This is a genomic window from Streptomyces sp. RKAG293, assembly GCF_023701745.1.
In the GTDB taxonomy this organism is placed as follows: domain Bacteria; phylum Actinomycetota; class Actinomycetes; order Streptomycetales; family Streptomycetaceae; genus Actinacidiphila.
This window is the reverse complement of record NZ_JAJOZB010000001.1, coordinates 1-230,686: the sequence shown is the minus strand read 5'-3', so window position 1 is coordinate 230,686 and position 230,686 is coordinate 1. Positions and strand designations below refer to the sequence as shown.

187 protein-coding genes, 1 tRNA gene and 28 pseudogenes are annotated in these 230,686 nt (G+C 67.3%); 124 read left to right on the top strand and 92 right to left on the bottom strand.

Annotated elements, in window-relative coordinates; genetic code table 11:
* Nucleotides 1-764: 764 nt before the first annotated feature.
* Nucleotides 765-1,106, bottom strand: a complete 342-nt coding sequence (locus LNW72_RS01035; protein WP_250973541.1) for a hypothetical protein — start codon at nt 1,104-1,106, stop codon at nt 765-767.
* A 1-nt stretch (nt 1,107) separates the two neighbouring features.
* Here LNW72_RS01035 and LNW72_RS01030 point away from each other — a divergent pair, with 1 nt between their 5' ends.
* Both LNW72_RS01030 and LNW72_RS01025 read left to right on the top strand, forming a co-directional pair.
* Entirely contained in the window at nt 1,108-1,437 is a 330-nt protein-coding gene (locus tag LNW72_RS01030; protein ID WP_250973540.1) for a hypothetical protein, read from the top strand.
* A gap of 500 nt (nt 1,438-1,937) precedes the next feature.
* The gene (locus LNW72_RS01025) at nt 1,938-2,399 is read left to right on the top strand and encodes a hypothetical protein (protein WP_250973539.1); all 462 of its coding nucleotides are present in this window, start codon (nt 1,938-1,940) and stop codon (nt 2,397-2,399) included.
* 101 nt (nt 2,400-2,500) lie between these two features.
* On the opposite strand, the gene LNW72_RS01020 is transcribed toward LNW72_RS01025, so the two are convergent.
* Both LNW72_RS01020 and LNW72_RS01015 read right to left on the bottom strand, forming a co-directional pair.
* The gene (locus LNW72_RS01020; RefSeq protein ID WP_250973538.1) at nt 2,501-3,079 is read right to left on the bottom strand and encodes a suppressor of fused domain protein; all 579 of its coding nucleotides are present in this window, start codon (nt 3,077-3,079) and stop codon (nt 2,501-2,503) included.
* A 428-nt stretch (nt 3,080-3,507) separates the two neighbouring features.
* Nucleotides 3,508-4,239, bottom strand: coding sequence for a DUF4232 domain-containing protein (locus tag LNW72_RS01015; protein WP_250973537.1), 732 nt, complete (start codon nt 4,237-4,239; stop codon nt 3,508-3,510).
* A 184-nt stretch (nt 4,240-4,423) separates the two neighbouring features.
* On the opposite strand from LNW72_RS01015, the gene LNW72_RS01010 reads away from it, so the two are divergent.
* The 4 genes and pseudogenes from LNW72_RS01010 (at nt 4,424) to LNW72_RS01000 (ending at nt 7,522) form a co-directional block, all read left to right on the top strand.
* Nucleotides 4,424-5,779, top strand: coding sequence for a helix-turn-helix transcriptional regulator (locus LNW72_RS01010; protein WP_285369185.1), 1,356 nt, complete (start codon nt 4,424-4,426; stop codon nt 5,777-5,779).
* 316 nt (nt 5,780-6,095) lie between these two features.
* Nucleotides 6,096-6,347, top strand: a pseudogene (locus LNW72_RS41985) (IS3 family transposase); the annotation flags it as partial.
* 151 nt (nt 6,348-6,498) lie between these two features.
* A complete protein-coding gene (locus tag LNW72_RS01005) occupies nt 6,499-6,945 on the top strand; it encodes a DDE-type integrase/transposase/recombinase (protein WP_250973535.1) in 447 nt (148 codons plus the stop codon).
* Nucleotides 6,946-7,075: 130 nt separating this feature from the next.
* Entirely contained in the window at nt 7,076-7,522 is a 447-nt protein-coding gene (locus tag LNW72_RS01000) for a terpene synthase family protein (RefSeq protein WP_308402131.1), read from the top strand.
* Between the two features lie 21 nt (nt 7,523-7,543).
* On the opposite strand, the gene LNW72_RS00995 is transcribed toward LNW72_RS01000, so the two are convergent.
* Both LNW72_RS00995 and LNW72_RS00990 read right to left on the bottom strand, forming a co-directional pair.
* Nucleotides 7,544-8,191 (bottom strand): NAD(P)-binding domain-containing protein, encoded by a 648-nt coding sequence (locus tag LNW72_RS00995; RefSeq protein ID WP_250973534.1) that lies wholly within the window; start codon nt 8,189-8,191, stop codon nt 7,544-7,546.
* Between the two features lie 27 nt (nt 8,192-8,218).
* Complete coding sequence (locus LNW72_RS00990) at nt 8,219-9,031, bottom strand: inositol monophosphatase family protein (RefSeq protein ID WP_250973533.1); 813 nt, start codon at nt 9,029-9,031, stop codon at nt 8,219-8,221.
* A 122-nt stretch (nt 9,032-9,153) separates the two neighbouring features.
* Here LNW72_RS00990 and LNW72_RS00985 point away from each other — a divergent pair, with 122 nt between their 5' ends.
* Nucleotides 9,154-10,089: a LysR family transcriptional regulator gene (locus LNW72_RS00985; protein WP_250973532.1), complete on the top strand. Its 936-nt coding sequence runs from the start codon at nt 9,154-9,156 to the stop codon at nt 10,087-10,089.
* Nucleotides 10,090-10,321: 232 nt separating this feature from the next.
* Here LNW72_RS00985 and LNW72_RS00980 read toward each other — a convergent pair whose 3' ends face one another.
* Nucleotides 10,322-10,537: a DUF4265 domain-containing protein gene (locus tag LNW72_RS00980; RefSeq protein WP_250973531.1), complete on the bottom strand. Its 216-nt coding sequence runs from the start codon at nt 10,535-10,537 to the stop codon at nt 10,322-10,324.
* A gap of 327 nt (nt 10,538-10,864) precedes the next feature.
* Here LNW72_RS00980 and LNW72_RS00975 point away from each other — a divergent pair, with 327 nt between their 5' ends.
* The 3 genes from LNW72_RS00975 to LNW72_RS00965 all read left to right on the top strand — a co-directional run bounded on the left by LNW72_RS00975 (nt 10,865) and on the right by LNW72_RS00965 (nt 13,781).
* Nucleotides 10,865-11,749: a hypothetical protein gene (locus LNW72_RS00975; protein ID WP_250973530.1), complete on the top strand. Its 885-nt coding sequence runs from the start codon at nt 10,865-10,867 to the stop codon at nt 11,747-11,749.
* 196 nt (nt 11,750-11,945) lie between these two features.
* Nucleotides 11,946-12,560 (top strand): DUF6461 domain-containing protein, encoded by a 615-nt coding sequence (locus LNW72_RS00970; protein WP_250973529.1) that lies wholly within the window; start codon nt 11,946-11,948, stop codon nt 12,558-12,560.
* A gap of 387 nt (nt 12,561-12,947) precedes the next feature.
* Complete coding sequence (locus tag LNW72_RS00965; protein ID WP_250973528.1) at nt 12,948-13,781, top strand: hypothetical protein; 834 nt, start codon at nt 12,948-12,950, stop codon at nt 13,779-13,781.
* A gap of 267 nt (nt 13,782-14,048) precedes the next feature.
* Here the strand turns inward: LNW72_RS00965 and LNW72_RS00960 are convergent, their stop codons facing one another.
* Nucleotides 14,049-14,975 carry a hypothetical protein gene (locus LNW72_RS00960; protein ID WP_374117103.1) on the bottom strand — a complete coding sequence of 309 codons (927 nt, stop codon included), beginning with the start codon at nt 14,973-14,975 and terminating at the stop codon, nt 14,049-14,051.
* A 290-nt stretch (nt 14,976-15,265) separates the two neighbouring features.
* Between LNW72_RS00960 and LNW72_RS00955 the strand changes: the two genes are divergently transcribed.
* The 3 genes from LNW72_RS00955 (at nt 15,266) to LNW72_RS00945 (ending at nt 16,753) form a co-directional block, all read left to right on the top strand.
* Nucleotides 15,266-15,502, top strand: a complete 237-nt coding sequence (locus tag LNW72_RS00955) for a hypothetical protein (protein ID WP_250973526.1) — start codon at nt 15,266-15,268, stop codon at nt 15,500-15,502.
* Between the two features lie 79 nt (nt 15,503-15,581).
* Complete coding sequence (locus LNW72_RS00950; RefSeq protein WP_250973525.1) at nt 15,582-16,433, top strand: class I SAM-dependent methyltransferase; 852 nt, start codon at nt 15,582-15,584, stop codon at nt 16,431-16,433.
* A gap of 164 nt (nt 16,434-16,597) precedes the next feature.
* Nucleotides 16,598-16,753 (top strand): hypothetical protein, encoded by a 156-nt coding sequence (locus LNW72_RS00945; RefSeq protein ID WP_250973524.1) that lies wholly within the window; start codon nt 16,598-16,600, stop codon nt 16,751-16,753.
* Nucleotides 16,754-17,000: 247 nt separating this feature from the next.
* On the opposite strand, the gene LNW72_RS00940 is transcribed toward LNW72_RS00945, so the two are convergent.
* Nucleotides 17,001-17,074 (bottom strand) — tRNA-Val (locus LNW72_RS00940).
* Nucleotides 17,075-17,606: 532 nt separating this feature from the next.
* Between LNW72_RS00940 and LNW72_RS00935 the strand changes: the two genes are divergently transcribed.
* The 6 genes from LNW72_RS00935 to LNW72_RS00910 all read left to right on the top strand — a co-directional run bounded on the left by LNW72_RS00935 (nt 17,607) and on the right by LNW72_RS00910 (nt 22,050).
* Nucleotides 17,607-18,476, top strand: coding sequence for a transposase (locus LNW72_RS00935; protein WP_250973407.1), 870 nt, complete (start codon nt 17,607-17,609; stop codon nt 18,474-18,476).
* Nucleotides 18,477-18,639: 163 nt separating this feature from the next.
* Nucleotides 18,640-18,876, top strand: a complete 237-nt coding sequence (locus LNW72_RS00930) for a hypothetical protein (RefSeq protein WP_250973523.1) — start codon at nt 18,640-18,642, stop codon at nt 18,874-18,876.
* 147 nt (nt 18,877-19,023) lie between these two features.
* A complete protein-coding gene (locus LNW72_RS00925) occupies nt 19,024-19,503 on the top strand; it encodes a ricin-type beta-trefoil lectin domain protein (RefSeq protein WP_250973522.1) in 480 nt (159 codons plus the stop codon).
* A gap of 679 nt (nt 19,504-20,182) precedes the next feature.
* A complete protein-coding gene (locus tag LNW72_RS00920) occupies nt 20,183-20,860 on the top strand; it encodes a DUF402 domain-containing protein (protein ID WP_250973521.1) in 678 nt (225 codons plus the stop codon).
* Nucleotides 20,861-21,103: 243 nt separating this feature from the next.
* The gene (locus LNW72_RS00915; RefSeq protein WP_250973520.1) at nt 21,104-21,394 is read left to right on the top strand and encodes a hypothetical protein; all 291 of its coding nucleotides are present in this window, start codon (nt 21,104-21,106) and stop codon (nt 21,392-21,394) included.
* Between the two features lie 455 nt (nt 21,395-21,849).
* The gene (locus tag LNW72_RS00910; RefSeq protein WP_250973519.1) at nt 21,850-22,050 is read left to right on the top strand and encodes a saposin domain-containing protein; all 201 of its coding nucleotides are present in this window, start codon (nt 21,850-21,852) and stop codon (nt 22,048-22,050) included.
* A 1,421-nt stretch (nt 22,051-23,471) separates the two neighbouring features.
* On the opposite strand, the gene LNW72_RS00905 is transcribed toward LNW72_RS00910, so the two are convergent.
* From LNW72_RS00905 to LNW72_RS00895, 3 genes are all read right to left on the bottom strand, one after another.
* Complete coding sequence (locus LNW72_RS00905) at nt 23,472-23,879, bottom strand: hypothetical protein (protein WP_250973518.1); 408 nt, start codon at nt 23,877-23,879, stop codon at nt 23,472-23,474.
* 116 nt (nt 23,880-23,995) lie between these two features.
* Entirely contained in the window at nt 23,996-24,232 is a 237-nt protein-coding gene (locus LNW72_RS00900) for a hypothetical protein (RefSeq protein WP_250973517.1), read from the bottom strand.
* Nucleotides 24,233-24,274: 42 nt separating this feature from the next.
* Nucleotides 24,275-24,691, bottom strand: coding sequence for a hypothetical protein (locus LNW72_RS00895; RefSeq protein ID WP_250973516.1), 417 nt, complete (start codon nt 24,689-24,691; stop codon nt 24,275-24,277).
* 87 nt (nt 24,692-24,778) lie between these two features.
* On the opposite strand from LNW72_RS00895, the gene LNW72_RS00890 reads away from it, so the two are divergent.
* The 4 genes from LNW72_RS00890 (at nt 24,779) to LNW72_RS00875 (ending at nt 30,886) form a co-directional block, all read left to right on the top strand.
* A complete protein-coding gene (locus tag LNW72_RS00890) occupies nt 24,779-25,723 on the top strand; it encodes a transposase (protein ID WP_250973515.1) in 945 nt (314 codons plus the stop codon).
* Between the two features lie 7 nt (nt 25,724-25,730).
* On the top strand, nt 25,731-26,090 hold the full coding sequence (locus LNW72_RS00885) for a hypothetical protein (RefSeq protein WP_250973514.1): 360 nt from the start codon (nt 25,731-25,733) through the stop codon (nt 26,088-26,090).
* A 1,325-nt stretch (nt 26,091-27,415) separates the two neighbouring features.
* Nucleotides 27,416-28,516 carry a SagB/ThcOx family dehydrogenase gene (locus tag LNW72_RS00880; protein WP_250973513.1) on the top strand — a complete coding sequence of 367 codons (1,101 nt, stop codon included), beginning with the start codon at nt 27,416-27,418 and terminating at the stop codon, nt 28,514-28,516.
* An 888-nt stretch (nt 28,517-29,404) separates the two neighbouring features.
* Nucleotides 29,405-30,886 (top strand): MFS transporter, encoded by a 1,482-nt coding sequence (locus tag LNW72_RS00875; protein ID WP_250973512.1) that lies wholly within the window; start codon nt 29,405-29,407, stop codon nt 30,884-30,886.
* A 539-nt stretch (nt 30,887-31,425) separates the two neighbouring features.
* Here LNW72_RS00875 and LNW72_RS00870 read toward each other — a convergent pair.
* Nucleotides 31,426-32,811, bottom strand: a complete 1,386-nt coding sequence (locus tag LNW72_RS00870) for an IS1380 family transposase (protein ID WP_250979968.1) — start codon at nt 32,809-32,811, stop codon at nt 31,426-31,428.
* Nucleotides 32,812-33,014: 203 nt separating this feature from the next.
* Here LNW72_RS00870 and LNW72_RS00865 point away from each other — a divergent pair, with 203 nt between their 5' ends.
* Nucleotides 33,015-33,578 (top strand): NAD(P)H-dependent oxidoreductase, encoded by a 564-nt coding sequence (locus tag LNW72_RS00865; protein WP_250973511.1) that lies wholly within the window; start codon nt 33,015-33,017, stop codon nt 33,576-33,578.
* A 99-nt stretch (nt 33,579-33,677) separates the two neighbouring features.
* Here the strand turns inward: LNW72_RS00865 and LNW72_RS00860 are convergent, their stop codons facing one another.
* A complete protein-coding gene (locus LNW72_RS00860) occupies nt 33,678-34,148 on the bottom strand; it encodes a nuclear transport factor 2 family protein (RefSeq protein WP_250973510.1) in 471 nt (156 codons plus the stop codon).
* 136 nt (nt 34,149-34,284) lie between these two features.
* On the opposite strand from LNW72_RS00860, the gene LNW72_RS00855 reads away from it, so the two are divergent.
* Together LNW72_RS00855 and LNW72_RS00850 are read left to right on the top strand one after the other, a co-directional pair.
* Nucleotides 34,285-34,743 (top strand): Imm21 family immunity protein, encoded by a 459-nt coding sequence (locus LNW72_RS00855; protein ID WP_308402130.1) that lies wholly within the window; start codon nt 34,285-34,287, stop codon nt 34,741-34,743.
* Entirely contained in the window at nt 34,688-35,032 is a 345-nt protein-coding gene (locus LNW72_RS00850; protein ID WP_250973509.1) for a VOC family protein, read from the top strand. Before LNW72_RS00855 ends, LNW72_RS00850 begins: the two co-directional genes overlap by 56 nt.
* A gap of 885 nt (nt 35,033-35,917) precedes the next feature.
* On the opposite strand, the gene LNW72_RS00845 is transcribed toward LNW72_RS00850, so the two are convergent.
* The 5 genes and pseudogenes from LNW72_RS00845 to LNW72_RS00825 form a co-directional block, all read right to left on the bottom strand.
* The gene (locus LNW72_RS00845; protein WP_250973508.1) at nt 35,918-36,337 is read right to left on the bottom strand and encodes a hypothetical protein; all 420 of its coding nucleotides are present in this window, start codon (nt 36,335-36,337) and stop codon (nt 35,918-35,920) included.
* A 15-nt stretch (nt 36,338-36,352) separates the two neighbouring features.
* A complete protein-coding gene (pcaB, locus tag LNW72_RS00840; RefSeq protein WP_374117102.1) occupies nt 36,353-37,744 on the bottom strand; it encodes a 3-carboxy-cis,cis-muconate cycloisomerase in 1,392 nt (463 codons plus the stop codon).
* A 646-nt stretch (nt 37,745-38,390) separates the two neighbouring features.
* Nucleotides 38,391-40,318: pseudogene (locus LNW72_RS00835) on the bottom strand (FAD/NAD(P)-binding protein); the annotation flags it as partial.
* Between the two features lie 381 nt (nt 40,319-40,699).
* Nucleotides 40,700-41,803 (bottom strand): 3-dehydroquinate synthase II family protein, encoded by a 1,104-nt coding sequence (locus LNW72_RS00830; RefSeq protein WP_374117101.1) that lies wholly within the window; start codon nt 41,801-41,803, stop codon nt 40,700-40,702.
* Nucleotides 41,800-42,627: a 2-amino-3,7-dideoxy-D-threo-hept-6-ulosonate synthase gene (locus tag LNW72_RS00825; RefSeq protein WP_250973506.1), complete on the bottom strand. Its 828-nt coding sequence runs from the start codon at nt 42,625-42,627 to the stop codon at nt 41,800-41,802. Before LNW72_RS00825 ends, LNW72_RS00830 begins: the two co-directional genes overlap by 4 nt.
* Before the next feature lie 593 nt (nt 42,628-43,220).
* On the opposite strand from LNW72_RS00825, the gene LNW72_RS00820 reads away from it, so the two are divergent.
* The gene (locus tag LNW72_RS00820) at nt 43,221-43,997 is read left to right on the top strand and encodes an AfsR/SARP family transcriptional regulator (protein WP_250973505.1); all 777 of its coding nucleotides are present in this window, start codon (nt 43,221-43,223) and stop codon (nt 43,995-43,997) included.
* Between the two features lie 1,164 nt (nt 43,998-45,161).
* On the opposite strand, the gene LNW72_RS00815 is transcribed toward LNW72_RS00820, so the two are convergent.
* On the bottom strand, nt 45,162-45,641 hold the full coding sequence (locus tag LNW72_RS00815) for an Rrf2 family transcriptional regulator (protein WP_250973504.1): 480 nt from the start codon (nt 45,639-45,641) through the stop codon (nt 45,162-45,164).
* Between the two features lie 88 nt (nt 45,642-45,729).
* Here LNW72_RS00815 and LNW72_RS00810 point away from each other — a divergent pair, with 88 nt between their 5' ends.
* The 4 genes from LNW72_RS00810 (at nt 45,730) to LNW72_RS00795 (ending at nt 51,639) form a co-directional block, all read left to right on the top strand.
* Entirely contained in the window at nt 45,730-46,989 is a 1,260-nt protein-coding gene (locus LNW72_RS00810) for a CynX/NimT family MFS transporter (protein WP_250973503.1), read from the top strand.
* A 450-nt stretch (nt 46,990-47,439) separates the two neighbouring features.
* Nucleotides 47,440-48,786 (top strand): FAD-dependent monooxygenase, encoded by a 1,347-nt coding sequence (locus LNW72_RS00805; protein WP_250973502.1) that lies wholly within the window; start codon nt 47,440-47,442, stop codon nt 48,784-48,786.
* Nucleotides 48,787-48,979: 193 nt separating this feature from the next.
* Complete coding sequence (locus tag LNW72_RS00800) at nt 48,980-50,623, top strand: class I adenylate-forming enzyme family protein (protein ID WP_250973501.1); 1,644 nt, start codon at nt 48,980-48,982, stop codon at nt 50,621-50,623.
* A gap of 2 nt (nt 50,624-50,625) precedes the next feature.
* Nucleotides 50,626-51,639: an acetylserotonin O-methyltransferase gene (locus LNW72_RS00795; RefSeq protein WP_250973500.1), complete on the top strand. Its 1,014-nt coding sequence runs from the start codon at nt 50,626-50,628 to the stop codon at nt 51,637-51,639.
* Nucleotides 51,640-51,723: 84 nt separating this feature from the next.
* On the opposite strand, the gene LNW72_RS00790 is transcribed toward LNW72_RS00795, so the two are convergent.
* The 3 genes from LNW72_RS00790 to LNW72_RS00780 form a co-directional block, all read right to left on the bottom strand.
* Complete coding sequence (locus LNW72_RS00790) at nt 51,724-51,909, bottom strand: hypothetical protein (RefSeq protein WP_250973499.1); 186 nt, start codon at nt 51,907-51,909, stop codon at nt 51,724-51,726.
* A gap of 127 nt (nt 51,910-52,036) precedes the next feature.
* A complete protein-coding gene (locus LNW72_RS00785) occupies nt 52,037-52,429 on the bottom strand; it encodes a hypothetical protein (RefSeq protein WP_250973498.1) in 393 nt (130 codons plus the stop codon).
* A gap of 573 nt (nt 52,430-53,002) precedes the next feature.
* Nucleotides 53,003-53,179: a hypothetical protein gene (locus LNW72_RS00780; RefSeq protein ID WP_250973497.1), complete on the bottom strand. Its 177-nt coding sequence runs from the start codon at nt 53,177-53,179 to the stop codon at nt 53,003-53,005.
* A 230-nt stretch (nt 53,180-53,409) separates the two neighbouring features.
* On the opposite strand from LNW72_RS00780, the gene LNW72_RS00775 reads away from it, so the two are divergent.
* The 6 genes from LNW72_RS00775 to LNW72_RS00750 all read left to right on the top strand — a co-directional run bounded on the left by LNW72_RS00775 (nt 53,410) and on the right by LNW72_RS00750 (nt 59,244).
* Nucleotides 53,410-53,895: a pyridoxamine 5'-phosphate oxidase family protein gene (locus LNW72_RS00775; RefSeq protein ID WP_250973496.1), complete on the top strand. Its 486-nt coding sequence runs from the start codon at nt 53,410-53,412 to the stop codon at nt 53,893-53,895.
* A gap of 1,513 nt (nt 53,896-55,408) precedes the next feature.
* Nucleotides 55,409-55,567, top strand: coding sequence for a hypothetical protein (locus LNW72_RS41980; RefSeq protein ID WP_374117389.1), 159 nt, complete (start codon nt 55,409-55,411; stop codon nt 55,565-55,567).
* A 62-nt stretch (nt 55,568-55,629) separates the two neighbouring features.
* The gene (locus LNW72_RS41975; protein ID WP_374117388.1) at nt 55,630-56,532 is read left to right on the top strand and encodes an enoyl-CoA hydratase-related protein; all 903 of its coding nucleotides are present in this window, start codon (nt 55,630-55,632) and stop codon (nt 56,530-56,532) included.
* A gap of 9 nt (nt 56,533-56,541) precedes the next feature.
* On the top strand, nt 56,542-56,835 hold the full coding sequence (locus LNW72_RS00765; protein WP_250973494.1) for a helix-turn-helix domain-containing protein: 294 nt from the start codon (nt 56,542-56,544) through the stop codon (nt 56,833-56,835).
* A gap of 718 nt (nt 56,836-57,553) precedes the next feature.
* Nucleotides 57,554-58,414: a hypothetical protein gene (locus LNW72_RS00755; protein WP_250973493.1), complete on the top strand. Its 861-nt coding sequence runs from the start codon at nt 57,554-57,556 to the stop codon at nt 58,412-58,414.
* The gene (locus tag LNW72_RS00750) at nt 58,402-59,244 is read left to right on the top strand and encodes a DUF4132 domain-containing protein (protein WP_250973492.1); all 843 of its coding nucleotides are present in this window, start codon (nt 58,402-58,404) and stop codon (nt 59,242-59,244) included. Before LNW72_RS00755 ends, LNW72_RS00750 begins: the two co-directional genes overlap by 13 nt.
* Nucleotides 59,245-59,391: 147 nt before the next feature.
* On the opposite strand, the gene LNW72_RS41510 is transcribed toward LNW72_RS00750, so the two are convergent.
* Nucleotides 59,392-60,903, bottom strand: a complete 1,512-nt coding sequence (locus LNW72_RS41510) for a maleylpyruvate isomerase family mycothiol-dependent enzyme (protein WP_250973491.1) — start codon at nt 60,901-60,903, stop codon at nt 59,392-59,394.
* A gap of 195 nt (nt 60,904-61,098) precedes the next feature.
* Here LNW72_RS41510 and LNW72_RS00740 point away from each other — a divergent pair, with 195 nt between their 5' ends.
* The 4 genes from LNW72_RS00740 (at nt 61,099) to LNW72_RS41965 (ending at nt 65,760) form a co-directional block, all read left to right on the top strand.
* Complete coding sequence (locus LNW72_RS00740; RefSeq protein WP_250973490.1) at nt 61,099-61,461, top strand: hypothetical protein; 363 nt, start codon at nt 61,099-61,101, stop codon at nt 61,459-61,461.
* 704 nt (nt 61,462-62,165) lie between these two features.
* Nucleotides 62,166-62,327 carry a hypothetical protein gene (locus LNW72_RS41970; protein ID WP_374117100.1) on the top strand — a complete coding sequence of 54 codons (162 nt, stop codon included), beginning with the start codon at nt 62,166-62,168 and terminating at the stop codon, nt 62,325-62,327.
* Between the two features lie 411 nt (nt 62,328-62,738).
* Nucleotides 62,739-65,315 (top strand): tectonin domain-containing protein, encoded by a 2,577-nt coding sequence (locus tag LNW72_RS00735; RefSeq protein ID WP_250973489.1) that lies wholly within the window; start codon nt 62,739-62,741, stop codon nt 65,313-65,315.
* A gap of 124 nt (nt 65,316-65,439) precedes the next feature.
* The gene (locus LNW72_RS41965; RefSeq protein ID WP_374117099.1) at nt 65,440-65,760 is read left to right on the top strand and encodes a hypothetical protein; all 321 of its coding nucleotides are present in this window, start codon (nt 65,440-65,442) and stop codon (nt 65,758-65,760) included.
* A gap of 25 nt (nt 65,761-65,785) precedes the next feature.
* On the opposite strand, the pseudogene LNW72_RS00725 reads toward LNW72_RS41965, so the two are convergent.
* Nucleotides 65,786-66,639, bottom strand: a pseudogene (locus LNW72_RS00725) (IS5 family transposase).
* Nucleotides 66,640-67,221: 582 nt separating this feature from the next.
* Between LNW72_RS00725 and LNW72_RS00720 the strand changes: the two are divergent.
* Together LNW72_RS00720 and LNW72_RS00715 are read left to right on the top strand one after the other, a co-directional pair.
* Nucleotides 67,222-68,583: a hypothetical protein gene (locus LNW72_RS00720; protein WP_250973488.1), complete on the top strand. Its 1,362-nt coding sequence runs from the start codon at nt 67,222-67,224 to the stop codon at nt 68,581-68,583.
* A gap of 144 nt (nt 68,584-68,727) precedes the next feature.
* The gene (locus LNW72_RS00715) at nt 68,728-69,390 is read left to right on the top strand and encodes a zinc-ribbon domain containing protein (RefSeq protein ID WP_250973487.1); all 663 of its coding nucleotides are present in this window, start codon (nt 68,728-68,730) and stop codon (nt 69,388-69,390) included.
* 180 nt (nt 69,391-69,570) lie between these two features.
* On the opposite strand, the gene LNW72_RS00710 is transcribed toward LNW72_RS00715, so the two are convergent.
* The gene (locus LNW72_RS00710) at nt 69,571-69,858 is read right to left on the bottom strand and encodes a peptidoglycan-binding domain-containing protein (RefSeq protein ID WP_250973486.1); all 288 of its coding nucleotides are present in this window, start codon (nt 69,856-69,858) and stop codon (nt 69,571-69,573) included.
* Between the two features lie 73 nt (nt 69,859-69,931).
* On the opposite strand from LNW72_RS00710, the pseudogene LNW72_RS00705 reads away from it, so the two are divergent.
* The 6 genes and pseudogenes from LNW72_RS00705 to LNW72_RS00685 all read left to right on the top strand — a co-directional run bounded on the left by LNW72_RS00705 (nt 69,932) and on the right by LNW72_RS00685 (nt 77,460).
* Nucleotides 69,932-71,135, top strand: a pseudogene (locus LNW72_RS00705) (IS3 family transposase).
* Between the two features lie 4 nt (nt 71,136-71,139).
* Nucleotides 71,140-71,469, top strand: a complete 330-nt coding sequence (locus LNW72_RS00700; protein ID WP_374117387.1) for a transposase — start codon at nt 71,140-71,142, stop codon at nt 71,467-71,469.
* A gap of 432 nt (nt 71,470-71,901) precedes the next feature.
* Nucleotides 71,902-72,030 carry a hypothetical protein gene (locus LNW72_RS41010; RefSeq protein ID WP_285369180.1) on the top strand — a complete coding sequence of 43 codons (129 nt, stop codon included), beginning with the start codon at nt 71,902-71,904 and terminating at the stop codon, nt 72,028-72,030.
* A gap of 320 nt (nt 72,031-72,350) precedes the next feature.
* Nucleotides 72,351-73,721, top strand: a complete 1,371-nt coding sequence (locus LNW72_RS00695; RefSeq protein ID WP_250973484.1) for a trigger factor — start codon at nt 72,351-72,353, stop codon at nt 73,719-73,721.
* A 110-nt stretch (nt 73,722-73,831) separates the two neighbouring features.
* Nucleotides 73,832-76,861 carry a TIGR03767 family metallophosphoesterase gene (locus tag LNW72_RS00690; protein ID WP_250973483.1) on the top strand — a complete coding sequence of 1,010 codons (3,030 nt, stop codon included), beginning with the start codon at nt 73,832-73,834 and terminating at the stop codon, nt 76,859-76,861.
* A 269-nt stretch (nt 76,862-77,130) separates the two neighbouring features.
* Nucleotides 77,131-77,460, top strand: coding sequence for a transposase (locus LNW72_RS00685; RefSeq protein ID WP_308402129.1), 330 nt, complete (start codon nt 77,131-77,133; stop codon nt 77,458-77,460).
* Nucleotides 77,461-78,016: 556 nt separating this feature from the next.
* Here LNW72_RS00685 and LNW72_RS00680 read toward each other — a convergent pair.
* Nucleotides 78,017-79,018, bottom strand: a complete 1,002-nt coding sequence (locus tag LNW72_RS00680; RefSeq protein WP_250973481.1) for a leucine-rich repeat domain-containing protein — start codon at nt 79,016-79,018, stop codon at nt 78,017-78,019.
* A gap of 44 nt (nt 79,019-79,062) precedes the next feature.
* On the opposite strand from LNW72_RS00680, the gene LNW72_RS00675 reads away from it, so the two are divergent.
* Complete coding sequence (locus LNW72_RS00675; RefSeq protein ID WP_250973480.1) at nt 79,063-79,347, top strand: hypothetical protein; 285 nt, start codon at nt 79,063-79,065, stop codon at nt 79,345-79,347.
* Here the strand turns inward: LNW72_RS00675 and LNW72_RS00670 are convergent.
* Nucleotides 79,304-80,358: pseudogene (locus LNW72_RS00670) on the bottom strand (ABC transporter permease). The gene LNW72_RS00675 and the pseudogene LNW72_RS00670 sit on opposite strands and share 44 nt — an antisense overlap.
* Nucleotides 80,355-80,753 (bottom strand): annotated as a pseudogene (locus tag LNW72_RS00665) (ABC transporter ATP-binding protein); the annotation flags it as partial. The pseudogenes LNW72_RS00670 and LNW72_RS00665, both read right to left, overlap by 4 nt.
* Nucleotides 80,754-81,053: 300 nt before the next feature.
* On the opposite strand from LNW72_RS00665, the gene LNW72_RS00660 reads away from it, so the two are divergent.
* The 3 genes from LNW72_RS00660 (at nt 81,054) to LNW72_RS00650 (ending at nt 83,399) form a co-directional block, all read left to right on the top strand.
* Nucleotides 81,054-82,127 (top strand): IS701 family transposase, encoded by a 1,074-nt coding sequence (locus LNW72_RS00660; protein WP_285369927.1) that lies wholly within the window; start codon nt 81,054-81,056, stop codon nt 82,125-82,127.
* Nucleotides 82,128-82,302: 175 nt separating this feature from the next.
* Nucleotides 82,303-83,108, top strand: a protein-coding gene (locus LNW72_RS00655; protein ID WP_250973478.1) for an IS5 family transposase whose coding sequence is annotated in 2 segments (ribosomal slippage) — nt 82,303-82,591 and nt 82,591-83,108 — 807 coding nt in all. Because the reading frame shifts where the segments join, the coding sequence is not laid out codon by codon here.
* Between the two features lie 144 nt (nt 83,109-83,252).
* Nucleotides 83,253-83,399: a DUF6221 family protein gene (locus tag LNW72_RS00650; protein ID WP_250979964.1), complete on the top strand. Its 147-nt coding sequence runs from the start codon at nt 83,253-83,255 to the stop codon at nt 83,397-83,399.
* 251 nt (nt 83,400-83,650) lie between these two features.
* On the opposite strand, the gene LNW72_RS00645 is transcribed toward LNW72_RS00650, so the two are convergent.
* Entirely contained in the window at nt 83,651-84,304 is a 654-nt protein-coding gene (locus tag LNW72_RS00645) for a hypothetical protein (RefSeq protein WP_250980487.1), read from the bottom strand.
* Between the two features lie 800 nt (nt 84,305-85,104).
* Between LNW72_RS00645 and LNW72_RS00640 the strand changes: the two genes are divergently transcribed.
* Nucleotides 85,105-85,284 (top strand): hypothetical protein, encoded by a 180-nt coding sequence (locus LNW72_RS00640; RefSeq protein ID WP_285371172.1) that lies wholly within the window; start codon nt 85,105-85,107, stop codon nt 85,282-85,284.
* A gap of 145 nt (nt 85,285-85,429) precedes the next feature.
* On the opposite strand, the gene LNW72_RS00635 is transcribed toward LNW72_RS00640, so the two are convergent.
* On the bottom strand, nt 85,430-87,493 hold the full coding sequence (locus tag LNW72_RS00635) for a hypothetical protein (RefSeq protein ID WP_250973477.1): 2,064 nt from the start codon (nt 87,491-87,493) through the stop codon (nt 85,430-85,432).
* Between the two features lie 1,133 nt (nt 87,494-88,626).
* Here LNW72_RS00635 and LNW72_RS00630 point away from each other — a divergent pair.
* On the top strand, nt 88,627-89,337 hold the full coding sequence (locus tag LNW72_RS00630; protein WP_250973476.1) for a site-specific integrase: 711 nt from the start codon (nt 88,627-88,629) through the stop codon (nt 89,335-89,337).
* A gap of 128 nt (nt 89,338-89,465) precedes the next feature.
* Here LNW72_RS00630 and LNW72_RS00625 read toward each other — a convergent pair.
* Nucleotides 89,466-90,700, bottom strand: a protein-coding gene (locus LNW72_RS00625; protein WP_250973475.1) for an IS3 family transposase whose coding sequence is annotated in 2 segments (ribosomal slippage) — nt 89,466-90,382 and nt 90,382-90,700 — 1,236 coding nt in all. Because the reading frame shifts where the segments join, the coding sequence is not laid out codon by codon here.
* Between LNW72_RS00625 and fxlM the strand changes: the two genes are divergently transcribed.
* Nucleotides 90,662-91,591: a methyltransferase, FxLD system gene (gene fxlM / locus LNW72_RS00620; protein WP_308402128.1), complete on the top strand. Its 930-nt coding sequence runs from the start codon at nt 90,662-90,664 to the stop codon at nt 91,589-91,591. The two genes, LNW72_RS00625 and fxlM, sit on opposite strands and share 39 nt — an antisense overlap.
* 442 nt (nt 91,592-92,033) lie before the next feature.
* The gene (locus LNW72_RS00615) at nt 92,034-92,171 is read left to right on the top strand and encodes a hypothetical protein (RefSeq protein ID WP_250973473.1); all 138 of its coding nucleotides are present in this window, start codon (nt 92,034-92,036) and stop codon (nt 92,169-92,171) included.
* A 53-nt stretch (nt 92,172-92,224) separates the two neighbouring features.
* Here the strand turns inward: LNW72_RS00615 and LNW72_RS00610 are convergent, their stop codons facing one another.
* The gene (locus tag LNW72_RS00610; RefSeq protein WP_308401857.1) at nt 92,225-92,692 is read right to left on the bottom strand and encodes an NUDIX domain-containing protein; all 468 of its coding nucleotides are present in this window, start codon (nt 92,690-92,692) and stop codon (nt 92,225-92,227) included.
* A 297-nt stretch (nt 92,693-92,989) separates the two neighbouring features.
* Between LNW72_RS00610 and LNW72_RS00605 the strand changes: the two genes are divergently transcribed.
* The gene (locus LNW72_RS00605; protein ID WP_250973472.1) at nt 92,990-93,139 is read left to right on the top strand and encodes a glycosyltransferase; all 150 of its coding nucleotides are present in this window, start codon (nt 92,990-92,992) and stop codon (nt 93,137-93,139) included.
* 608 nt (nt 93,140-93,747) lie between these two features.
* Complete coding sequence (locus LNW72_RS00600; protein ID WP_250973471.1) at nt 93,748-94,269, top strand: DUF6193 family natural product biosynthesis protein; 522 nt, start codon at nt 93,748-93,750, stop codon at nt 94,267-94,269.
* Between the two features lie 143 nt (nt 94,270-94,412).
* Here the strand turns inward: LNW72_RS00600 and LNW72_RS00595 are convergent, their stop codons facing one another.
* Together LNW72_RS00595 and LNW72_RS00590 are read right to left on the bottom strand one after the other, a co-directional pair.
* Nucleotides 94,413-94,568 carry a hypothetical protein gene (locus LNW72_RS00595; protein WP_250973470.1) on the bottom strand — a complete coding sequence of 52 codons (156 nt, stop codon included), beginning with the start codon at nt 94,566-94,568 and terminating at the stop codon, nt 94,413-94,415.
* A gap of 39 nt (nt 94,569-94,607) precedes the next feature.
* Complete coding sequence (locus LNW72_RS00590; protein WP_250973469.1) at nt 94,608-95,150, bottom strand: hypothetical protein; 543 nt, start codon at nt 95,148-95,150, stop codon at nt 94,608-94,610.
* Nucleotides 95,151-95,718: 568 nt separating this feature from the next.
* Here LNW72_RS00590 and LNW72_RS41960 point away from each other — a divergent pair.
* Nucleotides 95,719-95,775, top strand: a pseudogene (locus LNW72_RS41960) (hypothetical protein); the annotation flags it as partial.
* Nucleotides 95,776-95,863: 88 nt separating this feature from the next.
* A pseudogene (locus LNW72_RS00585) lies at nt 95,864-96,211 on the top strand (Tn3 family transposase); the annotation flags it as partial.
* Here the strand turns inward: LNW72_RS00585 and LNW72_RS00580 are convergent.
* From LNW72_RS00580 to LNW72_RS00570, 3 genes are all read right to left on the bottom strand, one after another.
* Nucleotides 96,107-96,337, bottom strand: coding sequence for a hypothetical protein (locus LNW72_RS00580; protein ID WP_250980486.1), 231 nt, complete (start codon nt 96,335-96,337; stop codon nt 96,107-96,109). The pseudogene LNW72_RS00585 and the gene LNW72_RS00580 sit on opposite strands and share 105 nt — an antisense overlap.
* A gap of 96 nt (nt 96,338-96,433) precedes the next feature.
* A complete protein-coding gene (locus tag LNW72_RS00575; RefSeq protein ID WP_308401856.1) occupies nt 96,434-98,278 on the bottom strand; it encodes a protein kinase in 1,845 nt (614 codons plus the stop codon).
* Nucleotides 98,279-98,741: 463 nt separating this feature from the next.
* On the bottom strand, nt 98,742-99,974 hold the full coding sequence (locus LNW72_RS00570; protein ID WP_250973468.1) for a cytochrome P450: 1,233 nt from the start codon (nt 99,972-99,974) through the stop codon (nt 98,742-98,744).
* 911 nt (nt 99,975-100,885) lie between these two features.
* Between LNW72_RS00570 and LNW72_RS00565 the strand changes: the two genes are divergently transcribed.
* Nucleotides 100,886-101,494 (top strand): hypothetical protein, encoded by a 609-nt coding sequence (locus tag LNW72_RS00565; protein WP_250973467.1) that lies wholly within the window; start codon nt 100,886-100,888, stop codon nt 101,492-101,494.
* Between the two features lie 183 nt (nt 101,495-101,677).
* On the opposite strand, the gene LNW72_RS41955 is transcribed toward LNW72_RS00565, so the two are convergent.
* The gene (locus tag LNW72_RS41955) at nt 101,678-102,100 is read right to left on the bottom strand and encodes a transposase family protein (protein WP_374117098.1); all 423 of its coding nucleotides are present in this window, start codon (nt 102,098-102,100) and stop codon (nt 101,678-101,680) included.
* Between the two features lie 182 nt (nt 102,101-102,282).
* Here LNW72_RS41955 and LNW72_RS00555 point away from each other — a divergent pair.
* Nucleotides 102,283-102,690 (top strand): annotated as a pseudogene (locus LNW72_RS00555) (ABC transporter permease); the annotation flags it as partial.
* Here the strand turns inward: LNW72_RS00555 and LNW72_RS00550 are convergent.
* Complete coding sequence (locus LNW72_RS00550; protein ID WP_250973466.1) at nt 102,665-103,999, bottom strand: aminotransferase class V-fold PLP-dependent enzyme; 1,335 nt, start codon at nt 103,997-103,999, stop codon at nt 102,665-102,667. The pseudogene LNW72_RS00555 and the gene LNW72_RS00550 sit on opposite strands and share 26 nt — an antisense overlap.
* Before the next feature lie 525 nt (nt 104,000-104,524).
* Entirely contained in the window at nt 104,525-105,094 is a 570-nt protein-coding gene (locus tag LNW72_RS00545; protein WP_250973465.1) for a hypothetical protein, read from the bottom strand.
* Between the two features lie 2,047 nt (nt 105,095-107,141).
* On the opposite strand from LNW72_RS00545, the gene LNW72_RS00540 reads away from it, so the two are divergent.
* From LNW72_RS00540 to LNW72_RS00530, 3 genes and pseudogenes are all read left to right on the top strand, one after another.
* Nucleotides 107,142-107,471, top strand: a complete 330-nt coding sequence (locus LNW72_RS00540; protein ID WP_250973464.1) for a protease pro-enzyme activation domain-containing protein — start codon at nt 107,142-107,144, stop codon at nt 107,469-107,471.
* Between the two features lie 22 nt (nt 107,472-107,493).
* Nucleotides 107,494-108,229 (top strand): annotated as a pseudogene (locus LNW72_RS00535) (IS5 family transposase); the annotation flags it as partial.
* A gap of 231 nt (nt 108,230-108,460) precedes the next feature.
* The gene (locus LNW72_RS00530) at nt 108,461-109,450 is read left to right on the top strand and encodes an acyl-CoA thioesterase domain-containing protein (protein ID WP_250973463.1); all 990 of its coding nucleotides are present in this window, start codon (nt 108,461-108,463) and stop codon (nt 109,448-109,450) included.
* A 339-nt stretch (nt 109,451-109,789) separates the two neighbouring features.
* Here the strand turns inward: LNW72_RS00530 and LNW72_RS00525 are convergent, their stop codons facing one another.
* The 3 genes from LNW72_RS00525 to LNW72_RS00515 are packed head-to-tail and all read right to left on the bottom strand — an operon-like array spanning nt 109,790 to nt 112,547.
* The gene (locus tag LNW72_RS00525) at nt 109,790-111,379 is read right to left on the bottom strand and encodes a GMC family oxidoreductase (RefSeq protein ID WP_250973462.1); all 1,590 of its coding nucleotides are present in this window, start codon (nt 111,377-111,379) and stop codon (nt 109,790-109,792) included.
* Complete coding sequence (locus LNW72_RS00520) at nt 111,376-112,056, bottom strand: DUF5987 family protein (protein ID WP_250973461.1); 681 nt, start codon at nt 112,054-112,056, stop codon at nt 111,376-111,378. The genes LNW72_RS00525 and LNW72_RS00520 overlap by 4 nt, the downstream gene beginning before the upstream one ends.
* Nucleotides 112,053-112,547, bottom strand: a complete 495-nt coding sequence (locus LNW72_RS00515) for a hypothetical protein (protein WP_250973460.1) — start codon at nt 112,545-112,547, stop codon at nt 112,053-112,055. Before LNW72_RS00515 ends, LNW72_RS00520 begins: the two co-directional genes overlap by 4 nt.
* Nucleotides 112,548-113,322: 775 nt before the next feature.
* Between LNW72_RS00515 and LNW72_RS00510 the strand changes: the two genes are divergently transcribed.
* Nucleotides 113,323-115,542, top strand: a complete 2,220-nt coding sequence (locus tag LNW72_RS00510) for a right-handed parallel beta-helix repeat-containing protein (protein WP_250973459.1) — start codon at nt 113,323-113,325, stop codon at nt 115,540-115,542.
* 99 nt (nt 115,543-115,641) lie between these two features.
* Here the strand turns inward: LNW72_RS00510 and LNW72_RS00505 are convergent, their stop codons facing one another.
* Nucleotides 115,642-118,245 carry a LuxR family transcriptional regulator gene (locus LNW72_RS00505; protein WP_250973458.1) on the bottom strand — a complete coding sequence of 868 codons (2,604 nt, stop codon included), beginning with the start codon at nt 118,243-118,245 and terminating at the stop codon, nt 115,642-115,644.
* Nucleotides 118,246-118,532: 287 nt separating this feature from the next.
* On the opposite strand from LNW72_RS00505, the gene LNW72_RS00500 reads away from it, so the two are divergent.
* The 3 genes from LNW72_RS00500 (at nt 118,533) to LNW72_RS00490 (ending at nt 121,352) form a co-directional block, all read left to right on the top strand.
* On the top strand, nt 118,533-119,477 hold the full coding sequence (locus LNW72_RS00500; protein WP_250973457.1) for a GNAT family N-acetyltransferase: 945 nt from the start codon (nt 118,533-118,535) through the stop codon (nt 119,475-119,477).
* A gap of 623 nt (nt 119,478-120,100) precedes the next feature.
* Nucleotides 120,101-120,586 (top strand): SRPBCC family protein, encoded by a 486-nt coding sequence (locus LNW72_RS00495; protein ID WP_250973456.1) that lies wholly within the window; start codon nt 120,101-120,103, stop codon nt 120,584-120,586.
* 190 nt (nt 120,587-120,776) lie between these two features.
* Entirely contained in the window at nt 120,777-121,352 is a 576-nt protein-coding gene (locus tag LNW72_RS00490) for a hypothetical protein (RefSeq protein WP_250973455.1), read from the top strand.
* 20 nt (nt 121,353-121,372) lie between these two features.
* Here the strand turns inward: LNW72_RS00490 and LNW72_RS00485 are convergent, their stop codons facing one another.
* From LNW72_RS00485 to LNW72_RS00470, 4 genes are all read right to left on the bottom strand, one after another.
* Nucleotides 121,373-122,188 carry a leucine-rich repeat domain-containing protein gene (locus tag LNW72_RS00485; RefSeq protein WP_250973454.1) on the bottom strand — a complete coding sequence of 272 codons (816 nt, stop codon included), beginning with the start codon at nt 122,186-122,188 and terminating at the stop codon, nt 121,373-121,375.
* Nucleotides 122,189-122,385: 197 nt separating this feature from the next.
* On the bottom strand, nt 122,386-122,844 hold the full coding sequence (locus LNW72_RS00480) for a hypothetical protein (RefSeq protein ID WP_250973453.1): 459 nt from the start codon (nt 122,842-122,844) through the stop codon (nt 122,386-122,388).
* 90 nt (nt 122,845-122,934) lie between these two features.
* Nucleotides 122,935-123,336 (bottom strand): ATP-binding protein, encoded by a 402-nt coding sequence (locus tag LNW72_RS00475; RefSeq protein WP_250973452.1) that lies wholly within the window; start codon nt 123,334-123,336, stop codon nt 122,935-122,937.
* 449 nt (nt 123,337-123,785) lie between these two features.
* A complete protein-coding gene (locus LNW72_RS00470) occupies nt 123,786-124,394 on the bottom strand; it encodes a hypothetical protein (RefSeq protein ID WP_250973451.1) in 609 nt (202 codons plus the stop codon).
* 133 nt (nt 124,395-124,527) lie between these two features.
* Between LNW72_RS00470 and LNW72_RS00465 the strand changes: the two genes are divergently transcribed.
* Complete coding sequence (locus LNW72_RS00465; RefSeq protein WP_250973450.1) at nt 124,528-124,803, top strand: immunity protein Tsi6 family protein; 276 nt, start codon at nt 124,528-124,530, stop codon at nt 124,801-124,803.
* 278 nt (nt 124,804-125,081) lie between these two features.
* On the opposite strand, the gene LNW72_RS00460 is transcribed toward LNW72_RS00465, so the two are convergent.
* From LNW72_RS00460 to LNW72_RS00445, 4 genes are all read right to left on the bottom strand, one after another.
* A complete protein-coding gene (locus LNW72_RS00460) occupies nt 125,082-126,788 on the bottom strand; it encodes an ABC transporter family substrate-binding protein (RefSeq protein WP_250973449.1) in 1,707 nt (568 codons plus the stop codon).
* A 61-nt stretch (nt 126,789-126,849) separates the two neighbouring features.
* Nucleotides 126,850-128,943 carry an ABC transporter ATP-binding protein gene (locus tag LNW72_RS00455; RefSeq protein ID WP_250973448.1) on the bottom strand — a complete coding sequence of 698 codons (2,094 nt, stop codon included), beginning with the start codon at nt 128,941-128,943 and terminating at the stop codon, nt 126,850-126,852.
* Complete coding sequence (locus tag LNW72_RS00450; RefSeq protein WP_250973447.1) at nt 128,940-129,947, bottom strand: ABC transporter permease; 1,008 nt, start codon at nt 129,945-129,947, stop codon at nt 128,940-128,942. The genes LNW72_RS00455 and LNW72_RS00450 overlap by 4 nt, the downstream gene beginning before the upstream one ends.
* A gap of 44 nt (nt 129,948-129,991) precedes the next feature.
* Nucleotides 129,992-130,954 (bottom strand): ABC transporter permease, encoded by a 963-nt coding sequence (locus LNW72_RS00445; protein WP_250973446.1) that lies wholly within the window; start codon nt 130,952-130,954, stop codon nt 129,992-129,994.
* A gap of 792 nt (nt 130,955-131,746) precedes the next feature.
* Between LNW72_RS00445 and LNW72_RS00440 the strand changes: the two genes are divergently transcribed.
* From LNW72_RS00440 to LNW72_RS00420, 5 genes are all read left to right on the top strand, one after another.
* Nucleotides 131,747-133,666 (top strand): hypothetical protein, encoded by a 1,920-nt coding sequence (locus tag LNW72_RS00440; RefSeq protein WP_250973445.1) that lies wholly within the window; start codon nt 131,747-131,749, stop codon nt 133,664-133,666.
* Between the two features lie 421 nt (nt 133,667-134,087).
* Complete coding sequence (locus LNW72_RS00435; RefSeq protein ID WP_250973444.1) at nt 134,088-134,375, top strand: DUF1330 domain-containing protein; 288 nt, start codon at nt 134,088-134,090, stop codon at nt 134,373-134,375.
* Nucleotides 134,376-134,429: 54 nt separating this feature from the next.
* On the top strand, nt 134,430-134,960 hold the full coding sequence (locus LNW72_RS00430; protein WP_250973443.1) for a PaaI family thioesterase: 531 nt from the start codon (nt 134,430-134,432) through the stop codon (nt 134,958-134,960).
* A 626-nt stretch (nt 134,961-135,586) separates the two neighbouring features.
* Entirely contained in the window at nt 135,587-138,058 is a 2,472-nt protein-coding gene (locus LNW72_RS00425; RefSeq protein ID WP_250973442.1) for a helix-turn-helix transcriptional regulator, read from the top strand.
* Nucleotides 138,059-138,237: 179 nt separating this feature from the next.
* Nucleotides 138,238-138,603 (top strand): nuclear transport factor 2 family protein, encoded by a 366-nt coding sequence (locus LNW72_RS00420; protein ID WP_250973441.1) that lies wholly within the window; start codon nt 138,238-138,240, stop codon nt 138,601-138,603.
* Nucleotides 138,604-138,727: 124 nt separating this feature from the next.
* Here LNW72_RS00420 and LNW72_RS00415 read toward each other — a convergent pair.
* Nucleotides 138,728-139,661: pseudogene (locus LNW72_RS00415) on the bottom strand (IS630 family transposase); the annotation flags it as partial.
* A 183-nt stretch (nt 139,662-139,844) separates the two neighbouring features.
* Between LNW72_RS00415 and LNW72_RS00410 the strand changes: the two are divergent.
* Both LNW72_RS00410 and LNW72_RS00405 read left to right on the top strand, forming a co-directional pair.
* Nucleotides 139,845-141,473: pseudogene (locus LNW72_RS00410) on the top strand (DUF4158 domain-containing protein); the annotation flags it as partial.
* Between the two features lie 337 nt (nt 141,474-141,810).
* Nucleotides 141,811-144,471: a LuxR family transcriptional regulator gene (locus LNW72_RS00405; protein ID WP_250973439.1), complete on the top strand. Its 2,661-nt coding sequence runs from the start codon at nt 141,811-141,813 to the stop codon at nt 144,469-144,471.
* 246 nt (nt 144,472-144,717) lie between these two features.
* Here the strand turns inward: LNW72_RS00405 and LNW72_RS00400 are convergent, their stop codons facing one another.
* The gene (locus tag LNW72_RS00400) at nt 144,718-146,610 is read right to left on the bottom strand and encodes a hypothetical protein (protein WP_250973438.1); all 1,893 of its coding nucleotides are present in this window, start codon (nt 146,608-146,610) and stop codon (nt 144,718-144,720) included.
* A 1,275-nt stretch (nt 146,611-147,885) separates the two neighbouring features.
* On the opposite strand from LNW72_RS00400, the gene LNW72_RS00395 reads away from it, so the two are divergent.
* The 5 genes and pseudogenes from LNW72_RS00395 (at nt 147,886) to LNW72_RS41945 (ending at nt 150,788) form a co-directional block, all read left to right on the top strand.
* Nucleotides 147,886-148,695: a rhodanese-like domain-containing protein gene (locus tag LNW72_RS00395; RefSeq protein WP_250973437.1), complete on the top strand. Its 810-nt coding sequence runs from the start codon at nt 147,886-147,888 to the stop codon at nt 148,693-148,695.
* Nucleotides 148,696-148,843: 148 nt separating this feature from the next.
* A complete protein-coding gene (locus tag LNW72_RS00390) occupies nt 148,844-150,043 on the top strand; it encodes an MFS transporter (RefSeq protein WP_250973436.1) in 1,200 nt (399 codons plus the stop codon).
* A 13-nt stretch (nt 150,044-150,056) separates the two neighbouring features.
* Nucleotides 150,057-150,332 (top strand): hypothetical protein, encoded by a 276-nt coding sequence (locus LNW72_RS00385; RefSeq protein ID WP_250973435.1) that lies wholly within the window; start codon nt 150,057-150,059, stop codon nt 150,330-150,332.
* Nucleotides 150,316-150,363 (top strand): annotated as a pseudogene (locus LNW72_RS41950) (hypothetical protein); the annotation flags it as partial. The gene LNW72_RS00385 and the pseudogene LNW72_RS41950, both read left to right, overlap by 17 nt.
* On the top strand, nt 150,363-150,788 hold the full coding sequence (locus LNW72_RS41945) for a hypothetical protein (RefSeq protein WP_374117096.1): 426 nt from the start codon (nt 150,363-150,365) through the stop codon (nt 150,786-150,788). The pseudogene LNW72_RS41950 and the gene LNW72_RS41945, both read left to right, overlap by 1 nt.
* A gap of 15 nt (nt 150,789-150,803) precedes the next feature.
* Here LNW72_RS41945 and LNW72_RS00380 read toward each other — a convergent pair whose 3' ends face one another.
* The 4 genes from LNW72_RS00380 to LNW72_RS00365 all read right to left on the bottom strand — a co-directional run bounded on the left by LNW72_RS00380 (nt 150,804) and on the right by LNW72_RS00365 (nt 154,462).
* Nucleotides 150,804-152,027 carry a beta-ketoacyl-[acyl-carrier-protein] synthase family protein gene (locus tag LNW72_RS00380; RefSeq protein ID WP_250973434.1) on the bottom strand — a complete coding sequence of 408 codons (1,224 nt, stop codon included), beginning with the start codon at nt 152,025-152,027 and terminating at the stop codon, nt 150,804-150,806.
* Nucleotides 152,024-152,290: an acyl carrier protein gene (locus tag LNW72_RS00375; protein WP_250973433.1), complete on the bottom strand. Its 267-nt coding sequence runs from the start codon at nt 152,288-152,290 to the stop codon at nt 152,024-152,026. Before LNW72_RS00375 ends, LNW72_RS00380 begins: the two co-directional genes overlap by 4 nt.
* Nucleotides 152,291-152,540: 250 nt before the next feature.
* Nucleotides 152,541-153,482, bottom strand: a complete 942-nt coding sequence (locus LNW72_RS00370; protein WP_250973432.1) for a class I SAM-dependent methyltransferase — start codon at nt 153,480-153,482, stop codon at nt 152,541-152,543.
* Complete coding sequence (locus tag LNW72_RS00365; protein ID WP_250973431.1) at nt 153,479-154,462, bottom strand: acyl-ACP desaturase; 984 nt, start codon at nt 154,460-154,462, stop codon at nt 153,479-153,481. The genes LNW72_RS00370 and LNW72_RS00365 overlap by 4 nt, the downstream gene beginning before the upstream one ends.
* Nucleotides 154,463-155,433: 971 nt before the next feature.
* On the opposite strand from LNW72_RS00365, the gene LNW72_RS00360 reads away from it, so the two are divergent.
* The 3 genes from LNW72_RS00360 (at nt 155,434) to LNW72_RS00350 (ending at nt 158,299) form a co-directional block, all read left to right on the top strand.
* On the top strand, nt 155,434-156,180 hold the full coding sequence (locus LNW72_RS00360) for a hypothetical protein (RefSeq protein WP_250973430.1): 747 nt from the start codon (nt 155,434-155,436) through the stop codon (nt 156,178-156,180).
* Nucleotides 156,181-156,217: 37 nt separating this feature from the next.
* Nucleotides 156,218-157,035 (top strand): IS5 family transposase gene (locus LNW72_RS00355; RefSeq protein ID WP_250973429.1). Its coding sequence is split into 2 segments (ribosomal slippage): nt 156,218-156,560 and nt 156,560-157,035, totalling 819 coding nucleotides; the frame shifts between segments, so codons are not numbered across the junction.
* Between the two features lie 95 nt (nt 157,036-157,130).
* A protein-coding gene (locus LNW72_RS00350) for an IS3 family transposase (RefSeq protein WP_250973428.1) occupies nt 157,131-158,299 on the top strand; the annotation gives its coding sequence in 2 pieces (ribosomal slippage) (nt 157,131-157,383 and nt 157,383-158,299; 1,170 coding nt in all).
* A gap of 44 nt (nt 158,300-158,343) precedes the next feature.
* Here the strand turns inward: LNW72_RS00350 and LNW72_RS41940 are convergent.
* Complete coding sequence (locus LNW72_RS41940; protein WP_374117446.1) at nt 158,344-158,817, bottom strand: hypothetical protein; 474 nt, start codon at nt 158,815-158,817, stop codon at nt 158,344-158,346.
* Nucleotide 158,818: 1 nt separating this feature from the next.
* Nucleotides 158,819-160,048: pseudogene (locus tag LNW72_RS00345) on the bottom strand (ISAzo13 family transposase); the annotation flags it as partial.
* A gap of 102 nt (nt 160,049-160,150) precedes the next feature.
* On the opposite strand from LNW72_RS00345, the pseudogene LNW72_RS00340 reads away from it, so the two are divergent.
* Nucleotides 160,151-161,050, top strand: a pseudogene (locus tag LNW72_RS00340) (IS5 family transposase).
* Nucleotides 161,051-161,858: 808 nt separating this feature from the next.
* Complete coding sequence (locus LNW72_RS00335) at nt 161,859-163,658, top strand: hypothetical protein (protein WP_250973427.1); 1,800 nt, start codon at nt 161,859-161,861, stop codon at nt 163,656-163,658.
* A 231-nt stretch (nt 163,659-163,889) separates the two neighbouring features.
* Here LNW72_RS00335 and LNW72_RS00330 read toward each other — a convergent pair.
* From LNW72_RS00330 to LNW72_RS00315, 5 genes and pseudogenes are all read right to left on the bottom strand, one after another.
* Nucleotides 163,890-164,949 (bottom strand): annotated as a pseudogene (locus tag LNW72_RS00330) (transposase family protein).
* Between the two features lie 549 nt (nt 164,950-165,498).
* The gene (locus LNW72_RS41005) at nt 165,499-165,624 is read right to left on the bottom strand and encodes a hypothetical protein (RefSeq protein WP_285369174.1); all 126 of its coding nucleotides are present in this window, start codon (nt 165,622-165,624) and stop codon (nt 165,499-165,501) included.
* Between the two features lie 42 nt (nt 165,625-165,666).
* On the bottom strand, nt 165,667-165,933 hold the full coding sequence (locus LNW72_RS00325; RefSeq protein WP_250973426.1) for a cytochrome P450: 267 nt from the start codon (nt 165,931-165,933) through the stop codon (nt 165,667-165,669).
* 563 nt (nt 165,934-166,496) lie between these two features.
* Nucleotides 166,497-169,301 (bottom strand): TIGR03767 family metallophosphoesterase, encoded by a 2,805-nt coding sequence (locus tag LNW72_RS00320; RefSeq protein ID WP_285369173.1) that lies wholly within the window; start codon nt 169,299-169,301, stop codon nt 166,497-166,499.
* A gap of 599 nt (nt 169,302-169,900) precedes the next feature.
* A complete protein-coding gene (locus tag LNW72_RS00315) occupies nt 169,901-170,725 on the bottom strand; it encodes a hypothetical protein (RefSeq protein ID WP_250973424.1) in 825 nt (274 codons plus the stop codon).
* A 1,275-nt stretch (nt 170,726-172,000) separates the two neighbouring features.
* Here LNW72_RS00315 and LNW72_RS00310 point away from each other — a divergent pair.
* Nucleotides 172,001-172,423, top strand: coding sequence for a hypothetical protein (locus LNW72_RS00310; RefSeq protein WP_250973423.1), 423 nt, complete (start codon nt 172,001-172,003; stop codon nt 172,421-172,423).
* A 93-nt stretch (nt 172,424-172,516) separates the two neighbouring features.
* Here the strand turns inward: LNW72_RS00310 and LNW72_RS00305 are convergent.
* Nucleotides 172,517-173,159 (bottom strand): annotated as a pseudogene (locus LNW72_RS00305) (transposase); the annotation flags it as partial.
* Between the two features lie 269 nt (nt 173,160-173,428).
* Between LNW72_RS00305 and LNW72_RS00300 the strand changes: the two are divergent.
* The 6 genes and pseudogenes from LNW72_RS00300 (at nt 173,429) to LNW72_RS00275 (ending at nt 179,297) form a co-directional block, all read left to right on the top strand.
* Nucleotides 173,429-174,541 (top strand): DUF6192 family protein, encoded by a 1,113-nt coding sequence (locus tag LNW72_RS00300; RefSeq protein WP_250973422.1) that lies wholly within the window; start codon nt 173,429-173,431, stop codon nt 174,539-174,541.
* 3 nt (nt 174,542-174,544) lie between these two features.
* Nucleotides 174,545-174,903: pseudogene (locus tag LNW72_RS00295) on the top strand (RacP protein).
* A 116-nt stretch (nt 174,904-175,019) separates the two neighbouring features.
* Nucleotides 175,020-175,797, top strand: a pseudogene (locus LNW72_RS00290) (IS5 family transposase).
* Between the two features lie 386 nt (nt 175,798-176,183).
* Entirely contained in the window at nt 176,184-176,537 is a 354-nt protein-coding gene (locus tag LNW72_RS00285; RefSeq protein WP_250979962.1) for a VOC family protein, read from the top strand.
* Between the two features lie 215 nt (nt 176,538-176,752).
* Nucleotides 176,753-177,578, top strand: a pseudogene (locus LNW72_RS00280) (IS5 family transposase).
* Between the two features lie 477 nt (nt 177,579-178,055).
* Nucleotides 178,056-179,297, top strand: a complete 1,242-nt coding sequence (locus tag LNW72_RS00275; protein ID WP_250973421.1) for an IS110 family transposase — start codon at nt 178,056-178,058, stop codon at nt 179,295-179,297.
* 719 nt (nt 179,298-180,016) lie between these two features.
* On the opposite strand, the pseudogene LNW72_RS00270 reads toward LNW72_RS00275, so the two are convergent.
* A pseudogene (locus tag LNW72_RS00270) lies at nt 180,017-180,570 on the bottom strand (transposase).
* An 807-nt stretch (nt 180,571-181,377) separates the two neighbouring features.
* Here LNW72_RS00270 and LNW72_RS00265 point away from each other — a divergent pair.
* Both LNW72_RS00265 and LNW72_RS00260 read left to right on the top strand, forming a co-directional pair.
* Nucleotides 181,378-181,836 (top strand): DoxX family protein, encoded by a 459-nt coding sequence (locus LNW72_RS00265; protein ID WP_250973420.1) that lies wholly within the window; start codon nt 181,378-181,380, stop codon nt 181,834-181,836.
* A gap of 1,015 nt (nt 181,837-182,851) precedes the next feature.
* A complete protein-coding gene (locus LNW72_RS00260; protein WP_250973419.1) occupies nt 182,852-183,379 on the top strand; it encodes a cupin domain-containing protein in 528 nt (175 codons plus the stop codon).
* A gap of 302 nt (nt 183,380-183,681) precedes the next feature.
* Here the strand turns inward: LNW72_RS00260 and LNW72_RS00255 are convergent, their stop codons facing one another.
* From LNW72_RS00255 to LNW72_RS00235, 5 genes are all read right to left on the bottom strand, one after another.
* Complete coding sequence (locus LNW72_RS00255; protein ID WP_250973418.1) at nt 183,682-183,888, bottom strand: hypothetical protein; 207 nt, start codon at nt 183,886-183,888, stop codon at nt 183,682-183,684.
* Nucleotides 183,889-184,253: 365 nt separating this feature from the next.
* Nucleotides 184,254-184,511, bottom strand: coding sequence for a Sec-independent protein translocase subunit TatA (gene tatA / locus LNW72_RS00250; RefSeq protein WP_250973417.1), 258 nt, complete (start codon nt 184,509-184,511; stop codon nt 184,254-184,256).
* A gap of 179 nt (nt 184,512-184,690) precedes the next feature.
* The gene (locus LNW72_RS00245) at nt 184,691-185,299 is read right to left on the bottom strand and encodes an HD domain-containing protein (protein WP_250973416.1); all 609 of its coding nucleotides are present in this window, start codon (nt 185,297-185,299) and stop codon (nt 184,691-184,693) included.
* A 100-nt stretch (nt 185,300-185,399) separates the two neighbouring features.
* Entirely contained in the window at nt 185,400-185,816 is a 417-nt protein-coding gene (locus LNW72_RS00240) for a thioesterase family protein (RefSeq protein ID WP_250973415.1), read from the bottom strand.
* 226 nt (nt 185,817-186,042) lie between these two features.
* Nucleotides 186,043-186,273, bottom strand: a complete 231-nt coding sequence (locus tag LNW72_RS00235; RefSeq protein ID WP_250973414.1) for a hypothetical protein — start codon at nt 186,271-186,273, stop codon at nt 186,043-186,045.
* Between the two features lie 1,155 nt (nt 186,274-187,428).
* Between LNW72_RS00235 and LNW72_RS00230 the strand changes: the two genes are divergently transcribed.
* The gene (locus LNW72_RS00230) at nt 187,429-189,138 is read left to right on the top strand and encodes a serine/threonine-protein kinase (protein WP_250973413.1); all 1,710 of its coding nucleotides are present in this window, start codon (nt 187,429-187,431) and stop codon (nt 189,136-189,138) included.
* Nucleotides 189,139-189,171: 33 nt separating this feature from the next.
* Here the strand turns inward: LNW72_RS00230 and LNW72_RS00225 are convergent, their stop codons facing one another.
* The 3 genes and pseudogenes from LNW72_RS00225 to LNW72_RS00215 all read right to left on the bottom strand — a co-directional run.
* Nucleotides 189,172-189,570 (bottom strand): nuclear transport factor 2 family protein, encoded by a 399-nt coding sequence (locus LNW72_RS00225; protein ID WP_250973412.1) that lies wholly within the window; start codon nt 189,568-189,570, stop codon nt 189,172-189,174.
* 156 nt (nt 189,571-189,726) lie between these two features.
* Nucleotides 189,727-189,963, bottom strand: a complete 237-nt coding sequence (locus tag LNW72_RS00220) for an IS3 family transposase (RefSeq protein WP_250973411.1) — start codon at nt 189,961-189,963, stop codon at nt 189,727-189,729.
* A 12-nt stretch (nt 189,964-189,975) separates the two neighbouring features.
* Nucleotides 189,976-190,872 (bottom strand): annotated as a pseudogene (locus LNW72_RS00215) (IS30 family transposase); the annotation flags it as partial.
* A gap of 1,219 nt (nt 190,873-192,091) precedes the next feature.
* Here LNW72_RS00215 and LNW72_RS00210 point away from each other — a divergent pair.
* A complete protein-coding gene (locus tag LNW72_RS00210) occupies nt 192,092-193,141 on the top strand; it encodes a hypothetical protein (RefSeq protein WP_250973410.1) in 1,050 nt (349 codons plus the stop codon).
* 181 nt (nt 193,142-193,322) lie between these two features.
* Here the strand turns inward: LNW72_RS00210 and LNW72_RS00205 are convergent.
* Nucleotides 193,323-193,622: pseudogene (locus LNW72_RS00205) on the bottom strand (RICIN domain-containing protein); the annotation flags it as partial.
* A gap of 637 nt (nt 193,623-194,259) precedes the next feature.
* On the opposite strand from LNW72_RS00205, the gene LNW72_RS00200 reads away from it, so the two are divergent.
* Complete coding sequence (locus LNW72_RS00200; protein ID WP_250973408.1) at nt 194,260-194,460, top strand: hypothetical protein; 201 nt, start codon at nt 194,260-194,262, stop codon at nt 194,458-194,460.
* Nucleotides 194,461-194,605: 145 nt separating this feature from the next.
* On the opposite strand, the gene LNW72_RS00195 is transcribed toward LNW72_RS00200, so the two are convergent.
* Nucleotides 194,606-195,475, bottom strand: coding sequence for a transposase (locus tag LNW72_RS00195; RefSeq protein ID WP_250973407.1), 870 nt, complete (start codon nt 195,473-195,475; stop codon nt 194,606-194,608).
* A 131-nt stretch (nt 195,476-195,606) separates the two neighbouring features.
* Here LNW72_RS00195 and LNW72_RS00190 point away from each other — a divergent pair, with 131 nt between their 5' ends.
* Nucleotides 195,607-195,888 (top strand): hypothetical protein, encoded by a 282-nt coding sequence (locus tag LNW72_RS00190; RefSeq protein ID WP_250973406.1) that lies wholly within the window; start codon nt 195,607-195,609, stop codon nt 195,886-195,888.
* Here LNW72_RS00190 and LNW72_RS41935 read toward each other — a convergent pair.
* The 4 genes from LNW72_RS41935 to LNW72_RS00175 form a co-directional block, all read right to left on the bottom strand.
* Complete coding sequence (locus tag LNW72_RS41935) at nt 195,836-196,363, bottom strand: transposase (RefSeq protein WP_374117094.1); 528 nt, start codon at nt 196,361-196,363, stop codon at nt 195,836-195,838. The genes LNW72_RS00190 and LNW72_RS41935 overlap by 53 nt on opposite strands.
* A gap of 196 nt (nt 196,364-196,559) precedes the next feature.
* Entirely contained in the window at nt 196,560-196,745 is a 186-nt protein-coding gene (locus tag LNW72_RS41930; protein WP_374117386.1) for a transposase, read from the bottom strand.
* A gap of 56 nt (nt 196,746-196,801) precedes the next feature.
* Nucleotides 196,802-197,275, bottom strand: a complete 474-nt coding sequence (locus LNW72_RS00180) for a hypothetical protein (RefSeq protein ID WP_250973405.1) — start codon at nt 197,273-197,275, stop codon at nt 196,802-196,804.
* Nucleotides 197,276-197,370: 95 nt separating this feature from the next.
* Nucleotides 197,371-198,903 (bottom strand): hypothetical protein, encoded by a 1,533-nt coding sequence (locus LNW72_RS00175; RefSeq protein ID WP_250973404.1) that lies wholly within the window; start codon nt 198,901-198,903, stop codon nt 197,371-197,373.
* 189 nt (nt 198,904-199,092) lie between these two features.
* Here LNW72_RS00175 and LNW72_RS00170 point away from each other — a divergent pair.
* The 5 genes and pseudogenes from LNW72_RS00170 to LNW72_RS00150 all read left to right on the top strand — a co-directional run.
* Nucleotides 199,093-199,260 (top strand): annotated as a pseudogene (locus LNW72_RS00170) (GntR family transcriptional regulator); the annotation flags it as partial.
* A gap of 217 nt (nt 199,261-199,477) precedes the next feature.
* Entirely contained in the window at nt 199,478-199,798 is a 321-nt protein-coding gene (locus LNW72_RS00165) for an FCD domain-containing protein (RefSeq protein WP_250973403.1), read from the top strand.
* Entirely contained in the window at nt 199,798-201,282 is a 1,485-nt protein-coding gene (locus LNW72_RS00160) for a hypothetical protein (protein ID WP_250973402.1), read from the top strand. Before LNW72_RS00165 ends, LNW72_RS00160 begins: the two co-directional genes overlap by 1 nt.
* A gap of 401 nt (nt 201,283-201,683) precedes the next feature.
* Complete coding sequence (locus LNW72_RS00155; RefSeq protein WP_250973401.1) at nt 201,684-202,094, top strand: VOC family protein; 411 nt, start codon at nt 201,684-201,686, stop codon at nt 202,092-202,094.
* 47 nt (nt 202,095-202,141) lie between these two features.
* On the top strand, nt 202,142-202,600 hold the full coding sequence (locus LNW72_RS00150; protein ID WP_250973400.1) for a DHCW motif cupin fold protein: 459 nt from the start codon (nt 202,142-202,144) through the stop codon (nt 202,598-202,600).
* A 215-nt stretch (nt 202,601-202,815) separates the two neighbouring features.
* Here LNW72_RS00150 and LNW72_RS00145 read toward each other — a convergent pair.
* A pseudogene (locus LNW72_RS00145) lies at nt 202,816-203,173 on the bottom strand (transposase family protein); the annotation flags it as partial.
* Between the two features lie 375 nt (nt 203,174-203,548).
* Between LNW72_RS00145 and LNW72_RS00140 the strand changes: the two are divergent.
* Nucleotides 203,549-203,878, top strand: a pseudogene (locus tag LNW72_RS00140) (transposase); the annotation flags it as partial.
* 59 nt (nt 203,879-203,937) lie between these two features.
* Here LNW72_RS00140 and LNW72_RS00135 read toward each other — a convergent pair.
* A complete protein-coding gene (locus LNW72_RS00135) occupies nt 203,938-204,114 on the bottom strand; it encodes a hypothetical protein (protein ID WP_250973399.1) in 177 nt (58 codons plus the stop codon).
* 303 nt (nt 204,115-204,417) lie between these two features.
* Complete coding sequence (locus LNW72_RS00130) at nt 204,418-206,394, bottom strand: hypothetical protein (protein WP_250973398.1); 1,977 nt, start codon at nt 206,392-206,394, stop codon at nt 204,418-204,420.
* Nucleotides 206,395-207,119: 725 nt separating this feature from the next.
* Here LNW72_RS00130 and LNW72_RS00125 point away from each other — a divergent pair.
* The 3 genes from LNW72_RS00125 to LNW72_RS00115 all read left to right on the top strand — a co-directional run bounded on the left by LNW72_RS00125 (nt 207,120) and on the right by LNW72_RS00115 (nt 209,929).
* Complete coding sequence (locus tag LNW72_RS00125; RefSeq protein WP_250973397.1) at nt 207,120-207,839, top strand: hypothetical protein; 720 nt, start codon at nt 207,120-207,122, stop codon at nt 207,837-207,839.
* Entirely contained in the window at nt 207,811-208,176 is a 366-nt protein-coding gene (locus LNW72_RS00120) for a hypothetical protein (RefSeq protein ID WP_250973396.1), read from the top strand. The genes LNW72_RS00125 and LNW72_RS00120 overlap by 29 nt, the downstream gene beginning before the upstream one ends.
* A gap of 526 nt (nt 208,177-208,702) precedes the next feature.
* Complete coding sequence (locus LNW72_RS00115) at nt 208,703-209,929, top strand: site-2 protease family protein (protein ID WP_250979961.1); 1,227 nt, start codon at nt 208,703-208,705, stop codon at nt 209,927-209,929.
* Nucleotides 209,930-210,100: 171 nt separating this feature from the next.
* On the opposite strand, the gene LNW72_RS00110 is transcribed toward LNW72_RS00115, so the two are convergent.
* A complete protein-coding gene (locus tag LNW72_RS00110) occupies nt 210,101-210,340 on the bottom strand; it encodes a hypothetical protein (RefSeq protein ID WP_250973395.1) in 240 nt (79 codons plus the stop codon).
* 340 nt (nt 210,341-210,680) lie between these two features.
* Between LNW72_RS00110 and LNW72_RS00105 the strand changes: the two are divergent.
* The 3 genes and pseudogenes from LNW72_RS00105 to LNW72_RS00095 all read left to right on the top strand — a co-directional run.
* Nucleotides 210,681-211,243, top strand: a pseudogene (locus LNW72_RS00105) (transposase); the annotation flags it as partial.
* Nucleotides 211,244-211,544: 301 nt separating this feature from the next.
* Nucleotides 211,545-211,739: an acyltransferase gene (locus LNW72_RS41925; RefSeq protein WP_374117093.1), complete on the top strand. Its 195-nt coding sequence runs from the start codon at nt 211,545-211,547 to the stop codon at nt 211,737-211,739.
* A gap of 3 nt (nt 211,740-211,742) precedes the next feature.
* Complete coding sequence (locus LNW72_RS00095) at nt 211,743-212,333, top strand: hypothetical protein (RefSeq protein ID WP_250973394.1); 591 nt, start codon at nt 211,743-211,745, stop codon at nt 212,331-212,333.
* On the opposite strand, the gene LNW72_RS00090 is transcribed toward LNW72_RS00095, so the two are convergent.
* Complete coding sequence (locus tag LNW72_RS00090; protein WP_250973393.1) at nt 212,269-213,198, bottom strand: ISAs1 family transposase; 930 nt, start codon at nt 213,196-213,198, stop codon at nt 212,269-212,271. The genes LNW72_RS00095 and LNW72_RS00090 overlap by 65 nt on opposite strands.
* 626 nt (nt 213,199-213,824) lie before the next feature.
* Between LNW72_RS00090 and LNW72_RS00085 the strand changes: the two genes are divergently transcribed.
* The 5 genes from LNW72_RS00085 (at nt 213,825) to LNW72_RS00065 (ending at nt 219,503) form a co-directional block, all read left to right on the top strand.
* Nucleotides 213,825-214,001, top strand: coding sequence for a hypothetical protein (locus LNW72_RS00085; RefSeq protein WP_250973392.1), 177 nt, complete (start codon nt 213,825-213,827; stop codon nt 213,999-214,001).
* 216 nt (nt 214,002-214,217) lie between these two features.
* On the top strand, nt 214,218-214,922 hold the full coding sequence (locus LNW72_RS00080) for an FCD domain-containing protein (protein WP_250973391.1): 705 nt from the start codon (nt 214,218-214,220) through the stop codon (nt 214,920-214,922).
* Between the two features lie 59 nt (nt 214,923-214,981).
* Nucleotides 214,982-216,427, top strand: coding sequence for a hypothetical protein (locus tag LNW72_RS00075; protein WP_250973390.1), 1,446 nt, complete (start codon nt 214,982-214,984; stop codon nt 216,425-216,427).
* Nucleotides 216,424-218,343: a GMC family oxidoreductase gene (locus tag LNW72_RS00070; RefSeq protein ID WP_250973389.1), complete on the top strand. Its 1,920-nt coding sequence runs from the start codon at nt 216,424-216,426 to the stop codon at nt 218,341-218,343. The genes LNW72_RS00075 and LNW72_RS00070 overlap by 4 nt, the downstream gene beginning before the upstream one ends.
* A gap of 284 nt (nt 218,344-218,627) precedes the next feature.
* Nucleotides 218,628-219,503, top strand: a complete 876-nt coding sequence (locus LNW72_RS00065) for a Fic family protein (RefSeq protein ID WP_250973388.1) — start codon at nt 218,628-218,630, stop codon at nt 219,501-219,503.
* A gap of 266 nt (nt 219,504-219,769) precedes the next feature.
* On the opposite strand, the gene LNW72_RS41505 is transcribed toward LNW72_RS00065, so the two are convergent.
* The 4 genes from LNW72_RS41505 to LNW72_RS00045 form a co-directional block, all read right to left on the bottom strand.
* The gene (locus LNW72_RS41505) at nt 219,770-220,153 is read right to left on the bottom strand and encodes a DUF397 domain-containing protein (RefSeq protein WP_308401854.1); all 384 of its coding nucleotides are present in this window, start codon (nt 220,151-220,153) and stop codon (nt 219,770-219,772) included.
* 327 nt (nt 220,154-220,480) lie between these two features.
* Complete coding sequence (locus LNW72_RS00055; RefSeq protein ID WP_250973386.1) at nt 220,481-220,924, bottom strand: NUDIX domain-containing protein; 444 nt, start codon at nt 220,922-220,924, stop codon at nt 220,481-220,483.
* Entirely contained in the window at nt 220,921-221,574 is a 654-nt protein-coding gene (locus LNW72_RS00050; protein WP_250973385.1) for a dTMP kinase, read from the bottom strand. Before LNW72_RS00050 ends, LNW72_RS00055 begins: the two co-directional genes overlap by 4 nt.
* Nucleotides 221,571-221,717 carry a hypothetical protein gene (locus tag LNW72_RS00045; RefSeq protein ID WP_250973384.1) on the bottom strand — a complete coding sequence of 49 codons (147 nt, stop codon included), beginning with the start codon at nt 221,715-221,717 and terminating at the stop codon, nt 221,571-221,573. Before LNW72_RS00045 ends, LNW72_RS00050 begins: the two co-directional genes overlap by 4 nt.
* Before the next feature lie 363 nt (nt 221,718-222,080).
* On the opposite strand from LNW72_RS00045, the gene LNW72_RS00040 reads away from it, so the two are divergent.
* Both LNW72_RS00040 and LNW72_RS00035 read left to right on the top strand, forming a co-directional pair.
* Entirely contained in the window at nt 222,081-222,977 is an 897-nt protein-coding gene (locus tag LNW72_RS00040) for a DUF6083 domain-containing protein (protein WP_250973383.1), read from the top strand.
* A gap of 77 nt (nt 222,978-223,054) precedes the next feature.
* Nucleotides 223,055-224,530, top strand: a complete 1,476-nt coding sequence (locus tag LNW72_RS00035) for a UvrD-helicase domain-containing protein (protein ID WP_250979960.1) — start codon at nt 223,055-223,057, stop codon at nt 224,528-224,530.
* A gap of 215 nt (nt 224,531-224,745) precedes the next feature.
* Here LNW72_RS00035 and LNW72_RS00030 read toward each other — a convergent pair whose 3' ends face one another.
* Nucleotides 224,746-224,928, bottom strand: coding sequence for a hypothetical protein (locus LNW72_RS00030; RefSeq protein WP_250973382.1), 183 nt, complete (start codon nt 224,926-224,928; stop codon nt 224,746-224,748).
* Nucleotides 224,929-225,118: 190 nt separating this feature from the next.
* Between LNW72_RS00030 and LNW72_RS00025 the strand changes: the two genes are divergently transcribed.
* Nucleotides 225,119-226,213 (top strand): hypothetical protein, encoded by a 1,095-nt coding sequence (locus tag LNW72_RS00025; RefSeq protein ID WP_250973381.1) that lies wholly within the window; start codon nt 225,119-225,121, stop codon nt 226,211-226,213.
* A gap of 367 nt (nt 226,214-226,580) precedes the next feature.
* Here the strand turns inward: LNW72_RS00025 and LNW72_RS00020 are convergent, their stop codons facing one another.
* Nucleotides 226,581-227,078, bottom strand: coding sequence for a hypothetical protein (locus LNW72_RS00020; protein ID WP_250973380.1), 498 nt, complete (start codon nt 227,076-227,078; stop codon nt 226,581-226,583).
* Between the two features lie 518 nt (nt 227,079-227,596).
* On the opposite strand from LNW72_RS00020, the gene LNW72_RS00015 reads away from it, so the two are divergent.
* The 3 genes and pseudogenes from LNW72_RS00015 to LNW72_RS00005 form a co-directional block, all read left to right on the top strand.
* Nucleotides 227,597-228,766: a DUF6236 family protein gene (locus tag LNW72_RS00015; protein WP_250979959.1), complete on the top strand. Its 1,170-nt coding sequence runs from the start codon at nt 227,597-227,599 to the stop codon at nt 228,764-228,766.
* Between the two features lie 436 nt (nt 228,767-229,202).
* Nucleotides 229,203-229,838: a helix-turn-helix domain-containing protein gene (locus LNW72_RS00010; protein WP_250973379.1), complete on the top strand. Its 636-nt coding sequence runs from the start codon at nt 229,203-229,205 to the stop codon at nt 229,836-229,838.
* Nucleotides 229,838-230,686: pseudogene (locus tag LNW72_RS00005) on the top strand (Mucin-19); the annotation flags it as partial. The gene LNW72_RS00010 and the pseudogene LNW72_RS00005, both read left to right, overlap by 1 nt.

The following is a 230,686-nucleotide window of genomic DNA, read 5'->3' as shown; positions in this document are numbered from 1 at the left end:
GCGATCGGGACCTGGGCGGCCATGGGTGACCGCACTGACGCGCGGGCCCCCGGCCAGACCCCCGCACCGCCACCACGGCGCCACCCATCACCGCGCCGCCCAGCACGACACCACGGAAGCCAACCTGCCGAACGAGCCGGAGATGGCCTGGTGGAAGGAGACGAAGGACGGCAAGGTCCCCCAACCAACCAACCAACCAACCGACCAACCGGGCCGAGGCTCTGTGTTTTGTCTACCGCGGTCGCCTCACGGCTCGTGAAGCCAACGCATACGATGACGGCCAGGGGCCGGGACTCTGCGACGACGTCTTCGCTCGCGTGATCGTGGCGACACGTACCCGCCTCCAGGGCTTCAAGCACGACGACGGAACCCAGGCGAGATGGAGCAGCTGCTCTCCCTGCTGACGGGCCTTGAAGGAGCATTGATGCTGGGCCTGTTCATCAGCCAGATCGGTTCCGCGCAGGCCTCGCTGCACGACGAAGTCGAAGCGTGGGGATGGGCCGGGCGGGCGCGGAGCTTGCCGTCGGATGCGGCCGGCTGGGGCTGGTCCCCAGGGCGGGACAGCCCAACTCCCGGGACGAAGGTCCCCGGTGTCGGGGTCGTTCGGCGCGCCTGTCGGGTTCCGGGGCGGCGGAGTATGGGTGGTGAGCCCGGAGGGTCTGGCAGGAACTCCTACGGGCTGGAAGAGGGACCTCGCTGTGGGGTCTCGCGCGGCGCCTGACCCCCCTGATCGCGCGGCGCGGGCTCGAAGGTCCCCTTCCTCATCAGGAGGAGCGGCTCAGTAATCCCCCGGAACCGCTCCTCCCGCGGACTCCGGGCTGGCTCGCTGCAGTGACCTGGCCAGCGGATCGCCCGCAGTGCAGTCGGCGCAACTCAAGGAGGAGCTGCACCAGATCCCAGACGAGCACGACCTGTCCCAGCAGCGCCTGCAATCGCTCGAACAGCGCGCCAGCGACCTCGACCAGGAGCTGCGCCTGGCCGTGGAGCGGGCCCGGATCGCAGAGGACGAGCGGGACGAGGGACTGCAGGTCATCATCCGGCAGGACGATCAACTGCGCGCCGCCCAGCACTACACCCGGCAGATGGAAGCCGACCTCGCGGCACAAAGTGAGCAGGCTGCTGCTGCTGCTGCGCGAGGTCGAGGTGCTGCGCTCGCAGAACCAGCAGCTCCTGACCGAGCAGAGCTCGGACGCTGTTCCCGGTATGGCAACGCAGGTCGCCGACGTGATGGCGGCCGCCGTCCTCACCAGCGCCATCGCTGGGCTCGAGCGAGGAGGACCGGCTGTCCAGCCGGACCGGCCGGAGAAGATCGGGATCGGCATCGTGTTGTTTTTGACGTTCCTCCTTGGCACCACGTTCGGTGTGGTCCGGGTCAGTGGCCTGGCGCCATTCGGTCCCACCTCCGAGGATGGCGAGGGTGGGACCGTTCGGTCCTGACACCGGTGCGGTAGTGGTTCAGGCCGGGAGATTCAAGAGCTGGGGCCGTTGAGAGTCCGTCACCCAGGAGCTGTGAAGTCGCAGGCCACAGCCCTTGAATGGGGCTTCAGCAAGAGGAAATGTCACCGGCACTGCCAGGCATCACGAAGCAGTTTCCGTGCCGTTGCTGTCTGGCCCGCCGCCTCCTGCGACAAGGGGCGAGCGTTCCAGCTCTTCTTCCGTGTGCGGCTGTGCCCCGCACCTCGACCGAAGGACCGACCCCATGTCCGATCCGGACCCAGCCCCGGCCGCTCCTCGCCCCGACACCGACGCGACGGCGACCGCCTGGCGCTCGCGGATTGTCCTCTGACAACGAACCTGGACCGATTGCCACCGAAGATGGAGCAGTGCTGGCGCCACCGGTTCACGTTGTGGCTTCGTCCCACGCCAGCAGTTGACGTCAGGCTCGGTTCAGTGCACGGGAACCCCATGGGCAACCGAGCGCGAGGGAGAATACCGTCATGATCCTCTTCATACCGGTGGCATTCCTCGCCGCGCTTGCCTTGGTCGTGTTCTTCCTACTCCAGTCCGTCAAGGTTGCCTTGTTGGGGAACGAAGGCTGGGCTGGATGGCGCCGTGTGGTCGTTGCTGCCGCCCTTGCGTGCGCAGCCACGGCCACGGCCTCCTACTCATTGGGGGCTATCGGTTTGATGTCGACCGTGGCCGTGGCGCAGGACGGCGGGGCGGACTCGGCTCCGTTCCCCTACGACCACCCGTGCCGGTCCAAGTTGCAGGGGGCGGTGGGGTATGACGTCCATTTCCTCAGCCTGCGTACCGTATGCGTCATGGAAGACGGAGAGCGGAGAACCGTGGAGGACGTGCCGCAGGGGATTCGGATGACGGCAGCGGCATCGGTGGCCTGTACTGCCGTGTTGGCGGGGATCGCGTGGGCCGCCCGACCCCGTGCCGCTGTGACGGCCTGACGCGCAGGCGTGAACGTCCACGCCGGACGCTGTATCTCCTCCAACACACGCCAGGCATCCGTCGTCACGTTCCAGCCTCCAGTCGTACAGGAGCCGTCGCCTCACACCACCGATGCCCGGAAAGGATCAGTGGGAATGATCTCCGCCTCGTCGAAGAGCTGCTCCAACGCCTCATGACCCTGACGTCTGCGGAACTCGATTTCGGCGGCTGTCACAGGCAGGGGCCGGAGGATGCGGGCGTGGCCCCCGGGCAGCGGACAGTGTTCAAGGTCAGGTCCGTGGAGATAGGGCAGGCTGATCAGCAGGTGGTCGCAGGCCGAGCCCGGCACCCATGGTTCACCGATCGGCATGCTGTGCTTCAGGTCGAGCTGATGCCCACCGCAGTGGTAGTACGTGATCGTGGCCATGAGGTCGATGAACCGCTGGTCGCTGACGGGGGCGGTCATGACGAACTCAAGCCCATGACCATCCTTCTCCATCGCGGCCCAGCACCCGGCGGTCACATAGGCCCAGCTATCGCTGCGTGGACCGGGGCCGACAACGAGAACCCGCAGGTCGTCTACGACCTCGCGCCGTTCCGGCCCCAGGTCGTAGACGACGACCTCAACGGAATGCCCCTCGAAGAACGCCCGGACATGTGACTCAACGGCCTCCACGGCCAGCAGCCTCGCATCACTCACCGCGCGATCATGCCAGACCTCAATCAACCCGCCCGACTGCACCCAGCACAAACCCTCGGAGCAAACCTGACCGCCCGCCAACCCTTGTAGCAACGGTTGCGGTGGATGTCGCGGTGAGCACGCACAGCCGCTGGTCGGGATCGGGGACTGTAAGAAGTCTATTGGACAGTCCCGGTCCAAGGGCGTGATCCCGTACGCGGCGGCGACCCGCCGTACGAGGTCATCGTCCGTGTTGCGGCTGCGCCGGGTCTACTTCGCGGGGATCGTCCACTCGGCCGGATCTGGTGCCGAATCCGGCGCGTAGACGACCCGAACCGGTTACCGCCCATGGAGGATGGGGAACATGATCCCTCCTCGCACACACTGGCCCGCTGTTTGTTCGCGCAGTCTCAGCAGCCGTGTCGTCCGTGGGCGGCGCGGTCCGTGTGTCACCAGTTCAGGGCGTCGTCCATCGACTGCTGCCAGTACGTGGTCTTGAGCGTGTTGTCGATGTACAGGCCCCCCGCGGGCAGTGACGGGTGGGCGGCGGCGCCCACGTTCTCGGTGCCGGACCGGCCGTAGAAGTAGACCGCCAGGGTCCTCGCGGTGTAGCCGTTCGTGCCGCTGCCGTCTGCGGCGGACAGGTTCACCAGGGCGTAGCCGGACTGTCCCGGGTTCAGCGTCACCACGGCCTGCGGGTGGGAGTCGTCGATAACGGGGGGCACCGCCTGGGCCCCGGTGAACCGCAGCGCCGGGTAGGCGTAGAGGTAACAGGTCGTGCTGCCGGTGTTGGTGACGGTGAGCAGCATGTGGTTGACCGGGCGGTTCAACGGGGCCGCCACGGTCTTGGTGTTGGAGCCCTCGCAGGTGACCGGCTTGCCTGCGGAGTCCGGGGCTCCGGCGGTGGTGTGCCGCGTCGTGGGCTTCGGACCACCGGACCCCGCAGGCCCGGACGTGCCGGGCGCCTGGGATGACGCGGGGTTCGCCACGGAGGGCGACGCGGACGGGCCCGGGGCGGAAGCACTGCCGGTGGGCACGGTGGACCCCGCATGGCTCGTCCCCCCGGTCTCGGCGCGGACGCCCGTTCCACCGTCGCCGCAGGCGGTCAGGGAGAGCGCGGCGATCGCGACGGTCGCGGCGGCGGTGGCGAGAGGGATACCGCGGGTGCGGATACCGGACATGTTGCGTACCTCATTCGCTGGTGACACTGGTGTGGTGCTTGGATGGCAGGAGCTTGTTCGGTGATCCGTCCCAGCCGTCACGCCTGCCGGCAGTTGGGGATACTGGAATGGTGAAATAGGCTCTGAACAGGGCGAATACGAAGCGCCTGGAACGCTGGAACGGGATACGGGGAGTCGCTTCGGGATGGGGGAACACGTGGCAGGGTCGGCAGGGACCGGGTCGGCCGAGGGGTTCGCGACGCTGCTACGGGAGCTCAAGGACCGCTCGGGGCTGAGTTACGGCACGCTCGCGAAGCGGCTGCACATGAGCACGTCGACGCTGCACCGGTACTGCAACGGCGCGGCTGTCCCGAATGACTACGCGCCGGTGGAGCGCCTCGCGCGGGTGTGCAGGGCGACGCCGCAGGAACTCGTGGAGCTGCACCGCCGTTGGGTTCTGGCGGACGCAGCCCGCGCGGCCGCGTCGCAGGTGCGGCGCGAGAGCGGAGAGGCAGGGGCCGGTGTTGCGGTCCTCGCGGCCGGCGAGCCGGATGCGGCCGAGCCCGGCGAGACGGCCGGGGCCCCCGGAGCCGATACCCAGGATGCGTCGAACGAGCCCGAAGAGCCGGTCGTCGTCAGCATGCCGGGCGCGTCCGCCGTACCGCGACGGCGCCGTACGGTGCTGGTCGCCTCCGCCGCCGCGGCCGTACTGGTGGCCTCGGTGCTCGCGGCGCGTGCGCCGTGGGCCGGTGACAGCGGCACGAGCACGACCGGAAACCTGAGCGACGCGGGCAACCAGAAGACGGTGAACGCCTCCGTCCCGCAGGACACCCCCACACCGAACACGCCGGGCCCGTCGACCCCACGCGCGGGCGCGACCGGCGACCGGCCGACAGCCGAAACCTCCACCACGCCGGGCGCTGCGGCACCCCACACGTCCGCCGCGCCGATCCCTGGCAGCGCCGCGGTCCCGCTCACCGTCCGCACCCGCCCCTACGTCTACGACAACCCGTGCAGCCAGCGCTTCCTCGTCGACAGCGCCCCCGCGCAGATGGGCCCGCCCGCCAACGAGGAGAACGCGCCGCGCTGGGCGGCTTCGTACGGCGCGGTCTCTTCGGACGAGCAGCGGGTAGCCCTCACCGTCCAGGGCACCGGCTCACAGACCGTCGTCCTGGAAGCGCTGCACGTGAGCATCGTGTCCAGGAACGCGCCGCTCGCCTGGAACGACTACGCGATGGGCGTCGGCTGCGGCGGTGGCGTCGAGACCAAGTCCTTCGACGTCGACCTGGACAGCGGCAGCCCCACCGTCACGGTCAAGAACGGCCAGCGCGACTTCCCGTACAGCGTCAGCCAGTCCGATCCCGAGGTCTTCTACGTCACCGCCCACACCAAGGCGCACGACGTGCGCTGGAGCCTCACCCTCGACTGGTCGAGCGGCACCCGCCACGGCACCGTCCGCGCCGACAACGACGGCACCCCTTTCCGTACCAGCGCCGGCGCCGACCGTCCCGGCTACGACTACCCCCTGGGTGGCAGCGACTGGATCCCCCGCGCACCCTGACCGCCCTGCGCGTCAGCCGCGTGGACCCACCCGGGCCCGGGGCGCTCGTCCACAGGGAAGCCGAACGCCCAACAACACGGCAGGAGTGGGTTGTGCTCGGGGGTTGATGAGCCCGACGTGTTGGTGCGAGCGATGCCGGCAACGCCGTCTCGTGCGCCTGGGTCTGTGGGACGGCTCCGCAGACTGATCCATCTGGGCTGCGGGCAGTCCGGGCCCTGGGCCCGCTGGCTGTTCAGCCACGCCGCGATGTCGCAAAGCCCCGGGTCGGACCCTTCGAACGGACGACATCGTTGACGGCCACCGGGACACCTACGAGGTGAAGCGGCTCTGCCACGTCCTGGACGTGAACCGGTCCAGCTCCTACAAGTGGCTCGCCGGCGCCGAGGCCCGGGCTGCACGGCAGCACAAGGACCGGGTCCTGGCCGAGGAGATCCGCGCGGTCCACGGCGAGTCCGGCGGCGCCTACGGCTCCCCGCGCGTGACCGCCGAGCTCCGCGAGAAAGGGCGGCGGGTCAACGAAAAGCGGGTCGCCCGGATCATGCGGACGTTCTCCATCACCGGCATCCGCCTACGCAGACGCGTGCGCACCACCGTCCCGGACCCGGCAGCCGCACCGGTCCTGGACCTGTTCCAGCGGGACGTCACCGCCACCGACCCGGGACGCAAATACATGGGCGCTATCACGTCTATCCCGCTCGCCGGCGGGGAGTTCCTCTACCTTGCGACCGTGCTGGAATGCTTCCAGCCGCAAGGTCGTCGGCTGGTCCATCGCCAACCACATGCGCACCGACCTGGTAGCCGACGCCCTGCAGATGGCCGCCTCGATCCGTGGCGGCCTGGACGGCGCGGTGTTCCACTCCGACCACGGGGCCCAATACGGCTCCCGGGCCTTCGCCGGCCTCTGCGACCACCTTGCAGTCACCCGGTCAATGGGCGCGGTCGGCACCAGCGCCGACAACGCGGCCTGCGAAAGCTTCCACGCATCCCTGAAACGCGAGACCCTCCAAGGCGCCCACGACTACGGCGACGCCGGCACCTGCCACAGGACCGTCTTCGCCTGGCTCACCCTCTACAACACCCGCCGTCGACACTCCGCCAACGGCCACCTCAGCCCCAACGGATACGAACGCCAACACCACACCGCTGAACTCACACTCGCCGCGTGATCAATAGCCGCGTGCCCACCTTCACGGGGAAGGCCCCTCATGGGGGAGGAGCGATCCGTGGACTGGTACGCCTCGCGGGGCATGCCGCAGCTGGCCACGCCCGGCTTTCCCCTACGCCCAGGGGCCGGACCTGGATCTGTGCGCCGACGCGACGGCGTTCTCCTTCGTCTTCGATGACCAGTTCGACGGCTCTCTGGGTCAGGAGCCCGCGCGAGCCACGGCCGTGCGCCAGAGACTGATCGACATCGTCCACGGCGCCCTCCTGGGCCCCGGCGCGGATGCGTGCGCGGTGGTGCTCGCCGACATCTGGGCGCGCAGCACCTGCGGCGCCCACCAGGGGTGGGTAGCGCGGACTGCGCACGAGTGGGAGTACTACTTCGCCACCCAGGCCCACGAGGCGATCGGCCGGCTACGTAAAGTCCCGCGGACATGGAGAGCTACTTCCAGGTTCGGCGCGGCATTGCGGGAACGGACCTGCCCCCCTCTCTTTCTCGGCGAGCGGGTCGCCGGCATCCACATCCCGGCTGCCGCAGGTAGTGGGGACGCGCCGGGGCGGGAAGCGGATCGGTCAGGCTGATGAGCGGGGTGGTGGTCGCTGTCAGCGCGTCAGGGAGACGGCGAAGGGCTGGAATCCATGGCGTCGCAGGACGTGGGGGACCAGCAGGATGAGGGCTTCTGTGGCGCGGGCGGTGGTGATGCCGCCGAGGTTCTCGATCCATGCCGGCTGCCAGCCGAGGTCGCCGAGCAGGGTCGCGACGGTCTCCTTGGCGTGGTCGTCCTCGCCGGACAGGTAGACCGTTGGCGGTGTGGCCAGGGTTTGTGGCGACGTCATGACCATGAAAAGCATGGTGTTGAGGGTCTTGACCACCCGGGTGTCGGGTAGAGCCTGCTGGAGGTGTTCGGCCAGGCTGCTGCCGGGGTAGACGAGGTCTCCCGGCAGTCCGTCGGCGGCATCGTGGGTGGCGTTGGAGACGTCGATGAGGATTTTGTCGGCGAGTTCGGTGCGCAGTTCCGTCAGTCGTTCCAGCGCGGTGTCGCCCGGGGTCGCGTTGATCACGATGTCGGCGGCGCGGGCGGTGGCGCGCTGGTCGGCGAACCGGATCGAGGGGTCAATGCCTGCTTCCTTGACCGGTGTTGCCTCGTCGGGGATGCGGTGGCCGAGGATGACTGTGTGTCCGGCGGCGGCGAGGGCACGGGCGAGGTTGCTGCCGACGCGCCCGGTGCCGAGAATGCCGATGGTGCTCATGAGTACTCCTTGTGATGGGTGGGCTGATCAGGCGATCGGGGCGAGGACCGTGACGGCGGCGGCGTGAAGGCCGGGGGCCGCGGCCAGGAAGTCAGGGCTGGCCAGATTCCAGGGGGCTCCGCTGATATCGGTGACGGTGCCGCCGGCCTCGATGGCCAGCAGGGCGCCGGTCACCAGGCCGGAGCGGACGTCGGAGAACTGCCAGAAGGCGTCCATCCGTCCGGCGGCGAGGTGGATGAGTTGCAAGGTGGCGGGGACCGAGACCCGGACGACCAGGGCGTTGATCAGCATCGCGGTGACGGATTCGCCGATCTTGCGGAAGGTGTCGGCGTCCTCGCCGGGCTTGGCCTGGCCGGTGCCGACCAGGGCCGCGCTCAGGTCGGTCTTGGCCGACGCGTACAGCACCGTGCCGTTGAGGTGGGCGCCCCTTCCCGCGATCGCGGTGTAGGTGTCGCCGGTCAGTGGAAGGTGGACCACGGTCAGAACCGGCTGGTTGTCACGCACCAAGGTGGCGGTGACCGCCCAGTCGGGCATGCCGTGGACGTGATTGATGTTGCCTTCGGCGGGATCGACGATCCACCACTCGCCGGCCGGCAGCGCCCCGCCGGCCAGTTCGTCCTCGGCCCACTGCGAGCCCGGCCTGGCCAGGAGCAGCGGCTCCCGCATCACCGCCAGGACCGCGTCGTCGTTGGCGTAGATCTCCTTCACGATCTCGTCGAGAGCCGTTCCGCGAGGGTGCGTGGTGTAGCGGTCGAGCAGCGTGTCGCCTGCGGTCCGAACGATGGACGTGACCTTGGCCAACAGGGAGTTGTCGAGATCGAGGGACATGTCGAAGGTCATGGGTGCTCCTGAAGGGGAAGTGACCGAGGCGGCGATTGCCGCGGCCCCGGTGTCTGGTCTCGACCGTAGACCCACCACGGATTAACAACCAGTGCATGTTGGTCAGCTATATATTTACTCTCATGCACTTGGACTTGAACCTGCTCACAGCCTTGGACGCACTACTGGAAGAGGGCAGCGTGAGCGGCGCGGCGGCTTCCACGCATGTCACTGCGCCGGCGATGAGCCGCTCCCTGGGCCGCCTCCGCAAGGTCACCGGAGACCAGATCCTGGTCCGCTCCGGGCACACCATGGTCCCCACTACCTACGCTCTCGCTGTCCGAGCACAGGTCCACGAACTTGTGCAGCAGGCGCACGAGGTGCTGTCGCCGGACCGGGAGGTGGATCTGAGCACGCTCGAGCGCGTGTTCACGGTGCGCTGGCACGACGCCCTCGCCGACGCCTGCGGCCCTGCCCTGTTGGCATCGGTGCACCGCCAGGCCCCGGGCATCCGGCTACGTTTTGTCGCCGAGCCCAGTGCTGACACCCCCGATCTGCGCCGGGGCGATGTGGATCTGGAGTCCGGCACCGGCGCGCCCGCGGCGCCCGACGTCCGCCACCGGCAGATCGGACAGGACCGCCTTGTCGTCGTGGTACGCCCAGGTCACCCCTTGGCCGGAGCACCGCTGAGCGCCGAACGCTACGTTGCGGCCGAACACGTCACCGTCTCGCGTCGTGGACGGCTGCGCGACCCGGTCGACGATGCCCTGGCCGACCTGGGGATGGAGCGTGTGGTCGTCGCTGCGGCCCCAACGGCATCAACCGCCCTACGACTTGTCCACGGCACTGACCTGGTGGTGTCCGTCCCCGAGGCCAGTACCCGAGCGGCGCGACGACAACTGGGCCTGCTGGCGCTGCCGGTCCCGATGCAACTGCCGCCGATCGGACTTCACCTGGCCTGGCACCGGCGCCATGACAACGACCGGGCCCACACCTGGCTTCGCGAACAGGCCCAAACGGTCCTGCAGGCCCTGTTCGCAGAACCGACCACACCGGAACGGCAACCGAACTGGCTGTGACGTTGTTCAGTGGCCCCGGCCGGACGGCTTCAAACGGCCCCAGCTGGTGAACGTTTCGCAGCTTCCCGACCTCCTGAAGTGGCCCCGGGGATTGGCCTGCGCCGGGACCACCTGAGGCATGGGCCTGCTGGTGTGATGCTGCGTGGGCGAGCGCCGCGGGTGGTCAGCTCCGCGTGGTCGAGAACGGCCTGGCGTCGGCCCACTCCCAGAAGGCGCCTGCCTCGTCGACTTCCTATTGTAGTAGGGCGAACAGCGTGCTCATGTCGGTGCCGGGAGGGACATCGATGGCGATGAAGCGCTCTCCATGCCATTCGCTGAGCAGTCGGGATTCCTTGATTGAGTTCTTGATGAGGTTGATGCTGCGGCCAAGCCGTCCAGTCTCCTCGCTCGGCATCAGCAAGGTTCGCAGGACGCGGAGTCGGATGGAGATGTCGATGGACAGTCCCAAGCTGGCGTGGTGAAGGTCCTTTGAGTGGCGTGCGATGAGGTCCAGGTCCCGTAGTTGCCGCTGGAGCTCAGAGGCGAGCGCGTCGTCCGTGTCGGCGGGTAGTTCGTCGTCTTCTTCCTGCTCGGCCAGGTACTGAAGGTGCTGGTCGATCGCCTCAGCCGCCTGATTGCTGGTCCAGGCTGCGAATTCCTGGCAGTCGAACCAGCGTGCTCACGCCCGCCAGGGCGATCATCGCGGTCGCCAGTGACAGCTCCACCCGCGCCCTCAGTGGCCCGCGCCCATCGAGCACGGCTGTGTCCCACTCGCGTATCTGGTTAGTCTGCGGGCATGACGGAGCACCTCGGGTTCGGCGCGATGCTGGCGCGACTGCTGGAGCACAGAGAACTCGGCGCGCAGGAACTGGCCGACCGCGCTGGGCTGAACCCGGACGAGGTCTGCGCTGTGCTCGCAGGGGACAGCCCCAGCCATGAACTCCTCCGACGGCTCGGCCCCGCACTGGGCTTCCATGCCGTCGATCTGTTCATCCTTGCGGGGCTGGCGGTCCCGGATGACATGGCGCCGCTGGACGCCACGGCCGCGATATGGGTGAAGAACACGGTGACGGAGGCGGTGCGTCTCCCTACAGCGGGACGCCGCGAGCTTCTGCAACTGGTCCGCTCACTGCCGCAGGAGGAGCGGTGTTCCAGCTTCGCCCCGAAGCCGCTCATGCCCCTCGCCGGCGGTCCGGGCGCTTGGGTCATCCGCATGCTCCAGTACCGCAATCTGAACTGGACGGGCATGGCGATGGCTCTCGCGTTCGTGACGCCCACGTATCTGTCGGCAGCTACTTACGGTGTGATCGGCTCTGGCCGCATGGAGTTGACCCCGCGGTTGGTGACGGACTTCGCTGCCCTGCTGGGGATCGACGCACGCGACCTGGCCGCGCTGACGGGCGTCGATCTGACCGAGCTTCCGCCGCCTCCTCCATCGGAGGCGGCAGATGCCGCAGCACTGCTGTGGGAGGCACGGCGTCTGTCCGCCGCCCAGGCGCAGCAGGTCTTCGATTCGGCACGCTCCATGCAGGGCGACTCCCACGCCATGCACTTCACGGAACCGCCCGGTCTGACACCTGCTGACAGCTCTGGCCGGCCAGATCGTCTGAGATGCAGGGCGAATCGGACCAGACCATTGGAGAGGGGGACCAGGTCGACTGAGACGGGACACCGGTGGTAACTCCAGGTGTCGCGCTGCGCTGTGTGCTCTGCCAAATGATCTTGACCATTTTCCAGGTGAGTTCGACCGGCTGGTGAAGAAGGGGCTCGCGGCCCCGGGCAGCTGATTCTGCGCCCCGACACGGCAGGGGACAGACCTGTCGTAGTGGCCGTCTAGCCTCGCCGGAGAGAGTCGATCGATGTATGGAGGAGTACGGATGAGTGGCCTGGGCTGGATGTACGGGGCGGACCTGCCGTTGTTGAGCGTCACCTTTGCCCGTGACCTCACTGCGCGGGAGCTCTTGGAGCGGATGGGGGCGGACCCCGCCACGCTCGCTGAGCGGACCCAGAAGGAGTTCGACGAGGACTTCGACGACATCCTCTACGAGGACGATGCCTACGTGGTCACCGCCGGCCGGTACGGGTCGTGGGCGTGGGTATGGGAGCACGGCAGTTGGCTGTGCGTCGAGGACGACGACCTGCTCAGCGAGCTCTCGGCGGGGACGGCAGCGCTGTCCCTGCACGCCAACGAGAAGCCTCTGGTGGACTTCCGCTATGCCGTGAACGGGCAGCTGGTGACCGGTCTGCACACTCTTCTGGGCATCGAGCCTCGGCACCGCACCGGCCAGGACCCTCACCACTTCGACTCCGAACTGGAGGCGCTGGGCGCCCGACCGGACACCGGAGAGACCGGACCGCTGGGAATGCGCGGGCTCTTCTTCCGTCTCACCGAAGGCCTCGGTGCGGGCATGGACCAGGCCGATCTCTTCGCTGAGACTGTCCTCAGCGCCCGGCTTCGGCCACATCCGGACCGGGTTGCACGATGCGCCTGACCTGTTCGCCCGTCGGGCGGACAGGTCGTCATGAGTGGGCGCTGACGGCTCGCGTGTACGGCCTGCGGTAATGATCCACGGCCTTGCGGATCTGCGGGTCGGGCGGAGGAGCGGAGGATGGCTACCGACGGTGTGTCGCCGCTGTGGTCCGCACCCGGCCCCGGGCAGTTCCGTGGAGGACGCTCGCACCAGGGCGGATGCGGCTGCGGGTGGGGGAGTTGACGCGGGGAGTCGGCCGAGGAAGATCAGCGTTTGTCGGTCGGACTCGTGGGTGGGCCGGCCGCAACCGGCGGGGGATCGGAACACGTCCCACATCAGGGCGAGGGGGTGGCCGGGGCCGCCCGCGGGATCTTCGGGGGTGTCATGGGCGGATGGGTGTCGGGCCGGATGACGGCGTGGCTACGTGGTGGGGGCCGGCCGTCGGTCGGCATCAGCACGACGGGGCCGAAACCGTGGCTGCGGACCGACGCTCCGGGCACGTGTCCCGTACCGGAGGAACAGCGGACCTGGACCGAGCGGTGGCTGCGGTGGTGCGCCGAGGAGTTCGGGCCCGCGACGTCGCGCCGGGAGATCGCCCTCTCAGGTTTCGTCCCCGCGGATTTCACCGGCACGCAGGAGCAGGCCGAGCGGCTGGTGCGGCGGATCGGTGCGGTGATGGGCGCGGACGTCTCCGGTATCGATGTGCTGCTGGTTGAGTCCCCCGAGAAGGTCCAGGGAAGGAAGCACCAGGTTGGGGAGTACCGCAAGGTGCTCGGCCGGGCGGTGATCGAACTGGACCGCCGTGTGGCCGCCCGGCCCGATGCGTTCGCCGGCCTCGTCGCGCACGAGCTGGCGCATGCCCGGCTGATCGGCGAGGGGCGCATCGCCGGGCTGGGCATCTCCCGCAGCCAGGAGGAGCGGCTCACCGACCTGGTGACCGTTCACCTCGGCATGGGCGTGTTGTCGGCCAACGCCGCGGACGACTACGGGAAGGTGGCCGGGTACTCGGTGATGCCGGTCGGTGAGCTCACGGACCGGATGCTCACCGGCCGCAGGGACGAGCCTTTGCACCGGATGGGATACCTGAGCCCCGGGGAGTACGGCTACGCCCTCGCCTGCTGGAGCACGATGCGCGGCGAGAGCGACCCGTCGTGGGCTCGGCATGTGAGGGCGAGCGCGCGGGACGTCCTCATGCGGGGGCTGGCGTACCGGGCGGCGCAACGGCAGGCCGGAGCTGGTTGATGGTCATGTGCGCCCACCATTCCTGCGCCTGCGCCTGTGCCTATGGGGAGTGGGCTCCCTTCCACGACGGCTGATGTGCTCAGGCCGGTTCATCCATGGTGTGCCGGCGCGGTACGTGACCGCGATCGTGTCGATCTCCTGCCGGTGATCACGCTGCCGCTCACCCCGCTGAGGGGTCCGCTCCGGCGGCATTGGCTCGATCTTCGCCCACTGGTGTGAGCGAGCGACACCCATCGATCAAGGGTTGGTTGGGCCCAGGGAGTCGGCCTAGCGGTGTGCGTCGTGATACCTGCGCAGTCGGGGGGCGCGTATCGCGGGCAGTCCGGTCAGGGTGTCGTTGAAGGCGTGGTGGTGGGGCGTCAGCGGGTGCCAGGGGCGCGGCGGGAGCGGGTAGTCGTCGCGCAGGACGCCCTCGGGGAGTACACCGGTCGCGGGCATCGGTGAGGTCTCGCCCGGGTGGGCGAGGTACGCCCAGACCCCGCTGTCCAGCGGCACCACAGCCCCGTTGTCGCCGGGCGGGCGCCAGGGCGCGCCCGTGAGGGGGTGGCGGGGGACGAGGAGAACGTCGGGACGGGGTCGGGGCGTGTGGATCGCCGGGCCGGCCAACCCCACGGAACAGGCACCGGGCCCGGTCGGGAGGTACTGGCCGACGGCGTGGCCCAGCAGCTCGGCGACGGGGCCGGCGGGGAGGGTCACCGGGTGGTCTTCGGTGGCCGCCACGAGGTGAGCCAGCGCGACCCCGACCGCCGCCTCCCAGCGCCGGCTCCACGACCCGTCGGGTTCAACGGGTGCAACGCGGTGCTCGGCACGCTCGAGGTCGTCCCAATCGGGAGGCGGACCGGCGGGGAGCCCCGCGGGGCGGCGTACGACCGCGTCGGGCTCCAGCCACACCGCCTGCCACAATCCGCAATCGTCCATGCGGGTCGCCACGGCCCGCCCGCACCCCACACACGCAAGGTTGGGGCCCGCCCGACCGTCCACACCCTTGCAGTACCCCTCGCACTTGTCGGGTATCAGGGCCATGGACCGTGAGTCGCCGGGGGCGATGACGATCCTGTTCCTGGCGCCGAAGGAGATGGAGTACACCGGCGCGTACACGCGCTGTCGGGCAGCCGCGTCCTGTCCGACCTCGTCCCACAACCGCCACGGCGGTCCGGTGGGCCGGGGGTCGACGGCATACGTCGAGGGCTCCATCAGGGGAGGATGGAGTTCCTCCCACCTCCCGTGGTGGGTGTGGATGGGGAGGGCGACCTGGGATATCGGCGCCGTCAGCTGAGTGCCGCACCTGGCACACGCGAACACGTCCAAACCAGCTCCCTCTCGCCCCGGTTCCCCGCGGATTGTGCCTCGCTGGCGGCGGAGGGTCCACTGGATTTCGAAACGTCTTCGGGGTGCTCCGTTCAGGTCACCTCGCCGCCCTCGTCATCTGGTGCTGTGACGGGAGGCGTTCGCGGGGTGTGATGCTGTGCCGGCAGGATCGTTGCGTGGATCTCCCCGAGGGGCTGGCCGGCTGGACGGACGGGGATGGTGCCGCCTTCGTGGTGGGCCGCTCGCTGGGGATCTTCGACGGGTCCGAGGCGTTCACCCAGGTCAGGGGGGTGTTCTGGACGGACGGCCTGCTGGGAGATGCCTTGCGTGTGGTGCTGGTCCAACTGGCCGCCGCGGGAGTGCTGGAGCGGTGGGAGGTACCGGACGGGCAGTTCCGGTGGCCCGTGCAGTGACGTCGGACCGCTGCGGCATGCGAGCGGCCGCTGGTTTCCCTGATCGGGCCTGTTGGATTCGGTCATCTACGCTGGTGTGATGAGTGATGGGCGGGAGCGGGTTCAGCCGTCGGGGGTGTGGGCGACGGCGGTGGGGGTGGCCAGGGTACGGGCGCTGGAGTCCGGCCGGGAGAACGCGTTGTTCCGTGACCCCTTGGCACAGGCTTTCGCTACCGCCGGCGGCCTGTGGCCTTCCTCGCCGTCGCTGCCCGATGACGAGGCGGCGCGGCGCCGCCGGTTGGCTGTGTCGTTCTCGATCGTCATCAGGACGAGGTTCCTTGACGACTTGTTGGAGCAGGCGTCCGCGTCCGGGGTCCGGCAGGTCGTGCTGCTCGGTGCGGGTATGGACAGTCGGGCCTTTCGGATGGACTGGCCCGAGGGCACCCGGCTGTTCGAGGTCGACACCGCCGCGCCACTGGACTTCAAGGCGTCGGTGTTGCGCCAGGAGCGTGCGGTAGCACGCTGCGAGCGGATCACCGTCGCGGTGGATCTGCGGGAGGACTGGCCGCGCGCGCTGGCCGCCGCAGGGCACGACCCGGGCGTGCCGACCGTGTGGATTGCCGAGGGACTGCTGATCTATCTGCCCGAGGATGCGGTGGAGCTATTGCTGGGGCGGATCAGCACGCAGTCGGCGGCAGGTAGTTGGTTGGGGCTGACATTGGGTTCGCGCGGCGTGATCGAGCGTTTCGGTGCGGACGCGGCGCCGGGATCGGCGGCGTCCCTGTGGGTCTCGGAGATGCCCGACGACCCGGTGGGCTGGCTGTCCGGGCACGGTTGGGAGGCCGACAGCCACACTTTGCGCGAGCGTGCTGCTGCCTACGGTCGCCCGGTCAGTACCCCGCCGCGGCGCGAGGAGCGGCCCGGCGGACTGATCTCGGCGGTCCGCCGGTAGAGCGCCTCCCGGTTCCCCTGGTGATCGATTACCAGGGGGCTTGATGAGTGGAGCCAGGGTCCTGCGCGGCCGGCCGGTGCTGTGCGCATTGACCGCCCACGGAGCGCTGACGTTCGCCGGAAGGTTGCCTGGCTGGACGGTGGTGTGGTCGACAGTCCTTCGCCGTGAACGAAGTGCTGCCGCAGTTGAACGAGCTGCTGTTTTCCTCGGTCCAGGGTGTGTTGGTGGAATCGGTCGAGGTGATCGAGGCGGTCGTCCGGCCGGGGTCGAGGCCTGTCCGGTCCTTCGCGAGCATGCTGACCGAGCGCCGGGGCGAATGACCTCTGAACTGGTTTTACGCCGTCCGCCAGGACGACCTGCCCAGCCTTTACACCCTCACCGCGGGCATCGACCGGGACCGCGGGACGCCGTCATCGCTGGCCTCACCCTGCCCTGGAACTTCGGGGTGGTTCACAGGCCACGTCAACCGGATCAAGATGCTCGAACGCCAGATGGTCGGCCGCGCCGGTTTCGAACTCCTTCGGAAACGTGTCCTCCTGGCATGAGCGAGGTACAGCCGGGGTGGGATGGGGCCGACCGGATTCGAACCGGCGTCCTCCCACATGTGGTGAAGGCGCGACAGCCACTGCGCTACGAGCCCCATCCCGCTCGTGACCATACAAGCCACCTGCACTCCATCGCTTTGAATTTCTCCAGGACGACGGATCAGTCAGCGTGGCAATGCCACACAACGTGAGCCAGGACTCGCACCCGTGGAGAGAGCCAGGCCGTGTGAGATTCTCGAACCTTACGCGACACATGCGTGGCCGCCTCTTCTAGCGGTCTGGCGGTCTGGCGGTAGGTGTTGATGCCCGCCGGTTCCCGGGGCCGACGTCGTCCAGTTGCTGCCTGGTGCGCATCGTTTTCGACGGTAGGTTCCGTACGTCACCACGCCGGCTCGGCCTGCCGATTTGGCGCGTTGCGCAGCCCGCTGCATGTCGCTGGGGTAGTTCTGCAGGGACACCTGCGCCTCCTGACGATCAGGTAGGGCCGTCTTACGGGGGCCTAACGAGCTCGTGCATGGTTGGCGCTGGTGCGTTGGGGTCTTGGTCGTTGATCATGGTCAGTGTGGTGGGGAACCGGGCTCGTGCAGCGATCATCCAAAGCCAGCGGATCACTGGGCTGACACGCGATGTGATCGCTGAACTCATCGCCGAGATCGGCCCGTTGTGGCAGGAGCGGCACCATTCGGCCCTCACCTCGCGTCCCCGTCGCAGAGCAGTGGGAGCCGGAGCGAGGTACAAACTCGTCTTTGTCGACCGGCTGCTGGCCACGCCCGTTCATCTCCGCCATGGCGCCACCCATGACGTACTGGCCTGCTGGTTCGGGGTGGATCGCTCCACCATCACGCGCGCCATCGGTGAGGTGCGGCCGCTGCTGGCAGGGCGCGGCTGCACCGTGGCGCCCGATGTCCGACTGCACACACTCGCCGAGGTCATCGACCATCTCGGTGCGAGCGGGCAGAGCGGGATCATCGACGGAACCGAGATCCGGGTCCGCAGACCAGCCGCGGGACGCAAAGACCGGGAGAAGTTCATCTCCGGCAAGAACAAGCAGAACGCCGTCAAGTCCATGGTCCTCACCGACGCCGACGGCAGACTTCTGTTCTGCAGTCCAGCCCAGCCTGGAAGCTGTGCCGACATCACGCATGCCCGGCAGTTAGGACTGGTCAAGCACCTTGTCGACGGGCCTACCGTAGAGATCCTTGCTGACGCCGGCTACCAGGGACTGGGTGCGCAGACAGGCGGACGTGTCGTGACACCGCCACACCGCAAGTTCAAGAAGAACGCACCGGACTGGTACGAAGAGATCCACGAACGCCAGCGCAAGACCCACTCCTCACGTCGCATCCGCGTCGAGCACGGCATCGCGCACCTCAAGAACTGGCGAGCCCTCGCCCGCCACCACGGCCGACGCGAGCACATGAGTGACACCATCCAGGCCATCGCCGGGCTCCTGTCACACCAGCAGACTGCCACCCGCGGGCCCGGTCAGCCAAGGTGAACACCAAGCCGAGCCGCACCTCTCGACGCGCCAGCGCCAACCATGCACGAGCTCGTTAGCCGGAATGCGAGTGCATTGCTGCGTCTGGGACCGGAAGGTGATCGGAGGTTGATCACCGGTTGCACAGGGGTCCGCCTGGTGGCGGCCCGGGGGAGCTGCAGCTGTGGAAGCCGCCGGCGGCGTGGTTCAGCATCAACGCCTTCTGCACGACGGCCGGGCTGAGGAACTGGTACGTCAACTTCGAGCACCCACCGGCCGCACCGGGGCAGCCGGGTTCGACACCTTCGATCTGACCGTTGACCTCGTCATCGACCCCGATCTGAGCACCCGCTCAGGGAAGGGGGGTGCCTTGGTGTACTACCTGACTGTTCTCGGGTGCCTGTCAGGTCATCACATGTAGCGGCTCATTGGGGTGAACGTGCTGCGCAGAAACCGTTGCCCAATTTCTGGGGGTGCTCCACTTGCCCTGAGTTCGGAACAGAGACGGGAATCCGTCTCGTGATTCGGTCGTGAATCCCACTCCGCAGCAAGAATGGATCTCGCCCCCATGGCAATTGTCCTCCGCAAGACGCTCGCTCTCACGGCACTGGCGCTGACTGCTTCCTTCCTGCCGGCCGGCGGGGCGCAGGCAGCGGCAACGGCCGTCCCGGCCCTGCGTGCTCCCGGTCTCTACTGCCTCGCGAATGCCTGGAACACACCGAACATCTCGACGAAGCCGTGCGACTCGAAGGACCAGGGCCAGCACTGGACCGTCTCGGGTCACCAGATCGCCCTGAGTAACGCTCCGGCCTACTGCCTCGCCAACACGTGGAACGCCTCGGATGTCTCGGTGAAGCCGTGCGACCCCAAGGACCAGGGTCAGTACTGGAATGTCTCGGGCCAGCAGATCGCCCTCAGCTACGCGCCGGCCTATTGCTTCGCCAATGCCTGGAGCACCCCGAACGTCTCGACCAAGGCGTGCGACGCGAAGGACCAGGGCCAGCGCTGGGTGATCTTCAAGGACCAGATCAGCCTCGCCGCCGCCTGACCCTCACCGCGCCGACGGCCTTCCCGGCCTCCTCGCAATCCGCCTGCATCGACGTGGCCAACTGTCAGGGGTCCCTACGAGTTCTGACAGCTGGCCCGTTGTCGCCGCACCGGCCGAAGTGCCGGCTCACCCACGGTGCTGGCGGAGCTCCGGGATGAGGTGAGGCTGGCCGTGACGGCGTTGAACCACGGGAGCCCCGCTCGGGCTTCGCAGTCACCCTCCGGCGGCTGCTCCCCAAGATCTGTGCCAGACCCCAACTGTCACTGCCAAAGCCGAGCGTTGACAGCACGGGACCCCAGAAGCCTATGACCCCCGGGGTCCCGCTGTGCACTTCGCTGAACCGACAGTCTCAACGACCGGCCGCGGCCGGTCGTTACGCCCACTGCATCTCCAGCTCTGCCAGGGCGGCGAGATCGGCAGGGTGAAGCTCGCCGCTTTCCGGCCGGGGCCGGCTCCCGCACAGCCGGAGCCGGAGCCGGAGGGTGGCCGCGACCAGGAGCCGGGCAAGCCACGCCGCGGCACGTTCCGCTGGCGGCCTTGACCTGGGCAAGCGGCAGGGGAGCGTGGGCAATCCGCCCCGAACGGCGGCTTGCCCATCTTGTTCCTGTGCGCTGAGGTGGTGCCCGCTCTGCCGGATGTCCCGGCCGGGCTCGCGAGGGAGGCACCGGTGGAGACCTTCATGACGGGGGAGAGGATCGTTCGGCGCGATGTACACCGCTCCGGCCGGGTATGGAGCGAGCAGGCGCTCCGGGTCCTGGCCGACACGGGCGAGGCGCTGGTGACCGCGTGCCCACCCGGGGCTCAAGCGCTGTGGCCCGCCCTGTACGCCAGGGCCCGGTCGGAGGGCGAACGGTCAGTGCGCACGGAGGCGATCCACGCGATGGCGTCGGGGGAGTGGGAGCTGGCGGCCGGGGTGTGGCAGGAGACGGAGCTGCTGCTGTGGAAGCCGCCGGCGGCGTGGTTCAGCATCAACGCCTTTTACACCGCAGCCGGGTTGAGGAACTGGTACGTCAATTTCGAGCACCCCACCTGCCGCACCGAGGCAGGGTTCGACACCTTCGACCTCACCGTCGACCTCGTCATCGACCCCGACCTGAGCACCCGCAGGTGGAAGGACGAAGACGAGTACGCCCACGTCCGTCGCCTGGGCATCGTCTCCGAGTTCGAGCACCCGGCGGTGGAGCTCGCCCGCGCCCAGGTCCTGGACATGCTCGACCAACGGGCCGGGCCCTTCGCCGACGCCGACCGGTGGGCGGCCTGGCGCTGGAACCCCGCCTGGCCGCCGCCGTGTCTGCCCCATCGTGAGGGAGCGGGCCCCGGGATGCCTGGTTCACCACCGGGCAGTCCAAGCACCTGACCGACGCCGTCGGGACAGGACCGAGGTCATCGGCCGGCACCTCGGGCCGGCCGAGCGATGACCGGACAGACCTGCGGGGCGGGCGTGCCGGGTGTGGCTGGCGTGTGTTGTCGGCCATGCCGTGGCTGATTTCCCGCCGAGTCGATCACACCGGTCCCGCCCGCGCCCGGGCGGCCTCAGCGTGGGCGACGACGCCGACGTCGAATACCAAGGGGTGCGTGTGACCAGCGAGGAACCAAGACCGTGGACACCGACACCGACGCCGAGAGCACTGAGGAGGGTGTCCAGCGGATCCCGGCGGTGATCAGCGTGGCCCCGGTGCCTGCCGTTGCCGACGCCCGCGACGCGCTCCTGGCCGCCATCGCAAGCGAGGCCCGCACCGTCACCGAGAACAACCCCGGCCAGGCGTCCGTGGCGCTGGAGCAGCTCGCCCGTGCCTTCGCTCTGATCGCCGCCGGTGCCCCGGTCGCGGCCGTCGGGCCCGCGTCGGCCGGAGCCCCACTGACCGGCCGGTCGCAGGACAGCGAGCTCTAACTCTCCCGGGAAAACCACGTTCTCGCCCGCGTCTACTGACCCGCCCCCGCTGTGCGGGAACGCCCTGCCTCCGAAGATCTGGGAGGCAGGGCGTTGCCGTGTGACGTGACCGGTCAGCGACGGTACATACGTACCGCGACCGGGAGCTGCGCACACCGGCCTGTATGACAGGCGCGACCCCGGCTTCACTCTCGCGGGACCGCTCCGGCGCTGGCCGGTACTCCTGGGAATTGTCGGGATCTGGGCAACAGCCTGTGGAAACCGGCCATTTGATCACGTTCCGTGCGGGAGTGGTCAACGAGGCTTTCTAGGCTGTGTGCCCTCACTGCGGCGTCCAAGACCCGCCCCGTACAGCCCACGACAACTCCCCAGTGTGCTGGCCCGGCCGGGCCAGCCCCCTCGGAATCGGAGCTTCCATCGCCAGCACCTTGCAAGGTCAATTCTGTGAGCAGCTCATGCAGCACGCCAAGGACTACATGACGTCCACCACCACCCAGGCAGAGCTCGAGGAACTTCTCCTCGGTGTGGTTCAGCAGTCCGGATCCGATGGTCTGGGCCCCGCGTGGGTGAGGGACAATATCGAGGTGATCTATCACTTCCTCGAGGACGAACTGGACCCCCATCTGATCTGCAACGCCTTGGGTCTTTGTGAGTAGTCGTAGCTGACGTCTGGCTTCTGTTCGCGGAGAACCATCAGCACGCGGTCACGACTTCGGACAGCATCCGCGACCGGCCGATTCGAACAAAGAGGCCGCCCTCGGTCTGGCAGCAAGCAGGGAGGGCGCAGCGAGGGCTCCCCTCGCGCCCGCCTCACCGCAGGGTGGCAAGCGGGAGGCGGCCGGCCGGTCGACTGGCGTCACGCACCCCAGGTACCTCGTGCAAGGTGGTCTGTTCCTGGCTGAGCCGGCCGCGCCCTGGACTACCGCACGAGGAGCACCGTGGGGGTGACCCCGGTCCGTCGCCCCCCAGCGCTTCTACGCCCGGTCCACGCCGAGTGGAGCGAGGTCAGCGCACTGGGCGTCCGTGAGTTTGTCCCGGGTTGTTGCCCCGGCGGTGTACGTGCACGGCATCCGCACGGCCCTGGTCGTTCGCGGGGAGGGCGGCGAGTTGCATCCACGTCCTCCGCGGTCGGTCCGTGGACGGCGAGCGCCACCCTCAGCGCGAACACCATCACCACCATGGACCAGCCCGCCCTGGTCTCCCACCAGAACCACGTGTACGGGATGGACCGCCGCTGACCGCACCCCAGGCGATTCCCGCTGCGCCCCGCCCGTGCAGCCCCCGTGGCCGGGGCGCAGCCTCAGCACCCTCGCCACGGGGCCGGCGCAGGGCAGTTCAACGGCTCGGCGGCCTGCGTCACCGCGTGAAAGGGCTGGGCGGCACGGTGACGATCAATATCAACCGCTGATGACCCGCCGGGCTTCGTAGGTGACAACTGGGTTCCGGCACACATTCCGTGAGAGCGGTGGGCGAGTCTCTTCTGCTCGGCAGACTGGAGCGATGCGGATGGAGAGCGGCATCAGGGTCCAGTCAGTCCGGCTCGCTGTGACTGTAGGTGCAGTCGTTGCCGCTCCTGTCCTGTTCGTGGCTGGGACTCCTTTGCGCCGCCGCATGCTGCGTCGCTATTACCGTGAGGACGGTCCGGGGTTCGTGAGCAAAGAGGACGGTTGGGTGAGCCCGGGGTACTTCGTCGTTACCAACGTTGTTGTTCGAGCCCTCTGCTGGCCGTCGGAGTACGTACTCCGACGGCTTCGTCCTGCCTGAGCGGGACAGTCATCGGGCGGCGGTGAGAAGTACCCGTTTGGGCTCCTTGAAATTGGCTCTGACCGGAAGTCTGTGACGGCCAGGTCAGCGCTTGGCATGCCGAATCGTTTCCTCGCGGAATGTAGGTTCGCGTTTCTGATGTCACTTTCTCATTGGCGGTGTCCCTCGTCTGTCCCAAGGGACAGGACTTTGAGACGAATTCCCGTTTGACTATTCGCTTGTAGGAGTTCCTCGTCTCAACATATGCGGTGGCGCTCTGCTGCTGTCCTCTCGTCGAGTGTGAGCAGTGGCTGGCCGAGGGGCTGCGTGCGTGTCAGCGCCAGTCGGAGGGGTCAGCCGTTCCAGGACTGTTCCAGGTGATGACCACGAAAAAGACGACGATCACCAGGGCGACGATGACCAGGGCGCACCCGATGGCGCCGGGCCGGTTCTCTCTGCGCAGGCGCTGATCGAGCAGCTTTGACTCGGGAGTGTCGTTCCGCCAGTGCGCCTTGAGCTCCGCGGTGCCCTCGTTGATCGCCTTGGCCACCCGGGCGACGTCCGCGGGGTGGTATGCGCGCCATTGGGTGGCGCCCCATATGCTTTCCGACGAGCGAAGTCTGCTGCGCACTCCGTTGGCCTCCGCGGTGGCGTGCACGCAGGTCGCCCTGATCGTCGGCCAGGCCAAGGCCACATGCCCTTCGGACATCCAGGTGACGTGCTCGGGAACGGCTGCTGCCACGGGTCGCACCTACTCTCAGCTCGCCAGCAGTTTCCGTCCGCTCCGCCCAGGTGGGCAACACCGTCTTCCTCTGCCTCACTTGACTCCGCATGCTGCCCAACTTCCCGCCGCAGGTGTCAGCGTGGATCAGCAGCCTGGTACGACGTCCAGCAGTTCTTGGACCAGTACATCCCCGCCGCCGAGGCGGCGGACGCCCATCTGCGCGCGCTGCCGGAGCGCCGCTGCTCGAGCGGTTCGGCAGTCGCGAGGAAGCGCTGGCCTGGCTGAACCAGGAGCACCCCTGGCTGACGGCCACCGTCGCGCAGGCCGCCGATGCCGGCCGTGACGCCGCCGCCATCTCCCTCGCCGAACACGACTACCAGGTCGCCAGGCCCATTCAGGATATTCGCGCTGTCCTATTTGAGCAGGAGGGCCACGGTCCAGGCTACTGCGAGCAGTACTGCGAGCAGCGCAGGGATGAAGAGACAGCTGGCCCATTTCCCTTGCCTTCTTCTCCGCTGGTGCAGACGTTCGGCCTGGGTGCCCTCGGGGGTGTCGGTCCGCCAGGCCGCCGGGACCGACATCCTGTCCTCGGCGAGGTTGCGCGCTACTTGGTGTATATCGTCGGGGTGGTAGCGGATTAAGGTGGTCACGCCGGCGGTTGTGCTGAAGAACTCCATGGTGAAGTACCTGATGGAGGCCAGTTTGACCATCTCCGGGATCGCCGCCCTTCGGATCTGCGGCCAGAGCGCCGCCACGTCGGAGGCCGGCAGGTGAAGCATCCACTGGCGCCCCCGCTCGTTCGGTTCCCTGGGAAGTTCCACTCTCGGCATGGGTCTCCCCTTCCCTCCTGGACGCCGTTCCAAAGGCTCTAGCTCGTGCTCCTTGGCGAGGTGTAGCAGAGGACTTGGAATGCGACGATGGAAGCAGATGCCATCGAGGTCGCCGACCGCTGGCACCTGCTGCAGAACCTCGGTGCGGCAGTTGAGAAGACCTGCCAGCAGCACCGTTCCTGCCTGCGCAAACAGGCTGAACAGGACGAACCGCCGCAGGCCCCGGCCGTCGCGCTGCCACTGCCCGTGCTGCCCAGGACGCCGATCGTCGAGCCCACCCGCGAGCGCTACGCGGACGGCCACCGGCTCGCGGACCGCGGCTGGACGGTCAGCGCGATCGCCCGCCACCTCCAACTCGACCGCAAGACCGTCCTTCGCTTCCGGGACGCGGCGCTGGACGAACTCCTGGCCAGTGCAAAGGACTTGGGAGTCCACCGCCGAGATCAACTCGTACCGTTCATGCCCTACCTGCATGCCCGCTTCGCCGTCGGGATCATCAGTGGCCGGCGCCTCTTCGAGGAGATCGGCGAACGCGGCTACCAGGGTGGCTACTCGACGCTCATCACCTACCTGGCCCGCCTGCGCGAAGGGGCCATGGAACCGGTCCGCGCCGACGTGCCCAGCCCCAGACGCATCACCTCCTGGATCATGCGCCCCCGCGACACGCTCACCGAACTGGAGGAGGAACGACTGCAGGACGTGGAGATCGCCTGCCCGGACATCGCCCGAGCCTGCGACCTGGCCCGATCCTTCCACGACCTCCTCGCCCACCGCCGCGGCCACCTCTTGCTGGAATGGATCCGCCAGGCCGAGCAGGACACCCCCGCACCGGTCCGGTCCTTCGCCGGCTTCCTGCGCCAGGACCTCGCCGCCGTCACCGCCGGACTCACCCTCGAATGGAGCTCAGGAATGGTCGAAGGCCACGTCAACAAGATCAAAATGATCAAGCGCACCATGCTCGGCCGGTCCTCGTTCCGGCTCCTCCGCATCCGAGTGCTCACCCGGCATGAGAATCCGGGCATCCGCCTATGATCCAACCGTGAAGATGCATCTGACCAGGGACAGTGTCGCGATGGGCGACGATTTCGACGCTCCGCACAACGACACCAGAGATCTGCCCGCAGGGATGCGAGTCCACGAAGCAGTCGCCGCTGTAGCCAAGAGCGGGTACCTCGCCCACATCGCCGGAGGCAAGGCCAGCTGGATTCTTACCAGTGCCGGCACTCCGATCGCTGTCCTTGCACAGCAGTGGAACGAGCCCCAGTTCCTCACACCCGGAGATGCCGCGCTGGCTTCACTCGCTGCCGATGACGGGGTCGTCCGCTGGAACTTCCTCTACCGGACTCAGGAGAATCCAGTCGCAGTCTACGAAGAGCTGAGGGCTGCCCAGACGACCTGAGAGCGGCTCTCATGATCATTCACGGACTTCCGGTCAGAGCCTTGAAATTCTCCACCTCTTGCTTAGGTGTGGGACGGACCTGCTTATCTCGGCTCCCCACCTCCCTCGCCAGCCTGTGGCGAGTTGCTAGAGGGATGGGTCGCTCGATGGCCAGCCAGATCCGGGGGCGGGGTGAGCGTCCCGGGTGAGCGAGGCTCAGCGCGGCGGGTGGCGGCGACCGGCCGATCTTGACGGGAGTCGGTGTTGCAGGAGGAGCTGGAGGTGTGGGTCGAGGGTGCCCGGCGGGCTTGGGGCCCGCCGGGCTGGAGTGGGTCAGGGGGAGGTGGCCAGGATGATGGAGATGACGGTGCAGGTCGCGGAGGCGCTGGGCGGCCGGGACTTCGGGGTGTCGGGCGTTTTGGTTGTGTCTCCTCAGGTAGTGGTGCAACGCCCTGCCCCTGGTGTCCCGTCACCTCGTTGTCTCTGTTGTCCCTGGTGGAGCTCGGGTCCGGGATTTCGGTTGGCTTCAACATGCGGATCTGTGGACTGTTCGGATCTACCAGCTCATCGCGTATGCCCCTGCACTTGTTCCCGTTGCCCCTGCACGTGCTACTCCGTCGCCCCGGTCGACCCTTGTCGTGTCTGGGTTGTTGCGGGCGGGTGTTATCCGGTGGTGGTGAGGCGTGGTGGGGTTGTTGTGCGGGTGTGGGGGTGTGGCCGGCTGTTGTGGCTGGCATGGGTGTTATTTCCGGTGTGGTGTTTCCGGGTCGGTGTTCCGGGACGGTGTTGTCGGGGGTGGTGGTGGGGGTTTGTTTTGGGGTCAGGGTAAGGGTGGTGTGTGGAGGTTCGTTCGAGGTTTGTTCAGGGGTTGTGTGGAGGTGTTTTTCGGATACGGCCGCCCTCTCTTTCGCGTCTCGTTACTGCTGTGGGCTGGGGGTTTGTGGTGGGCGGGGGGTGGTTGGGGGGTTGTTTCCGGCCAGAGGGGGGTGGGTGTCTTGTTGGTGGGTGTGGGGGTGCTCTAGCGTTCGTTGGGCAGTCGGGAAACACGGGAGAAAGTGCCCGGGTTCGGTAATCGGGTGACGGTTTCCCGGTGTTTTCCGGGCCGGTGTTCGCCGAATACCGGTATGGGGTTTCATGAAATGGGGGGAGGGGGTGGCCGTCATGTCGTTCGAGATTCGGATCGTTAAGGACAGCAAGAAGCTGATTCATCACCCGGGGCGTTGATGCCTTGGCGTGGATGAGCACGGGGGTCCGGCTGTGATGCGTTGTGGGCACCGCAGCCGGACCCGACGCTTGTTTGCGTGTTCACGATACGTGGTGCCGCCTGTGGGGGAGAGGGGGAAGCGATGACGAAGGTCCGCCGCCGCCGGGAGTTGGTGTGCCGTTGGGTGCCCGAGGGGCTGGAGGTGGGTGTCCCGGGCCAGCAGCAGTGGGTGCGGCTGTCGCCGGAGTTGGTGACGGTGATGGAGCGGGCCGGTGCCGGTATCGAGGTGGATGATCTCGCGTGCGGGTTCGGTCCGGAGCATGAGCGGGCGGTCCGTGCCGCGATCGATGGCCTGACCCTGGTGGGGGTGTTGGAGTCCCCTGATGTGGTGCGGGAGGATCCGCCGTTGTGGGACCGGTGGGGTGGTATCGCGGAGCGGTTCCATACCGAGGCCCGTGACGCGGACTATCTCGTGGACGGCCCCGAGCGGGCCGAGGAGGCGGGTGTGATCGTCGCGCAGGGTGGTGCACCGGACTCCTTCAAGCAGTACCTGGACCGGCCGGTGGTGTTGTTGCCGCGTCAGCCGCTGGCGTTGAACGCGTCGGTGGGGTGGGTCTTCGCGGGCCGTCGTACGCACCGCCGGTTCACCCGTGACCCGGTCTCGCTGGATCAGCTGGGCACGCTGTTGTTCCATAGTTTCGCCCCGCACCGGTTCACCGACGGGGGGGTGTTCGGGGTGCAGCAGTGCCGGGTCAGTGCTTCGGCGGGCGCCCGCCATGAGGTCGAGGCGTATGTGGTGGTGTATCAGGTGACCGGGATCCCGCCGGGCCTTTACCACTACTCCGCGGCCCGGCACGCGCTGGAGCTCCTCGACGATGATGTGCCCCGTGAGCGGGTCGCGGAGCTGAGTTATGGTCAGGAGGCTTCCTATCAGGGGGCGTTCACCGTGCTGACGACGGCGGTCGCGAACCGGCTGGCGTGGAAGTACCGCCATCCGCGGGCTTACCGGTTGTGGATGTACGACGCGGGTCACTACGGGCAGACCTTCGCTCTTGCCGCCACCGCGCTGGGCCTGGGCCCGTTCCAGACCGTGGCGTTCCAGGACAGTGCGGTCGAGGATCTGCTGGGTGTCGACCCGGACGAGGAGTTCGCGGTGTACTTGCTGGCCGCCGGCGTCCCGGACGCCCCCACCGCTCTGCTCCCGGGCGATTTCGCCTTCCCGCCCCCCGGCACGGTGCACTGACCCCCGGGCGGGTGCACCCCATCGACCCCCGGGCGCGGTACGGCGACCCCCGGCCCCCGCGTCCGGGCGCCGGCCCTCCGGCGCGCGGGACTTCCGGGCCCCATGCGGTGCGGCGACCCCCGGCCCCCGCGTCCGGCCCGCCGGCCCTGCGGTGGACTTGCCGGCCTCACGTTCGGCCCGCCGGCCCTGCGGTGCGGCGACCCCCGTGCCTCGTGCGGTCCGGGTGCCGGTGGGTGCGGTGACCTCGGGTCCTTGTGTGCGGCTGCCGGCTGTGGGGTGTGGCGGGCTGGGCACCGGCTCCCCGTTCGGTGCACTGACCCCCGGGGGTGCGCGCACCAACTCCCGGGCGCGGTACGGCGCCCCCAGGCCCCCGCGTCCGGGCGCTGGCCATGAGGTGCGGCGGGCCCGGGCCTGGCGTGTGTCCGGGCACTGGCCCTGCGGTGCGGTGACCCCCGTGCCTCGTGTGTGTCCGGGCGTCGGCGGGCGCGGTGACCTCAGGCCTCGGCGTCCGACCCCCGGTCGCGGCGCGGTGACCTCGGGCCCCGGCGTGCGGGTACCGGCCCTGGGGTTGGGGGCGGCGGGCACCGGCCCCCCGCACCCGATGTTCGGTTCGTCTCGGGCGCCGGCTCTTCGGTGCGGCCGGCCGGCACCGGCGCCGGCCCTCGCCCCGGAGGGTTGGTGTGTCTGCGGTATTGCGGGTCATCGGTTGAGGGCGCCGGGGTTGGGGTGGTTCGTGGTGTGGTGGTCCGGGTCTGCTGCTGGCCCTGCTCACCCTGCTGGCGCTGCTGGCGCTGCCGGCGCTGCTGGCCCGTGCCGGCTCGTGCTGGCTCTTGCTTGTGTGCGTGCGTGGTGTGCGTGCGTGTGACCGTGGATGGAAGAAGGCGGTTCATGACCGGGGATGTGGCCGTGCCGGAGCGTTCGGGTGTGGCGGGAGGACTGCGGGCGTACCCGTCGTTCCTGCGGCTGTGGGCGGGACAGGCCAGCGGGGCGATCGGGGATCAGGTCCTTCCGGTGGCGATGAGCTTGTACGTGCTGCATCACGGGGGTGGTGCGGGCGCGGTGGGTGAGGTGCTGGCCGGGCGGGCCGCGGCGTTGGTGGTGTGTCTGCTGGCCGGTGGGGTGATCGCGGACCGGATGCGCCGGACCCGGGTGCTGATCGGCGCGGACTGTTTCAGGGCGGTGGTCCTGGTGGCGGCGGGCTTGGTGTTGCCGCGTCTGGCGTTGGGGGTGTTGCCGTTGGTGACGGCGTTGGTGGGGGCGGGCGAGGCGCTCTCGCGTCCGGCGTCGCGTTCGTTGCTGCCCGCGTTGCTGCCCGACGCCTTGCTGGAGCGGGGTAACGCTCTGGTGGCCGCGGCGCAGCGGGGGTCCGCTGTGCTGGGGGCGTTGGTGGGGGTGGGCGCGGTGACGCTGATCGGGGTGAGGCCGGCGTTGTTCGTGACCGCCGGGGTCTTCGCGGTGGGTGCGCTGATGGTGCGGGGGGTACCGGATGCCGGGCCGCGGGCGGCCGCGCAGCGTGCGGGGGTGGTGCGTGATGCGCTGGCGGGGTTGCGGGCGGTGCGCCGGCGCGGGTGGGTGATGGCGGTGATGGGGACGGTGTGTCTGCATCTGTTCGCGGGCTCCGCGACGGCGTTGACGATGCTGCCGGTGGTGGCGCGCAGGGATTTCGGCGGGGATCTCGCGTACGGGCTGGTGTTGGCGGCGATGGGAGCCGGTGCGCTGCCCGCGATCGCGTTGGCCGGGCGGTGGCGGCCCAGGGCCCGGGGCGCGGTGTCGTTGCTGGCGTTGAGCGGATATGCGCTGGTGCCGCTGAGTCTGGCCGGGCCGTTGCCGTTGCCCGGGGTGATCGGGTGCTTCGCGTGGGGCGGATTCGTGGTGGAACTGTCCTTCGTGTACTGGATCTCCGCACTGCAGCGGGCCTTCCCCAACGAGGTGCTGGGTAAGGTCTTCGCCCTGGACCAGCTCGGCGCCTACGCCCTGTTGCCGGTGGGGTATGTGCTGGTGGGACCGGTGGTCGCGGTGGTGGGGGCGGCGGGCACGCTGATCGGCGGGGCCGTGGTCGTGGCGGTGTCCAGCGTGGTGTGCCTGGCGGTGCCGGGCGTCGCCCGGTTCGCGGACCCGGCCCCCCTTGGTCCCGCCGACGCGGACGGTGCTCCCTGCGGCCCCGCCGATGCGGACCCGGCCTCCTTGCGTGCTGCTGACGTGGACGGTGCTCCCTGCGGTCCCATCGGCGCGGACCCGGCTCCCCTTGGTCCCGCCGGCGCGGACGGCGCCCCTGCCGGTCCTGGCTCCGCCGGTCCCGCCCGTCTGGTGCCCGCCGATCCCCACGACGCCGGCCCTGCGTCCACCGGCCCCCCTCGCTCCGCCGGTTGAGGTGTCCTCGCCGCCTCGCCGCCTTGCTCGCCTGCGTCCACCGGCCCCCTCGTCCCGCCGGTTGAGGTGTCCTCGCCGTCCCGTCGTCCTTGCCGCTCCCTGCGCCGGGCGGGTCCGTCCGGGCCCGCCGGTCACCGGCCGATGACGCACTGGTCGATGACGCGCCGGGCGGGGCGGGGGTTCACTGGAGCTCCGGCATCGTGGCGTGGCTGGTCGGCGGGGGCGTGATCTTGGTTCGGGCGTGCTGGTGCTGGTTGTGGGCGGGCGTGTGTGTGGGGTGGGTTGTCCGGCGGGGTGGTTGTGCCGATGAGTTCACCGTCCTGGAACGGTCTACCCCGCGACAGGACCGTTCCAGACAGGAGTGCCATGTCCACCATTCAGCCCGGATGCACCGGTCTGATTTCCGAGTGATCGTTTCGGGGTCTTGTGGCCGGTTGCTGGCCCGGCGGTTGCAGGAGGGTGTGGGGTAGCCGCTGGTCTGCCCAGCTTTTCCACATGTCCACAGGTCTCGGGCCCTTGCGGGCGGTTCGGATGGGTCGTCAGCGGTGTGGAGGCGCGTGCAGCACCGCGAACATCTGCGACCAGGCGTCGGCCCAGGGCCAGTTCACGGGCAGGTGGAGCGTCAGCCGTCGTGCTCCGCGTGCGATCCGGGCCGGCACACGTATGAGCTGGTCGCGCAGTGTGGCGGTGGTGGCTCTGGCGTGGAAGGTGGAGGCCAGGGTGCCCAGGGCGCGCATCAGGTTGTGGGTGATCGCGGCCAGGGCGAGCCAGGCGGCGTTGGCCTGGAAGTCGCCCGAGGGCAGGTGGGCCAGCGGCCCGCTTTTCAGGTCCGCGATCACCTGTTCCACGATGGCGTGTCGGCGGTGATCTCTTTCGGCGTCGACCAGCGACAGGGGCGAGTCGGTGAACGCGCAGTGGTAGCGGTAGGTACTGAACAGCTCGCCCTGGCCCTGGACTTGGGCGTCAGCGTTGAGGCGCTTGACCCGGCGCACGAGCAGGCGGGCGGTGACCTGCTGCTTCTTCGGCTTGGACGTGAACGCGGTGTAGTCGCGGACCTCGGCGATCTCCGCGTCCGAGACCCAGCACTGCCCCTCGGTGTCCCAGAGCGCCTTCGGGTAGCGGATCGCCGTCCACGCGTCCTCGTCGATGCCGGTGATCGCCTTCTTGATCGAGGCGTTCATCCGGGCGGTGACCGAGAACCGGGCGCCCAGCGCGCGGCAGGCGGCGATGACCTCGCTGGCGTAGAACGCGGAGTCTGCCCGCAGCACCAGCAGGCCGGTCGCGCCGCTGGCGCGGACGGTGCGCAGGGCCTCGGCGACGAACGAGGCGGCCCCGCGCACCGAACCACTGGCTCCTTTGCGCAGGCGGGTGGCGGCGATGACGGGGGCCGCGAGTGGGGTGGAGAGCACGGCCAGGAGCGCGTTCAGGCCCTTGACCTTGGAGTACCCGTAGCCCGCGCCCTGCTTGGCATAGCCGTAGGTGCGGCGGATCGTGTCGTCGATGTCCAGGTAGGCCACCGTTGCCGCGCCGGGCAGCAACGGGGTGTGGGACGCGAGTTGGGGCAGCAGTCGGCGGCCGACAGCGTGCAGTTGCTTCACGTGTCCGTGGGTGAACGCGCGCAGGAACGAGCCGAGGGTTGAGGGCGCGCGCACGCCGCCGAAGACGCGGTCCATTGCCCCGTGGCGCAACCGGCCCATGTCCGAGATGCTGTCCGCACCCGCCGCCATCCCCGCGACCAGGGCCATCACCTTCGCGGCCGGGAACGCGCCCACCCCGTCGGCGGTGACGGGCAGACGCACTCGCTCGCCGACCAGGCCGGGCAGCCCGCACCGATCGGCCAGGCGCAGCAGCGGCTCCAGGCCGCCGTAGGCGACCAGGGTCGGGTCATCGAACGCCGCCAGGACCGCTGCGGGGCATGGGAGGATTGCACGAGAGATGCCTTGCTGTACTTGCCGGATGGAACCCTAGGGGAGTCCCATCCTCGCAGGTCACAAGGCATCTCTTTGTTTCCGGGTTCCACGCTCAGCAGGCATGATCAACCGGTGCGTCCGGGTTCAGACCACGTCCATGGCGAATCATGAACTCGCTGTTTGCTCGGTTCACGGCATCGGGTCGGTAGGTTGGGTGAATGTCTACGCCGCCTGTGATTCTCTTGCTATCCGGAAGCCTGCGTGCTGGTTCCTCCAACGAGACTGTGCTGCGCACGGCACAGGCCGTGGCGCCGTCGCATCTGCGCACGGCCTTCTATGACGGCCTGGGGAGGCTTCCGCACTTCAATCCCGATGATGACACCGATCCGCTGCCGCCTTCGGTGGCCGAGTTGCGCGCGGCGATCGCCGAGGCAACTGCGGTCTTGATCTGCACCCCGGAGTACGCAGGCACTTTGCCGGGCTCGTTCAAGAACCTGCTGGACTGGACGGTCGGCGGTACTGAGATCTGCGACAAGCCCGTGGCCTGGGTGAACGCGGCTGCTCCTGGCCGTGGCCTGGGTGCGGAGGCCACGCTGCGGACGGTGCTCGGCTACACCGGCGCGTACATCGTGGAGGAGGCGTGCGCGAAAATTCCGGTGGACCACAGGATGGCTGACTCGGACGGAGTCATTGCCGATTCGGAGGCGCGCAAGCGGATCACCCACGTGCTCGGCCTGTTGGCAGGTCCCCGTGGACCGGCGACAAAGCCCGAGCAGGCATAGGGCCGGTTAGGTCATTCATGTCTGCGGTCATAGCCGGATTGCGGCGGCGCCGCCCTGCCCTCGCAGCCGAGGTTCGGCCAGGCCACCTCCGCTGCACTTTCACGCGTCGGCGGACGTGATCCGGGTGCCTTGGGCAGAGACCAGGCGCCATCCTGCAGCAGAGTCCGCTGTGAAGACGTGGGTGTAGCGGCTTCCGGCGGTGAAGGTGGTGCCATCAGAGTTGGCGAAGTTCATGTTGGTCCGCCCAACCACGATGCCAACGTCGCCGTGGCGACGGACAACAGCCTCCTCGGGGAAGGACTCGACGGCGGGAAATGTGACGGTTCCGGACGAGACCGCAGCGAGCAGGGCGAATCGGGGGACGACCGAACCGTCCTCGATGCTGACCAGGATGAAGTCGTCTGCCAGCAGTTCGCCCAGGCAGGCGGTGTCGGCGGAGACCAGCGCGTTGAAGAAGCGCTGGTCGTGCTCGACCAGCGCTGCACGGTCACCGAGATCAGCAGTGGGCATGATTGTTTGTTCCGTTCTGCGAGGGAGCAACTGCCACGGGTGTGTGGCAGCGGCTTCCACGAAGATAAGCCTTGACGCAGGCGTTAAGGCAAAGCGCTGCGGGGCCAGGTGCTCGCACGCCGGCTCGCGTAGGCGAGGAAAGCGCACAAGCCCTTGTCCAGGCCGACGAGCCTGCTCGCAGCTGTTACTGCCCTGAATATCGGGCCTCCTCCCTTGGGTCGCCGCCGATTCTGAGGCAGACCTGTTCGCGGCTGCCGAGGATGTCCTCGCAGACCCAGCGAGCGGGCAGCAGGAGTGCGGAACCTGGGAGACGGACAGCCCGGCGGTGCTCATGGACACCGACCAGGCCGGGCAGACCGCACCGCTCGGCCAGGCGTACCAGCGGCTCCAGACTGCCGTAGGCGACCAGGGTCGGGTCATCGAACGCCGCCAGGACCGCTGCGGGGGCATGGGAGGATTGCACGTGAGAGATGCCTTGCTGTACTTGCCGGATGGAACCCTAGAGAAGTCCCATCCTCGCAGGTCACAAGGCATCTCTTTGTTTCCGCGTCCCACGCTCAGCAGGCATCAACCGGTGCATCCGGGTTCAGCCAGTGATCATGACTGCCGACCAGGACGTTCTGGTCGGCTTCTATACGCAATTGTTCGGCGCTGAGGAGGTCTTCCGGGTCCCGGCGGAAGGCCCGGCCTTCTACCTCGGTTTGCGTATCGGTGACACCGACCTCGGGCTGGTGGCGAAGGCGGACGCGGGGACTTCGGCGGCGTCGCGGATCCTGCTCAGCATCGGTGTCGATGACGTCGACGAGACGCTCGGCCGGGTAGAGGCGCTGGGCGGCTCGGTCCGCTCCGGCCCCAACGACATGCCGTGGGGACAGCGCGTCGCCCACATCCAGGACCCCGACGGCAACCCGGTCAACCTTACGCAGCCGATCCCGGCCCGGTGACGCTGCTCCGGTGACGCTGGTTCAGGGGCGTGTGCTGCTCGTGGGCTACTGCCTGCGGTAGAGGTCGATGGTCGGCAGTGGCCTCGATGTTCGTCCGGACGAGCAGCGCGCGCAGCCGGTGGGTGGCGCGGGCGGGACCGGTACGGGGCTTGGTGAGGATCCGCTAGATCCCTCACGTTGCCAACGCGTCGAGTGGCGGTGGCGAGGTCGGTGGGCACAGCCGCGTTCGACGTGGACGCGTCCGGCGGCCAGGACCCGGTTGGCCTCTGCCTGGGCGGATGCGGGCCGGTGGGTGCGGGTGGCCGGGAAGCCGGTGACGACCACCGGATCGTCCCCGGCGTCGTCCAGGCCGAGGAAGCCCGGGCCGGCCAGGGCGCCGGGGCCGGCCGCATGCGGGTGGGCCAGGATGCGGTCGCGGCGGGCGGCGGTGATGTCGTGGGGGCGGCCGGGCCGGGCGGCCGACCCTGCTCGACCTGCTCGGCCTGCTCAACGCTCGGCCTGACCGGCCTGACCGGCCTGACCGGCCTGACCGGCCTGACCGGCCTGCCGGCGCGGGATTACGGAGCCGTGGAATCCGCCGGGGCTACGCGGCCGTGGAATCCGCGGACTCCCGCTCGGCCGGCCCCTGCCAGTGCGATGCGTGTCCTTGCGCGGTCGTGCGCCGGGCACCCCGCCTGCCCCCGACGACCGGCGCCACCACCGGATCCACGACCGGCGTCCGGACCGGCACCCCGTCCTCCCGCCATGACTGGCACCCCGCCCTCCCGCCATGACCGGAACCCCGTCCTGCCGCCAAGACCGGCGCCACGGCCGGATCCAGGACCGCCACCCCGCCTACCGCCCGGAGCGGTGCCAGGTCCGGTGCTTGGGGGTGGGTGGTGGGTGTTAGATCGCGGCTGCGCGGAGGCGTAGTGCGGTCGGTGCGGGGGGCAGGAGGATGCGGTGGGGGGTGGGGGTGCGGGCGGAGAGGATCTCGCGTAGGAGGTGTTCGCGTTGTTGGGGGCTGCCGGGGCGGCCGGGCAGGACGCGTTGCCATCGGGTGTCGGGGCGGGGGCCGGTGGCGGCGGTGGGGTGGTGTTCGGCGCGGTATTCCAACAGGACGCTGGCGTCGAGGCCGGGGGGCAGCCGGGTCAGGCCGATCAGGATGCGGGTCTCGGGGAAGTGCACGGCGATGGTGTCGAGCAGGCAGGACACGTGGAGGGCGTCGGCGAGGAGGGTGTCGCCGATGATCAGGGCGAAGCGCAGGGCCAGTCCTTGGCTGTGCAGGGCCGGGCGTCCGCGCGGGGGGCTGGGTGTGGCGTCCATGGCGGCAGATTCCCCTCAGGGCGTGGGTCCGGTGACGGGGCGCGGGGGTGGGGTGGTGAGGGCGGCGTCGACCAGGGCGGCGGCGGCTCCGGTGTAGGTGGTGGGGTCGAGGAGGTCCGCGAGGTCGGCGGCGTCGAGCAGGCCGTGGAGTTCGGGGGCGCCGGCCAGGATCGCGCCCAACGGAGTACCGGTGCTCTCGGCGGTGTGGCAGGCCCGGGTGATGAGGTCCTTCGCGGTGCGGGCGCCCAGGTGTGGGGCCAGGGTCCGGGTCAGGCGTTCCGAAACGATCCGGCCGCCGGTCAGGTGCAGGTTGGTGTGCATGCGGGCGGGGTCGACGACCAGGCCCGCGGTGAGTTCGGCGGCGGTGTGCGCGGCTCCGCCGGCCAGTCTCAGGCATTCGCGCAGCAGGGCCCATTCGGCGTGCCAGGCCCCGGCGGAGCGTTCGTCCTCCGAGACCAGGCACTGGGTCAGGCCGGCCGCGATCACCGGGACCTGCAGGGCCGCGGAGCGGATCAACGTCGCCAGGACCGGGTTGCGTTTGTGGGGCATCGCGGAGGAGGCGCCGCGCCCGGCGGCGGCGGGTTCGGTGACCTCGGCCACCTCGGTCCTGGTCAGGCCCTGCACGTCGATGGCGATCTTGCCGAGGGAGCCGGTGGTGAAGGCCAGGGCCGCGGCGAGGTCGGCGAGGGGGGTGCGCAGGGTGTGCCAGGGCAGGACGGGCCGGGCCAGGCCGGTCTCCCCGGCGTACGCGTCGGCCAGCCGGTCCAGCTGGTTGAGCGGGTCGTCGGGTGCGGGGCGGGGGCCGGGCGGAAGGTATCCGGCCAGGGTCCCGGCCGCGCCGCCGAGGCTGAAGGGCAGGTTGCCGTCGAGGAGCCGGTCCACGCGCAGCCGGGCATCGCTGACCAGGTGGCGCCAGCCGGCGGCTTTGAGGCCGAAGGTGGTGGGTGCGGCGTGCAGGGCCAGGGTGCGCCCGGCCATGGGGGTGTCGCGGTGTTCGCGGGCCAGGGCGGTCAGGGCGTCGATGACGCGGGTGAGGTCGCCGCGGATGATCCGCAGGGTGCGGTCGGCGACGAGCATGGCCGCGGTGTCGAGGATGTCCTGACTGGTGGAGCCGTGGTGGACGTACTCGGCCGCGGCGGGGTCCTGCGCGGCGACCAGCGCGGTCAGTGCGTTGACCAGCCCCACGACGGGGTTGGCGCTGAGCCGGGAGCCGCGGGCCAGGGCGGTCAGGTCGAAGCGGTCGGCGTGCGCGACGTCGGTGATGGTCTTCGCCGCTGTCGCGGGCAGGGTGCCGGTGGTGGCCTGGGCGCGGGCGAGGGCGGCTTCGGCGTCGAGCATCGCCTGCAGCCAGGCGGTGTCGCACACCGCGGCCTCGGCGGGAGTGCCCGCCCGGACGGGAGACAGCAACCCCGCATCCAACCCCGGCGGCTCTCCGGGGTCCGCCGCCGCCACGGGCGCCACCTGCCCCGACCCTACGACCAACGCCGCCGCAGGCGCTGCTGCGGACACGGCCCCGGCCACCACCCCGGACGCCGCCCCCGATCCGGGCGCGGCCTTGCGGCCGTCTGCCGTGCTCGGCGCGGCACCCGCCGCGGCTGCCGTTGCCGGCACCGCCCCCGTTGCGGCCACTGCTCCGGACGCCGCCCCCGATCCGGGCGCGGCCTTGCGGCCGTCTGCCGTGCTCGGCGCGGCACCCGGCGCGGCTGCCGTCCCGGATGCGGGTTGCGGGGTGTCCGGCCCGGTGGGCGCCGCCGGTGGTCGAGGGTGCGGGTGCCGGGTCATGTCGTCACCTCGGTGAGCCGTCCGTCCGCGGGAGTGCTCTCGGTGAGCTGTCCCTCCGCAGGAGCATGGTCGGTGCGCCGTCCGTTCGCGGAGGCGTGGTCGCTGAGCCGTCCCTCCGCGGGAGCGCCGTCGCTGAGCCGGCCGTTCGCGGGAGCGTGGTCGGTGCGCCGTCCCTCCGCGGGAGCGTGTTCGGTGAGTTGGCCGTCCGCAGGAGCGTGGTTGGTGCGCCGTCCGTTCGCGGGAGCGTGGTCGGGCAGCGGGTCGTGGTCGTGGGTGTGGGGCGGGCCGGGGACAGGGCCAGCACGGCGCGGGCGACGGCGTCGGAGTCGCCGAGGGTGACGGAGTTGACGCCGGGGCGCACGCCCGCGGCGGTGGCCCAGTGGACGGCTTCGGTGGGCACGCCGAACGCGAAGCGCCGCGGATGCGGGCGGCCTTGGGCGTCGACGAGCCGGTAGGGGCGGCGGGTGACGTCCAGGCCGCCGGTTTCGTAGAGGCGCCCGCAGGCGGCGGGGATGCGGAAGGGCCGGCACTGTCCGGTGGCCAGCAGGTGCCGCAGCAACGGGTCGGCGGTGTGGCGCAGGTCGGGTTCCGGGAGGCGGGCCTCGATCAGGGCGGTGGCCCGGTGGACGGCGCCGGGCACGGCGGGGGAGTGGGCGAGGAACGCGGGCCCGGTGGGGTCGAGGGTGACGCGGATGTTGCTGCCGACGATGTCGAGGACGCCGGCGTCGATCAGGGCGGTCATCTCCTCGATGCGGGAGACGGGCGGCCCGATCGACACAAACGCGTTGAGGCCGGTGTACCAGCCGTCGAGTTCGTCGCGGTGGGAGTCGCCGTCCAGGCCGGCGTGGTCCACCACGAGCCGGATCTCGTTGCGCAGGTCACGCAGCACGTCCAGCGCCGCCTTGTGCGGGTCGCGCACGTTGCCGGCCCGCGCCCGGCGGATGTCGTCGGCCAGGTGGGCCAACAGGCGCTCGCGGAACGCGGCGGGGCCGCTGAAGGTGTCGGTGCCGAAGGGTGGGCGATGCTCTCCCAGCTCCAGCGGTCGCGGGGTGCGACGGCGAACCGGTCCAGGACCGCGCAGCGCTCGGGTCCGTCGGCGGCCCGCAGGTAGGCGGTGACCAGGCCGGCGGCGTGCGCGGTGCGGCCCTGGGCGCGAAGGAGCGTCTCGTAGTAGACGCTCTCCACCTCCTGGGCGATCAGCGGCCACAGGCTCGCGAGGAACTCCAGCCGGTCCTCGTGCTGGTGACGCCACGTCAGCTCCCCGATCCTGTGCGGGGTCAGCAGCCGGGGGGTGTGGCGGCCGGTGACACCTTTCTGGTTCTGGCCGCGCGCGTGGTAGGGCACGCCGCGGCGCGAGCCCGCGATCAGGTGCGGTTCGCGGCCGGAGGGCCGGTAGCGCAGGTGGGTGCGGTGGTCTTCGAAGACCCCGCCGCGGCCGGTGGTCAGCAGCGCCATGTAATCGAAGAAGTTCAGCCCCAGACCGCGCAGCAGCACCGGCTGACCGGGGGCCAGCACGGACAGGTCGACGTCGGCGGGGTTGGCCGGCGCCAGGTGCGTCAGCCGCAGCTGCTCCGCCTGCCGGGCGATGGCCTCGGTTCGCGTGGAGCGCAGATGGCCGAGGGTCAGCACGACCGCGTCGCAGTGCGGCAGGCGGGTGCCGTCGGCCAGCGTCAGCTGCTGCAGACCGCCGTGCTCGCCGCCGACGTCGTCCAGGGCCACCGCGCGCGAGCGGTGCACGGTCACGCTCAGGTGCGCGGGCGCGGCGGCCACCACCCGGCGGAACGCGTCCTCGAGGTAGCACCCGTACAGGGCGCGGGTGGGGTAGGAGTCGGCGCCCAGGGCGCGGGCCTCGGCCAGCGTGCGGTCGTCGTACCCGCCCTGGATCTCCTGCAGGCGGTCCAGGGCGGCCAGGCGGCGGGCCCAGTCCAGGAGGCTGGGGCCGGTGGTGACCGGCCCGGCCATCTCCACGGAGTCGTCGGTGTAGAGGGTGACCTGCGAGGCGACGGTGTTCATCAGCAGGTCACGGGGCTGGTCGGTGCGCCAGACCTGGCCGGCGCCGGGCCGGGCCGGGTCGACGACGTGCACGCTCAGCGCCGTCTTCGCGGCCGATGCCCGCTCGTTGGCGCACAGCCGTTCCAGTACGGACAGGCCGCGTGGTCCGGCGCCGACCACGCAGACGGTGAACCGGTGCGCGCTCATGAGGCATCCCCGCGGACGGTGAACGGGGTCGCGCTCACGGGGGCATCCACCCGGACGGTGAACCGGTGCGCGCTCACGGCGCCGACCCCGCGGACGGTGAACCGGTGCGCGTTTACGGGGCATCCCCGCGGACGGTGAACCGGTGCGCGCTCATGAGGCATCCCGCGGACGGTGAACGGGGTCGCGTTCATGGGGGTATCCACCCGGACGGTGAACGGGGTCGCGCTCACGGGGGCATCCACCCGGACGGTGAACCGGTGCGGGCTCACGGGGGTATCCACGCGGACGGTGAACTGGGTCGCGCTCACGGGGCGTCCTCCCTTCGGGCCGGGCGCGGTCCGGGGCGGGGCGGGCTTGCCCCCGGCCCCGGACCGCGGGGGATCACTTCTCGAGGCAGAACTCGTTGATGGGGTAGCCGACATGGCGGTCCTGCAGCGGCAGGTAGCCCAGTACCTTGTCGCCGGGCTTGAGTTCGGTGCTGTTCAGGACGGTGCCGCCGGGGCCCAGGACCCGCACGTGCCAGTCGTCCTGCAGGATCAGGTTGGCCGTGCGGCCGTCGGGTGCGACGGCGTCGACGGACAGCAGCGGGCGTGTCTCGATCTTGACGCGGCCCACGGTCACCAGCCGGGTCCTGCCGTGGATGTCGACGGCGGTGACCTTGCTGCCGGCCTTCAGCTCGCTGAGGTAGCTGGTGCGTTCGTCGGCGGCCAGCGTGTAGGAGTGGATGGCGCCGGCGTTGACGCGGAACGGGCGGGTGGGCATGTAGGGCAGCGGGTGCGTCTCGCTGACGCACAGGATCATGCCCTTGGAGTGCGAGCCGACCAGGATGCCCTCGTCCTGGCGGAAGTAGGTGGCGGTGTCCACGCAGGCCCGCTCGCCCATCCCCACATGCGCGGTCGCGGTGATCTCCAGCTCGACGAGGTCCAGGTCGGGGACGGTGGTGCGGGCCGCGGCCTTGAGCGCGGTGGCATCCCCGACCCGGGACGGTGCCATCATCACCCCGTCCGAGCCGAGTTCCAGCACCCCGAAGATGATCGCCGCCTCCTCGGCGTCCGCCGCGACGGTGATCAGGCTGCCCTCGGCCGCCGCGGCGGCCGCGATCACGATCTCCAGCGGGATCTTCGTCGGGTCCCGGAACAGCAGCACGCTCCACTTCTCGGTGCGCCCGCTGCGGCAGGCGTCCTCCAGCGTGGCCGCGTCGGTGATCTCCACGAAGCGCCCGAACTCGATCTGGGGGTGGCGGGCGGCCAGTTCGGCGGGCTCGCCGTGCTTGGCCGGGTCGACCACGACGATGTCGGCGGCGCCGAAGTCCTCGGGCAGCGCCCCGCCCTGCGGGAAGAGAATCTTCTGGACGGTGGGCGGCAGGCCGGCGAGGTCGTCGGGCCGGTCGGCCACGATGCCGTCCACCCGGGCGTGCAGCGCCTCCTGGAGGATGGCCTGCTTCGCGGAGCCGACGGTGCGGATGTCGATCCAACTGAGCTTCACAGCACACCTGTCAATCGTGAGGACGGGAGGGGAAGAGGGAGGGGGAGCGTCGCGGTCAGCGGGGGGTGGAGGATGTCGGCGAGTTCGCGCACCGCCTGCGCGGGCGAGGGGGCGGTGAAGATCCGCCGTCCCACGGCCAGGCCCTGGCAGCCGGCCCCCAGCGCGGTGCGGGCGAAGTCGGGAAGGCTCTGGCGGGTGTCCGGGCCGCCGGCGACCAGCACCGGGACCGGGCAGGCCGCAACCGCCTCGGCCATCTGTTCGACGGATCCGGCGAACACCGTCTTGACCAGGTCCGCGCCCAGGTCCGCGGCGATGTTCGCCACATGCGCCACCAGCTGCGGCGCGATGGGTGCGGTGATCCGCGGCCCGCGCGGGTAGATCATCGCGAGCAGCGGCATGCCCCACCGGCCGCACGCGGCCGCCACCGCCCCCAGGTCGGCGAGCTGGGCGCCCTCGGTGACGGACCCGATGTTGACGTGGACGCTCACCGCGTCCGCCCCCAGCCGCAACGCCTCCTCGACGTCGCCGACCAGAACCTTGGCATCGGTGTCCGGGCCGTGGGCGGTACTGGCGCTCAGGTGCACCAGCAGCGAACACGACGCCAGCAGCTGGGGGTCGATCTGCCGGGCCCGCCCTTTGTGCACCACGATTCCGTCCGCCCCGCCGGCGACGATGTCACGCACCAGGTTGTCGAATCCGCCGGGCGTGGCGATCGGCCCGTCGGAAACGGAATGATCGAGGGGAACGAGGAGGAGGCGGCCATCCCCGTGTCCGGACAGTCTGGCCAATCGCAATGAGGTACCGGGAAGAGCGGATCGCACCATCAGGCACTCCTTGTCGGGAGCTCGGGGGTCCTGCAGGACGAATGGGCCGCAACGGCGTAACTCATCCGCTCACACCGCGGAGCGATTTCTCCCCCCGGCACGTTCCGAAGCCTCGCAAGCGCTGTACAAGAAACGCCCGACAAACGTTCAAACACCAGACCAGGACGCCGGAGCGCCGCCCGGAGCAGCCCGGAAGGCGAAATTCCTGAACCCCCGTGGGGGCGGAGGAACTGCGCTACCATCCCCCACGGGAAACGTATAGTAAAAATTCGACACGCCCCCCGGTGGGCAACCGGTGTGCAACTGAAGAGAATTACCGGTGCGCGGAACCGTCCGCGGCCGTGTGCAACTGAAGAGAAATTCCACGCGACCGGACTTCGACCTCGCCGCGAGTTCCCTCACGTATACATGGCCGAATTTCGCCCTAGGAATCGAGAATTCGATGCGTATGTTGAAACCACGTTGAGTTTCGGACGGCCGGATCGGCCTGGGCGTCCACACCCACGGGGGTATCTGTGTACGTTTCCAAGCATCCGACGGACAAATTGCCGCAGCGCGGCTTCTTGTATGAGAAGGATAAGGAAAGTAGCCCCGTGCAATTCGGGGTGCTGGGCCCGCTGCGCATCGCGGTCGCCGGATCGGCCGCCGACGTCGCGGTCGCCCCGAAGGTCCGCACGGTGCTGGCCATGCTGCTGCTGCACACCGACCAGGTGGTCCCGGTGCCCGCGCTGATGCGCGATCTGTGGAACGAGCGGCCACCGGCGACCGGGCTGCGGACGCTGCAGACCTACATCCTCAACTGCCGCAAGCTCCTCGCGCAGCTCACCGGCAGACCGTCGGCCGACATCGCCCGCGACACGCTGGTGACCCGGGCCGGCGGATACAGCTTCACCAGCGCGTGCGGCCCGGTGGACTGGCTGGACTTCCAGCGCCTGACCGACCGCGGCGGCAAGGCGATCGCCGCCGGCGACGACCGCTCGGGCATCCAGCTCATGGAACAGGCCCTGGAGCTATGGCGGGGCGACGCCCTGGCGGACGTGCCGGCCGGCCCGGTCATCGAGGCCAAACGCCGCCTGCTGGAGGAGTCCCGGCTGGGCGCCATCGGCGTACTGAGCGAAGCACGCATCAGGAAGGGGATGCACCGTGAGGTCACGGCCCAACTGGTCGCGCTCACCAGCGAGCATCAGCTCCACGAGGGGCTGCACGCCCAGTACATGCGGGCCCTGGCGCTGAGCGGACGCCGCGCGGAGGCGCTGGAGGTCTTCAGCGACCTGCGGGTCCGGCTCGCGGCGGAGATCGGGATCGACCCGGGCTACCCGCTCCAGCAACTCCAACTGGCCATCCTGAAATCGCACACCGGCGACATCTGACCCGCCCCGCCCCGCCCGCCCCACCGCGCGGGCGACACCTGCCGTGCCGGCCCGCCCCACCGCGCGGGCGGCACCGGCCGTGCCGGCGGCAGGCGTCGCACCGGCGACAGTCACCTCACTGACAACAGCCACCGCACCTGCGCCGCACACCCCGGGCACGGCAAGCACCTCAGGCACGGCAGCCACGTCGCGTACGGCAAGCACCTCGGGTACGGCAGCCACGTCGGGTACGGCAAGCACCTCGGGTACGGCAGTCACCCCGGGCACGGCACGCGCCTCGGGGACCATCCGCAGGTCGGGTACGGCAGCCATCTCGGGTACGGCTTCCTCGGGCACGGCACGTGCCATGGGGATCGCACACACCTCGCGGGCGGCACGCACCCCGGGTAGGACAGGTGCCTGGGGTGCGGTGCCGGCCGGGTGGGACCGTACGGGGCATACGACGGGTCCCTGGGGCCGCCGGGGTCGTTGCTGCCGGCGCGGTACGGGATCCTCGCCGCGCGCCAGCCGCGCGCGGACGTCGCGGACCGTCCCGGGGGAGATGCCGGCCTGCGCGGCGATCTCCCGCAGCGAGGCCGCCGGGTTCTGTGTGATGAGCCGGCTCGCGACCCTGCGCCCCTCGGCAGCGCTCAGCGGACGCACCCGGCCGTCCCGGCCGACCCGGACCCGCTGGCCGGCCACGCTGCCGCCGGCCCGACTGCGCTGCACCGCGACGGTCTTGGCCGACAGTTCCGTCACCGACGCGATCGCCCGGTCCGACCAGTGCGGGTGCACCCGCACCAGCCGGGCCGCCTCGGCCCGGCGCTCCGACAACGACCGCGGCGAGCGGTGCCCGCCGCCGGAACCCGACCCGCCGCCCGGACCCGACCCGCCGCCGGAACTCGACCCGCCGCCGGAACTCGACCCGGGTGCGGACCGCGGCCCGGGTGCGGACGGCGAGGCGGGTGCGGCCGGCGGTACGGGGGCATCTGCGGTGCCGAGTGCTGTCATCGCTGAACAGGCCTCCGGGAACAGGGCGTACGGGAGCCGGGCACGTGCGGGCGGGGCGCGAGGCCGGACCGGGGGACCGGGGACCGGGGGAGCCGAGTGTCGGTGCGGTGCGGTGCGGTGCGGGTGCGTGGCGGGCCGCGGGTGTCAGCCCGCTGGTGTGTCAGCCCGCAGGTGTCAGCCCGGTCCCGACAGCCAGTGGCGCACGTCGTGCAGCGCGGTGCCCGAACTGTCGGCGTCGATGCTCCGGCCGAGATCGGCCACCGTGATCGAGCTCAGCGCGGCCCGCCAGGCGGTGTCGGCCGCGGCCATGGCGCGGGCGATCGCGCACTTCTTCACGCACGCTTCGGGCTGCACCGCCAACGGCCCGTTGCGGCGGATCTCGGTGCAGCGGAACGCCGCTTCGGCGCCGTCGATGGCCTGGACGACCTCCAGCGCGGAGATCTGCTCGGGCGGCCGGGTGAAGGCGTAGCCGCCCACCGGCCCCGGCGTCGAGCGCACGATGCCGGCCCGCGACAGCGACTGGAGGTGTTTGGCGAGGTACGCCGGAGGGATGCCGTGGAGTTGGGCGAGGCGGGCGGCCGGCACCGGAACGCTGCTCTGGCTGAGCGAGACACAGCAGTGCAGCGCCCACTCGACCCCGTTGGAGAGCTTCATACCGTGCAGGATAGCAATCCCGGACACTAACCGTCCGGGATTCTGTTATAAACGATGCTCCGACCCCTCCCGAGACGAAAGCCGGGCCATGACCGACACCGAAGACCGCTTAAGCGCACCAGCACGCAACGGGCCGCCGCCCTCCGCCCCGCAAGGCGGCCGCACCCCCCTCGGCTTCGCCGTCGTGGCCCTGTTCGTGGCCGCGGCGAACCTACGGCCCGCCATCGCGGCCGTCTCCCCGCTCGTCGACCGGATCCGCACCGACCTGGACCTGTCGGCGACCGGCGTGTCCCTGCTGACCACCGTCCCGACCCTGGCGATGGGCCTGTGCGCGCCGCTGGCGGCGTCCATCGGCCGCCGCTGGGGACTGCAACGCGGCGTCCTGCTGGGGCTCCTGATCGTCGCGGTGGCCACCGCGGCCCGCGGCCTGGGGGAGTCGACCTGGCTGCAGCTGTGCTGCGCGGCCGTGGTCGGCGCGGGCATCGCGATCGCCCAGACCCTGCTGCCGGCCGTGGTCAAGACCCGCTTCGCGGACCGCGCCGGCCTGGTCACCGGCATCTACACCGCCGGCCTGGGGCTGGGCGGCGCGGTGGCCGCCGGCGTCAGCGCACCGCTCGCCGACGCCCTGGACTCCTGGCCCGGCGCCCTGGCGTCCTGGGCGGTCCTGGCCGTCGCGGGCATGGTGCTGTGGTCGGCCGCCAAGGGACCCCTGCGCCTGGAACACATCGACGGACCCAAGGGACCCGCGACCACCGGACTGCCCTGGCGCTCCGCGCTGGCCTGGCGGATCACCGCGGTCGCGGCCGGGAACTCCGCCCTGTACTACTGCGAACTGGCCTGGATCGCCCCCCTGCTGCACGACGACGGCGGCTACAGCGAGTCCAGCGCCGGATTCATGCTGACCGTGATGATCTCCATCCAGGTCGTGGCCATGCTGGGCGTGCCGGCCCTGATGGGCGAACGCACCGACAAACGCCCGGGGTTGGCCGCCACCACCGTCCTGACCGCGGTGGGCTTCGTCGGCTTCGCCGTCAGCCCCGGCACCGCGACCTGGGTCTGGATCGTGGCCATGGGCATCGGTCACGGCGGCCTGTTCACCCTGGTCCTGACCCTGCCCGTCTGGGCCAGCCGGGACGCCGCCCACGCCGGCCGCCTCAGCGCCATGGCGTTCTTCATCGGCTACGCCTGCGCGGCCGTGGGCCCCGTCGTCGTCGGCGCCCTGCGGGACACCACCGGCGACTACCACCTGGCCTTCGCCCTGCTGGCAGCCGTCACCGTGCTGATGCTCCTGCCCATCGCCCGCCTGTCACCCCAACGCATCGACGCCGACCGGACCTCCGGCACCTGACCCCCACCACACCACCACCCGGCTCACCACCCGACGCCCTCACCACCCGACGCCCCCGACCCCGCAATCTTCGCAACCGTCCGACCTTGCGACCTTGCGACCTTCGCGACTGTCTGTCCTCCGTGACCGTCCGTCCGCCGACCGTCCGACCGTCCGACCGTCCGACCGTCCGACCGTCCGACCGTCCGTCCGACCGCCCGGCCGCCCGCTCCCTGACCGTTGCCTGACCGCTCCCTGCCCGGGAGTACCGGGCACCGGGCCGGCCGGTGAACCGCCGCCCGGCAGCGGCGTTGAGCATTCGTACCGCAGCTTCTCGACACCAGGGGGAGAAGCTGACGCCGCAGGAAAAGGGCCGTCGCCACGGCGCCCGCCCGCTGCGCCGTCAGCTTCCCCGGTCCCGGCAGCACCACCGCCGACGCGCCGGCCCGGTCACCTGGTCGAGAGGACGACATGGCCCATCCAACGCATCCCATCGCCATCGTGGGGGCAGGCATCGCCGGGCTGGTGACCGCCGCAGTCCTGCGCAGCCACGGAATCGACTGCCGTCTGATCGAACAGACCACCCGGTTCGGCACCGTGGGCGCCGGCATCCAGCTCTCGCCCAACGGTGTGCGGATCCTGCAACGGCTGGGCCTGGCACCCGCCCTGGCGGCCACCGCGGTCACGGCCCGCTCCATCGAGACCCGGCGCTGGGACGACGCGAGCCTGCTCGCCCACACCCCGCACGGCCAGGCCTGCAGCGACCTCTTCGGCGCCCCGTACTATCTGATCCACCGCGCTGACCTGCAAAAGTGCCTACTGTCCGCGCTCCCTGCGGACTTCGTGACCCTCGGCACGAGCTGCGCGCGGGTGGTGGAGCACCCGGACCACGCCGAGATCCACCACACCGACGGCTCCGTCACCCGGGCCCGGCTCGTCATCGGCGCCGACGGGGTGCACTCCACCGTCCGCCGCTCGGTCGTCGACGACGCCCCCCGGTTCTCCGGATACGCCGTGCACCGCGGCCTGGTCCCCGCCGACACGGTGCCCTCCTTCCGCGACGACCCGCGTGTGCTGTTCTGGCTCGGGCCCGGACGGCACGTCACCTACTACCCGATCGCGGGCAGCAGCACCGTCCACTTCAGCGCCGTCGGCGCCGTCACCACCCCACAGCACACCACCCCACAGCACACCACCCCACAGCACACCACTCCACCGCGGCACGACATCACCCCACGGCACGCCACCACCTCGCGGTACGACATCCCACCGCACGCCGACCCCCACGACACCGCGTCCCGGGCCGGCGCCGTCGAGGACCTGGAGGCGGCGTTCACCGGATGGCACGAAGAGGTACGGCGGGTGGTGACCGCGGCGACCTCCGTCACCCGCTGGGGACTGTTCGACCGCGACATCGCCCCCCGCTACGCCACCGGGCGCGTCGCCCTGGTGGGCGACGCCGCACACCCGATGCTCCCCTACCTGTCCCAAGGCGCGAACCAGGCACTGGAGGACGCCGTCGTCCTGGCCCACTGCCTCGCCGACACCCACCCCCACGACCCGGCCCCGGCACTGCGCCGCTACCAGGCACTGCGCCACCCGCGCACCGCCGAGATCCACCGCCGCGCCCGCACCCTCGCGCAGAGCTTCCATCTCCCCGACGGCGCACAGCAGTCGGCCCGCGACACCACGCTGCGCGCGACCGGGGACCTGGCACACCTGCGGTGGCTGTACGGATACGACGCCCACGCCGCGACGGACACCCCGGTCGAGACGGACACCCCCGCCGCGGCAGACCGCCGGCTCCCCACCCCGTAACCCCCCGCGACCCGCGCCACCCGCACTTCGATCCGACTTCGATCCGCGCCACGATCCGTCTCCCGCCCGCTCCCGCCCGGGCGGGAGCCCCGCCGGGCAGACACCCCCAACAGACACCCCCAACAGACATCCCAACAGCCACTCCCAACAGACACCCCCGGCAGGCACCACCACCAGCCCCCAAGGAGGACCAGTGCACGCCCTAGTGGACCGGGTGACGCGCGGCAACGGCTTCTACATCGGCGAGATCTTCCACGCCGCCGCCCGCCGCGACGCCACCACCCGCGTCACTCTCGACCGCCCCCTGCACTGGGCGCCGGAGCGCGGATGCGACTTCACCGTCGGACAACTCGCCGACCAGATCGACGAACTGGCCGCCCGGCTGTGGGCGGCCGGAGTGCGACCCACCGAACGCGTCGTCCTCTACAAGAGCGACAACTTCGACATCGCCCTGCTGGCCTGCGCGACCGCACGCATCGGCGCCGTCCCCGTCCTGCTGTCACCCGCCCTGGACGGGGCCATCTCCGGCGTCCTCCTGGGCCGCCTCGACCAGCCCTGGCTCCTGACCGACGCCGTCACCCTCAGCGGGGCACTGCACGACACCGACCTGACCGCCGTCGTACGCACCGTCCTGCTCAGCGCCGGCCGGGCCCCTGCCGGCCGCGCGGTGAACACCGTCACCCTCGCCTCCCACACCGGCGCGCCCCGCCGCGACCCGGTCTTTCTCCACCCCCGCCAGCCCTCGCTGATCACCCACAGTTCCGGCACCACCGGGATACCCAAACTGGCCGTGCACTGCCCCGAGACCGGCTGGCACCGGCTGGTTCCCCAGCGGATCGTGTCCTGGCCGATCCGTGAACGCGAGACCGCCGCGCTGTGCATGACGTTCGTCCACTCCCGCTTCTACCAGGCGCTGGCGATGTTCCTGGGCCACGGCAACCCCCTGGTCATCGCCGTCGACCCGGAACCGGCCGCCATCGCGACCCTGTTCACCCGCACCCGCCCCGGGTACGTCGAGACCCACCCCAACACCTACATCGACTGGGAAGAACTCGCCGACGCCCCCGGCGCGCCCCTCAGCACGGTCCGGGTCTTCGGCGCGACGTTCGACGCCATGCACCCGCGCACCATCCAGCGCCTGCTCGCCGCCTCCCACCGCAAGCGGCCGCTGTTCGTCCAGTTCTACGGACAGTCCGAGATCGGCCCGATGGCCGGCCGCTGGTACACCCGGCGCACCGCCCGCACCGCCGACGGGCGCTGCGTGGGGCTGCCGCTGCCCGGCTTCATCTCGATGCGCGTCGTCGACTCCGCCGGACGGCGGCTGCGCGCCGGGCGCACCGGCCACCTCGAGGTCCGCAGCCGCACCCGCATCCTGACCTACCTCGGCGAGGACGAACGCTTCGACAGCCAACTGCACGACGGCTGGTGGCGCGTCGGCGACATGGGACACCTCACCCGGTGGGGGCTGCTGCACCTGATGGACCGGGAGGTCGACCGCATCGACACCATGGACAGCAACCTGGCGGCCGAGGACCTGCTGATGGGCCGTCTCGAGGAACTGCGCGAGGTCGTGATCGTGGCCGGCCCCGCCGGCGAGCCCGTCCCGGTGGTCGCCACCCGCGCCGAGAGCCCCCTGGACACCCACCGCTGGCAGCAGGCCACCGCGGACCTGCCCCCGATGGCGCCCGTCCTGCACGTCCACTACGACGACCTGCCGCGCACCTCCACCCGCAAGATCCAACGACCCGAACTGGTCCGACTGCTCCACCAGGACCGCCTCCGCCCGGTCGCCGCCCCACACGGCGGCACCGCACCCGACCAGACAGCGGGAGCTTGACGATGAACGACCACAGTGCCGGGCGCCGACTGATCGAGCTGATGGCCGGCTTCTGGAAGACCCAGGCCATCTACATCGCCACCGAATCCGGCATCATCGACGCCCTCGACCGGGCCGGCCGCTCCACCGCCATCGCCCTGGCCCTGGAAACCGACACCGACCCCGACGCCCTGGGACGCCTCCTTTTGTTCCTGCGCGCCCTGGACGTCGTCGAAGGAGACGAGGAATCCGCCGGCTACGCGCTGACCGCGGTGGGAGAGCTCCTGCGCACCGGCACCCGCGACTCCATGCGCGACCACGTGCGGATCTACGGCTCGCACTTCTACCAGGCCTGGGGCGAGTTGGCCCACTGCCTGCGCACCGGCGGCTCGGCGTTCTCCCACGTCTTCGGCAGCGACCTGTTCTCCTACCTCAACGACCACCCCGACACCTCGCTGGCCTACGAACGCGCCATGGTCGCCGGCACCCTGTTCTTCTCCGAGGTCAGCACCGTCCACGACTTCTCCACCGCCCGCCGCATCGTGGACGTCGCCGGCGGCCACGGGGCGCTGCTCAACGAAATCCTGAACGCCAACACCGCCGCCCACGCCGTGCTGTTCGACGCCCCGCACGTCATCGAGGAGGCCGCGTCCCGCCCCATCGCGACCGACCACGCCGGCCGCTGCGAACTGGTGCCGGGCAACTTCTTCGAGTCGGTGCCCGCCGACGGCGACGTCTACCTCCTGTCCCGCATCCTGCACTGCTTCGACGACGAGGCCTGCCAGGACATCCTGGCCAACTGCCGCCGCGCGATGGCCCCCGACGGCCGACTGATCATCATCGAACGGCTCCTGACCCAGGACACCGGCTCCTCCCTCGCCCAGGGATACAACATGCACATGCTGGTCGTCCTCGGCGGCGGCCGCGAACGCGACGAGGCCCAGTACCGCACCCTGCTGGACAAGGCCGGCTTCACCACCGTGGACCTGCACCCCCTTCCCCTGGAAACCCACCTCATCGTCGCCACCCCCCGCTGACCCCCCGCACACGCGAAATATCGACCCGGTGATCGGTTTCCTCACCCACGGCCCCTCGTGTGCTCGGGCGGCCTCGGGCGGCCTCTAGGCGATAGTGGCGTGGAAGAAGAGGACGCCCGCGCCGAAGGCGCCTGCGCCGGTCAGTACGGCGCCGGCCGGGTCGGCGTGTCCGAGTGCGGCCAGGATTCCGGCCCCGATGCCCACCAGCACGCCCAGCAGCAGGATGAGGGCGGAGCGTTGACTCAGCAGCGGGTCTCGGTCGTCGTGCAACTACAGCTCCCCGGTCCGTGCGTGCAGTGACGGCGCTGCCGTCACGACAATGAGCTACCAGAATAGCAAAATAGAGAAATATGAGCAAGAGTGAGTCGGTGGAGGTTCGCGAGAGGCTTCCGGCGACTCAGGGCCGGCGGAGCGTTTGGAGCAGTTCGCCGCTGGCATCGACCATCCAAAAGCCCCAGCCGTTGCGATTGGGCTTCACGTGCGGCTTGAGTGCCTGCAGGACTGCGGCGGCCGCCCCGCTGGGTGTGCGGTACGCGCCGGCCGCCGGGCCCTCGGTGATGGTGAGCGCCCGGGTTGTCGGGTCGTACAGGCCGGGGACGCGCACTCCGTCGTAAATGGCGTGGACGGCCACCCGGTCCCCTGTGGGGGTCGAGGGAGCCGTAGCGGGGGAGGGGCGCTGAAAATGGTCGACCAGTCGGCGCACCGCCTCCCCCGGCGAAACGTCCCAGGCGCGGGCAAGCAAGGTGATCTGGCTGTGAGTGACGTCGTCTACCGGGATGCTCTTGGTCATGAGGGCAGTCTACATCCGAGCGAGTAAATGTGAGAGATGTGAGGGATTCCCCTCCTGCTGGCCGGCCGGCGGCGCAGGCCGGGAGAGCACCGGGCGGCTGCCCCCCATCGATACCTGGCCCCGCCCGCGAGGATGGACCCAGGATCGGGACGACGCCGTGGGTGCCGGCGGCTACTCCCCGCCCACGGGGATGGATCCACCCCGAACAGGAACCGATACTCGGCTTGGTGCCACTCCCGACCGGAGTCCGGAATGGGACGTCCCCGCAGGGCGGCCCGTCCCACGCAGCCCTCCCGCACTCGCGGTGCAGGGGCCCGCGGACGACAGCGAGCCGGAGGTGTGTGCGGGAAGGGCCCGATCGGCGTGGCAGCCCGTACATCCCGGACGGTGGGCGAGGGCGAGGCAGCGGGATCCGGGCCCGTCTCGGCCGCCACCAGGGGCGGTGAAACCCGCGACGGCCCGGCGCCGCCGGCGACCATGCAGGTGCTGGACCGGAAACTCTCAGGGTGAGGGTGAGGGTGAGGGTGAGAGAGGGTGAGAGCGGAGACGGTGGCCACCGTCCCCGCTCGACGATCAGTCCCGCTGGGTTCCGCGGGGGCAGGGGGCAGCAGTCCGGTCCTGCCGGGGCCGGTGCTCAGTGATGCGCCGGGTCGTCATGAGGGTGATCGCGGCCCAGGTGATGAGCGACCCGGAGCGCTGGACGAGGCGTTCGAAGTCGTGTGCCCGCACGATCGCGTTGCGGCGTCCCATGACGTGGGTACCCCCAAGCCCTCCAGCGTGAGCCGGCACGGGAAGGTGCCGAGCAGCTCCGGCGACTGCTCGAAAGCGACGCGGCAGGCGTTGCAGAAGCCGGCGACGCAGCCCGGCTACCGTGAGCGAGCAGACGGCGATCCGGGCGCGGGTGTCGAGAACGTGCCGGCCGCTCCGTCCCCGGAACACGGCGGCCACGAGCGGCCGAGCGACAGGAGAGGACGACGATCATGGACCCCCAGCAGATCGCACAGGAACTGGCCGACGCCCACGAACTGCTGAGCCAGGCGTCCATGGCGCGGCTGGCCTACAACGGACTCGACGGGCGGCCCCGCGTCATCCCGATCGGGATCTTCTGGACCGGCGACGAGATCGTCATGTCCACCGCAGCCACGGCGCCCAAGGTAAAAGCGCTGTCCGCCCACCCCGAGGTTGCCCTGACCATCGACGCCGGCGACAGCCCCGGCTCGGCCAGGACACTGTCGGTGCGCGGCGTCGTGCACCTGACCATCGTCGACGGGGTGGTTCCGGAGTACCTTGCGGCCGCCCGCAAGAACTTCGACGCCGAGTACGCGGTCGAGTTCGAGCGGAACTGCCGGGCCATGTACGACCGGATGGCGCGTATCGCGGTCGAACCGCAGTGGGCACGGTTCTACGACTTCGGTGCCGGGCGAGTGCCGCAGTTCCTCGCCGAACTCGCCAAGAAGGTGAGCTGACCGCGCCCGGCCGAGCAGGAGGCGCCGCGGGATTCAGCGTCCGAAAGACGAAGCCCCCGCCGGGCAGCCCGGCCCCGGCCCTGGCAAGGTCCGCGCGGCCGTTCGAAGCGTCTTGAGCCTCCGCCGGACTCGCGCACCGGCTCGACTTCGAGCGCGCAGCCACCGACCGTGAACCGGATCCGGCCGGCGCCCCGGCGTCCCCAGGCACCCAGTCGGCCTAGGGCCGACCCCACCTACTCAAACCAGGGATCGACAACAGCCACTTACGGGACGCCGTATCGCGTCCTCCGACGCGCCCGTTCGCCCCTGCGGAGCCGGGCGGCGTCGCGGAGCAGGACCGCAGAGTGCGCCGGCTCGCATGCGTTCCCTCCCACGGGACGATTCACCTCAGAAGAGGCGTTCGCTGCCGCATCCCTGCGCGGGGAGCTTCGTTGATGGGCTGTCCGTTGACCAACTCTGGAGCTGGTGTGTCCGCTGACGCCGAACCCCGTCCGCCTGCCCCTCTCATGGCGGCCCGGGTACAAGACCCCTACCCGTACTTCGCGTGGCTGCGCCGCCACGCACCCGCCCACGTGGACCGGCGCCCGGGCCGGCCCGCGGTGTGGCAGGTCTCCCGGTACGAGGACGTGCGCGCCCTGCTGAGCGACCCCCGTCTGAGCAAGGACCCGGGCCGGGTCCCCGGATACGTTCCGGGGCCGGTCGGCCTCAACCGGCACCTGGTCCACGCCGACCCACCGGATCACACCCGGCTGCGGGCCCTGGTCAACACCGCGTTCGTGCCCCGCCGGATCGCATCACTGGCCCTTCATCACCGACGTCGCCCACCGCCTGCTGGACCGCGTCGAGCAGCACGCGCACATCGACCTGATCGCGGACTTCGCGGCCCCGCTGACGTTCCGGATGATCTGCGCGATCCTCGGCGTCCCCGCCCACCTGGACACGGCCGCGACCCGGGACACCTTGATGGCCACCATCGCCCCCGACGCCCGCGCGGACCCCGCCCGCACCGAACGGGACCTGCACACGCTGCTCGACACGCTGATCGCCCAGAAACGCGCCGGACAGGACAGCAACGGTGCGGACCTGCTGGGAGCACTGGTCCGGGCGGGCGACGACAGCGCCGCGATGAGCGAGGAGGAACTGCGTTCCACCGCCTACCTCCTCCTGCTGGTCGGCCATGACACCACCATGAATCCGATCGGCAACGGCATGCTCGCCCTGCTGGCGCACCCCGCCCAGGCCGCACGCATGACCACCCCGGACGCCGGCGCCGGCCTGCTGCCCACCGCGGTCGAGGAACTCCTGCGCTATGACTCGCCCGTACGGGACGCCACGTTCCGCTGCGCCGGCGAAACGATCCACCTGCACGGCCGGACCATCGCCGCCGGAAACATCGTGAGCCTGCTGATCGAGTCCGCCAACCGCGACGGGGAACGCTTCACGGACCCCGACCGCCTCGACGTCAGCCGCACCCAACGACCACCTCGCCTTCGGATACGGCCCCCACTTCTGCATCGGCGCCGCCCTCGCCCGACTCGAAGGCACCGTCGCCTTCCCCCTGCTGCTGGCACGCCTGGGTGCCGTCCGATTGGCGAAACCGGCCGACGAACTGCCCTGGCGCCCGGCCCGTGTCAGGCGCGGACTCGCCGCCCTGCCCCTGGTCCGCCAGTAACACCACCCACAGGCCGACCCGCCCACCGGCAGACCCACCCCCCCCGAGGCCCGAAAGACACGATGAACACCCACGCCGGACAACGCACCCCCACCGACCCGGTGGTGCTGACCGAGCGACGCGAGGGCGTCCTGGCCATCACGCTCAACCGGCCCCGCGTCCGCAACGCCATCAACCAGGCCCTGGCCCACGCCCTGGACACCGTACTGCGCCTCCTCGACAACGACCCCGAGCTCGAGGTCGGCATCCTCACCGGCGCGGGCGGCCACTTCTGCTCCGGCATGGACCTCAAATCCTTCCCCGACGAAGGAGTACCGCAGGTCGCCGACCGCGGACTGGCCGGACTGACCCGCGCCCGACGCACGAAGCCGCTCATCGCGGCCGTCGAAGGCGCGGCAGTGGCGGGCGGCTTCGAACTCGTCCTCGCCTGCGACCTGGTCACCGCAGCCGACACCGCGTTCTTCGCACTGCCCGAAGTCGCCCGCGGCCTCATCGCCTCCGAAGGCGGAGCCATCCGCCTGCCCAGCCGCCTTCCCCACCACCTGGCCATGGAAATGCTCCTGACCGCCCGCCCGCTCCCCGCCCCGGAAGCCGCCCGCCACGCCCTGGTCAAACCAGCTCACCGCCGACGGCAAAGCCCTCGATGCCGCGCTCACCCTCGCCGCGCGGATCCGCACCAACTCCCCACAGGCGCTCCAGATCACCCGGCAGGTCGTCGACACCACCCGCAGCCTTGGCGACACCGCGGCATTCGCCGCCCAGGACCCCCTCACCGCACCCGTCTTCCACACGCCCTCGGCGGCCGAGGGAGCCCAAGCGTTCTGCGAGAAACGAGCAACTGCCTGGAACCCGTGACCCCACCGCCCGGCGCCGGGCCGGCCTGTGGCGCGGCCCGCGGCACGCACCACCGACACCAACCATGCACTCCACGCACTTTCCATGCGCTATCCGCATACCCGAATTAGGGTGGGCCCATGAGGATGGGCACGGAAGAGACACTGCGGGTGACGGTGACGGCGATCGCCCACCGCACGGGGGAGCACCAAGCGGACCTGGCGGCCGCGCTGGGACTGACACAGAGCCAGATCAGCCGCCGACAGCGCGGGATGGCCGCCTGGACCCTGACCGACTGCGACCGCCTCGCCGCGCACTGGGGCATGCCCGTACTGGACCTCCTCGCAGGCCCCACCCACGCCCTGACCCGACTGCCCGCCGACCGGGTCGCCACCGGCGGCACCCAAACCCTCGGCGCCCACCCGATGCGGTAGGCGCCCCTTCCCCAATACGGCCGGGCTCGCCAAGCCCGTACAACGCCAAAGCGCCGGGCGAAGCTCCACCGCCCCTGGCCACGCGCCCATAACAACCCACCAGGCCGCTCCACCGGCGACAGAACCCCCAACGAGGATGCGAAGCGGCAGTCGTCCCACGGGGCCACTACGTGATCCATCCCGAGCTCTGGGGATCTTCCTACGTCATGCAGGACGATCAGGATGACCCGAAGCCGGCTCAAGCCGGCTCAGTCGCGTGGACCGGTGGTCTGCCGCGAAGAAGGCTTCGTCATCCCGCCGGCACGCGAGACACAGTGCTGGCGCATCCCGACGACACCGACGCCGCCGCCGACACCCAGCCCCGGCCCAACGGGGAGAACAGCAACGGGCGCTGCGGACCGACAAGCGACGAGGGCTCAACGCCGATCCGTCATAGCCGCGGTCCCCACACCAGCCGAGCCAGGAGAGCACCGCCTCCCGGCGGGTGGCGGGTGCTCCAGGTGTTCACCGCCGCGGTACCCCAGAACAGTTCCAGGACCTCGCCGATCTCACCGTCGGCCACCGCAGCCAGCAGTCGCGCGCCGCCGAGCCGTTCGGCCCGCCCCCAACGCCCCGTCAGCCGCCTGTCAAGACCGACGCAGGCCTACACGTGCGTACGTGATTGGGGACGGGGGTGCGCGGGGAAGGGATTCAGCCTCGACACGGTCCGGGGGGACAGATGACGGGTGACACCCAGCACCACGGTGAAAGACCGCTCTGGCTCGAAGGACACCACTACTTCGCACCCCCGCTCGAACCCGAGACCGAGGCTCGAGTCCTGGCCGCGCTCCACCAGGACCAGCAGCGCACAAAACCGCTCGACCAGGACAGCAGCCAGTGCGCGCGGCTGGTCGCGGAACTCGCCCCGGCCGACCGTCGCGCGCTCGCCCGCATCCTGCATCACGCGCAGGGACTCGGACCGGCGGAACGGCTGCTGTGGGAGCCGTTGTTCATCCACGCGTGCGCATGGGAGCCCGAGGACGTCGACCGTCTCTTCGACTATGCCATGTGCGCGAGCGAACCCGACGCGGGGGAACACTGGGCCCCCCTTCGCCTGCCCCTGGCGGCCGCACGCGAGCTGACCGCGGACGGGGTACGGACCCTGCGCAGCAGCCTGTGCTGGGCCCTGTCGGCGGTGACCGAGCGAACCGGGTACGACGCGCCCCTCGTCGAGCAGGCCGCAGTCCTGCTGGCCGGCGCGGACGGCCCACGACAGGTCGCCACGGCTGACCGGTTGCTCTCCCCGCTGCTGCCCTACGCGCGCTACGCCCGCGCCATGCTGTCCCTGCACGCGTTCGGTGAGGGTGTGGTGGACCTGATCGAGCACTGCGCGGCAGTCGAGAACGTGCGCCCGCCCGCCCCGTGGTTACAGCGCGCGGCTGAACTGCTGCGCCCGGTCGACAACCCCGATCGCGTCCTCGACGCCCTGCTGGTCCCGGCTCTGGACGCCTCCACCAAGAGCTACTGGCACCCGGGCCCGGCCCCCCTGGAGACACCGGTGCCCGCATCGCGACAGGCGCGGCGTGGATGGCCTGCATAGCAGGCCAACCCCGGCCGATCCGGCTGCTGGGTGCCATCGTGCGCCGGCTCGGCGGCGACCTGACGTCCCTGGCACCGGACCCGGCCATGGACCTCGGGGACCCGGCAGCCGAACCCGATCTGATCCGAGCCGCCTACGCCGCGCTCTCGGCCCTCGCAGCCGACGACGGCACCGTCCCACCCCCACCCCAGACGCGATACTGGCAACAGGACCGCCGGCAAGTCCTGGAATACGCCGGCAGCGCCCTCGCAGCGATCCGGGCGAGCCGGTCCGGCGCACTTGCCGCCGTGTCGGACGGCCGGTCCACCGCCGTGTTCACGGTACTGCCGCACGGACAGGCCACACTGGAGTTCCGCGACGCCGACGGCTGTCCCCCACGGGACCGCGCAGAGATCGAGCAGGCCGTCCGCACACGCCAACCCGAGCGCTACGCAGCGCTCCACCGCCATCGCGAGGACCTCGACGCGTGGATCGAGGAGGAGCGCGCCGAACTCCTGCACCTGCTGGACGACGGGGCATCGATGACACTGCCGCTGTGGCGCGAGCGCTGGTTCGAAGATCCGATCGCCGGCCCGCTGTGCCGCAACCTGATCTGGGAAGTCGAATACCAAGACGACCAGCGGGGCCTGCTGGTCCGCGACCCCGCGTCGGAGGGCTACTCCCTGCACGACGTCCATGGACGACAGACACCACTCGGCGCGGGCACGAGCACCTGCCTGCGCATGTGGCGGACCTGGTCGCAGGACTCGGTCGTCATCGACGCCCACCGACACCTGCTGACCGACCGGGCGATACGCCAGCCCTTCGACCAGCTCGACCCCCGGCACTGACCCGCCCAGAACACCCCTGCCGCCCTACAGAACCCGAACGCTGTCCCCGCCGGCCGGTGTTCCGTGAGACCCCCCACCGGAACACCACACGCAAGACAACCTTCAGCCGCGCCCTTCGCCGTGACGATGGGCACCCCTCAGGACCGGTCAGCCGCTGACATGCGCAGTGTTGTCGAGCCAGTGCTGCGCAAGGCCGACCTCGCCCTCCACCCGGACACCGGCGGCTTCACCGCCGACAAGAGGAAGCCGCCGGGTCAAGGCCAGCAGCAGCGATCGCGCCGGGCCCGACACCGTCACATCCGCCGGCCGGACACCGGGCATCCACACCGCCCCATCAGGCCGCCGCTCGACGAACCAGGCACCCGCACCGTCCGCGATATCGGTAGCCACCCACTGCAACCTCTGCCCGGTACCTCGAATGGCGTGAGCGGACTCCGACCGCTGCATCTCCCACGTGGGAGACGTCAGCATCGCCAGATGGTTACTGACCAGCGCGGCCGCGATGTCAGCCTCGACATCGGCCGGACGGCCCGCCGCGCCGGCCGCGTCGACGCCATGAACGACCGCCTCGTTCAGCATGCTGGACATCCAAAACCGCGCCCCCGGCCGCCCGTCCCCCGCGGGATTGAACACCGGCGCATCAAGCGCGACATCGGAACACGCGCCCGCGACCCGCTGCGCGGACTCCGACAGCCACGCCAGCCACTCGCGAGGATCAACGGGGACGACAGCCATCTCCCCGGGCAGCTGCGAAGGATCGGTGATACGCCGCTCGATGATCTCCGCGACCCAGTGCTGGGTCTGACCCACATGCGCGACCAGATCAAGAACGGTCCACTTCGGGGCCGTCGGCACAGCGGCCTCAGGCCCGGCCGCGACCGCTGATTCCGCCAGACGCCGAGTCTGCTCGACGATCGCCTGCCGGACACGCCCCGCGTTCAACTCAGTCATGGGACTGACCCTCTCCGTAAGAATTCGTTGTGCTGTGTACGACTCGACGTACCAGCCAAACTCATCGGTGGCCTGCCGATCGCCCACCACACCCCTGCCACGAACCCACCCCACCGCCGACCCCCACACCGAACAGCACCAGGCCAGGAACTCAAACGAGCAACCTACCGAACATGCGCGGCAGCGCCGCGGCGGGAGCCCACCAGGTGCGCTCCGTATGGGGGCGTCGGGCCAGTGAGTCAGGACGGCGACAGAGTTGGGGTCTTCTGCCGCCTCAAGACCGAAGTGTCGGCGCAGCCATGCGCGGAACGCCGCGTTCGCTGGCCAGAAGCCCTGACCGGCGTCCGTTCCCCGGTCGTCGGTGTAGCCGATCGCCTTCCAGTTTGCGGAGGGTGTCCATCCGGAGGCGACGATCCGGAAGAACTGCCGCATGTCGCGAGCCCCAAGGTGAACGCCACCCTCGTCGCCGAGGAATACCACGGGCAGTTGCGCGAGATCGGCACGGTCGTCGAGCAGCCAGACCGCGTAGGTGGAACCGGACTCGTTGGCGAGGGCGAAGACGCGGAGGCGGTCGGCCACTTCGGGATAGCCGCCACTCCCGCAGCCGAAGTCGCACAGTTCGAAGCCCGGGGCGTACCAGTCGTCGACGCTGCCCTGGAAGTCATGGAGAAGGTTCAGTTCGGTATCGGTGAGCACATGGCCGGGCACACTATCAACGAAATCGGTGTTGTCAGACTATATAGTGAAAAATGCCGCCGACGCTGGGCGGTCGGTTCCAGGGCGTGTGGGAAGGAGCTCGCCGGTGCGGACCGGCAAATCGGGTGCCCCGATCGGTCCGCGTCTGGCCGGGGCACTTCGCATCGTCGTGCAGACTGCTGATGCCCGGCGATGAGGAGGAGAGCGATGACCGACCCCACCTGGCCCGACCCCGACGTCGACGACCCCGGGGAGCCGTTCCCGTTCGATGTGGAGTCCGCCCGCCGGTGGGCAGCGCCGCCGCCTGTCATCATGGCGCCGCCACTGTGGGCCTGGTGGTGCCCGGTGTGCGGGCGTCTTGAGCAGCAGGGCCGCTACCTGCACGACCAGGGCCGGTCCGGCGCCGAGCGCACTCCGGGGGCCCGCTGCCCGGCGCAAGGCGTGGCCGCCGTGCGGCTGGATGCCCGGCCACCGGTGCCGCCCGGGCCGGGGCTCCCGGCGGACGTGTGGTGGTGCCCTGTCTGCCGCTACCTGGTACCCGGCGTGGTCTCCGCGCACCCTGCCCCCTAAGCCCGCCCCGCCCGGCTGCCCGACTGCTCCCCCCGCCGCTACCGGTCGGTGCGGATCGAGGCGCGGTGAGGGGCTGCCGAGGGGGGAGCGGCCGAGGCCGAACGGGATGGCCTTCGAAAGTGGATGTTCCAGGAGCTCTCGGGCCGGAGGATGCTGTGCGAGGCGTTCAGCCCGTATCGCAATCATCTTGAGGACAAACGCGTCGCGGAGACGATCACGGCCTTCCTGCGCAAGGCGTTCGGAACGGCCGACCGGGTACTGGGCCGGGACGCCCTGTCCCGACCTGGCCTGCTTCGACGGTGGCGCGTCCGATGGCGCCACGCTCGCCCACCGGGACGACGTCTTCTTTCTCCTGCTGACGAACGGTTCACCGTAGGTCGGAGTCATCCAGCTGCCAGCGCGAAGGTTGCCGGAAAACCTTGCACGGAGAGTGAAACGCCCACGGCCGAAGAACCGGTGACTGCCCGCAGGATTTCCCGGGCAGTGCGCGGCGTGCGGGTCCGGCACAGCCCGCTCACGGGAGCGGGCCGCGTGTTCGCCGAGATCACTGTCGACTTCGAACCACTGCCGGACAGCGGCGAGATACTCGAGTTCGTCAACCTGGTCGATCCGGCCGGGCTCCCGCCCGAGTGCGGTGAGGCCGCGGCGGCCGGCATCAGACAGGAACTGTCTCGCGACGCCGCCTGTGAAGGCCTCCTTCATCGGTGTGTTCGACCGCCTTCGGCACCAAAGCCGTGCTCACACAGGCCCGCTGGCATGAAGTCGACTCCAGCGAGTCCGCGTTCAGGGCGGCAGGTGTGCGTGCTGTGCGCATGGCGATCTCGCACGCGAACACTCAAGGCTCCCCGTCGGCTGACCAGCGGTGACGCGGCAGAGTACGGGTTGGTCAGCGGGCGACGATGACCTGCGATCCGGTGCCCCTGACCGGGAGTCTGACGGTCTTCGACGGGTTCAAGGTGTGGAGAGCGTTGGGTCCGAGCAAACGGAAGCGGAAACTTGGATCTTGAGGGGATGCAGACGCTTGTCGGCTTCAAGCCGACGGCGCCAGCTGGAACGGGCATGGAACGGGTTGGCACGCACAAAATTCGTATGCTTCTAGCAATTCAGACAGGACTCGAATGCGCAAGCGAATGAATCGTGCTTCCCGGCTCGTGAGCGCTGCCACAGCGGTCGCAATGAGCGCGGCGATGTCGATCGCCCTGGTTCCGCCCGCCCACGCCGCTGCTCCTAGCCCGGTGGGGACGATCCTGGGCGATGCCGCTGCGGTGCAGGGGTATGTGGGTAAGATTCAGACCTTTTACCAGCTGTTCAACTTGTACGTTCTTGGCAACAAGCCACCGTCGGAACTCGACGCGATCAAGGCGGCGATCGCTCAAGCGCAGGCCCAGATCGTTGGTCAGATCGACGCGGTCGTCACGGCGAACGTGAACTCCGAGGCCGATCTGACCGTCGAGCAGTTCGAGAACATCGACACGATGACCCCGGACCAGCTCGCTGCCTTCGTGAACATGGCCGTCAAGACGGTGACCGACGTCAAGGCCGACATTCCCGCAGAGCAGACCCCGAAGGCGCAGGACCAGCTGGGCTTCGACCTCAACATCGTCGGCCCGATCGCCCTTTTCGCCTCTGCCAAGGCCGGCCAGCACACCGACATCCTGACCACGGACCTGATCCAGGCCAATCAGGAGGTCGTGGCCAAGCAGGCCCCTAAGTGCGGTGTCTTCCCCATCTCGGGCCGGACTCTGAACCCGGGCGAAGTGGACGGGATCGGTCACTGCTTCGGCTACCAGATCCCGTTCCCGACCAACCCCGCGACCCTTGTCCCGGCCACCACGACCGGGAACATCGGGTCGAACCCCTTCACCGTGACGGGGTCGTACGACGGATTCCACGTCACCATGCCCACGCTGAGCGACTACACCATCGCCAGCGACCAGGCAGTGGCTTCCACGAGTTCCCCGCTCGCCACAGCTGCGCTGAGTCAGCTGATGCCGGCCGCGTCCCCGGTGGGCTCCAAGGTCGCCACCGCGGTCGAGTCGGGCAGCGACGAGGTGTTCAAGCCGATCGAGACCGTCACGGTTGATCCGGTCTCGGGTGCGGTCGCCTTGGGTGCCTTCACTCCCGACCATGACGGTAACCTCGGTGCTGCCACCTTCGGCGGCTGGAAGAGCGCTGCCGGCGTCACCCTGAAGTCCGTGGCCTCCGCCACCAATAGCGATGGCCGTGTCGAGATGTTCGGCCTTGACAACACTGGCAACATCCACCTGCGCTGGCAGTTGACCGCCGGCAATGACGGCACTTGGTCTCCGTGGACCCGCCTCGGCGGCGGGACGTTCAACTCGATCGGGGTCGCCCGCAACCAGAACGGCAGCCTGCAGGTCATCGGAACTTCCACCGCCGGCACCATCCTCACCACCCAGCAGATCGTCAACGGCGACTACGTCTCCTCGCGGGCACCCGTCCCGGCCGTCCCCTCGGTCGATAACTGGACTCCTTGGACGACCGTGGACGGCGCACTCACCCAGGTCTCCGCGGTGACCAACAAGGACGGCAAGGTCGAGCTGTTCGGCGTCAACAGTTCCGGCAGCGCCTTCCACGCCCAGCAGACCGGCGCCAACGCCAACACCTTCACCACCTGGACCGCGGTCCCCCACACCGGGTCACTCACCGCCGTCACCATGAGCACCGACTCGAGCGGTCGCGTCAACCTCTTCGCCACAGACGCCGCCAATCGCACCTTCCAGACGCTCAACCAGGGCACCTCCTGGACTCAGATTCCCGGCACTGTCCACGCCGTCTCCGCGGTCAAGGAAGGCGGCGGCGCTGGCGGCATCGAGTTGGTCGGCCTCGACGCCGCCAACAACACCGTCCGCAACTACTCCACCGGCGGCCTCAACACCCACGGGCAGGCCAGTACCCCCGTCGGTTTCGAAGGCTGGACCACCTTCGACCACTTCGCCTACCAGAACAGCGCTGGTCACCTCTCCTCCCCGGCCACCGACGGCTTCGCTCAGGACCTGGGCGCCGTCATCAAGGCTGGCACCACCCCTGCCACCGTCCGTCTGTCGAACGGCGGCTACCAGACCGCGTTCGTCGGCACCAACGGCAACCTGTGGCTGGCGGGCAAGAGTGGCGCCAAAGGCACCGACGCCGGGCACAAGTTGTGGCCTGGTACCAGTCCGTCGATCGCGGCGGACAGTGCTGGTGGGTGGATGGTCACCTTCCAGGACGACACCAGCCGGCTGTGGACGCTTGACTCGGCGGGCAACACTATTAAGACCAACTCCGCGATGAACACCGGCACGAGTCCGTCGATCGCGCACCTGTCGACGGGCGGCTACGAGATCGCGTTCGTCGGCTCGGATGGCAAGCTGTACTCGCAGGACGCCGGGATCCCCGGTGGTACCTCGCACCCCATCGGCCACATCCCCGCCTCCAGCCCGGCCATCGCCGCCGACGCCAACGGCGGTTGGAAGATCGCCTTCGAGGGCAACACCACCAACCACCTGGTCACCTACGACTCCCACGGCACCACGGTCGACACTACGGCCATCATGTGGCCCGCGACCAGCCCAGCCATCACCGCTCTGGCCACCGGCGGCTACGAGACCGTCATCAACGCCTGGGACGGCAACCTCGCCGAGGTCGGCGACGGCGGCAACCGCAACGTCGCCAACAACCTCCCCATCGCCCCCGGCACCAGCCCCACCATCGTGGCGCTGCCCGGCGGCGGCTTCGAAATGGCCTTCCACGGCACCGGCGACCACCTGCGGACCGCCTCCTCGGACGAGAACGCTGGCCACGACACCGGAATCGTCCTCGCCAAGAACACGAACGCCACTCTCGCCAAGTAACACCCCGCACCACGCGGCGCCCGGCGGAACACCGCCGGGCGCCGCCCTGCGCCTGGGGCCCTTGCCTAAGAGGGCGTTAAGTCCGTTTCTCGTATTGGCCGCGTCCGGGCTGGATGAGGATGCCTTGGCGGACGAGTCGCCCGAGGCGGGAGCGGGTGACGTTCACCGTGGCCTCGCCGGTGGGCAGGCCGAGCAATTCGTGGAGCTCGCGGGCGCGAAACGGCTGTTTGGGGTGCTCGTTGAACAGCGTCAGGATCCGTTGGTAGGTGTCAGCGGTCGGCTGGGTCGGCGGTGTGCCTTGGGCGGGGATCAGGCTCGCGATGTTCTTCCGGGTGGTAGCCAGCTCGGCGAGTCGGCCCTCGGCCTCGGTGAGGGCTGCGGTCAGCTCCTGGAGCTGCTGTCGCAGGTCGCCTGTGCGCGCTGGCCTGTTCGTGCTGTTCGCTGAGGAGTTCCAAGGAGTTCGGTGACGTTCACGCGGCCAGCTCCATGGCGTCTCGCCTGGTGGGGGTGGTGGTGGTGAGACGGCGGAGCATGCCGGCGGTGGAGGCCCAGTAGACGCGGGAGGCGGCGTTGTCGGGCCGGTGGTCGTATTCGCGGGCGAGGCGGCGGTGGAGCATGAGGGTCCCATTGACCTGTTCCACCCGCCACCGGATGGGCTGTGGCACGAAGGCTTTGCCCTGGTCGTCGGGGTTGCGGCGGACCACTTCGACGGTGATGTCGTTCACCGCGCCGTGGATGATCACGGCGTCCTTGAAGCCCTGGTCGACCAGGGCCTTCTCCAGGCGCATCCCGCACCGCTCGGGCGCCTGGTCCAGCAGGGCGATGCCGGCCTCGTTGTCGTGCGCACTGGCCGGCAGGACCACCACACCGATGATCACGCCCAAAATGTCGACGGCGAGTCCACGCTTCCTGCCCGGCGTCTTCTTGTTCGCGTCCAGTCCCGTCGTCGCCTTCGGCACCCCGGCCGCCGCGCGGACGGACTGGTGTCGATGATCACCAGGGACGGGTCCTCTAATCGTCTGGCCCGCTCCCGCACCTGGCAGCGCAGGATCTCCTGGATCCGCCTATCTAGGCCATCCTCGCGCCACAGAGTGAAGTAGTAGAACACCGCCGACCAGGCCGGCAAGTCGGGTGGCAGGAGCCGCCACTGACAGCCCGTCCGGTTCTGGTAGAGCAGCGCGTTCACGACTTCCCGCAGGTCGCAGGAGCTCGGATCACCGGTCGCCGACCGTGCCACCCGCTCCTGCTTCCACGCGGTGACCAGCGGCTCGAGCAACGCCCACTGTTCGTCGGACAAGTCGGCTGAGTACGGCATCCGTTCCACGCCAACAACCCCATCATGCACACGACATGACGCTCGGACGGAACCGTCCCATCACTAACGAACTGGTGACGCCAGATCATCCGGAACGGGACTCAACGCCCTCTGAAAGACAGGGTCCGGGCAGGAGAAGTCCGGACCGGTGAGGCTGTCCGCAGTCACGGGAGCGGCGGTGGACCGGACGCCGTTGTTCCGCACCGAGATGTTGCGGGATTCGAAGGTCAAGCCGGTCATGTCGTGGCTGGCTGGGGCTGGAGCGCGGGCGTATCACCTGCGTTCCGGTGCGTTCTGTGCTGTTCCCATTTCGAGCAGGAGCGTCACCGGTCGGCGCGGGCAGGATTGTCGACGGAATGTGTCGGATGACGGCGTTCGAGGGAGCGTTCAAAATCCGATCGGATGATGGAACGTCGTGGAACGCCTTTCAATTGCGCGGTTGCCTCGTTGTCCACTGGACACGGGAGGCGGCCGGACTTATGGACTGCCGCAGGGGCAGGAGTCTTTCGCCACGGTGATTTTCACTCTACCGATAAGGTTCGAAAAATAATGTTGAGACGAAGAGTTCGTTCTCAGGGATCCAGGAATCCCATGCGCTCGATGACCCGGGTTGGACTGGCCTGTGGTGCGGCGCTGGCTGCGACGATGCTGGGAGTTCCGAACGCGACGGCAGATTCGGGTATCGTCGTACAGCCGGACAGCGTCGCTTATCAGGCTCCCGGGGGAACTTTCTCGTACCGTGATTCCCCCTTCGACGCGGTCACGCGAGCAGGATTCAACCCCGCGATGGCGCCTGGGACGACTCCTGCTGTCAGCGGTGCCCAATGGGCGATCCAGGACAGCAACGGGATGCTCGATCTGGCCACTCCGGAGCAGGCCATCTTCAAGAGCACAGGTCGGAGGGTGCAGCCGGGCACCAGCCCGGCGATCGCGTCGGACGACAGCGGTCACTGGATGCTGGCGTTCCAGGCGCCCGACAGCCGGCTGTGGACGCTGGACTCCGACGGTACGGCGATCGAGACCGATTCGGCTATGAACACCGGAATGAGTCCGGCGATCGTGCACTTGGGGTTCGGTGGTTACGAGATCGCGTTCGTCGGCTCCGATGGCAAACTGTATTCACAGGACGCCGGGATCCCCGGTGGTACCTCCCACCCCATCGGGCACATCCCCGCCTCCAGCCCGTCCATAGCCGCCAGCCCATCAGGAGGCTGGAAGATCGCCTTCGAAGGCGACACCACCAACCACCTGATCACCTACGACTCCGCCGGCGTCACCACCGACACCACCGCCACCATGTGGCCGGGCACCAGTCCGTCCATCACCGGGCTGCGCAACGGCGGCTACGAGACCGTTATCAACTCCTGGGACGGCAACCTCGCCGAGGTCGGCGACGGTGGCAACCGCAACGTCCCGGGCGGCAACTCCGCCAACCTGCCCGTCGCCCACGGCACCAGCCCCTCGATCGCCGCACAGTTCATCGCCTTGGGTGCCGCTAATTTCGAGATGTCCTACCACGGCACCAATGGCCATCTGTGGACAGTCACCGACGGCGGTCGGCTCGTTGACACCGGCCGCCCGATGGCCCCTGGTGCAAGCACCAGCATGGACACCGTGAGGAGGATCAACTCCTACTTCGTGAACAACTGCAACCAGAACGGCCAGAAATACGAAATATGGATCAGCGATATTTCTCTAGCGGATCATGCCGGCCCGACTTCTTTTATCAACCCGCCCGACCCGAAGAAGGGCGGATGCGTCGGACAGTCCACCCCCTTCGTTCCGTTCCGTGTGGCTGACCTGTACCAGTTGACCACGGTGATCGTGAACCGTCCTGATATCGGATGCGGGCCGGTTGTATCGTCCCCATTTCTGGCGCAGTGCATCAACACACAGGAGAACTTCATCTCCTGGGGAGTTGACGGCCAGGTTTACACGTCGATCGTGCCGTAGCCGCTCCGGGGACGGTCGGGTGTCCGACCCGTCACACTGATCGCTGAAAGGCTGCGGTGCGGCCCGAAAATGCTGGTGCTGAAAATACTCATCCGTCGTCTGCGGGGCGACAGAGCCAGCCGCCGGGGCGGTGGCTTCCAACTGGTGGAACATCAGCTCTACGGGATGATTCCCTATAGGTTCCCGAACGGTTACGACCTGAAGTTCCGGCCCGACCTGGCGCAGGGAGCCGTACGCGGCGACCCGTCACGGCAGAGCCGGTTCTGCTCGCACTGCCGTCCCCCGAAGTACTTCTACGTGAATCAGGGGCTTCGCTGCCGGGAGTGCGGTACAGCGTTCGTGTGGCCTGCGGAACAGCAGCGGTACTGGTACGAGGATCTGCGGCTGTCAGCGGCGGCGGGGCCGCCCGGACGGTGCCCCAAGTGTGGGCGGGCACGCCGAGCGGCGCTGGCGGTCCGGCAACGGCTCTCCAGCGCCGCGGACACCGTCCGAACGGCGCCCGAGGACATCGGCGCGCTGCTGGAGTACGCGGCCGCGATGGCTGAGCACCGCGAGAAGTTGGGAGAAGGCGATCTGGCACTCGCGATCGCGGCAGCGCGCAAGGCCGCACGGCTCGACCCGGATGCGCATACCGCCCACTACTGGGAAGGGGTGTGCCACGACGCCGCTGGCCGCACCGGGCGGGCAGCGGACTGCTACCGGCGATTCGTCCACGCGGCGCCCAAGACCGACAGTCCTCGGAAGCTGCTTGAACGGGCTCGTCAGCGGCTCGCCGAACTGCAGGCCGCCGCGGGGGAGAACGCGTGACGCCGAAGGCGCCATGTGATCCACGCGACGCGGGACAACGTTCCGGACCGGACGCCGTTGCGGTCGGCCGAACGCCCACGCCCAGCCTGCCGCCGGAACCACGTGGTTCCGGCGGCAGGTGATCTCCGTGGCAGAGCCGAGCCAGGCGGGCGTGGGCGGTCGGCCCTGGGAGGGCCCGGGTCAGGAGACCAGGGTCTGCCAGGCGTCGGCGGTGGCCGGGCCGAACTGGCTGTCGACGGTCAAGGAGTTGCCGCGAGCGACCAGTTTGGCCTGGACGGCACGGACAGCGGGGCCCGACGCGCCCTGCTGCACGGTCGTGACCAGGGTCTGCCAGGTGGCGGGGGTGACGGTGCCGTCAGGGGTGAGGGCGTGGGCGGTCTGGAAGGCGCGGACGGCGCTGGCAGTGGCGGGGCCGAACTGGCCGTCGACGGTCAGGCCTGCCCCTTGAGCGGTGAGCAGGTATTGCACGGTGTGAGGCGATCCCCGTGGTGTGGACACACCTGACAATGGATCTTGTCGATCCTGGAAGGTGTAGATCCATGTGGCAAGGCCCTCGAAGTACAGTGCGGAGTTCCGGTCCGACGCGATCGCGTTGTGGCGGGCTTCGGCAGGCAGGCGGACGTTCAGGGACGTCGCGGCCGATCTGAACGTCAATCCCGAGACGCTGCGGACCTGGGTGCGTGACGCCGAAGACCGTCCGGTCGCCTCCGGCGCGTCGCAGGACACCGAGGCCGAGCTGGCCCGGCTGCGGGCAGAGAACGCCAGGCTGGCCAAGGCGGAGAAGGACTGGCAGCTCGAGCGGGAGATCCTGCGACGGGCAGCCGCCTATTTCGCGCGGGAGATGAAGTGAAGACCGCCGCTTGGGACTTCGTCTCCGCCCACGCCGGGATGTTCGGCGTCAAGCGGATATGCCGGGTGCTGGAAGTCTCCCGCTCGGGCTACTACCGGTGGATCGCCGGCGACCAGGAGCGGTCGGAGCGGCAGGGAGCCGAGGACGTCCTGGTCGAGGAGATCCGCGAGATCCATGCCGAACACCTCGGTAACTACGGCGCGCTTCGAGTCCATGCCGAACTGGGCGGCTTCGGTCACACGGTCAACCGCAAGCGGGTGGCCAGGCTGATGCGCAAGCACGGCATCGTCGGCCGCCACCTGCGGAAGAAGAAACGGACCACGGTCCCGGACCGCTCGCGCCGGCGGTGCCAGATCTGGTCCAGCGGGACTTCACCGCCGGCACTCTGGACGAGAAGTGGTGCGGCGACATCACCTACGTGCAGATCGGAGCCGCGTGGCTCTACCTCGCTTGCGTCATCGACATCCGCTTCCGCCCGGTACTCGGCTGGTCGATGGCCCCGCACATGCGGGCCGAGCTCGTCATCAATGCGCTCCAGGCAGCGGTCAGGGTCCGCGGCGGCAACGTCGCCGGAGTGATCTTCCACGCGGACCGCGGATCGCAATACACCTCGGCCGCGTTCGCCCAGGTCTGCGACCGGTACGGCATCCGCAGGAGCATGGGCCGGGTCGGCTCGAGCTATGACAACGCCCTCGCCGAGAGCTTCTGGCAGGGCCTGAAACGAGAAACGATGCACCGGAAGCTGTTCTCGACGTTCCGTCAGGCGAGGCTGGAGATCTTCCAGTGGCTCACCTACTACAACGCCCGCCGACGCCACAGCGCGCTGAACTGCCTCTCCCCGATGGAGTTCGAACAGCAGCACCACAAGAAAGCCAAACTCTCACTCGCAGCATGAACCCCTGTGTCCACACTCCGGGGGTCACCTCACCCGCCGCGGACCCCACCGGAGGCGACCCGGCAAACTCCGCGCCGACAAGGCGTACCACTCCGCCGACGTCTTGCTCCGGCTGCGGAAACGCGGCACCACCGCCCGGATCGCCCGTCTAGGCGTCGAGTCCCGCGAACGACTCGGACGCCACCGCTGGAAGATCGAGAGATCCATCTCCTGGCTGTTCGGCTACCGCCGCCTCACCGTCCGGTACGAACGCAAAGGCAGCCACTTCCTCGCCTTCCTCGGCCTCGCCGCCGACCTGACGTACCACAAGAAACTCGCCAAGCTCACCACGTAAGACATCTTCTTATGCGCAGTCGCCAATGGCATGCAATGCAGTCTTCTCGGGCAATCCGGCACCGCCCATCGCCACCAGGTCCACCACGGTCGACGGACACTCCGCCCTCCGTGCGAGGTAGGTCTGCGACCGGCTCGGCCGCCCACCCTGACGCCGTTGAGCAGCCCTCCCGGCGGGCGTCCCGCCCCGACCTTCCCCGCCTGACGGGTCGTAAGGTCGTCGTGCAGGTGTGAGGAGTGGGATGCTGCTGACGACCTCTTCAGCCACCCACTGGCGATGAAGCAGATCCTGCCCGTGCTGGACGCCACGCTGTCGTGCTCGTCTCCGAAGCGGATCGCGCCGCGGTCGCGGATCGACTGTCGTCGTTATGGCGAGTCCGTCCGCACCCGCACGCCGGGCAGGGCGGTTGGACGGTCATCACTCCGCTGCCGGGTGTCCCACGAGCACAAGGAACTCGGGCTCTTCTCCTACGACGAGGTTCCGGCGCTCACCATGCCGGACGCCTACAAACGGACGATCGCCTCCTGGCGGCGGGTCAGCGGAGCCCTCCCGCCGCGGTGAGGGCCGAGCCGATGGCCGCCCGGCAGAAGCCGGGCATCCGCAGCGCTCACCTGCCCGCCGCACACGCCGCATTCGATGGTCGATGTGAAGTCTTGCTCGGCGGCCCCATCGCGAGAGTTTCTTGCGCGACGGGGCCGAGATGATCCGCTGAACATCCCAGGGAGAGCTCCCCAGCCTCCTTCGGCTCGTACCCCGAAACGCCCCGCGCCCGAAGACGGTGACGTCTGCCTGCACGCCGGAACGCCGCCGGGGTCTGAGAGGGAACGATGTGGAACGTACCCGAAGTGCTGCTGTCCGTAGGACTTCCGAGGAGTAACCACGTGGCTGGTCGTGTGGAAGAGCTGGATCCGACACGGATCCGAATGGCGGTCGAAGTGCCCGTCTCCGAGTGGTCCGCCGGGCTGCGGGACGTCTGCAGACAGGTGGCGGCGCGCACGGACGGGGAGCGGTGGCCCGCCTGCCGACTCCCCTTCCAGGCCATCGACCAGCGTCTTGGGACCTTCGTGCTGCCGCAGGAGCTGGAGCGGACCGTCCTGGCCGCCGTCCACTCCACCGCCTTCGAGCACGACGTGCGCCTCATGGGGCGCCCCACGGCGCAGGTCGAGCTGTTCCGCGACGGTGAGCCGCTGCGATTCACCGCCGTCGTGGACGTGCGCCCCGCGGTCACCGTGCCGGACATCACCGGTCTGGAGGTGACCGTCGACCCGGTCGAGGTGGCCGCGGACGAAGTCGAGGCGCAGATCAGCGAGTTGCGGCATCAGTTGGCGGCGTTCACGCAGGCCGACCGGCCCGCAGGGGACGGTGACGCCGCACAGATCGAACTGAGCCTCACGGTGGACGGAGCGGCGGTGCCGTTCGGCGGGGAGAACGGGGTGATCCACTACGTCGGCTCCCACCGGCTACCCGACGAACTCGACGAGGACGCGGTCGACTTGGAGAAGCTTCCCGCCCAGCTGGACACGGCGGTCACTGGACTGGGGTCCGGTGGTGTGGCTGTGGTGCAGGTGCCGCTCGTCACTGGTCCGTGGTCGGGACGGGATGCGGACCTCGAGGTACGCGTCGTCGCAGTCATGGAGCGCCGACTGCCCAAGGTGGACGACGCGTTCGCGGTACGGGCGGCCGGTCGGCCGACCCTGGTGGACCTGCGGCGCGAGCTGCGCGACCGGCTGCTGCGCGGCAAGCGGACGGAGCAGCTGCGGAAGGCCTGCGACCTGGTGCTCCGCGAGATCGTCGCCCGCACCGAGGTGCCGGTTCCGGCGAACGTGGTCCATGACGAGGTCGAGCACCGCAGCCGGTGGATGCTCGCCGAACTGGAGAAGCTGGGTGTCTCTCTGGAGGACCACCTCGCCGAGCGCGGCGAGACCGCCGAGCAGATCGGCGCGGCGATGGCAGCCACCGCAGAGGAGCGCACCCGCAGCCACATCGTCCTGGACACCGTCGCGGACACCGAGGGGGTCCAGGTCACCGAGGACGAGTACCGCGCCGAGATCGTCCACCGCGCCAAGAGGGTCAGCGTCTCCCCGCAGACCTACTTCGACCAGACGATGCAGCTCGGCGGTCACACGGCGCTGGTGGGCGAGATCCGCCGGGCCAAGGCGATGCGGCTCCTGATGAGGCGGGTCGCCGTTCGCGACACCCACGGCAACGAGGTCGACACTCGCGAGGGCATGCCGGACGAGCACACGCACTGAGGAGCACTACAGGAGGGGGCGCGCCGCCGGCCGGAGCGACGGTGTGAAGGCAAAAACGGAGTGCACCATCGGACAACATCACCGATTGAGGTGATGAAAGTGAGAACAACGTGACGCTAACCCGCCGCAACCTACTCTTCGCGGGTGCCGCAGGCGTGGTGGCCAGTGCCATCGGCCTCAGAGGATTCAGTGGTACCGCCGACGCGGCCACCGCACTGCGTGCCGCCGCCGACGTCGGCGGCCTGACCGCACCGACCACGCTCGATCAGACGGTGCTCCCGGGCGTGCCCAACAGCCTCGGGTACCGCAAGCTGACGATGGGCGCGGGCGAGCCCTTTCTGGTGCGGACGATGGGCTCGGTCCCGACGGCCCCGGCGGTGGACCTGGCGCTGCTGGCGTTCGGCCACATGACCGACATGCAGGTGGTGGACGACCAGTCGCCGGGCCGCACCGAATTCCTGGACCGGCTGGCAGACCTGCCCAACAGTCAGGACTACCCGACGGACTCGGCGTACCGGCCGCAGGAGTTCCTGTCCACGCACCTGGTGGACGCCATGTGCCGGTCGCTGCGCCAGATCGGCCGGGGCCCGAGGACGACGCTGCCGATGGCGCTCACCCTGGTCACTGGCGACATGGTGGACAATTGCCAGTACAACGAGACCCGCTGGTACATCGGACTGCTCGACGGCGGCTACGACCTGCGCGCCGACTCCGGCCAGATCGGCCTGGAACAGAGCGTCTCCAACCTGTTCGGCGGCCCGTCCGGCACCGTCCACGACCCCTCCTACTGGTACCCGCAGGCCGGCAGGGACCCCAACGGCATCGCCGACCAGTACCAGATGCTGTACGGCTTCCCCGCCGTTCCCGGCCTGCTGGCCGCCGCCCGCGTCCCCTACACCACCACCGGCCTGGGCATGCCCTGGTACGCCGCCATGGGCAACCACGACGGTGAGATCCAGGGCAACTACCCCGTCCATCCCGGCGGCCTCGTCGGCTGCATCGTCGACGACATCTCCGGCTACGCGACAGGCAGCCGGAAGCCGGACGGCTCCGCCTCCGTCAAGGAATTCCCGGCCGATCCCGGTCCCGGGGACATCAACGAACTCATCAGCGAATTCACCTTCGGGACCGTCGTCGCCGATCCCGACCGCCGCATGCTCGACGCCGCGGAGTTCCGGGCGGAGCACCGGAAGACCAGCGGGCTGCCGGTGGGCCACGGCTTCACCTCCGACCTGCCGGCCGGCTACTACACCATCCCCTCCGACGTCACCGATCTCATCCAGTTCATCGCCCTGGACACCGTCAATTACGACGGCAACGCAGGCGGCCGGATGCCGAACACCCAGTTGCAGTGGCTCGAGTCGAAGCTCAAGGCCAACAGTTCCAAATACATCGCGGACGACCACAAGTCCGTTGTCACCCAGTCCGGGGTCAAGGACAAGCTCTTCGTCCTGTTCTGCCACCACACCATCGACTCGATCAACAATTCCAGCGGTGACATCGTCGGGAACAACTACGCTTACCGCGACCAGATCGAGGTCCTTCTCCAGCGTTACCCCAACGTGGTTCTGGTGGTCAACGGCCACACCCACCGCAACGGCATCAAGGCCCATATGCGCGGCGTCAAGCAGGACTACGCAGACCTGGTGACCGGGCTTCCCGGGGGGTTCTGGGAGATCAACACCGCCTCCCACATCGACTGGCCCTCCCAGAGCCGCATCATCGAAATGGCGGCCGGCTCGGACAAGACCCTGTCGATCTTCACCACCATCGTCGACATCGACGCGCCGCTGAGCAATGGCGGCGACCTGAGCAACCCCAAGGCACTGGCGGCGCTCGCCCGTGAGCTGGCCGTCAACGACCCGACGGAGCGCGCCAGTGCCCGGCGGGGCACCGCGTCGGACCGCAATACCCAGTTGGTGCTTCCGGCTCCGTTCACCATTGCCATGCCCAAGCCCGTCGGCAACGCGGTGTTCGTCCAGGCCAGCACCGGGCAGCTGTGGGACGGCCAGGCCGGCGGGACGGGGAAGAACCTCGCGCAGGCGATGGCTCCCCACACCAGTCCGGCGTCGGCGTCGCCGGCGGAGTCCGGACCCCCGATCACGGTGTTCCAGTCGGCGGCGAACTCGCTGGTGATGATCGACCAGCTGGGGAAGGCCACCGACCTGAGGCAGCCGATGAAGGCCGGCACCAGCCCCTCGATCGCGATGGCCCGCACCGGCCAGGTGCTGATCGCCGTCCAGTCGGGCTCCGGCACTCTGACCACGGTGGATGTCGCGGGGGTGGTGCACAACCTGGGGCTGCCGGTGGCGGTCGGCAGCAGCCCGGTCGTCTCCGCGTCGTACGCGAACGTCGCCGAGTTCACCATCGTCTTCCGTCACACCGACGGCACCATCTGGAAGGTGCCCCCGACGGGTCCGCCGTCCTCCACGGGGTTCCAGGTGGCGCAGAACACCAACCCGGCGATCTGCCCGCTCTTGTCCGGCGGGCACATGATGGCCTTCCACGGCAGCAGCAGCGGAACGTTGTGGGTGGTGGGCCCCGACGGGGCCCCGAAGAACCTCCAGGTGCCGCTCGCGGCCGGGACCAGCCCAGCCATCGCGGCGGCGACCGTCGCGGCGACCGGCGGCCCGGTGGTCGCCGCGGTCCACCACATCGACGGGAGCCTGTACCGGGTGGACGCCAGAACGGGTGCGGCGACGAAGCTGGGCGTGACCTACGCACCCGGGACCAGCCCGGCCGTCATCGCCGCGGCCGCCGGTTTCGGCGGCAACTTCTACTCCCAGGGCAGCGACGGGAGCCTGCGAAACGTCAACCCGCTCGACACCGTGACCAACGTGTCGCTGGGCATGGCCCCCGGCACCAGCCCGGGCGCGTCGTACTCGTTCTCCGGACTGTACGGCCAGGGCATGGCGCTGGCCACGATCCCGAACGTGGTGGGCATGGCCCAAGCGGACGCGGCGGCGCTCCTCGCGGGGGCGGGCCGGGCGATGTTCGCCTCCGTGCAGAAGAACTGCAACGGGACCGAGGGCATCGTGACCTCCCAGAACCCGACGGCCGGTGTCCAACTGGTCTTCCCGACCCAGCCGGTCAACGTCGTGGTCACGACCCACCAGGGGTGCGGCACGGTACCCAGGTGACCGCTCGGGACGTATGAGGGGCGGCCCCGGTTCTCCGGACGCCGTGGGCGAATGCCCTTGCGACGTGACGTCGGCCTGTTCCGCCGCCTTGGTGGGGCAGGTCGACGTTGTGTTCGGGGTGGGTTGACGGTGTCGTTGCGTCCTGAGGTGTCGGCGGATGTGCCGGAGGAGACGATGAGGGTGGCTCGTGCGGCTTTCCCGAAAGGCTGTCTGGCTGTTCGAGTGCGTGACGTTCTCGGCCCGGTCTTCGCGGACGAGAGTTCGCGGGGCTGCTTCCCAGCCGGGGACGGCTGGCGGCATCACCGGGCAGGCCAGCGATGGTCTCGGTGTTGCGGTTCGCCGAGGGCCTGCCGGACCGGCAGGCCGCGCACGCGGTGCGGTCGGGGATCGACCGGACGTACGCCCTCGGCTTGGAGCTGACCGGTCCCGGCTTCGACTTCTGTGTGCTCAGCGAGTTCCGTGAACGGCTCATCGCGTGCGGTGCCGAGGCACGGTTGCCCGATGCTGTCTTGGAGCACGCCTGCGCGGCCGGGTTGTTCAAGGCCGGCGGGCGGCAGCGCAGTGACGGCACCCATGTCCGGCCGCAGCGGGAGATCTGAACCGGCTGGAATCGGTGGCCGAGACAGTGCGGGCCGCGCTGAACGCGCCAGCCGTGGCCGCCCCGCGGTGACTGGCCGGCCGAACGCCACCCGAGTGGTTCGACCGCTGCTCTGCCCGGCCGGACACGAAGTTCCCCAGCCGGTGGGCCGCCCGGGCCGGGCATGCCGAACAGGTCGGCATGACTGTCCTGGGCTCCGTCCGGTCTGCCGATGGGCCCGCCTGGCGCGGAAGCTTCCCGCAGTAGAGTTCCTGCGGCAGATGTGGGTGCGGGAATACCGCCTCGGCGACGACACCATCGCTCAAGGCGTCCGCGCCTTCGGCCTGCGCAAGTCCCGCTACCGAGGCCGCCCCAAGACCCACGGCACCACGTACTGACCGCCGCCGGAATGAACCTCGTCCGCCTCGACGCATGGCTTACCGGCACCCCCACTCGCCCATCCGGACCTCACACTTCGCAGCACTCAGCCCCACCGGACAGATCCGGTGGGGCTGAGTGAAGGAGCATTCGCCAACGGTGTCCGCTTCTTCGGGGCCGCCCCTCGGTGCGTGGGAGCCTCAGTCCGTCTGTGCGGCGGCGAACGGGGTGTTGGCCACGTCCAGCGCGGTGATGCCGCGCAGGGCCTCCGGTAGTTCGGCGAGCAGTGTGCTGGACAGGTTCAGTTCCGTCAGCCCCGACAACCGCTCGAAGCTGTCAGGGAGGCGGGTGAGCGGGTTGCTCCGCAGGTACAGGGCGCGCAGCGCGGGGAGGTGGCCGAGCCGGTCGGGGAGGCGGTCGAGTTGGTTGGCGCTGAGGTTCAGCGAGGTGAGGGCGGTGAGGCCGCCCAGAGCGTCGGGGATCTCGCTCAGCGCGTTGCTGCTCAGGTCCAAGCTGGTCAGGGCGGCCAAGTGCTCCACGGCCGCCGGAACCCGGGTGAGGGCGTTCGCGCTCAGGACCAATTCGGTCAGGGCGGTCAGTCGGCCCAGGCTCTCGGGCACCTCGCTCAGCTCGTTGAACCGTAGGTTGAGCACCCGCAGCGCGGACAGCCTCCCGAGGCCGGCGGGCAAGGACGTGAGCCGGTTGTGGCCGGCAGACAGCCGGCGCAGCGCGGTGAGCCGTCCGAGGGTGGAGGGCAGTTCGGTCAACCGGTTGTGGCCGATGTCGAGCCGGCGCAGCGAGGTCAGCCGTCCGAGGGGCGGCGGGATCTCGGCGAGCCGGTTGGCGTTGAGGTCCAGTCGGCGCAGCGAGGTCAGCCGGCCCAGGGTGTCGGGTACCTCGACCAGCTGGTTGTGTTCGAGTTTCAGCCAGTTCAGCGCGGTCAGCCGCCCCAGAGCGGTCGGAACGGTCTCCAATTGGTTGCGGTCCAGCTTCAGCCAGCGCAGCCCGGTCAGGTCGCCCAGCCACTGCGGCACGGCGGTCAGCCGCATACCGGACAGGTCCAGTTTGGCCAGCCCGGTGAGCGCCCGGATCTCCTGGGGGACATGGCCCAGCGGGAGCCCGCTGAGATCGAGCGCCGCGTTGCCGCCGAGGTCGGCCCGGACTGCTTCGATCCGGGCCTCGGCCATCTGTTCGTGAGTCATGCCCACGATGATTCCTTGAATGGGGAGGCTGGTTGCCCTCGCGCATGCTCACCAGGCTCCGCCCGCTCCCCGACCGCAACGAGCTGTACGGGTGCGTGGTCGCGGTCGCCTGCATGGCTGCCGCTTCCGAGGCCCAGGAACCCCCGTACGGCGCACTCGTCGACCTGGCCCGTGCGATCAGGGAGCACAAGGTCGATGTCTACGGCGCGGCGGCCCGGATCCGTTCGTGGAGGGTCTCTCGAACGGCCGGACCGACCGTGACGGCGACATGGTGGGACCTGGTCGTCAAGAGCTCAGGGCCTCGGTCGGCGGGAGGCGGCTGGCCCTGACGGCTGGGTAGAGGCCGGCCATGCCGCCGATGATCTGGGTCGCCCCTACGGCTGCGGCGAGCGCCCAGGGCGGGACGACCGAGGGCCAGAGCTGCGTCACGGCGTAGGCCGTGGTCGCTGCAGCGCCCAGCAGGACGCCACCGGTACCGCCGAGGGCTGACAGCAAGAGCGACTCGGATAGGAACTGCAGCCGGATGTGGCCCTGGGTGGCGCCAAGAGTGCGGCGCAGTCCGATCTCCGCACGCCGCTCCAGTACGGAGACGGCCATGGTGTTGGCCACCCCCACCTCGCCGACCAGCAGTGCTACCGCGCCGAGCGCCAACAGCAGGGCGGTGAACGTCTTGTCGGTCACCTGCTCGGCGACGAGCACGTCGGAGGGGCGGGAGACCCCCACCTAGAACGGGTTCTCGGGGTTGGCGGTCTTGGCGAGCACGGCGGCCACCGCGGTGACCTGGTCCTCGCGGGTACGGGTGTAGATGGTGGTGGGGTGCCCGTCGAAGCCGAGGCGCTGTGCGGTCACGGAGCCGGGCACCGCGGCCGGGTAGCGCGCGGTCGACGCGTTGAGCGAGGTTCCGGAGCGGACCTTTCCCCGGAGGGTCGTGAGCAGGTCGGTGCGCGCGGCGTAGGCGGCCAGGCCGCCGCTCTCGACCGACGGCACCTTGTCGGAGCGGTAGATCTTGGCATCGCTGATCTCGCCGATCGCGGAGACGGAGGTCTCCGGGCCGAGCCGCCCGATCATCGCCACCGCCCGATCGGGTAGTTCGACGGGGTCCCGTTGATGCTCTACCCCGGTTCGACGGTCAGCAGGTTAGTACCCAGCTGTGCCAGCGTCCGGTCCAGCCCGGCACGCGAGGAGGCGGAGATGCCCACGACGGCCACCATCGCCGCGATGCCGATGGCGATTCCCAGGGCGGACAGGAAGGCCCGCCGCGGTCGGGTGCGCAGGCTCACGGTGCCGACCCGGACCACGTCCTGCGGGCGCAGCCGGGCCGGGCGCAGGGCAACGGTCATGTTCCGGCCTCCGTGGTGACGTGCCCGGGGCGGCTGTCGGAGACGATCCGGCCGTCGCGCATGCAGACCTGGCAGGGCAGGGCCCGCGCGATCTCCAGGTTGTGGGTGATGACCACGATCGTGGTACCGCCGCGGTGCAATTCCTGGAGCAGGTCGATCACGGTCTCCCCGGAGGTGGTGTCGAGGTTCCCGGTCGGCTCGTCGGCGAGCAGCAGACCGGGGTCGCCCAGCACCGCTCGGGCGATCGCGACCCGCTGCCGTTCGCCACCGGACATCTGGTGGGGGCGGTGGCCGAGTCGGTGCCCCAGACCGACGCGTTGCAGCGCGTCCTAGGCCATGCGGCGGCGGGCCAGGCTGAGTCCGGCGTAGAACAGCCCGTCGCTGACGTCCGATAGCTGTCGCCAGGCTGCGCGAGCTGCGAGAGATGGCCGCGCTAGTACTCTAGTTGTACTTCTCCATTTGCCCTGCTCACGGGGACCTTTCGGAGTCTAGTTGGCTGACGTTGCATCAGGTAGGCGGTGGTTCGTGACTCACTCGATCGGGGTGCGTTGAATCGGATATGGAGACGGAGAACGATGTCGAAGTAGGTCTGCGGGTAGCCGAGTGCACCAGATCCTTGTCACACCGCTACCCGGACCGTCCGCCCGCACCTTGGAACAACTACACACCCGAGCAACTCCACCCGAAGCCCCTCGCTGACAGTAATTCAAATCCAGGTTCCCGGCCGAACGGAGAACTGCCAGATCGGGGTGTTTGCCGCCTACGCCTCCGCCAAAGGCCGAGCCCTGGTGGACCGCGAGCTCTACCTGCCCAAGTCCTGGACCGAGGATCTGGACCGGTGTCGCGCCGCCCGGATCCCGAAGGACGAGTCCTTCGCGACCAAGCCGGAACTTGCGCGCGCGATGGTCCGGCGGGCGCTGGACTCCGCCCTGCCGATCGCCTGGGTGACCGCGGATGCGGCCTACGGACAGGAGTGGCACTTCCGGCGGATACTGGAGGAGGCCGGCGTGGGCTATGTCCTGGCGGTGCCCAAGTCGCAACAGGTCAAGTCGCCTGCGGGGAGCTGGCGCATCGACCACGTCCTGACCGGTGCCCCAGCCGAGGCCTGGGAGCGGATCTCCTGCGGGGACGGGGCCAAGGGACCGCGGGTCTACGACTGGGCCGCGGCCAAGCTGCCCACCATCGACGGTGCCGATCCCACCCATTACCACTGGGTAGTGGCCCGCCGCAGCCTGGCGCGGCCCGAGGAGATCGCTTACTACCTCGCCTTCGCGCCGGCAGATGCCACCGTCTCCGCGCTGGTCCAGGTGGCCGGCGCCCGGTGGGCCATCGAGGAACGCTTCCAAGCTGCGAAGAACGAATGCGGCCTGGACCAGTACGAAGTCCGCCGCTACGTCGGCTGGTACCGCCACATCACCCTGGCTATGCTCGCGCACGCCTTCCTGGCGGCGATGACAGCCCACGCCCTCGAAAAGGGGGCCGAAGAAACGGTTCGAGCGGCCTCGTTCCCCTCACCGTGGCAGAAATCCGACGGCTCCTGGGCCTTGCCCATCCCCCGCAACCCGGTGCCAAGCATCCTGGCAGCGTCTCCACTGGTCCCGCTGGCGCCGACGCCACCAGGCCATTGCCCGCAGCTGCCACTATCAGCGCCGCACGCACCCCGATCGAGTGAGTCACGAACCACCGCCTACCTGATCCAACGTCAGCCAACTAGACTCCGAAAGGTCCCCGTGACCAGGGCAAATGGAGAAGTACAACTGGATTACTAGCCGGAAATGATGCGCTGATTTGAACGCTGTCTGGGGCGATTCGACATATGCGCCTGGGCGGCGGCGACTCGGCCGCAGAGCTAGAGCGTGTCTCTTTGATCGGTTGGTCAGTTGATCGGACGTGTCTGTCCGATTAGTGATCACTGATGCGATGTAGGACCGGATCGAGCCGCTGATGCCGGCCGATCCGGTCCGCGGTCGGCGATGGGCCGATCACCGTCGAACCCTGGAAGCCATCGCGTGGAAGTACCGCACGTGCTCTCCCTGGCGTGACTTGCCGGACGAGCTGGGCTCGTTCCAGACTGCTCATAAACGCCTGATCAGGTGGGCCGTGGACGGCACCTGGGAACGCATCCTCGCCGCAGTTCTGGCAGCCGCCGAAGCTGATGCTGACATCGGCTGGACCGTCTCGGTGGACTCCACCGTCTGCCGGGCTCACCAGCCTGCTGCCGGTGCCAGGAAGAAGGGGCGCCAGGCCGGGCCGAACCTGACGACCAAGCCCTCGGACGCTGCCGCGGCGGACTGAGCACGAAAGTTCACCTCGCCAGCGACAGCCGTGCACGGCCCCTGGCCCTTCGTATCACCGCAGGCCAGGCGGGCGACCCCCCGGTCTTCGAGACCGTCATCGCCAGCATCCGTGTTCTGCGAGGTGGACCCGGCCGACCCAGAACCCGACCCGATGCCGTCCTGGCAGACCGTGCGTATTCATCCCGCGCGATCCGCAATCACCTCCGGCGACGCGGAATCCGCGCTGTCATCCCCCAGCCGTCCGACCAGGTCGGCCACCGGTTGCGGCGAGGTCGCGACGGAGGCCACCCACCGGCCTTCGACGCCGATGCGTACAAGCAGCGCAACGCTGTCGAACGGTGCATCAACCGCCTCAAGCAATGGCGCGGCCTGGCCATGCGAACGGACAAGCTCGCCATCGCCTACCAGGCCGCACTCCACCTCGCCGCCATCCTCATCTGGACAGCCGCTTGACTGGAGAAGCACCTTGCCCGCGAGGATGGCCGCATGGACGATCTTGTGTAGTTCCTCGTCGCACGCATCATGGACGACAACCACGCTTACGCCTATGTGGCCGGCACCCTGGGCGGCGAGGCCCTTCTCGACAGCCACCTCCCCATGCTCGACCTGATCGAGCAACTGGCGAACGACTACAAAGCCATGGACCCCTCGGACTCCCGCTCGGCCAGCCTGGCATACGCGCTGCGAGTCCTTGGCCAGTCATACGCCGAACACCCCGCCTACCAGCAGGAATGGCGCCCATAGCCATTCAAAGAGACAGTCCCTAGCCCAATTGACCGCTTGGGACAACGCTCCCGTCAAAGGTCCCCCCTGGTGGCAGAACTACAGAGGCACCATCCGCTAGACGCAACACCAGTCGCTCCGTACCCCTCGATCGCTGCCTCAACCATTGCCTGCTGGCGGGGGCCGTCCGGGCGGTGCCCGTTTGTTGGGGTGGGACCGGCCGATCAGGCGCGGATCGGTCCGGCCCCACGAGGGAGGGTTGACGAGGGCGTTTAGGCCCGAGCATCAGACTGGTGTACCAACTCGACAGCATGAGTCAGCCGCTGAACGATCTCCTGCCACAGATCGCCGTGCTCGATGTTGACCGAACCAGACAGGACGGCTGCACTGATTTCCCCTTCGAGGGTGATGGCCCTAAAGTGAATGCTCTGCAAAATGTTCTCCGAGGCGGGGTCGTCCAAGAAGCCGCGCGTGGCTTCGATCTGATCGCGATCGGGGACTGTCATCGAATCAGCAGGTTGAGCCGTGACCTCCTCGTGACTATCTGCAGATCTTTGCACAGGTGGTGAGGGTGGCTGCGGAGGATCCGTCGCGCTTCTGGCGAGGGCGCGGCGTTCTGTACGGGCACTTGTTGGCAACGGGAGGACTTCAGCGGTCATGAGTTGGCGGGTCGCTGCCTGGAACTGGGTTTCTTCGGCCGGCCAACCTGCGCTTTTCAGGACTACTTTGACGATCTGGCCAGTGAGGCTGGCGGTGAGTCGGCGGTCCTCTACCGCGGCCCGTGCGCGTATCTGCTGGTAGGGGTCGGCTGCGGCGGTGAGTCCGAAGCGTCTGATGACGGGTAGTAGGGCGCGGGTGTGGGAGGCCGTGGGGGTTTCTCCCATGGTCTGGGAGAGGCGTTCGGCCAGGGGCCATTCCTCGATCATCTGGTGGGCGGCGCGTGCGCTGATTTCCCAGCGTTTTTCGACGTAGGTGTCGAATCGGGTGTGGGTGTGGCGGTAGAGCTTGCGGTTGCAGATGGCGTGGAGAGCTTTGCCGGCGAGCCAGGTGGCGGTGGCGAGGTTCTCGACGGCTCGATCGTGCGGCAGACCCTTCGCAGACTCTGAGCTGATGGCTTTCGTCGGGGGAGAGGTCTCCGGAAGCTTCGACCTTTACTGGTGCGGCGATCATGTCGGAAGCGATGACCAGGTCGGCAGGGCGCCCGGTCGTCCGTTGCGGTGTTGGGCTGTTGCCGCCTTCCAGATGCTGTTCTTCGCGTCGGGTACGCAGTGCGGCTGCGCGGTCGTTGCCGCTCATCGCAGTTCTCCCGTGTGGGGGAGGAGGCGGCGGCGGTCGATCATTCGGTGACGAGCTCGTCGTAGGCGGATCCGCGGGCGGTGACGGGTTCGAGCATGGACTGCGCGTAGATCTGGCGGTTGGGGATCGTGGTGGTGAAGACGTTCCAACGTCGTCGTGGCCCTGGTCCTCGCGGAGTCCGCCCAGCGTCTGGGTGGGGATGTCGGTGGGGAACAGGCCCTCGGGGCCGTGGAGGAACGCCGCCGCGCCGGTGTCGCCGGTCTCCGGCTCGCGGTCGGTCTCGGTGCCGGCGATCAGGATGCCCTTGATCGTCCGGTAGGAGGGGTCGCCGACCGTCAGGGCCTGCGCGCAGGCGGCCTCCAGCCGGACGTCGCTGTACTTCTTCCGCAGCCCGAGGATCCCCTGGGCGGCGCGGAGCCGGTAGAGCGCGTTGACCTCCAAGAGCTGGTCGACCACCTCCCGGCAGCGGTCCCCGACCTCCGACGCCTGCGCCGTCCGCGCCCGCGGGCACTTCCCCAACGAGGCCGCCGCCCTCAAGTGCGTCTACATGGCGCTCATGAGCCTCGACCCGACCGGCAAGGGCCGCAAGAAGTGGACCATGCGCTGGTAGGCACCGCTCAACGCCTTCCAGATCGCTTTCGAGGGCCGGCTCACCCCGGCCAACAACTGAGCCCTCAACAACCAAGATCAGCCGTTAAATTGACACACCCTCGGGTGGCGTGGTGTGGGTGCGGCCGCAAACGGTGTGGTTGGGGTTACAGGTTGCCGTTGGGGCTGGTTCCGTCGGACGGGACGCTGTTGGTGGCGTGGGCGGTGTTGTCGGGGGAGACGGTGGTCAGGCGGTTGTCGGGGGCGGTGTAGGCGATGGTGAAGCCGGTGGTGCTGAGGTCGGCGATGGCGGGGCTGGTGCCGTGGGCGACCTGGACGCCGCCGGCGGCGTTGCGGTTGCCGCCGTCGCCGACCTCGGCGAGGTTGCCGTCCCAGGCGTTGATGGCGGTTTCGTAGCCGCCGGTGGGCAGTGCGGTGATGGCTGGGCTGGTGGACGGCCACATTTTGGCGGTGGTGTCGTTGGTGACGCCGTGGGAGTCGTAGGTGATGAGGTGGTTGGTGGTGTTGCCCTCGAAGGCGATCTTCCAACCGCCGTTGGCGTCGGCGGCGATGGCCGGGCTGGAGGCGGGGATGTGGCCGATGGGGTGCGAGGTACCACCGGGGATCCCGGCGTCCTGCGAGTACAGCTTGCCGTCCGAGCCGACGAACGCGATCTCGTAGCCGCCCGTCGACAGGTGCGCGATGGACGGGTCGGTGCCGGTGTTCATCGCGGAGTTGGTCTTAATGGCGTGGCCCGCCGAGTCAAGCGTCCACAGCCGGCTGGTGTCGTCCTGGAAGGTGACCATCCACCCGCCAGCACTGTCCGCCGCGATCGACGGACTGGTACCAGGCCACAACTTGTGCCCAGTGGGTGTACCCGTACCACCGGGGATGCGGTCGTCCTGGACCCACAAGGTGTCGTCGGCGGCGGCGAAGGCGATCTTGTAGCCGCCGGTTGACAGCCGGGCGATGGACCCGGTGGTGCCCGGCTCCATGGTGGACATGGTCTCGAAGGTCACACCGCTGTGGGACAGGGTCGACAGGTGGTGGTTGGCGGCCTGGTAGACGGCGAGTTCGACACCGGAGGGGTGGATGATGACAGTCGCGGAGGAAGAGTCCCCGGCGTCGAAGCTGATGTCCCAGTGGCCGACCGGGTCCTCCCACGACTCGTGGACGTTCATCGGCGAGTCGAAGAAGTCGGGGAAGAGGGTATGGGTGTCGATGAGGGACAGGTCGTGGGTGGCAGGGTCCTCACGGTAGAGGACGACGCCGTTCTCGAGGCCCTGCCCGGTGTCGACGCCGGTGGGCTGGCGGTACTCGACCCACAAGGTCTGGTTTCCCTCCTGCAGACGTAGGGCGTGGGGAAGACCGAAATTGTTGGTCTCCGCCGTCTGGATCCGGTAGGTGCCCGACGGCTGGGTAACCGTCTGCGGCGGACCGTCCCAACCCAGCTGCGCCATCTGATCAGGGGTGAAGATACCCGGCTGCCCGTTGCCCATCGCTGCCAAGACATTGCCGTACTCGTCCGTGGTGCAGTCGGTGCTCAGTGCCACGTGCTTGCCCTGGGGGTCGACGCACACGGCACTGTGGGAATGGCCCAGTCCCAGACGGTGGCCGAACTCGTGAACGACTATGTCCTGGTCCAGACGCCCGTTGAAAACGATGGTATTGCCGATTGTTATGCCTCCGTTACCGCACGAGGTGACGTGCGGGAACCAATAGACGATGGTGTCGTATCCCGTGATGCTCTGTCCGAGCCCTTTCGCCGTGTTGTTCGCAGCCGCCGGCACGGCGTTGGTAAGACTGTTACAACCCGCCTGGGTGGTGCTGTCGGTGGGTGCGGGCGGTGTGGCGATGTTGATCACCATGGGCAGTGCGGTGACGTCCCAACCTTGGAAGCGGCCTTCCGAGGCCGCCTGGTACCACGCCTTCTGCGCGGCCACCCCCGAGGCGAGCAGCCCGACGTCCCCGCCCCGGGCCGCCGACAGGGAGGAGTTGCCCGCCCAGTTGACGACCATGAAAAGCGCCTTGCGGGGACCCACACCCGGGCTCGTTGCCGGACGGATCCCGGAAGTCCGCACACTGTCGGTGAAGGGTGCGGAGTGCGGTGCGGCGGCGGCTGTGCGGGCGGTGGTGGCGGCCGGGGCGGGGGTGGCAGCGTGCGTCGAGGTGGCGCCGAGGGCGGGGCCGGTACCGAGGGACAGTGCCAGTGCCAGGGCCAGGCTGGCCACGGTCTCCAGGACACCGGTCCCGACGAACCGTCTGCTCGCTGCTCTCGGCGGGGCCGGCGCCCCGGCAGGGCACCCGGCCCCCGTCACGAAAGAATCGAACCGTGCGGACATACCGTTCTCCTTGCCTACGATCAGCAGGTGTTGACACCGCACACGCGACTTTGACCCGCTGGTGTCCGGCTCCCCCGGTGGGGGGACGCCAGCGCGGCCGTGCTGCACGGCACAGGACAGGCGGACTCGCCCAAAAGCCACAGCGGGGACCATGGATAGCACTGTGTCGGGTGCTCAGCAGCACCCTTCAAACACCGTGGGACGTGTCCGACGATAGGACGCGGCAGACAGATACACGCAAGCAGAACTTACTCATTCAAGCTTCAACTCAATGCGCGAAGGGGGCATTGTGGCCCCGCCACTAGGGCCCGGCTGTCGAACATCGAATCTCCCGCCCGCGCCAAACTGGCCGGCCGACCGCACGATGTCCCCGCCGGGCAACTCGTGTCAGCTGGTGTGAACGCCGCCCGCGGCCGGTCGGCGGCTGGCCGTGTCGGTGCTCTCCCTGCGCCTCGGCTCCTCCGACCAGGGCAACAACAAGGACACGACGACGACCCGCAAGGCGTACGACCTCCTCGCCGACGGGTTCGGTGCGGGCTTCAACGGCAAGTCCGACGTCGCTTCGGTCCTACGCCTACGAGCTGTTGGCGTGGGTCCGGTTCTTACGCGCCGTGGACGTTCCCTGGTATCTGGCGAGCCGGGTCGAGGCCCGTGACTTCGCGCTGGGCTGAAGACGACGAAGAAGCCGCGTCGGTGGCGCCGTCCTGATGCGCCCGTCCCGGGTTCGGTGAACCCGGTCACGGGGAAGGCCGCGCCCGGCGAGAACTATGCCGCTCGGACCAGGCGGCACGCTCGCGCGGTGATCCGGTCGTTCTACGAGTACCACCGCGAGACCCACGGCTGGCTGTTGATCAACCCGTTCCCGCAGGTAGGGGCTGCTGACGAGGGGAGTCCGAATGCGCATCACAACCCGATGCAGCCGTTCCGGCGGCCCTCGCGCCGGGGCACCTATCAGCCCAAGGAGCCCAAGCCGACCCCGAGGATCATTCCTTACCAGGCGTTCAACGATCTGTTCGCCGGGGTTGAAGTACAACCAGGACAGGGCTCTGATCGCGTTCTACATCTCCACCGGCGCCCGCGCCTCCGAGCTGCTGGGTGTCCCGCAGGGCCTGGTCGCGCCCGGGGACCAGACGATCGGCGTGGTCCGCAAGGGCAGTCAGGTCCTGCAGCACCTTCCTGCCTCCGCCGATGCTTTCGTGTGGCTGCGGCTCTACCAGCAAGAACTGCGCGGCATGGTCCGCAAGCACCCGTCGGAGCCGCTGTGGGGGACGCTGCGACGGCCCTTCCGCCCGCTGGAGTACGACGCGGCCCGGATGGTCTTCACCCGTGCCAACCAGTTGCTCGGCGCGAACTGGACCCTGCATGACCTGCGGCACAGTGCGGCCAAGAGGATGGTCCGCGATCCGAACCTGACCCTCGCGGACGGGCAGTGGGTCATGGGGCGTGCCCACATCAGCACCACGGAAATCTATATGGCTCCCACTCCCGACGAGGTCGTAGCCCACGTCCTGGTCCACCATGAACGGCAGCGCACCGTGCAGGCCAAACCGCCGGCCCCGCTGGCACCGGGTTATCGCCCTGTTCACCGACCCGGGTGCGGGCCTGACCCGCGACAGGACCCGGCGGCGGGGCCTGAGCAAGCTGTTGGACTGGCTCGAAGGCCAGCCCGGAGAGACCTGGCAAGATCGGCTGATGGCCAGCGGGGCAGACGCCGCTGGCTTCGAGTGGACTGATCTGCCTTTGCAGGGTCGCGGCACACCCAAGAGCCACTGGCGCGATGAGTTTGCTACGGGACTGGTGCTCCTAGTCGCCGGGCAGGTGATCGGGCCTTCCCCCATAAAGGTGGGCACGCGGTTATTGGTCACGCGGCGAGCGTGAGTTTAGCGCTGTGGTGTCGTCGTTCGTAGGCGTCGGGGCTGAGGTGGCCGTTGGTGGAGTGTCGGCGGCGGGTGTTGTAGCGGGTCAGCCAGGCGAAGACGGCGCGGCGGCAGGTGGTGGCGTCGCCGTAGTCGTGGGCGCCTTGGAGGGTCTCGCGTTTCAGGGAGGCGTGGAAGCCTTCGCAGGCGGCGTTGTCGGCGCTGGTGCCGACCGCGCCTATCGACCGGGTGACCTTGAGCTGGTCGCAGTGGCCTGCGTAGGCCCTGGATCCGTACTGAGCCCCGTGATCGGAGTGGAACACCGCCCCGTCCAGAGAGCCGCGGGTGCGGGCGGCCATCCGCAGGGCATCGGTGACCAGATCCGTGCGCATATGGTCGGCGATGGACCAGCCGACGATCTTGCGGCTGAAGCAGTCCAGCACCGTCGCGAGATAGAGGAACTTCCCGCCCGCGAGTGGGAGATACGTGATGTCACCCATGTATTTCCGCCCCGGCTGGGCGGCCGTGAAGTCCCGCTGGAACAGGTCTTCAACCGGTGAGGATGCCGGGTCGGGGACGGTGGTGCGCACGCGTCTGCGCAGGCGGACCCCGGTGATGGAGAACGTCCGCATGACTCGGGCGACCCGCTTTTCGTTGACCTGTCGCCCTTTCTCGCGGAGCTCGGCAGTCACGCGCGGGGAGCCGTAGGCGCCGCCGGACTCGCCGTGGACCTCACGGATCTCCTCGGCCAGGACCAGGTCCTCCCGCTGCCGGGCGGCCCGGGCCTCGGCGCCGGCGAGCCACTTGTAGTAGCTGGACCGGTTCACGTCCAGGACCTGACACAGCCGCTTCACCTCGAAGGTGGCCCGATGGTCGTCAACGAACTGGAAGCGGCTGGTCACCAGTTCGTCTCTCCGGCGAGATACTTGGCCGCCTTGCGGAGAATGTCCCGCTCGGTGGCGAGCTTGCGCTCACTCGCCTCGAGTTCGGCCACCCTCGCCTCCAGCCGCCGGACCCGCTCGTCCGGATCCCCCGACGCCTTTGGCGCCGGCCGGGCGGTCGGCCGCGCAGCCGCGGTGCCGGTGCCACGGCGTTCACGGTCCCGCAGTACCCACTCGCGCAGGGTCGCCCGGTTGATGCCCAGGTCAGCGGCGATGCTCTTGTAGGTCGCCCCGGGTGTGGACTCGTACAGGGCCACCGCATCGGCCTTGAACTCGTCCGAATAGTCCTTCATCGTCATCGGCGGTCTTCTCGCTTCCTCCGGATCAAGCAGATCCAGTATCAGCGTGTCCACCACTCAGGGGGAGGCCCCATCTCCTCGGCCTCCAGCCCCAGCCTGGTCGCCACCATGCTCGAGCAACTCGATGTTCGTCCAGGTCACCGCGTCCTGGAGATCGGCGCCGCCACCGGCATCAACGCCGCCCTCCTGGCCGAGCTGGTCGGCCCGACCGGCTCCGTGGTCACCATCGAGCTCGACGAAGACCTCGCCGCCGGAGCTCGCACCGGCCTGACGGCCGCCAGATACGACCAGGTCGAGGTGATCTGCGGCGACGGCGCCCTCGGTGACCCTCGCGGTGCGACGTTCGACGGGATCATCGTCACCGCGGGCGCCTGGGACATCTCCGCTGCCTGGTGGCAGCAACTCGCCATCGGTGGCCGCATCGTCGTGCCGCTGCGCCTGCACGGCAGCGGCCTGACCCGCTCACTGGCCTTCGACCACACCGAAGACGGCCGGATGCTCAGTACCTACGCCGAGGTGTGCGGGTTCGTGCCGATGCGCGGAGCCTCAGAGATGGGGGAACGTCACGTTCGCCTTGCCGACGACATCATCCTCAAGCTCGACGCCGACGACCTGCCCGACGAGCCCGCCCTCGCCCACGTCCTCGCTCACCCCGCGCAGGAGCAGTGGACCGGGATTGAAGTCCGTCACGACGAACCGGCGGCCCACCTCGACCTCTGGCTCGCCACGATCAACAGTGGCCTCAGCTTCGGTCGACTGTCGGTCGGCTCCTCCGCCCGCGCCCTCGGCCTGGCCGATCCCGCCCTGCGGTGGGCCGGAGCAAGCTTGTATGACAGCGGTACGCTCGTCTACCTCATGGCCCGCCCGGCCAAGACGAAGCCAACGAACTGAGCCTCGTCGCGCACGGCCCGGACAGCAGCAAGCTCACCGGCCAGGTCAAAAACCTCCTCCACCGCTGGAGCCAGAAAAGGCCCTCCCAGCCCGTCGTCACCGCCTACACCTCCATCACACCCGACGACCGCCCCGCCCCCGGCGCCCGCGTCACCCGTCCGGCGACCCGCCTGACCATCAGTTGGTAACCCTGCAGGACGCGGCGCGACGACAACGTCGCCACCTGTGGTGTATCAGCGCCATGGCCAGGTTGTAGATCGGGTCTTGTGCGGTCCAGGCGGACCAGGTGAATCGCTAGAGTGCAGGTCAGGTCACTGCGGTCCAGGAGCGTCCGCGCTCTTGGTGATAGGCGTGTGAGAGGTGCTCCACCCCCGTCGGCCGGTGCCGATGGGCGTGCTGCGCCTGCGCGGGTGGACCCATCGAGACGCACACCTACGACCACATGGACGCAGTCCAGTCCGTCCGCACCCGCAAGGCCGTCGGCCGCATGCGCACCGACCTCGCCCGCTTCCGCGCCCGCGGCCTACGGTGCGCAACTGAACTCGACGAACGGGCCCGCGACTTCCTCATCACCGCCTGACGGCCGCCAGACAGGCACCGTTCCCGTAGGACATCAAGGTGGGTTGAGAGCGCTCAGACCTTGTGCTGGAAGGAGTTCTCCAGATAGCGGCGCACCACCGGTCCCAGGTAGTCCGCGTGGGGACCATCGAGGCCGTTCAGGTCGGATGGGGACCTCACCAGGGTGATCCGGTCCAGCTCAGGGTCACGACCCAGAGCCTGTTCGGCGGCAGTCACGGCAGCGAAGCTCTTGTGCAACGCCGCCGACGGACAGGGCTCGGCGAGATAGACCAGGCCGATGCTGCGATTCTCACCGCGGGTGACAGCCCACAGGCTGAGTGCCTCGGGCACGAGATCGACACCCGTTTCCTCCACCAGCTCGCGTGCAGCATGCCGGCGCAGGGCGGTTTCATCGAGCACCTCATGCTCGTGCGGCGGCTCCGCAGAACTGCCCGGAAGCTGCCACCGGCCCGGCGCTGCTGTCGACGAGGACATCCGCACCACGAGCATGCGCCCGTCGTCCGTCGGCTGTACAACGTTCACGAACAACGACGGTAGCCACGAAGTGTTCCCCGGAACCCGACGCAGGGCGTAGTGCCGGTAAGTCACCCTCACCCAGGACAGGACGAGGCTGTGCGGCCCCTCCCACTGCACTTGTGAGCATGCCACCACCGGTCCGTCGAACAGGCTCGGATTGGCTTGGACCGCCGTGCTTCAGACCCGATCCCTGGCCAACTCCTCTTCGGCCGACAACCGTGGTGGGTTGGCCTCCGTCAGGCGGAGCCGGTGAACTTCTAAGAGATCAACACCCACGGGAGGTAGAGGTTTGCTCACCTGCCCATGCTAGGGCTGGGCAGGTCCCGAAACACGCAGATCGCCTACCTGCACGACGACATGGCGGGCGCGCTCGCCCTCGCCGTCCTGGCCATCGGCCGCGCCGGCGCCACCACGCTCGCGGAACTCGAAGCCCTCGACATCCCCCGTTGCTGATTCCGCTGCCCGCGTCGGTCAGCCGCGGGGATCAGTTCGACAATGCCTCCGCCTACGCCGGCCGTCGGGCCGGCCGGTGTGTGGTCGTGCCGGACGACGACAATCTGCGAAGAGGAGGCAGCCTCGTGGCGCCCTGCGAGAGCCTGGCCGCCAATACCGGTGGCCGCAGAGTCGCGGCGCCGCTCACCCGCGTCCACGAGGCTGCCGCACGCATCGCGCGGATCAGTTGCCGACCAACGCAGGCGTTCCGGATACGCCTCACCGCTCATCAATCGGAATACCCGCGACGGACAAGTTGCTCCCCCTCGTTGAGGTTCGGCACAGCAAGCAGTTCGCGAGGAGCCAGGAAGAACCATTGACCCCCGACAGCAGGAAATGGAGGGTGAAGCGTGACCTGTCAACCTGCCCCGACCCTGGGGAGTCTCTACCCTGAACTCGGCCAGGGCGGAACGCTCCAGATCGCCCTGCAAAGGGTCGGTCACAAGGCCGGATATCGGATTGACGTGCTCCCCTAACGAGCCCCGGGGTGGAAGTGAACGGGTGCCCGCTCGGACAGCCGTGAGCGAACGACGAACGCTCTCCTGGGCATCCAGGAACGCTGCTTCATCATGAGCTTCTGGGAACGCGGCGTCGCCATGGCCAAGGGCAACACAACCAGTTTGGACGAGGCTGCCACGACCATGGTGGTCTGGCAGTCCGGCGCTGACCTGAAGGATCTGCGGGCCGCATGCCCGTTTGTCCACTACGGAGCAATGGCCGAAGCCCACGAGCGCGGCACCGCCGCCGAGACCATGTGGGCGATCTACCGACAGACCGCTGCGGGCCACGTCGACCACGAGCTCATTGAGGCCGCTTACGCCGGGCCGCAGTTGCGAGCCCTGTTTCTCTTCCACAGCCACAGTTCGCTGAACTTCAGCCGCTGCACCGGATTCCCCTACACCCACGATGTTCCAGTGATTAACCCCACGGACGGGAAGTACCGCGTCATCTGGTGGAAAACTCGCTCGCCGCAGGGCCCAGCGGACATCGGAGAGACCGATAGCCCGCGTGACGCTGTCGCCCTGGTGCTCGCCCACCTTCCCTCCGACTGCGGGCCAGCTGTCGGAGGTACTGCCGATGATCTTGCCTAAATCAGATTCCACAGAATGATGTGGCTGACCCGGCCTTCGGCGGGGCCGGAGTTCCAGTGCGGCGTCAGGTCCTGATCGAGTTCTGGAAGCGCTTCAGGCCTTGCGTATGGGCGTCTCGTGTGCGGCCGGCTCGGTCCGAGGAGTCATGTGGTGGGCCAGGTGCCGAGTGCTTGGGCCAGTCGGTTGCTCTGGTCGCGGGTGATGCCCTGGGCGAGACGGATGCCGCACCGCGGGCTGCCGGGCTCGTCGCAGTACAGGATGCCGACGAAAGGGTCCTGGCTTCCCCAATAGTGGACCATGCATCGGATCATTTACTGAAAGACCAGATCACGTTCTTACTAGGAGGCGATTACAGCCATTTCCTGGCTGCGCTCCAGCGCGCGACATGCCCGTTCCAAATGATAGTAGGCCTGGGTCAATTCTCTCGGCGTTGACGTACTATACATGGTCGCCCCGCCAGATTTCACGAGAAGAGTGCACGCAGCCGTACACAGATTTGGGATCCACAGGAGATATAGTGCCCGATCGGCATCGGACACGCGCACAAGCGTTCGATGGCGGGCATGAATGAGCCACTGATTAAGAGGAACGGTTCCGGCAAGATGGGCAAGGCTTTTCGTTATCAACGCCATGATCTCGTCCCGCCAGAATATTGCTTGCGTATTTGACGGTCGACTAAATTCCTCTATCGCAGCCGACAGGCCGTCGATCAATAGTGCGGCCCACACACGTAGATACTCCGTGTGTAGTGGAATTTTGTCCATCGATTCCGTTTCGAGCAGCTCTACCGTTCGTCGCAGTACCGGATATCCGGCTACAAACGCAATGCCCTTCGCCTCATTGTCAGGTCCATTCTTCAGAGGTGTGGCGCAGATCGCCATCAGATCGCCTTCCCGAGAGTTTGACTTCAGTCTTTTCGTTCCCATAAACTATTCACCATTTTGTAGTATTGCGAAATTATAAACGCCGTCGTGACGTGCCGACGACGTAAGAGAATCGGCGGCTCATAGGGCTCGGGGTATTCCTTGGAGCGGGCGAGAGTATCGTGTATAGTGTTCTTTGCTCGGTCTGTCACGATATAAATTTGGCTACATACAGGATGTAACCGACTGGGCGGCAATGCACGAGTATTTGTTACTTAGGGCTTGTAGTAGAATCTTGGTTGATATGTCCTAGTCAGCCTTCACTGGTGTGGACGATTCGGCAGGCAGGATGCTGCGGACTCCCGGCTGCGGACGGAGGCGACGACTTGTGGGCATTGATCGAACCGCTGCTTTCTCCCTGGCCCAAGTTGCAGCCGGGCCCCCGCTAGTGGACCGCCTATTTCTGCATTGCATCCTGCACGTCCTGGCAACTCCTGCCGCTTGAGCTGGTGTTCGGCTCCGGGCAAACGAGGAGACGTAATGTAGTTCGAGGGCGTGCTGCGGCACCGCACCGACATGGAAGTGGATTGATTGGCACTACACCGACACACGCAGGGCATCCATCGTCGGGTTCGCCTTCGCGCACGTGCTCGATTTCCAGCTGATGCCGAGGCTGAAGACCATCGGCTCGGTGAGCTGTACCGGACGACCAGTGGCCGAACCTGGGCCGGGTGCTGTCCACCAAGACGATCGACTGGGCCCTGATCGCCCAGCAGTACGACCAGATCGTGAAGTACACCACCGCGCTCCGCCTGGGCACCGCGGAGGCCGAGCAGGTCCTGCGTCGCTTCACCCGGGGAGGGCCCAAGCACCCCACCTGCCGGGCCATCGAGGAACTCGGGCTTGCGGTACGCACCGCGTTCATCTGCGACTACCTCGCCGACGTCGAGCTGCGCAAGGAGATCCACGAGGGCCTACAGGTGGTGGAGAACTGGAACTCCGCCAACCACGACCTGTTCTACGGCAAGGACGGCGACCTCACCGGCCAGGACAAGGAGAGCCAGGAGGTCGGCATGCTGGCCCTGCACCTGATGCAGTCCGCGCTGGTCCACGTCAACACCCTGCTGCTGGGCGTCGGCGCCGCGGAGGTACTGTGGCAGTTCGATGGCCCGTCGATCCGGATCGCGCAGGAGCAGGACCTTCACGGTCCGCTGCGGACGGGCTCCCTGACCAGGGGCACTCAGGTCGGCGTACCCCGGCGGACGTCCGGCCCGAGTGCGGTCTCCTGCGTGGCATGCGGGTCAGGCACACGCCACGTTCGAGTTGCCGAAACTGCCGCCCGCAGGGGTCGTTGCCCTGACCATGTAGCACTTCGGATTGCTGGGGTTGGCATCGGTGAGCGAGTAGGTTCCGTCGGCGGGCTCGGTGAGACTGGCGACCTGTCTGAGGATCGAGCCGGACGATGTTGTCTGGAATATGGTGAAAGTCAGTCTTTCGTCCGACCTGTTGTCCCAAGTGATCTGTATGAAGTTGCCGTTGGATGCGGGACTGTGCACGAAGGGGAATTGGGATGGGTCCGGGGGAGCGGGGGCCGGGGGGCTGGGATCGGAAGGTGAGGTGGGCGGCTCGCCGGGGGCGTGGGTCGTCGACCCCGAGTGGGGCGGCCGGGGATGCGTGCCGGAGGCCGGCGCGGTGGACGCGGAACTGCTGGGGGCGGATCCGGGAGGACCGGATGCGCCCGGTGCGCCGGGTGTCGTCGACGAGTCGGCCGAGGGGTGGTCGCGGTCGGCGCCCTTGCTCGGGTGCGAGGCGGCTTCGGCACGGGAGCCTGTGTCGGGAGAACCAGCCGTGGCTCCTGACGCGAGGTGACCGGCCTGTGTCGCGGCGGAGGTCTCCTGGTGCGGGTTGAGGACGAACAGGAGGGTTCCGGCACTGGTGAGGACTGTGAGGGCCGCCGCCACGACGACCGTGCGGCGCGGCCTGCCACGCCGGCGTCGGCCGCGAGGGAGCTTCCGGTCGGCCGGTGCGGTCAGGCCCGGGTCGGTCCACGCGGGCGTTTCCGGGGAGGACGGCTCCTCCGCTGCGGCCGGCGGGTACGAAGCCGGTGCGTCCTCTATCAGGGTGGGGCCTACGGGGGCCCCGTAAGCGGCCGCCGTCTCCGCCGTGGCTGTTCCCGTTGTCGATGCCCCCGGCACAACAGGGGCCGGGGACCGGCGTGGTGTGCCGATGACTAGGGTGTTCCGGCCGTTCCGCATTTGCAGAGCGGTGTGTTCCACCGCTTCGCGCATGACCTCCGCTGTCGGAAAGCGATGTGCGGGGGCCTTCTGCAGCGCCCGGTCCACGAGGGCGTCGACCTCGGGGCCGACGGCCCGGTTGATGCCGGAAGGGGCCGGCGGGGGTTGCTGCACGTGCTGGTAGGCGATGGTCAGGGCGCTGTCACCGTCGAATGGCACGCGTCCGGTGAGCATTTCGAACAGCAGGCAGCCGACCGAGTACAGGTCGGAGCGGGCGTCGATGTCCCTGCCGAGTACCTGTTCCGGGGAGATGTACTGGGGGGTGCCGATCGTCATGCCGTGCTGGGTGAGGGAGGTGCTGCCGGCCTGCAGGGCGCGCGCGATGCCGAAGTCCATCACCTTCACTACGTTCCGTGAGGTGACCATGATGTTGGCGGGTTTGATGTCACGGTGGATCAGCCCCTGCTCGTGGGAGGCGGTCAGCGCGCGCAACACGTCGGCGATGATCTCCAAGGCTCGGGCGGGGCTCAGGCTGCTCGGCCGTTCGGCCGCCTCGCGCAGGAGGCTGCTGAGCGTGGCACCTTCGACGTACTCCATGACGATGTACAGCGCGGTGACACCGTCCGGGCGGACGTCCTCCCCGCTGTCGTGCACGGCCACCACGTTGGTGTGGCTCAGCCGGGCCACGGATCGTGCCTCGCGGCGGAACCGCTCGCGGAAGGACGGCTCGCGGCTCAGGTCGGGGTGGAGCGCCTTGACCGCGACCGGCCGGTCGAGCACCGTGTCGTGCGCCAAGTGGACGGAGGCCATACCGCCCTCGCCCAGGAGCCGCTGCAGGACGTATCTGCCCTGGCCGACCGTGCGGTGCCCGCCACCGACCGCTTTCGAGGTGCGATCTTCTTTGCCCATCATGCTGAAATTCCCCCCTTCGACGCCCAAAAGGGCACCGATGTGTGCTTGGTCTGCGAATTCGCCTGGGCCCCTGGCCGTTCGGCGACATCAGAGTAGAGGCTGATCACAGTCATTCCGGCCACCATCTGGCCTGAATAAGTCAGGCCAGATGACTGCTCCCCGCGGCCGCGTAGTGCCGGGCGCAATGCCCGGACTCGTTCCCTGTGGATCCGTTCCATTCCGTTCCGGACGGTGACTACGGCGGTCGCCCGATTCCGTGTCGCCACGGAACGCGGTTGAACGCACGACACCGGCCAGGCCACCGCTTCCTTCCCGGACGTACCCGCCACCGACTCCCCCTGGGCGGGCTGGTACACGGTCCTGCTGAACCCCCCGTCGGCCAGGCCCTGCGTCGTGCAGTGCCGGGGTGATGTCCTCGCGAGGTGGGGACGGGGCGCCCGGGATCCGCCGTACCGAACCGGAACTACCACGCCGGAGACGGCGAGAACGTCACCGGCAGCCGCCGCAGCCCCCGGAACAGGCGGCTGTGCCGCCACACCGGCTCCGGGTCGACGAGGGCGAGATCCTGGCAGCCGGCCAGCAGAGTGGACAGTGCGATCTCGGCCTGGGCCCGGGCCAGCGGTGCGCCCAGGCAGTAGTGGACGCCGTGACCGAAGGCGAGATGCCGGTTGACGGTCCGTCGCAGTCGCAGGTCACCGGGGTCCGCGAAGTGATCCGGATCGCGGTTGGCGGACGTCAGGGAGAAGACGGCCGCGTCCCCGGCCTTGATCTCCTGCCCTCCGAAGGAGAGATCCGACGTCGCGTAGCGGACCACCGGGCTGATCTTCACCGGGCTCTCGTACCGCAGGAGTTCCTCCACCGCACCGGGGATCAGCCATGGGTGCTCGCGGAGTTCGGACAGGCGCTCCGGGTACTGCAGCAGGGTGAGGACGCCGTTTCCGACGAGGCTGGCGGTGGTCTCGTAGCCGGCCAGCAGCAGGAGGAACGCCATGGCGATGAGTTCTTCCCGGTCCAGCCCGGCGCCGTGGTCGCGTGCCGTGATCAGCGCGTCCAGCAGGGAGCCGTTCTCCATGTCGTCGGCGCGCCGGTCGCGCCGCCGCTCGATCAGCGGGACCAGGTAGTCCCGCATCGCCGCCAGCGCCTCCGGAGCCCTGGCCGCGTCTCCTTCCTCTACGCCGGTGTAGATGTTGGCCCACTTCACGAACTCGTGCCGGTCCTCGCCGGGGATGCCCAGCAGTTCGGCGATGACCGCCACCGGGAGCGGCAGCGCGAACTCGGTGATGAGGTCGGCCTCGCCGCGGTGCCGGAAGCCGGCGACGAGCCGCTCGGCGATCTCCGTGATCCGGGGCCGCATCGCCGCCGCCCGGCGGGCCGTGAACGCTGTGGAGATCAGGCTCCTGAGGCGGGAGTGGTCCGCCCCGTCGGTGCGGAGCAGGTTCCTGGTCAGCCCCGAGACATCGCTCGTGGCCGTCCAGGGAACGGCCCGGGCCGCGGGACCGGCGTTGCGCGGGTCGCTACTGAACCGGACATCGGCCAGACCCGCGCGTACGTCCTCGTACCGGGTCACCATCCACAGTTCGAGACCTTCGAGGACCACCTTGCCGACCGGCGACTCCCGGCGCAGCCGGCCGTAGAGCGGGTGCGGGTCGTTGGTGAACTGCGGTTCCCACGATGTCAGGTCCGGATATCGATCCACGATGCACCCCTGGTCGAGCCTCAGGGCAGGGCGGAGCGTGCGCGCCGGACCCGGCGGGCGGGTCGCCGTTCGGTACGGCGGCGGAGGGCACGTGCGTCCTGCGTTCTCCGGAGATGATTGCCTGTCGGCCGGCCGCGGACATGAGCGGTGTCTACTCAGAGCACCTACCCCCGCTGACCGGGAGCGGGGTTGATCCGGCAGGGAGCTGCGGCCGTCCTCTCTGCGGCGGTCGGCGGCGTCGAATACTGCGAAAACTCGGGCACCTTGGAGCAGCGCGTGTTCCATAGCCTGGGCAGGTGCGTCCTCCAGGCCTCCGACGGCGCAGCCGAGGTTTCTGACCGCCGCAACGGCGCGAGCCGCGGCTTCGACCAGGAGCCAGGCGGGGACGCCGGCCGCGCCCTGCGGCGGTGGCAGGTAGGGCCGTGCGCCGTCGTAACGCCCGTCTTCGGCAAAGGCGGGCTGCTTCACCTTGACGACCGGGCGGTCGACGGGGGCCGGGGTGTCGGCCTCATGCCAATCCCGGGCCGGTTTGAGGACGTAGCCCTCGGCGCGGTCGCCGCCTGGTGGAGGGGCCAGCCCCTGCCGCAGCCGTTTCAGCGGCCATCGGGTTTCGACGAAGAGAGTTGGTGACCCGGCCGGTGAGACGGGGTGAGTGCGGACGAAGTGCGGAACACCAGCTAACGCCTTCCCGTCGTCGCTCGGCCGCACCGGCACGGCTTTCGGAGCGCGGACGGAGTACGGAATACCGCGGCAATCCGGCCGGCGACTGACATCGAACCGGCCGGATGATGGCGCGGCACCGATCGTGTTCCTGTCGGATGGAACGGGATGGAACACCACTTGGAGGTAACCTCAAGTGTGGCCGCGGAACCCGGTCGGGTGCGGCCGCAATGCAGCGAGTGGAGCACAACATGTCGGGTCAATCCGATTCGAGACCGTCCCAGTCAGGCACGGAGCGGTCCGCGCGCCGCCGGGCGGCGGCCGCTCTCACCGCGATCGCGGTGGTCACCCTTCTGGCCGGCACCGGATGCTCGAGTTCCAAGGCTGCGCCGGCCGCCAAGAGCACCACTGCGGCGGTGAAGCCCGCCTCGGACGGCGGCGTCGTGAAGACGGCCCAGATGCGGGCGATCACCCTGCCCAGGCCCCAGGCCGCGCCGGCCACCGGCAAGTGGGACGAGACGGCATCGATCAACAGCGACGGTGACCGGCAGATCGCCTTCGTCGATGGCACCGACACCTGGATGTCGCTGCACATCCTGGACTGCCGCCAGCCGCTGGCCAAGGCCGGCGCGAAGAAGCCGCCCACCGAGCAGGGCGACTTCCTCTACTGCTACAAGGCGGCCACCGGTTCCCTCAAGGGATATCCCCTCTTCGCCAACGAGGCCACGCTCCGCGTGCTCACGGTGGGCAACCTGAGGATCCTGGCGGACATCGGCATCGCCGGCGACGGCAAGATCGACGGTGCCGCCGTCGAGAGCTTCCTCGGAAGCTTCGACCTGGCGTCCATCGCGAAGCTGTAGCCCGTGAAGCACGGCGGGGGAGCACCGGCTGATGTACCCGCCGACGCGGTGCTCCACCGGTGGCGCGTGCCGCCGGTGCCTGTTTCCGGCTCCCGACGGAGAGCGCCCGTCACGTCATGCGGGCGTTCACCGTGTCCGGGTAGTGCGGGCCGATCCATTCGGCGAACCGGTCCCATAAATCGGTCATAGACACGCTATTCCAGTCAGGGTGCCGAGGCCCTGCAGCTGCTCGTTGCTCCATCGGTCGTCCTGTGTGCCGCTGACATTCCAGGCCGATCCGTTGTCGGCGACGATCACCCCGTAGGTCTTGAACGCCTGCTCGATGGCCCGTCCTTGCGGCCGGCAGCGGGTCTGCGGACACGCAGCTCGGTTCCATCGATGATCCCGGTCTGTCCGCTCGCGCCGAGGTAGTCGATGACCTCGACGAGGGTGCGGAGCCGGATTCCGGTCGCGATGGGCAGCCGCGGGTTGCGAGCAGGGGCCGCACTTCGCCGATCGCCGGGTGATCGTGGAGCGGTCGACGCCGAACCAGCAGGCCAACACATCGTGAGTGGCGCCGTGGCGAAGGTGGACGAGCGTGGCCAGGAGCCGGTCGATGAAGACCATCTGAAGGCGTGGGCGTTCGCCGCCGTGAGGGGCGGGACCCGGGCGCCTGGGCGCAGCTCGCAGGGTGGGAGGCGGCGTCAGTGGCCGGAGCGGCTGACGGCGTATCGCCTTTCGGCACGGCGGTCCCATTTCCGTGGTCGTCAAGTCCGGCCGGGACCGGTGGCTCAAGGCCGCAGTCGCCCCTGTTCACGGTGGTCGTCGGGCACGCGACCTTCTGCGTCGTGGTGGTCCTGAACAACGTCTCGGCCCGGTTGCGGCGGCTCCCCGCCTCTGCCGAGCAGGCGTCGGCGGACCTGGGAGGGCACCTCTTCCAGACCTTCTGGTACGTCACCCTGCCGGCGATCCGCAGCGCCCTGCTCGCTTCGCGCAGTCGTTCGACGAGATCGTGGTGACGACCTTCAGGGGCCGGGAACCCAGACACTGCCGTTGTGGATCTTCGACAACCCGGCCCGACCCGACCCGACCAGGGCCCGGTGGTGGACGTGGTTGCGACGGCACCGATCGTCCTGTCTGCCGTACCGGTGTACGTGGCGCAGCGGCTCTCCGGCGAGGCACTGACCGGTATCAGACCCGGCCGGAGACCTCGGTGATGACGCGGACGGCTTCGTCCACCTCATCGAAGTGCGTCCGATGGGACAGGATGCACATCCGTATGTAGTGCACCCCGCCGAGGGTTGTCCCCGACAGGGCGAAGGGGCCGGTTCCGTTCATCTCCTTGAGGAACTTCTGATTCACCTGGTCCGAGGCGCCGCGGAGGCGGAATGCCACGACGGAGAGGTCGGGCTCTGAAAGGACGTCGATCGTCTTGACCGCGGCCAGTGACCTGTAGGCGTGCTGGGCGAGGTCAAGCTTTTCGTCGAGCTCCTGGGCGAACGCCAGGGTGCCGTGAAGGTTCAACGGCAGCCACATCCGCAGGCCCCGGAACTCCCGCGTCAGCTCCACTCCATGATCGGCGTAATCGGGAAGCGGACGTTCATCCGCGGCGTCGACCAGGTAGTCGCCCTGCATGCTGAAGGTCCTGCGCAGGATCTCCGGGTCGCGAACCAGCAGGACCCCTGTCCCGCACGGCTGGAAGAGGCCCTTGTGGGGGTCTGCGCAGATGGAGTCGGCATGTTCGATGCCTGCCAGCTTCTTCTTCCCGCGGTCGGTGAGCTGGAAGAACCCGCCGTAGGCGGCGTCCACGTGGAACCAGAGCCTGTACCGTGCGGCGAGGTCCGCCAGGGCGTGAAGGTCGTCGACACTGCCGGTATCCGTGCTGCCGGCTGTTCCCACGAGGGCCATGGGTTGCAATCCGCGGTCCAGGTCGGACTTTATCATTTCCTCCGCGCGCGACGTGTCCATCGTGAAGTCCGCGCCCGTCGGTACGGTTCGCACGTTCTCCCGTGCGATCCCGGCTATTTGTGCCGCTTTTCTCACGCAGTAGTGCGTATGCTCTGCCACATAAATTGTTCCCTGTGCCGAGTGCAGGCCCAGCCGATCGTAGCGGGCGGCGGCCAGCGCAGTGAGGGTTGCCACTGAGGTACCCGACACGAACAACCCACTGCCAGTGGAGGGAAGGCCGAACAGTTCTGCCATCCATCTCAGGATCCCCTCCTCCATCGCAATGAGTGCGGGAGCGAACGAGGACAGCATGGTGTAACGATTTGTCGCGCGGGCCAGAAACTCTCCCAGGGCGGCGGAGAAGAGTCCGCCACTGGGCACATAGGCCAGGTTCCCACCCGACGCCGTCTCGAATGCACCGGCTGATGCCTCGTCAAAGATCCTCAGCAGTTTGTCCAGACCCTCCCCCCGCGCAGATGGGGCACAGGCGAGGACGCTCATCAGGTCGGTGGTGTCAGAAGCAGCCGGATGCCGTGCGTCGCGTGCTGCGTCCGTGAAATCCGCGATGTAGGAGATCACATCGGCGCTCCATTTCAGAAGCGTTGGCCTGTCCGGTTCCAGGGGGGCGCTCGCCCACGTCGGATTTTTCACTGAAGTCTTCCCAACGGTGGTCATTCCAAAGGGCGTTGACGACGGGAGCGGCTGCGATGGATGAGTCCAGGGGCGGCCGGTGAGGTCGTCGCGCCTTCGTGCAGGTGGCGGCGGCGAGTGGGCGTGCGCGCTGGCGGTCTGGTTGGCGGGCGGAGCACGCAACCACGCCCACGGCACCACTGTGGCCGCGGGGGACCGACCGCACGGTTGTCGCACCGCCGGCCCGCCGCCGGTGTGCGGCGGGCCGGCCGGCGGAGTTCACGGCATGGTGCGGTACGTCGGCCGCATCGGCGGGGCCGGCCGGCGTGCAGCGCCCGGAACTCAACGGACTTGGCCTCGGTGCAGGGGCTGTCCCGTCAGGGGCTTACGCGTGTTCCCCGCCTGGCAGGGGACCGGCGGCTCAGGGAGTCTTCGGAGGGCACTCCTGCGAAGCCGGTCAGCCGCAGATCGGAATTACTGATCGGCCGACGGGGTGGGGAGCCTGTAGATCGGGTAAAAAGTGGGGCCGCCGCCCGGCACCGTTATCTCCTCGCCGATGCGAGCGAAGCCGGTACGCTGCCAGAGTTTGAGGTTCAAAGGGCTGGACGCCTCGCCGTAAACGCCTATCCCCTCATCCTCCGACTTGCGCGCCAACGGCTCGATCAAGGTTTGGAAGACGCCCGTTCCCCGAAACTGCGGAGCAATTCCGCAGAAAGCCCAGTGGTAGTGTGGATCCGGCACCTCGGCCGGTTCCTGCTCGACCAGGGCGTTGGCAACTGCCACCGCCCTGTCGCCCATCACGCCGGACTTGCTGCGCAGGTCCTCGAGGAACGACTTGTAGGAATCCTCGGAGATTTTCTCCGCGTCCGGCGGGATCCAGACGAAGATTCCTTCGTAGTTGGGGGTTGCGTCCACCACTCCGCCATGGTCAGTGATGAACGTCAGGTAGGAGCGGAAGAATCCGTCAATGTCTTCATGGCGCTTCGGGAGCGTTTTCGGAAACATCCAGTTCACTACCGGATCATCTTCGAAAGCCAGGCTCATGGTGGCTACGCTCAAGGAGAGTTCAGACTTGGGCACAGGGAGGACTAGTCCTTATCTGGCGGCGGATGCTACCGCCTCGGCTTCTGGGGGCCGCGCATTATCCCGGGCACTCGGGCATTTTATGCCTTCTCGCGGGAAGCCTGACGCTGTGACACTTTGCTAGCGATACCTTAACCCTTGTGACTTCTCGGCCTCACTGAGCATTTGATACTCAACTGCTCCAAGCCCCGTATGTGTGATGTTAGTTGACTACGAGATGGTTTGTGTGAGGCCCCGTGATATCTTTGCTGTCCTGTTCCGAGGGAGAATCGGCCGGTGGTGGTCCCGCGGTCCGGCACTCACAGCAGCTTCTGCGACCTCTCCTTTGAACAGAGAGGACCTGCGCGCGTAGAAAACCGAGGGGCACCGATGGTGGTTGCCGACGAGCCGGACCCGGATCTCGTCGGCAACCACCCCCGGTGCGATGCCGGCAACTCCGCCCGCGACCCGATTACCTGACTTCCCGGCGGAGGTGAACCCGTGAAGACGAACATCGACGCGCTCGACCTTTTGACGGTCGGCGCGGACGAGCAGGCATCACACCACCCGGTCTGCGGAGTAGCGACCGTGGTCGTCACGGACAGGGCCACGCTGTTCTAGCCCCTTTCGTGACGGTCCGCCGATGAAGCCGGCGGACCGTCACGCAGGCGGAGGTGGCAGGCCGGCCGTCCGGCGGGGTGCTCGAACACGGGCGTCCGGTGGCTCCCTTGCCACTCCGGCACAGTGGAGCCGGGTGAGTCCGGTCGGCTCGCCCAGGGAGCCGGCAGGGGTGTCCGGACCGAGGGCCGGTGAAGTTGAGCGAGCGCGCATCGGTCCGCAGGCCTTCTTCGGTGCGTCTTTCGGCTTCCGTGCCCATGCCATCCGCGCTCCGCACGGTGGCTCTGGTCAGGTGCGGTGGGCTGCGCGTGCTTCGGCGATGCCGGCGAGTGCGTCCCGTCCGAGTGCTCGGTACGCGCCAGCCGGCAGTTGCAGGCCCTCGGGCTGGTAGGTGTCGTGGAAACGCTGGAACGCCCCCGCCCGAGGACCAGCGCGAAAGCCGTCTGCCCGGTGGCGAGTTCGGCCTGGGCGGTGGCAATCCATGCGTCGCCGGCCAGCCCGGTTGCGGCGAGGTCGTCCCGGCGGTCGATGACTGACTGGGGCCAGCCGGTCCGCGCCCACCGTTGGTGAAGACGCCGGGGGCGCCCCGCCACGGGGCGCCGCCTTCCCGGGCGAGTGCCTCGGCGTCCGCTGCGGCGAACGCGTCGAGGGACCTGGCCAGGATTTGGGCAGACGTAGCCCCTATGCGCGGGCGACGTGCTCGCGCTGCCGGGCCCAGCGGGCGGCCATCAACTCCAGCGCCTCGGCGCGCCGGGCATCGTCCTCGGGCGTGGGTCGAACAGCGACTCGGCGTACTGCGCCGCGGGCAGTCCGAGGGTCTCGCCGAGCGGCGCCGCGAGCGCCGTGTCGGCCGCCCCGGGCTGCTCCAGCGCGTTCAGGGCCGGCCGTGACCCGGTTGACCGTCCGGTACAGTCCCGTCCGCACCGGCCAGGACCAGGCATGCCGGCGGTCATAGCTGCACGCGGGGAAGAGGGACACCGCGACGACCCAGCCGGCCCGGGCAGCAGCGCGGGATCGCGAAGAGGACCCTGACCGTGGTCGGTTCCTGTCCGGCGGTGTCCAGCCGGGCCACTGCGGGTCCGTATCCGGTCAACGAGCACGACGACAGTATGCCCCGCACCGAATGGCTTCGACACTTTCCCCAGGCAGCGCCCCGGCGGGCCGGCCATCGCCTCGACGGCCACGTCTGGCGGCCACCGGACCCCGAGCGTTAGGTCTGCAGCGCCTGCCTGCCCGGCGCACGGTCGGCGGCCCCGGCGCCCCGCGTGCGGCGGTACCGCGGATCTTGAGCGACGGTTACTCAGTCTTTCAGGCGAGGAAGTGCCCGAGGATCACCGGGTCGGCGTGAATCCACGTTGCATGACGGGCCATCAACCCGGGAGTTCCCATCACTGTTCACCGGTCCACGCGCGTGGCTGCCGCTGTGGTCGCCTCGCTGAGCCTCGCCTTCGGCACGCTCGCCCTCGCCTCGCCTTCCCCGGCCGCCCCGCTCCACGCCAAAGTACTCGCCGGCACCCGCCCGGCCTGGGCCACCGCCTCGGCCGACGAGGGCGCGCCGGCAGCGGACGCGGTCGTCTCCGCCACCGTGTACCTGAGCGGACAGGACCCGGCCGCGCTCAAGGCCTACGCCCAGGCCGTCTCCACTCCGGGAGAAGCCAGCTACGGGAAGTTCCTGACGGCAGCTCAGGCCAAGGAGAGGTTCCTGGCCACCCCGGCCCAGATCAAGGCCGTCAAGACCTAGGCTGTTTCATTCAGATCATCTGATCGTTGGTTTGGGTGTGCCATTGACTGAGGTCCAGTGGGTTCGGGTCGAGCCGTTGTTGCCGGACCGGACGCCGCGCCGGGGTGGCCGGTGGCGGGATCATCGTGAGGTGATCGATGCGATTGCGTACAAGTTCCAGGCCGGAGCGCAGTGGGTGCACTTGCCTGAGAAGTACGGGAACTGGCGGGGCGTTGACGACCGGTTGCGGGTGTGGGCGGTCGACGGAACGTGGGGAGCGGGTCTTCACCGCGTTGATGGCCCGGGCCGACGCTGATGAGGATCTGGCCCGGGCGGTCTCGGTGGATTCCACGATTGTGCGCGTACATCAGCATGCGGCCGGGGCCCGCAGAAAAGGGGCCCCGGTCGGCGAGCCGTCCGACCATGCCATCGGCCGCTCCCGTGGCGGGCTGACCACCAAGATTCACCTCGCGTGCGACGCCGGCTGCCGGCCGATGGCGTTCGTTCTGACCGCCGGACAGGCCGGTGACGCACCCGCCTTCACTGACGTGATGGCCCGCCGGCGGGGCCGGCCCCGCACCAGGCCGAACATGGTCCTGGACGACAAGGCGTACTCCTCCCGTGCCATCTGCGAGCACCTTCGCAAACGCGGTATCCGGGCAGTCATTCCGATCCCGGCCGATCAGCAGGACAACCGCCTGCGGCGAGGCAGCCGCGGCGGCAGACCACCGGCCTTCGACCGCGAGGCCTACAAACAACGCAACACCGTCGAACGCTGCCAGGAGGGCTCGACGCTGCTCGCCGACGAATCCGGCACGCACCCCGGCGCTGCCTACGGCACCGGCCTCGGCGGCACACTGTCCTTTCTCATCCGGCTGCGCCACGGTGGACCCCGCCTTTGGCTGCCCGACCGACTCCTCACCGGGCCTTGGACGGACCAGTGGGAAACATGCAAGGCGACGCGGTTCACGGCAATCCTGTAAGTGAGGTACGGAACGAATGATCAGATGGTGAACGCGAGCAATACCGGGCGACCCGGCGCCGATCAGCCGGGCACCGGCCGGGCGCAGGATGTGCGACGGCCCGACAGCGAAGTGCCGCCCGGTGAGCCCGGGGGGATCGCAGGCTTCGTCGACCTGCTGCGGCTGGACGAGGTCGGCACCGACCGGTTCCAGGGCTGGTGCCACGCCGGTGCGCACCGGCGCGTCTTCGGCGGGCACGTCGTCGCGCAGGCCCTGGCCGCGGCGGGCCGCGCCGCCGGTGCGGGACGGGTCGCCCACTCGCTGCACAGCAACTTCGTCCGGCCCTGCGACCCGCGGCTTCCGCTGGTGTACGAGGTCGAGCGGCTGCGCGACGGGCACTCGTACACCACCCGCCGGGTGACCGCGATCCAGCGCGAGGAGGTCGTGTTCACGCTGTCGGCCTCATTCAAGCAGCCGGGAGGCGGCCCGGTCCGGCAGGGGGAGATGCCGAGGGTGCCCGGACCCGGCGTGCTCCCGGACCCGTACGCGGCGAACACCCGCAGCGGGGACGCCGACTCGGACGACTACTGGAGGTCCACGGTCCGGTTGACCTTCGACGGGCGGTACGTGCCCCACGACTGGGAAGGACTGCCCGAGCGGACCGCTGGGGTGGAGGAGCAGTTCGTCTGGATGAAGTCCGCGACTGAACTGCCTGCGGATGACCCGCTGCTGCACGCGTGTGCGCTGGTCTACCTGTCGGATCTGACGCTGTCCTCGACGACGGCGCAGCACCTGCGGGCGTCGGGTGCGCAGGACGGCGAGCCGCCCCTGGTCAGCATCGCCTCGCTGGATCACGCGATGTGGTTTCACCAGCCGTTCCGGGTCGACGAGTACTTGCTGTTCGCGCAGCGCAGCCCGGTCGCGGCGGACGGCCGGGGGTTCGCCCAGGGCGAGTTCTGGACCGAGGACGGGGTGCTGGTGGCCTCGGTGGTGCAGGAGGCCCTGATCTGGGAGCGCCGGCGGCTCAGGAAGTCGTAGGCCCCCACGGCCCGTACCCGCCGACTGGCGGGTACGGGCCGTGGGGCCGGCCATCGCGGTCAATGCGGCCGCAGCGCTTACGGGGGCGGCAGCAGGGGCATCGGTGCCGCGGTCTGTGAACGCCTCGCGGCCGACGGCCACGCCATCGTCGTGGGGTACCGCTCGCAGGACTCGGCCGCCGAGTAAGTCGCCGCCGCCGTCCTCGCCACCGAGCGCAGATCCGATTGGGGATCTCGTCACTCTTCTGCGGAATCGTGCACCGGATGCTCGTCTTCACAGGTAGGGCGGTTGATGTGGGGGCTGCGGTTCCTCATGGGAGCGGGTTGCAGAGGATTGGTGTCACCTGCCGGGGGGTGGCGCGCCATAGGCGACGGCGATGCCCGTCTGCACGGCGCGGGCCACGATGGCCGGGGCGGCTCGTTCCGCGAGGGCGGCGATGGTCAGCGACGGGTTGACGGTGAGCGATGCGGGAACGGCCGAGCCGTCTGTGACGAAAATGCCCGGGTGCCCGCGCAGTTCGTGGGTGTCGGTGAGTGCGCTGGTGGCGGGGTCGTCGCCGATGCGCGCGGAGCCGATGGGATGGGCGGTGACTGTTGAGGCAATATCCTCCGACCAGGGATGGACCTGGGAGAGGTTGTCCTTCTCCATGATGGAGCGCAGTGCGGTGTCCGAGGCACTCCATGCCTTTCGGGTGGCGGCGGTGGGGTGGAAGCGCATGCTTCCCTCGCCCAGTCCCGGGGCGAGCCGAGTGAAGCTTCCGGTTAGCGGAGGCAGGCCGAAGGTGCCTTCATTGTCGTCCTCGGTCATGGCCAGCACGGTGAGCCAGGAACGCCACCGGGCCCGCATATCGCGTTTGGCGATGCCGTACCAGCTCGGTGTGCCACCCGTCTGGGCCAGGACGTTGGTCAGGGGGGGAAAATAGATCTGTTGGAGCATGAAGCGGCTGAACTCCGGAGCCTTCGGGTCCAAGTAGTCGTAGGTGGCCGCCGTGATGGGGCGCCCGACAGGCAGTCCCTCGTACGCGCTGCCGTCCGGCCGGGACAGCCCCAGCAGGGAGCGCACCTTCTCCTCGTCCACGTCGGCGACGCTCACCCGGTCGCCGTTGCCCGAGAAGTAGCGGCCGACCGCGGACGGGATGCCCCCCAGAGGCAGGGCGGAACGCTGCAGGATGACAGGGGTGCCCACAGTACCGGCGGCGAGCACGACGACTTTGGCGTGGATGAGTCCGACCTGCTCGGTGCAGGTGTAGTCGCTGGGGTCCAGGACGGTGTATGCGGCGGCGTACCGATAGCCGGACTGGAGGGACGGGAATAGGGACTGCACCTCGTGCAGGGGGCGGACGACGGCTCCATGACTTTCGGCGCCGGGCAGGTAGTTGAGTAGCATGGACCGTTTGGCATCGAAACGGCAGCCCGAGAGCATCCAATTGCAGTTGGTGCACCGGGTGGTGTCGACGGCGACGGGGACGGGGTTGCAAGTGTGCCCGGCCCGTTGGCAGGCGGCCGCCAGCACTCCGCCCGCGTAGGAGACGTCCGGCCAGTCGGTGCGGGCCACCGGCAGTGACTCCTCCGCCCGGTCGTACCAGGGGTCCAGACTGGCGCGGCTGAGGGCGGCGGGCCAGATACGCCGACCGAGGCTGCCTCGGCGCTCGAACGCGAAGGTAGGGGCGCGCAGTGAGGCGGCGAAGTAGACCACGCTGCCACCGCCGACGCAGTTGCCCGCGACCACGGAGATACCGTCGCCCTGGATGACGTCGACGATTCGGTTGTAGGTCCCCAGTTGCATCGAGTGCGCGAAGTCGGCGGCGGCCAGGCGTGGCCCGCGTTCCAGCACGGTCACCCGGGCGCCGCCGGCCGCCAGGTGGTAGGCGGGGATTGATCCGCCGAACCCGCTGCCGATAACCAGAACGTCTGTGGTCTCCGCGCTCATGCCGGGCTCCCCGAGGTGGTGGCCGGATGCTTCTCCGCCAGAGGCCGTCCATAGGAGAACTGAGGGAAGCGCCACAGGCCGTCGGGATCCGGGTCCGGGAAGCGCAGCCAGGTCAGTCCGGGATGGCCACCGGCCAGTGCCTGCCGGGTGCCGAGCGTGGCTGCGGTGTCAAAGGCCAGACCCACGATCAGACTGAGCACCTCCCAGATCTTCCGGTCCAGTTCCGACCGGCCGAACAGGCCGCCCACCAAGTCCGTGCGATGGGCGAATGACAGACCGACGAAGGCGGGCGAGGTTACCGGAAGCAGGATCAGGTGGGTGAAAGCGTAGACACTCGCGCGGGCGTTCAATAGCGCCGCGATTTCCGGGAGCAGGGGAGCCACCGGCAGGGCGCCCGAGGCGAGGACGTCCACCACGCCCGCCTGCACAGCGCCCGGACCCGTGACAACGCCGGCGATGGGTAGGTCTCCCGGATAGCGGTGTTCTCCCGGAATCAGGGTGTCAGCGAAAGCCTCCAGCGTCTGAAGGGTCCAGCTTTCGACGTCGTGCGCCGTGCTCCTCTCTGCGGCGGCTGGGGAGACCGGTACGGCCAGCAAGCCTGCTGCCAGGGCTGCTAGGGTCGCGGTCAATCCCTTGAGTACAGCCCGCCGGTCGACAACCGATCGCTTCACGGTCACCCGGCCAACGCACAGCGCAGATCGAAGGGGAGCTCGACGGTGGCTCCGGTCTCGCCCGCGCTGGACCCGTAGGCGGACAGCACGTCGGCCACGCTGCGGTAACCCCCGGCCCGCAGGACGGCGACCGCGTCCCCAATACCGGCTGTGCGGCCGTCGATCCGGAAATTCGTCAGCCGGGCGCCCGATAGTTCGTCCTTCTTGTCCCACCAGTATTGGCCGTCCCAGGCCACCCAGGGGGTCGCCCCGCTGGTGGGCTGCACGCTCCAATGGTCCTTCTGGTAGTAGCGGCAGGTGCTCAATGCGACTGCGAACCTCGACGGTTCGGCGAGCAGGAAGTTCAGAGCGCCGCCGTCGTCGATAGTGATGTCCCGTTTGCTGTACTCGACGCACAGCGGGTTGACGAACACCAGCCAGAAGGGTGGCTGTTCGCCCTCACCGAACTCGTGCCAGGTGCACGTGGCAGCGAACCTGGGCTCGGTAAACGGCGCCACTAGCGCTCTTTGGCCCCTCGAGCCCCTCTCCGCCGGTCGGGATACGGCAACAGCATCTATGCCAGTGCCTAGCACGGCCGCACAAAGCCCTAGCAGCACTATCGCTGCCGCCACGGTGATACGCACACGCGAACGGAACACAGAGACCTCCTGGGAACGGAAGAAGACCGGGGCGTCGCTCAGGAACATCCGCCGCCCCGATGCGCCCGGGCGGCCAACCGTCCACCTGAGAATGAAGCATGACTATTCGTCAGTACAAGGGGTGGGGCTCGGTTCGATCGCCCAGGTTTTCCCTGCCGGATTTCCGGGAGAACGGTGCGATCAGCATGTGAGTAGCAATTACTCTGGGTTTACCTCTTCGACGAAGGACAATTGGACTCCTGTCACCGTGCTCGCAGTTGGCCGGCCCTGACTTGTGCTCACTTGATGTCAGCGGCGAAAGGCCCGTGGTTCGTCGAGATCGACCGGAAGACCCCCGGCCTGCACCCGCGCCGAAGCGCGCTGCCAGGCATGCCCGGTCTGTTGGCCACGGGAGACACTGCCCCTGGCCCGCCGGGTTGTGGCCGGAAGCATGGCGACTGAGCCTGCGCTGCCCCGGCAGAAAATGGGCGGAAGGCCCGGAAGAGCTTACTGGCAGGCCTGGGGTGTAGCGGCGACTCCGTCCGTCATTCCCGCTTCGGATGCATACGGTGCACCAATTTAGATAAGGCTAGGAGATTCAGTGATCAGAAGACGCTTCGAAATCTTGGGGACGTCTCGCAGTGCTCTGCGTGCGATGGCTGCTTCGAGTTTGGCGCTCGCCTGCCTGGGGGCCGCGCCGATGCTTGCGAACGCGGCCGGGCCGAAGGCGGCCGCCCCAGTCGTCACCATAACGCGAAACGACCAATCCACCCTTTTCGTTCAATCGGTTGGAACTCCTGGCACGATCGTCCAGATCGCCAGTGGCGTCGATCTGGATCTGACTGGCCTGGCGGACATCGCCGTCGCGCCGGGCGTCCAGATCATCGGCCAGAAGGATGCCTCCCACCCGAACGGTCCTCGGCTGTTCACCACGTCCTTTCCCAGCCGGCTACTGAACATCGGAGCACCCAACGGGTCGGCTCCGAGCGATGGGGTTCGCATCTCCGGCCTTCGCCTGGACGGCGGGGCGGGAAACAACATCAGCGACGACGACGCAACGTCCGAGGGGATCACCGACTGGGCGGGTGTCAACCTAGAGATCGATAACAACGAGATCTACGGTTGGGACGGCGCAGGGGTGGAGGTCCATGACAATTCCGCCGACCGGATCAACGTCGACCGCAATGCCTCGACGGTGCGCATCCACGACAACGACATCCACCACAATCAGCATCTCTCGCGAGAAGGCTACGGAGTCGCGGTCTACGACGGCGCTTACGCCCAGGTCGACCAGAATGTCTTCGACTTCAACCGGCACGACATAGCCGGTGATGGCCGTCCGGGAACCGGGTACCTTTTCTTCCGAAACCTGCTTCTGCCGGATGGCGGGGTCAACGCAGTAACCCTCGGTGTTTCTAGTCACACACATGCCATCGACATGCACGGCCGCGACTCGTGCTTCGGGTTCAGTTTCTATTGTGGCGATGCCGGCGAATTCATGGACATCGAGGCCAACACGATTCTTTACACCAACGGAACCGACTTCAAGTTGCGGGGCAACCCGTCACGCGGGGCGGTCGTGAAACAGAATGTTTTCGCTCGAAGCGACGAGTGGAATGTCGCACCAGGCGGCCTCGCGATCGTGGACGACGCCGCGATGGTGCAGACAACAGATCTGGATCACAAGGCGATCAACGCGTCCGGCAACGTCTTCGGATTCGATTCATCCCAATTCACCGGTAGCCATAGCTTCGGTGACTTCGACGGCGACGGAATCGCTGACCGATTCGCGGCCAGTGGCCAGACATGGTGGTACAACTCCAGCCTGCGGGGACGCTGGGTCTTCCTGCGGCAGAGCACCGAGATGGTCTCCCTGGTGGTGCGCGATGTCGATGCTGACGGCATCAGCGATGTCATCGCAGGGGGCAAGGTCTACTCTCACGGCACGACACTCGCGTCCGCTGCTCCGGGTGTCTTTCAGGATCAGGGCGGGTTCGTTTCGACGTTTTCGCTGGACGGGGTGCCTTTCGAGACGATGTCGCGGATGCTGTCCGGGACGCGGCCGTCGATCGCGAGGTTGTCGACCGGTGGCTTCAAGATCGCGTTTGTGGACACCAGTGGTCAGTTGTGGGTGCAGGACGCCGGTATCCCCGGTGGTACGGGTACACCCACTGGGCACAAGTTGTGGCCTGGTACCAGTCCGTCGATCGCGGCGGACAGTGCTGGCGGGTGGATGGTCACCTTCCAGGACGACACCAGCCGGCTGTGGACGCTTGACTCGGCGGGCCACGCCATTAAGACCAACTCCGCGATGAACACCGGCACCGACCCGTCCATCGCGCACCTGTCGACGGGCGGCTACGAGATCGCGTTCGTCGGCTCGGACGGCAAGCTGTACTCGCAGGACGCCGGGATCCCCGGTGGTACCTCGCACCCCATCGGCCACATCCCCGCCTCCAGCCCGGCCATCGCCGCCGACGCCAACGGCGGTTGGAAGATCGCCTTCGAGGGCAACACCACCAACCACCTCATCACCTACGACTCCCACGGCGTCACCAACGACACCACCGCCAAAATGTGGCCGTCCACCAGCCCAGCCATCACCGCACTGCCCACCGGCGGCTACGAAACCGCCATCAACGCCTGGGACGGCAACCTCGCCGAGGTCGGCGACGGCGGCAACCGCAACGCCGCCAACAACCTCCCCGTCGCCCCCGGCACCAGCCCCGCCATCACCACGCTGGCCGGCGGCGGCTTCGAGATCGCCTTCCACAGCGCGGGCAACCACCTGGTGACCGTCTTCTCGGACGACAACACCGCCATCGACACCAAGATCGTCCTGCCCGCCAACGCCAGCCCTTCCAATCCTCTTTAATTGATTAAAGGGCATCCGGCAACTTCTGAAGCCGTTGTGCGGCATGGTCCCCGAGGGCTTCCCAGTTCTCGGGGACCGTATCTTGCGGATCTGAACGGCTCAGGTTTCATCAAGGGCGTCAGACAGCTCTCGGCGATTTGCCACGCCGAGTTTGGTGAAAGCGTGCTGCAAATGGTTTTCGACGGTGCGTACCGAAAGGTCGAGTGTGCCAGCGATATCCTTGCTGGTGTTGTTGGAGACGGCGAGCAGTGCGATTTCGAGCTCACGATTCGTGAGGGACTTACCTCCACGCCCCGCGCTGAGATGGGACAAGGCCGGCGTGTTCACCCCCTCGCATTTCTGGGCAATCTCCGAAGCTCGGTTCGTCGTAGTTGATGCCTGGCGTACCTGCCTCTTCTGGCGCTGCAAATTAGCCGCCTCAGCAAATGCCTCAGCAGCAAATATCTCAGCTCCAGACTCCTCGAATATATCGGCGACCCTCAACAGCAGATCGACATCCTTACGGGCAATCGCACGGGTATAGTCGAGCCGTGCGTTCAAGAATTCTCCTTGGACTTTAAAATCCCAATAGGGGGAGGCAAGATTTGCCAGTCCTAGACGGCCCATGGCATGCACGGTCCAGACCCTGTGCAATCCTTGATCGAGTTCCTTCGTCCTTTCTGCGGCTTCCAGAAGGAAATACCTGGTCTGCGGGTGGTCGTGGTGCAGCCAAGCGTGCCAGGCTCGGGCGAGGTGGTTGTTGCATGCCTCGATGTCGTCTCCGGCCTGTGAAAGCAGAGCCAGATAGCGGTCGGCAACCTGAGTCTGTCGCGTCATCGAGGCGCAAATCACGGCGTTGGCCTGCGCCCATTGGGTGAAGAGTTCCCAGTGAGTCTTCTTCGTCGCGACGGAATTCAGGACGTTGATCGCCGACTGCGGCCTTCCTCGTTCCATGAGAGAGAACCCCAGGGCAGTGGCCCGCCGCGACGCCATCTCCACTTTATTCTGGGAAACCGCTTTTCCGTGGCGAGCGGAGAGTATGGACACAGCCGCCTTTAGATCCCCGTTGAGAATGTGGGCGTAACCGTCGATGTCGTCAATAAAATCGGAGTAGAGGGATGTCCCTCCCCCCTCTTCCGAACGGAGAAGGAGAGGGTGCAGCGGGTCGAACACCTCCGCTGCGTCATCGACAAGGCCGAGGCGGAGCAGAGCTGAACTCATGAAGGCCCTGGCATCCACGGCAAGTTTTGAATCGGGGCCGCTCATGAGCGGGTGGCAGCACGCGACGGAGTCATGGAAACGCCCGCGGAAATACAGAACTGTGGCCAGTGCGAACTTGCTTCTGGTGTCTTCGCGGCCCTCCAGAAGCCGCTGCGCCTGGGAGAGATCGCCAAGGAGGATGATGTTGTCGACCCGCGCGTGGAACAGGACGTCCCGGCCTTCCTCGGACGCCTCCTCCTGCATGGCCTCCACCAGGACCTGGTCGGCCTCCTCGTGGCGGACCAGACCGATGAGTGCCGTCGCGTAGCTCAGAGCAGCCTGGGCACCGCGTGCCTCACTCCACGCAGCCTCGGCCAGAGCGGCAGCCTGCGTGTAGTCGTCCGTATGCCGGGCCAGGGCCGCCGCCTCCAGAAGCAGACGTTGATCGGCCGTGCCGGTGGCCGCCAACCGCCAGGTGGCGATCCGCAGAGCGTCTTCACGGCGGCGTGCCTCGTGCCGCTCGGTGCGTTCTGCTTGGCCCAGCAGCAGCGCACGGCGGCGCAGCAGGGGAAGATCGGCTCGCATCACCTCGCCGTGCAGCGGGTGGGTCAGCACCACGTGGGTGCGCCGACCGTCGGTTACGAAACGAACGAGCCCCGACTCCTTCAGTTCACCGACCGTCCTGGCGCTGGCCGCCACCGCGCAGGCGTCGGCCAGCGGCAGCGGCTCGCACAATGCCAGGAGATCCAGTACAGCCCAGCCAGCAGGATCGGCGGCGGCCAGCTCGGCCCGGATCAACTCGGCCAGCCTCGGCGTGCCCATGGGCTGTCCTTTGACCAGCTCCCAAATCTCCCCGTCGTTAACCAAGGTCTCGGAGGCCAGCGCGCCGAAGACGAGCTCCCGTAGGTACAGCACGCTTCCACCCGACATCCGGTACAGCTCGTGAAGGGTGTACCTCCCGACGGGTGCGCCCAGGACGGACGTCAGCAACTGGGCTGTCTCCTCCAAGCCAAGCTCCTTGACCTCCGCCCGGTGCACTGCCGGCCGCGTCGTCAGAGCCCGTACCGCCTCCCCCAACAGTGCGTCGGTGCGTACCGTGCCGATCAGGCGGATCGCATGGGCGTCCAGCAGGTACCTCAGCAGTACCGCGGAGGCAGCGTCCAACGTGTGCATGTCATCGACGAGCACTACTCGGCGCTGCCGGCCGGACCGGGTCATCTTGGCCGTGATCTCGATGAATCCCCTGGCCGGATCCGAGAGATCCGTGCCCGGGGGGATCAGGTGCGCGACAGCACCCAATGGAATGGCGCCCATGGCGACTGACGCCGACACCCGCGCGCCCTTCCAGCCCTCGCGAACCGCTTTGGCGAGGTATTCGTCCGCAAGTCGCGTCTTGCCGACCCCGGCAGAGCCGAAGATCACCAGCCCTTCGCAGTCCTGGCTCCTCCACAGTGCCGTGAAATCCTCCAGCCCATCTTCCCGGCCAGTCAGCGGCCAGCGCGAGGAGTCCTTCTGCACAGTCATGGCGGCCTCCGGTGCAGCGTGACATCGGGCGCACTCTTCGTGACCTCAAACCGCCATACTACTTGATTCACTACATAAGGATCATTTTCACCGGATTGCTGTGGCCTGTGATGCCGATGGTCGGCCAGGGTTGCGCCCCCGCACCCCAAGCAGACGTCAGGCTCCTCGGTGGGGAACGGGGTTCGTTGCGCGATGGAACGGGATGTCACGCAGTGAGGTGGGCGAACCTATGGTGACCGCCCCCATCAGTACCCCGGCCTGTCCCATCTCCCCTTCCGAGGAGCCCCATGTACAGCCTTCCTCTTGGCGCGGACGCGGAACTGCGCCCCCTCCATCCGTGGCTCGCCGCAGAGTTCTTGGAGCATTTGGACCGCGCGCGAATCCACATCTCGCCTTGGGTCGGCGCCAGTTTCGTTGCCACCGATCTTCCTTCGGCGCACGCTGTCCTGACGCGCTACGCGAAGGCGCAGGCGGAGGGTGGGGGCGGCATCCACGGCATATGGCTCGACGGTCAGCTGGTCGGTGGGGTCATGTTCGTTGCGCTGGACGGGGCGAGGGGTGTTTGCGAGGTCGGCTGCTGGCTGGAGCCGGCGGCCGAAGGCCGCGGGCTGGTCACTCAGGCCGTCGAGCGGATCATCGACTGGGCGGTTCTGGAACACGGTGTGAACCGGGTTGAGTGGCACACGAAGTCGGCCAACTCTCCGAGCATCCGAGTGGCCCAGCGCCTCGGCATGGCGCAGCAGACGACGCACGAAGCGGAGGACGACGGATGGGAGGAGTGGGCCGTGGAGTCCGGTGCCTGGGCTGTCCGGACGACCCAGTTGAAACAGGACGTCGCCCAGATTGACTCCCTGATCGCGGACTTCTACTCCGCGTTCACGAATAAGGGGAAGGCGCAGGCCGACCTCGGCCGACTCGAGGATCTGTTCCTCGCGGACGGGACCGTCACAGGACCGGCGGACTACTCTGTGGCCGAAAAGCTGAGGAACTTCAGCCTCCCGCGGGAGCTGCTGCTCGCCTGGGGAGACCTGACGGACTTTTACGAGTACGAGGTGAAGGGGCGCACAGTCGTCGCCGGCGACATCGCACAGCGGTTCAGCCGCTACGCGAAGGAGGGGGTACTGCGCGGGGATGCCTTCTCGGGGCGGGGGTCAAAGAGCTTCCAGCTCGTGCGCACCAAGGCCGGATGGAAGATCGCGGGCATGGTTTGGACTGATGACCTTCCGAAGTGAACGGCGAACGTGCGCAGTGTGACCTGCTCCTGCGTTGCCGATCGGTGCGGACCGGAGATGAATCGGCAGCCGACCTCCCGGCTGCTCCGCAGGGCAGCGCTACGGCTGGGGCCAGGTCGCGATGCTGTGTTCGAGCAGGCGGGTGGATCAGTTTCGGACCGTGAGTTGAGGAGAAGTCCCTGGGTGACCGCTACCCCGCGTGTCGTCGTGGCGTCCAACTGAGTTGGCACCGCGACCCCCGGTTCGAGCGAGGCATACGTGGAAGTGGGCAGGGCCTTTTCGTCGTTCCTCCCGCGGATCAGGGCCAAGGCTTCGAAGTGCAGACGGCGGACGGGTGGGTGCACGGGGCCGGCTCATCAACTCCCGGAGGAGCAACCTCTCCTGTGACGGGCCGGTTATCGGTGACCGCTGCTGGCTCTCCACCGCACGCACGATCGCTGTGGAGAGACCCGCTCGGGAGCGCAGTGTGAGTGCAGCATCGGGGGCTGTGCGCATCGCCTGCCGTGATCTCCCGGGGCCCTCGTCAACGGCGCCTTCCTATGAGGCGAGCGCGAGTGCTTTCTTCAGTAGAGTCTCTTGGGGATAACCGTTGACAGACATGTATAAAATGGTAAATTCGTAAAATGCGTATAGCCAACACTATTCTCGTCAAGGCTCCGATCGATCGCGTATGGGAGCTGACGGCCGATGTAGAGAGCTGGCCGTCATTCAATTCGACCATGCGACGGGTCGAGCGGCTGGACGAAGGACCGCTTCGGGTCGGCAGTTCCGCAAGAATCAAGCAGCCCGCGCAGCCTGCGGCTGTATGGATGGTGAACCGGCTCGACCCCGGCCGCGGATTCTCCTGGTCCACCCGGAGAATGGGACTGATCATGACGGGCGAGCACCTTCTGGAGCCCGTCGGTGACTCCTGCAGAAACACCCTGTCCATCGAATTGACCGGCCCCGTATCGGGATTTTTGGGATTCTTGTTCCATGGACTTTTCCTCCTGTCTCTCAAGACTGAGAACGCTGCCTTCAAAAAGATGGCCGAACAGGATCGGGGCGGCACCCGGCACGACGGGAGTGACACCGTCGAACGCCCTGACCTCCGCAGTACCGGAGGCTGACGTGCCGGAACACCAGCCGAGGAGCCCGGCGTTCTGGGCGCATGACATTGCGGCTTCGCAGATCTCCTCTCTCGTCACGTCGCCTGACGCAAGGATTGCGTACTTGCGAGGCTACGGCGAGGGAGAAGGGCTTCGATATGCTGCGGTCGTGTCGCAGAAGGGGGGCGGCCAGCGTCCCTGGAGTCTCGGGATGACCCCTGCAGAAGTGACCGATCGCTTCACTAAGATGAATCGAATACCTGTCGGAATCGATTGCCACGCGACCGGCGGGAATATCAACTTCACGCTGCTGAGCGAAATCGGACCACCGGGAGATGCCTTTGCGGGGACGGACCTGAGCGGAGCGGAGGTCGCCGCGGTTCTGCGACATGGGAACCGCATCGTCGACTACGCGGCCCACCCCTCCCTCTCGACGTTCCGGTACGCCGCGATCTTCGTTCCGGACGGCACTCCGCAGCAGTTCGTGGAGGATGTGTCCGAAAGGGATATCAAGCGGATCGCCTCACGGTTCGGTGCACATCCCGTGAAAATACGCTACTGCGGCGGAGCCGACAGGCCGCACTACTCCGCTGTACTGTGCCGAAAGCGGTCTCGCGGAGAGCGCTGGAGCTGGCATGCCGACATCGATGCCGACGCGGTTTCCTATGTCCTGCGGAAAGGCTTCGACGGTGTAGTCGACTTTCATGCCTTCAAGGGCGATTCGGGAGTCCGTTTCAATCTGGTGACTTCGGGCCGGCAGTGCCAGCGCGTCTGGCCGAACCGGTGACCTCCTGATCGGCCTTGCCCTCACATCACGTGGGGTACCTCTCGGACCCACTCCGGCAGAACACTGAAGGTGTTGCCGGCCACGGCGAGGTGAGTGAGGTTCGGGAGGCGGGCGAGTGAGCCGGGGAGGTCGGCCAGACGGTTGTGGAAGAGGTAGAGGTGGGCGAGGTTCGTCAGGTTGCCGATTGATTCGGGCAGTCGGGTGAGCAGGTTGCGGTTCAGGTAGAGATCGGTCAGTTCGGTGAGGTCGCCCAGCCACTCCGGCACTGAGGTGAAGAGGTTGCCATTCAGATCGAGCCGGGCAAGGCGGACCAGGTTGCCGAACGATGAAGGCAGCGTGGTGAGACCGTTGGAGTCGAGCGAGAGGTGGGTAAGCCGGGGAAAGCCACCCAACCACTCCGGCAGCGTCGCGAGGTTGGTGTCGTCCAGGTCGAGGTAGGTGAGGGAGGTGAGGCAGCCGAGCGATTCCGGCAGCACTTGCAGGCGGTTGCCCCCCAGGCCGAGACGGGTGAGGTGAGTGAGACCGCCGAGCGATCCCGGCACTTTGCAGAGGCGGTTGCCAGTGAGCTCAAGCCGAGTGAGGCACGTCATGATTCCGAGCCAGTCGGGCAGCTCCACCAGCTCGTTGTCAGTCAGGTCGAGCCGGGTAAGGTGAGTCAGACCACGCAGCATGTCCGGCAGGACTGCCAGGTGGTTGCCGTACAGATTCAGGTCGGTGAGATCGGTGAGATCACCCAGTGAAGCGGGTAGCTCTTCCAGCCCGCAGTAGCTCAGGTTGACCGAGGGGTCGCCGGAGCGCCGCGCCGCGTCGATGATGTCCTCGGCAGATGACATCATCGGATCTCCTGAAGAGTCGTGGCCTGGGACGGTGACGTCGGGCCTACCGAAAAGGGTCATCCGGGGTGCCAATGTGTCCACCTGCCTCGTTGTGGCGAGGCTGGGGGGCAGAAAGGCATTCCGCCGTCTCTGGCGCCTCCAGGCCTCGAATCGAAGGGCGGCGCTGTCCGTCTGCCGGACGCGTCAATCCATAAGGTTCACTCGGTCCGGCTGAAGTCCGTGACCCAAGTGGTTTCCCATGTTCTGCCCTCGTCCGCCGAGAGCAGTTGCGTCCATCGGCAGGAGGTGGGTGTTATTTCGGACCACTCGAAATTTACCTTGACCGGTTGTCCGTTGACCATGTCGTCAGCAAGGAAATGACCGCGGCCCGTGTCCTCGAATCGGCCCACCTGCGGCGGCAGGCCCAGGCCTGTCTTGCTGTTTATCCAGTACAAGGACCACAGATCCTGTGAAGCGTCATAGAGGCGGAGGGTGCCCCCGCTCAATTCATTTCCAGGAAAATAGATCTCGTCCATGTAGCCGGCGCCGTCGAAAATGCTCCAGCAGCGGCTTATCCCGGCGAACTCCTCCCAGTCTTCGCTGCCCTCCAAATACTTCGTCAATTTTCTGTGTGTCGACGTCCACGTTCCGACTAGGAATTCAAAATCGTTCTTCATTGTAATGTTCCTCTTTCCGGTGAGGTGACATTAGGAGAATCAGAGCCGACTACCACGAGTACGGGACGGCTGGAGGTCCGGGCGACGGCATCATCCGCCATCAAAGTCTGCCCAGGAGTCGATCAGGCTGGCGGCATCGGCATCGTCACCGGGATTGGGGTCGGTGGTGATGCCGGTGCGGTTGGAGAGAGCCGTGATGATGGTGGTGCCGTGACCGTGCTCGTCCGGTGCCCGGTCGGCGGCCCAGTGGGCAGGGTGCGGGTCTGTGCCGCCGTCGGTGACGTGCACGCTCAGTCCGCCATCAGCGCCTGGGTTCAGGCGCAGCAGCAGGTTGTAGGGCGGCAGGGCGTGGACCACGGCATTGGTGACCAGTTCCGAGACCACGAGCACCGCCTCGTCAATCCGTTCCTGCTCCCAGGCGTGTCCGGTCAGCAGTGCGCGGACCGCCCGGCGTGCCGCTGACGGAGCCGCCAGGCCTGGGGCGAGAGTCATCTGGACCGTGCTGGGCTGCCGGAGGGCGGAGGATGCGACCTGTGTCGCGACGGGAGGAGTCATGGTGATCACCGGATCGGGAACGACCGGTTCTCCGGTCTACTCCCAGCACACTCTCTGCACGGACAGAAAGGTTGAGTATTCCCTCACTAAAGTGCGCCGGTGCAGGTCAGGACTGTTCTTCTCGCTGATGGGCGTCGAGATCCGGGGATCGCTCTGTGAATCCCGGGCGTTAATGTCCGGGATGGATATGCTCCCGGGTAGCACCTGATCTCCCCGGAAGCGCCGAGGCCGATGGGAGCCACCCTCGCAGCGCGGGTCTCTACTAATGGGCCGGCGGAGAAGCCAGGCACGTCCAGAACGACACCGTGAGTAGCCGACGAAGTCGGCCGGGTCCTTCGGTGTACGTCGGCGGCGTCCTAGCGACGACCAGGTCGTGCTCCCGTCACTTATCGGCCGGCGAAATGCCTGACGATCTCGGGGAGCACGACAGCGTTCCATCCGGACATGTCTACGGACATCGTGGGCTTCTCGTGCACCGCACCGTCGCTGGCCGACCAGATTCGTACCATTCCTTCAGCGAACTCCGCGTTGGCGATCTGCAGCCAGGGCACAGTCTTCCCGAACAGGCGCCGGGGGCGCAGCCCCTGGGAATCGGCGTCGATGCGGGAGGAGGCCGGGCCGCCGAAAGTGACCGTTTCGCCGGCGAGAACACGGCGGGCGGATTCCTCGGCGATCCGCGGACAGACGGAGGCCTGGATGAGGCCGACCAGTTGACGCCACGTTGCGCGGGCGTCCTCGAGTTCGCTGCCCCTTCGGTAGGCATCGAACATGAAGGTGCACTTCCGCTCGCCCTGGGCCAGCCCAATGGTGTAGCTGGCTTGATTTATCCTGGCTGCCGCGCGATAGAAAACACGGTCGACGGAGTCAAGTCGGAAGACCTGCTCGCCGATCGATATGGAATCGGCGGAGGCCACGAGCGCACGCTTGCCCTTCCGTATCCGTATCTCGTCGAACGGCTGCGCATCTGGTCCGGAAGAAGAAAACTGATCGCTCACGGAGTCTCCAAGTAGTGTGGGCCCGGAGGCCTGCAGCCGGTTGGCATCGCACGGAAGCTCTGTCTCCCCGGCAATGATAGGTCCATGGGAGTGTTCCCATACTGGCCCGAACCAGAGGGAGGAAGATGCAACGATGGTCACCACCCCGGAAAATCTCCCAGTTCTCGTCGAAGAGGCGCTCGCGATGATCGAGATACGGATTGGACGGTCGGGCAGCACCGGCATCCACACCTCGGTCAGAGCGCAGTTGCGCTACATGAAAAAGGTGTTGGCGGCTAGTTCGCGGCCCGCAGAGGAGGATCTCGACAGCCTGACGCTCGGTATCTACGCCGCCCGCGAGTTCGAGGCGTCCGACCCCGAGCTGGCGAATGTGCTCTTTGAGGTGCAATATCTATTCAAACGTCTGTAGCTCCGCCACCCCAAGTGATCGAGGCCCGTAGACACTTGTGGACCTCATCCGACGGTGGACATTCGTACGGGATTCGATGAATAGACACTGGCACAGAACAGCTGAAGCCCTCTTGTCCCATGGGGCAAGTCGCGCCCGCGGCCCTCGGAGCGCCGGCCGCTACGCGGGAAGCCGGCCGGCCCCATCGCACTCGGCCTGTTGTGATGAAGCGGGCGGGCCCCCGTTCTGGGACGAGGCCCCGCCGTCGTCGACCGTCTCCCGGGATTCCGAGGACGTCACTACTTGGTGAATCCGATCTTGGTCCAGTCGGTGTCCTGGAACCCGAAAGCGCCATAGTTGGCCAGGGTCGGCTTCGTCGCCACGATCTGCGGGCGCTGGTAGAGCGGCAGGTTGACCGCCAGCTGCCACAGCAGCTGGTCGGACTTGTTGATGTCGGCCAGGTAGGTGGCGGCGTCGATATCGGTCCCGGCAGTGTTCATGGTTGCGTCGAGCTCGGTACTGCCCAGGCGGGAGTAGTTCTGCCCGACATTCCCCTTGACCGGGGCCAAGAAGCTGGCTTCCGAGTTGGTGAGCGGGAAGAATGGAACGCCGCCGACCCCGGAGAAGATTGTAAGATCGAACTTGCCTGCGGCGATATCGTTGAAGAACTGGTCCGCCGCACCGTTGACCACGGTCACCTTGATACCAATCGCCTTCAGCATAGGGACCAGCAGCTGCGACTCGTTGGTCGCTACCGGGGTGCCAGCCGGGATCTCGAGGGAGAGGTCGAGCTCTTTGCCGTTCTTGCTTCGGTAGCCGTTGGCGCCCGCCTTCCAGCCCGCGGCGTCCAGCTTGGCGCCGGCGCCCTTCGGGTCGTAGGCCCCCAGCGCACCAGCGTTGTCCACGTAGCCATTGGCGTTGTTGACCAGGAAGTGATTGTTCAACGACTTGATCGGCCAGGGCAGGCCATTCAGGTCCGACTGCCCGATAGCGGCGCGGTTGATGCCCTGGAAGACGGCCTGGCGTACGCTTTGATCCTTGAGATTGGGGCTGTCACCGTTCAGCAGCAGTTGGCGCAGGTTAGGTGCGCCGGCGACGCGGATCGACACCCCCGGGACCGATTTTGCCTTCTTGTAGGCGTCGACGGAGGGTCCGATATCGCTGATGTCGACCTCGCCCGAGGCGAAGGCGCTCGGCGCGGTGGCGGCGTCCATCGTGCGGAAGTTGATTTGGTTCAGCACCGGCTTCGTGCCCCACCAGTTCGGGTCGCGCACCTCGGTGACGACCTTGGTGGTCGGGTTCATGGACTGGACCTTGAACGGGCCCGCAGTGACCGGGATCTTGTTCTTGTAGGACGCCTTGAAGCCATCCAGGGTACCGATCTGCGACGCTGGGTAGAGCGGGGAGAACAGCGACTGCCAGTCCGCGAAGGGGCTGCTGTAGGTCACGATGACCTCGAACTGGTCCTTACCCTGTGCCACCGAACTGATTTGGCTGAACCCGGTGGTGCTGATGACGCTGTACTTCGGGTCCTTGCCGTTGGAACTCGCCCAGATCGCCTGGAAGTCCTTCCAGGTGATCTGAGAGCCGTCGGACCACTTCCCGCGCGGGTTCAGCTCGTACGTGGTGACCTGCTTGCCCCCGACGATCCCGTTCTTCACGTTCAGCAGGTAGTCGGTATTCGTCGACAGCTTGTTGTCAGCGGTTGAGTGGTAGAGGCTCGGCAGCATCGGCGCCATGGTGTCGACAATGGACACCTCGTTCTGAGAGTCCGCGTTGTAGACGTTCCACTGGGTGGAGTACTGGTCGACCGGGAAGTTGAGAGTACCTCCCTGCTTGAGGTCCGCCGAGTTGACGGGGTTGACCATGTTGGCGGTCGCGGCGTAGGAACCGTGCGTGGCGCCGGCGCTGCCGGTCTTGGTGCTGCCGGAGCAGGCGGACGCGGACAGCGCGATGCCGGCAGACAGTGCGATGGCTGTGGCTAGTTTGAGGGTGTGGCGAGACACGGTGAGGCCTTCCTGACTATTTCGATGGAGCTGGGCGGGCGCGTTGCCGAGGCAACCGGCGTCAGACGACCTGAAGCGCGGCTGTGTAGTGACAGGCAGCGCTGTGGTCGTCGGCCAAGACCTGCGGGGCAGGGTCCTCGGTCCGGCAGCGCTCTGCCTCTTCGTCGTCGAGGCCGATGAATTTGGGGCACCGCGTCCGAAAGCGGCATCCGGACGGAACGTCCGCCGGACTCGGCAGGTCCCCGGCCAGCAGGATCCGCTTGCGGTTACGTTCCTTGCGTGGATCAGGCAGGGGCACCGCCGACAGCAGCGCTTGGGTGTAGGGATGGGACGGTCCGGTGAAGATCCGCTCCGCGTCCCCCAGTTCGACGATCCGGCCCAGGTACATGACCGCGACTCGGTCCGCGATGTGTCGGATCACCGAGAGGTCATGCGCGATGAACAGATAGCTGAGGCCGAGTTTCGCCTTGAGATCGTCGAGGAGGTTGATCACACCCGCCTGGATCGACACGTCGAGCGCAGACACGGGCTCGTCGAGCACGATCAGGCGGGGTTCGAGCGCGAGCGCGCGAGCGATGCCGACGCGCTGGCGCTGGCCGCCGGAGAACTCGCTCGGGTAACGCTCGGCATGCTCGGGAAGCAGGCCGACCAGGCGCAGCAGCTCCGGCACGCGTGAGCGAATCCGGTCGCTAGTCCAGCGGTGGGTACGCATCGGTTCGGCGAGGATGTCGCCGACCGGCATGCGCGCGTCGAGCGATGCCATCGGGTCCTGGAAGACCACTTGGAGGTCACGTCGCAGGTCACGGCGTGCCCGCCCGCTCAACCCCTTGGTCTCCCTGCCGAGCACGGTGACCGATCCGGCCTGCTTGGTGGGCAGCTCCAGGATCTCCAGCAAGGTGGTGGTTTTGCCGCAGCCGGACTCGCCCACCAGGGCGAAGGTTTCCCCTTCCCGGATATCGAAGCTCAGACCGTCCACAGCCTTGACGGTGCCCACCCGGCGCTTGATGACCTGTCCCTTAGTCAGGGGGAAGTGCTTGACCAGGTTGTCCACCTTCAGGACTTCGGCGCGCAGGCTCCGGTCGACCGCCTCTTGCCGGGTCGGGAGGACCGGCGCGGCGAACATCCCCGCCCGCACGATACTCACCCCGATCTCGCCGGACCGGTGGCAGGCGCTGGATAGTCCCTCCACCCCCTCGACAGCGACCAGCGCTGGCTCGTGAGAGTGGCACACCTCGACGGCGATGGGGCAGCGAGCGGCGAAAGGACACCCCTGCGGCAGATCGACCATGGACGGCGGGTTGCCCTCCACCGGCGTGAGCGCCCCGTTGCCGGACCGGTCGAGTCGCGGAACTGCACTGAGCAATCCGATGCTGTAGGGCATGTGGGGGGTGTAAAAGACATCTTCGACGCCCCCCGCCTCGACCGGCCTGCCCGCGTACATCACGGTGACGCGATCGGCGATGCCGGCCACTACACCCAGGTCATGGGTGATCATCAAAATGGCGGCGCCGGTGACTTCCTGGGCCCTCTCCAAAACATCCAGGATCTGTGCCTGGATGGTCACGTCCAGTGCAGTGGTCGGCTCGTCGGCGATGATCACCTTGGGGTCGTTCGCAATGGCCATCGCGATCACGGCGCGCTGCCGCATGCCGCCGGAGAACTCGTGCGGGAACCCGTCGATGCGGCGTTTCGGATCGGGAATGCCCACCAGGTTCAGCAGCTCCAGCGCGCGTTCACGCGCGGCCTTCCGGCTCAAACTCCGGTGCACCTGGAGCGCTTCGATCAGCTGGGTGCCTATGGAAAAGACCGGTGTCAGGGCGGACAGCGGATCCTGGAAGACCATACCGATGTCCTTGCCGCGGACCCGCGACATCTCGCCATCGCTCAGGCCGAGCAACTCCCGGCCCTCCAACCGGACGGATCCCTGAACCAGGGCGCTGGGGGGCAGCAGGCCAAGGACGGCTGTGGCCGTGACGGACTTACCGGAACCGGACTCGCCGACGAGGGCCAGCGTCTCACCGGTACGCAGGGTGAAATCTATGCCGCGTACAGCCTGAACCGGGCCAGCCTCACTGGGGAAGCTCACCCGCAAGTCGCGTACCTCCAGCACTGCCTGCGGCACTGCGGTCCCGGGATAAGGAACAGAGATGGTCACGAGGCAGGCCCTTCCACGGCGGGGACGGTGTCACTGATCGGATCGGAGATCCTCGGTCCGGTATCCGGGACAGCGGCCCGGACTCGTGCCTTCGCTCCGGCCGCACTAGGGTCGAATGCATCGCGCAGCCCGTCGCCGATGAACGCGGTCGCGAGCCCCATCAACACCAGGAAGCCCGCCGGGAAGAAGAACATCCAGGGCGACGTGGTGGCCGCCGGCTCACCAGTAGCGACCAAGGTGCCCAGTGAGATGTCCGGCGCCTGGATGCCGAAGCCGAAGTAGGACAGCCCACTTTCGGCCAGGACAATAGCGCCGACCTGGATGGTGGCGTCGACGATCAGGATGGAGGCCACGTTCGGCAGGATGTGCCGGAAGATGATGACCATGGGATTGACGCCCATGTACTTGGCCGCCAGTACGTACTCACGGTCCCTGAGGGTCTGCGTCATGCTGCGCACCACGCGCGCGGTGATCATCCACCCGAAGGCCGCCAGCAGGATGACGAAGATGAGCCAGGTGCCGCGCACGAGCTTGGGCGCGATGATGGCCAAAATGAGAAAGCTCGGGACCACGAGCATCAGCTCAACGATCCACATCAGGATCCGGTCGACCCAGCCTCCGAAATATCCGGCCGATGCGCCTACCATCGCGGCGATGAACGTGGTCAGAGGACCACCGATGAGGCCGATGATCAGAGATTTTTGCAGGCCCCGGAAGATGAGCGCCATCATGTCGATGCCCGGCTGGCTGGTTCCGAACCAGTGCGCGAAGCTCGGCGGAGCGCCCAACTCGTTCCAGTCGTTCTCCGTGTAGCTCCACTGCAAGAAATGAGGAATCACGTAGGCACCCGCGAGGAGCACCACCAGAATGCACACCCCTGTCAGGGCGAGGCGGTTGCGTGCGAAGCGGCGAATGACGAGCCGGCCGCGACTGCGACTGCGCCGCGCCCCGACGACGGGTGCGGAGGGGGCGGCCGACTCTTCGGCGGCAGATGCAGCAGTCATCCGAGTTGTCTCCATGGAATCGGCGAGCGGGGGTCCGGGTGCGTTCACGCTCGGACCCTCGGATCGAGTGCCGCGTAGACCATGTCGGAGACCAGGCCGGCCACCAGCACCAGCCCGGCGGTGAAGACCCCGATCGCCGCGGTGGCGTTGACGTCGTTGTTCTGAATGGAGCTGATCAGCCACTCACCCATGCCGTGCCACGCGAAGATGGTCTCTGTGAAGGTCGCGCCGGTAAACAACAGGATGATGTTGTAGACGAGTAGCGGCATGACCGGGATGACCGCGGTGCGCAGGCCGTGCTTGACGACCGCCTGGCGCATGGTGAGCCCCTTGGCCCGTGCGGTGCGTAGGTAGTCCGCGCCGAGAACGTCCAGCATCGTGCTGCGCTGGAATCGGCTGAACAGGGTGACCTGGATCAGCCACAGGGTGAGAGTCGGCAGGATCAGGTGCTGAGCGTTGCTCAGCACGATCGCCATAGTTCCGTGCGCGTTGGGGTCATACATGCCGATGTACTGGATCGGGGACCCGAACCAGTTGTCCACCGTCTGCAGGGTCACCGCGATCACCACGGTCGGGGTGGCCAGGATCGCGTACGAGACGATCGTCGAGGCCTTGTCGGACGGCCGGTACTGGCGGAGCGCGTTCCAGGCGCCGAAAGCGACACCGCTGACCGCGCTGAGAACCGTGGCGAAGAAAAGCAGTTCGGTGCTGACAAAGATGCGTCGTCCCATTTCCGAAGCGACTGAGTCCCCGGTATAGGTGGTGCCAAAATCGCCGTGCAGGACACCGGTGAGCCAGTGCCAATAGCGCACCGCGACAGGCGTGTCAGGATCGAGGTTCTGATCCCGGAGCAAATTGTGGATCGTACCTATGGGAGGCTGCGGATGTTTCTGAAGATAATTGACGATCGGCTCCAGCGCGACCCCCGCGATGAAGTACGTCAAAGTAGCGGCAAGAAATACGAGAACCACATAGTTAATTGCCCGGCGAAACAGGAATTGTGCCATACTTTGACCCTCATCGTCCCGTGGAGCCGTATCGGCCGTCCGAGTTCCAACACAAAATTCATGCCGGACTTCACATTCGCCCCGTTATCGACTTTCCGACATCTCTTGTAACTGCTGAATGCAATGACCCCGCCCAGCAGGCGGGGTCATCGCAGACTATAAATTTGATCCACAGGAGGCGTGAGTACTCACTGCCTATTTCATCTCGGCCAAACGCCGATCGACCGTGACCTGGGTCACTCCGCCGAATCGGCGCCGCCGCCGGAAGGCCGCGGTACGGACGGGCCCCGAGCCTCTGCGGATCGGCCCGGCCTCTGCCGTCTCGGCACACACACCTGCCGCGGGGTCTGTAGTGCCGCGGGCGGAGGGTCAGTCGAGGAGAAAGATCGCTCCGCAGGCACCCATGCCTCGGCGCGAGGGGCCTACTCCCTGGCGCATGACTCCGGTAGTCGGGGCCGAAAACCGCGATCCGGAGCTTGGGGCCTCGGTCGACCGTGGATCTATGAGTAGTAATTACCCATGGGGAAGGTCAATTGCTCAATTATCATTCCTTTTGGGCGATTAGAATTCCTTGCGCAAGGCGATTGGCGAACACCCTCCGTAAATTTCAATCATGGAAATTGGCTCATTTGCGCCGATTGCTCACGGAGTGGCGGATCTCGGGCTCATTATGCAGATGCGTAATTGGGCGCCCTCGACGGGAGCCACCTTAGCGTGAGGTGCAGATATAAGTTAGTTATTCGTGAAGCGAAGATCAAGAGCGGGATGCTGGAATTACTGAGGAGTGCTCTGGTGCAGAGTTCCGCAAATGAAGAAAACTCGGTAGAACTGCTCAGCGGATTGGACAAGATGCTCGCTGATGGCGAGCAGGCACTTTTCGGAGAAGGTAATCTGCGTGACAGTAGGGACTATTTTGAGACAGCATTCCGTGCTGCCGAGGCACTAGGCGATGGAAAATCCATGGCTGCCTCGGTCCTCGGTTTGGGCGGGATCTGGTTGTACGGATACCGCAACTTTTCCGATGCCGCACTGCTCCTCGAAAGACTTCGTCGTTCACTGGCCATGGTCGACCCGAACAGTTCCCTCGGGCTGAGGCTCAGGGCAAGAATTATTTGCGAGAGCGGCAGTCGTGATCGCACCAATGACGTGGTAGCTATCCTCCGAGAAGCAGAAGCATCCGTGAATCCGCTCGTGATAACCGACGTGTTCAACGTCGCCCATCAATTCCTGATGGCACCGGATCACGCCGAGCTGCGGAATCAGCTGTCTGCGGACATGATCGCCGAGAGCTTTCGGACAGGTCGCCACAGTGATCTGCTGTTGGGGCTGCTCTGGCAGACGATCAACAAGCTGATCTGTGCGGATCCGCAAGCCGAACGACGGCTGAATGAACTGCGCGCGAAATTGGCTTACCAAAACCACTTGGCGATCGGTGTCACAGTGGAGGCGATTGATGCCATGCGCACCGTACGCGCCGGGCATTTGACTCAGGCCGAGGCCATGGCGACCCAATGCCACACGCACGGCACCGCGATAGGCGAGAGTCGAGCCGCAAGCCGACGAATGGCTCAGCTGGTGGCCATTCGCTGGTACCAAGGAAGACTGGGAGAACTCATCCCTGCTCTGATCGAGATTGCAGAATCCCCAGGCCTGGATGATGCAAACCATTTCTTCACAGCCGTGCTGGGCTTGGCCGAGTCGATGTCCGGAGAGAAGCACAAGGCTGCAGCCAGGCTGGCACGCCTGTGCAGCAGAAATCTCACCGACCTCCCACGTTCGAACAATTGGCTCCCAACTGTCTACGCCATCATTGAAGCGGCCTCTGTGCTCGGCGACCGCCGGATCGCGGTCCTGGGGTACGAAGCGCTGCTCCCGTTCGCCGACCTTTCGATGACCGGTGACCTGGGCGAGATCTGTTTCGGGTCGACACATCATGCGCTTGGCGTGGCCTCGGTGACCTCGGGTGAGCTGGACAGCGCTGCAGAGCATTTTCGGCGAGCCGCGCAGCAGAATCTCTCCACGGCGCACTGGTCCGCAGTAGTGCGGTCGCGGCTCGAACTGGCCGCAGTCCTTTCATCTCGTGGCCTCCCGGAGGCTTCAGAAGAAGCCGCTCTCGAATTGTCGACAGCACGGGACGAGATACAGGAACTCTCCGTAGAGGTACCTGAGAGCTATTCTCTTGAGCAAGGATCAGTGATAGCCACCTGTACGCGGGAAGGGCGTAGTTGGCGGATCGAGCTGAGGAGAAAAAATGCCATTGTGCTGCACAGCGTTGGAATGTTGTACCTGGCAATGCTCATCGCCAACCCGCGCCAGGAAATCCAGGCTCTTGATCTGGTGGCGGGCTTGGGCGTATTGAGCCGGGGCAGTCTACCTTCTCCACAGCCTCTCCTGGATAGCACGGCCGTTCAGGAGTACCAGAAGCGCCTGCGTGAGGTACGACTCAAAATCGATTCCCGAGGGGAAGAGGAGTCGGAATATATCTTCACGCTCCGCAGCGAACGTGATTGGCTCGTTGCAGAGCTTGCTGGAGCCGCCGGAATCAGTGGCAGAAAGAGAAATTTCTCCGATGGGAAGGAGCGGGCGAGAATATCGGCAGGTAAGGCAATCCGCCGTGCCATCGCACGTATCACGGAGGTCGATGAGTCGATCGGTATGCATCTGCAAAGAACAGTGCATACGGGAAATCAATGCTCCTACTGGCCCTTGTAAGCGAGGGATGTCGACTCTCCCCGTAGGGCCCGGTGCTCGCCCGCGGACGCCGTCGTCGCGCGAGCGATCGGTGCCCGTAGTGCCGGCCACAGCCTGACGCGGCGTCTGGTGGCTTCAGATCCGCTGGTTCGGCAAGGGGCGCGGCTCCCTGGCGGGTGCTGTCCTCGTGGGCGATAGTTGCGCCCTTGGTGATCAGGGTGACAGCCCTCTCCCAGGCCACAGCCGCAACGGCGGTGCTCTGAGCCGATCACCGCACCCTCCTGGCTTCAGGAATGAGGAGGCAGGAAGCTGCAGGCGGCTCGTGATGCGCCGGTGATCAGATGATTACACTTGAGTACTAATCACTTAGGCAGTCGTCGTCGGGATGGACCATTATTTGAGGTGATCCAAACATCGATGGCCGGGACGCGAGGAACGAACGATGGCAGTCTATGTGGTGGCGCAGATATCGATAAATGATCGGGCTGCATACGGTCGATACCTGGCGGGGTTCATGGATGTACTCCGTCGCTTCGAGGGAAAATTGATGGCCGCCGATGAGAATCCTATTGTGGAGGAAGGGGAATGGAAGTACGACAAGGCCATTCTCATTTCTTTCCCAGATGAAGTCCTTTTTCGCCGGTGGGCAGGGTCCCCCGATTACCAGATGATCTCGATCGACCGGAAGGCGGGTACCAACGGAGTCGTAATTCTCGTCAAAGGTATCTGATTCCTTGGAGTCATGTGGCCATAGCTCGCTATCGGCAGGAAGCCCGACGGAACGGTGGCCTATATTCCGGTAGTCACGGACTGTTTGGCGCCAGATCACAACCATCCGACCTGTACTTCAGACCAGGAGAAGGCCATCGGCGAATCAGGTGTTTTCGATGCCAGCGTGGAAGCGCGCGTGAGGGACAGCATCGCGCGCCAGAGCATGCTGACCACTCTCGGTATACGTGCCGACGTAGTAAGGGCTGGGCACGTCGAGCTGTCACTGAAGCATCGCGAGGACCTGTGCCAGCAGCACGGCTTCCTCCACGCAGGCGCGATAACGACTATCGCTGACAGCGCTGCGGGGTATGCCGCCCTCACCCTGGCGCCGCCCGACCGCGACGTGCTGACCGTGAGTATCGCGACGAACCTTCTCGCGCCGGCCGTCCAGCCGAGATTCGTCGCCACAGGCACTGTCGTCCGGGCCGGCCGCACGCTCACTGTCGTGACGGCACAGGTGCGAGGCATCGCGGCGGATGGATCGACAACCGTTGTGGCGATCATGCAGGCCACGATCATGGCAGTGACGCTTATGAGCCAATGAAACCGGCCGGTGCGTGAGCTGTTACCTGCGGTGGCCCTCCGCAGGACGGCGGTACCGACTGGGAACCCGCGCAGCCCTACGGTTGGTAGTGCCCGCTTCATCGCAGGCGGGTTTAGATATTCGGCCGTGCAGGATATTATCAGCTTCGCCCTCGCCAACGCGGGAGGAAGCGGCTGTGGGCGGATATGTGCCGGGCATTTCGGTCGTGGAGTACGGTGCGGAGAGGCGGACCCAGATCGTCACGCACGTACTCACCTCGCTCGAGATGCCGCGGCCCCACCCTGGGTCGAGATTTAATATCCCCCTGATAGTTTACGGCGGCCGGGACGTGACGTTTTCTCGCAGGGATTTTATATCCGCCTGTAAGTTATAGCCGATCGTCTATTCCGTCCAGGCACGGAATACTGACCGCTCGGCGAACTAAGAAGGTTGTCATGACTGGATTGAATCCCGCGTCCTCCTGGCCAATGGCAGGCCGTGAGGCAGAGCTTAGGACTTTCTCTACGCTATGGGTCCTGCAGGGTTTCCATGGAATCGTACTTCGGGGGCCGGCCGGCGTGGGGAAGACCCGTTTGGCGGAGGAGTGTCTCGCCCGAGCGGTGCGCGCGGGTTTCAAGAGTGTGCGTGTGGGCGCCCACACGGCGGCTAGTACGGTGCCATTGGGGGCGATCGCCCACCTGATACCGGCCGGCCTGGACCTGTCGGATCCGGTGAAGGCGTTCCCTCTTGTTGCCGCCGCACTGGTTGGTCCGCAGGGGGACCGCAAATGGGCCGTCCTCGTCGATGATCTGCACCTTTTGGACACAGCCTCGGCAGTGTTGCTGCACCAGCTGCTGAAGACCAGGGCGATCCGGCTGATCGGCACGGTCCGGACGGGTGAGCCGACGAACGAAGCCGTCGACGCGCTGTGCAGAGCGGACGGGGTGCACCGGCTGCAGGTGGAGGCGATGAACCGGCAGCAGGTCGCGGCGGCCCTGGAGGCGGCACTGGGGGGCAGGGTGGGACGGCGGACGATCCACGAACTGCACGCAGCTTCCGGTGGCAACGTGCTCTACCTCCGCGAACTGGTGATCGGCGCTCTGGCGGCCGGCACGCTCGGCACTGACGGCGCGATCTGGGAACTCGCCGCACGTGGTCCGGAAGGCACACCGAAACTGGCCGAACTGATCAACGCACGACTGGCCGACGCCGACCCCGAGGGGTGGCCGGTGCTGGAACTGCTGGCACTGTGCGGGTCATTGTCCCTGACCGATGCGCAGGCGGTCGCTCCTCCGGACGCTCTCAGTAGCCTTGAGAGCAGCGGTCTCATCCAGGTCCTTACGGATTCGCGGCGCACGGTCCTGCATTTCCTGCATCCCCTGTACGGCGAGGCGGTGCGGGCCGAACTCCCCACGTTGCGGCGCCGAACCTTGCTGTTGAGACAGGCCGAACGCGTGCAGGCGTACGGGGCGCGGCGCCGGGAGGACATACTGAATCTCGCGACCTGGCACCTGGCCGCAACCGGGAACGCCGATCCCGGACTTCTCATCCAGGCGGCCACACTGGCCCGTCATGTCCGTGACCACGCGCATGTCGTCTCACTGCTCAGAGCTCTGGAAGATCGTGACCACACCGCCATGACCCTTCTGATGCTCGGCGAGTCATTGTTCGTCCTGGGAGATGCGCAGGACGCCGAGGAGATTCTTGGCAGAGCGGCCGCAGCCGCCTCAGATGATTTTGAGAAGGTGGAGATCACTTTCATTAGGTCTCAAAACCTCTTCTGGGCCCTCAATGACACCGCCGCATCGATGGCAGTGAATTCTGCAACTCATGAGCGTCTCACCGACGCGGAGGCTCGACGCACGCTGCGCATCAACGAGGGAATCATGTTGACCATGTTGGGGCACCCTTTGAAGGCGCTGCCGCTGATGGGCGACCTGAATACCGAATCCGGCGGCACGCCGAAATTCAGGATTTCCCTCATAGCGGCAATGATGCGCCCGGCCGCACTGGCCATCGCCGGGAGGACCCAAGAGGCAATAGCGGCTTCCGAAGAAGCTTATGCGGTTCATGGCCGAATCGGTGATCGAATGTCAGCTGCCGCACCGGTCGGTCATCTCATCTCCCTGATGTTGGCTCTCATGGAGGCTGGCCAGCTAAAAAGGGCCCGCGAAACCGGCCAGCAGGCGTGGGATATGTATGGGCACCATCGGAATCCATTGACACTGATATGGCTGGCTTACCATCAGGGCCGTGCCGACTGGCTGGCCGGCCACGTGGAATCCGCGCACCGGTGGTTCGCTGAGGCCGCAGCGGCCGCCCGTACCTACCGCATCCATCGCGGTATCAGGCTTGCCCTCTCGGGGCTGGCCGCCTGCGCCGTTCTCACGTCTGATCTAGCCATGGCGGAGAGCATCGAGCGTGAGGCTGCCGCCTACCCGCTTTCGGAGTTCCGCAGCGGGGAGCAGCGACTGGGTGAGGCATGGCTGCACGTCTCCCGCGGGCACCTTGGAGAGGCCCGTCGGGTGCTCACGGAAGCCGCCACGATGTCCCGTGAAAGCGGCGACAATACTTCCGAGGCGATGCTGCTGACCGACATCGCCCGCTTGGGCGGAGCGGAGCAAGTGGTCGACCGCTTGAGTGAACTCGCGCAGCTCTGCGACGGAGACTTCATGCCGGTCCGGGCTCGGCTGGCTTCAAGTCTCGCCTCGAACGATCCGGTCTCCCTCCTGGCCGTTTCCAACGAACTAGACGCCGTGGGGGCCGACTTGCTCGCTGCTGAGGCTGCAGCGGCCGCGGCGGCGGCCTGGCTGCGCATCGGCCACGCTCACCAAGCAGCCCTCGCGACGGCGCAGTCGCAGGCGTGCGAGGCCCGTTGCGGTGGTTCCAACACCCCTCTGCTGGCCTTCGCCCATGCGACAGTCTCACTCACCAACCGCGAAAGGGAGATAGCCCTCTTCGCTGCCACCGGCACCACCAGCAGAGAAATAGCCAATATACTGCAGCTGTCTGTTCGCACAGTGGACAACCATCTTCAGAGCGTCTACCGGCGGCTGGGTATCACTAGTCGCCGGCAACTCGCCGAGGCTCTTGACAAAAGATCCACGGCGAGCGCGTGAGGCTGTCGCTGCAGTGACAGCCTGCTCCTATTTATGCACCCACCGGAATAATTCCTGGGAATCCCAGCACCATTTTTCGAACAAGCTGTCGGTCGGACGAGTGGCGTGTTGCTATGGCTCTCTAGCCAGTGAACAACGTCACACATGCCTCATCTGGACCCCTGGGGTATCATGGGGGAATGGAACTAGAAATTGCACAAGGGTTCGCCAAGGACTGGCAGGAATCCTGGAATTCACATGACCTCGAACGCGTTCTTTCTCATTATCACGATGATGTGGTGTTTCGCTCTCCGTTGATAGCGCAATTCACTGGTAATGCGTCTGGTGCGGTCCACGGGAAAAGCGCACTAAGGGAATACTGGGCTGAGGCGCTGCGGCGCGTTCCTAGTCTTCACTTCGAGGTGATCGATGTGCGCGCCAGTGTCGATTCCGTTGTTATCAACTACCGCAACCATGCGGGAGGAGAGGTGAGCGACGTCCTAACATTCCGCGATGGATTGATCGTCGAGGGGTTCGGTGCGTACGGCGCTACTCCGACACATTAGCTGCTCGAATCTTCACTTCGCAGGAACGTGTCGGTGACCGCAATCGGCGATGCTCGCATGCGGTGATGGGCCCGACACCGTGCTGATTCCGATGTGGCGGAGGTCCTTGCTTCGTGACGGTCCGTCAGTTTCTCTGGCGGGCCGTTTCGGGGTTGTGGGTCGGGTGGGGCCGAGTTCCACGGCTCCATCGGCAGAAGCGTGCGAGGGGGTCGAGGATCTCTTCAGCTGTGTTGGTCCAGATGAACGGCTTGGGGTCGTCGTTCCAGTTCTTGACCCAGGTGCGGATGTCGGCTTCGAGGGTTTGGACGTTCTTGTGTGCGCCCCGGCGGATCATCTGGTCGGCCAGGAAGCCGAACCATCGCTCGACCTGATTGATCCACGAGGAGCCGGTGGGGGTGAAGTGCATCTGGAACCGCGAGTGTTTGCTCAGCCACGTCCTGATCGCGGGAGTCTTGTGGGTGTCGTAGTTGTCCACGATCAGGTGGACCTGCAGGTGCGCGGGCGCCTCCTTGCCGATGCGGATCAGGAACTTCTTGAACTCCGCCGCCCGGTGCCTGCGGTGCAGGGCACTGATGACCTGCCCCGTGGTGACATCGAACGCGGCGAACAGCGTGGTCAGGCCGTTACGAACGTAGTCATGAGTGCGGGGTTCGGGCATGCCCGGCATTATCGGCAGCACCGGCTGGGAGCGGTCCAGCGCCTGAATCTGGGACTTCTCGTCCACCGAGAGAACCACCGCGTCCTCGGGCGGGTTGAAATACAGTCAGTCCGGCGACGTCGTAGACCTTCTCCACGAACAACGGGTCCGTCGACAACTTGAACGTGTCCGTCAGGTGTGGCTTGAGCTGGAACCTCCGCCAGATCCTGCCGACGGTGGACTTCGAAAGACCACTGTGGTCCGCCATCGACTTGCGCGACCAGTGAGTGGCGTTCTTCGGGATCCTCTCCAGCGTCGCCACCACGACCGCCTCCACCTGACCGACATCGATCGTGGGCGGCCGGCCCGGCCGGGGCTCATCGACCAGACCGTCCAACCGGGCGGCGAGGAACCGTCGCCTCTATTTGCGGACCGTGTCCGCGCTCACCCGCAGATCCGGCCCCGTGTCCTAGCTCAGACACCAGCCGCAAAGTAGGTCGCGGGTAGCCGGAAGGATCCCCGTTTCCCTGGCCTGGGCGCTGTCGTTGGTCTGGTCGAGTGATCGAGACCGAAGGGGCGGGCGTGCGGACAAGAGTGGTCGCCAGAGGAGCTGTTGGCGAACTGGACGCTGGTGGATGGCGACTGGGACCTGGTGGCGAACAAGAGCGGGGCGACCAGGCTCGGCTTCAGCCTACTGCTGAAGTTCTTCGAGCTTGAGGGTCGGTTCCCTGACCCGCTGGAAGAGGTTCCGCTGGCTGCGGTCGAGTACGTCGCCGACCTGGTGAAGGTCCCGGCCAGCGACTTCGCGAAGTACGCGCTGGTCAGTCGGACCGCCGAGTACCACCACAGGCAGATCCGCGAGGCCCTGGGGTTCCGGCCGTCGACGGTCGCGGAGGAGAAGGCGCTGGCCGACTGGTTGGCCGTGGGGGTCTGCCCGGTCGAGCTCGTGGAGGACCGGCAGCGCGAGGCCTTGCTGGTTGAGTGCCGGGCGCGGAAGATCGAGCCTCCGTGCCGGACCCGGGTCGAGAGGGTCCTCGTTGCGGCGCGGGGCAGGTGGGAGAAGGTGTTCTGCGCCCGCACGATCGACCGTCTGGGCGAAGTGGGCACGGCCCGCCTGCTGTCCGTGGTCGCCGAGGACAACGAGGAGGGCACCTCCCTGCTGGCCGCGCTCAAGCGCGACCCGGGTGCAGTCGGCCTCGACTCCCTGCTCACTGAGATCACCAAGCTCAACGATGTGCGTAGGCTCGGGCTGCCTGACGGGCTTTTCGCTGACTGCTCGGGGAAGCTGGTGGCTGCCTGGCGGGTGCGGGCGATCAAGATGTACCCCTCGGACTTCCGCGACACTAGCGAGGACGTTCGGATCACCCTGCTCGCGGCGTTGTGCTTCTCCCGGCAGGCGGAGATCACCGACGCGCTGGTGGATCTGCTGGTCGCCCTGGTCCACAAGATCAATGCCCGTGCCGAGCGGCGGGTGGAGAAGCAGCTGGCGGCTGAGTTGAAGAAGGTCCGCGGCAAGGAGGGCATGCTCTTCAAGCTGGCGGAGGCCGCCGTCGACAAGCCCGACGAGGCCGTACGCCTGGCCCTGTACCCGGTGGTCGGTGAGAAGACGCTGCGCGAGCTGATGGCCGAGGCGAAGGCGAACGAGAAGGTCTTCAAAGCCAAAGTCCGCACCACCCTGCGGTCCTCCTGCAGCTCGTACTACCGGCAGATGCTGCCGCTGCTGCTTAGCTCACTGGGCTTCACTTGCAACAACACCGCCTACTGGCCGGTGATGGACGCGATGAAGCTGCTGAAGAAGTACGCAGACGTCGACGGCAAGACCCGCTTCTACGATGCCGCGACCGCCGAAGAGGTCCATGACCAGCGCGCCGTCACCCTCACCCAGGCATACCCCGCCACCCCGAACGCTTCGGCCGCCGCCCCAGACCACCCGCAATACCCCAGACCGCCTGGATCAACAACCCGGCCAAACGCAGAGAACCCACACCGCAAACCTCATAGCGTCACGACCCTCTCACTGGACTTGAAATCTTCCGGGTCGACCACGCGCCGAACTCAGCCGGGGCCTCCCACCACTGCGCTCCAGTGGCGAACAGCCAGACCACCTCTGTCGCTCCCGAAACGCCCGACGCTCGGCGGTCAGGCCGCCACCTTGCGCGTACCTCATGAAGACGGCATACCGCTGGGTCACCAGCTGTCAGCTCTCACAACGCTGCACATGGGAGGTCAGTAGGGGATCATTCTTCGCGTTTCAGCTCAAACCTCGGACACTCCTCCACATGAAAGCCCGAAATTAGTTACGGGGAACTGAACGCCGCCCCCCGGCGGCCCGTACACATGACTATGCGGTTCCCAGTGGGCTGCTGGGCGTTGCGCATGACGCCTCTGCGTGTCCCGCCTCGGTACCCGAAGCGGGCCTCGCGTGGAGAACCTTCTGGGCATGGATTGCTCCCATATCGCTACAGTATGAGTAGAAGGATAATATGTCGGGTTAAACTATCCTGAGTAATCAATGGCCGGTTTCGCTGGGGGCACGAGACTCGCGGCAGCGATGTCGCAGGGAGGTTGGGATGGGCGTGCAAACTCGGGGCTCGCACTGGCCGCTGGTGGGCCGGGAGGCCGAGCTGGATGCCTTCGAGACAGCGTGGGCGAACCCGCGGTGCCGAGGTTGGATGATCTTCGGTTCCGCCGGAGCGGGCAAGTCGCGTCTGGCCGAGGAATGCCTTGCCCGAACAGTGCGCAAGGGATGGAAGAGCGGGCGGGCGACGGCTTCTGCCGCTGCCGCAGCGGTTCCGCTGAGCGCGATTGCCCATCTCATCCCGTCTGGTATCGACCTGTCAGACCCGGTGAAGGGGTTCGCTGCCGTCGACCAGGCGCTAGCGGGGCCGGGCAGGCGGCGCAAGTGGGTCATCTGGGTCGACGACCTGCACCTGCTGGACGCGACCTCCGTGGTGCTGCTGCGGCAGCTCATGGATGCCGGCGTGGTGTGGCTGATCGGCACAGTCCGCACGGAGAGTCCGGTCAGCGAGGTGGTCCAGGCGCTGACCGGTGGAGGAGCAGTGCAGCGCCTGGATCTCCCTGAGTTCCAGCTCGACCAGGCCCAGCGGTTGCTGTCGACCGCTCTGGGGTGCAACGTTTCCCTCTCGACGCTGCACCGGCTGTACGAAGTGTCCGGCGGTAACGTGCTGTATCTGCAGGAGCTGGTGACCGGTGCTCTCCAGAGCGGTGCGCTAGTCCGCAATGGTGAGATCTGGGAAATATCCCAGGATAGGCTCCTGAGCACGCCATTGCTGACCGACCTCATCAGCGGCCGTCTTGCTGCTGCCCCAGCAGTCGCCCGTCCCGTTCTGGAATTGCTGGCACTGTGCGAACAGCTTCCCTTGGCCGATCTCGACGCGCCGCTGGACGCCCTGGCGGACCTCGAAAGCGCCGGACTGCTGCGCGTACACCTGGAGGGGCGTCGGACCACCGTGACACTCGCCCACTCCCTGTACGGCGAGACCCTGCGTGCCGGCATGACCGCCCAGAAGCGACAGGACCTGCTGCTGGCCCAGATCCGCCGGGTCGAGGATCGGGGCGTCCGGCGCCACGACGATCCGCTGCATATAGCGACATGGGGGCTGAGCGCCACCGGGACCGCGGATTCCGATCTCCTCGTCCGCGCGATCGGTCTCGCACACCATTCACATGACTACGAGCGCGTTGTGAACTTGACGAGTGCCTTGGGTGAGGAGCATCAGAACACGGACATCCGCTTGATGCTCGGCCTGGCCTGTCGCGGTCTCGGCGACTTCGACAGGTCTGAAGTGGTCCTGGCCGACGCGTACCGGCATGCCGTGGACGAGAAGGAAAGAGTCGCCGCAGTCATGCTCAGGACGTTGAACCTCTACTGGGCAGGCGCTCGCGTCGAAGAGACCCAAGAGGTCGACAGCATCGCCCGCGAGCATGTCACGAGCAGTGCTGGCCGCCACATGCTCGACATCAACCAGGCCGCGATGCTGACGGTTTCGGGACAGCCCGAGCGCGGTCTTACGATCCTCCGCGACGTGAGTGCTAAGGACATCCACTCGACGCTCGATGTCAACGTGCTGCTCTACGGCATGGGGATGAAGACTGTCGGCTTGACACTCGTCGGTCGTACGGCGGAGGCGATCTCCGCGGGGCAAGAGGCGTATGAGGCGCATGTAAATGCGAACCAGCGTGCTTTCATGCCGCATCCGTCGACCCAGCTAGTCCATCTGGCCCTGGCACTGACCGAGTCCGGCCAGCTCAGAAAAGCATACGACGTGGCCTATCGGGCCTTCTTTGAGTTGCAGGGGGAAACCGTCGCTTGCCTGCTGGCCGCAGGCCAGCTAGGACGGATCGAGTTGCTCAGAGGCCATGCGGCCTCCGCTCGCCACTGGTACGCGGAGGCTGCCGCGATCGCCCGATCGGTCGGATCGGCGGCTCTGAAGAGCGCACTCTCCGGGCTCGCCGCAGCAGCTTCCTTGACTGGTGACACGGAAGGTGCAAAGTCCGCACTCGTAGAGGCCGAGGGCATAGAATCCACGGCGTATCTCGCTGGTCAGGAGATCTGCCTGGGCGAAGCGGGATTGATGGTGGCGCTCGGAAACACTACTGAGGCCCGCGAGCTGTTGCTTGCCGAGGCCGCTCGGATGAGGGCTTCAGGGCAGTTGACCACGGAGGCCTGGCTCCTGACAGAGGCGGCGCGTCTGCGTGGCAGCAAGGAGCTGGCCGATCGATTGGTTGAACTGGCCGAGATCTGCGATGGAACCCTGATTTTGGCCCGGGCCCACTTCGTCGGCGCACTCGCGGACCGTAACGCGCCAAGGCTCCTCGCCAGCGCGGACGAGTTCGAGGTCATCGGCGCGGACCTGCTGGCCGCGGAAGCCGTCACTGCCGCGGCGCACATCTGGCGCAAGGCAGGCGAGACCCGTCAGGCCACTGCCGCTACCAGGCGGGCCGCTGCCTGCATGGCACGTTGTGAAGGCGCACAGTCCTATCTGCTGGCTGCGGCGGAGGACACCGCGGCGCTCACCTCGCGCGAGCGGGAGGTGGCCATGCTCGCCATGCGCGGCACCTCCAGCAGAGACATCGCCACCGCGCTGCACCTGTCTGTGCGGACGATCGATAATCACCTCCAGAGCGTCTACCTGAAGCTGGGCGTGACCAGCCGGCGCCAGCTCTCGGGGTACATGGAAACGATTGGCACGGCGCCACGCCCGCACTGACTCGGCCGCAGGCGCGGGACCGACGTGTCATGACTGCTGCGCTGCTATCCGGGCCAGACCGGCTGGGTCCACCCCATCCGCTCGTCGGTCGACGGAATCCCATCGACCGACGAGCGGACGCCTCCGAACGCACATTCCGCCAGGCCGGCCCAGTAGCTCTCGGGGGCGGCCCGCATCGTCGCCCTTCGGACTTCCGGATCGCCTTCGGCCAGCCGGTCTGGACCTTGCATCCCAGGTGGTCGCCCTTCAGTCGATGGTGGGGCTGGCGTTGGCGGGCAGGATGATCTTGGTGTCGATGGCGGTGTTGTCGTCCGAGAAGACGGTCACCAGGTGGTTGCCCGCGCTGTGGAAGGCGATCTCGAAGCCGCTGCCGGTCGGGGTGGCGATGGTGGGGCTGGTGCCGGGCGCGAAAGTGAGGCCGTTGCCGACGGGCCGGTTGCCGCCGTCGCCGACCTCCCACACCTGTCCGTCCCAGGCGTTGATGGCGGTTTCGTAGCCGCCGGTGGGCAGTGCGGTGATGGCTGGGCTGGTGGACGGCCACATGATGGCGGTGGTGTCGTTGGTGACGCCGTGGGAGTCGTAGGTGATGAGGTGGTTGGTGGTGTTGCCCTCGAAGGCGATCTTCCAACCGCCGTTGGCGTCGGCGGCGATGGCCGGGCTGGAGGCGGGGATGTGGCCGATGGGGTGCGAGGTACCACCGGGGATCCCGGCGTCCTGCGAGTACAGCTTGCCGTCCGAGCCGACGAACGCGATCTCGTAGCCGCCCGTCGACAGGTGCGCGATGGACGGGTCGGTGCCGGTGTTCATCGCGGAGTTGGTCTTAATGGCGTGGCCCGCCGAGTCAAGCGTCCACAGCCGGCTGGTGTCGTCCTGGAAGGTGACCATCCACCCGCCAGCACTGTCCGCCGCGATCGACGGACTGGTACCAGGCCACAACTTGTGCCCAGTGGGTGTACCCGTACCACCGGGGATACCGGCGTCCTGCACCCACAACTGACCACTGGTGTCCACAAACGCGATCTTGAAGCCACCGGTCGACAACCTCGCGATCGACGGCCGCGTCCCGGACAGCATCCGCGACATCGTCTCGAAAGGCACCCCGTCCAGCGAAAACGTCGAAACGAACCCGCCCTGATCCTGAAAGACACCGTTGTCCGCGACACCGGGAGACATGGTCTGCGAGCTGACGGCGAAGGCGTAGGTCTCCGCCTCTTCGCCTATGTCGTCCCTTCGGGATCCATCGACCTTGACAGGATTTCCGGAGACCAATGCGAGGTCGATGCGTATCAGGAAATTCCGCGATCCGCAGTTCGTCGCGACCGGTACATTCTTAAGACTGTATGGAATGCTGTAGTGATGGGTGGAGTTAGTGATCACGCTCGTCACATCAGGGGAAGCGGTGATACGGCATGCTCCTCCAGTCGCGTTGAGTTGGACGGCCTCCGCATGGGAACGAACCGTTGAGCCGCTGGAATTTCCCCAGTTGGCCGGAGCGCACGACAGGGTGCCGTGGAAGCAGGTCGTCAGCTCCGCGTTGCCGTCCACGGCGATGGCGGTGGCAGTGCTCGTTGGCTTCCACGACTGCCTCGGAGTGCCGTCGTTGCCCAACAGGAACAGCTCTTTGGGCTCGGGCGACGGGCCACCGACGTAGGTGCAGCTCCGCAGGGACCCCCGGGAATCACAATCCGGGCTCTGCACCCATTGGGGGGCCGGGTCGTTCTCCCGGTCCATCATCAGCCACGAGGAACCGGGGACTGCACTCAGACGGCCGTCGCCGTCCGCAATCAGTCGGCAAGTGTACGTGCCAGCGACTGGCGCGGTGAAAAGGAGTGACGGATTCAGCGCCAGAGGCCCCGTGGACGTGTGGTTCTTCGCCACATAGGCCGAGGCGCCGACCTGGATCCCGTTCGCATCGATACACTGGACGCCGGCGTCGAACTCCACGGACTCGGACAGGCTGTCGACAGCGTTCACCTGGCTCCAGATACGCCGTGACTCACCGGCGGCAAGTTGCACTTTCATGCCGAGCAGGACCTTGGAACCGAACGCCACACTCTTTCCGAGCGTGATCATCTCCGCGGACGGAAGACCGGACGCGGATGCTGTCGGCCCGGTGGTCGCAGACCAGGTCGCAGCCATGACGATCCCTGCCACTGCCAGGCATCCACTGCCCAGCCAGCCGGATCTCGGGCGGCTTCGCCCCTTTTCCGTTCCCCTCGCGAAGAGCCTTCCTGAGAGCATCGTATTTCCTTTCGTGCATGATCACATCAGAAGAAATTTCCACCAGGGTCACCGGCCGACGGTGCAGTGACCGGCGGCTCCCGTACATCGGATCGCTACGAGTCAATGGCCGGTTCACACCAGAGAGATGGAGTCGCGCCGCAGACACGATCGAATACCTGTCGTGCCAACCGGTGCTGTCCTGTTGGGTAGTTCGGTCTTCCCAACTTTCCGTTGCCTCCCGAAGAAGATCATTGGCCGCACGTGAGTAGCCATTACTCTCCTCTTCTGGCGGGTGGAGGTGAAATAATTCAACGCCAAAATTTAATTTCACTCTCGCCGGACAGAAGGAAGAGGAAATGATCTTTTACATTCTCCAGCTAAGAGGAAATTACAGGCGGTCCACCAATTCGTCAAATTCGATCTTGGAGTTACTGCTGCCAGTGCCCTTTCCATCAATCATTCTGGTCGCCCCTGGCGTATGACGTACCGTTCCGGCCCGGTCCGTGGTGAGTCAAGAGGAGGTGTGCTTCCAGCGTTCACTTCCCCGGTTCCTCAGTTGGTGCAGTCGGCGAACAGCGGGGTACCGCGACGTACGCGATCCGAATGCGCATCAGATTGGATGGGCCTATCAGCATGGTGGCCGGGTAGTTAGGTGCAGCACGAGCAGGGGATGAGAAAGGACCCCAGCTGGGGCCGGGGCATGCGACAGACGGGCATGCCCGACGCACCTGGTGGCAGCCGCCTGACATGGAGACTATCTGAGTAGGATCTACTGATGCCCGGATGGCTTGGGATTGAGATAGTCATGGCCAGTTCTGGATGCGCGGAGTTTTCCCTATACATGGAACCCTTGAATATCTCACAGCAAAGATGGTCACTACATTTTTTGCCGTGCTCGGGGATCTCGGCAGATCCGGTTCTGTGCTTGAAAGTCTCGCCATGGGCCAGTGGCCTCGCCGGCTGGCTGTTGCTGCTCCGCTGCAATGACTTGCTGGCATCGGCAATCCTTCTCGCCGACAGTCAGTATTGATGGCCTCCATGGGCGCGGCTGTCATGGCCGGGAGTCATCCGGCGACGCCGGGTTTCGCCACCGGTCTCGATTAGGGGAGGCATCACGGTTGTCGGGCATCGCCGGGATGTGTCGACGCTCCGAGGACAGATGTGCGGCACGTAGGGGAGGAGATGTCACCGATGGAAATGATGATGTCCTGTGAGGGCGTGGCCGCGCTGCTCGAAGATCCCGACGTGGTGGTCATCGACTGCCGTTGGCCGGTGAGAGCGGGAACCGACGGGTATCGACTCTTCACCATTTCCCGCATACCGGGTGCCCGGTACCTGGGATTCGATGCCACGCAGAGCTCGCGGGGCGACGGAGTCCTGGGAAGAGCGATCGCCCCAGAGTTGCTCGCTGCCAGCCTGGCGCGGCTGGGAGTGGGCGCCAACAGCCTGGTTGTGGCCTACGACGACAACCACCAGTTCACCGCCGCCCGTCTGGTGTGGCTCCTGAGGATGTACGGATTCGAGCGGTCGTTCCGGCTCGACGGAGGCTTCCCTGCCTGGATGCGGACGGGGGCACGGGTGGAGTGCGGTGCGCCAGCGGACGTCCCGTCCGGGCGGGACGGAGGACCTGCCCTGCGGTACTCCTCGTCCGCCGTCGCAGTGCCGGCGGACGTCATGAGGCTACGGGAGATCAGCGGCACCGTGCTCGATTGCCGGAGGGACGAGAGCTGGGTGGCGGAGCCCCACCGCATACAGGGAGCGACCCGGATCTCGACGCGGACTCTCCTCGATCCGGACGGACTAGCGCTGGACGCTCACCGGATCCGGGAGCTCATGGCGGCACGTGGTGTGGGTCTGAACGCCGAAATCATCACCTACTGCGGGGCGTCGCTCTCCGCCGCTGCCGTATGGCTGCTCCTGAGGTCGGCGGGCATGCCTCACGTCCGCCTGTACGACGGGTCCCTGACCGAGTGGATCACGAAGGGCCTCCCGCTGGAATGAACGGGTGTGACTTCCGCCAGTTGTGGAGCCAGTGCCGATCGGATCCGCTAAAGGCTTTGCGGAAGTCTATGGGCGACCACAATCTGCTCCCGGTGGCCGGGAACGGCGGTGCTATTGAGGGTCGATCCCTTGTGAAACATAGGAATCCATGTCGCTGATCAAGAAGTCGAGAGCCGGACGCTCCTTGGCCGCGCTCTTCGCCGCAGAGGCTGTTTCCAACACGGGCACCGAGATGGCGGCGGTGGCGTTGCCATGGTTCGTCCTGGTCACCTCGGGATCGCCGGGGCGGATGGGGGCGGTCATGGCCGCCGAGTTCGCCGGGATCGCCCTGTGCGGCATCCCAGTCGGCCAGGCCGCCGCGCGGCTTGGCCCGAAGAGAACCATGATCGTGTCGGACCTGACCCGAGCAGTGCTCATCGCCCTGATCCCGCTCCTGCACGCGCTGGACAGTCTGACGTTCCTCATGCTGATGGTGATCGGGTTCGCGGTGGGCGCCTTCTTTCCCGCGTACTCCTCTTCGCAGTGGCTGGGGCTCTCCGCGCTGGTAGGAGGGGACGAAGACCATCTCTCCCGGGCGGGCGGCCTATTCGGGGCCGTGAACGAGGCCGCCAGCTTCCTCGGCCCCGCTTTGGGCGGTGCGCTGGTCGCCTTGCTGGGCCCCTCGCCGGTGCTGGTGATCGACGCAGCCTCCTTCCTGGTACCGGTGGCCCTAACGGCCGCCTTCGTGCCAGGGACACCACCGGGGAACACGGTTTCCGCCGACAGCCGGGGAATGCTGGCCGGGGTGCGCTACCTGCTGCGGGACGGCCCGCTCGCCCGGCGGGTCCTCGGCGTCGCCGTCCAGGGGATGGCATGGACGGCCATGATGGCCACGCTGCCCGTGCTCGCCCTCACCCGGTTCCACAGTGGTCCTCGGCTGGCCGGCTGGTTCGTGGCGGCATACGGTGCCGGTTCGATGTTGGGTGGTCTGGTCACTGCACGGATCAAGTTGCCAGGCGACCGCGTGGCAGTGTTGTCCATCTGTGGCTTTGCCGTCTCGACATGGCTGCTGTTGCTGCCCTTGTCACGCTGGCTGGTCCTCACGGGAGTGGCCGCCACCGGCGTGACCTCCGGGATGTTCTACGCCCGTTTCTTCGCCGGACTCACTGCCCGCACGGCACCGGACATCACGGTCAAGGTCATGACGGCCGTCAATGCGGCATTGACGGCTGCCGGTCCGGTGGGCTTCGTCCTCGCCGGGCAGTTGCTCCAGCATGCGCACTCGGCCAGGCCCAGCCTGCTGCTCGTGGCGACCTCGGCCACCGTCGGTGCGTTGATCGTGATCACCACGTTTGAGTCTGCACAGTGAACACCCGCAGCCAGTGATTCGCCCCCTCACAGCCGTCCACGGCCCCCACGCCAAGCATGTCTCGAGCGCCCTTGACCGTGACGGCCATGACGAGAAGGTGCCAGGACCGGGCCTGCTCCCGGATTCGTACGAGGAGAGCGCCCGCAGCGGGGAGGCGGATTCGGACGACTACTGGAAGTCCACGGTCCGGCTGACCTTCGACGGGCGGTACGTGCCTCACGATTGGGAGGGTCTGCCGGAGCGGACCACCGGGGGAGGAGCAGTTTGTCTGGATGAAGTCCGCGACTGAATTGCCTGTGGATGACCCGCTGCTGCATGCGTGCGCGCTGGTCTACCTGTCGGACCTGACGCTGTCATCGACCGTGGCGCAGCACCTGCAGACGTCGGTGCGCAGGAGAGCGGGCCGCCCAGGGCCAGTATCGCCTCGCTCGACCACGCGATGTGGTTCCACCAGCCGTGCCGGGTCGACGAGTACCTGCAGTTCGCGAAGCGGAGCCCGATCGCGGCGGATGGCCGGGGGTTCGCCCAGGGCGAGTTCCACACAGAGAACGGAATGCTGTCGGCCTCGGTGCCCCGGGAGGCTCTGATCTGGGAGAGCGGCGGTCCAGGGAATGACAGTCTTCATCTGCGGGACCGACCGCATCATGAATCCTGGCCCGTCCAGCCAGGTGGCGGGGACGGGCCAGGAAATGCATCGGTGGAGTTGTCCGATGGGCGAGATCATGCGGCTCGCCGCTGCGGGTAGATGCAGCCGTAGCGGTTACGGGGCGGTCATGACGATCACTGCGTTCTGGCCGCCGAAGCCGCTGGAGGCTGAAAGAGCAGCCCGGATCACGGTGCTTCGCGGGGTTTTGGTGACCACGTCGAGGTCGATGTCCGGGTCGATCCGGTCTAGGTTGGCGGTGGGCGGGATCAGCTGGTGCTGGATGGTCAATGCGGTCAGTGCCGCCTCGATGGCGCCAGCAGCGCCTAGGGAGTGACCGATGATGCTCTTATTCGCGGTTACCGGCGGTGGCTCACGGAAGACCTGGTGCAGTGCTGCGGCCTCGGCCCTGTCGTTGAGGACGGTGGAGGTGGCGTGCGCGTTGACGTGGTCGATGTCCTCGGGGGCTAGGCCGGCGCCGGTGAGAGCGGTGCGGATGGCGCGGGCCAGGCCGTCGCCCTTCGGGTGGGGGGCGGTGTAGTGGTGGACGTCGCAGGACGCGCCGTGGCCCGATAGGTAGACGCGCGGTCGGGCGGCGCGTGCGCGCATGTGCTCGGCGCGCTCCAGGACGAGAATGCCCGAGCCTTCGCCGAGAACGAAGCCGTCGCGGTCGGCATCGAACGGGCGGGAGGCCCCGGCATGATCGTGGTGACGCCTGGAGAGCGTGCGTAGTTGGGCGAAGGCGGATGCCGTCATAGGGTTGCGTTGGCTGTCGGTGCCGCCGCTGATGACGATGTCGCAGGTGCCCGAACGCAGCAAGTCGCAGGCGACGCCAAGGGCGGTGCCGCCCGACGCGCAGGCGGTGTTTACGGTGAGACTGGGGCCGTGAGCGCCCAAATCCAGGCTGACCTCCGCGGACACCATGTTCGGGATGCTGCGGGGCATCATCATGGGCGAGATCCGGTCGGGGTGACCCTTGGCGAGCCGGGCGTACTCCATTGGATAGGTGTCGATGCCGTTGCTGCTGACACCCAGGACGACACCGACCCGGTCGGCGTTCCAGGCACGAGGGTCCAGCCCGGCGTCCGCGACCGCCTCGCGGGCGGCGATCAGCGCCATCTGCGTGAACCGGTCCAGGCGCCTGCTCAGCCGTCCGCCGAGCCGGGCGGCGGCGTTCAACTCCCCGACCTGGCAGGAGAAGTCGACCGGCAGCCCGGCGAGCAGGTGGTCCGGACGGGCTGTGGGTGCGCCGCCCAGGAAGTGCTCCCAGGTGGCTGCGGCGCCGATGCCTGCTGGGGTGACCAGGCCGAGCCCAGTCACCGCCACGGTACGGACGTTCACGCGCTCTCTTTCTGACCGGCCGGCACACGGTCGTCGGCGTCCGAACCGTTGTCCACCAGGGAGACGAGTTCGGCAAGGGTGATGCTGGCCGGAACGTCGGTGACGGTCATGTTCAGGCGTTCCTCGAGCATCAGCGAGAGTTCGACCAGGGCGAGGCTGTCGAGTTGCAGTGACTCCAGCGCGGCATCAGGGTGGACGAGAGCGGGATCCACGTCGAACTCCTTGATGAGACTGTCACTGATGATCTGGTAGCTCGGAGACATGGCGGCCTTTCCATTTGATTTGGGGAGGAGATGAAGAGTTGAGAGAAGCAGCCGGAGACTGCGTAGTGGTCGGTCTGACCGTGGCAGGCGGCGCAAGTCCGCAGGGGCGGCCAGCCGCTGGGCCGGGCCGGCCCAGCGGGCTGCCCGGGGGTCGGCTTTCCCCGGTGACAATAAGTAGTGTGTGCTCCTACCCCCCGTATCGGCGCCGGGCCCTGCAAGGGAGGAAGGACAAGCCGGCCCAGTAGGTGGATCAGTCGGAGAGCTGCAGTACCTCGTCCCTGCGACGGAAACCGATCCGGTACAACGTGGCCGCCTCACGCACGAAGGTGACCTCGCAGGCCCTCAGGTAGCGCCGGTAGCGGCGGTACACCTCGTCGCCTGCCACCCGCTGGGCTTCCTCCCGGGCTTCCAGCAGGCTTGCGGACCACACGCCGAGGGTCCGGGCGTAGTCCCTGGCCGAGCTGCGCAGCCAGGTAACGGAAAAATACGGGTCGCAGGCGGCCGTGATCTCCGAGAGCCGCGGCAGCGCGGCGTCCGGGAAGATCTCGCTGGCGACGAACGAGCCCACAGGGCCCTTCGGCCCGCTCACCCCGTCGTATGCGATGGTCTGCAGCGACATGCCGGCGCCGGGGGAGAGCCACTGGTAGCACTTCTCGAAGTAGGACCGATAGGCGGTGATCCGCTGGTCGTTGGGTGTGCTGCCGGTGACGAAGTGCTCGAAGGCGCCGACGGAGATGATCCCGTCATAGGGGCGCTCAGGCTGGTGGGCGTCCCAACCCTCCAGCGCGACCCGTACTTCTGGCAGCCCGCGCGAGTGGATATGGTCTCGTTGCGCCCGGGAGAGAGTGAGCCCGGTGGCCTGGGTGACCCGGCCGGTACGTACCGCATAGTCGATCAGGCCGCCCCAACCGCAACCCACGTCCAGCAGGCTGAAGTCCCCGGGCTCGGACGACGCGGGGGCACCCGCCAGATCCAGGTGGAGGGCGAATTTGGCGCGCTGTGCTGCGGCCAGTGCCTCCACGCCGCGCTCCCCGGCGCCGATGCCGTCCCAGACAGCTGCCGAATAGGCGAGTGTCTCGTCCAGCCACAGGGCGTAAAAGTCATTGCCGACGTCATAGTGGAACTCGATGGCATCGGCACTGGTGCACTCCGACTCCGCACGCGGGCCTCGAGCAGGCGAAATGGAGGTCATGCTTCCCCCGTCCGGGTGAGGTAGGGCTGTTCGGTGCCGTCCGCTCGTTGTGCCCGGGCGGCGCGAGCCTGCGCGCGTCGCTCGGTGAACCGCCGCGCCCGCTCGTCTATTTGGGTCAGCTGTCCGGCAATCCGCTCCCGCGCCTGTTCACCGACCGGGCCCAGGCCACCCAGTTCGAAGATCTCCAGCGACCGCAGCATCGGAATCAGGACGTCGTCGTGATGGATGCGCAAGTCGTACACACCGGCGATGGCCATCTCAGCGGTCATCCTCGCGAAACTCGAGATCTCGGCTCCCGGCATGCGGAACTCTCGCACTGTGTCGTCCAAGGCGCAGAGCACCGGGTCCGGATCGATGGCAAGTGCTGCCCGCATCAACTCACGATAGAAGACCATGTGCAGGTTCTCGTCGAGGGCGATCCGGGTGAGCAACTGCTCGCAGACCGGATCATCACTCAGAGCCCCAGTATTACGATGGCTGATCCTGGTTCCCCACTCCTGCACCGTGGCGTAGGCGATCGTCCCCAGGACACCCTTCATCCACGGGACGGCAGGGATGCCCACCTGCTGCATCCGGGCACGCTCCAGGGCGATCGGATCCACCGCGCGCGTCGCATGCAGATATGCCCGCATCGATATGGCGTGGCGGTCTTCCTCGGCCGTCCACCGCTGGAGCCAAGCCCCCCACGCGCCATCCCGGGAGGTCTGGGACGCAATCGTGAGGTGGTAGCCGGGAAGGTTGTCCTCCGTGAGCAGGTTCACCATCAGCGCCGAGCGTACGGGCCCGCTCACGGTGGACTGTTCTTTACTCCACGCGACGCCATTGAGGGGGCCGTCGTAGTCACGGCCCGCCCCCCAAGGGATGTACTGATGCGGAAACCATTCACGGCCCTTATCAATATGATGGGCCACCAATTCCGCTACCCTTGGCTCGAGTTCTCTTAGCCAGTCAATGCGAGAATCTCTCGCTTCTATTTTCATGATTCAGTAATTTAACTTCGCCTCAGGGGGATGTCAAGTCTCCTATATTTTATGGTGGTTGGCCGACTAGAATTCAGGATCACTTGGAGACGACTCGGACCACGGATACCGATCGAGGATGAGGGTGTCGATCTCGGAGCTCTCGTTCCGGGGCGATGATGGAACCAAGACACCTTGAGTCCTCCCGCACCTGTGGACCGTCGACTAGAAATGGCATTTTCGCAAGATCTTCCCGCGTCATCTTGCCTTTCTGGTGATGGAGTCGGCGCGGCCATGGTGGTTTGCTCGAGTGGCCCCCAAGGTGCTTCCCCGCGAAGGGTTCATGTTCGGGATGTCTGGTGGGGGCGGATCCCAGTGACATAACGTCTGGGCTCGCCGTTTCAACGCCCCTTGTGGACAGTGGACTTGACAGACAATAGGGGGGAGCGGGCGAAGAGGCCTAAGTAGTGGCTACCCATTAAATTTTCACAGTGATGGATAGCCAGATGGCCCTCAGGCGTTGGCGGTGGGGGAGCGGGCAGTGTGGCGGTGGCTGGCCGACGCCGAGCGGGACGGGGCGGCCGTCCTCGTGACGCGCTTTCACCGATCAGTAGCCCCTGTTCTTGGAGCTCGGCGGTCACTCGCGGGGAGCCGCAGGCGCCGCTGGACTCGGCGTGAACCTCGTGGATCCGGTCGGCTAGGATCTGCTCTTCCCGATGCCGGGCGGCCCATGCCTCGGCACTGGCGGGCCACTTGTAGTGGCTGGACAGGTTCACGCCCAGGACCTGGCAGAGCCGCTGCACCTCGTCGGTTGGGCAGGCGACCTGATGGAATACGAAAGCGTTGAGGTTGGGCTGGGTACCCGCCCTTCAGGCCTTCGGGCCGCGACCTGCAGGTCGCGTGGTCAGGAGATACCGTGACGACAAGGGGGCCGGGCAGTACGGCGCGGCCGGTGTCCTGCCGCAGGCGAAAGCAGCTGCGGTGGTGCTGCGATGTTGGCGAAGATGTTGGAGGCATCGGAGGCGGCTCCGCCGGTGGAGTCCCTGGATGTGGTCGCGCGCATCTTGAAGGAGCGTTTAGGTGCGGCGTCGGTGTCCTTCCTGATCACGGACTTCACCGGTAGCTCCGTGGTGCGGTTGGGTGCGGCGGAGAGTGTGGAGACCACGGAGCCGGCCCGGCCTATCGGGTTGCGGAATACCGTGTACGACGGCGTCATCCGCAGCCAGCAACCTAGCGTGCAGGACCTCGGCCCGGGGGAGTTGATGCGGGTCATCGCGCCGGTGACCAATTGCGGGGATGCCATCGGGCTCCGAGAACTGTTTTTGCCCGCCGTGCCGGACACGGAGGTGATGCGGGAGATCGGTGAGACGGCGCACGCCCTGGCCTACATCGTGGTCGCGAACCGGTTCTTCACCGATTTGTACCAGTGGGGTAGGCGCAGCTTTCCGCTGAGTTTGGCCGCGGAGATCCAGCACCGGTTGCTGCCGGGGTCGCTGGCGTGCGAGGCGGCGCAGTTCGCGGTCGCCCAGGCGCTGGAGCCGGCCGATTACGTCGGGGCGACACGTTCGACTGCGGTTCCGCTCTTCAACGCTGCGTCACCACCTCCCGCGTCGCGCGTCCGTACTTCCAGGTCGACCCGGATTCGCCAGCGCAGGACTTCTCCGCCGACGAGGAACGTCGTCCAGTGTCCGGACATCTGCCCGTCATCGAGAACGCTCAGGACTGTCGCTGATACTTAGACCGTGTCCTATGTGGTGAGGCGTCGTTGACGTCGGTATGGGGCGGGGTACGTGGAGTTGGATTGTTCCGGACGGGTTGTGGGAGATCGCGGAGCCGTTGATCCCTTCGTCGAGGGTGCGGCCGCAGGGTGGCGGGACGCAGGACACGCCTGATGAGACGTTGTTCGCGGCAATCATCTATGTCCTGGTTAGCGGATGCGCTTGGCGATCACTGCCGCCCTGCTTCGGGATATCGAAGTCGACAGCCCACCGCCGGTTCCTGATCTGGTCGAGAGCGGGCGTCTGGGGCCGACTCCACGAGGAGATCCTGTATCACCTCGACGACGCCGGCCTCCTCGACCTGTCCCGAGCGGTCCTCGACTCCGCCCACGTGAGGGCCAAAAAGGGGGCGAACTCACAGGTCCGAGCCCCGTGGACCGGGGCAAGCCGGGTTCCAAGATGCACGTCCTGTCGGACGCGAACGGACTGCCCCTCCTCGTCGGCGTCACCGCGGCCAACACCCACGACAGCGTCGCCCTGAAGCCCATGATCACGGGTCACCAAACGAGACACGACCCCCACCGCGGCCGCCACTTCAAACCCCAACGCCTGCACGCCGACAAGGCCTACGACATACCTGAACTGCGGAAATGGTTACGCGGCAAGCGGATCGGTGTCCGCATTGCGCGCAAGGGCGTCGAGTCTTCAGAGCGGCTCGGTCGGCGCCGGTGGGTGATTGAGCGGACCATGTCCTGGCTGACCGGCTACCGCCGGCTCAACCACCGCTATGAACGCCATCCCCGCAACTACCTGGCCTTCCTCGGCCTCGCCGCAGCCCTCTGCTGCTACAAACGACTCGTCCGCCTCACCACATAGGACACGGTCTTAGGGCTTGCCGGGAATTGAGGGGACCCGAGGTTCTCGGACAGCGGTCCGTATAAGATCGCAGTTCGAAACGTTGGAGAGGGAACGTGGCACAAAGCCGTAGGAAATTTAGCCCTGAATTCAGGGACGAGGCGGTCAAGATGGTCGTGGTGGAGTCCAGACCGATCGCTGAGGTTGCCCGCGATATTCAGGTCAACGAGGGAACTCTAGGAACCTGGGTCAGCCGCTACCGCCAGGAGCACGTCGGCGAGGAACCACCCTTGAATATCAGTGAACGCGCCCGTTTGCGCGAGCTGGAACGCGAGAACCGAGAACTCAGATTGAAGACTGAATTCCTGGAAAAAGCGGCGGCCTTCTTCGCACAGGAATACCGGTGACGGAGAAGTACGAGTTCATCGACGGCGAGGCCGGCACATATCCCGTGCGATCGATGTGCATCTGGGCGGGTGTCTCCGCATTAGGCTTTTACCACTGGCGCTCGCGACCCGTCTCGGCCACCGCCGAGCGGCGCGCAGGGCTCAAGTCCATCATCCGTCAGGTCTTCCACGACTCCCACGAGACCTACGGCCACCGGCGCGTCCATGCGATGCTCCAGCGGATGAACGTCCAGGCCGGACCGGAGCTGGTCAGGCTACTGATGCGAGAACTGGGCCTCGTTGCGTGCCAGCCGCGGCCCTGGCGGCTCACCACCGTGGCCGACGAGTCCGCACCGTCGACCCCCGACCTGCTGACCCGCGACTTCACCGCTGAGGCACCCGGCCGTAAACTCGTCAGCGATATAACCTATGTCCACACCTGGGCCGGCTTCCTCTATCTAGCGACCATCATCGACTGTCACACCAAAGCAGTCGTCGGCTGGTCCATGGCTGACCATATGAAGACCTCCCTCATCGCGGACGCACTCGACATGGCGAACCGGAACCTGGATCTCGCCGACGACTGCATATTCCACTCAGATCGCGGAAGTCAGTACACTTCCCAAGAACTTCGCAGCAAACTACGCTCCTTGGGAATGCGGGCATCCGTCGGCCGCACGGGCGTCTGCTGGGATAATGCCATGGCCGAATCATTTTTCGGCGCTTTGAAGAACGAACTCGTTCACCGCACCGCCTTCCCGACGCGCGCGCACGCCCAACGCGCGATCGTCCGCTACATCGAAGTGTTCTACAACCGCCAACGCCTCCACTCCGGGCTCGGCTACAGGAACCCCTCAGAGGTCCAAGCCGACTATGAACAACGGCAATTCGCAGCATAGAAGCCCATCAAAACCGCTGTCCGAGAAGCACAAGGCCCCTCAAATCAACACTCAGGTTTGATCTTGATTTTGTCGGTGCCGGGGAACCTGGCGACGTCTTCCGGTTTGTGGAAGCGGGATGTTGAGGCGGTGAGGTGAACATCATGGGCTTCCAAGAGCGGGCGGACGTCCTTCGGTGCGCGGCTGATGGTCATGGCGGTGGTGTTGAAGAGCTGGCCCAGGAGGTCCATAGGCGCGAGTTTTCGCAAGTGGAGCACGGTGGCCAGGACCCGGTCAGCTGAGGTGAGCTTGGCTTTGGCACCTGCGCCATGGGCGACCATGCGCTCGTGGCCTCGACGCGCACGGAGTACTTGCTCACGCTGGAGCTCCATCTCTGGAATCAACGCGTCGATGACTTCGCTGAGTTGTTGGCGGATCATTCCGGTCAGCTCCGGGTCCTGGAGTGAATGCCGCGTGAGGTGAGTCGGTCGGTCCGCCAGGGCCTCGTCCGGTGTGCTGCCGTTGGTCGCTGCGTCCATCCGGCTGGGAGTGGATGGTGTAGTTCCGGTCGCCGTGGAAGCGATGGCGGGTGATGGGCACGGCAGCATTCTCGTCGTCGCTGATGCGGATGCCGGTGGGGTACTCGCCGCTGTCGAGTTCGGCCTGGACGGTGAGGCCGGCGCGGCTGGTGGTTGCGGCGACGGTCTGAATCATGATCTCGTGGCTGGTCAGGGGCCTGCCTCGCCGTTTCATGGTGATGTGGGCGAACAGCCTGTGCTCGATCTTGTTCCACTTCGAGGTTCCGGGCGGCAGGTGGCACACCGCGATCTCAAGGCCGGTATCGGCAGCGAGGTCGGCGAGGTGGGTCTTCCAGCCGCGGGTGCGGTAGCCGTTGGAGCCCCCGCCGTCGGCAGTGATCAGCAGCCGGCGGGCACGGGGATAGTCGTGTCGGCCGCGGGCCTGCCACCAGCGCCGGATCGAGGCGACAGCGAACGCCGGTCTCGTGATCGGTGCCGATGCTGACCCATCCGGTGTTCGCCGCCATGTCATAGATTCCGTACGGAATCGCCTTCTCGGCCTGGCCGGGGGAGTCGTGGGTCTTGACCCTCACGGGCTGCCCTGCGGGCCGCCATTCGTGCCCGGCGTTCTTGTAGTCGCCGATCAGCTCCTTCTTCTTACTGTCCACGCTCACCATCGGGTCACCGGCGTTCCTGTGGTCTCGTGCCTGCTCATTGAGATAGCGGAACTGGGCGTCCCGGTCCGGGTGCTGAGCACCTTCGATGGTCGTGGCGTTGGCCTGCAGACTGAAGCCTTCCTCCCGCAACAGGCCGGCGACCGTGTCGGCGGAGACTCGATGGCCCTGCCGGGTCAGCTCCGCTGCCATCTTCCGGGTCGACTTCGTCGTCCAGCGCAGCGGCGACATCGGGTCGCCCCGCTCGTCGGGCTCGACCAACCCAAGCAGAGCCGGCCGTAGCCCCGGATCGAGGTCCGCTGCACACTTCCGGCCCCCACCAGGTAGACGAATCCGCCCCAACGGCAACTGACCAGACTCCAGTTCGGCCGCTCCGCGAGAGACCGTGTCCTCCCCGCCGCCGCGGCGACAAGTCTGATCCCACCATGCCCCAGCGACAGTGCTTCCGCCCCTATGGCCAGCCGACGCTGACGCTCATCGAGATGCGGCAACAACAACGGGAACTTCGCCGCCAGGACATCCTCGGTCCCCTCTGGTCTCCCTATACCAGAACAACGAGTCCGACCGCTGGAAGCCATGACCGGTTTCCCAGCAAGCCCTTAGAGGGCATCTGATCTAGGTAGTTGGTGATTTGGGGGTGTTCTCGCGACGGCTTGCGCTGGTCCGTCGTTGCACAGTGGGTGAGCGTTCGTCGCCCGTATCGCAGTGATGTGTCCGATGCCCGGTGGGCTCTGATCGAGCCGGTGTTCACCGCGTGGCGGGCGGCGCGGACCGGACCCGGGTGTGGCGGCGCGGGTACATGATCTGCGGGGGATCGTGAACGCGGTCCTGTATGTCAACCGCACCGGTATCCCGTGGGAGTACCTGCCGCACGACTTCCCGCCCTACAAGAGCGTCTACGACTACTACGCGAAGTGGCAGGCGGACGGCACCACCCGACAGGTCCACGATCTGCTGCGGGACAAGACCCGCCGCGCACATGGTCGCACCGCGGCACCGTCGGCCGCGGTGGTGGATGCTCAGAGCGTGAAGACCTCGTCCAATGTGGCCGAGACAAGCCAGGGCATCGACGCGGGCAAGAAGATCAAAGGACGCAAGCGCCACCTGCTCACCGACACCCTCGGCCTGGTCTTGGCGGTCATCGTCACCGCCGCTTCGGTGGCTCGACCGGCGGGAAGCGACTGCTCGACGAGCTGGCCGCCACACATCCCACCGTGACCAAGGTCTGGGCCGACGGCGGCTACCAGACCAGCGTCTTGCAGCATGGAGCCGGCCTGGGCATCGACGCCGAAGTGGTGAAACGGCCGACCGCGCGGGGCTTTCAGGCGCTGCCCAAAGGGTGAGTGATCGAACGGACATTCGGCTGGCCGATGCAGCACCGGCGCCTCGCGCGGGACTACGAAACCCTGCCTCAAAGGTCCCTGGCAACGATCCACTGGGCGATGGCTAACAAAATGAGCCGCGAGCTCACCGGAGAATCCACTCCAACCTGGCGAATCGAATCAGGCGAATCGGTCAAATCGATGTCAACTGGGCCAGTGAGCCGTAGCGTTCGAGCAACGAGGTTCCGATGGCGGTAGCCCGCTGGCGTTCGACGTGACGGACTAACGAGAACGCCATGCGGTGGTGGCGGAGTCAATCGCCTCAAATGCCATTGGGCCGTGGCCACCAGATACGAAAAGGTAGCGGTTCACTACGAGGCGACAGTGCTGGTCGCAGTCATCAACGAATGGATATGACCAGCACTTTCGTAACAAACCCTGATTCTATTGTGATGTATTGGATGGTCGGTCGGAGAAAATTTGAGGACATTGCACGTGGATGAGTATCAAGTGCTCAGGGAGATGCGGTGATTGGCCTGCTAAGATTCCTCCTCGAAAAGGGTTGGTAAGTGCGTCGTGGACTGCTTTCGATGCGAGCTGCCACAGCGTGTACGGTCGGATGCCTCATTCCGAGAGTTCGCACTCCGGCGCAAGCGCAGATTTTTGGCAGGGGTGAGTAAAGTGCCCTCTGCATACGTACCTCTCTCGGCCGGCTTCGGCAGCGCCCGAGAGACTTCGCGCGTCTGGGAGAGGTTGGTCATGGCCGTGCGCCCGGATCCGGGCGCACGCAGGGGCGTCGGCGATGTCATACCCGAAGCCGGACCGACGGTGGTGTCTCGGGACGGGTCGCTTACTGACCCATCATGACTTTTGACTGCGAGGTATAGAATTGAGCTCTTTTCAGTCTGCCGGACAGGTCCCGTCGGCTGTGGTACCACCGGGATTGCCGGTGGCGGGCAGGTGGTTCGCTGTCGCAGTCCTGGCGGTCGGGGCGTTTGCCTCGTCCGTCATACCGGCCACACATGCGGCAGCTTCCGTTCTTCCAGCGCCAGAGATGATCTCGCTTGTGGCGAGCACTCAGTTCTCGTCGAAGGTTTTGGTGACCGACACCTTGACTCTTCAAGCTGGCGAGTCACGTCGGTTGTTCGGTCAGGTCAATGCGGTCAGCAGTCAGCCGGCAGGGGTGGCGTTCGACGCCGGCATCGTCTGTGTCGACGCGAGTGGCAGACAGGTGGGTCCCTCGGCGTTCGCGGCCAAGAACCATACCGACACGGGCGCTCTGGCGCTCAACCCCTCCCTGCTGTTCACGCCACCGGTTGCCGGTACGTACAGGTGCAACCTGGTGGCGGACGGCGAAGGGAGCCAGTTGACCGCGTTGGCGGGCTCAACCTGGTTGAAGGCGGACTCTGCCAATGACGCGGGTGCCCAGTGGGTGCAGAATCCGTCTTGCGATTCTCCCGGGAAGGATCCGAACTGCACCTACATTGGTGGCCCGTCGCCGAAGGAGTCGCTGCTTCTCGGCAATGACGGTACCCCACCGCAGTCGTGGTCGGCGGCGACTTACGCCACCTCGATCGATGTGGCCGGGAACGCCGCACTGACCACGTGCTTCCAAGGCACACTGTCCTGTCTTTCCAGGGACTACGGCAACTCTGACAGCTCGACAGTCGTCACACATCTCGAAGCCGTCCAACTGAACGCGGCGGGAGGGACGTGCCGGGTGACGCAGACCAGGGATCTGACAACCGTGATTCCCAAGGCCGTCCATCACTTCAACATCCCGTACTCGCTGCCGAACGTGCCGGTCGTATCCACGTGCGGGTCGCGGCACTTCTTGCTGCACATCGATGTGAAACTGACCGGCGGCAACCCGGTCAAGGTCGACGGGACGCGGCCGGACCCGGAAGCCGAAACCTACGCCTTCGCCGTCAACTCGGGCACAGCGCTCGAAACAGCCACCCCCATCACCTTCGAGGCGGCGGACAACCACCTTTCGACCCTGTCGGTCGACGGCTTCCCCTTCGAGACGCTCTCAACGATGCTGTCCGGGACGCGGCCGTCGATCGCGAGGTTGTCGACCGGTGGCTTCAAGATCGCGTTTGTGGGCACCAGTGGTCAGTTGTGGGTGCAGGACGCCGGTATCCCCGGTGGTACGGGTACACCCACTGGGCACAAGTTGTGGCCTGGTACCAGTCCGTCGATCGCGGCGGACAGTGCTGGCGGGTGGATGGTCACCTTCCAGGACGACACCAGCCGGCTGTGGACGCTTGACTCGGCGGGCCACGCCATTAAGACCAACTCCGCGATGAACACCGGCACCGACCCGTCCATCGCGCACCTGTCGACGGGCGGCTACGAGATCGCGTTCGTCGGCTCGGACGGCAAGCTGTACTCGCAGGACGCCGGGATCCCCGGTGGTACCTCGCACCCCATCGGCCACATCCCCGCCTCCAGCCCGGCCATCGCCGCCGACGCCAACGGCGGTTGGAAGATCGCCTTCGAGGGCAACACCACCAACCACCTCATCACCTACGACTCCCACGGCGTCACCAACGACACCACCGCCATCATGTGGCCGTCCACCAGCCCAGCCATCACCGCACTGCCCACCGGCGGCTACGAAACCGCCATCAACGCCTGGGACGGACAGGTGTGGGAGGTCGGCGACGGCGGCAACCGGCCCGTCGGCAACGGCCTCACTTTCGCGCCCGGCACCAGCCCCACCATCGCCACCCCGACCGGCAGCGGCTTCGAGATCGCCTTCCACGCGGCGGGCGACCACTTGTGGAGTGTCGATCCCAGCAACGTCGGGCACGACACTGGGGAACTGATTGCCCGAGGGGCCAGCCCGGCCGCCACTTTGTGACAGTAGTTCCCGTCGCCGGACCACCGGCGACGGGAACCAGTTCACTTCTCCACCGGGACGGATGGAGTCATGAGGGTGGGCGCCGAGCGGGTCTCCCGGTTGGCGCTCACGGTGTGCCGCCTTCATGGCCCGGTTGCGTGAGCGCGAGGGGCCCCCACCCCGGGTGGGCACTCGCGGGGGTCCGTCAAGAGAACGGCTCAGTCTCACTTTCGGTGGTGACGAAGGGCGTCGCTATCCGAGCAGGATGCGGTGGCGGAGGAAGCCTGCTCGTCCGTGCATCTGGCGGGCGATCCGCTTGGTCTTGGTGTTGACGCCTTCGGCGGGACCGTTGCTGTATAGAAGCGTGAGCCCGGCTACCACGGCGGCGGTCGCGGTCCAAGCCCCGGGTGAAGGCGTGGAGATGGGGCAGTATTGGTGGCGCGTACCTGGGCAATCCAGTGAGACAGTTCGTCGCCACGTTCTTCGCGAGGTGTCAGGCGTTTGGCGAAGTCCCGGATTTTGGTGGCAAGATCTGTTCTCTCGGAGCAGGCGGCTGTGAGCCGGGCCAGCAGATCGTGATGTCCGGGCTTGAGGTTGTCCGGCTTGGTCGGGAGCATCCGAGCGAGCCTGCGCGGGGAGATGTGGCTTCGGCCGGCGTCCGCGCGGCCCTTATTGATGTACCTATGCGGCAGGTTCAGACAGCCTGTGAACCCGAAGGCCCTGATCTCTTCGAAGAGGTGCTTGAGGCGACGGCTGGGTCTTCGGCTCGGCGTTGGCGCAGGTGCTCGCGGTAGGAGTCAACGAGACTGGCCCGGTGTTTGGGAACGCGGAGCATGCGCCCGGGACGGTCAGCGCGGGCGTAGCGTTTGCCAGTGCGGGGCAACCCGCCTGGTGGGCAGCGGATGCGCAGCAGGGTGCGCAGGGCCGTGTGGCGCGACAGACCCATCGCGAGTATCGCCAGCAAACGTGATCCCCCGCGGCCCGCTAACTCCTTGACCACGGCCATAATCTGCCTGGTCAGACGGGTTGTGTGCCGCTGGTATCGCTCCAGCGCCCCAGATAGCTGCTCGGGAAGGGTATGTCAGCAGCCGCGGGTGGGACACACCAGACGCCGCACCCGAACACGGACCACCACCCGCCGGCCGTCGATCGGGAGGTCGGCGACCGTTCGCCAGTGATAGCCGTGCACACGCCCCGCACACCGGGCAGACCGCGGTCGTTCCCGGAGTCCGTGCCCTGACGACGGCGCGCTCGCACTCGTCGATCACATCTTGGATGACCAGCGGGATAGCCCCGAAAGCACCGTCGCCATCAGCTCGTTGAGACCCTTCACGCTGACATCAACGACCTACGCCACTCTGCGTCACCACCGAATGTGAGCTGAGCCGAACGTTTTGCAGTCCCTGCTGTAGAAGCCCAAGGGGATCTTGTTGGCGTCCGACTCGGCGGCCGGGAGCGTGTTGTTGCAGCAGCCGGGCACCTGGCATTGCAGTCTGTGGCTTACAGAGATCCCGGGCATGCAGAGAGTGCTCGCTCCTTGTGGCGGTTCTTGACCACGTTGCCCTCGGAGCCGGCTGGTCTGACCTCGAAGTCGGCCGACCGCAGCGATCGGTGGACGACAGGCTGCCACTATGACGGCGCGGCGCGGTCGGCCGCGGCGACGTCGGCTGCCGGAGAGCTTCTTGCCATCAGGTGCGGTGCGGGCAGGACCGGTCCGCGCGGACGCTCTCGGACCGGACGGCCCTTGTGCCGCGGTCGGCGGGTACGAAGGCGACGCGTCATCCGTCGGGGAAGGCCCTACAGGAGCCTCCTGCGCGAGCGCTGCTGCGGTCGCTTCCGACTCAGCGGAGGTCGCGGTACGTCATGGCGTGCCGATGATCACGGTGTTCCGGATGCCCTGAAGTTGCAGGACGGTGTATTCCACTGCTCCGCGCATGGAGCCGCCCTCGATGTCGCTGGCGGGCCGGCATCGCCGATGCTCGATCATCGGGACCAGGTAGCCCCGTATCCCCGCCATCGCCTTGGGGGCTCAGGCAATGTCCCTTTCCTGGACCCACGTGTAGACCTTGGCCAACTTCACGAATTTACGACGGTCGCCGACGGGGACGCCGAGCAGTTGGGCGATGACCGCCTCCGAGAGCGGAAGCGCAAACTCGACGACGAGGTCGGCCTCGCCGCGATGTCGGAATCCGACGATGAGCTGTTCCGCGATCCCCGTGATCCGGGGCCATATCGCCTCAGCCCTGCGAGGTGTGAACACTTTGGGGACCAGGCCCCTGAGGCGGGAGTGGCCCATCCCATGGGTGCGTAGGATTTCTGGTCCGCCGCCAGACATCGCTCGTGGCCGTCCAGGGAACGGACAGGGCCGCGGGACCGGCGTTGCGCGGTCGCTGGTGCCCTGGACATCGGTGGGACACGCACGCACGTCCACGTACCGGGTCACCACCCACAGTTCAAGGTCTTCAAGGAGCACGTTACGGACCGGCGACTCCCGGCGCAGCTGGCTGTAGAGCGGTGTGGGTCGTAAAGGAACCGTGCTTCTCACGATGTCAGCTCCGATAACCGATCCACGAAATACCCCTGGTCGCAGCCCATGGGCAGGGCGGAGCACATACTCGGGACCCGATGGGCGGGCCTCCGTCCGATGCCGTGCTGAAGGGATGTACGTCTTGCGGTCTCCAGAGAGGATTGCATGTCAGGCGGTCGCGGGCATGAGCGGTGTCTCCCCTGTGCACGCCAGCTCGCGGATTCAGGGCACAGTTGATCATGAAGAGATCATCGGGCGTGCCCGAGGGCGGTCGACGCCATTGCGCTGACCGCCCTCGGGTTTCTGCTTCGGGTGATGTGGTGGGTGTTAGGTCAGTGGGTGAGAGCGGGGTTGGTCCGGGGGGCGAGGGTGGTGGTGGTGTAGGGGGTGCCGATGTTGTCGGGGCCGACGAGCCAGAGATTGCCGCCGCGGGCGTTGATGGCGATCATGTAGCCGCCGGTGGGGAGGGCGTGAATGACGGGGGAGGTGTTGTCGGCGACGAGGAGTCCGCCTTCGGTGCGGCGGGTGGCGGCGTCGCCGACTTCGTACAGGAAGTCGTCGGTGCCGTGGTAGACGGCCTGGTAGCCGCCGGTGGGGAGGTGGGTGATGGCGGGGGAAGTGCCGGCTTTCATGGTCTTGCCGGTGTCGACGACGGTGCCGGTGTTGGTGACGGTGACCAGGCGGTTGCTGCCGTTGCCGCATACCGCGATTTTGAAGTTGCCGGCCGTGTCGGTGGCGATGGCGGGGTTGGTTCCGGGGGCGGGTTGCAGTCCGGGGGCCACCCTGGCACTGCTGCCGGCGTCGGCTGCAGTGAGCCAGCCGTCCCAGCTGGTGAAGGCGGCGCGCCAGCCGCCGTTGGGGAGGGGAGCGATGGTGGGGGAGGTGTTGGGCAGGACGAAGTTGACGGTGTCGCGGGCGTTGCCGTTTTGGTCGATGACCCACAGGGAGAGGGTCTTCTCGGCGACGAAGGCGATGGTGTAGCCGCCGTCGGTGGTGGCGGTGATGGTGGGGGAGGTGCCGGCGGCGGGGCGGGGCATGGTGGCGGGGCCAGCGGGGCTTCCGCCATTTACGTTCTGGGTCCACACCACGTTGTCGGGGCTGATGAACGTGCACTGCCAGGTGCCGTCCGTGCGGGTGGTGACCGATGTGCTGGTGCCCGCCAGTACGCCCGAGCCGCTGTTCTGGTCGCCCCGGTAGAGCTGGTTGGTGGCCGCGCTTTGGTACAGAACTTTCAATGCCGGCAGTTTGAAGGGCATCGGTACCAGGAGTTGCACGTTGCGGTCGTCGATGTCACCGCGGCGGGTGCTGTCGCGTTCCTGCACATCATTGACGGCCAGTTCTCGCGCCAGGGAGGCGAGTGCCATCGGTGTGCTGGTGTCCCCGCCGGAGGAAAGGGGTGCGTCGAGGTCAACCGTGTTGCTGAAGATCATCACGTTCTCGCCACTGGTGGCGATCTCGATGATCCGGCTCTGCACCGGCCAGTCGATGTGCGACGCCGCGCTGACCTCCCAAAAACCACCCGCGCCCAGAGGACTCGTGCTGGGCCGGGCGTGGCTCACCACTTCGTTGCGGTGCGTGTGGCCGTTTGCCATCAACACCACGTTCGGGAAGTTCAGCAGCAGCGACGCCAGCTCGGTACCCGAATGCTTCGGGTTTTGGGGGATGGGGTTGGTCGTCGAACCGCTCTTGGGGATCAGGTTCGTCATCGTGGATATCGTGTGGTGGCAGAAGATGACAAACAGCTTGTCCTTCACACCGCTTTGGTGGACGATCTTCCCCCCGTCCCAGTAGCGTGAACTGTTCTTGATCAGTACATTCTGCAGCCACTGCCACTGAAAGTTGTCGATGCAACCGGACGCGGCCTTGTCGATGCTGAGCAGATCACCGTCGGAGTTGGTGGAGTCCAAGGTGATGTACTGGACCATGTCAGAATCGGCACTCGGGATCGTGTAGAAGGCGAACTTGCCCCCGTTGTTGGGGTCGAATCCATGGCCAACAGGGGTTCCGGACGTCTTGAAGTGCTCGTTGACGAAATCGGACGTCGACATCAGGCGTCGGTTCGGGTCCGCCGTCACACGCGTGTTCGTTACCCCGCTCGTGAAAACATCGACAGCGGTGAAGACGCCTGCGTCTTTAAAGTTCACCGGGAGCTGGGTGTTGACACCCAGCATCTTGCTGTTGCCCACGGCGATGCTCTGCGCGTTGATCGGCACGGTGGTGCCCACCGAGAGGTTCCCCTGCACCATCACATCGTGGTTGCCGTAGGCGGCGTACCAGGGCATGCCGAGGCCGGTGGAGGTGAACGGCCTGCGCGCCGCGGCCAGTAGGCCGGGCATGGCTGCGAACCCGGCAAGATTGTACGTGTTGTGAGGCGTGGCAGCCGTCAGATCGGGATGCCAGTAGCTAGCTTCCGCCGTCAGAGCAACACCGGAGACGCTTTGGTCGCGTCCGATGAAGCCTGAATCAGGGAGGATGGTCTTGCCCCCGTCGAGCAGATCAATGTACCAACGCGTCTCGTTGAACTGCGCATTGTCGACCGCATCACCAGTGACAATGGTGAACTTCAACGGAATCCGCGTCAAAGGACCACGCCCGATATTCCGCAGCGCCCGCACCATCGCATCCGTGATCTGCGTCGACATTGCCTCCTGCGGACGATACGCCGACCCCGTCGGATATGGATCGGGATGCTCATCTGTATTCGCAAACCTGTCCAGAAACTCCACTCGCGCAGGGGACTGATCATCGACGATGTGGAGATCGCTAATATGCCCGAACGCCGTGATCCGGAACGACGGCAGAAAATCGATGTTCCCCGTCGGCGCACCCGGCAACACGCGTGCGCTGTAATTCTCGCCCGGTCCGTCCACCAACTTCCTATACCCCTGTGAGTTCGCTGGCCCCGGAACTACCGTCTGCGCCAACGTCGTGCCCCCCGCACCAAAAACCGGCAACGCCCGCTGAGCCACCGTCACCCCCTGTGCAGCCCGCGCATTCGCAATCCCGCTCAAACCCCCAGCATTGATCGCAGCGGCAACTACGCCCACAGCACCAAAAGCCAGGACATTTCTACGCGAAACACTCACGAAAACTCCCCGATCTGGCGATACGTTGACACTCCACACACCCTCGGTCATGAAGCGACCAGGGAAACCTTGGCAGCAGGTGCAAGCCATTCCCGTAGAATGAGCGCCGCGCCTGAAGGGCGTCACGCTCAGCAGGTGCGCCAGCGAACTTTGTCCTTCATTAGAGCCTCCGGAAGCCCCGGCCTCTTGAGTAGTTGTGACTCAAGCCGACGGCCGCCTATGGCGACGGCGGCGACCCGGTTGCCGCTGCGCACCATGGACTGCCGCCAGCTGCTGGCCAAGATGGGGTATGCCGGCGACACTCCGGCCGAGGTGCCGCGCATGGCGTCCGCGTCGAGAGGGAGCGGGCGCGAGGCGCTCGACGGAAAGCTCTTATCCCGTCGTGCCGGCGTTCATCGCGTCCGGGTAGAACGGCCCGATCCATGCGGCGAGCCGTCCCCCACTATTCGGCCTGGCCGCCTCAACGTGTGTCGTTGAGGTCCTCGGACACTTCAAGGAGGACGGGGGCGTGCCAGTTATCGAACTGCCCTGGAAATCATGGAAACGATTCAGTTCAGGTACTGGTGAGCGCATCGCGGAGGACGCTCTCTGGGAAATCGGTCCTGTCACGGCACGTTGTGAGTCAGCGACGGTCTTGTCGACGGTACCCGTCAGGGCCGGTGAGCCGCCCCGGAGCCAGCGGAGACCCGCAACGCCGAGGTGTCGACCGCTTCGAAGTCGGCTCCAGTCAGGGTGCCGAGGCTCTGCAGCTGTTCGTTGCTCCATCGGTCGTCCTGTGTGCCGCTGACATACCAGGCCGAGCCGTTGTCGGCGACGATCACCCCGTAGGTCTTCAACGCCTGCGCGATGGCCCGCGCCTGCGGCGGCAGGCCGGAGATGTTTACGCTGGCCTTCAGCCGTAGGCGCTGGCCCATCTGGGGCAGCGAGGAACCCGGGGATCCAGCGTCGTGCCGGGCCGGCCACTGGTGGGACGCCTGGGTGCGCGGCACGGTGATGCGCAGCGCGTGGTCGATGACGCCGCGGTTCGCCTCGTCGTAGCGGGCCAGCCCCGGCAGTATCGGCAGGCCGGCGGCATCGGCGGAGGTCCAGCCGTCCGGCCGCAGTGCGTTCGACGTGAGGTCGAAGACCGCGCCGGAGCCGGCGTGCCAGGCGCCGCCGCCTACCGGACGGGCGTCCCACAGCTCGTAGGACCGACAGGTCGCCGTGTCGACCGCGATCACGTGCCTGTCCCCGTTCGCCCCGGAGCCGCCTTCGACGAGCGCGCTGGCCGGGATCCGGTATGGCCCCCGATCGCTTTCGTCCGCATAGTCGAACGACACTGGCGACACCGGAGTGCCGGCCGGCAGCTTGGTGATCGGAATGCCGAACGGGGCGCCGTCCCAGGTGCCGGAGCCGAAGTCGGCGTGCACGCGCGAGGAGGCGCCGATCGAGGAGACGTAGGCGGGGGAGTGCGACAGCACCGGGAGGCCGTCCACTGGGGTGCGCCAGATGCTGTCCGCGGGGGCGACCGGGCAGGAGCCCAGATCCCCAACCGGTGCGAGCAGCGGGTGGGCTGGGGCACGGCGAGCCACCGGCGTCGTGACCCGGTGTGACGCGGATGTGGACGGCGACGCGGAGCCGCTGGCGCTGCGCCGCAGCGGTGTCACGGACGGAGTGACCTTCTGGACCGTATGGTTGACGTCCGCCTGTGGTTCCGGCGCCCCCGCGCGGTGCGCGAGGGGACTGACGAAGTACGCTGCGGCGCACAACACCGCTGCAGCGGCCGAACCGATCAACAGCGCTGACTTTGGCCTGTTGCCCCGCTGCCGATGGGCGGATCTGCGCGCCACTTCGAATCCTTCCGTTTTGATCGACCGCCTGACCCGAACTATCGTCCCCAGTCAAAGCCTTGGGGATCGAATCAGGTGCTCCGAGTTCCGTCAAGATCCGGCCGTGAACACGGTGGCGGTCCGGGTCGTCCTGTCAAACCCGAACCAGTTTGCACTGCGCGTGCTTTGGAGTCCGTCCGCCGTCGGCCCAATATGGTCTTCGACGGGCGTAGGCCAGCGGCCCCGGCGACCTCCGCGTCCAGACGCACGTTATGGAACCGGTGCCCGAGGGTCACCGCTACGACGGCCACGGCCGCCTGTTCAGCGTGTGGTTCGCACCCATTCGGCCAGAGTGCCGCCCGGGCCGGGGTTTCCGGCATCCGTGCGGTGATGCCCCACCTGCCGCTGCGTGGTGCCCGACGCGGTCTCCCCACACCCGGCGTCCGAGGGTCTGGTGCGACCGACTGCCCGACCCCTTCCCCGCCTCTACTGTTCGGTCCCGGTCCCGGTCCCGGTCCCGGTCGAGGGTGGGGGCGAGGGGCCGACGACGCGACGCCCGTCTCGGAGGCAGGGTGAACGGCGAATGCACTCCGCCGCACCAAGGACGAGCGCCAGGAGAGTGCCATTCGACCAGTCGGCGGCTCGCCCACGGCCCACGCCTGCACTCGCCCACGACACACGCCCGTGGCAGAGCAGGACAGAATCAACCTTCGAATCCTGGTTGTTGAGTAGTTTTTACTTGGTCCATGGTGTCGCCGTGGTTGTATATTTCCATCCGCTGCTTGGAAAAGTGGTGGCCGTTCAGAGGGAGTAGTCGCTGACGTAACACGCGCTGAATTCGAGGTCGCGCGAATAGGCAGCCGTGCGGCCTCCTGGGACGTGGGTTACTTGACGCAGACCGCCTGCTGCAGGGGGGCTGCATCGCATGTACAGTTAGCCGGCGTGGATTATCTCAGCCATTGGATGCATGCACACCCGGCCAACGAACGAATCCTCGCTTGGCTCCGTGTTGGCCCGGACGATCGGCTGAAGCCTTTTCACGGCATCAGCATCGACGAGGGAGGCGTCGCCCTCTTCTACAAGTATGGTCGCGACCTGCCCGAAACATGCAAATGGTCGCTCGGTATCAACAATGTGATGGTCCATCCCGTCACCGGCGTGATCTTTGCGGTGCACTATGGCCGCTTCACCTTCCTCGTGCGGTGGTACGGCGTGCCGACGCGTCAAAATGACACCGCCGAGACTTACGACGGCACGATCGATCTTCGCCCGCTCGAACACGAGTGGTGGTCATGGTCGTACTACGGGTTCGATGAGGAAATCGCCGACCTGCATGAAGCCTACGCACGCGCCGAGCATGGCTGAACACGAGCGGGTGATGGGTTTATGACCGATGGGGCGGCGCCGTCGGTCAGTGCACATGTGGGACCTGACACGGCCTTGCGCGGGTTGTGATCTTCAAGGGCGTCGTATGGGGCGGTTGTCCCAGCGGTGGGTGGTCCAGGCGCGGCGGATCAGGCTACGCAAAGTGATGATTGTGTCGGCGAGGTCGAAGAACGCGTTGATGGCGATCTGGCGGCGTTCGTAGCAGCGCTGGAGTCGGTTGAATGCGTTGTGCCAGGCGTTCGTCCGCTCGATATGCCACCGACGGCCAGCTTGAATAGGGGCTTTATCGCCCTTGCGGGCGATCTCGCCTTGCAGCCCGCGCTCGTCGAGAAGGGCGCGGGTCTTCCCAGAGTCATAACCAGAATCCAGGTGCACGGTGATGACTTCGGGCAGCGGGCCGATCTCCGCAAGCAGGTCGAGGGTGGGCTCCAGCAGCGGCGAGTCATGGCGGTTGGCCCCGGCCAGGACCCGGAATCCCGTGACCCTCGACCAGCAGTGAGCGCTTCATGCCCTGTTTACGCCGGTCGACCGGGGAAGGTCCGGCGACCTGCCCTCCACCAGGTGCTTTGGTGATACACCCGTCCACGGCGACATCCTCAAGAGCCAAGCCGACCAGGCGGTCATAGGCATCGAGCGCGAGCTGTTTGAGCCGGACGAACACTCCGGCACCGATCCACTCATCGCGGCGAGTGCGGATCGTGGTGGCCGCCCAGGTGCCCGCGGTGCCGTACCCGGGCTCGGCGGGTGGATTCCTGCTACGAGCGTTGTCTTGCCGAGCGGCCGTTGTCTGGGAAGAAGTTGCTGGTCAGGCTGCGGGTCCGGCGGTTCTCGAACACATCCCGATCACCAATTCGATCGGATTCCGGTCAATTGAGGTCATTTATTGTGATCTGCGCATTGCCGGTCCGACTCTCGGGCTCAGGAAGCGGGTCGTCTCCCGTCGCGGTCAAGTGCCGTGCCCGGCTCGCGGGTTGGTGATGAACCATGCCCGAGGAGAGTGCCGAGAAGGTCGGCAGTGTCAGCGCGAGCCGGTATGCAGAGATCTTGACCGAGTTGCGGAAACTGATGGAGACCGCCAGCCGCATCCAGTTCACGATCGGCGACGCCGCACTCGAGGTCGAACCGATGCGCGGTCGCGGAGGCTCCGCGCCGGGCGCTGAGCTGTTCACGGTCAGGGACTCGTTGTTCCGCCTGGCCGAAGATATCGGCGCGACCTACAGGTCGGTGGAATCTGCTCGCTGGGCGTCAAGGTGGCCGAAGGACCGCCGGGTGAAGGACGTCTCCTTCACCGTCCACAAGATCCTGGCCAGCATCGCGGATGAGCAAGAGCGGTTCACTGCGATCCTCAACACGCCCGAAGGCAAGGCCCGGTGGACGCCGGACGACGCGCTTCGGCGGGTCGGCCAGCAGGTGGCCAGGCCGGTCACACCGCAGGAAAAGGTCAGCGCGATCCACACCCTCGCCCAGGACGAGGAGGTCGCCGCGACGGTGACCGGGGATTTGCTGCGGCGGCCGTCGGTGGTCGCGCAGGTGAAGGTTGAGGACAAGGTCCGGGCGGTGGCCGAGCTGACCCGTGAGGACCAGGTTGCTGCCGCGGTCGCCCCGGATTTCCTGCGGCGCCCGGCTGTCGTCGCCCAGGTCGCTCCGGCGGACAAGGTCCGGGTGGTTGAGGAGCTGACCCGCGACGAGGGTGTCGCGGCGGAGGTGACCACCGGTCTGCTGCGGCGCCCCGACGTCGCGTTTCGGGCGATGTCGGACGACATCGCCCGCCATCAGGTCAACCGGGCCCAGGTCGATCCGGGCTGGCAGGCCCGCGAACACTTCCAGGACACCAATCCCGTCGCCCCGGCGATCATCCGCAGCATCGAGCGGTCGGTGGAATTCCTCGACCTGGTCACCGCCTGCCACGCGTTCGTCGCCGCGGCCGGCCGGGTCGTCCCGGGCATGCGCGACCGCCAGCTTGACGACGACGAACGCACCATCGTCCACGAGAACGTCGCCCGGGTCCGGGCGACACTGGACTGGATCGAGACCGTCGTCGACACCGGGAAGGTCGACGTCGACGGCAAGCTGGCCCGGCTTCTGCAAGGCGAGTAGCCGATGCCTCGCTCTCGCGAGCGCAAATCGCCGGCAGCCCAGCGGCAGGCCGACACTGTCCGCTTCGTGCTGTTCGAGGCACGTCCGGCCGATCTTACCTTTCCTCAACTGGTCAGAGCCGGCCCCCGCTGATTTGGACGAGGCCGGACGGCTACAAGTTTTGCGCCGACCCCGTCGAGCTCCAGGTCTATGAGGTCGCGATCATCCGCGGCAAGCTCACCGAGATCCGCCGGTTCATCACCGGAACCGTCGCACCGCACGCCGCCCTCCAACCCAAGGGCCGGTGGATCAAGCACCTGAACACTCAGCTCAATTCGGTGGAATCCACGCTCGACGTCATCGCCGACTTCACCGATGCCTGACCGGTGCGGGCTGCCGCCGCCAAAGGCGCGGCAGCCCGCACCACCGTCCGAGGGGAGAGAACTGTTGCTGCGGGCGACGTTGGTATCCCTCGGACACCTGGGACGACGAGTGGGCGCTGATCGCACCGCTGCTGCCGACGCCGGCCTGCGAGACCCGAACCGGAGGCCGCCCGGAGAAGCATCCACGGCGAGAGATCGTCGATGCCATCCGGTACGTCGTCGCCACAGGCTGCAAGTGGCGGGCTTTGCCAAAGGACTTCCCGCCCTGGCGCACGGTCTACGGCTTCATGACGCGCTGGGCCGTGGCCGGCGTCGTCGGACAGATCCGTGACCGGCTTCGTCGCCGGATCCGCCAGCGCATGGGCCGCGCCCCACAGGCCGTCGCCACCATCATCGACTCGCAGAGTGTCAAAGCCGCAGAGACCGTCGGCAAGGACACCGCGGCTACGACGCCGCGAAGAAAATCACGGCCGCAAGCGACATCTCGTGGTCGACACCAAGGGCCTGGTGCTGTTCGTCATGGTCACGCCTGCCGACATGACCGACCGCCACGCCGCGAAGGAGGTCCTGTTCCGACTGCGGCTCACGCACCCGGAGATCACCATCGTCTGGGCCGACTCCGCCTACGCCGGCCAGCTCGTCACATGGGCCAAGAAGTACCTCAACCTCACAGTCAAGACGGTCAGCTGACCCAAGGACGCCATCGGATTCGTTGTGCTGCCCCGCCGCTGGGTCGTCGAGCGCTCCCTGGCCTGGCTCATGCACGCTCGCCGCCACGCACGCGACTACGAGCGCCTCATCCAGCACGCCGAATCCCTGATCACCTGGGCCGCCATCACCCTCATGACCCGCCGCCTCACCCGGAAAGACCGCTTGCGTGACCGAATTGAGTAGCCAGTACTCTTGATTCCCCCGAGCAATCAGCTAAATATTTATCGGACGTCTGGCTGATGATGTAGATGCGATTCTGGCAGCCTTGGCTGATCCAGCCTCGTGCACGTCGTCGGGCTGCTGCATCGAGCGGGCGAGCCGGTAGCCTCCATCGCGCTGGGCAATACCCGCTGGCCCTCACCTGCGGTTTCTCTGCCGGATGCGGACTGGCTTGCGGAGGAGTGCCGCCCGGAAAGGGGTGCTGGTGGAAGGTCTACCGGCTACGGTCAGATCCTATCCAGCTTCAGCTGGCTGGACCAGATACAGTCATTTGGGGAAATCGGCTTGGCGCTTTCACGTGTAGCCGAATGCAAGAGTAAAGGAACCAGAACGTGAGCACAGATAGCGGCATGGAACGTGTCCTGGGAATTGGCGGATACTTTATCAGGGCCTCGACCCCGGCGGTCCTGAGCGCGTGGTATCGCGATTGCCTTGGCCTGGACCTCGATGAGCACGGCCTGTGGAGTCAGGAAGCCGGGCCAACGGTGTTCGCGCCGTTCGAGTCCGAGACCGACTACTTCGGGTCCCGCGCCCAACAAACCATGCTCAACTTCCGGGTCCGAGACCTGGACGCGATGCTCGCCCAACTGCGCGCCAAGGGAGCGGACGTGGCGCAGGAAACGCAGGATATGGATGGTGTCGGTCGATTCGGCTGGGTCACTGACCCTGAGGGCAATCGGATCGAGCTTTGGGAGCCTGCCTGAACCGTGTCTCCACGCAGGCAGTGACCGCCGTCGGCTGGCTGAATTGAAGAGGCGGCAGTTGCTGTTGAGCTCTGTAGGTCAGATGGGGTGACGAGTGGGTCGAGATGCGCCTCGTGCCTGTCTCATCCCAGGACGCCCGGCCTTCGCGACCGTGTGCTTCTACTGGCGTTGCAGTGCGCCTGGGCGCACTCGGCCTGGAGCGGTACGCCGGAAGCATGCCGACGCGACGCCCGTATCCGAGTGATCTGTCCGATGCCCGCTGGGAGTTGATCGAGCCGGTCCTTGCCGCTTGGCGCTTCGAGCGCCGCGGCAGGGCCCTGGATCTCGGCCGGCCGCCGGAGCACGACCTGCGCGACATCATGGACGCGATCTTGTATGTGGACCGCACCGGGGTCCAGTGGCGCTACCTCCCGCACGACTTCCCGCACTGGAACACGGTCTACGGCTACTTCACCAAGTGGCAGCAGGAAGGCGTGTTCGCCCAGCTCAACGGCCTGCTCCGACAACTGCTGCGGCAGAAGGAAGGACGGGACTGCAAACCGTCGGCCTGCCTGATCGATGCGCAGAGCGTCGAGACCTCCACCAGCGTCCATGCCTCACATCAGCATCGACGCCGGCAAAAAGATCGTGGGCCGAAAGCGGAGCATCGTCACCGACACCATCGGTCTGCTGCTGGCGGTGCTGGTCACAGCGGCGAGCGTGCAGGACTCCACGGCCGGCACCCGACTCCTGGACCAGGTCGCCGCCGAACACCCGGCCATCCGCAAGGTCTGGGTCGACGGCGGCTACCGCCAACACCTGGTCGAGCACGCCGCGACTCTCGGCATCGACATGGAGATCACCGCCCGCACCCCCGGGACCAGGGGGTTCACGCCGATCCCTAAGCGGTGGGCGGTCGAGCGGACCTACGGCTGGCTCATGCTCCACCGCCGTCTGGCCCGCGACTACGAGACCCTCCCCGCCCGATCCGAGGCCATGATCCACATCGCCATGGCCGACCTCGTGGCCCGCCGTCTCACCGGCGAGAACACCATCTCCTAATCCCTTGTTAAGGGTGTCTCGAGGGAGCCGTTGTCTCTCGGGATGTTCGAGTGCCGGATCGTGACATCTCAGGGCAGCTGGGCTGGTGACGTCTCAACGTAGATCGTGTGTGCGGTTCTGGTGCTCGAGACGGTGGTGGCCACGTGAGCGCCGGACGGACGGCTGACCATCTCCGGGCCTTCGAAGCCTCGCGCCAGAGCGGTGACGTTCGGCGTTCTCGTGGCCGCCACCGTCAGCACTCATCAGTTGATCACTCGTTGGTGTTGGTGATGCGAGCCCGCCGCACGGTGACCTCTTGTTGTGCCCGAGCCCGTCCAAGCTCTCGTGCAGACCGAGGCCCGTGGGGTGCGCTGGTGCCACGAACGGCTAGTGAGGTGGAGGCACATCCGCTTGGCGGTTGATGCCTGGGATTAGGACGCTCGCGTGGCCCGCATGCGCTCGTGACCAGCGCAGACACCAGGACATCGGGAGGGAACCTTGATCTACTGCGGCATCGACTGGGCGGAGAAGACACACGACGTCGCCCTGGTCGACGACACCGGCACACTGGTGGCCAAACGGCACATCACCGACGACGCGGCCGGCTACAAGATCCTGCTGGAACTGCTCGCCGAGCACGGCGACACCGAGGAGAATCCGATCCCGGTAGCGATCGAAACCTCCCGCGGCCTGCTCGTGGCAGTCCTGCGAACCGGGAAGCGACAAGTGTATGCAATCAACCCGATGGCCGCCGCCCGCTACCGCGACCGCCACTCGGTCTCCCGCAAGAAGTCCGACCCCGGCGACGCCCTCGTTCTGGCGAACATCCTGCGCACTGACATGCACGCTCACCGGCCCCTGCCCGAAGACTCCGACCTCGGCCGGGCCATCGCCGTGCTGGCCCGAGCCCAGCAGGACTCACTCTGGAACCGGCAGCAACTCGCCAACCAGCTCCGCTCCCTGCTACGGGAGTACTACCCGGCAGCCCTGGAAGCCTTTGCCACCTGGGCCAACGGCCTGTGCCGCCCCGAAGCCCGCGAACTCCTCAGGGCCGCCCCGGCCCCTGCCCGAGCCGCAAGGCTGACCCGCACCCAGCTCCAGGCCGCCCTCAAACGGGCCGGCCGCAAACGCGGCATCGAGGCAGAAGCCGACCGCCTCCGCGACGTTTTCCGCGCCAAATGGGCCCACCAGCCACCGCTGGTCGAGGACGCGCTGGGCAAGCAGATGCTTGCCCTCCTCCTCCAGCTGGAAGCCGCCTGCGTCGCTGCCGACCAGCTCGCCGAGGCGGTGGAAGAGGTTTTCCCTGAACACCCGGACGCCGAGATTTTGTTGAGCTTTCCCGGACTCGGCATCCAGCTCGCCGCCCGGATCCTCGCTGAGATCGGGGACGATCACACGCGCTTCGCCGACGCCCGCGGCCTCAAGGCATACGCAGGCTCATCGCCCATCACCAGAGCCTCCGGCAAGAAGTCGTCCATCACCCGCCGGTGGGTCAAGAACGACCGGCTCAACCACGCCGGCTATCTGTGGGCCTTCTCCTCGCTGCGGAACTCGCCCGGAGCCAACACCCACTACCGACGGCGCCGCGAGCACGGAGACTGGCACGCAGCTGCCCAGCGCAACCTCTTCAACCGCATGATCGGACAGCTCCACCACTGCCTCCAGCACCACAAGCTGTTCGACGAGAACACCGCGTTCCCCGCCGAACTCGCCACCAAGATTGACGCATTGGCATCGTGAGGTGTCTGGCGCGACCCGACACCTCGGACTAACCAGCATATCCCGGGATAGAACAGTGGGAGAAAACGACCTCTTACGCCGCCGCCCTGCGCGACCGCCGCAGCATCCTCATCGAGGAATCCGGCGTGCTGCTGCGGTGCCGCAAGCAGCCATGGCACCGCGCGGCGCCCCTTCCATCAGGTGTCAACTATTTGCCGTTCACGTCCCAGATCCCGTTCGGGCTGTGGATCTTCGCTCTTGTCCCGAACGACGATGAGGCATGTTCCGGACGGAGCTGGAGCCAGAAGATACGGTGTCAGGTACCGGCCTGGTGGGCGCTGGGGCCTCAAGGGCGAACAGCGGCAGCATTGCTGGCCCGGGTGGAGAAGCTGACCTGGGACGAAGTCGTCACCCTGCGAGGCTCCTACAACAAGGCATGGCCGACCGATCACGAGGGCCCCGCCTGGTACGAGGCGCAGGACCTCGCTGCGACCACCGACCGTGCACAGTTGAAGAACGTACTGATCAAGCACGCCGAAGCAGCACCGGATCGAACGGCTCGCGCCCACGGCGAGCGCGTACGGGACTTTCCCGACGAGCAGAAGGCCGGCCGTGTGCTTCGCCGCCGTGGCCCTCGCTATCGAAGACCTCTCCCAGCCTCGCTCAACGCTCTTCGGCCCGCGTTGTCTTGCACTCGGCGACGTCCACATTTATGCCGTCCCCTCATGGGCCGACAGCCTCTACTGAGGTTGTTGGCGTGGTGTGGTCAGGGTGAGACCGGTCGCGGTCAGGCATCCGCATGATGTCGCTGCGGTATTGGATGTGACGGAGGCCGTGTCGTAGTCGGCGGATGAGTGGGTCGGGTTCGGTGTAGGCGGTGTTGGCCTGGCTGGTCCGGCGTAGGACGGACCAGATGCCTATAACCGAGTTGAGGTTGGGGGCGTAGGGCGGCAGGTGGTAGGTGGCAGGTGGCAGGTGGTGATCCAGGCGTGCCCGTCGATGAAGGCTCGCATCCGGCGGTCTTTGTGGACGTTGAGGTTGTCCCAGATCAGGACAATCGGTCCGTCGAGTTGGTGGTGAGTTGCGATGAGGCGGTCGCGATACTCGGTCCAGGGCAAAGCTCTTGTGACCTGCGCTCTTTGGGGTCGGTATGCCGTTTGAGCCGGTAGATCAGGCGGGCGCGCTGGCCGGGCTGGTAGCAGCACAGGGCGGCGATGGAGAAGCGGTGCTGGGAACGGCCGCGAACCCGGATGACCGGGGTGCTTCCGCAGCCCGGCGGGCGGCGGGCTGACATCCACCAGCCCGCCGGCAAGGTACGGGCACTGCTCACCGGCCGCGGGGGGAGAGCCCAGGCCTGCGGCCATTGGACACGGTGGCCCGCCCGACCGGGAGTCCACCCGAGCACAGCGTCAACAAAGCCTCTGCGCCGGTGGAGTTGGGACTTCCAACGGCCGACCGGTCCCAACATCTCCCCCTACCCGCCAGGCCGGCCCCCACCGCGGTCCGGCCCCCGCCGCGGCGGGCACGGAATGAGTAGCACGTACTGATCATTGAATCGGGCCGACTGGATAAAATTTTGCCGACAAGCGGCCGCAGTCCGGTTCAAGAAAAGGACGGCCTTGAGGTCGCCTTGGCAGAATTCTTCTGAGACCGGGAATCCAGCAAGAGCAGTGGAATCTCTCCATGGTTGTAAATCGCGGAAAACGAAAGAGCCTATTGAGTGAATCGCATTCCGCGTCGGCGCGTTGTTTCCTCACGAGCGCGTCACCTGCCGGGCCCGCCGCAGCCCTGATGGTTATTTCGCTGAGTGCCGCCACGGCCTCGTCAGCATCTTCATCGAACTAGCACTAATTCTCCTTTCCGTCGCGTATGTCATCGGTGAGTCCGCAATCAAGGGTCGGCATATGGAGCAGCTGCATCCTGTCGCCGGACCGACCGAACAGACAGCATGTACCCGTTGCGGGGAAGTCGAATTCCCAAGGGATACTTCCTGACGGCTTCCTTGTAGCACTAGATTTTCGAATCCGCGCATTTGATAATACTGCATCGCAGAATTCTGACAAAATATATAACTTCTGTACATTCCACAGGAAGGTACTTCATGTCACAGCAGAAGCTCTGGCCGCATGCCCTCTCCGCGTTCCGCGTAATAGTCGGGGCGCTCTTTTTCTGCCACGGCGCATCGTCCGTGTTCGGCTGGTTCGGCGGGGCCATGGGCCACGGCGGCACCATCGCGACGGGCACCTGGCCGGGCTGGTGGGCGGCGCTCATCCAGCTCGTAGGCGGTGCCCTGGTCGCCCTCGGCCTGGTCACCCGTGCGGCGGCCCTACTCTGCTCCGGCTCCATGGCCTACGCGTATTTCAGCGTGCATCAGCAGCACGCGCTGCTGCCAATCCAGAACAACGGCGAGCCATCGGTGATGTTCTGCTGGACCTTCCTACTGATCGCGTTTGCCGGGCCGGGCACCTGGGCCCTGGACACCATCCTGACGCGGGGTCGGCAGATGGCCGCCCGCGCCGAGCTGACCACGGACCGGGTCGCCGACCGCGTCAGGCCCTGACCGAGAGGGCGCGGACGTCCGAGAGCTGCGCCCCCAAGAAGACTCCGTACCGCCCCCGGCGCCCCGGGGGCGGTGCAGGGCGGCAGCGGCATCGCGCGCTCCGTCTCGGCGGCCTCCGGGTACGCCAGGATCTTCTCCAGCGCGGCCAGCGCCCGGTAGATGCTGGAGAGGCTCGGGCTATGTCCTTTGCGGCGGTCGATGGGGATGAGCAGGTGGGCCGGGGTTCTCGACGCTCTTCCCCCGCGCTGCGGCGGAGCACGGTATCGAGTATGTCCGCGGTGATGACTCGGGGTCGGCCGCCGTGATTGCCCTGGTAATCCGCAGTGTCGAGTCCTTCGAAGGTGGTTGGAACCTACACCTTCCTGGACATCAAGATCCATGGTCAGGTGTGTCCCACACTCCGGGGGTCGCCTCAGCCATATTCCTCCCCATCGCACCGGACATCCTCCCATCCTTGTAGGAGGCACCACGGGCTGCTTGAGGTCCAGCGGTCATCGCAACATCCCCTCCCGGGAACTGCGATGGATTTCGAGATCGGAATCACCTGAACGTTCACAGGGCGGTTGAGACTCGTGTAGAGAAGCTCGTCCAGCCGTCTGCCGGATCGGCCGGGTGCGTAACAGTTACTGCGGTCATAGGCCGTCGCAGGTAGAATGGCCTGTCCGTGCGTTCGGGCTCCCGCAGTGTGAAGGCTGATCAATGGTGGCGCAGGTCGACGCCGCGGTGGCGGATCCCACGCCCGCTATGCGCTGGCCGAAGACATGGTCAACGAGGACTGAGCTCGCGGGCGTTCGGGTCGGCCCGGCAGTAGAGCCTAGGACGGCTCGACACCTCGACAATTTTTACTCGCCGGAGTCGGCGGCCGAGCACGGCATCTTGTGCGGTGGCGCGAATCAAGATCAAACCTGCGTGTTGATTCCCGGCAAGCCCTAAGCCGAACCAGTCTGGCCCACGGCATAGTGAGCCGGGCCAATAATCCTTCCGTATTCTAAAAATAGATCGTTAGGTGGTTCCCATGACGTCACACCCTTCGTCACCGCTCCCTCTGTCCGGCAGTGGCGCCAATGACGGCTTCCATCCGGCTTTGCCCCGCACTCCGGGCAGACCGGCGGCCCATGCTCACCGGAAGGTCCATCACATTCCAGCCGACCAGTTGGACGCCGACACGGCGCAGACCGGGGGCATGCGCCGCTTCGCCGCGATCAGTGGTGCGTCCGTAGGGTCCGAGAGAATGTGGATGGGGCAGACCACTGTCGCTCCTGCGACCTCGTCAGCCGATCACCATCACGGCAGTTCGGAGACCGCGATCTATGTCGTCAGCGGCCACCCCGAGTTCGTCTTTCTCGGCGTGCCGGACGGCTCCGGGGCGGGGCCGGAGGAGGTGCGGCTCCGCACGGGGCCGGGCGACTACATCTTCGTGCCGCCTTTCGTACCGCACCGCGAGGAGAACCCCGATCAGGACGAGGAGGCCGTGGTGGTGATCGCCCGCAGCACGCAGGAGGCTGTGGTCGTCAACCTCCCGGGCCTCTACGTGCTGGAGTAGCCTGAAGGCCTTCGCGCAGGTGAACCGTAAGCCACCGACCCCGTGCCGCCGCTTCTGCGACCCGGCGGCTGCGGTCGTCCGGTGTATCGAGCGGTGAGCGCCGACAGCAGGAGATGGCTTACCGCACTCCAGAACACCGGCTACTGCACGGCGAGGAGTGCCGCATCCACCGTGCACAGGCCCGTGAGGTGGGCAGGGGCGGTGCGGACAACCCCGGGGTGGGGCCGCGCATGAGGACGGGAAGACGAGAAGCTCCGCCGAGTTCAGGACGCGGGCTTTCGACGCGCAGTCGATCCGCGAGGTCAGGGCGCTGAGCGCCTACTCATAACTTCTGACCACCGCCGGGGCCCGTGGGGCCGGCCCAGCGCCACCCGCACGTCGCCGCCGAGCTTGAAGAAGGCGTCCAGGACAGCCTGTTCCGAGGTGGGCGCGATGCACACATACCGGCCGCCCTTGGTGGTGAGCAGCACACCGTGGTCGCCGATCCGCCCGGCCAGTTCCCGTTCCACGCGGTGGGAGTCGTCGTACGCGTCAGTATCGGTGGCGACGCCACGACATGTCGGCCGGCCAGCCGGAGCCCGAAGCGCTCCGCCAGCCGCCCCGGATCGCCGCGCCCCAGAGGCGGATCGTCGACGAACTCCCGGCGGGTCGTCTCCTTGCGGACGGCGAGCCGCTGCAACCGCTCATACCCCTCGGTGAGCGCCGCCAGCCCGGCTCCACGGCTGCCAGCACGGATTCACCGAAATGCCGCAGGCCGACAGCGCCGCGGCGTCGGCTACTCCGGGCAGCGACCCATGCCATCGCTACCGCATGCTTCCGAGCTCCGGGCGCCTAGAACATATCAAGACCATCCGAATCCAGAAACGCGGACCCGCTACGAGGTGTGTGCCTCGGGCTGGGGGGCGGATTCGGCGACCGGGGGAGCGGTGTTAGCGGTCGTGCCAGGCAGGGACGCGGCGGTCGCGGTCGCGGCGTCGTCGTCGGCCTTCAGCGCACGCGCCTCGGACTTCAGGATGCGCATGGATTTACCCAGGCCGCGGGCGGCCTCGGGCAGCTTCTTGGAACCGAACAGCATGATCAGAACCAGTGCCACCACGATCAGGTGCCACGGCTCCAGCCCGTTTCGCAACATGGGGATCCTCGTCTCTCTTAGAGATGGCCCAGACATGTGCCTGGATTGTCGTACTGCCACCCTGGCGCCTGTCCAATCAGCCCCTCGGCGCTCAAAGCATCGGTAGAGGCTGTGCATACACCGGCTTGCATCGATGCCCTCGCACACTGGGCGAACTTCACGTCGGGAGTGGCACTCGGTCACACCTGTCGGGCGAGGTCCAGGGGGTTGGCGGCAATCTCGATACCGATGCCGTTGCGCACTGAGGCTGCGGCTGAGCTGTCCGGCTTGCGCGCCGCCTGGCTCCGGAAACAGGAGAAGAACTCCTTGGCGAGGCCGAGTCGCGGGTAGCGCTCGAGCACCTCGCTCTTGAACTCGAGTGAGAAGTCGTCCGTGTTGCGCCCACAGATGTCGAGACCCGTCGAGCGCTCCAGCAGGTGGCCTTCCGCATCCACGGTCACATCCACCCGGTCCCACATGTGCCGGACGATCACTTCGGACAGCCTGGTGCGGCGGGCCGGTGGCCACCCGGCCCCAGCCCCGAACACCCACGCCACGTGTCCGCCGGCCTCGTCGAAGGCCACAGTGTGGTTGTCGAACTCCCGGACGAGGCCGATGTCGTGCAGCATCGACGCCACATAGAGGAGTTCGGGATCGAAAGGGATCCCCTGCGAGGTGCCGTAGGCCGCAGCCCACAAGTAGGCACGCACGGAGTGGTTCAGAAGAGCGGGAGAGCAATACGCGGTAGCCACTTCGAGCGCGGAGGCGCACGCGGAGCTCTCGGGTATTGCCAATGCATCGAGTCTCATATCACTGACTTTCGCCGCATAGGTCGGTGCGGGGCGTGGCAGACGTCCGTTGTCTGTGTTCTGGCGGTGCTCCCACACCCGAAACGTGATCAGCGCGGTTTCAGGACGTGATGCGCTGGATCCGTGCTGCCAGGCTCCTGGTCGAGGCGTTCCATGGTGTCGGAAGCAGAGTGCCCGGGTCGATGCGGACGATGACGCGGCTTCCATGCGCATATGTGGTCGTCAGGTCGGTGGAACAGAAACGGAATCCGTAGGACAGGGTGGTGCTGTCCAGGTGATCTGTCCACAGGTGCACGGTGTAGTTACCTGGCCGGGTGACTGCGACCTCATAGGTGAGATGAATCTCCTTGATCAGATTCAGTCCGTCCCCCGGCGCGTCCCCGTCTCCGGCATGTGTCAGGTCACGGCCCTCCCAGTATGTGTTCCAGGCCCGCTCGACGAGGCGTCCGTAGCGGCTGTTGTGCAGCATGCCGAACGAGTCCAGATCGTCGCAGTAGACGCCGACTGGTACCCGCACACCGAAATCCGCCGTGCTCACAGCCCGGGGAGGGATCGCGACCACTGGGACGCCCTTTCCTGGAAGTGCTCCGGACAGGCCGGAGGGCCGGGACACGGCAGAGGACTCTCGTGAGGCTGTTGCCCCTGCGTTTGTACGCAACGGACGGGTCGCACGCTCACCCACTGATGGGCCCAACCTGCCGGTGGACCGCGGATGGTCCCGGGTGTGCGGCGGCGCAGCACCCTCATACCTCGATGTAGGACACCACGATGGTGTGAGAGGTCACGATGTAGTAGATGACGCGCACATTCCTGAAGGAGTCCGTGTACTCCCGCACGGCTCGGTTGGCGCCCTGGACCTGAATACCGATGTCGGAATTCATGGACACAGCCACCAGCACATGGTCGAGCTTCGCCAGAGACTCACGGCTCGTAACTTGCTCGACCTGTCTGATCGTGGACTCGGTGAGGATCATCCTGGCCCGATAAGGGGCGTGCTTGGCGGGACCCGTGGCTGCTGGACTGGCGGGGGGTCGGCGGGGGAACATCTTGATCATGTTTGTCCCAGTTGAAAGGAGGGGGTACCGAGGGCGCCATGAAAACAGCGATTCGCTGCCCTCGTGCCTCCCTCCAGCAAACTGCTTGCTCAGGAGTGAGACCTGAGTAATTTCCTACTCATTTCCGCTGTGAGTATCGCGAGACCATCAAGACCGCTTGCGGCCGGCCAGCCGCCGCTAGCTGCCATCGGGAGGCCGGGCTCCCTGCTGCCCTATGCAATTCCCGTCGAGAGGATTGCGGTGCGCATCACGTGCAGCACGCGTGTACGTCCGGGTTGCACCCGTCGCACAAGTGAGTAACCACGGCGTGCCTGATACGGCACTCTCGGCAGACGTACCGACCGCAGACACGGCACTCCGGATGAGCTGCGGCGCTCGTTGCACACACGACGAGGTGGTCCTGGTCGTCGACCATGGCTCTGCCCCTGACGGACGCCGACCGCGTCATCCGATTCCCTTCGCCGACCCTGGTGCGAAAGCAGGCCCGGTCCGTGGCCGCGACGTGGTGCGGTCGACGATCCCGGTGTTGACCACACCGCGAGAAGGGGAAAGCGAGGCGGTGAGCTCCCCTGATGATCTTTTTCCGATTCCCGTCTTTGATGAGCAATCGCTACTTCATTGTCCGCCGTCGGCTCCGGCGTGAGCGATGGCGGCCGCCCGCCCGCACCCCGGGCCCGCGGCAAGATCGTCGGTGCGCGGGCCGGCCCCCTCCCGAGGGCGAAGCGCAGGATTGCTGATGCGGCAGTCCTGGCTGCCAAGGCGGTTGAGGATTTACCCTCAGCGTCGATCGCGAAATATAGAATTAGCGACAAACGGCTGACGGCGCGTGAGTACTACTACTTAATTTTCTCTCGTGTCTTCTGTGCTCAGGAATTCTCCGCCGTCGGCTGCCTGTGCTCAGCCGCAGCCGGCACAGGCAGCGCCGCTGTTGTGCACGACGGATCAGACCAGCTCACGATGCCTGCGATCGGCTCGCGACAGGACGGGACGACAGAAAGCGACCAGTCGCAGCCATGATCGGGACCGTCCGAACCAGCAGCCGGGCTGGCGAGCGGGTCTCCTACGATGGCCAGCATGAACGATGGGGGTGCGGGATCACGGACCATTGACGGCCGCTTCGAGTTGCTGGAGCGGTTGGGGGGTGGAGGGATGGGGTTGGTGTGGCGTGCGCGGGACTTGGTGCTGGACCGCGAGGTCGCGCTCAAGGAGGTCCGCCCGCCCGACCCCGCCATGGCGGCAGCCGACCCAGCCGGGACGCGGTTGATGCGGGAGCGGGTGCTGCGTGAGGCACAGGCACTCGCCCGCCTGCAGCACCCGAACGTCGTGACCATCCACCACATCATCGACACCCCGGCGTCCCTCTACCCCTGGCTCGTCATGGAGCTCGTCCACGGTGGAAGCCTTGCCGACCGCCTGGCCCGCGGACCACTCACTGTGCGCGAGGCAGCCCGGACCGGCCGCGGGGTGCTCGCAGCGCTGCGTGCGGCGCACGACGTCGGAGTGCAGCACCGCGACATCAAACCCGGCAACATCCTGCTGCGCACCAACGGCACTCCCGTCGTTACCGATTTCGGCATCGCAGTCCTCCACGGCTCCACCGCCCTGACCGCCACCGGCGCACTCGTCGGTTCCCCCGAGTTCATGGCCCCCGAACGCATCCGCGGCCACGAGGGCAACCCCGCCTCCGACCTGTGGTCCCTGGGTATGACCCTCTACATCGCTCTCGAAGGGCATCACCCGCTGCGCCGCGCCAGCACCTTCGCCACTCTTGCCGCGGTACTCGATGAGCCCTTGCCACCCCCGCAGCGCTGCGGACCGCTTGCTCCGCTGCTGACCGCGCTCCTTGTCAAAGACCCCATAGGACGCCCCGACGCCGAGCAGATCGATCGTATGCTCGCTGCTGCCGAGCACCACGAGAGCGCCCCGCCGGCCGGCCCGGCCCCCGCTTTCGGGCCTCCGCCAGAGAAGTTCCATCGCGCCTGGCCACCGAGCGCGTACGGTTCGGCTGCTCCTGGTCCCTCCGCAGCGCCCGCGCCCCCGGCCCGATCCGGCGCGCCCGCCCGCCGTCTACCGCTGAAGCATTCCACCGGCACCTGGGCGCCCAGCGCGCGCCGCCGGCGTTCCGTAGTTTCCGCCTCGTGCGCGGCCGTGGTCGTGCTGGCCGGCGCGCTTGCCTGGGTCCTGATACCCCGTGGCGGCCACCCCGCGGGCAGGGCCGCCACCCCGCCGTCCCGTATGCTCAGTACGCCGGCGACCAGCAGCGCCCTGGACATCCCGTCCGCCCCCGGCGGTCAGACACCGGGGACCGACACCCCGGTCCTGTCGACCCCCGCAACTTCGGACAGCCTGCTCACCCCGGCAGGCGTACGCCGGGCGATCGCGGCGATACGCCCCCTCATCGCCGGCGGCAGGGTCAGGGAATTCATCGTCTACGCCGACTACGCCACCGCCGAGGCGCCGCTCGCCTCCAACCCGAAGCTGTACGACGACTTCACGTTCCGGGCGGGCAAGGTCACGCATTCCCCGGGCGGTGCCATGCAATCCGGCGACGCGACGGAGAGCCTGGACAGCTTCGACTGGGATGCCCTTCCACGCCTGTTCGACACGGCGGCGAAGACCTTGGGCGTCACTAGTCCGACGAGCCGCTACATCACCGTCGACCGCGACGTGTTCGACGGCATCCCAACCATGAACATCTACTTTTCCGACGCCTACGGCGGCGGCTACCTGTCGGCGGGCGCTACGGGAAAGGTGAAGTCGACGCATCCTCGCGGGGGCTCTTGATCCGATAGCACGGAGCCCCGCCGGGCTTCCGGGTCAAGGCCGCATGGCTCCGAGCAGCGCTGACCGGTCGAAGTAGACCTCGTTCTTGACGATCAACCCACCGTGCAGTGCGACCGTGCACACACCGTCGCACTCCACCACGGTGTCTCCCGCCGGGATGGCGGCATGCCAGTAGTTGAGGAACCCGCCCTCCAGAGGCCGGACACCAGTATTGGTCCACACCCAGTCCGGATATCGTCCGAGCAGTCGGCGGAAGTAGGCGAGGATCTCACCCCGTCCGTGGACGCCTCGTGGAACGGCCGGATCCCGGTACACGGCGTCATCCGCGTAGAACGCGACGAGCCGTTCGGGATCGTTGCCCGTCCAGGCAGGCAGCCACCGTGCCGCGAAGGCCCGAGCGGCCGCCTCATCCAGTCCGTCGAAACCGGTCATGTGCTCTCCGCCTTTTGCGATATTTCGTCCGCATTGCGAACTGGGGTATCCTACGAGTCATTCCACAGTGGTTCCGTGTACCGCGGCTGGGTTCCGATCTCCGCGTGCGCGGCGTGGTCCAAGTGAAGTTCCCGCGCAGTGCGGGACCCGGGGTGTTCAGGCTCCCGGAGTGAGGTTCTGCTTGAGCAGGAACCTGACTCGGGTCGGGGTGACGTTACCGTCGTCGGGATGCCCGCGGAGCCGACTGCGGTTGTACTTGGCCTCGATGTAGCGGAAAACGTCGGCGCGGGCGGCCTCGCGGGTCTCCCACTCGGTTGTTCCAATCTCCGCCTTGAACAGAGCGAACCAGCTTTCCGCGGCGGCATTATCGTAACAAGAGCCGACACGGCCCACCGAATGCCGGATTCACAACCTGGCTACCTCGACACGGAACTCGCCGCCGGTGTACTCGGCGTGTGCAACCAGTCTTGCAACACCGGGCTGTCGTAGCGAGCGTAGCTGCTCTTCGATGACCTCGGCCGGTGTCCGCCAACTGGGGACCTTGCGGGGCCGGTTGTCGATCGCCACGGCGACGGCTTCGAGGTCCTGGATGACCAAACGGGAGAGATCAGTGCCCTTCGGGAAGTACTGACGCGGCAGCCCGTTTGTGTTCTCGTTTGTCAGTCGCCAGGGCGAGTGCGGATCGGCGAGGACCACCTTCGTTCCAGGATCGAGAGCGAACTGGGCATGACCGGAGAGTACCTTCCCGCTGTCCCAGGTGAGGGTCTTGCGTAGCTGCTCGGGCAGCTGCGTCATCGACGTGGTGAGCGCCGCGTTCACCGCGATCGCGCCATAGCCATCGAGCGAGGGAACGTTCTGCACGGGCGGACTCTCGCCCCAGCCCGCGAGCCGAGGCAGGTGCACCAGGAGCGTGGAGCGGCTGCTGCGCTCGACGAGCGTACCGATTGCGGAGCGACCCGTCCCGATGATCAAATCGCCTTCCCAGTGTCCAGAGACCGCGCGATCCCCGGCCTCGGCGGAGCGTTCGCTGAGGATGACGTCCGCGGTGACATAGCCCTGCGGCTTGTCCTGCGACCGTGCACGGGGCACCCGTAGCGCCGGGCCGGTGCGCAGACACATGACCAGTTCCCGCTTGAGCGCGCCACGGCCTTCGATGAACAGCGCCTGGTAGACCGCTTCGTGGCTGACGCGCATGGACTCATCATCGGGGAAGTCGACTGGGAGCCGGTGCGAGATCTGCTCCGGGCTCCATGCCGTCGTCCAACGCCTGTCCTGCCGCCGCGGCTTGTCCAGCCCTTTCAACCCAGTCATCTGAGGCCCGGTGACGTTGTCGGCCCTTGGTGCTCAGAGTGACGTCGCCGAGGTGGCGGCCGAGGTCGCGCGGGTGCCAGTGGCGGTCGGGTTCTGTTTCGAGGTTGTCCAGGACGTGTTGGCGGCGGCGGTCGTCCGGCGGGTCTGGCGGTCGCCGTTCGAGGTGGCGGGCAGGTCGGGCTCGGGTGCGAGGATGGCGATGGCCAGGCCGGTGACGGTGCGGCTGGTGTCCGGGCGGCCGTCGTCTTTGCGGTCGTGGTAGTGGGAGGTCAGCGACTTGACCTTGCGGGCGCTGACGCGTGGCCGCCTGGGCGGGAGGAGCGCGGCCAGGATCCGCCGGCCGATAACGCCGGGCGTCCCGCGGCCGGTGATGCCTGCGGTCTGGAGTACCAGGTCCCGGGCGGTGTGGAGAGCGATAGTGAAACCGCATCGGTCTGGATCGGTGCCCGCAGGGACTCGGCAGCCTCCACCATGACCATTCGCAGGGCCTGGTGAAGGGTGGGCATGGCCCACATCTCCTGCTCGACGCCGAAGGGGTCGCCCGGCCCTGCCAGTGGGGTGTGCCGCAGCTCGGGATATGCGGACTCGTGTTCCCACCGCTGGTGGTGGAGGGCGACCACGGCCGAGGCCGGGTAGCGGCGGGCATCCGTCAAGGTGGTGGCGAGCCGGGCCGGGTGCCGGTCTCCACCAAAGTCATCAGCTCCACCATCGGGCAGCCGCCGCGCACGCCATGCTCCGCAACGGCACCTTCTACGAACCCCGCACACCCAAAACCGTCGAGCTGGCCGCGTGAACCCGACACCGAAGAATCACCTCAAACCCAGCGGCTCAGGCTTGACGAAAGACATAGGGGCACCCCTCCGGGCGCACGCAGGCCCCCGCGAACGCGCCGATCAGAACCTGACGGGTATTCAATTAAAACGTCGGGAAGAACAATAGCGACTCGCCCGCCACTCCCTCTGAGCAATGGCTGCTCATTTCTTCGCGTTGCCGTGAATAATTCGTGCACCCGGTCTTCATAAAATGTTCACAGCAAACCCGTGAGCGTTTTACTGAACTACTTCGTATTCTTCCCCGTACCGTTCCAAGCGCAGCCCGGCCGGGATGCGTGGTGCACATCGACAAAGATGAGGACAGTTAAAGGCAGATGAGACTCGTATCCAGGTCCACTCAGACTTCCAAGACCCGTCGACCCCGGCTCCGGGCGCCCTTGGTCGCAGCCCTCGGCTCGGCGGCGGTAGTCACCAGCGCGTTGGTCTCGCCGCAGGCCGCCTTCGCGTTCAATATCTTCCCGCAGGGGAGCGCGATCCTCGCCTATGCGGACGGGCAGACGGGCAATCTGATGATCCGTCTGCCTGGCGGCCAGATCACTGACACTCACCGGCAGGTTTCGCCCGGCACTAGTCCGAGCATCACCGGCCTGCTGGTGACCGGACACTGGGAGGTCGCGTTCCGCGAGGCCAACTCACAGCACCTGTGGCTGATGGGCCAGGACCTGGCGCCCCGTGACACCGGATCCTTCATCCAGCCGAACACCAGCCCCGCCATCACCACCCTTACCAACGGGAACTTCGAGGTGGCCTTCAACGGCCCCGGCAACCACCTCTTCCAGGGCGACTCCCACAGCGGCGGCGACACTGGCTCGTTCATCGCACCCGGCACCAGCCCCTCCATCGCTCCGACCGCCGTCCAGACCTACGAAGTAACGTGGGTGGGGCCGGGCAACGTCGTCTGGGAAGGCGGCCCCACGGGCGGCGGCCACATCGCGGCCAACGCCACCGGCGGTGTGGTGGAGGCCTCGGACGGTTCCAGCCCCTCCATCTCCGGCATCCCGGGGGGAAGCTTCAAGGGTCCGAACTTCGGGATAGCGATCCACGGCCTCAACAACTTCGCCACCGCGATCGACAACACCGACAAGGCTATCCCCAGCATCTCCGTCGTCGCCCCCGGCACCAACATGGCCAGCGGTGCCAACCCGTACACCAGCGTTCCCTTCTCCTACTCGTTCCAGCACGCCGGCGACGGCCACCTGATCCAGACGAACTCGGGCAGCGGCACCATCGACAGCGGTCTGAAGATGCGACCGGGCTCCAGCCCCGCCTCAGCCACCGTCAACAACGGCACGATCGACGCTTTCGTCAACGCCGACACCGGTACCCTCTGGACCTGGAACGACGACAGCTTGAAGGGGATCGAGACCGGCCTCAAGGTCGCGGCCAACACGAACCCGAGCATTGCCACGCTCTACACCGTCTCGTAACCACAGGCCATTGCCGAAACACCTGCTCCCCCGAGTAGGTACCGGCCACCGCATATCAGACACCACGGCCGCCGTGGTGCTCCTCCGCCCGAGGGGAGCACCACGGCGGCCGACGTCGTCTCACACATCGACAATGTGCGGCCTCGTCAGTCCGTGCGTCACGAGGCAGCCGCCCAGCCGATCAGAGCTCATGCCACAACTGCTCGTAGTGGTAGTCCTGAAACGGATTGCCATTGCCCTGGATCTCGTCACAGGACCACATTTGCAGCTGCAAGCCCTCGGTGTTGTTGCCCTCGAGCTTGTCCAGGCACAGGGCGCCCTGGAGACTGCGGATGTGATCGTCGGAGGCAGCCATCCGCTCCCAGCGCCAGTACTGCCTCACGTCGTTGACATCGCAGGGCGCCATGACGACCGGCGTGCCGTTGTCCGGCCAGCTCGCCACGGCCATGCACTGAGTCGTCCAATGGTTGGCGAGCATGAAGTAGCTCTGCCCGGCGACCGAAACAGGGAACTCGCTCCACCCCGGCGCTGGGAGCGTTCAGGCACTTCCACTGCTGGGCGGCCCCGGTATCCGGATTGTCCATGAGGCACTGCCCGGAGCCGCCCACCTGGAGGTGCGTGTACCCCTCCGAATTATTTATCGACCCGTGGGCCGTTCCCGACATTCCCACACTGATCGCCGTCGCCATCGCAAGTGGCAGCACCATGCCAACCATTTTGCGCCGGAATCCCATTCTGGCCTCCTGAGGTCGATGAAGCATCCGGAAAATATCATTCACGGATGATGTTCGCCACAGCCTCCGACGAATGAGTCACCACGTTATGGAACAGAGACGCATCTTCGCAAGTCCGCATTATCCGACCAGAGTTCCACGCAATTTGCCCCCACCTTCTCCCGGTAGATCGTGTTATCGAGCGCACGCGCGAACCAGCGAGATGCATTTATCGTTTCCGTCTTGATAGACCGTGGAGTCACGCTATATCTACTACTCCTTGTCGATCCCAGTGATCGCTCCAGGTATATGCCTGAAAAGGGCAGATCATTCGGCGTGCACCGGCATAAGAACTCTCGGAGTCGGGAGATTTGCATGAGAGTTCGACAGAAGATACTCAGAGCAATGCTGTCCCTCATGATGGCCGTCGCAGCCATCACCGGGTTGTCCAGGTCGGCACATGCCGACATTTCCGACCCGGTCGGCTACTACCACCTGAAGGTCTCCACCCCCATCAGCACCTGCGTCGACGCGCAGGATTCCCCGCCGGGGACACAGCTCGTCATGTGGAGCTGCCTGAACACGGACTACGAGGAACGGGCGTAGATCCAGAGCCCATTCCTGGCAACCGCTTCGGGCACTGCGGCTGCACGACACCCACCATGTTCGTCAACGAAGCCATGAACCTGTGCCTTACGAGCTCGTGCATGGTTGGCGCTGGCGCGTCGAGAGGTGCGGCTCGGCTTGGTGTTCACCTTGGCTGACCGGGCCCGCGGGTGGCAGTCTGCTGGTGTGACAGGAGCCCGGCGATGGCCTGGATGGTGTCACTCATGTGCTCGCGTCGGCCGTGGTGGCGGGCGAGGGCTCGCCAGTTCTTGAGGTGCGCGATGCCGTGCTCGACGCGGATGCGACGTGAGGAGTGGGTCTTGCGCTGGCGTTCGTGGATCTCTTCGTACCAGTCCGGTGCGTTCTTCTTGAACTTGCGGTGTGGCGGTGTCACGACACGTCCGCCTGTCTGCGCACCCAGTCCCTGGTAGCCGGCGTCAGCAAGGATCTCTACGGTAGGCCCGTCGACAAGGTGCTTGACCAGTCCTAACTGCCGGGCATGCGTGATGTCGGCACAGCTTCCAGGCTGGGCTGGACTGCAGAACAGAAGTCTGCCGTCGGCGTCGGTGAGGACCATGGACTTGACGGCGTTCTGCTTGTTCTTGCCGGAGATGAACTTCTCCCGGTCTTTGCGTCCCGCGGCTGGTCTGCGGACCCGGATCTCGGTTCCGTCGATGATCCCGCTCTGCCCGCTCGCACCGAGATGGTCGATGACCTCGGCGAGTGTGTGCAGTCGGACATCGGGCGCCACGGTGCAGCCGCGCCCTGCCAGCAGCGGCCGCACCTCACCGATGGCGCGCGTGATGGTGGAGCGATCCACCCCGAACCAGCAGGCCAGTACGTCATGGGTGGCGCCATGGCGGAGATGAACGGGCGTGGCCAGCAGCCGGTCGACAAAGACGAGTTTGTACCTCGCTCCGGCTCCCACTGCTCTGCGACGGGGACGCGAGGTGAGGGCCGAATGGTGCCGCTCCTGCCACAACGGGCCGATCTCGGCGATGAGTTCAGCGATCACATCGCGTGTCAGCCCAGTGATCCGCTGGCTTTGGATGATCGCTGCACGAGCCCGGTTCCCCACCACACTGACCATGATCAACGACCAAGACCCCAACGCACCAGCGCCAACCATGCACGAGCTCGTTAGCCGTGGAGAGCAACACCGCCGTCCGGTCCGACGGCAGCGTCGCGGTCGTCCAGCAAACCTGCAACGCGAACGACGAGAAGCAGTGGTGGCACCTCCCCAACTGGACCCACAGCGGGAGGTCGTTCGGCGGCGGCCTGATCGAGTCGTTCACCCTGCTCACCGACGGCGTCCTGGACGTGACCGGATCGCATTCCGCCAACGGCACGCCCCTGGAGACATACGCGGATAACCTCACCGCCGCCCAACTGTGGGGACCGTCGGCCGGCTGCACATGCTATCAGTGAACCAGCGGCCTGAAACTGAGTACTCATACCTATTGGTCCCGACAGACCAGAAGCCGGTACCTCCGTGCAGAGGTACCGGCTTACTCATCGAAGCTCCGACCGAGCAGCGTCTCCGCAGAGCTGCTGAGCCTCGCTCCGGGCCCGACCGGCTGCCGGCCTTCTCGGGAATCGTGTGCCGGATGCCCCGTTGCCGCAGATAGTCCCGGCAGAGCCCGTTGCTATAGGCCTTGCCGGCCGCGACGCTGTCCGGCTTCTTGCGCGGCCTGCCCGGCCCGAGCTTCGGGACGCGGATCTTCTCCAGAACCGGCTTGAACTGCGTGCAATCCGTCCGATGACCTGGTCTGACGACCAGGGCCAGCGGGCGGCAGCGGCCGTCCCCACTCAGGTGGAGCTTGGTGGTGAACCCCCCGCGCGAGCGGCCCAGACCCTCACCTCCCGCACCACCTCCACCAGACAGGCGTGCAGGCTCTGCCACGGCGTTTCGTCCTGATGTTCTGGCCCTTCGGCCCCCTTTGACGCGGGGGCCGGCGGCGGGTCGGTGCGGGCGCCCACACGATGGTGGAGTCGACCGAGACGTCCCAGTCGATCTCCCCGGCCGCGTCGGCCTGGGCCTGAGCCTGCTGGAGCAGACGCTCCCACGTCCCGTCGGCTGACCACAGCCGGTGCCGTTCCTAGACGGTCGTCCATGGCCCGAATCGTTCGGGCAGGTCACGCCACTGCACGCCGGTCCGTACCCGGTGCAGAATCCCGTCGATCACCTGCCGGTGATCCCGCCACCGGCCACAACGCCTGTTGCTGACTGGCAGGAACGGCCGCAGCCGTTCCCACTCGGCATCACTCAGATCACCCCGCCCCATGACAGGAAGAACGACCAGACCACGCGCCATTTACAAGATCACACGAATCCTGCTCCCTACTCCGTGACGAAGGGCGTGTATCCGACCGAGACCTCGCTCACCTGAAGGTCCGAGAAGAGCAAGGTCAGGTTGTGTGCGCTGGTCTCAATGCGTACCTCATGGAAGTCGATCCCGAGGGCCTTCGACCAGCGGCGGGTCTCCTCCGACTCAGGGCGAAGCTTGGCTCCCGGGTACAGACCATGCCACTTCACGCCCCAGACGTATCCGTCGAGGTCGATACCGGTTCCGTGGTCGATGAGCCGGTCGTCCAAAGAGATACGCCAGGTCTCCGCCGGCACTGACGTCTCGCATCGGGCCTCGACGCAGTACCGGAAGAGATACCGCAGGTGGGACGGCGTGATGCCCGTACGGGGATCACGCGTCGCGTAGACGATGACCTCGTAGTCGCGCATGTAGTCGGTGTATCCGTGGTGCACGACAGCATGATCGAAGGTCTCGTCCAGCATCTGCGCAAGTACGGCGGTATCCATGCCGTCCTTCTACCTCACTCGACGAGACCTTCGACAACGAGATACACGGGTGTCAGACGCCATCGCCTCAAAGATCGACCGGACAGGTCCTAGCGTCAGACGTCGATCCTCTGAGTGCGGGGCGCACTGCCCGCATTGCCGACAAACGAGTCCACGAACTGGAGGCAACTGGTGGGCGAGTTCGTGTTGCATGCGGTCTGGCCCAGAGCATTGTCGAGAGTTACCTGGATCACGTAGCTGTGGCCCTGAATGGGATTGAACGTGAAACGCGCAGGTGTGGACCCGAAGCCGCACGGGTGGTCTGTCGGGACTCCCGACAAGGTCGAGACCTTGTTGAAGGTGCCTCCCGCAAGGTCCTTGACCCAGACAAAGATGTTCAGGCCCTGGTTACCAGTGGCACTGTGCGCGACGTGGTTGCAGTTCTCGATGGTGTACGAGCTGTGCTGCTGCGTGGCCGGCGGGGTGGTCGGCGGCGTGGTCGGCGGCGGCGGCGGGACAACAGGCGTCACAAAGGCGATACCGGGAGTCGAGTGCGGGGCCATGGTCAAGCCGGTGTCGACCGTTCGGCTGGCGGAGTCGAAGGTCACCAGGTGGTTGGATCCGGCACCGATGAACGCCACCTTCCAGCTGTGGTCAACGGGACTGCTGGCGATCTCCGGACTTCCGTCCGGAATATGACCGCTCTTCACGACTCCGCCCTGAGTGCCCGTCACCCACAAGGTGCCGTCGGACGCGACGAACGCAACCTGGTAACCACCAGTCTGCGAGTTCGCAATGGAGGGGCTGGTTCCGGTGTTCATGGCGGACCCGGTCTTGGTCGCCACAACGTTGCCAAGGCCGCTGCCAGCCATGAGCCACAGCCGACTGTCATCGGCTTGTGCCGCAATCATGAAACCGTCACCTGATGAGGCGATGCTGGCGTTGGTACCGGGCTGCACCTTGAAGTCCGTCACCGTGTGGACTATGCGGTCGGGGCCTATGTACACCACGTTCCGATTGGCGTCGACCCACGCCGCCTCCCAGAACCCAAATGCACCCACCCGCGTGATATCGGGACTGGTATTGGGCGCTGCTGGGTCATCAATGACGTCGGGCACGCTGTTCGGACCACTCCCCACGACAAGATTCATCTTGCCGTTTGCTGCGAATACCATCTTGAATGCGCCGTTGTTATTGTCGCCATCGACTGCAGGGCTGGAATTCGCAGGCAGCGAGAAACCCCCAATTGCCGTCGTCACCGGCGCCGCCGAGAAAGGATCACCCTGCCACAGACCGCGATTCGAATCCGCGAATGCTGTGACAAAACCACCATTAGCTATGTTGGCCACGGAGGGATTCGTACCTGCAGCCAAAGCGGAGTTCGTCTTGGTTTGCGTGCCGTCTGGGGCAATCATCCACTGCCGACTGTCGCTGTCCTTCATGGTCAGCTCATAGCCCGACGGCGTGGCCGCCGCAGCCGAAGCAGCCTGCGCGCTCGACGCCAGCGGAGACGCCACGGCAAGGGCACCGCCCGCGATCACCGACAGTGCAGCAGTCGCAGCCATCACCAACGAAGTCGTGCGCCTGGCCGACGGGGTTGCGCCGGGAGAAGTCCCGGCCTTCAGGCCCCCTGTTTTGAACAAACTCATTCCTTGGACTCCCATTCACAAGCAGTATCGATACTGGGACAAATAGGGACAACGTGATGAGTCAGGCATGAAGCGAAGTCTGCAGCGCCCACCCAAGCTGTCACTACCGCCCCCAATTTAACGAGACCACCGATCGGGATGCCTGAGTGGTCACTGCTCAAAGACCTTTGAACCACTGGTCGGAATCTGATGGGTTATCCGATGGAGACGCTGCCGCGCGAGACGATCGTCGATGTCCTGGAGGGCCGGCTGCAGAGGGACGTCCTGTCCGGACGGCATCCCGCAGGGAGTTATCTGCCGCCCGAGCGGGAGCTCGCCGACGGCTACGGGGTGACCCGGACGACGCTCAAGCATGCCTTCGGCCGTCTGGTGCAGGCGGGTCTCCTGGAGACCCGCCGCGGCGTGGGGACGCGCGTGCGCGACTTCCTCCGGCTCGGAGGCGCGGACCTGCTCCCGATGCTGGTCCGGCACGACGCGGGATGGCTCGAGGAGATCTTCGAAGTGCGGCGCCGCGTCCGGGTCACTGATCGCGGAACGCGCAGCCGAGCGGGCCACCCGGGCCCAATGCGCCGAATTGCGCTTGCTGCTGGAAGCGGTCGGCGCCGGTGCGGACCCGGACGCGGTGCAGCTCGCGGACGTCGAGGTGCACCGGGCGCTGGCGCGCGCGACGGGCAACCGTGTCTATGTACTGCTGACCAACACATTGTTCAACGCCTATCTGCCGATGCGGTCGCATCTGGCACACCCCTTCCAGGACGCACGGCAGGCCTGCACGCGCCTGGAACCGGTGGTCGCCGCCGTGGAGAACGGTGACTGTACCGCCGCGCACGAGGCGGCACAGGCGTCTCTGACCGCAACCGAACAGCTCATGCTCGACGGCATGGGGGGCCATTGATGGCCGGTCACGCTCACGGCCTCGCGATCACGGGGACGTTGGAAATCTCTCCCGTGGCTCGGCGCCGGATGCACTATCGGCTGGAGTTCTACTTCGGCGCGGAGCGCTGCACGTTGGAGGGGTGGAAGTCCGTGACGCCCCTGCGGCCGCTGGCGTCCATGACGGTGCTGCCGTTCGTCTTGACCAACGAGGGCGAACGGATCGGCCACGGCACGGTTCGATTCAGTCTGGCCACCGCGCTCGTACCGTTCCTCGTGAGTTTCCGCTTCCCTCGTCGGGAGCGGCATCAGCAGTGGGCGCCTCGTTGGAAGGGACAGCCTGGACGCACTGAAGTCTGGTACACCACCGCGACCGACCAGGCGACCGGCACCGGGCTGTGGCTTCACCATGAACTCACCGCCCCCACCGACGGATCGCAGCCAGTCGCCCACGGCTGGGCCGCGCTCTTCCCCCCGGACAGGCAGGTGCAGCACGCGCGGTTCGGCCCCGCACCCTGGCACACGCCCGCCGCGGGTTTCGCCGCCGCGGGTGTCGAAGCGCTGCCCGGGCGGTTGCGCGGCAGAGCCGGATCCCTGCACTGGGATCTGGTGGAGACGCCCGAGCGAGCGCCGCTATACACCTTCCCGCGCTGGTCATGGCGCCACCCCCTGCTACCTGCCGCACAGATGGTCCCGGCCGCCACGGCCCGATACACGGGAACCGTCCGGCACGGCGACATCGAACTGACACTGCGCGACGCGTCCGGTGCGACGGCCAGGATCTACGGACACGACAACGCCCGCCGCTGGGCCTGGCTTCACGCGGACCTCGGCGGTGGGGACGTCCTGGAGATCATCGCCGCCATCTCCATGCGTCCCGGCCTCGACCGGCTGCCACCGCTGGTCTTCCTGCGGTGGCGCACTGGCGGCCGTACCTGGCCACGCGGCGGGCTGCGCACCGCGATCGGCTGGGCCGGGATCAGCCGTTTCACCGCCCGGATCGCTTGCCCACCTGGACGGTCAGCGGGCGCGCAGGCCTGCGGCGCATCCACGTCGAAGTCACCCAACCGGTTTCGCGCACCCTTGCTCTGGAATACACCGACCCCGACGGCAGCCACGCCCTATGCCGCAACAGCGAGAGCGCTGACGCGCGGATCCTGTTGGAACCGTGGTGGGGCAGGACGAATGGACACTCGACGCGACGGCGCACGCAGAAGGCGGCGATGCGGTGGTTGGTGGGGTGGAGCGGTGGGCGGCTCGACGTGGTACGCACTTCGCATCAGGGCTGCGTCGTTCTCGTGGCTGGGCGGCGGGGCGGGCGCCGCGCACACGGTCTTGCGGTCCACCGCGAGAATGGGTGCGGGCGGGCTGGTCTGCGCGGCGGCCCGGCCACGGGACCGGCTCGGCCAGGCGCGGATCGCCGCACCCAGCGCGTCAGCATCAACTCTTTGGAGCACGCGCCGCACGGTGGCCTCGCGAGGCTGCCAGCCCGGCGTCGGGGATTGAGGGCATCTCGCCATGTTTCCGGCACCACCGATTTCCCACGGCGCTTGATATCGCCGCAGGCGATCGCCACATCCTCGTTGGTCGGCCCCTCGGTGATTTTTTCCAGAAGGAACGCTCCACTCTGGCGGACCAGTGTTCTGCCGGCGACGGCATCGCCGGATGTCTCGTCACGCCGGGCCTGCCCTGTCGGCCGCCGACCTCTCGGTTCGCCTTGCCAGGGATGCCCGGCACAAGCCCTTGTCCTACGAGCTGATCCTTACATGGTGCCCGGCGAAGCATCACAAGGCGTTGGCATGACGCCACAGATTCGAACGCGTCATCGACAGATGAGCAATGGTTACTCACTCTTCTCGCTGGCAAGGTTCTAGTGTTTCCTTAACGAGCGAGAGGCGAGGTAATTTATGACTGAGTTTCCCGGGCTTTCACACGTGGCTCTCACCGTTTTCGATCTGGAAACAAGTGTGGAATGGTACAGGCGGGTAACCGATTCCGATCCGGTCCTCGACGAGGACACAGGGCCCTTCCGTCATGTGGTGTTCGCTCTCAACGGCGGGGCACTGCTTGGACTCCACCAGTTCCCCTCGGGGGAGACCCCCTCCGCTGAAGGGAGAGGGGGGTTCGACGAGCGCCGCCAGGGTCTAGACCACGTAGCCTTCGCCTGTGCAGACCGTGCCGAACTGGAGGGATGGGAACGGCATCTCGACGGTCTCGGAGTCGCACACGGCGGGATCGTCGACGCACACTACGGCTCCGGGCTCTCATTTCGTGATCCTGACAACATCGCGCTCGAGTTCTTCGCGCCGCCCTCCTGATCCAGGAGGGCCGAACCCGTGCGCCCCCGGTTCGTGGGAATGAGTGGATGGCGCTCCGGCAGGGGTCGGAGCGCCATCCACTCATTCCCACGAACCGGGGGAAAACCCTTTCGACTCCGTCGCGGGACTTCCCGGAAGTCATCTCGGTCTGCCGGAACCTCATATACAATTCGAGGATGAAAATGAACGATATACCCTTCGGAATCACCGACTGGTCGCAGGTTCCCGTATCCGAACACCCTGGCGAGACCGGGAGTGCGACCTGGAAGACCTGTGAGTTCGGCTCCACAAGGGTCCGCATGGTCGAGTACAGCCCCGGATACCTGGCCGACCACTGGTGCAACCGGGGTCACATCCTCCTGGTGCTGGAGGGGGCCCTTACCACGGAGCTGGCCAACGGTGAGGTCGTCACGGTCGAGGCCGGGAGCAGTTATCAGGTGGGAAACGACGTGGAGGCCCACCGCTCCAGTACTCGTGAGGGCGTCCGTCTCTTCATTGTGGACTGACGGTCGCACCGGCCGACGTTATGCAGTGGCCTGACCGGCGGAGAACGGACGAACCGGTCAGCCGTGCAGGCCGGCGCTCCAGGAGGGATGGCCACGGGCGCGGGTCTGCCGGGCTGCGTTGCGGGTGGTGGCGGCAGCGAAGCTGATGACAACCCTGCGGTGCATCGCAGCCGTTTGCGGCTCCGCCGCCCTGACCGTTACCGGCGCACTCACTGCTCCTTGGCCGCCCCCGAGACCTGGCTGGTCAGACGCGTGGTGCGGCGCTGAAGGCGTTCCAATAACCCCGGTACTTGCTCGAGGAAGGTCTGCCGACGACACCCCAGGACTGGGCAGACCAGACGTCGCACCTGAACGTTGACCACGACCGGGCGGCTGTCGACTGGCACATCCGCAACTGTCCGGCCGTGGTACCCGTGCACTGTGCCTGTGGGCCCCGCATATCGGGCAGGGAAAGGGAACGTCCGGGGTCCGGGTCGGGACCCGGGTCACCTCGCCGTCGTCCACCACATCATCCATGACCAGCGCCGAGAGCCCTGACAACGCCGTTGCCACAGGAGAGTTGACGTCGTGCATTTGCTTCGACGAGACCCGTCACATGTCGTCACCACTGACGACAGAGCAGAGCCGAGGACTGGACAGACCCGTGACATGCGTACCGGGTACCTGCGTGGTGAACTGGGCGTCGGCCACGACGCGGGAATTCATCAGGAGCAGTCGTTGTGTGGCCCGCCTGCAGACTTCGGGGGGCTCCGTCAGCAGGCGGGCCGGCAGCTCGGCCAGGGGAGGGCGTTTTCCAGCCTCACTGCGTACACGGGAACGAGTGGCCTCATGCCCTCCGTTGCCGCGTCAGTATCCATATTCGCCTACCGTCGGCGATCGCTCCGAGAGTAACCCCTACTCCAATTTCCCTTGATGCCCCGGCGCCGAAGCAGTCGCCGTGTTTACTGAAGGGCTCGTAAACGAGCGGACCGCTGGACCTGGATCCTGATCGTCGCCCACACACAGCTTCGACTGGCCCGGCCACTTGCCGTGGACCTTCGCAGGCCCTGGGAGAAGCCCACCACCCTCGACCGGCTCACTCCGGCACGGGTCCGCCGGGGGTTCAGGAACATCCGCGCTCACCTCGCCTGCCCGGCCCGTGTTCCCAAACCCCGAGGAGCTGGCCCTGGACGGCCTCCCGGCGCCAAGAACAAGCACCGGGCACCCCGCTACGACGTCGGCAAGACCGTCAACCGCCCCGAGACCCTCAAGGCCATCGGCAAGCCCGGAAGATCTTGGTGGATAAAGAACAAGCTCAGGCCAGGCGTTCGTGTGGGACGCGCGCGTGATGCCGTTTGCTACGACCGTTCTTCGGTCAGGCCGCTTGCGGTGTTCTCCAGGTAGAGCAGGACCCATTCGACTCCCGCCTGCCACCCGTGTTCTGCGCTGGCATAGCGGCCTTCGGCGTCGGCCAGGACGCGGGCGGCAAGGGTGCGAAGGTCGCTCTGCAGTCCTTGCCGTTGGGTGGTTTCCATGGCCCGATGCATCTCGTCGGGGATCTCCCGGGGGGCTTGCCGTTACCCCTCAACTGTGAAGGACGGAACCGGCCAGAGCCATACCCCAAGGTCAACGAAGGGTGGACCCGCACGGGACCCCGGGGGCCATGACGCTCCCGGGGTCCCGCTGTGCACTTCGCTGACGGACCGTTCAACGACCGGGCATGCCCGGTGTTACGCCCGTGCTGGGACCGAGGTGCGGACTGAACGGCATCCGTCACAGGACGGGGAAGTGACCCGGTGGCTCCCGTCGCCGGACGTGCCGGCGACGGGAGCGCACGGTCACAAGGTGCCGGACGGGCTGGCTCCTGCATTCATGCCGGTCCCGCTGTCGTGCGGGACGTTGCTGGGGTCGACGGTCCACAGGTGGTTGTTGGTGCCGTGGAAGGCGAACTCGAAGCCGTTGTTGGTCAGGGACGTGATGGCGGGGCTGGTGCCGTGGGCGACCTGGACGCCGCCGGCGGCGTTGCGGTTGCCGCCGTCGCCGACCTCGGCGAGGTTGCCGTCCCAGGCGTTGATGGCGGTTTCGTAGCCGCCGGTGGGCAGTGCGGTGATGGCTGGGCTGGTGGACGGCCACATGATGGCGGTGGTGTCGTTGGTGACGCCGTGGGAGTCGTAGGTGATGAGGTGGTTGGTGGTGTTGCCCTCGAAGGCGATCTTCCAACCGCCGTTGGCGTCGGCGGCGATGGCCGGGCTGGAGGCGGGGATGTGGCCGATGGGGTGCGAGGTACCACCGGGGATCCCGGCGTCCTGCGAGTACAGCTTGCCGTCCGAGCCGACGAACGCGATCTCGTAGCCGCCCGTCGACAGGTGCGCGATGGACGGGTCGGTGCCGGTGTTCATCGCGGAGTTGGTCTTAATGGCGTGGCCCGCCGAGTCAAGCGTCCACAGCCGGCTGGTGTCGTCCTGGAAGGTGACCATCCACCCGCCAGCACTGTCCGCCGCGATCGACGGACTGGTACCAGGCCACAACTTGTGCCCAGTGGGTGTACCCGTACCACCGGGGATACCGGCGTCCTGCACCCACAACTGACCACTGGTGTCCACAAACGCGATCTTGAAGCCACCGGTCGACAACCTCGCGATCGACGGCCGCGTCCCGGACAGCATCGTTGAGAGCGTCTCGAAGGGGAAGCCGTCGACCGACAGGGTCGAAAGGTGGTTGTCCGCCGCCTCGAAGGTGATGGGGGTGGCTGTTTCGAGCGCTGTGCCCGAGTTGACGGCGAAGGCGTAGGTTTCGGCTTCCGGGTCCGGCCGCGTCCCGTCGACCTTGACCGGGTTGCCGCCGGTCAGTTTCACATCGATGTGCAGCAAGAAGTGCCGCGACCCGCACGTGGATACGACCGGCACGTTCGGCAGCGAGTACGGGATGTTGAAGTGATGGACGGCCTTGGGAATCACGGTTGTCAGATCCCTGGTCTGCGTCACCCGGCACGTCCCTCCCGCCGCGTTCAGTTGGACGGCTTCGAGATGTGTGACGACTGTCGAGCTGTCAGAGTTGCCGTAGTCCCTGGAAAGACAGGACAGTGTGCCTTGGAAGCACGTGGTCAGTGCGGCGTTCCCGGCCACATCGATCGAGGTGGCGTAAGTCGCCGCCGACCACGACTGCGGTGGGGTACCGTCATTGCCGAGAAGCAGCGACTCCTTCGGCGACGGGCCACCAATGTAGGTGCAGTTCGGATCCTTCCCGGGAGAATCGCAAGACGGATTCTGCACCCACTGGGCACCCGCGTCATTGGCAGAGTCCGCCTTCAACCAGGTTGAGCCCGCCAACGCGGTCAACTGGCTCCCTTCGCCGTCCGCCACCAGGTTGCACCTGTACGTACCGGCAACCGGTGGCGTGAACAGCAGGGAGGGGTTGAGCGCCAGAGCGCCCGTGTCGGTATGGTTCTTGGCCGCGAACGCCGAGGGACCCACCTGTCTGCCACTCGCGTCGACACAGACGATGCCGGCGTCGAACGCCACCCCTGCCGGCTGACTGCTGACCGCATTGACCTGACCGAACAACCGACGTGACTCGCCAGCTTGAAGAGTCAAGGTGTCGGTCACCAAAACCTTCGACGAGAACTGAGTGCTCGCCACAAGCGAGATCATCTCTGGCGCTGGAAGAACGGAAGCTGCCGCATGTGTGGCCGGTATGACGGACGAGGCAAACGCCCCGACCGCCAGGACTGCGACAGCGAACCACCTGCCCGCCACCGGCAATCCCGGTGGTACCACAGCCGACGGGACCTGTCCGGCAGACTGAAAGGACTTCAAAGCACATCCCTCACATCAAGAGAAGAAACGGACGTCCTGCAAGCCCGGACCGGGGTCTCCCCGGATACGCCCCCGGTCAAATTCCTTGCTTGTCCAAGTCGAGATACGCAGGAGAATCGCATTCCACTCATCTCAGCCATCATCTACTTCCCAGGCGGATCAGAGCCGCCAAGGATGCGGCTCACCATACTTCACAACTCACAGACCGGCAGCAGTGACTAACGGGCCCTCAAGCGCCTGCCGGGAACGCGATGCCAGCTCGGCCAATATTTCTCCTGAGCATTCCATACTCATTCATTCGCAACGCCGCGAACGCTTCCCCTTCGGATGCCTAGAAATCCACCACTGAACCAGTGTATTTTTCCTCAAACTTGCCCGTACTCTTCCCCGAAACCGTTCCAAGCGCATTCAGCGCCGGAGACCGCCTTCGGCACATCCGCGTCGACCCCACACGCCTGTGCCGACCTGAAGCTCCCTCAGCAGCTCAAGGTGCCTATCCACAAGACAAGTACTTTTCGGCCGATGAAACTCACATCCCGTTCCGGTAAGCCGTCCGCTCAGGACTCCAAGGCCTGTCGATCCCGGTTCCGGGCACCCCTGGTCGCAGCCCTCGGCTCGGCGGCGGCCGTCGGCGGGTTGTCTCTCCGCAGGCCGCCTTCGCGTTCGATCCCATGCCGTAGACCACCCCGACCTTCGCCTATACGGACGGGCAGACCGGCAATCTGATGATCTGTCTGTCCAACGGAACCATCGCCGACTCCCACCGGCAGGTGTCGCCCGGCACCAGCCCGAGCATCACCGGCCTGCTGGCGGCCGGGCGCCGGGAGGTCGCCTTCCGCGAGGCCAACTCGCAACACCTGTGGCTGATGGGCCAGGAACTGAACCCCCGCGACACCGGCTCCTTCATCCAGCCGAACGCCAGCCTAGCCATCGCCACACTCACCAGGGGCAACGTCCAGGTCGCCTTCAACGGCCCCAGCAACCACCTCTTCCAGGGTGACGCCCACAGCGGCTCCGACACCGGCTCGTTCATCGCATCGGGCATCAGTCCTTCCATCGCCCCCACCGCCAACCAGACCTACGAAGTCGCGTTCGTCGGTCCGGGCAACGTCATCTGGGAAGGCGGCCCCACCGGCGGCGGACACATCGCAGCCAGCGCCACCGGCGGTGTGGTGAACGCTTCGGGTTCGCACGCGGCCGGGCGGGCGTCATCCTCGCCGCGGTCGCCGCGGTCACCTCGCTACGACGACCGGGTGCTCGAAGTCCCCAGCCGAGCCGGAATCCAAGGCCAGCCATCTGGTGGCGAGCAGTTCCTCGCCAGCGCCGACCGCTACCGCGGACAGCGGCGGCATCGTGTCCGCGAATGCGCTGTCGACCATCATGCTGCCGAAGGCCCCGAAGCCGCCGAAGAACGGCATGTGGTCGGATACGGACACGGGTGGTGACGGGAACGGTGACCGCCTCGCCAACTACGTCCTCGGCGAGCATCAGTACGTGTCGGTCGAGTTCATCGACTGCCGCAGGCCGGATGTCAAGTCGTATGCGGACAAGCCGACTGCTCAGCAGGGCATTTTCGAGTCCTGCTTCGACAAGCCGACCGGCATGCTGAAGGGCTACCCACTCCTCAAGCCCACTGATCCGCAGAATCCGTTCCGCGCGCTCCCCGTGGGGCACCTCACCGTCGAGGTCAGGCCCGGCGCCGTCGACGGCACCTCGATCAACGGTTCCGACATCGAGGCGTTCCTCGGGAGCCTCGACCTCGCGTCGATCGCCAAGCTGTAGTCCGCGACACGCGGCCAGGAACGCCGGGGCCCGCTGCCGTGCCGGTGGTCCGCATGCATGCGGCGGCTAGTCATGCGGACGAAGGCGTGCTCGACGCGGGCGCGGACTTTGACCTGATCGGCCTGCGCACACGGAACGTGATGCGCCACCGCCTCGCCGCGCTGTTTGTCTGAGATGGACATGAGTAACAGATGCTCTGTCAGATTCCTGATGGTCAGAGCAGTGTAGGAACGGAATCATCCCTCCTGCCGACCGGTGAAATCAGTGAGAATGCGCAGACTCGTGTCCAGATCCTTGGTGTTCGCTATTTTCGCGGTCATGCCGTTCGGCATGGCCCTCGGCGAGCCGCCCGTCAAGCAGCCGGTCACGCCCGGTATCGCCGCGCCGGGAACTCTGTGAATAGCGCAAGTGCGCACGCTGCGGCCTGGTGCTGCCCGAGCGGGCAGCACCAGGCACTGCGGGGCGGGCAGGAGTGTCTCCCGCGTGCGACCACATCGGAGGCCGAAGGGCCGACGTCGTGATCGTGATGGCGGGTGCGGTGGGCGTACTCCTCGGCGGGACGGTCGTCGTGGCGTCGATCGCCCTCCACGAAGCCGCTCACGCCGGTACGGCGAAGCTCTTCGGAATGAAGGTCGACAGACTGTTCTTCGGCTTCGGCCCGACGCTCTGGTCGACCCGCTCTGCGACCACTGAATACGGCGTGAAGGCCGTTCCTCTCGGCGGCTTCGCCGATATTCCCGGACTGGAACACGGGGAGGCACGCCGGCGGACCGGGGAATACGTCCTGCGGACGGCCGTCTGGAAACGGACAACGGTTCTGGCCGCCGGATCAACCACGCACTTCCTTCTCGGGTTCATCCTGTTCTGGACGGTCGCTGCGACCGCTTCGGTGGCGAACTCCGACAATCCGGGCCCGTACGTCGACGACCACCGCGCGCTCACGCAGCCGCCGTTCGTGAGCGTCCTGCCGCGACTCGGCAATTCGGCGGCTGCCTCGCCCACGGTCCCGGCCCCGGCCGGTCCGGCATGGTCGGCCGGACTGCGCGAAGGCGACCGGATCACTTCGGTGGGCCATCACCGGATTACCACGTACGGCGATCTGGTGCGCGTCGTTCCCGCGCTCAGCATCGGCCGCGCGGTCACCGTCGCCTACGTGCGGGACGGTGTGAGCCACCAGACCTCCGTGACCCCGGTTGCCGGCCGCAAACGTCCGCCCGGTGGAGCGGACGGCCCGAACACCGTTGTCACGGTCGGCATCGGACTGTCCTACGACCCCGCGCTTCCCAGAAGGCTGCGGTTCACAGCGGTGACCGCGGTTCCTGTCGCGGCTTCGTGGTTCGGAGAGATCATGGATCGAGCGGCCACGTCCCTCGACCCGACTGCCCACTCCTGGAACCCCATGACGTTCTTCACCAGTCGCCACCGAGATACACAGAGCCCCGTCAGCATCGTCGGCGTGGCACGCGCGAACGGCCAGGACTTCTCCTCCGGCCAGTACGGGAAGATGTTCGGTTCCCTCGCCGCGTTGAACATCTTCGCGGGATTTCTCAACCTCCTGCCGCTACCGCTGACGGACGGCGGTCGCATCGCGCTCGCCTGGTTTCGCGCACTCCCCTTCTTTCGCTCGTACGAGACGGGCCGCGACCCGGTCGTGGCGGTGTCGACGCTCCTGGTCTCCGGGACGGTGGTCCTCTTCTTTGCCTTCACCCTGCTGACGGCCATCGCCGACATCGTCAACCCCGTGACACCCTGACACGCCGTCCGGTCCCGGCGTCGAACAAGGACGTAGAAGGCGCCACAGTCACCGTCTTCGGCACGGTTGCGCAGCGCTGCTTCCATACCCGCTCGCCAAGCAACCTGTTGAGTCTCCGGCGGGCATGGACGACCCACCCGGGCCAGGGCGGGTCCGAATGCAGACGTGGCGTCACAGCCCTGCTTGATCGACCATCTGGCGCGTCGTGGTCACGGGAAGCAACCGGTTCGCGCGGTTCCCGCAGCGACGGCGGAATTGGCGGACTGGCGCGATCCACTTGCGGTCGGCCGCTAGCAGCACGAGGCTCGCAACCGCCAGCAGCAGCCCGTCGAGCGCGGCTGAACCGACCACCGATGCCAGCCAGCTGTTCCCGTAGGCCGGAATCAACCCGGCCATGTGGCCGTGGGCCATGGACGCGGACTCAACGGGCGGGGGAATCGGTATTGAAGGCATGGTCGTCATCCTTACGGTCAGCAATATTCTTAGGGACGAAGCAGCGCAGGTGGACCGACGGGGGCCGAGCGCGCAATTGACATGCGTTCCAGGAAGTTCCATCGTCGATCCCCTCCCCGCAGGCCGGGGGACACTCGGGAACCGGGGAGCAGACTTTCGCACCGGCCGCTGCGACTTCGAACATCTCCGTTCGGGTAGTTCGACGGGTCCCCTGCCCTCCTGCAGCCGCAGGGCGTGCGGGGGGCCGTCCCAGCCCAGCTGCGCCATCTGGTCGGGGAGTGAAGATCCCGGCGGTTTCGGCCTGTCGATGCGCCGGATCGCCGACCTGTATCCGGGCGAGGCGAAGACAGACGCGCGCGACGCGGCGGTGATCGCGGACGCGGCCCGTACCCTGCCGCACCCCCTGCGCTCGCTGGAGCTTACCGACGAGATCGCGGCCGAACTGACCGTCCTGGTGGGCTTCGACCAGGTCATCGCCGCCGAGGCCACCCGCACCTCCAACCGGATACGCGGCCTGCTCACCCAGTTCCACCCGTCGCTGGAGCGCGTCCTGGGACCCCGACTCGACCACCAGGCCGTCACCTGGCTGCTGGAGCGCTACGGCTCCCCGGCCGTCCTGCGCAAAGCCGGCCGCCGCCACCTCGTCGAGCTCATCCGGCCCGAGGCCCCGTGCATGGCCCAGCGGCTGATCGACAACCTCTTCGACGCGTTGGACGAGCAGACCGTCGTGGTCCCGGGGACCGGGACCCTCAACATCGTCGTGCCCTCCCTGGCCCGCTCACTCGCCGCCGTCCAGAACAGCGCCGGGCCCTGGAAGCCCAGATCAACGCCCTGCTGGAGGCCCACCCTCTTTCCCCGGTCCGCCTACCTCGCCGCGCTCAAGACCTGGCTCCCCATCGGAAAACTCGTCCACTCCCAGGGCGCACCGCATAACCCGAAACGCTCCGGCGTCCACCTCATCACCCCACCCACCTGGCAGATGCCTGACCTGCCCTCACCCCTGGGCGCCCGCAACGAACCCGGGAATCTGTGGGTCACCGAACCCACCCTCCGACTCCTCCTGCGCTGTACGAAACTCGGACTCTGCGACCCACCGACCCTTCACGAGTCGTGGACCTCTGGCGAGAGCACCGCGAACCGGGAAATCAGGCGCCCCGACTGGATGCACATCATCCGCTCACAAGCATTCGCGAACCTCTGGCTGAAAGCACATAAAGAACACACCGCAGGACTCACCGTAGTGGAAATGTCAGGAACCGATGAACTCCACGTAGCCGGCGACTGGCAGCAAGTCTTCCCCGAAGGCCGCGACCTCACCCAGGTCAAAGCCAAATCCTGCTACACCCTGGGAGAATAGGCCGTGACCGGCGGAGCAACCGACCTCTGGGGCGAATGGCAAAAACACGGCGCCCAAGGCATCAGCGGCGCGCGTGCCCTCGCCGCCGAACTCGACCGCATCGCCCACCAAGGCGGCATCGCCTCACCCGTCACCACCCACCGCGGCCTCACCGCCCGCCTGCGCTACCTCAGCAACGGACCCGGCCTCGAAGCCCTCCGCAAGAACGGCATCAGCGCCCGCCTGCTGCGCTCCTGGGGCCGGGGCGCCCATCCCAGCCGAGCCAAACTTCAAGCCGTGGACCGCGCCTACCAGGACCACCGCAAAGCGAACCTCGTACGCTCCGGGGCACTCAAACGCCTGCTGAACAACGGGGGACAAGGCCGGCGCATCGAAATCTACCCGGTAGACCAGTCACGAGTGGACGAGAAATACCGCCGACCCACCCTCAGCGAACGCTCCGTACAAGCCCGCTACATCTGGGACGACCTCATCACCGCCTGGGGCCGAGACGACGAAAACGCCCTGGACGAAATCTGGGACGACGTCATCACCGACCTCGACTCCCAATATGCGGCCTACGCATACGTGAGCTCCCTCGGCATCGGAGCATGAAACCCGCAGGGCCTGGCTGTGACCGAGGAAGAGGGTGCGACAGGTCCCTGGTCTTTGGCGGAGATGCACGTGGTAGCGCCGCGGTTGTGGCAGCGACCGGCTCGGGTTCCGGCCCAGCCGGCAGGGGATTGCAAAGTCTGATGATCTTATGAGTGGGTTGGTCAGGCGATGCCCAGGAGGTCAAGCGGGCGGGTGAACGGTTCGTAGGAGGCATGTCGGAGGCCGGCGGCGACGTTCTGGTGCCTGGCTGTGCGGACGATGATGATCGCCAGGTTGCGCAGGTTTGCCATGTTCTCGCGTGGCCGGTTCGGATCTTCGGGGCGTCCTCGCGGAAGGTGGTGTCGCGAACGAAGTGAAACCGGTCCTCGATGGTCCACTGCGAGCGGGCGAGCCGGCCGAGCCGTTGCGGCGATGCCTGATGTGAGGTCAGGTCCCCGACCGCGTAAACGGTCTCGCGGCTGGCCTTGCCGGTCGTCAGGTCGGTGCGGTGGCGCAGGATGCGTACGGCCTGGGCTGCGTGGGGGAAGTCCAGGCCGAGGTCGGTGATGGTGAGTGCCCTGGTCGCCCGGGTCTCTCGGCGACCGTGGCCGGTCTCGCGGTCGTAACGGCGCGAGGTGACGTCCTTCCATGGCAATGACCGCAGCCGGCGGTGCAATTCGGGCTGGTTGGCCTTGACCACGAACAGGTAGTGGGCCTTCTTCTCCTCGACGAGGAAGCGGACGTGGCCGCGCTGGGTGTGGAGCGCGTCCGCTGTGATAGTGACCCCGGTCAGGTCGAAGGACTCCAGCAGCGCCGCGGAGCAGGTGATCTCATTCGTCTTGTCGGGGACGCGCAGTTGGGTGACGGTCCGGCCGTCGCCGGTCATCGCGGCCAGGAGGTGGGCGGCGGGCGAGGTGCCCGGGAGCCGCGGGCGGCCTTGCCGTCGATAGCCAGTGATTCCGAGCCGGCGGGATCCGCGCCGGTCAGATCGGCCAGGCCGCCGGGGCAGGCCATGCCGACGACCCGGCGGATTGTCGCGACACTCGGCGTGCCCGTACGCTGGGTGCCCCAACGACGCGGGCGTCCAGCCGGGCCAGGGCGTGCTGCGGGGCGTTCGCGGCCCACTGGCCGATGGCCGCGAACGACTGCATACCGCCCGACGACGGCGGAGGCGGCAATCAGCAGCACGGCCACGAACGGCTGACGCACCCCTCGGCGCTGACGCGGATCGGGAAGCAGCCACAGCCGCTCCACCAGCGACAGTCCCGCCACGTTGTCCAGGACCGGCGACTTGATCAGCTAGATGGTGGCAGACTTGCGGCACATCGAAGCTCCGGTGGTTCGAGGCGACTTGGAGGTCGCCCCGTCCAACCGGAGCTTCATTGCGTTCGTGACGGGCCAGTCCCGACCCCTTGCGCAACCGCGACCTGCGGACTCAAGGGCTCGCGGGGACTTTGAAACGCCCCTGATCAGCCGGCCGGTTTGGGCGGCGGCGTCAGCACCACCGGCTACATGATTGACGCGCCGTCGGGCCACGGCTCGGTGGGGTGGGTGATCATCGGGCAGGTCAGTGCCAGCGTGAAGTCGCTGGACTGTGTCTGGAAGAGGGTGCACTACAGCTCCCCGGCCTTCCGGCACCCAGGGTTGACCCAGACCTACTTCGCCGAAATTGGCACCGCTCCCTTCTGACCCGGCCGGCCACGTCCGTGGACACCCGCCCCGCCCCGCCCGCCGCTGCGCTACGGCATGGACGGCGGGTGTCCACAGTTTTCCGGAAATTCCCTTGTAGGACAGCCGCCCCACCCATCGCTGAGCACAGTCAAGTCGCCCTACGAAAGCACACCTTGACGCCAGGTCGTCTTGTTGGTTGAGTGGCTCATCCACTGAGCCACTAAGCCGTATCTGATGGGATATCCGATGGAGACGCTGCCGCGCGAGACGATCGTCGATGTCCTGGAGGACCGGCTGCAGAAGGACGTGCTCTCCGGACGGCATCCCGCAGGCAGTTATCTGCCGCCCGAGCGGGAGCTCGCCGACGGCTACGGGGTGACCCGGACGACGCTCAAGCATGCCTTCGGCCGTCTGGTGCAGGCCGGTCTGCTGGAAACCCGGCACGGTGTGGGGACGCGCGTGCGCGACTTCCTCCGGCTCGGAGGCGCGGACCTGCTCCCGATGCTGGTCCGGCACGACGCGGGATGGCTCGAGGAGATCTTCGAAGTGCGGCGCAGCATCGGGTCACTGATCGCGGAGCGCGCCGCCGCGCGGGCCACCAGGACCCAACACGCTGCACTGCGCACGCTGTTGGAAGCGGTCGGCGCCGGTGCGGACCCGGACGCGGTGCAGCTCGCGGACGTCGAGGTGCACCGGGCGCTGGCGCGCGCGACGGGCAACCGTGTCTATGTACTGCTGACCAACACGTTGTTCAACGCCTATCTGCCGATGCGGTCGCATCTCGCGCACCCCTTCCAGGACGCACGGGAGGCTTTCGCCCGTCTGGAGCCGGTGGTCGCTGCCGTGGAACAGGGTGACGGTGACGCCGCGCGCGCGGCGGCCGAGGCCTATCTGACCGCGACGGAACAGCTCATGCTCGCCGGCCTCGGGGCCCGCTGATGGCCGGCCGGGGAAACCGGGGGAACCGGGGGAACCGGGGGACGGTCTTCGCCGAGACGATGACCGGAACGGTCCGGCTGCGGGGCGACCGGCAACCGCGGCCCGTACGGCTGGTGCTGGCAGCGCACGCGGACGAGGTGCTGCTCCCCCACCGCACGACCACCGCCCGCCTCACCGGTCGCATCCATATAGCCGGCCGCCATATAGCGGGGCACCCCATGGCCGGCGGCGCCGACGGGCTCGAGGTCACCGGGACGCTGGAGATCTCCCCGCTGGCCCGGCGCAGGATCCACTACCGGCTGGAGTTCGCCCTCGCCGACGACGGCGGCCACAGCGGAGACCGCTGCACGCTGGAGGGGTGGAAGTCCGTGACGCCGCGGCGGCCACTGGCATCCATGACGTTGCTGCCGTTCACCCTGACGACGGGCGGCGAGCCGGTCGGGCACGGCACCGTTCGGTTCTCCCTGGCCACCGCACTCGTACCGTTCCTGGCGAGTTTCCGTTTCCCCCGCAGGGAGGATTCGCGACCGCGTCGGGAATCCCCGCGACAGCGTCCGGAGGACCAGCGACAGCACTGGGCGCCACGCTGGAAGGGACAGCCCGGACGTACCGAGGTCTGGTACACCACCGTGACCGACCCGGCGACCGGCACCGGGCTGTGGCTGCACCATGAACTCACCGCCCCCACCGACGGATCACGCCCCGTCGCCCACGGCTGGGCCGCGCTCTTCCCCGCGGACGGACCCGTGGAGCACGCGCGGTTCGGCCCCGCGCCCTGGGACGCCCACACGGAGGGTTTCGCCGCCGCGGGAGTCGAGGCGCTGGCCGGACGGCTGCGCGGCCGGGCGGGGCCGATGGACTGGGATCTGACGGAGACACCCGAGGGGGCTCCGCTCTACACCTTCCCGAGCTGGTCATGGCGGCATCCGCTGCTGCCCGCCGCGCAGATACTCCCCGCCGCCACGGCCCGCTACACCGGAACCGTCCGGCACGGCGACAGCGCACTGACGTTGCGCGACGCGTCCGGAGCGTCGGCCAGGATCTACGGACACGGGAACGCTCGCCGCTGGGCCTGGCTGCACGCGGACCTCGGGGGCGGGAACGCCTTGGAGATCGTCGCCGCGGTGTCCATGCGACCTGGACTCGACCGGCTGCCACCGCTGGTCTTCCTGCGGTTGCGCAAGGATGGCCGCACGTGGCCGCGCGGCGGGCTGCGCACCGCCGTCGGCTGGGCGGGGATCGGCCGGTTCACCGCCCGGATCGGCCTGCCCACCTGGACGGTCACCGGTCGGGCGGGCCTGCGGCGCATCCGCGTCGACGTCAGCCAGCCCGAGTCGCGCACCCTCGCTCTGGAGTACACCGACCCCGACGGCAGCCATGCGGTGTGCCGCAACAGTGAGACCGCCGACGCCCGGATCCTGCTGGAGCGGTGGTGGGGCCGGTGGCGTACGGAAGCCGAGTGGACGCTCGACGCGACGGCGCACGCGGAGGTGGGAAGCCGGTGAGCGCCGCCCTGCGCGGTCTGGTCGCCGCGCTCCTGGCCGACGACGGCGGCGAACCCTGGCTCGCCGGTGTCCCCCGCCGACTGGAAACCCTGCTGGGCGCGATGCCGGCGCCGGCCCGTCACGGCCTGGTGGCCGCCGCCACCGCCGTCGACACCTACGCCGTCGCGCGCACCGGCCGCCGCCTGCACACCCTCACGCCCGACGAACGGGAGGACGTGCTCGCTTCACTCGCCTCCCGGCCCGCGCTCCTCGCCCTGCTGGAGGTGGTGAAGGTCCCGGTCCTGCTGGCCGCGGCGACCGAACGGATGCTCCACGCGGGAGCGGGCGGAGAACACGACCATCGGCACGACGCCACACCACCCGAGCCCTCCGCGGTCCCGTCGCCACCGCCCGACCCGCCTCTAGACTGCGTGCCCGCCACCGACTGGCCGGACCGCTCCACTGCCGACGCCGTGGTCATCGGCTCCGGCGCGGGCGGCGCGATGGCCGCCCGTACGCTGGCCCGCGCCGGACTGCGGGTCCTGGTTCTGGAGGAGGGGCGGCACCACACCACCGCCGAATTCGCCCGGCGCGCACCCCTGGACCGTTTCGCCGAGCTGTACCGCGACGGCGGCGCGACCATGGCCCTGGGCCGCCCGCTCCTGGTGGTGCCGGTGGGCCGCGCGGTCGGCGGCACCACCGTCGTCAACTCCGGCACCTGCTACCGCACTCCGCCGCGTGTTCTCGCCCGGTGGCGTGACGTCTACGGACTCGGCCTTGCCGACCCGGACGCGTTCGGCGGTCGGCTCGACGACGTGGAACGCACCCTGCGCGTCGGCACCCAACCCCTGGACGTGATCGGCCGCAACGGCAGGCTCGCCCTGCAGGGCGCGAGCGGACTCGGCTGGGCCGCGGGCCCGCTGCGCCGCAACGCTCCGGGTTGCAAGGGATCGTGCCAGTGCGTCGTCGGCTGCCCGACGGGCGCCAAGCAGAGCGTCCAGCTCTCGGTGCTGCCCGACGCGTGTGCCGCCGGGGCGCGCATCATCACCAGCGCCTGGGTGCATCGCATCCTCACCGAACCCGACCGGCCGGGCGGCCCGCGCGCTGCCGGTGTGGTGGTGCGACGCCAGGACGGCACCGAACTGGAGATCCTCAGCCCCATGGTCGTGATCGCGGCCGGAGCCCTGCACACCCCGCTGGTCCTGCGCCGTTCCGGACTGGGCCGGCACCCCCGGCTGGGCCGCAATCTGGCCGTGCACCCGGCGATCAGTGTGGCCGGACGCTTCACCGACCGGGTCGTGGGCGGCCCGGCGGTTCTGCAGAGCGTGGGCGTCGAAGAACTGCATGGAGACGGCATCCTCCTCGAGGCGACCGCACCGCCACCCGGCATGAGCTCCTTCATCCTGCCGGGTGTCGGCCGGGAGCTGCGCGCCGAGTTGGAGGATTCCGGACGCCTCGCCACCTTCGGCGCGATGATCGCCGACCGGCCCTCGGGCCGGGTCCTGGGCCGCCGCCGCGCCCTGCTGCGCTACGACCTCGATCCCCGCGACGGCCGGCTCCTGCTGCGCGCGGTGCACGCGATGGGAGAACTGCTCCTCGCCGCCGGCGCCGAGGAGGTCCTCACCGGGATCCCCGCCGCCCCGCGCGCCCGCACCCTTGCCGAACTCACCGAGCTGCTCAAGGGGATCACGGCCCGGCAACTCCACCTGTCGGCGTTCCATCCGACCGGAACGGTCGCGATGGGCACCGACCCGCGGACCGCCCCCGCCGACACGCTGGGCCGGCTCCGCGGCATTCACGGCGTACTGATCGCCGACGCCTCAGCGCTGCCCAGCTGCCCGGAGGTCAACCCGCAACTCACCATCATGGCGGTGGCTTTGGCTGTGGCCGAAGCCGCGGTCACCGAGAGGACGGCGGTCGGCGTGAACGCGGGCTGATGCCGTGAGCAGTCAGCACTCGACCTGCGGTCAAGGTTGGGCTGCGGGTCAGCCCAGCCGCTGCTTCACCGCCGCCACCTCGGGCCCAGCGTCGGCCGGCCCCCTCGCAGACCGCGTCGCTCACGAACTGGTCGCGTAACCTCACCGCGCGGGCGATCGTCGGCTCGAACACCATCGAGGGCTACGCCGCGACAGTCGAGGACGTCGAAGCACTCATGACGGGCGAGGAGCCTCTTGACACCGAAGACCGGACCAGAGTGGAGCTCGAGGGATACCAGCGCGCAATGACCTACATCCAGGCGCTCGCGGACGCGGGGGAGGGGTTCCGGTACGACGCGGGTCTACTCAACGGGCTGCACTTCATGCTCCAGGGCCACCATCTGGACAAGCGGCCCGGCCGCTGGCGCAACGGCCCGGTCTTCGTCACCAGCCCCGACGACCCTCTGGTCCCCGCCTACACCGCCCCGGACTTCGAGCACGTGCCGGCGCTGACGGCGGAGCTGATCGAGTGGCTCAACGACGGAGACCTCGAGACCCCCGTACATGTACGGGCCTCGATGGCCCACTTGAACCTGGTCAACGTTCATCCGTGGAAGGACGGCAACGGGCGGATGTCCCGTTCCCTGTCCACGCTGGTGTTCGCTCGCGAGGGTGTCCTGCCGCCGGAGTTCTCCTCCATCGAGGAATGGCTCGGCCGCGGCCAGAACACCTACGCCTACTACCGGGTCCTGCAGCAGGTCGGCAGCCCCCGCTGGGATCCCACCCGTGACACCCACCCCTGGGTACGGTTCTGCCTCGAAGCCCACCACCGCCAAGCCCAACAGGCCCAGCGCCGCACCGACCTGCTCTCCCGCGCCTGGACCCATCTGGCCCAGGCCTCCACCGCCGACGACCTGGACGAACGCGTCGTCTACGCCCTGCTACCCGCCTTCTGGGGCTCCCGCGTGCGCCGCACCGTCTACCAGCAGGACGCGGACCTCTCCGACCAGCAGGCCATCCGCGACCTGCGCGAACTCGTGCGCCTCGGGTGGCTGGCACCGCACGGGGCCGCCCGCGCCCGCTACTACGGGCCCGGGCGGCGGATGCAACTGGCGCAGGAAGAGGTCCGTGGATCCTTGGAGCCGTACACCGACCCCTACGAACCGCAGACTGGAAGCTGAGCCCGGTTCTTCAGTGGTGGCGCCACAGGTCGCTGGCGTCCAGAACATCGCGGAGAGCGTCCGCGTCGTCGGGGAGGTCCAGCCCGAATGCGGCCGCTGCGGACCGGAACGCTTCAACGACACCGGGGTCACCAGTTGCCAGCAGCGTGGACAGCAACGGTTGGTCCGCTGACGTCGTCCGGTCGACGATGAGCAGGACGGTGGCCAGGTCCCCGGATTGCAGCCGGGGCAGCGCCGAGCCGAGCTGCTTGTTGCAGGATAATGGCTCAGCCGGGGAGGCTGACGTCGATGGTTCCGGACTGCGCGAAGTCCATGAAAGATGCCCTCGCGGCAGCCGTGACGACGAGGACGGGCCCGAACCTGTCCTTTGAGTCGCGGACGGCAACGTGCCCGGCCAGGTCAGCGAATTCAACGCAGTTGCCGTTGTCCTGTGAGCTGTGGGACGACTTGAACCACGCTTCTGAGTCGGGAGCCGGCACGTTGGCGAGAGGGAGACTGCGCAGCGTCCGTTGTGTTCCGCACTGCGCAATGGGCCTCTGCGCAACCGCCTTTTGCGCAGTGCCCGATTTGCTCCGCACTGCGCATTGCGCAACCGGCCCGTGCGCATACGCAGTGCGCACGGGGCTGACCGCCCTTTCCACCGACCCCATCGCCTCCGTCGCGCAGGCGCGACGTCGTCGCCGACAGTAATTGCGCGGCGCGACGCGGACGGAAACGGTACGCAGCGGAACAAGTCGCTGGCGACCGCCCTGACAATCACGCACCTGTTGCGTGGCCAGGGCTGGGGGCGACGCCATGGGAGAGCCACCCCGCCTGGCGACTGTCCGCCGACCAGGGCCTCATGGCTGGTCGCCATACGGCGATCTCGGCGAACGTCACCGAACACCAAGCAGGCCGTCGGTGACGCGGCTCGCAGGCGGCGTGTTCGCGGAAGGTTCGACGATGTGCCGCCAGACCGCTGGGCGCTTGCCGTGAAGCTATGCCCAGCCGTGCTCTGTCAGACCGCCGTTATCGTTCAGGTAGCCGAGGAGGCCTTCCTTGGGGTACTCGATGATGTCTTCGGGCAATTCGTGGACAGTGAACCACGCCAGATAGAGGCACTTCGCTGGTTCCCGGTTGACGGGTTCGCCGCTCCATTCGGTGGCGACGAAGAAGAGCCCGATCCGTTCCACGTCGTCACCTTGTTGGTGGTGCACGACGTGGACCAGGCGCAGGTGATGCGGATCGACTCGGACGCCGGTTTCCTCCAGCAGCTCACGTGCGGCGCCGACGCTCAAGGACTCGCCCTGGTCGAGCTTGCCAGATGGTAGGTGCCAGCGGCCGTAGCCGTAGGGGCCGCCGCGTTGGGAGAGCAGCAGTTTGTCGCCGTCGCGGAGGATGACGTGGGTGTCGATGACGGGTTGTGCGGGTGCGGGGTTCATGGTTCCTGGGAGGCTGTGGGGTTCGGTGAGATTGCCGACGGTATCGGGGGATCGGGCAGCGCGTTGGCGATGGTGGACGCGACATCCGATGGGGTGACGCGGTTGGTGTCAACGACCAGCACGTTGACGCTTCTGGCCGTGAGGATGTGCGCGGCTTCGGCATAGAGGTCGATTTCCCGGCCGGGGGCGGTGGGGTCGAGGTGGAAGCGGTGTCGGACGCCGCGTTCGGCTATCCGGTGGGCGATGAGGCCGGGTGGCGCGGTAAGGATCACCGCAAGGTCGGGCATGAGCATGTCCGCGTTCAGGGCGAGCAGGAATTCCAGTGGCACGTCGTCGAGCCGCTGCAGGACCAGCGTCGAGGCGACGTAGCGGTCGCAGATCACTGTGTCGCCGGCCTGTAGGGATGGCCTGACCTCGTGCTCGATGTGCGCGTACCGGTCGGCTGTGACCAAACAGGCCAGGGCGCGTCCGTGGATGCCGTTGGCGTTCTGGCGGGTAAAGGTTCCCAGCTTGCTATGGGAGGGCTCTGCGGTCGGGCGCACCGGGATTCCCTGCCCTGCCAGCTCCGCGCGTAGGGCCTCGATGGTGGTGGACTTGCCCACGCCGCTGGGGCCGTCGAGGGTGACGAACAGGCCTCTGCGCTGTGTCATGCTGCGGCCTGCGGGGGCGCCTGGTTGCGCTCGTGCTGTTCGCGGGTGAGCGTCGCCAGGGTCGAGCGGACGTGGGTCAGGGGGACGTCTCCGAACTGAATGCCGACGCTGAAGTTGAACTCGAACTCGTCGCGTTGACGCATTGACTCGTCCGCACCGTCTTCGGTCAGGTCGACGTCTCCGTACGCGAGGAGAGCGTCGGGATCGTGGCCGGCGGCGGTGAGGTCCTGCCACCTGGCACGCCCTCGCCCACGCCCTGGGAGCCCCCTCGACCAACTCCTGGGAACCCTGTGCGACGGCCACGAACCGCCGGCCCCGCCGACCGCCTGACACCCGGTCGGCGAGGCCCGCAGCACCGAGCGAGGCTGGCCGCCGCCACCCGACCGGTACCGGCACACGAACACATGACCCAGTAGGCGAACGCATGCACGGGAAATGCCGCCTCCCGGGGGACAGCCACGGCTCCGGCACCCCGGTGGCGGCGTGTCACCTGCGACATTCACCGCATGCGCGCCACCAACAACCCCGCCGCTGATGGCTTCGCCTGGGACGGCACCCCCAAGAACCGCCGCCCCCCGCGCGCCCTGCGCGTCAGCCCCGACAGCCCCACCAAACTCCTGCGCTCCGGGCAGACCGGTCATTGCACTGCCTGCGGCAACCGCGTCGAGTGGTACTACCGCGACACCAACCGCGCCGTCCCCCTGCACCCCGGCGAACTCCCCACCCGCCTGGTGCCAGACGGCCAGCGCTGGCACGTGCTGTCCGGTGTGGCCCGACCGACCCAGGACGGTTCGCCCTGGTGCCGGGTACGCCACCACTCCCTGTGCCCCGCCACACCGGACCCCGGTAGCCCCGGCCTGCAGGAGGCCCGCCGGAACCTGGCGCTCAACACCCGCCGCCTCCTCGACGCCGGCCGCTTCACACCACGCCAGCCCGCCACCGAATCAACGCCAGCACCTCTCCGCCGCCCCGCGGTCCAACTCCTCCACCTGCTCTACCTCGCCCCCACGCCTGTCGATCAGATCCCCTGCGTCGCCCAGACCCGCACCCGCCACCGCTGCACCCTGCCCCTACTCGCACCACGCACCACCCCCGGCACCTGGATCCTCATCCCCACACCCGCCACCACCGGGCACCTGACCGCCCCGGACATCCCCACCGTGATGGCCACCTATGACCTCACCCAGCCGCCGTACACCGAACAACTGCGCTGGCGCGCCCAACGCTGCCCCACCCACGCCGCGACACCCTCCGCCGCCGACACCGCCCTGATCGGCTGGGAACCCTTCGACGCCTTCCTGCACCACCAACACATCCACCCCCAACCCCCCGATGCCCTCCACCACGCCGCAGGCGGCCCCAACCTGCCGGAACCTCCGCCACCGCATCCACCACCAACCTGACCGCACGCAACCGAACACCGCACCCACGACCCCACGCGACCCGACCACCCTCCTCCAACCCCACCGGAGCAACCGTGCTGAACCCCACCGACGAACAAGCGGCAGCCGCCGACCTCTTCCACGCCGGCGACCACCTCGCCCTACAGGCCGGCGCCGGCACCGGCAAGACCAGCACCCTGCTCCTCCTCGCCTCGCGCACCCAACGCCGCGGCCGCTACATCGCCTTCAACAAAGCCATCGCCCTCGACGCCGCCACCCGCTTCCCCCGCACCGTGCACTGCAAAACCGCCCACGCCCTGGCCTACGCCGCCATCGGCCACCGCTACGCCCCACGCCTGAACGCCCCCCGCCAGGCAGGCTGGCGCACCGGAGCGGCCCTGGGCCTGACCCAGACCGTGCGGATTGGGGAACGGGACATCACCGCCAGGACGCTGTCCCATACCGTGCTCCACGCAGTGGCCCGCTATTGCCACTCCGCCGACCGCACCCTGACCGCCCACCACATCCCGACCCTGCGCGGCCTGGAAGACAAAGACCTCCACGCCGAGTTCACCGAGCTGCTCCTGCCTTTCGCCCACAAGGCCTGGGCCGACCTCCAACACCCCGAGCACGGGGTGGTGCGCTTCGATCACGACCACTACCTCAAACTGTGGGCACTGTCCGACCCCACCATCGACGCCGACTACCTCCTACTCGACGAAGCCCAAGACACCAACCCCGTCCTGGAACAAGTCTTCTGCGCCCAGCGCGAGCACGCCCAGCTCATCGTGGTCGGCGACTCCGCCCAGGCCATCTACGGCTGGCGCGGCGCCCGCGACATCATGACCGGCTTCAACGGAACCACCCTGACCCTGTCGCAGTCCTTCCGCTTCGGCCCCCGCCTGGCCGACGAGGCCAACCGCTGGCTGGCCATCGCCGACGCCCCAATCCGCCTGACCGGAACCGAAGCGATCAGCACCGAACTCGGCGAAGTCCACGACCCCGACGCAGTGTTGTGCCGCACCAACATCGGCGCGATGACCGAGGTCATGACCCACCTGGCCGCAGGCCGGACCATGGCCCTGGCCGGCGGAGGACACAGCCTGCGCGCTCTGACCACCGCCGCCCAAGATCTCAAGGACGGACGCCGGACCTCTCACCCAGAACTGGTGCTCTTCCCCACCTGGGGCGAACTGCAGGAGTACGCCGAACACGACCCCGCAGGCCGGGACCTAAAAGCCTTCGTGGACCTTATCGACCAGCATGGCACCCGGGCTGTCCTAGTCGCGGTGGATCAGCTCAGCCACGAGAACCAGGCCCAGATCACTGTCTCTACCGCCCATAAGGCCAAAGGTCGTGAATGGGCCAACGTGCGGATTGCCGACGACTTCACCGCGCCCAAAGACACCAACCACAAAGACGCCGCCGACTGCCCCTTGCCCGGACCGATCGACGATTCGGAAGCACGCCTTGCCTACGTCGCCGTGACGCGGACGCGGAACCGCCTCGACCTGGGAGGCCTGAGCTGGGTCCATCACCATCCTGACGGAAACCCAGCCTCAGGACCGCGTTGACGTATTGCGCGAACCTGCCTGGAAGCATCGGGTCCAGGGTGCCTTCCGTATCGGAAGAGTATCCTCACCTCGAACCGAATGCCGCCGTAGATGTCTCGACCCGTAATACAGCCGTCTTGTCCACGGCCCGGGTCCGCCCCAGGACCCTGGGGATGAGCCGGCTCGCCCCCAGGGTCCGCTCCCACGCGGGGTATGTGTCATCGGTCGGCTCCTCGTCAGGTGCTGTCCGCCTGGTGGACGAGGTGCCAGGCGCGCATGACGGCTGCTGAGACAGCTGCGCCGGCAGCCCATGCGAGCGCGGATGCCTGCCAGTCCTGGAGCCCGTACCGGAGGGCCTCTCTCTTCGTGATCGTGTGGGCGCAGGAGCCTGCGATCGCCGCAATGAGCTTCTTGGACACGATGGCGCCTTTCTGTCGATGGGTCGAACTGGCCCCGGGTTCGGTTTGGTGTCCTCAGCGAATCAGGGCGAATGTGCAGGTACAAGGCCCGTATGCCGGTTTGCAAGTTATCGGGACTTCCGCTGGGAGTACCTGGATCGAATGTGGGTCAGCGGCCTATCCGAGGGCGTCCGCACGGCTACGCTGCCCCATGACCAACGACTGCGCCGGTATCGAGGGCGCCGATCTGATCCAGACCGGGGCCGTGGCAGGGCACGGCGTCAGCGCACGGATGTTGGAGACCTTCCGTGCTCAGGGCCTGGTCTCCCGCCCCAAGCGGGCGGCGAACCGAGGACTCACGCCGGTATGGCTGTACCCGCCCGGTACGGAGCGGCAACTGGTGAGCCTCATGCTCTGGCGTGAGCAGACGAAGAACCCCGACACGCTGCGGGTGCTGCTTTGGATGGATGGCTTCCCGATCCCTGCCGACGCCGTGCGGGATTCCGTGAGCGCCTACCTGAGCACCATGACGCGGACCCTGGAACGCGAGCTTGTGGCGGAGGCCTCGCGCGAGGGCCTGCACCCGGTCACGGAGCGCGAGGCGACACTGAACTCCGTCGCCTCGACCCTCGCTGCGAAGCGCGGGCCGAATGCTCTGCCGCGCCTGGTGCGCGTGGCGGCCGCCGAGCGGTCCGGCGCAATCGAGTCGCTGCTGCGGTCATTCGCACTCGGGGAAACGCTCGGCACGACCGAGGAGGAAGCCGCGACGGCCGAGATGGTGCTCGGTATCTCTCCAGGACGTCGGCAGCGTGTCAACGGAGCCGGTCCTTGGCTTGTCGGCCCGGCGAAGGATCTGTTCGACGCGGCCAAGCTCGTCTCCGTGCCCGCGATGGCGCAAGCTCTCGCCGACGCGACGGACGCGGAGTTGGAGTCTTCCCGACGGCTGGTGGTGGTTCTGTTCCGCTCCCTGCCGCTGGCCGCCAGGTTGATAGGCGCCGCGTTCGACGACGACAACTACGCCGGGATGGAAGGGATCGGGCGCCTTGACCAGCATCCTGACTTCGTCCTGCTGCTGGTGCCGATGGTTGTTGGGATGATCCGTGTGGGATGGCAGGAGAATCTGGACGCGATGGCGACCGCCCTTGAAGGGTTTCCTGCCCTGGCAGGCGAGCTCCGGAACGTCCTCGATATGCCCGCAAAAGAGGTCGAGGACAACCTCAATGGCCAGCCCGCCGCGATAGAGCGCCAGGCGCGCCTCATGATTGACGCCGCCATGGACGGAAAATTGAATGAGGCCCCGCACTGAGGGACTCTGTCGGGATCTTGAGGTTCCTCGGTGCGGCGACATGATCAAGCGGCACGCTCGGGTGGGATTCGAAGGTGGACGACCCGTGTCGAGGTTCCTGATGTCCGTCCGTTCCCGTTCCGGTGTGCAGGTCCGGTCAGCCGACACGTGTCGCGAGCGCTCCAGGCTCGGCGTCGATCGACGACGAGGGAAGCTCCTCAGCATCCGCCAGGGCCTGGTGGAGGCCTCTGTGGCGTACAGCTCGGCCGCCAACGCCGGCCTCGCGAGGGTGCTGTGTGGTCTGTCATGTTCCGGATCGCCGGAGCAGGAGATGCGGGGCTCTGCTCGGGTGGAGTCTGCCCCGCCGGTGACGGGTGTCCCGTCCGTGTTAGGCGGCAGCGGGCAGTTGGTGGTGGGGTGGTGGGGTTTCGAAGGTGGTGTCGAAGGGCAGGGAGCGGCCGGCGGGGATCAGGTAGTAGGGGGTGCCGGAGCCGGCGGGTGTCCGGGGCCCGTCCTGGCCTGCAGTCAGTACGTCGGACGGGGTGAGGACGTCGAGGTTGTCGAAGACGTAGTAGACGGGCAGCATCGTCCAGGCCACCAGTTGGAGGTGGGCGTGGACTGCGGCGCGTTCCACGACGTGACGGCAGGTGGCACGGCTGGTCATCCGGCTCTTGCAGTCGATCAGAGTGACCTGGCGGTCCTTCGCCGCGATGAGGTCAGGTGTCCAGCGCAGCGAACTGTACGATTCCCGCAGGGCGTACCGCACGGGGTCGGTCAACACGCCCTGCCCCCACGGATTGACAGCCCATCCGCGGTGGATGAGTTCCTGGGCGACGCGCACCTCGTGGGCGTCACCGACGGCCTTCCTGTGCTGAAAGCTCGACATACAGGAGAGTGTTGCGCATCCGCGCCGGTCCAAAACCCTAACTGGATGCCATCAGGCCAGGTCAGAGGGGTCGTGCGGGCGGTCATCATCGGTGGTTGTCGGTCGTTGTTGTCCGCCGGCGTTCACCGGCGTCCGACCCTGCCGAACGGAGGTCGGCCGGATTTCGCCCCTCGAGCGGGTGGCGGACGCCTGATAACGAGCGGCCACGCCTGCGGGTATCGCGGCCGTCCGCACCACGCCACACGATGGCCGATGACCGCCCAGCAACACGCCCGACGCCATAACCACCGGGTGACTGGATGACCTCGCCCCGCTCCGGGCCCGGCGTGCTCGGCGGTGGCAGCACCACCGATTGCGTTGCGACGATCAGAATGCCGGCCCTGACCCCGCCGGTCGATGTCGGCCCGTAGCGTGGTCAGTTCTGGTCTTCGGCCATCAGCCGGTCCTGGGATGTGGGGAGCACCGTGGAGCACATCGGTCTGTACTACCCGTATGTGCATGTGCGTGACGAGCGGTGGATGAAGGCCGCTGCTCTGTACTGGCCGCGCCTGGCCAGGGTGGTTCCCCGGGACTTCCCTGTGGCTGATCCACCGGCCGTCAGAGCGCTGTGCGCGGAGCTGGACTTTCTGATCGATGTGGACCCGCAGGCTGCGGCAGCTGCAATCGCCCCCGCCTTTGTTCGGGTTATCGAGGATCATGGCAGGGCCCTCCGGCGATGGTACAGCGCGGCACACGGGTGGAGGAATTTCCTGAACTCTCAAGGAACCTCAAGCAGCAGGACACCGGGTGCCGACCCATCCTTACGCCCCCCACACGAAGGACACCGTGGGGCGGGTCGGCCGTTGGCGGGGCTGCACCGGGACGAGGTGGACCCCACGCTGCGCGAGGCCCTGCTGGCACTGGACTTGGCCGTGCAGACCGATGACGTCGGCCGGTCCGAGCTGCGGGGCCACTGGATCGCCACCGATCCCTCGGTGGCATGGGTCTACAAATGCGCCCTGACCGCAGAGCTCGCCCGCACGACGCGCTACGCCCCCACCACCGACCAGGTCGCCGCCCACACCGCGACACAAGGATGGGACGAAGACCGGATCACCCAGGTCCTCCTGGGACAGCACCAACCGGCCGTCGACACCGACACGGCGCATCGGCTGGCCATCATGGCCGTGCGATGTGTCCTGCCCGCGAACCTGGAAACCGTCTCCGCCGACAAGATCATCGAGCTGCGCACGTGCTACCGCGACGAGTTCGACGCCTTCACCCAGGCCGTGGCCGCAACCGCGGCCACCCTTCAGCGCGGCGTCGCGGGGATCGAGGACCACGCCGCGTTCGAGCACCACCTGCGCCTGGCCTGGGAGACCGACTTCGAGGGACCTCTGAAGAACCTGCGGAAAGCGATGAAGAGCCTGAACATCAAGGCAGTGACCAGCTCGCTCAACATGAAATTCGAAGTAGGCGGCCTCGCCGCCCTGAGCCTGGGCCACTTCGCAGGTCAGGTCCCCGTCACGGTCGCCGGCGCCTCGCTGGCCACGTTCATGCTGCGCCAGGCCACCGCGCAGGCGCACGACGCCCAGATCAAGGACTCCCCGGTGGGCTTCCTGCTGCGGGCGGAACACCACCTGAGGCCGGCGACCCTTGCGCGGCAGGTGGCCCGTTCGATCACCCGGGCAGCCGGCACCGGCATCTGAGGTTCCTGCAATCGGCATCGCCCCAGGCGACCCACACAACGGTGGACCCGAGACCGGGCGTGCCGTGCGGGGCCGGTGGGGATGTCCTCGGGGGCAGGACGCGGCCCGGCGGGTGTCGCCGCTGCACAGTGCCGGGAATTGCCACGACGGTACGGACCGGGGTCGCACCCCCCCGGAGACGGTCCCGAACGCCCGGCGCGCCGGAGCCGGTGCCCATCGATGTCCCGCTCGGTGGACCGGCCTCGGGCGCACCGCGCTGCTCGACCCGCTCACACGCGCCCGGGCCGCACCGGCGAACAGCCGCACGGCACAACGGGATCCTTGCCCCAACGGTCGGCGTCAGCGACGTGGCGGGTGTTGTTCGTTGACGGGCGCCCACCCACCCCCTACCGTATGCACCTGATCAAATATCAGAGTTTGTATGTAAGGAGGCGTGGTGCTGTTGACGACGGGGCAGGCAGCTGAGGAACTCGGCTGCGCTGTCACGACGTTCCGCCGCCTCGTGCACGCCGGGGTCCTGCCGGGCCTGTCGCGCCGGGGCAACCGGGTCATGGTTCCGCTGCCCGTGGTCCAAGCCCTGCGGGACCGGGCGCCGGCTCCGCTGGACCAGCTGGCGGCACCCGAACTTGCCGTGCTGCGGGTGGATACGGCTCGCCCCGCCCCCGACGGCAACCAGCGGTGGATCGGTTTCGCTGCCGACCTGCCGCCCACTGACCTGCTTGCCGCGCTGCGAGGGAACTGGCGCTGCGATGCGGCGGCCGTCGCGGCCGGGGGAGTACTGCCGATCACCCTGTCGGGATACGTCGTGGCTGTCCTGACCGGCCTCCAGCGCTGGGAGAAGAGCGCACCGGGCCGTCACTCCTTCCCCGACGCCGTCCTGGCCGGTCACCTCACCGACCTGGTCCGCCCGGTCACCCACCTGACCGCCCCGGACGCCGAGGGCAGGGCTACCGCCGGCCTGTTGCTGGGAACTCGTCTGGAATCGCACTCGGGCGGGGCCATCGCCTACGTCACGACCCGCTCCACCAGCGGCCATGCCGCCACCTCATCCGCACCGCATCAGGGATCGTGATGGACGCCAAGACCTACACCACCGCCCTGGCCGAACTGCGCACGCTGCGCGACGACATCAAGAAGGCGCAGGCCGTCCTGGCGAAGCTCGAGGCGGAGCGCGGCCGGCGGATCGTGCTGCTGGCGGAGCATGACAAGGCGAAGGCCGACCGGATCGCCCCGGCCGCCGGCCTGGCGGTGATCGACGTGGTCGCCCTGGTACCTGCCCTGGGCCCACCGCCGCCCGCCTGCGGACCTGACACACCCGCACCGGCCCCCGCACACCCCGATGATCACGCCGCGCCGCAGGCGCCCGCAGGGACGATCGCCGCTGCGGGAGCGCTCGTTCCGGACCTGCGCCACCCCGCCCCGGCCGCAGCCGCCGAAGTGGTGCCCGAGGCCGCCGACCTCGTTGCCCCGCCGGGGGCCCCGGAGGCCGCCGCCACGGACGAGGCCGTCGAGGACCAGGAGCACGGCGACGTCCCGGCAACGGCGGCCACCGTCTCGGTACCCGTGCCGGTCACGGCGCCGGATGCGGGGGAGCGGGACCTCCCGTCGATCCCGGCAGGCCCGGAAGGCGACCGCTGGTTTGCCGTGACGCCGAACCTGACATCGACCCGACCGAACTTCACCCAGCAGGCCCGCGCGATGGCGTTCCTCGACACCACCACTGGTGTCCTGGTGCACCGTGACCAGACGGTGCGCGTGCAGTTGGGCGCCGGGTCGGTGGCGGAGATTCTGGCCGCGGTGTACGCGGTGCTGCCCGCGACGGTGGAGCGGATCTACATCACCGCCGGCGACCCGTGGCACGCCGACGCCGCCCGTCACCCGTTCCTGCGCGACGCGGTCGCGGCGTGGCTGAACGCCCCG

Bases quoted from the DNA above. Each gene is read 5' to 3' on its own strand.
- LNW72_RS01025 (WP_250973539.1), top strand. From the start codon at position 1,938: ATGATCCTCTTCATACCGGTGGCATTCCTCGCCGCGCTTGCCTTGGTC.
- LNW72_RS01015 (WP_250973537.1), bottom strand. From the start codon at position 4,239: ATGTCCGGTATCCGCACCCGCGGTATCCCTCTCGCCACCGCCGCCGCG.
- LNW72_RS01010 (WP_285369185.1), top strand. From the start codon at position 4,424: ATGGGGGAACACGTGGCAGGGTCGGCAGGGACCGGGTCGGCCGAGGGG.
- LNW72_RS00995 (WP_250973534.1), bottom strand. From the start codon at position 8,191: ATGAGCACCATCGGCATTCTCGGCACCGGGCGCGTCGGCAGCAACCTC.
- LNW72_RS00990 (WP_250973533.1), bottom strand. From the start codon at position 9,031: ATGACCTTCGACATGTCCCTCGATCTCGACAACTCCCTGTTGGCCAAG.
- LNW72_RS00985 (WP_250973532.1), top strand. From the start codon at position 9,154: ATGCACTTGGACTTGAACCTGCTCACAGCCTTGGACGCACTACTGGAA.
- LNW72_RS00975 (WP_250973530.1), top strand. From the start codon at position 10,865: ATGACGGAGCACCTCGGGTTCGGCGCGATGCTGGCGCGACTGCTGGAG.
- LNW72_RS00970 (WP_250973529.1), top strand. From the start codon at position 11,946: ATGAGTGGCCTGGGCTGGATGTACGGGGCGGACCTGCCGTTGTTGAGC.
- LNW72_RS00965 (WP_250973528.1), top strand. From the start codon at position 12,948: ATGACGGCGTGGCTACGTGGTGGGGGCCGGCCGTCGGTCGGCATCAGC.
- LNW72_RS00960 (WP_374117103.1), bottom strand. From the start codon at position 14,975: ATGGAGCCCTCGACGTATGCCGTCGACCCCCGGCCCACCGGACCGCCG.
- LNW72_RS00950 (WP_250973525.1), top strand. From the start codon at position 15,582: ATGAGTGATGGGCGGGAGCGGGTTCAGCCGTCGGGGGTGTGGGCGACG.
- LNW72_RS00925 (WP_250973522.1), top strand. From the start codon at position 19,024: ATGGCAATTGTCCTCCGCAAGACGCTCGCTCTCACGGCACTGGCGCTG.
- LNW72_RS00920 (WP_250973521.1), top strand. From the start codon at position 20,183: ATGACGGGGGAGAGGATCGTTCGGCGCGATGTACACCGCTCCGGCCGG.
- LNW72_RS00910 (WP_250973519.1), top strand. From the start codon at position 21,850: ATGCAGCACGCCAAGGACTACATGACGTCCACCACCACCCAGGCAGAG.
- LNW72_RS00895 (WP_250973516.1), bottom strand. From the start codon at position 24,691: ATGCCGAGAGTGGAACTTCCCAGGGAACCGAACGAGCGGGGGCGCCAG.
- LNW72_RS00890 (WP_250973515.1), top strand. From the start codon at position 24,779: ATGGAAGCAGATGCCATCGAGGTCGCCGACCGCTGGCACCTGCTGCAG.
- LNW72_RS00880 (WP_250973513.1), top strand. From the start codon at position 27,416: ATGACGAAGGTCCGCCGCCGCCGGGAGTTGGTGTGCCGTTGGGTGCCC.
- LNW72_RS00875 (WP_250973512.1), top strand. From the start codon at position 29,405: ATGACCGGGGATGTGGCCGTGCCGGAGCGTTCGGGTGTGGCGGGAGGA.
- LNW72_RS00865 (WP_250973511.1), top strand. From the start codon at position 33,015: ATGTCTACGCCGCCTGTGATTCTCTTGCTATCCGGAAGCCTGCGTGCT.
- LNW72_RS00850 (WP_250973509.1), top strand. From the start codon at position 34,688: ATGACTGCCGACCAGGACGTTCTGGTCGGCTTCTATACGCAATTGTTC.
- LNW72_RS00845 (WP_250973508.1), bottom strand. From the start codon at position 36,337: ATGGACGCCACACCCAGCCCCCCGCGCGGACGCCCGGCCCTGCACAGC.
- LNW72_RS00825 (WP_250973506.1), bottom strand. From the start codon at position 42,627: ATGGTGCGATCCGCTCTTCCCGGTACCTCATTGCGATTGGCCAGACTG.
- LNW72_RS00815 (WP_250973504.1), bottom strand. From the start codon at position 45,641: ATGAAGCTCTCCAACGGGGTCGAGTGGGCGCTGCACTGCTGTGTCTCG.
- LNW72_RS00810 (WP_250973503.1), top strand. From the start codon at position 45,730: ATGACCGACACCGAAGACCGCTTAAGCGCACCAGCACGCAACGGGCCG.
- LNW72_RS00805 (WP_250973502.1), top strand. From the start codon at position 47,440: ATGGCCCATCCAACGCATCCCATCGCCATCGTGGGGGCAGGCATCGCC.
- LNW72_RS00795 (WP_250973500.1), top strand. From the start codon at position 50,626: ATGAACGACCACAGTGCCGGGCGCCGACTGATCGAGCTGATGGCCGGC.
- LNW72_RS00785 (WP_250973498.1), bottom strand. From the start codon at position 52,429: ATGACCAAGAGCATCCCGGTAGACGACGTCACTCACAGCCAGATCACC.
- LNW72_RS00780 (WP_250973497.1), bottom strand. From the start codon at position 53,179: ATGGGACGCCGCAACGCGATCGTGCGGGCACACGACTTCGAACGCCTC.
- LNW72_RS00775 (WP_250973496.1), top strand. From the start codon at position 53,410: ATGGACCCCCAGCAGATCGCACAGGAACTGGCCGACGCCCACGAACTG.
- LNW72_RS41975 (WP_374117388.1), top strand. From the start codon at position 55,630: ATGAACACCCACGCCGGACAACGCACCCCCACCGACCCGGTGGTGCTG.
- LNW72_RS00765 (WP_250973494.1), top strand. From the start codon at position 56,542: ATGAGGATGGGCACGGAAGAGACACTGCGGGTGACGGTGACGGCGATC.
- LNW72_RS00755 (WP_250973493.1), top strand. From the start codon at position 57,554: ATGACGGGTGACACCCAGCACCACGGTGAAAGACCGCTCTGGCTCGAA.
- LNW72_RS00750 (WP_250973492.1), top strand. From the start codon at position 58,402: ATGGCCTGCATAGCAGGCCAACCCCGGCCGATCCGGCTGCTGGGTGCC.
- LNW72_RS00740 (WP_250973490.1), top strand. From the start codon at position 61,099: ATGACCGACCCCACCTGGCCCGACCCCGACGTCGACGACCCCGGGGAG.
- LNW72_RS00720 (WP_250973488.1), top strand. From the start codon at position 67,222: ATGCGCTCGATGACCCGGGTTGGACTGGCCTGTGGTGCGGCGCTGGCT.
- LNW72_RS00680 (WP_250973481.1), bottom strand. From the start codon at position 79,018: ATGACTCACGAACAGATGGCCGAGGCCCGGATCGAAGCAGTCCGGGCC.
- LNW72_RS00675 (WP_250973480.1), top strand. From the start codon at position 79,063: ATGCTCACCAGGCTCCGCCCGCTCCCCGACCGCAACGAGCTGTACGGG.
- LNW72_RS00650 (WP_250979964.1), top strand. From the start codon at position 83,253: ATGCTCGACCTGATCGAGCAACTGGCGAACGACTACAAAGCCATGGAC.
- LNW72_RS00645 (WP_250980487.1), bottom strand. From the start codon at position 84,304: ATGATCGAGGAATGGCCCCTGGCCGAACGCCTCTCCCAGACCATGGGA.
- LNW72_RS00615 (WP_250973473.1), top strand. From the start codon at position 92,034: ATGGACGCAGTCCAGTCCGTCCGCACCCGCAAGGCCGTCGGCCGCATG.
- LNW72_RS00605 (WP_250973472.1), top strand. From the start codon at position 92,990: ATGCTAGGGCTGGGCAGGTCCCGAAACACGCAGATCGCCTACCTGCAC.
- LNW72_RS00600 (WP_250973471.1), top strand. From the start codon at position 93,748: ATGAGCTTCTGGGAACGCGGCGTCGCCATGGCCAAGGGCAACACAACC.
- LNW72_RS00595 (WP_250973470.1), bottom strand. From the start codon at position 94,568: ATGGTCCACTATTGGGGAAGCCAGGACCCTTTCGTCGGCATCCTGTAC.
- LNW72_RS00590 (WP_250973469.1), bottom strand. From the start codon at position 95,150: ATGGCGATCTGCGCCACACCTCTGAAGAATGGACCTGACAATGAGGCG.
- LNW72_RS00575 (WP_308401856.1), bottom strand. From the start codon at position 98,278: ATGATGGGCAAAGAAGATCGCACCTCGAAAGCGGTCGGTGGCGGGCAC.
- LNW72_RS00565 (WP_250973467.1), top strand. From the start codon at position 100,886: ATGTCGGGTCAATCCGATTCGAGACCGTCCCAGTCAGGCACGGAGCGG.
- LNW72_RS41955 (WP_374117098.1), bottom strand. From the start codon at position 102,100: ATGGTCTTCATCGACCGGCTCCTGGCCACGCTCGTCCACCTTCGCCAC.
- LNW72_RS00545 (WP_250973465.1), bottom strand. From the start codon at position 105,094: ATGAGCCTGGCTTTCGAAGATGATCCGGTAGTGAACTGGATGTTTCCG.
- LNW72_RS00525 (WP_250973462.1), bottom strand. From the start codon at position 111,379: ATGAGCGCGGAGACCACAGACGTTCTGGTTATCGGCAGCGGGTTCGGC.
- LNW72_RS00510 (WP_250973459.1), top strand. From the start codon at position 113,323: ATGGCTGCTTCGAGTTTGGCGCTCGCCTGCCTGGGGGCCGCGCCGATG.
- LNW72_RS00505 (WP_250973458.1), bottom strand. From the start codon at position 118,245: ATGACTGTGCAGAAGGACTCCTCGCGCTGGCCGCTGACTGGCCGGGAA.
- LNW72_RS00500 (WP_250973457.1), top strand. From the start codon at position 118,533: ATGTACAGCCTTCCTCTTGGCGCGGACGCGGAACTGCGCCCCCTCCAT.
- LNW72_RS00495 (WP_250973456.1), top strand. From the start codon at position 120,101: ATGCGTATAGCCAACACTATTCTCGTCAAGGCTCCGATCGATCGCGTA.
- LNW72_RS00490 (WP_250973455.1), top strand. From the start codon at position 120,777: ATGACCCCTGCAGAAGTGACCGATCGCTTCACTAAGATGAATCGAATA.
- LNW72_RS00485 (WP_250973454.1), bottom strand. From the start codon at position 122,188: ATGATGTCATCTGCCGAGGACATCATCGACGCGGCGCGGCGCTCCGGC.
- LNW72_RS00480 (WP_250973453.1), bottom strand. From the start codon at position 122,844: ATGAAGAACGATTTTGAATTCCTAGTCGGAACGTGGACGTCGACACAC.
- LNW72_RS00475 (WP_250973452.1), bottom strand. From the start codon at position 123,336: ATGACTCTCGCCCCAGGCCTGGCGGCTCCGTCAGCGGCACGCCGGGCG.
- LNW72_RS00465 (WP_250973450.1), top strand. From the start codon at position 124,528: ATGGTCACCACCCCGGAAAATCTCCCAGTTCTCGTCGAAGAGGCGCTC.
- LNW72_RS00450 (WP_250973447.1), bottom strand. From the start codon at position 129,947: ATGACTGCTGCATCTGCCGCCGAAGAGTCGGCCGCCCCCTCCGCACCC.
- LNW72_RS00445 (WP_250973446.1), bottom strand. From the start codon at position 130,954: ATGGCACAATTCCTGTTTCGCCGGGCAATTAACTATGTGGTTCTCGTA.
- LNW72_RS00435 (WP_250973444.1), top strand. From the start codon at position 134,088: ATGGCAGTCTATGTGGTGGCGCAGATATCGATAAATGATCGGGCTGCA.
- LNW72_RS00420 (WP_250973441.1), top strand. From the start codon at position 138,238: ATGGAACTAGAAATTGCACAAGGGTTCGCCAAGGACTGGCAGGAATCC.
- LNW72_RS00405 (WP_250973439.1), top strand. From the start codon at position 141,811: ATGGGCGTGCAAACTCGGGGCTCGCACTGGCCGCTGGTGGGCCGGGAG.
- LNW72_RS00400 (WP_250973438.1), bottom strand. From the start codon at position 146,610: ATGGCTGCGACCTGGTCTGCGACCACCGGGCCGACAGCATCCGCGTCC.
- LNW72_RS00395 (WP_250973437.1), top strand. From the start codon at position 147,886: ATGGAAATGATGATGTCCTGTGAGGGCGTGGCCGCGCTGCTCGAAGAT.
- LNW72_RS00390 (WP_250973436.1), top strand. From the start codon at position 148,844: ATGTCGCTGATCAAGAAGTCGAGAGCCGGACGCTCCTTGGCCGCGCTC.
- LNW72_RS00375 (WP_250973433.1), bottom strand. From the start codon at position 152,290: ATGTCTCCGAGCTACCAGATCATCAGTGACAGTCTCATCAAGGAGTTC.
- LNW72_RS00370 (WP_250973432.1), bottom strand. From the start codon at position 153,482: ATGACCTCCATTTCGCCTGCTCGAGGCCCGCGTGCGGAGTCGGAGTGC.
- LNW72_RS00365 (WP_250973431.1), bottom strand. From the start codon at position 154,462: ATGAAAATAGAAGCGAGAGATTCTCGCATTGACTGGCTAAGAGAACTC.
- LNW72_RS00360 (WP_250973430.1), top strand. From the start codon at position 155,434: ATGTTGGCGAAGATGTTGGAGGCATCGGAGGCGGCTCCGCCGGTGGAG.
- LNW72_RS41940 (WP_374117446.1), bottom strand. From the start codon at position 158,817: ATGGACGCAGCGACCAACGGCAGCACACCGGACGAGGCCCTGGCGGAC.
- LNW72_RS41005 (WP_285369174.1), bottom strand. From the start codon at position 165,624: ATGATCGAGCATCGGCGATGCCGGCCCGCCAGCGACATCGAGGGCGGC.
- LNW72_RS00325 (WP_250973426.1), bottom strand. From the start codon at position 165,933: ATGGGCCACTCCCGCCTCAGGGGCCTGGTCCCCAAAGTGTTCACACCT.
- LNW72_RS00320 (WP_285369173.1), bottom strand. From the start codon at position 169,301: ATGACCGAGGGTGTGTGGAGTGTCAACGTATCGCCAGATCGGGGAGTT.
- LNW72_RS00300 (WP_250973422.1), top strand. From the start codon at position 173,429: ATGCCCGAGGAGAGTGCCGAGAAGGTCGGCAGTGTCAGCGCGAGCCGG.
- LNW72_RS00285 (WP_250979962.1), top strand. From the start codon at position 176,184: ATGGAACGTGTCCTGGGAATTGGCGGATACTTTATCAGGGCCTCGACC.
- LNW72_RS00265 (WP_250973420.1), top strand. From the start codon at position 181,378: ATGTCACAGCAGAAGCTCTGGCCGCATGCCCTCTCCGCGTTCCGCGTA.
- LNW72_RS00260 (WP_250973419.1), top strand. From the start codon at position 182,852: ATGACGTCACACCCTTCGTCACCGCTCCCTCTGTCCGGCAGTGGCGCC.
- tatA (WP_250973417.1), bottom strand. From the start codon at position 184,511: ATGTTGCGAAACGGGCTGGAGCCGTGGCACCTGATCGTGGTGGCACTG.
- LNW72_RS00245 (WP_250973416.1), bottom strand. From the start codon at position 185,299: ATGAGACTCGATGCATTGGCAATACCCGAGAGCTCCGCGTGCGCCTCC.
- LNW72_RS00235 (WP_250973414.1), bottom strand. From the start codon at position 186,273: ATGATCCTCACCGAGTCCACGATCAGACAGGTCGAGCAAGTTACGAGC.
- LNW72_RS00230 (WP_250973413.1), top strand. From the start codon at position 187,429: ATGAACGATGGGGGTGCGGGATCACGGACCATTGACGGCCGCTTCGAG.
- LNW72_RS00225 (WP_250973412.1), bottom strand. From the start codon at position 189,570: ATGACCGGTTTCGACGGACTGGATGAGGCGGCCGCTCGGGCCTTCGCG.
- LNW72_RS00200 (WP_250973408.1), top strand. From the start codon at position 194,260: ATGCTGTCCCTCATGATGGCCGTCGCAGCCATCACCGGGTTGTCCAGG.
- LNW72_RS41930 (WP_374117386.1), bottom strand. From the start codon at position 196,745: ATGGGGCGGGGTGATCTGAGTGATGCCGAGTGGGAACGGCTGCGGCCG.
- LNW72_RS00180 (WP_250973405.1), bottom strand. From the start codon at position 197,275: ATGGATACCGCCGTACTTGCGCAGATGCTGGACGAGACCTTCGATCAT.
- LNW72_RS00175 (WP_250973404.1), bottom strand. From the start codon at position 198,903: ATGAGTTTGTTCAAAACAGGGGGCCTGAAGGCCGGGACTTCTCCCGGC.
- LNW72_RS00160 (WP_250973402.1), top strand. From the start codon at position 199,798: ATGGCCGGTCACGCTCACGGCCTCGCGATCACGGGGACGTTGGAAATC.
- LNW72_RS00155 (WP_250973401.1), top strand. From the start codon at position 201,684: ATGACTGAGTTTCCCGGGCTTTCACACGTGGCTCTCACCGTTTTCGAT.
- LNW72_RS00150 (WP_250973400.1), top strand. From the start codon at position 202,142: ATGGCGCTCCGGCAGGGGTCGGAGCGCCATCCACTCATTCCCACGAAC.
- LNW72_RS00135 (WP_250973399.1), bottom strand. From the start codon at position 204,114: ATGGAAACCACCCAACGGCAAGGACTGCAGAGCGACCTTCGCACCCTT.
- LNW72_RS00125 (WP_250973397.1), top strand. From the start codon at position 207,120: ATGATCTGTCTGTCCAACGGAACCATCGCCGACTCCCACCGGCAGGTG.
- LNW72_RS00120 (WP_250973396.1), top strand. From the start codon at position 207,811: ATGTGGTCGGATACGGACACGGGTGGTGACGGGAACGGTGACCGCCTC.
- LNW72_RS00115 (WP_250979961.1), top strand. From the start codon at position 208,703: ATGGCGGGTGCGGTGGGCGTACTCCTCGGCGGGACGGTCGTCGTGGCG.
- LNW72_RS00110 (WP_250973395.1), bottom strand. From the start codon at position 210,340: ATGGCCCACGGCCACATGGCCGGGTTGATTCCGGCCTACGGGAACAGC.
- LNW72_RS41925 (WP_374117093.1), top strand. From the start codon at position 211,545: ATGCACATCATCCGCTCACAAGCATTCGCGAACCTCTGGCTGAAAGCA.
- LNW72_RS00090 (WP_250973393.1), bottom strand. From the start codon at position 213,198: ATGACCGGCGACGGCCGGACCGTCACCCAACTGCGCGTCCCCGACAAG.
- LNW72_RS00085 (WP_250973392.1), top strand. From the start codon at position 213,825: ATGATTGACGCGCCGTCGGGCCACGGCTCGGTGGGGTGGGTGATCATC.
- LNW72_RS00080 (WP_250973391.1), top strand. From the start codon at position 214,218: ATGGGATATCCGATGGAGACGCTGCCGCGCGAGACGATCGTCGATGTC.
- LNW72_RS00075 (WP_250973390.1), top strand. From the start codon at position 214,982: ATGACCGGAACGGTCCGGCTGCGGGGCGACCGGCAACCGCGGCCCGTA.
- LNW72_RS00065 (WP_250973388.1), top strand. From the start codon at position 218,628: ATGACCTACATCCAGGCGCTCGCGGACGCGGGGGAGGGGTTCCGGTAC.
- LNW72_RS41505 (WP_308401854.1), bottom strand. From the start codon at position 220,153: ATGGGGTCGGTGGAAAGGGCGGTCAGCCCCGTGCGCACTGCGTATGCG.
- LNW72_RS00055 (WP_250973386.1), bottom strand. From the start codon at position 220,924: ATGAACCCCGCACCCGCACAACCCGTCATCGACACCCACGTCATCCTC.
- LNW72_RS00050 (WP_250973385.1), bottom strand. From the start codon at position 221,574: ATGACACAGCGCAGAGGCCTGTTCGTCACCCTCGACGGCCCCAGCGGC.
- LNW72_RS00045 (WP_250973384.1), bottom strand. From the start codon at position 221,717: ATGCGTCAACGCGACGAGTTCGAGTTCAACTTCAGCGTCGGCATTCAG.
- LNW72_RS00040 (WP_250973383.1), top strand. From the start codon at position 222,081: ATGCGCGCCACCAACAACCCCGCCGCTGATGGCTTCGCCTGGGACGGC.
- LNW72_RS00025 (WP_250973381.1), top strand. From the start codon at position 225,119: ATGACCAACGACTGCGCCGGTATCGAGGGCGCCGATCTGATCCAGACC.
- LNW72_RS00020 (WP_250973380.1), bottom strand. From the start codon at position 227,078: ATGTCGAGCTTTCAGCACAGGAAGGCCGTCGGTGACGCCCACGAGGTG.
- LNW72_RS00015 (WP_250979959.1), top strand. From the start codon at position 227,597: ATGAAGGCCGCTGCTCTGTACTGGCCGCGCCTGGCCAGGGTGGTTCCC.